At 63.5% G+C, this 225560-nt stretch carries 216 protein-coding genes, 4 tRNA genes, 2 pseudogenes and 1 riboswitch (2 of these 223 cut by a window edge); of the genes and pseudogenes, 90 read left to right on the forward strand and 132 right to left on the reverse strand.

The window, feature by feature from the left end; translation table 11 throughout:
* A protein-coding gene (tssK, locus tag AC6LJY_RS03850; RefSeq protein ID WP_120157311.1) for a type VI secretion system baseplate subunit TssK crosses the window boundary here: on the reverse strand, positions 1-483 show its 5' end (the start). It extends 852 nt beyond the left edge of the window; the window shows 483 of its 1335 coding nt (coding positions 1-483); the start codon lies at positions 481-483; its stop codon lies beyond the left edge, outside the window.
* Between the two features lie 35 nt (positions 484-518).
* On the reverse strand, positions 519-1088 hold the full coding sequence (tssJ, locus tag AC6LJY_RS03855; protein ID WP_046802897.1) for a type VI secretion system lipoprotein TssJ: 570 nt from the start codon (positions 1086-1088) through the stop codon (positions 519-521).
* Positions 1089-1207: 119 nt separating this feature from the next.
* On the opposite strand from tssJ, the gene AC6LJY_RS03860 reads away from it, so the two are divergent.
* Entirely contained in the window at positions 1208-1579 is a 372-nt protein-coding gene (locus tag AC6LJY_RS03860) for a TssQ family T6SS-associated lipoprotein (RefSeq protein ID WP_120157313.1), read from the forward strand.
* Between the two features lie 27 nt (positions 1580-1606).
* The gene (locus AC6LJY_RS03865) at positions 1607-2380 is read left to right on the forward strand and encodes an FHA domain-containing protein (RefSeq protein ID WP_498135354.1); all 774 of its coding nucleotides are present in this window, start codon (positions 1607-1609) and stop codon (positions 2378-2380) included.
* A 4-nt stretch (positions 2381-2384) separates the two neighbouring features.
* On the opposite strand, the gene tssH is transcribed toward AC6LJY_RS03865, so the two are convergent.
* From tssH to tssA, 10 genes are all read right to left on the reverse strand, one after another.
* Positions 2385-5009, reverse strand: a complete 2625-nt coding sequence (gene tssH, locus AC6LJY_RS03870; RefSeq protein WP_498135355.1) for a type VI secretion system ATPase TssH — start codon at positions 5007-5009, stop codon at positions 2385-2387.
* A gap of 15 nt (positions 5010-5024) precedes the next feature.
* The gene (tssG, locus tag AC6LJY_RS03875; protein ID WP_104142475.1) at positions 5025-6092 is read right to left on the reverse strand and encodes a type VI secretion system baseplate subunit TssG; all 1068 of its coding nucleotides are present in this window, start codon (positions 6090-6092) and stop codon (positions 5025-5027) included.
* A 4-nt stretch (positions 6093-6096) separates the two neighbouring features.
* On the reverse strand, positions 6097-6756 hold the full coding sequence (locus AC6LJY_RS03880) for a DUF3540 domain-containing protein (RefSeq protein ID WP_498135356.1): 660 nt from the start codon (positions 6754-6756) through the stop codon (positions 6097-6099).
* A gap of 26 nt (positions 6757-6782) precedes the next feature.
* A complete protein-coding gene (tssF, locus tag AC6LJY_RS03885) occupies positions 6783-8723 on the reverse strand; it encodes a type VI secretion system baseplate subunit TssF (protein WP_314359294.1) in 1941 nt (646 codons plus the stop codon).
* Complete coding sequence (tssE, locus tag AC6LJY_RS03890) at positions 8723-9217, reverse strand: type VI secretion system baseplate subunit TssE (RefSeq protein WP_120157674.1); 495 nt, start codon at positions 9215-9217, stop codon at positions 8723-8725. The genes tssF and tssE overlap by 1 nt, the downstream gene beginning before the upstream one ends.
* A gap of 92 nt (positions 9218-9309) precedes the next feature.
* Positions 9310-10164, reverse strand: coding sequence for a type VI secretion system accessory protein TagJ (locus AC6LJY_RS03895; protein ID WP_314359297.1), 855 nt, complete (start codon positions 10162-10164; stop codon positions 9310-9312).
* 12 nt (positions 10165-10176) lie between these two features.
* The gene (locus AC6LJY_RS03900; RefSeq protein WP_046807432.1) at positions 10177-10662 is read right to left on the reverse strand and encodes an Hcp family type VI secretion system effector; all 486 of its coding nucleotides are present in this window, start codon (positions 10660-10662) and stop codon (positions 10177-10179) included.
* Between the two features lie 50 nt (positions 10663-10712).
* Positions 10713-12215: a type VI secretion system contractile sheath large subunit gene (gene tssC / locus AC6LJY_RS03905; protein WP_046807433.1), complete on the reverse strand. Its 1503-nt coding sequence runs from the start codon at positions 12213-12215 to the stop codon at positions 10713-10715.
* A gap of 31 nt (positions 12216-12246) precedes the next feature.
* On the reverse strand, positions 12247-12795 hold the full coding sequence (gene tssB / locus AC6LJY_RS03910) for a type VI secretion system contractile sheath small subunit (RefSeq protein WP_046807434.1): 549 nt from the start codon (positions 12793-12795) through the stop codon (positions 12247-12249).
* Positions 12796-12836: 41 nt separating this feature from the next.
* On the reverse strand, positions 12837-13946 hold the full coding sequence (gene tssA / locus AC6LJY_RS03915) for a type VI secretion system protein TssA (protein ID WP_498135422.1): 1110 nt from the start codon (positions 13944-13946) through the stop codon (positions 12837-12839).
* Between the two features lie 547 nt (positions 13947-14493).
* On the opposite strand from tssA, the gene AC6LJY_RS03920 reads away from it, so the two are divergent.
* Genes AC6LJY_RS03920 through AC6LJY_RS03940 form a run of 5 tightly spaced genes read left to right on the forward strand, consistent with a single transcriptional unit; the run spans position 14494 to position 21436 of the window.
* Positions 14494-16881 carry a type VI secretion system Vgr family protein gene (locus AC6LJY_RS03920; protein ID WP_046807436.1) on the forward strand — a complete coding sequence of 796 codons (2388 nt, stop codon included), beginning with the start codon at positions 14494-14496 and terminating at the stop codon, positions 16879-16881.
* 7 nt (positions 16882-16888) lie between these two features.
* Positions 16889-17341 carry a hypothetical protein gene (locus tag AC6LJY_RS03925; protein ID WP_485131036.1) on the forward strand — a complete coding sequence of 151 codons (453 nt, stop codon included), beginning with the start codon at positions 16889-16891 and terminating at the stop codon, positions 17339-17341.
* Between the two features lie 3 nt (positions 17342-17344).
* Positions 17345-19972, forward strand: coding sequence for a DUF2169 family type VI secretion system accessory protein (locus AC6LJY_RS03930; protein WP_498135357.1), 2628 nt, complete (start codon positions 17345-17347; stop codon positions 19970-19972).
* The gene (locus AC6LJY_RS03935; RefSeq protein WP_104142465.1) at positions 19969-21027 is read left to right on the forward strand and encodes a pentapeptide repeat-containing protein; all 1059 of its coding nucleotides are present in this window, start codon (positions 19969-19971) and stop codon (positions 21025-21027) included. The genes AC6LJY_RS03930 and AC6LJY_RS03935 overlap by 4 nt, the downstream gene beginning before the upstream one ends.
* 25 nt (positions 21028-21052) lie before the next feature.
* Positions 21053-21436 (forward strand): DUF4150 domain-containing protein, encoded by a 384-nt coding sequence (locus tag AC6LJY_RS03940; protein ID WP_046807439.1) that lies wholly within the window; start codon positions 21053-21055, stop codon positions 21434-21436.
* A gap of 15 nt (positions 21437-21451) precedes the next feature.
* Here AC6LJY_RS03940 and ccsB read toward each other — a convergent pair whose 3' ends face one another.
* The 3 genes from ccsB to AC6LJY_RS03955 all read right to left on the reverse strand — a co-directional run bounded on the left by ccsB (position 21452) and on the right by AC6LJY_RS03955 (position 25727).
* Positions 21452-22819, reverse strand: a complete 1368-nt coding sequence (gene ccsB, locus AC6LJY_RS03945) for a c-type cytochrome biogenesis protein CcsB (protein WP_082134661.1) — start codon at positions 22817-22819, stop codon at positions 21452-21454.
* Between the two features lie 8 nt (positions 22820-22827).
* Positions 22828-24906 (reverse strand): cytochrome c biogenesis protein ResB, encoded by a 2079-nt coding sequence (locus AC6LJY_RS03950; RefSeq protein WP_046807441.1) that lies wholly within the window; start codon positions 24904-24906, stop codon positions 22828-22830.
* A gap of 119 nt (positions 24907-25025) precedes the next feature.
* On the reverse strand, positions 25026-25727 hold the full coding sequence (locus AC6LJY_RS03955; protein ID WP_104142798.1) for a c-type cytochrome: 702 nt from the start codon (positions 25725-25727) through the stop codon (positions 25026-25028).
* A 221-nt stretch (positions 25728-25948) separates the two neighbouring features.
* Here AC6LJY_RS03955 and yihA point away from each other — a divergent pair, with 221 nt between their 5' ends.
* Both yihA and hemB read left to right on the forward strand, forming a co-directional pair.
* On the forward strand, positions 25949-26572 hold the full coding sequence (gene yihA / locus AC6LJY_RS03960; protein WP_006216506.1) for a ribosome biogenesis GTP-binding protein YihA/YsxC: 624 nt from the start codon (positions 25949-25951) through the stop codon (positions 26570-26572).
* Positions 26569-27585, forward strand: a complete 1017-nt coding sequence (hemB, locus tag AC6LJY_RS03965) for a porphobilinogen synthase (RefSeq protein ID WP_332609422.1) — start codon at positions 26569-26571, stop codon at positions 27583-27585. The genes yihA and hemB overlap by 4 nt, the downstream gene beginning before the upstream one ends.
* On the opposite strand, the gene AC6LJY_RS03970 is transcribed toward hemB, so the two are convergent.
* The 3 genes from AC6LJY_RS03970 to cutA all read right to left on the reverse strand — a co-directional run bounded on the left by AC6LJY_RS03970 (position 27582) and on the right by cutA (position 30859).
* Positions 27582-28457: a DMT family transporter gene (locus AC6LJY_RS03970; RefSeq protein WP_104142797.1), complete on the reverse strand. Its 876-nt coding sequence runs from the start codon at positions 28455-28457 to the stop codon at positions 27582-27584. The two genes, hemB and AC6LJY_RS03970, sit on opposite strands and share 4 nt — an antisense overlap.
* A gap of 129 nt (positions 28458-28586) precedes the next feature.
* Positions 28587-30413, reverse strand: coding sequence for a protein-disulfide reductase DsbD (dsbD, locus tag AC6LJY_RS03975; RefSeq protein ID WP_314359704.1), 1827 nt, complete (start codon positions 30411-30413; stop codon positions 28587-28589).
* A 98-nt stretch (positions 30414-30511) separates the two neighbouring features.
* Complete coding sequence (gene cutA / locus AC6LJY_RS03980) at positions 30512-30859, reverse strand: divalent-cation tolerance protein CutA (RefSeq protein ID WP_046807443.1); 348 nt, start codon at positions 30857-30859, stop codon at positions 30512-30514.
* Between the two features lie 178 nt (positions 30860-31037).
* Here cutA and AC6LJY_RS03985 point away from each other — a divergent pair, with 178 nt between their 5' ends.
* Complete coding sequence (locus tag AC6LJY_RS03985) at positions 31038-31475, forward strand: HIT family protein (RefSeq protein ID WP_498135358.1); 438 nt, start codon at positions 31038-31040, stop codon at positions 31473-31475.
* An 81-nt stretch (positions 31476-31556) separates the two neighbouring features.
* Here AC6LJY_RS03985 and rplQ read toward each other — a convergent pair whose 3' ends face one another.
* The 19 genes from rplQ to AC6LJY_RS04080 form a co-directional block, all read right to left on the reverse strand.
* Positions 31557-31949: a 50S ribosomal protein L17 gene (gene rplQ, locus AC6LJY_RS03990; RefSeq protein ID WP_006216513.1), complete on the reverse strand. Its 393-nt coding sequence runs from the start codon at positions 31947-31949 to the stop codon at positions 31557-31559.
* A 183-nt stretch (positions 31950-32132) separates the two neighbouring features.
* Entirely contained in the window at positions 32133-33119 is a 987-nt protein-coding gene (locus tag AC6LJY_RS03995) for a DNA-directed RNA polymerase subunit alpha (protein ID WP_006216514.1), read from the reverse strand.
* A gap of 213 nt (positions 33120-33332) precedes the next feature.
* Positions 33333-33956 carry a 30S ribosomal protein S4 gene (rpsD, locus tag AC6LJY_RS04000; RefSeq protein WP_006216515.1) on the reverse strand — a complete coding sequence of 208 codons (624 nt, stop codon included), beginning with the start codon at positions 33954-33956 and terminating at the stop codon, positions 33333-33335.
* Between the two features lie 11 nt (positions 33957-33967).
* Positions 33968-34369, reverse strand: coding sequence for a 30S ribosomal protein S11 (gene rpsK / locus AC6LJY_RS04005; RefSeq protein WP_006216516.1), 402 nt, complete (start codon positions 34367-34369; stop codon positions 33968-33970).
* Positions 34370-34384: 15 nt separating this feature from the next.
* On the reverse strand, positions 34385-34750 hold the full coding sequence (gene rpsM, locus AC6LJY_RS04010; RefSeq protein WP_006216517.1) for a 30S ribosomal protein S13: 366 nt from the start codon (positions 34748-34750) through the stop codon (positions 34385-34387).
* Between the two features lie 43 nt (positions 34751-34793).
* Positions 34794-34907 (reverse strand): 50S ribosomal protein L36, encoded by a 114-nt coding sequence (gene rpmJ, locus AC6LJY_RS04015; RefSeq protein ID WP_003806928.1) that lies wholly within the window; start codon positions 34905-34907, stop codon positions 34794-34796.
* 34 nt (positions 34908-34941) lie between these two features.
* Positions 34942-35160, reverse strand: a complete 219-nt coding sequence (gene infA / locus AC6LJY_RS04020) for a translation initiation factor IF-1 (RefSeq protein WP_003806927.1) — start codon at positions 35158-35160, stop codon at positions 34942-34944.
* An 8-nt stretch (positions 35161-35168) separates the two neighbouring features.
* Positions 35169-36494 carry a preprotein translocase subunit SecY gene (gene secY, locus AC6LJY_RS04025; protein WP_039882533.1) on the reverse strand — a complete coding sequence of 442 codons (1326 nt, stop codon included), beginning with the start codon at positions 36492-36494 and terminating at the stop codon, positions 35169-35171.
* Between the two features lie 14 nt (positions 36495-36508).
* Positions 36509-36949, reverse strand: a complete 441-nt coding sequence (gene rplO, locus AC6LJY_RS04030) for a 50S ribosomal protein L15 (protein ID WP_013397002.1) — start codon at positions 36947-36949, stop codon at positions 36509-36511.
* Between the two features lie 9 nt (positions 36950-36958).
* Positions 36959-37144, reverse strand: a complete 186-nt coding sequence (gene rpmD, locus AC6LJY_RS04035; protein WP_006216520.1) for a 50S ribosomal protein L30 — start codon at positions 37142-37144, stop codon at positions 36959-36961.
* Between the two features lie 3 nt (positions 37145-37147).
* The gene (gene rpsE, locus AC6LJY_RS04040) at positions 37148-37669 is read right to left on the reverse strand and encodes a 30S ribosomal protein S5 (RefSeq protein WP_006216521.1); all 522 of its coding nucleotides are present in this window, start codon (positions 37667-37669) and stop codon (positions 37148-37150) included.
* A gap of 15 nt (positions 37670-37684) precedes the next feature.
* A complete protein-coding gene (gene rplR, locus AC6LJY_RS04045) occupies positions 37685-38050 on the reverse strand; it encodes a 50S ribosomal protein L18 (RefSeq protein WP_006227039.1) in 366 nt (121 codons plus the stop codon).
* A 21-nt stretch (positions 38051-38071) separates the two neighbouring features.
* On the reverse strand, positions 38072-38605 hold the full coding sequence (gene rplF / locus AC6LJY_RS04050; protein WP_046807445.1) for a 50S ribosomal protein L6: 534 nt from the start codon (positions 38603-38605) through the stop codon (positions 38072-38074).
* 12 nt (positions 38606-38617) lie between these two features.
* A complete protein-coding gene (gene rpsH / locus AC6LJY_RS04055; protein WP_006216525.1) occupies positions 38618-39013 on the reverse strand; it encodes a 30S ribosomal protein S8 in 396 nt (131 codons plus the stop codon).
* A gap of 10 nt (positions 39014-39023) precedes the next feature.
* Entirely contained in the window at positions 39024-39329 is a 306-nt protein-coding gene (rpsN, locus tag AC6LJY_RS04060) for a 30S ribosomal protein S14 (RefSeq protein WP_006216527.1), read from the reverse strand.
* Positions 39330-39341: 12 nt separating this feature from the next.
* Positions 39342-39881 (reverse strand): 50S ribosomal protein L5, encoded by a 540-nt coding sequence (rplE, locus tag AC6LJY_RS04065; RefSeq protein ID WP_006216529.1) that lies wholly within the window; start codon positions 39879-39881, stop codon positions 39342-39344.
* 12 nt (positions 39882-39893) lie between these two features.
* Entirely contained in the window at positions 39894-40214 is a 321-nt protein-coding gene (gene rplX, locus AC6LJY_RS04070; protein ID WP_006227036.1) for a 50S ribosomal protein L24, read from the reverse strand.
* A gap of 11 nt (positions 40215-40225) precedes the next feature.
* On the reverse strand, positions 40226-40594 hold the full coding sequence (gene rplN / locus AC6LJY_RS04075; protein WP_046807446.1) for a 50S ribosomal protein L14: 369 nt from the start codon (positions 40592-40594) through the stop codon (positions 40226-40228).
* Positions 40595-40948: 354 nt separating this feature from the next.
* Positions 40949-41737 (reverse strand): aspartyl/asparaginyl beta-hydroxylase domain-containing protein, encoded by a 789-nt coding sequence (locus AC6LJY_RS04080; RefSeq protein WP_485799984.1) that lies wholly within the window; start codon positions 41735-41737, stop codon positions 40949-40951.
* Between the two features lie 157 nt (positions 41738-41894).
* Between AC6LJY_RS04080 and AC6LJY_RS04085 the strand changes: the two genes are divergently transcribed.
* Positions 41895-43322, forward strand: coding sequence for an NAD-dependent succinate-semialdehyde dehydrogenase (locus tag AC6LJY_RS04085; RefSeq protein WP_046807447.1), 1428 nt, complete (start codon positions 41895-41897; stop codon positions 43320-43322).
* Positions 43323-43508: 186 nt separating this feature from the next.
* Positions 43509-45680: a metallophosphoesterase gene (locus AC6LJY_RS04090; protein ID WP_498135359.1), complete on the forward strand. Its 2172-nt coding sequence runs from the start codon at positions 43509-43511 to the stop codon at positions 45678-45680.
* Positions 45681-45743: 63 nt separating this feature from the next.
* Here AC6LJY_RS04090 and AC6LJY_RS04095 read toward each other — a convergent pair whose 3' ends face one another.
* Positions 45744-46703 (reverse strand): AraC-like ligand-binding domain-containing protein, encoded by a 960-nt coding sequence (locus AC6LJY_RS04095; RefSeq protein WP_498135360.1) that lies wholly within the window; start codon positions 46701-46703, stop codon positions 45744-45746.
* Between the two features lie 159 nt (positions 46704-46862).
* Between AC6LJY_RS04095 and AC6LJY_RS04100 the strand changes: the two genes are divergently transcribed.
* The 6 genes from AC6LJY_RS04100 to AC6LJY_RS04125 are packed head-to-tail and all read left to right on the forward strand — an operon-like array spanning position 46863 to position 52574.
* A complete protein-coding gene (locus AC6LJY_RS04100; RefSeq protein ID WP_498135361.1) occupies positions 46863-47759 on the forward strand; it encodes an alpha/beta fold hydrolase in 897 nt (298 codons plus the stop codon).
* A 22-nt stretch (positions 47760-47781) separates the two neighbouring features.
* Positions 47782-48954, forward strand: coding sequence for a substrate-binding domain-containing protein (locus AC6LJY_RS04105; protein ID WP_498135362.1), 1173 nt, complete (start codon positions 47782-47784; stop codon positions 48952-48954).
* A gap of 15 nt (positions 48955-48969) precedes the next feature.
* Positions 48970-49740, forward strand: coding sequence for an ATP-binding cassette domain-containing protein (locus tag AC6LJY_RS04110; protein WP_314359662.1), 771 nt, complete (start codon positions 48970-48972; stop codon positions 49738-49740).
* Positions 49737-50489 (forward strand): ABC transporter ATP-binding protein, encoded by a 753-nt coding sequence (locus tag AC6LJY_RS04115; RefSeq protein WP_046806035.1) that lies wholly within the window; start codon positions 49737-49739, stop codon positions 50487-50489. The genes AC6LJY_RS04110 and AC6LJY_RS04115 overlap by 4 nt, the downstream gene beginning before the upstream one ends.
* A complete protein-coding gene (locus AC6LJY_RS04120; RefSeq protein ID WP_219991441.1) occupies positions 50486-51496 on the forward strand; it encodes a branched-chain amino acid ABC transporter permease in 1011 nt (336 codons plus the stop codon). Before AC6LJY_RS04115 ends, AC6LJY_RS04120 begins: the two co-directional genes overlap by 4 nt.
* 10 nt (positions 51497-51506) lie before the next feature.
* Positions 51507-52574: a branched-chain amino acid ABC transporter permease gene (locus AC6LJY_RS04125; protein ID WP_498135363.1), complete on the forward strand. Its 1068-nt coding sequence runs from the start codon at positions 51507-51509 to the stop codon at positions 52572-52574.
* 52 nt (positions 52575-52626) lie between these two features.
* Here the strand turns inward: AC6LJY_RS04125 and AC6LJY_RS04130 are convergent, their stop codons facing one another.
* From AC6LJY_RS04130 to AC6LJY_RS04215, 18 genes are all read right to left on the reverse strand, one after another.
* The gene (locus AC6LJY_RS04130) at positions 52627-53073 is read right to left on the reverse strand and encodes a hypothetical protein (protein ID WP_046806038.1); all 447 of its coding nucleotides are present in this window, start codon (positions 53071-53073) and stop codon (positions 52627-52629) included.
* Positions 53074-53216: 143 nt separating this feature from the next.
* Complete coding sequence (locus tag AC6LJY_RS04135) at positions 53217-53726, reverse strand: hypothetical protein (RefSeq protein WP_498135364.1); 510 nt, start codon at positions 53724-53726, stop codon at positions 53217-53219.
* Positions 53727-53813: 87 nt separating this feature from the next.
* The gene (gene rpsQ / locus AC6LJY_RS04140; protein ID WP_006216549.1) at positions 53814-54095 is read right to left on the reverse strand and encodes a 30S ribosomal protein S17; all 282 of its coding nucleotides are present in this window, start codon (positions 54093-54095) and stop codon (positions 53814-53816) included.
* A gap of 2 nt (positions 54096-54097) precedes the next feature.
* Positions 54098-54289 (reverse strand): 50S ribosomal protein L29, encoded by a 192-nt coding sequence (rpmC, locus tag AC6LJY_RS04145; RefSeq protein WP_003806912.1) that lies wholly within the window; start codon positions 54287-54289, stop codon positions 54098-54100.
* 11 nt (positions 54290-54300) lie between these two features.
* Positions 54301-54717 (reverse strand): 50S ribosomal protein L16, encoded by a 417-nt coding sequence (gene rplP / locus AC6LJY_RS04150; protein ID WP_006216552.1) that lies wholly within the window; start codon positions 54715-54717, stop codon positions 54301-54303.
* 2 nt (positions 54718-54719) lie between these two features.
* Entirely contained in the window at positions 54720-55514 is a 795-nt protein-coding gene (gene rpsC, locus AC6LJY_RS04155; protein WP_006216553.1) for a 30S ribosomal protein S3, read from the reverse strand.
* 9 nt (positions 55515-55523) lie between these two features.
* Positions 55524-55853 (reverse strand): 50S ribosomal protein L22, encoded by a 330-nt coding sequence (gene rplV, locus AC6LJY_RS04160; protein WP_006227021.1) that lies wholly within the window; start codon positions 55851-55853, stop codon positions 55524-55526.
* Positions 55854-55856: 3 nt separating this feature from the next.
* Entirely contained in the window at positions 55857-56132 is a 276-nt protein-coding gene (rpsS, locus tag AC6LJY_RS04165; protein ID WP_006216555.1) for a 30S ribosomal protein S19, read from the reverse strand.
* 12 nt (positions 56133-56144) lie between these two features.
* Entirely contained in the window at positions 56145-56972 is an 828-nt protein-coding gene (gene rplB / locus AC6LJY_RS04170; RefSeq protein ID WP_006216556.1) for a 50S ribosomal protein L2, read from the reverse strand.
* A complete protein-coding gene (gene rplW, locus AC6LJY_RS04175) occupies positions 56973-57269 on the reverse strand; it encodes a 50S ribosomal protein L23 (protein ID WP_006216557.1) in 297 nt (98 codons plus the stop codon).
* Entirely contained in the window at positions 57266-57886 is a 621-nt protein-coding gene (gene rplD / locus AC6LJY_RS04180; RefSeq protein WP_006216558.1) for a 50S ribosomal protein L4, read from the reverse strand. Before rplD ends, rplW begins: the two co-directional genes overlap by 4 nt.
* A gap of 4 nt (positions 57887-57890) precedes the next feature.
* The gene (rplC, locus tag AC6LJY_RS04185; RefSeq protein WP_052946063.1) at positions 57891-58580 is read right to left on the reverse strand and encodes a 50S ribosomal protein L3; all 690 of its coding nucleotides are present in this window, start codon (positions 58578-58580) and stop codon (positions 57891-57893) included.
* A gap of 357 nt (positions 58581-58937) precedes the next feature.
* Complete coding sequence (gene rpsJ / locus AC6LJY_RS04190; protein ID WP_003806903.1) at positions 58938-59249, reverse strand: 30S ribosomal protein S10; 312 nt, start codon at positions 59247-59249, stop codon at positions 58938-58940.
* 74 nt (positions 59250-59323) lie between these two features.
* Positions 59324-60514 (reverse strand): elongation factor Tu, encoded by a 1191-nt coding sequence (gene tuf / locus AC6LJY_RS04195; RefSeq protein ID WP_006221899.1) that lies wholly within the window; start codon positions 60512-60514, stop codon positions 59324-59326.
* Positions 60515-60589: 75 nt separating this feature from the next.
* On the reverse strand, positions 60590-62692 hold the full coding sequence (gene fusA, locus AC6LJY_RS04200) for an elongation factor G (RefSeq protein WP_046806041.1): 2103 nt from the start codon (positions 62690-62692) through the stop codon (positions 60590-60592).
* 18 nt (positions 62693-62710) lie between these two features.
* The gene (gene rpsG / locus AC6LJY_RS04205; RefSeq protein ID WP_006216561.1) at positions 62711-63181 is read right to left on the reverse strand and encodes a 30S ribosomal protein S7; all 471 of its coding nucleotides are present in this window, start codon (positions 63179-63181) and stop codon (positions 62711-62713) included.
* Between the two features lie 166 nt (positions 63182-63347).
* Positions 63348-63725 (reverse strand): 30S ribosomal protein S12, encoded by a 378-nt coding sequence (gene rpsL, locus AC6LJY_RS04210; protein ID WP_005017264.1) that lies wholly within the window; start codon positions 63723-63725, stop codon positions 63348-63350.
* A gap of 543 nt (positions 63726-64268) precedes the next feature.
* Positions 64269-64970, reverse strand: coding sequence for a response regulator transcription factor (locus AC6LJY_RS04215; RefSeq protein WP_104142447.1), 702 nt, complete (start codon positions 64968-64970; stop codon positions 64269-64271).
* Between the two features lie 260 nt (positions 64971-65230).
* Here AC6LJY_RS04215 and AC6LJY_RS04220 point away from each other — a divergent pair, with 260 nt between their 5' ends.
* Genes AC6LJY_RS04220 through AC6LJY_RS04230 form a run of 3 tightly spaced genes read left to right on the forward strand, consistent with a single transcriptional unit; the run spans position 65231 to position 69449 of the window.
* A complete protein-coding gene (locus tag AC6LJY_RS04220) occupies positions 65231-65947 on the forward strand; it encodes a response regulator transcription factor (protein ID WP_046806043.1) in 717 nt (238 codons plus the stop codon).
* 33 nt (positions 65948-65980) lie between these two features.
* Positions 65981-67090, forward strand: a complete 1110-nt coding sequence (locus AC6LJY_RS04225; protein WP_314359699.1) for a FecR family protein — start codon at positions 65981-65983, stop codon at positions 67088-67090.
* Positions 67091-67100: 10 nt separating this feature from the next.
* Entirely contained in the window at positions 67101-69449 is a 2349-nt protein-coding gene (locus tag AC6LJY_RS04230; protein WP_498135365.1) for a CHASE2 domain-containing protein, read from the forward strand.
* Between the two features lie 30 nt (positions 69450-69479).
* Here the strand turns inward: AC6LJY_RS04230 and AC6LJY_RS04235 are convergent, their stop codons facing one another.
* Positions 69480-70778 (reverse strand): serine/threonine-protein kinase, encoded by a 1299-nt coding sequence (locus tag AC6LJY_RS04235; protein ID WP_498135423.1) that lies wholly within the window; start codon positions 70776-70778, stop codon positions 69480-69482.
* A gap of 154 nt (positions 70779-70932) precedes the next feature.
* On the opposite strand from AC6LJY_RS04235, the gene AC6LJY_RS04240 reads away from it, so the two are divergent.
* Positions 70933-71328 (forward strand): TssQ family T6SS-associated lipoprotein, encoded by a 396-nt coding sequence (locus tag AC6LJY_RS04240; RefSeq protein WP_046806047.1) that lies wholly within the window; start codon positions 70933-70935, stop codon positions 71326-71328.
* Positions 71329-71437: 109 nt separating this feature from the next.
* Here AC6LJY_RS04240 and rpoC read toward each other — a convergent pair whose 3' ends face one another.
* The 20 genes from rpoC to AC6LJY_RS04340 all read right to left on the reverse strand — a co-directional run bounded on the left by rpoC (position 71438) and on the right by AC6LJY_RS04340 (position 94197).
* The gene (rpoC, locus tag AC6LJY_RS04245) at positions 71438-75682 is read right to left on the reverse strand and encodes a DNA-directed RNA polymerase subunit beta' (protein ID WP_046806048.1); all 4245 of its coding nucleotides are present in this window, start codon (positions 75680-75682) and stop codon (positions 71438-71440) included.
* The gene (rpoB, locus tag AC6LJY_RS04250) at positions 75682-79794 is read right to left on the reverse strand and encodes a DNA-directed RNA polymerase subunit beta (RefSeq protein WP_046806049.1); all 4113 of its coding nucleotides are present in this window, start codon (positions 79792-79794) and stop codon (positions 75682-75684) included. Before rpoB ends, rpoC begins: the two co-directional genes overlap by 1 nt.
* A gap of 161 nt (positions 79795-79955) precedes the next feature.
* Positions 79956-80336 carry a 50S ribosomal protein L7/L12 gene (rplL, locus tag AC6LJY_RS04255; RefSeq protein ID WP_006216571.1) on the reverse strand — a complete coding sequence of 127 codons (381 nt, stop codon included), beginning with the start codon at positions 80334-80336 and terminating at the stop codon, positions 79956-79958.
* Between the two features lie 81 nt (positions 80337-80417).
* Positions 80418-80942 (reverse strand): 50S ribosomal protein L10, encoded by a 525-nt coding sequence (gene rplJ / locus AC6LJY_RS04260; protein ID WP_006216572.1) that lies wholly within the window; start codon positions 80940-80942, stop codon positions 80418-80420.
* A 255-nt stretch (positions 80943-81197) separates the two neighbouring features.
* Entirely contained in the window at positions 81198-81899 is a 702-nt protein-coding gene (gene rplA, locus AC6LJY_RS04265) for a 50S ribosomal protein L1 (protein WP_006392088.1), read from the reverse strand.
* A gap of 2 nt (positions 81900-81901) precedes the next feature.
* Positions 81902-82333: a 50S ribosomal protein L11 gene (gene rplK, locus AC6LJY_RS04270; RefSeq protein WP_046806050.1), complete on the reverse strand. Its 432-nt coding sequence runs from the start codon at positions 82331-82333 to the stop codon at positions 81902-81904.
* A 63-nt stretch (positions 82334-82396) separates the two neighbouring features.
* On the reverse strand, positions 82397-82930 hold the full coding sequence (nusG, locus tag AC6LJY_RS04275) for a transcription termination/antitermination protein NusG (protein WP_006216576.1): 534 nt from the start codon (positions 82928-82930) through the stop codon (positions 82397-82399).
* Between the two features lie 9 nt (positions 82931-82939).
* A complete protein-coding gene (gene secE / locus AC6LJY_RS04280; RefSeq protein WP_046806052.1) occupies positions 82940-83320 on the reverse strand; it encodes a preprotein translocase subunit SecE in 381 nt (126 codons plus the stop codon).
* 64 nt (positions 83321-83384) lie between these two features.
* Positions 83385-83460: transfer RNA gene (locus tag AC6LJY_RS04285), tRNA-Trp, on the reverse strand.
* Between the two features lie 142 nt (positions 83461-83602).
* Entirely contained in the window at positions 83603-84793 is a 1191-nt protein-coding gene (gene tuf, locus AC6LJY_RS04290) for an elongation factor Tu (RefSeq protein WP_006221899.1), read from the reverse strand.
* A 56-nt stretch (positions 84794-84849) separates the two neighbouring features.
* A tRNA-Thr gene (locus AC6LJY_RS04295) sits at positions 84850-84924 on the reverse strand.
* 12 nt (positions 84925-84936) lie between these two features.
* Positions 84937-85010: transfer RNA gene (locus AC6LJY_RS04300), tRNA-Gly, on the reverse strand.
* 149 nt (positions 85011-85159) lie between these two features.
* Positions 85160-85246 (reverse strand) — tRNA-Tyr (locus AC6LJY_RS04305).
* A 112-nt stretch (positions 85247-85358) separates the two neighbouring features.
* A complete protein-coding gene (locus tag AC6LJY_RS04310; RefSeq protein ID WP_498135366.1) occupies positions 85359-86522 on the reverse strand; it encodes an iron-containing alcohol dehydrogenase in 1164 nt (387 codons plus the stop codon).
* A 55-nt stretch (positions 86523-86577) separates the two neighbouring features.
* Positions 86578-87966: an aldehyde dehydrogenase family protein gene (locus AC6LJY_RS04315; RefSeq protein ID WP_498135367.1), complete on the reverse strand. Its 1389-nt coding sequence runs from the start codon at positions 87964-87966 to the stop codon at positions 86578-86580.
* A 37-nt stretch (positions 87967-88003) separates the two neighbouring features.
* Positions 88004-89389, reverse strand: coding sequence for a glutamine synthetase family protein (locus tag AC6LJY_RS04320; protein ID WP_046806055.1), 1386 nt, complete (start codon positions 89387-89389; stop codon positions 88004-88006).
* Positions 89390-89583: 194 nt separating this feature from the next.
* A complete protein-coding gene (locus AC6LJY_RS04325) occupies positions 89584-90558 on the reverse strand; it encodes a Bug family tripartite tricarboxylate transporter substrate binding protein (RefSeq protein WP_498135368.1) in 975 nt (324 codons plus the stop codon).
* A gap of 263 nt (positions 90559-90821) precedes the next feature.
* Positions 90822-92417, reverse strand: coding sequence for a rhodanese-like domain-containing protein (locus AC6LJY_RS04330; protein WP_370638792.1), 1596 nt, complete (start codon positions 92415-92417; stop codon positions 90822-90824).
* Positions 92418-92425: 8 nt separating this feature from the next.
* Positions 92426-93607, reverse strand: coding sequence for a cystathionine beta-lyase (gene metC / locus AC6LJY_RS04335; RefSeq protein WP_104142436.1), 1182 nt, complete (start codon positions 93605-93607; stop codon positions 92426-92428).
* A 2-nt stretch (positions 93608-93609) separates the two neighbouring features.
* On the reverse strand, positions 93610-94197 hold the full coding sequence (locus AC6LJY_RS04340) for a cysteine dioxygenase family protein (RefSeq protein ID WP_104142434.1): 588 nt from the start codon (positions 94195-94197) through the stop codon (positions 93610-93612).
* A 116-nt stretch (positions 94198-94313) separates the two neighbouring features.
* Here AC6LJY_RS04340 and AC6LJY_RS04345 point away from each other — a divergent pair, with 116 nt between their 5' ends.
* The gene (locus AC6LJY_RS04345) at positions 94314-95207 is read left to right on the forward strand and encodes a LysR substrate-binding domain-containing protein (protein ID WP_104142433.1); all 894 of its coding nucleotides are present in this window, start codon (positions 94314-94316) and stop codon (positions 95205-95207) included.
* An 11-nt stretch (positions 95208-95218) separates the two neighbouring features.
* Here the strand turns inward: AC6LJY_RS04345 and AC6LJY_RS04350 are convergent, their stop codons facing one another.
* From AC6LJY_RS04350 to AC6LJY_RS04385, 8 genes are all read right to left on the reverse strand, one after another.
* Positions 95219-96223, reverse strand: a complete 1005-nt coding sequence (locus AC6LJY_RS04350) for an asparaginase (protein WP_314355931.1) — start codon at positions 96221-96223, stop codon at positions 95219-95221.
* Positions 96216-97139, reverse strand: a complete 924-nt coding sequence (locus AC6LJY_RS04355) for a ParB/RepB/Spo0J family partition protein (protein WP_104142430.1) — start codon at positions 97137-97139, stop codon at positions 96216-96218. The genes AC6LJY_RS04350 and AC6LJY_RS04355 overlap by 8 nt, the downstream gene beginning before the upstream one ends.
* Before the next feature lie 44 nt (positions 97140-97183).
* The gene (locus AC6LJY_RS04360) at positions 97184-98008 is read right to left on the reverse strand and encodes a GNAT family N-acetyltransferase (RefSeq protein ID WP_485132706.1); all 825 of its coding nucleotides are present in this window, start codon (positions 98006-98008) and stop codon (positions 97184-97186) included.
* Positions 98009-98018: 10 nt separating this feature from the next.
* A complete protein-coding gene (locus AC6LJY_RS04365; protein WP_046806063.1) occupies positions 98019-98819 on the reverse strand; it encodes a ParA family protein in 801 nt (266 codons plus the stop codon).
* Complete coding sequence (gene rsmG, locus AC6LJY_RS04370; RefSeq protein WP_120157343.1) at positions 98816-99529, reverse strand: 16S rRNA (guanine(527)-N(7))-methyltransferase RsmG; 714 nt, start codon at positions 99527-99529, stop codon at positions 98816-98818. The genes AC6LJY_RS04365 and rsmG overlap by 4 nt, the downstream gene beginning before the upstream one ends.
* The gene (gene mnmG, locus AC6LJY_RS04375; protein WP_314355925.1) at positions 99526-101445 is read right to left on the reverse strand and encodes a tRNA uridine-5-carboxymethylaminomethyl(34) synthesis enzyme MnmG; all 1920 of its coding nucleotides are present in this window, start codon (positions 101443-101445) and stop codon (positions 99526-99528) included. The genes rsmG and mnmG overlap by 4 nt, the downstream gene beginning before the upstream one ends.
* A 2311-nt stretch (positions 101446-103756) precedes the next feature.
* Positions 103757-103963, reverse strand: a complete 207-nt coding sequence (locus tag AC6LJY_RS04380) for a cold-shock protein (protein ID WP_046806066.1) — start codon at positions 103961-103963, stop codon at positions 103757-103759.
* Positions 103964-104209: 246 nt separating this feature from the next.
* The gene (locus AC6LJY_RS04385) at positions 104210-105235 is read right to left on the reverse strand and encodes an AbrB family transcriptional regulator (RefSeq protein ID WP_498135369.1); all 1026 of its coding nucleotides are present in this window, start codon (positions 105233-105235) and stop codon (positions 104210-104212) included.
* Between the two features lie 122 nt (positions 105236-105357).
* Between AC6LJY_RS04385 and AC6LJY_RS04390 the strand changes: the two genes are divergently transcribed.
* Positions 105358-106524, forward strand: coding sequence for a pyridoxal phosphate-dependent aminotransferase (locus tag AC6LJY_RS04390; protein ID WP_046806068.1), 1167 nt, complete (start codon positions 105358-105360; stop codon positions 106522-106524).
* A 128-nt stretch (positions 106525-106652) separates the two neighbouring features.
* Here AC6LJY_RS04390 and AC6LJY_RS04395 read toward each other — a convergent pair whose 3' ends face one another.
* The 5 genes from AC6LJY_RS04395 to AC6LJY_RS04415 all read right to left on the reverse strand — a co-directional run bounded on the left by AC6LJY_RS04395 (position 106653) and on the right by AC6LJY_RS04415 (position 112012).
* Positions 106653-108179 carry a tripartite tricarboxylate transporter permease gene (locus tag AC6LJY_RS04395; protein WP_498135370.1) on the reverse strand — a complete coding sequence of 509 codons (1527 nt, stop codon included), beginning with the start codon at positions 108177-108179 and terminating at the stop codon, positions 106653-106655.
* On the reverse strand, positions 108176-108613 hold the full coding sequence (locus tag AC6LJY_RS04400) for a tripartite tricarboxylate transporter TctB family protein (protein WP_104142420.1): 438 nt from the start codon (positions 108611-108613) through the stop codon (positions 108176-108178). The genes AC6LJY_RS04395 and AC6LJY_RS04400 overlap by 4 nt, the downstream gene beginning before the upstream one ends.
* Positions 108614-108731: 118 nt before the next feature.
* Positions 108732-109679: a Bug family tripartite tricarboxylate transporter substrate binding protein gene (locus AC6LJY_RS04405; RefSeq protein ID WP_370512721.1), complete on the reverse strand. Its 948-nt coding sequence runs from the start codon at positions 109677-109679 to the stop codon at positions 108732-108734.
* Positions 109680-109848: 169 nt separating this feature from the next.
* Entirely contained in the window at positions 109849-111345 is a 1497-nt protein-coding gene (locus tag AC6LJY_RS04410) for a sensor histidine kinase (protein ID WP_498135371.1), read from the reverse strand.
* Positions 111335-112012 (reverse strand): response regulator, encoded by a 678-nt coding sequence (locus AC6LJY_RS04415; RefSeq protein ID WP_046806072.1) that lies wholly within the window; start codon positions 112010-112012, stop codon positions 111335-111337. Before AC6LJY_RS04415 ends, AC6LJY_RS04410 begins: the two co-directional genes overlap by 11 nt.
* Before the next feature lie 489 nt (positions 112013-112501).
* Here AC6LJY_RS04415 and AC6LJY_RS04420 point away from each other — a divergent pair, with 489 nt between their 5' ends.
* Complete coding sequence (locus AC6LJY_RS04420; RefSeq protein ID WP_120157349.1) at positions 112502-113896, forward strand: ClcB-like voltage-gated chloride channel protein; 1395 nt, start codon at positions 112502-112504, stop codon at positions 113894-113896.
* A 121-nt stretch (positions 113897-114017) separates the two neighbouring features.
* Here the strand turns inward: AC6LJY_RS04420 and AC6LJY_RS04425 are convergent, their stop codons facing one another.
* Complete coding sequence (locus tag AC6LJY_RS04425) at positions 114018-114443, reverse strand: hypothetical protein (protein ID WP_319307207.1); 426 nt, start codon at positions 114441-114443, stop codon at positions 114018-114020.
* 527 nt (positions 114444-114970) lie between these two features.
* Positions 114971-116323 (reverse strand): tRNA uridine-5-carboxymethylaminomethyl(34) synthesis GTPase MnmE, encoded by a 1353-nt coding sequence (mnmE, locus tag AC6LJY_RS04430; protein ID WP_498135372.1) that lies wholly within the window; start codon positions 116321-116323, stop codon positions 114971-114973.
* Positions 116324-116438: 115 nt separating this feature from the next.
* On the opposite strand from mnmE, the gene AC6LJY_RS04435 reads away from it, so the two are divergent.
* From AC6LJY_RS04435 to AC6LJY_RS04480, 10 genes are all read left to right on the forward strand, one after another.
* Positions 116439-118025 carry an ABC transporter substrate-binding protein gene (locus AC6LJY_RS04435; protein ID WP_485857693.1) on the forward strand — a complete coding sequence of 529 codons (1587 nt, stop codon included), beginning with the start codon at positions 116439-116441 and terminating at the stop codon, positions 118023-118025.
* Between the two features lie 22 nt (positions 118026-118047).
* On the forward strand, positions 118048-119022 hold the full coding sequence (locus tag AC6LJY_RS04440; protein WP_046806077.1) for an ABC transporter permease: 975 nt from the start codon (positions 118048-118050) through the stop codon (positions 119020-119022).
* Positions 119019-119948, forward strand: a complete 930-nt coding sequence (locus AC6LJY_RS04445; RefSeq protein ID WP_498135373.1) for an ABC transporter permease — start codon at positions 119019-119021, stop codon at positions 119946-119948. The genes AC6LJY_RS04440 and AC6LJY_RS04445 overlap by 4 nt, the downstream gene beginning before the upstream one ends.
* 11 nt (positions 119949-119959) lie before the next feature.
* Positions 119960-120970, forward strand: a complete 1011-nt coding sequence (locus tag AC6LJY_RS04450) for an ABC transporter ATP-binding protein (protein ID WP_046806079.1) — start codon at positions 119960-119962, stop codon at positions 120968-120970.
* Positions 120967-121986 (forward strand): ABC transporter ATP-binding protein, encoded by a 1020-nt coding sequence (locus tag AC6LJY_RS04455; protein WP_498135374.1) that lies wholly within the window; start codon positions 120967-120969, stop codon positions 121984-121986. The genes AC6LJY_RS04450 and AC6LJY_RS04455 overlap by 4 nt, the downstream gene beginning before the upstream one ends.
* A gap of 138 nt (positions 121987-122124) precedes the next feature.
* Positions 122125-123324 (forward strand): M20 aminoacylase family protein, encoded by a 1200-nt coding sequence (locus tag AC6LJY_RS04460; RefSeq protein ID WP_498135375.1) that lies wholly within the window; start codon positions 122125-122127, stop codon positions 123322-123324.
* 187 nt (positions 123325-123511) lie between these two features.
* Positions 123512-124420, forward strand: a complete 909-nt coding sequence (locus AC6LJY_RS04465; RefSeq protein WP_046806082.1) for a TauD/TfdA dioxygenase family protein — start codon at positions 123512-123514, stop codon at positions 124418-124420.
* 51 nt (positions 124421-124471) lie between these two features.
* Entirely contained in the window at positions 124472-125509 is a 1038-nt protein-coding gene (locus AC6LJY_RS04470) for an ABC transporter substrate-binding protein (RefSeq protein ID WP_498135424.1), read from the forward strand.
* 1 nt (position 125510) lies between these two features.
* Positions 125511-126347 (forward strand): ABC transporter ATP-binding protein, encoded by an 837-nt coding sequence (locus tag AC6LJY_RS04475; protein WP_498135376.1) that lies wholly within the window; start codon positions 125511-125513, stop codon positions 126345-126347.
* Positions 126348-126361: 14 nt separating this feature from the next.
* Positions 126362-127240 (forward strand): ABC transporter permease, encoded by an 879-nt coding sequence (locus AC6LJY_RS04480; protein ID WP_498135377.1) that lies wholly within the window; start codon positions 126362-126364, stop codon positions 127238-127240.
* 99 nt (positions 127241-127339) lie between these two features.
* Here the strand turns inward: AC6LJY_RS04480 and AC6LJY_RS04485 are convergent, their stop codons facing one another.
* The 5 genes from AC6LJY_RS04485 to rpmH form a co-directional block, all read right to left on the reverse strand.
* Positions 127340-128785: a catalase gene (locus AC6LJY_RS04485; protein WP_498135378.1), complete on the reverse strand. Its 1446-nt coding sequence runs from the start codon at positions 128783-128785 to the stop codon at positions 127340-127342.
* A gap of 282 nt (positions 128786-129067) precedes the next feature.
* The gene (gene yidC / locus AC6LJY_RS04490) at positions 129068-130747 is read right to left on the reverse strand and encodes a membrane protein insertase YidC (RefSeq protein WP_046806087.1); all 1680 of its coding nucleotides are present in this window, start codon (positions 130745-130747) and stop codon (positions 129068-129070) included.
* Between the two features lie 48 nt (positions 130748-130795).
* Entirely contained in the window at positions 130796-131068 is a 273-nt protein-coding gene (gene yidD, locus AC6LJY_RS04495) for a membrane protein insertion efficiency factor YidD (protein WP_082134561.1), read from the reverse strand.
* Entirely contained in the window at positions 131068-131439 is a 372-nt protein-coding gene (locus AC6LJY_RS04500; RefSeq protein ID WP_046806088.1) for a ribonuclease P protein component, read from the reverse strand. The genes yidD and AC6LJY_RS04500 overlap by 1 nt, the downstream gene beginning before the upstream one ends.
* A gap of 115 nt (positions 131440-131554) precedes the next feature.
* Positions 131555-131689 carry a 50S ribosomal protein L34 gene (rpmH, locus tag AC6LJY_RS04505; RefSeq protein WP_003816025.1) on the reverse strand — a complete coding sequence of 45 codons (135 nt, stop codon included), beginning with the start codon at positions 131687-131689 and terminating at the stop codon, positions 131555-131557.
* Positions 131690-132094: 405 nt separating this feature from the next.
* Between rpmH and dnaA the strand changes: the two genes are divergently transcribed.
* From dnaA to AC6LJY_RS04525, 4 genes are all read left to right on the forward strand, one after another.
* Positions 132095-133552, forward strand: a complete 1458-nt coding sequence (gene dnaA / locus AC6LJY_RS04510; protein WP_104142377.1) for a chromosomal replication initiator protein DnaA — start codon at positions 132095-132097, stop codon at positions 133550-133552.
* Between the two features lie 2 nt (positions 133553-133554).
* Positions 133555-134664 carry a DNA polymerase III subunit beta gene (dnaN, locus tag AC6LJY_RS04515; protein ID WP_006227714.1) on the forward strand — a complete coding sequence of 370 codons (1110 nt, stop codon included), beginning with the start codon at positions 133555-133557 and terminating at the stop codon, positions 134662-134664.
* A 97-nt stretch (positions 134665-134761) separates the two neighbouring features.
* The gene (gene gyrB / locus AC6LJY_RS04520) at positions 134762-137209 is read left to right on the forward strand and encodes a DNA topoisomerase (ATP-hydrolyzing) subunit B (RefSeq protein ID WP_046804040.1); all 2448 of its coding nucleotides are present in this window, start codon (positions 134762-134764) and stop codon (positions 137207-137209) included.
* A gap of 104 nt (positions 137210-137313) precedes the next feature.
* Positions 137314-139290, forward strand: a complete 1977-nt coding sequence (locus AC6LJY_RS04525; RefSeq protein ID WP_498135379.1) for a WG repeat-containing protein — start codon at positions 137314-137316, stop codon at positions 139288-139290.
* 132 nt (positions 139291-139422) lie between these two features.
* Here the strand turns inward: AC6LJY_RS04525 and AC6LJY_RS04530 are convergent, their stop codons facing one another.
* The gene (locus AC6LJY_RS04530) at positions 139423-140355 is read right to left on the reverse strand and encodes a LysR substrate-binding domain-containing protein (RefSeq protein WP_082134415.1); all 933 of its coding nucleotides are present in this window, start codon (positions 140353-140355) and stop codon (positions 139423-139425) included.
* A 171-nt stretch (positions 140356-140526) separates the two neighbouring features.
* On the opposite strand from AC6LJY_RS04530, the gene AC6LJY_RS04535 reads away from it, so the two are divergent.
* The 6 genes from AC6LJY_RS04535 to AC6LJY_RS04560 all read left to right on the forward strand — a co-directional run bounded on the left by AC6LJY_RS04535 (position 140527) and on the right by AC6LJY_RS04560 (position 145847).
* A complete protein-coding gene (locus tag AC6LJY_RS04535) occupies positions 140527-141438 on the forward strand; it encodes an amino acid ABC transporter substrate-binding protein (RefSeq protein ID WP_046804060.1) in 912 nt (303 codons plus the stop codon).
* Between the two features lie 88 nt (positions 141439-141526).
* Positions 141527-142309, forward strand: coding sequence for an amino acid ABC transporter permease (locus AC6LJY_RS04540; protein ID WP_046804037.1), 783 nt, complete (start codon positions 141527-141529; stop codon positions 142307-142309).
* A gap of 9 nt (positions 142310-142318) precedes the next feature.
* Positions 142319-143008: an amino acid ABC transporter permease gene (locus tag AC6LJY_RS04545; RefSeq protein ID WP_046804036.1), complete on the forward strand. Its 690-nt coding sequence runs from the start codon at positions 142319-142321 to the stop codon at positions 143006-143008.
* A 33-nt stretch (positions 143009-143041) separates the two neighbouring features.
* Positions 143042-143776, forward strand: coding sequence for an amino acid ABC transporter ATP-binding protein (locus tag AC6LJY_RS04550; RefSeq protein WP_046804059.1), 735 nt, complete (start codon positions 143042-143044; stop codon positions 143774-143776).
* Between the two features lie 5 nt (positions 143777-143781).
* Positions 143782-144840, forward strand: a complete 1059-nt coding sequence (locus tag AC6LJY_RS04555) for a threonine aldolase family protein (RefSeq protein ID WP_498135380.1) — start codon at positions 143782-143784, stop codon at positions 144838-144840.
* A gap of 101 nt (positions 144841-144941) precedes the next feature.
* Positions 144942-145847, forward strand: a complete 906-nt coding sequence (locus AC6LJY_RS04560) for an EamA family transporter (RefSeq protein WP_046804034.1) — start codon at positions 144942-144944, stop codon at positions 145845-145847.
* A gap of 120 nt (positions 145848-145967) precedes the next feature.
* Here AC6LJY_RS04560 and AC6LJY_RS04565 read toward each other — a convergent pair whose 3' ends face one another.
* Positions 145968-146264 (reverse strand): acylphosphatase, encoded by a 297-nt coding sequence (locus AC6LJY_RS04565; RefSeq protein WP_314355907.1) that lies wholly within the window; start codon positions 146262-146264, stop codon positions 145968-145970.
* Positions 146265-146422: 158 nt separating this feature from the next.
* On the opposite strand from AC6LJY_RS04565, the gene AC6LJY_RS04570 reads away from it, so the two are divergent.
* Positions 146423-147319, forward strand: a complete 897-nt coding sequence (locus AC6LJY_RS04570) for a phytanoyl-CoA dioxygenase family protein (RefSeq protein ID WP_046804032.1) — start codon at positions 146423-146425, stop codon at positions 147317-147319.
* Between the two features lie 208 nt (positions 147320-147527).
* A complete protein-coding gene (locus AC6LJY_RS04575; protein ID WP_498135381.1) occupies positions 147528-148691 on the forward strand; it encodes an alpha-hydroxy acid oxidase in 1164 nt (387 codons plus the stop codon).
* A 129-nt stretch (positions 148692-148820) separates the two neighbouring features.
* Here AC6LJY_RS04575 and AC6LJY_RS04580 read toward each other — a convergent pair whose 3' ends face one another.
* Positions 148821-149663 carry an IclR family transcriptional regulator gene (locus AC6LJY_RS04580; protein ID WP_104142370.1) on the reverse strand — a complete coding sequence of 281 codons (843 nt, stop codon included), beginning with the start codon at positions 149661-149663 and terminating at the stop codon, positions 148821-148823.
* On the reverse strand, positions 149663-149884 hold the full coding sequence (locus tag AC6LJY_RS04585) for a hypothetical protein (protein WP_498135382.1): 222 nt from the start codon (positions 149882-149884) through the stop codon (positions 149663-149665). The genes AC6LJY_RS04580 and AC6LJY_RS04585 overlap by 1 nt, the downstream gene beginning before the upstream one ends.
* Here AC6LJY_RS04585 and AC6LJY_RS04590 point away from each other — a divergent pair.
* From AC6LJY_RS04590 to AC6LJY_RS04625, 8 genes are all read left to right on the forward strand, one after another.
* The gene (locus tag AC6LJY_RS04590) at positions 149878-150948 is read left to right on the forward strand and encodes an ABC transporter ATP-binding protein (protein ID WP_219991473.1); all 1071 of its coding nucleotides are present in this window, start codon (positions 149878-149880) and stop codon (positions 150946-150948) included. The two genes, AC6LJY_RS04585 and AC6LJY_RS04590, sit on opposite strands and share 7 nt — an antisense overlap.
* Before the next feature lies 1 nt (position 150949).
* A complete protein-coding gene (locus AC6LJY_RS04595; protein WP_498135383.1) occupies positions 150950-151831 on the forward strand; it encodes an ABC transporter permease in 882 nt (293 codons plus the stop codon).
* 16 nt (positions 151832-151847) lie between these two features.
* On the forward strand, positions 151848-152642 hold the full coding sequence (locus tag AC6LJY_RS04600; protein ID WP_104142367.1) for an ABC transporter permease: 795 nt from the start codon (positions 151848-151850) through the stop codon (positions 152640-152642).
* Positions 152643-152679: 37 nt separating this feature from the next.
* Entirely contained in the window at positions 152680-153021 is a 342-nt protein-coding gene (locus AC6LJY_RS04605) for a 2Fe-2S iron-sulfur cluster-binding protein (protein ID WP_314355904.1), read from the forward strand.
* On the forward strand, positions 153018-154403 hold the full coding sequence (locus AC6LJY_RS04610; RefSeq protein WP_314355903.1) for an FAD-dependent oxidoreductase: 1386 nt from the start codon (positions 153018-153020) through the stop codon (positions 154401-154403). Before AC6LJY_RS04605 ends, AC6LJY_RS04610 begins: the two co-directional genes overlap by 4 nt.
* Positions 154400-155569, forward strand: a complete 1170-nt coding sequence (locus AC6LJY_RS04615) for an NAD(P)/FAD-dependent oxidoreductase (protein ID WP_498135384.1) — start codon at positions 154400-154402, stop codon at positions 155567-155569. The genes AC6LJY_RS04610 and AC6LJY_RS04615 overlap by 4 nt, the downstream gene beginning before the upstream one ends.
* Positions 155566-156636, forward strand: a complete 1071-nt coding sequence (locus tag AC6LJY_RS04620; RefSeq protein ID WP_485799853.1) for an ABC transporter substrate-binding protein — start codon at positions 155566-155568, stop codon at positions 156634-156636. Before AC6LJY_RS04615 ends, AC6LJY_RS04620 begins: the two co-directional genes overlap by 4 nt.
* A 174-nt stretch (positions 156637-156810) precedes the next feature.
* The gene (locus tag AC6LJY_RS04625) at positions 156811-157746 is read left to right on the forward strand and encodes a 2-hydroxyacid dehydrogenase (RefSeq protein ID WP_498135385.1); all 936 of its coding nucleotides are present in this window, start codon (positions 156811-156813) and stop codon (positions 157744-157746) included.
* A 19-nt stretch (positions 157747-157765) separates the two neighbouring features.
* On the opposite strand, the gene AC6LJY_RS04630 is transcribed toward AC6LJY_RS04625, so the two are convergent.
* A complete protein-coding gene (locus AC6LJY_RS04630; protein ID WP_498135386.1) occupies positions 157766-157909 on the reverse strand; it encodes a hypothetical protein in 144 nt (47 codons plus the stop codon).
* A gap of 505 nt (positions 157910-158414) precedes the next feature.
* Between AC6LJY_RS04630 and AC6LJY_RS04635 the strand changes: the two genes are divergently transcribed.
* Entirely contained in the window at positions 158415-159248 is an 834-nt protein-coding gene (locus AC6LJY_RS04635) for an AraC family transcriptional regulator (RefSeq protein ID WP_104144622.1), read from the forward strand.
* A 21-nt stretch (positions 159249-159269) separates the two neighbouring features.
* On the opposite strand, the gene AC6LJY_RS04640 is transcribed toward AC6LJY_RS04635, so the two are convergent.
* The gene (locus AC6LJY_RS04640) at positions 159270-160172 is read right to left on the reverse strand and encodes a LysR substrate-binding domain-containing protein (RefSeq protein WP_314355901.1); all 903 of its coding nucleotides are present in this window, start codon (positions 160170-160172) and stop codon (positions 159270-159272) included.
* Positions 160173-160325: 153 nt separating this feature from the next.
* On the opposite strand from AC6LJY_RS04640, the gene AC6LJY_RS04645 reads away from it, so the two are divergent.
* From AC6LJY_RS04645 to AC6LJY_RS04655, 3 genes are read left to right on the forward strand one after another with little or no spacing between them, the layout of a single operon-like run.
* On the forward strand, positions 160326-161306 hold the full coding sequence (locus AC6LJY_RS04645) for a Bug family tripartite tricarboxylate transporter substrate binding protein (RefSeq protein ID WP_498135387.1): 981 nt from the start codon (positions 160326-160328) through the stop codon (positions 161304-161306).
* Between the two features lie 36 nt (positions 161307-161342).
* On the forward strand, positions 161343-163400 hold the full coding sequence (locus tag AC6LJY_RS04650) for a hydantoinase/oxoprolinase family protein (protein ID WP_046804019.1): 2058 nt from the start codon (positions 161343-161345) through the stop codon (positions 163398-163400).
* The gene (locus AC6LJY_RS04655; protein ID WP_498135388.1) at positions 163393-165171 is read left to right on the forward strand and encodes a hydantoinase B/oxoprolinase family protein; all 1779 of its coding nucleotides are present in this window, start codon (positions 163393-163395) and stop codon (positions 165169-165171) included. Before AC6LJY_RS04650 ends, AC6LJY_RS04655 begins: the two co-directional genes overlap by 8 nt.
* On the opposite strand, the gene AC6LJY_RS04660 is transcribed toward AC6LJY_RS04655, so the two are convergent.
* On the reverse strand, positions 165158-165961 hold the full coding sequence (locus AC6LJY_RS04660; protein WP_046804018.1) for a GntR family transcriptional regulator: 804 nt from the start codon (positions 165959-165961) through the stop codon (positions 165158-165160). The genes AC6LJY_RS04655 and AC6LJY_RS04660 overlap by 14 nt on opposite strands.
* 131 nt (positions 165962-166092) lie before the next feature.
* Here AC6LJY_RS04660 and AC6LJY_RS04665 point away from each other — a divergent pair, with 131 nt between their 5' ends.
* The 9 genes from AC6LJY_RS04665 to AC6LJY_RS04705 are packed head-to-tail and all read left to right on the forward strand — an operon-like array spanning position 166093 to position 174351.
* Positions 166093-167124, forward strand: coding sequence for an ABC transporter substrate-binding protein (locus tag AC6LJY_RS04665; RefSeq protein ID WP_120153294.1), 1032 nt, complete (start codon positions 166093-166095; stop codon positions 167122-167124).
* 58 nt (positions 167125-167182) lie between these two features.
* A complete protein-coding gene (locus AC6LJY_RS04670) occupies positions 167183-168244 on the forward strand; it encodes an ABC transporter ATP-binding protein (RefSeq protein WP_498135389.1) in 1062 nt (353 codons plus the stop codon).
* Positions 168241-169107 carry an ABC transporter permease gene (locus AC6LJY_RS04675; RefSeq protein WP_046804015.1) on the forward strand — a complete coding sequence of 289 codons (867 nt, stop codon included), beginning with the start codon at positions 168241-168243 and terminating at the stop codon, positions 169105-169107. The genes AC6LJY_RS04670 and AC6LJY_RS04675 overlap by 4 nt, the downstream gene beginning before the upstream one ends.
* Position 169108: 1 nt before the next feature.
* Complete coding sequence (locus AC6LJY_RS04680) at positions 169109-169909, forward strand: ABC transporter permease (protein ID WP_046804014.1); 801 nt, start codon at positions 169109-169111, stop codon at positions 169907-169909.
* On the forward strand, positions 169909-171066 hold the full coding sequence (locus tag AC6LJY_RS04685; RefSeq protein ID WP_046804013.1) for an NAD(P)/FAD-dependent oxidoreductase: 1158 nt from the start codon (positions 169909-169911) through the stop codon (positions 171064-171066). The genes AC6LJY_RS04680 and AC6LJY_RS04685 overlap by 1 nt, the downstream gene beginning before the upstream one ends.
* Positions 171050-171358 (forward strand): (2Fe-2S)-binding protein, encoded by a 309-nt coding sequence (locus AC6LJY_RS04690; RefSeq protein ID WP_046804012.1) that lies wholly within the window; start codon positions 171050-171052, stop codon positions 171356-171358. Before AC6LJY_RS04685 ends, AC6LJY_RS04690 begins: the two co-directional genes overlap by 17 nt.
* Positions 171355-172797 (forward strand): FAD/NAD(P)-dependent oxidoreductase, encoded by a 1443-nt coding sequence (locus AC6LJY_RS04695; RefSeq protein ID WP_046804011.1) that lies wholly within the window; start codon positions 171355-171357, stop codon positions 172795-172797. The genes AC6LJY_RS04690 and AC6LJY_RS04695 overlap by 4 nt, the downstream gene beginning before the upstream one ends.
* Positions 172798-172801: 4 nt before the next feature.
* Entirely contained in the window at positions 172802-173965 is a 1164-nt protein-coding gene (locus AC6LJY_RS04700; protein ID WP_498135390.1) for an NAD(P)/FAD-dependent oxidoreductase, read from the forward strand.
* Positions 173962-174351: a RidA family protein gene (locus tag AC6LJY_RS04705; protein ID WP_046804009.1), complete on the forward strand. Its 390-nt coding sequence runs from the start codon at positions 173962-173964 to the stop codon at positions 174349-174351. Before AC6LJY_RS04700 ends, AC6LJY_RS04705 begins: the two co-directional genes overlap by 4 nt.
* Here AC6LJY_RS04705 and AC6LJY_RS04710 read toward each other — a convergent pair.
* The 5 genes from AC6LJY_RS04710 to AC6LJY_RS04730 form a co-directional block, all read right to left on the reverse strand.
* Positions 174326-175606 (reverse strand): amidohydrolase family protein, encoded by a 1281-nt coding sequence (locus AC6LJY_RS04710; protein WP_498135391.1) that lies wholly within the window; start codon positions 175604-175606, stop codon positions 174326-174328. The genes AC6LJY_RS04705 and AC6LJY_RS04710 overlap by 26 nt on opposite strands.
* 140 nt (positions 175607-175746) lie before the next feature.
* Entirely contained in the window at positions 175747-176697 is a 951-nt protein-coding gene (locus AC6LJY_RS04715; protein ID WP_046804007.1) for an ABC transporter permease, read from the reverse strand.
* Between the two features lie 10 nt (positions 176698-176707).
* Positions 176708-177781, reverse strand: coding sequence for an ABC transporter permease (locus AC6LJY_RS04720; protein ID WP_046804006.1), 1074 nt, complete (start codon positions 177779-177781; stop codon positions 176708-176710).
* Between the two features lie 58 nt (positions 177782-177839).
* Positions 177840-179369: an ABC transporter ATP-binding protein gene (locus tag AC6LJY_RS04725; protein WP_319306383.1), complete on the reverse strand. Its 1530-nt coding sequence runs from the start codon at positions 179367-179369 to the stop codon at positions 177840-177842.
* Positions 179366-180400: a BMP family protein gene (locus AC6LJY_RS04730; protein WP_082134413.1), complete on the reverse strand. Its 1035-nt coding sequence runs from the start codon at positions 180398-180400 to the stop codon at positions 179366-179368. The genes AC6LJY_RS04725 and AC6LJY_RS04730 overlap by 4 nt, the downstream gene beginning before the upstream one ends.
* A 503-nt stretch (positions 180401-180903) precedes the next feature.
* Here AC6LJY_RS04730 and AC6LJY_RS04735 point away from each other — a divergent pair.
* The 8 genes from AC6LJY_RS04735 (at position 180904) to AC6LJY_RS04770 (ending at position 188033) form a co-directional block, all read left to right on the forward strand.
* Positions 180904-181818, forward strand: coding sequence for a DedA family protein/thiosulfate sulfurtransferase GlpE (locus AC6LJY_RS04735; protein ID WP_046804004.1), 915 nt, complete (start codon positions 180904-180906; stop codon positions 181816-181818).
* Positions 181819-182051: 233 nt separating this feature from the next.
* The gene (locus tag AC6LJY_RS04740; protein WP_046804003.1) at positions 182052-182879 is read left to right on the forward strand and encodes a VRR-NUC domain-containing protein; all 828 of its coding nucleotides are present in this window, start codon (positions 182052-182054) and stop codon (positions 182877-182879) included.
* Positions 182876-184453: a type VI immunity family protein gene (locus AC6LJY_RS04745; protein WP_498135392.1), complete on the forward strand. Its 1578-nt coding sequence runs from the start codon at positions 182876-182878 to the stop codon at positions 184451-184453. Before AC6LJY_RS04740 ends, AC6LJY_RS04745 begins: the two co-directional genes overlap by 4 nt.
* 144 nt (positions 184454-184597) lie before the next feature.
* The gene (gene panE / locus AC6LJY_RS04750) at positions 184598-185530 is read left to right on the forward strand and encodes a 2-dehydropantoate 2-reductase (protein ID WP_498135393.1); all 933 of its coding nucleotides are present in this window, start codon (positions 184598-184600) and stop codon (positions 185528-185530) included.
* Between the two features lie 193 nt (positions 185531-185723).
* On the forward strand, positions 185724-186335 hold the full coding sequence (locus tag AC6LJY_RS04755; RefSeq protein WP_498135394.1) for an NAD(P)-dependent oxidoreductase: 612 nt from the start codon (positions 185724-185726) through the stop codon (positions 186333-186335).
* 138 nt (positions 186336-186473) lie between these two features.
* Complete coding sequence (locus AC6LJY_RS04760; RefSeq protein ID WP_498135395.1) at positions 186474-186932, forward strand: nuclear transport factor 2 family protein; 459 nt, start codon at positions 186474-186476, stop codon at positions 186930-186932.
* Positions 186933-186942: 10 nt separating this feature from the next.
* A complete protein-coding gene (locus AC6LJY_RS04765) occupies positions 186943-187512 on the forward strand; it encodes a flavin reductase family protein (protein WP_104144749.1) in 570 nt (189 codons plus the stop codon).
* A gap of 5 nt (positions 187513-187517) precedes the next feature.
* Positions 187518-188033 (forward strand): nucleoside 2-deoxyribosyltransferase, encoded by a 516-nt coding sequence (locus AC6LJY_RS04770; protein WP_046804000.1) that lies wholly within the window; start codon positions 187518-187520, stop codon positions 188031-188033.
* A 34-nt stretch (positions 188034-188067) separates the two neighbouring features.
* On the opposite strand, the gene AC6LJY_RS04775 is transcribed toward AC6LJY_RS04770, so the two are convergent.
* The 3 genes and pseudogenes from AC6LJY_RS04775 to AC6LJY_RS04785 all read right to left on the reverse strand — a co-directional run.
* Positions 188068-188718, reverse strand: a complete 651-nt coding sequence (locus AC6LJY_RS04775; protein ID WP_498135396.1) for a TetR/AcrR family transcriptional regulator — start codon at positions 188716-188718, stop codon at positions 188068-188070.
* Between the two features lie 165 nt (positions 188719-188883).
* Positions 188884-189597: a 3,4-dihydroxy-2-butanone-4-phosphate synthase gene (ribB, locus tag AC6LJY_RS04780; protein WP_498135397.1), complete on the reverse strand. Its 714-nt coding sequence runs from the start codon at positions 189595-189597 to the stop codon at positions 188884-188886.
* A 112-nt stretch (positions 189598-189709) separates the two neighbouring features.
* A riboswitch (FMN riboswitch) is annotated at positions 189710-189864 on the reverse strand.
* A 356-nt stretch (positions 189865-190220) separates the two neighbouring features.
* Positions 190221-190727 (reverse strand): annotated as a pseudogene (locus AC6LJY_RS04785) (SET domain-containing protein); the annotation flags it as partial.
* 116 nt (positions 190728-190843) lie between these two features.
* Here AC6LJY_RS04785 and AC6LJY_RS04790 point away from each other — a divergent pair.
* Positions 190844-191764 (forward strand): bestrophin family protein, encoded by a 921-nt coding sequence (locus AC6LJY_RS04790; RefSeq protein ID WP_104144636.1) that lies wholly within the window; start codon positions 190844-190846, stop codon positions 191762-191764.
* 8 nt (positions 191765-191772) lie between these two features.
* Here AC6LJY_RS04790 and AC6LJY_RS04795 read toward each other — a convergent pair whose 3' ends face one another.
* Positions 191773-192243 carry an Lrp/AsnC family transcriptional regulator gene (locus tag AC6LJY_RS04795; protein WP_046803995.1) on the reverse strand — a complete coding sequence of 157 codons (471 nt, stop codon included), beginning with the start codon at positions 192241-192243 and terminating at the stop codon, positions 191773-191775.
* A gap of 93 nt (positions 192244-192336) precedes the next feature.
* Between AC6LJY_RS04795 and ilvB the strand changes: the two genes are divergently transcribed.
* Complete coding sequence (gene ilvB, locus AC6LJY_RS04800; RefSeq protein WP_498135425.1) at positions 192337-194163, forward strand: biosynthetic-type acetolactate synthase large subunit; 1827 nt, start codon at positions 192337-192339, stop codon at positions 194161-194163.
* Between the two features lie 4 nt (positions 194164-194167).
* On the opposite strand, the gene AC6LJY_RS04805 is transcribed toward ilvB, so the two are convergent.
* The 5 genes from AC6LJY_RS04805 to AC6LJY_RS04825 all read right to left on the reverse strand — a co-directional run bounded on the left by AC6LJY_RS04805 (position 194168) and on the right by AC6LJY_RS04825 (position 200515).
* Positions 194168-194947, reverse strand: a complete 780-nt coding sequence (locus tag AC6LJY_RS04805; RefSeq protein ID WP_046803993.1) for an SDR family oxidoreductase — start codon at positions 194945-194947, stop codon at positions 194168-194170.
* Positions 194948-194972: 25 nt separating this feature from the next.
* Positions 194973-195827, reverse strand: coding sequence for an ABC transporter permease (locus AC6LJY_RS04810; protein WP_120153330.1), 855 nt, complete (start codon positions 195825-195827; stop codon positions 194973-194975).
* Between the two features lie 13 nt (positions 195828-195840).
* The gene (locus AC6LJY_RS04815) at positions 195841-196611 is read right to left on the reverse strand and encodes an ABC transporter ATP-binding protein (protein ID WP_189371558.1); all 771 of its coding nucleotides are present in this window, start codon (positions 196609-196611) and stop codon (positions 195841-195843) included.
* Positions 196611-197669, reverse strand: a complete 1059-nt coding sequence (locus tag AC6LJY_RS04820; RefSeq protein ID WP_046803990.1) for an ABC transporter substrate-binding protein — start codon at positions 197667-197669, stop codon at positions 196611-196613. Before AC6LJY_RS04820 ends, AC6LJY_RS04815 begins: the two co-directional genes overlap by 1 nt.
* A gap of 197 nt (positions 197670-197866) precedes the next feature.
* Positions 197867-200515 carry a DNA topoisomerase III gene (locus AC6LJY_RS04825; protein WP_046803989.1) on the reverse strand — a complete coding sequence of 883 codons (2649 nt, stop codon included), beginning with the start codon at positions 200513-200515 and terminating at the stop codon, positions 197867-197869.
* 62 nt (positions 200516-200577) lie between these two features.
* Between AC6LJY_RS04825 and AC6LJY_RS04830 the strand changes: the two genes are divergently transcribed.
* Positions 200578-203205, forward strand: coding sequence for a GDYXXLXY domain-containing protein (locus tag AC6LJY_RS04830; RefSeq protein WP_498135398.1), 2628 nt, complete (start codon positions 200578-200580; stop codon positions 203203-203205).
* A gap of 7 nt (positions 203206-203212) precedes the next feature.
* Here the strand turns inward: AC6LJY_RS04830 and gluQRS are convergent, their stop codons facing one another.
* The 4 genes from gluQRS to AC6LJY_RS04850 form a co-directional block, all read right to left on the reverse strand.
* A complete protein-coding gene (gene gluQRS, locus AC6LJY_RS04835) occupies positions 203213-204106 on the reverse strand; it encodes a tRNA glutamyl-Q(34) synthetase GluQRS (RefSeq protein ID WP_498135399.1) in 894 nt (297 codons plus the stop codon).
* Positions 204107-204147: 41 nt separating this feature from the next.
* On the reverse strand, positions 204148-204606 hold the full coding sequence (locus AC6LJY_RS04840; RefSeq protein WP_006216709.1) for a Smg family protein: 459 nt from the start codon (positions 204604-204606) through the stop codon (positions 204148-204150).
* Positions 204607-204868: 262 nt separating this feature from the next.
* Positions 204869-206893 carry a TRAP transporter permease gene (locus AC6LJY_RS04845; protein ID WP_314355886.1) on the reverse strand — a complete coding sequence of 675 codons (2025 nt, stop codon included), beginning with the start codon at positions 206891-206893 and terminating at the stop codon, positions 204869-204871.
* A 121-nt stretch (positions 206894-207014) separates the two neighbouring features.
* Positions 207015-207977 carry a TAXI family TRAP transporter solute-binding subunit gene (locus tag AC6LJY_RS04850; RefSeq protein WP_046803985.1) on the reverse strand — a complete coding sequence of 321 codons (963 nt, stop codon included), beginning with the start codon at positions 207975-207977 and terminating at the stop codon, positions 207015-207017.
* Between the two features lie 288 nt (positions 207978-208265).
* On the opposite strand from AC6LJY_RS04850, the gene AC6LJY_RS04855 reads away from it, so the two are divergent.
* Positions 208266-209405, forward strand: a complete 1140-nt coding sequence (locus AC6LJY_RS04855; RefSeq protein ID WP_498135400.1) for a DSD1 family PLP-dependent enzyme — start codon at positions 208266-208268, stop codon at positions 209403-209405.
* A gap of 12 nt (positions 209406-209417) precedes the next feature.
* Here the strand turns inward: AC6LJY_RS04855 and AC6LJY_RS04860 are convergent, their stop codons facing one another.
* The 7 genes from AC6LJY_RS04860 to AC6LJY_RS04890 form a co-directional block, all read right to left on the reverse strand.
* Positions 209418-210155, reverse strand: a complete 738-nt coding sequence (locus tag AC6LJY_RS04860) for an amino acid ABC transporter ATP-binding protein (RefSeq protein ID WP_498135401.1) — start codon at positions 210153-210155, stop codon at positions 209418-209420.
* On the reverse strand, positions 210136-210792 hold the full coding sequence (locus AC6LJY_RS04865) for an amino acid ABC transporter permease (protein WP_046803982.1): 657 nt from the start codon (positions 210790-210792) through the stop codon (positions 210136-210138). The genes AC6LJY_RS04860 and AC6LJY_RS04865 overlap by 20 nt, the downstream gene beginning before the upstream one ends.
* The gene (locus AC6LJY_RS04870; RefSeq protein ID WP_104144646.1) at positions 210789-211457 is read right to left on the reverse strand and encodes an amino acid ABC transporter permease; all 669 of its coding nucleotides are present in this window, start codon (positions 211455-211457) and stop codon (positions 210789-210791) included. The genes AC6LJY_RS04865 and AC6LJY_RS04870 overlap by 4 nt, the downstream gene beginning before the upstream one ends.
* Before the next feature lie 18 nt (positions 211458-211475).
* Positions 211476-212258, reverse strand: a complete 783-nt coding sequence (locus tag AC6LJY_RS04875) for a transporter substrate-binding domain-containing protein (RefSeq protein ID WP_219991496.1) — start codon at positions 212256-212258, stop codon at positions 211476-211478.
* Positions 212259-212507: 249 nt separating this feature from the next.
* Positions 212508-213410 carry a LysR family transcriptional regulator gene (locus AC6LJY_RS04880; RefSeq protein ID WP_104144648.1) on the reverse strand — a complete coding sequence of 301 codons (903 nt, stop codon included), beginning with the start codon at positions 213408-213410 and terminating at the stop codon, positions 212508-212510.
* Between the two features lie 21 nt (positions 213411-213431).
* A complete protein-coding gene (locus AC6LJY_RS04885; protein WP_046803978.1) occupies positions 213432-214205 on the reverse strand; it encodes an SDR family oxidoreductase in 774 nt (257 codons plus the stop codon).
* A gap of 183 nt (positions 214206-214388) precedes the next feature.
* Positions 214389-215354 carry a Bug family tripartite tricarboxylate transporter substrate binding protein gene (locus AC6LJY_RS04890; protein ID WP_314355883.1) on the reverse strand — a complete coding sequence of 322 codons (966 nt, stop codon included), beginning with the start codon at positions 215352-215354 and terminating at the stop codon, positions 214389-214391.
* A 215-nt stretch (positions 215355-215569) separates the two neighbouring features.
* On the opposite strand from AC6LJY_RS04890, the gene AC6LJY_RS04895 reads away from it, so the two are divergent.
* The 3 genes from AC6LJY_RS04895 to AC6LJY_RS04905 all read left to right on the forward strand — a co-directional run bounded on the left by AC6LJY_RS04895 (position 215570) and on the right by AC6LJY_RS04905 (position 218031).
* Positions 215570-216763, forward strand: a complete 1194-nt coding sequence (locus AC6LJY_RS04895) for an acetylornithine transaminase (protein WP_104144650.1) — start codon at positions 215570-215572, stop codon at positions 216761-216763.
* Between the two features lie 225 nt (positions 216764-216988).
* Positions 216989-217450, forward strand: a complete 462-nt coding sequence (locus tag AC6LJY_RS04900; protein WP_332609175.1) for a mobile mystery protein A — start codon at positions 216989-216991, stop codon at positions 217448-217450.
* A complete protein-coding gene (locus tag AC6LJY_RS04905; protein WP_219991500.1) occupies positions 217441-218031 on the forward strand; it encodes a mobile mystery protein B in 591 nt (196 codons plus the stop codon). Before AC6LJY_RS04900 ends, AC6LJY_RS04905 begins: the two co-directional genes overlap by 10 nt.
* 61 nt (positions 218032-218092) lie before the next feature.
* Here AC6LJY_RS04905 and AC6LJY_RS04910 read toward each other — a convergent pair whose 3' ends face one another.
* Positions 218093-219064: an AraC family transcriptional regulator gene (locus AC6LJY_RS04910; RefSeq protein WP_498135402.1), complete on the reverse strand. Its 972-nt coding sequence runs from the start codon at positions 219062-219064 to the stop codon at positions 218093-218095.
* 93 nt (positions 219065-219157) lie between these two features.
* Between AC6LJY_RS04910 and AC6LJY_RS04915 the strand changes: the two genes are divergently transcribed.
* The 3 genes and pseudogenes from AC6LJY_RS04915 to AC6LJY_RS04925 all read left to right on the forward strand — a co-directional run bounded on the left by AC6LJY_RS04915 (position 219158) and on the right by AC6LJY_RS04925 (position 220860).
* Positions 219158-219988: an oxidoreductase gene (locus tag AC6LJY_RS04915; RefSeq protein WP_498135403.1), complete on the forward strand. Its 831-nt coding sequence runs from the start codon at positions 219158-219160 to the stop codon at positions 219986-219988.
* A gap of 50 nt (positions 219989-220038) precedes the next feature.
* A pseudogene (locus AC6LJY_RS04920) lies at positions 220039-220141 on the forward strand (cupin domain-containing protein); the annotation flags it as partial.
* Between the two features lie 101 nt (positions 220142-220242).
* Positions 220243-220860: a class I SAM-dependent DNA methyltransferase gene (locus AC6LJY_RS04925; RefSeq protein ID WP_314355879.1), complete on the forward strand. Its 618-nt coding sequence runs from the start codon at positions 220243-220245 to the stop codon at positions 220858-220860.
* A 27-nt stretch (positions 220861-220887) separates the two neighbouring features.
* Here the strand turns inward: AC6LJY_RS04925 and AC6LJY_RS04930 are convergent, their stop codons facing one another.
* Positions 220888-221832: a LysR family transcriptional regulator gene (locus tag AC6LJY_RS04930; protein ID WP_498135404.1), complete on the reverse strand. Its 945-nt coding sequence runs from the start codon at positions 221830-221832 to the stop codon at positions 220888-220890.
* Positions 221833-221987: 155 nt separating this feature from the next.
* Between AC6LJY_RS04930 and AC6LJY_RS04935 the strand changes: the two genes are divergently transcribed.
* Genes AC6LJY_RS04935 through AC6LJY_RS04950 form a run of 4 tightly spaced genes read left to right on the forward strand, consistent with a single transcriptional unit; the run spans position 221988 to position 225460 of the window.
* Positions 221988-223424: an NAD-dependent succinate-semialdehyde dehydrogenase gene (locus AC6LJY_RS04935; protein ID WP_120153358.1), complete on the forward strand. Its 1437-nt coding sequence runs from the start codon at positions 221988-221990 to the stop codon at positions 223422-223424.
* A gap of 13 nt (positions 223425-223437) precedes the next feature.
* Positions 223438-223788: a carboxymuconolactone decarboxylase family protein gene (locus AC6LJY_RS04940; RefSeq protein ID WP_314355875.1), complete on the forward strand. Its 351-nt coding sequence runs from the start codon at positions 223438-223440 to the stop codon at positions 223786-223788.
* Positions 223785-224774, forward strand: a complete 990-nt coding sequence (locus AC6LJY_RS04945) for an NAD(P)H-quinone oxidoreductase (RefSeq protein WP_498135405.1) — start codon at positions 223785-223787, stop codon at positions 224772-224774. The genes AC6LJY_RS04940 and AC6LJY_RS04945 overlap by 4 nt, the downstream gene beginning before the upstream one ends.
* 53 nt (positions 224775-224827) lie before the next feature.
* The gene (locus tag AC6LJY_RS04950; RefSeq protein WP_498135406.1) at positions 224828-225460 is read left to right on the forward strand and encodes a hypothetical protein; all 633 of its coding nucleotides are present in this window, start codon (positions 224828-224830) and stop codon (positions 225458-225460) included.
* 9 nt (positions 225461-225469) lie between these two features.
* On the opposite strand, the gene AC6LJY_RS04955 is transcribed toward AC6LJY_RS04950, so the two are convergent.
* Positions 225470-225560, reverse strand: partial view of a hypothetical protein gene (locus tag AC6LJY_RS04955; protein WP_104144660.1) — the 3' portion only. Its footprint extends 566 nt past the window's final position; 91 of the gene's 657 nt are visible here — the last part of the coding sequence; its start codon lies beyond the right edge, outside the window; it ends in the stop codon at positions 225470-225472.

Consider the following 225560-nt stretch of genomic DNA (forward strand, 5'->3'; position numbering starts at 1 on the left):
GTCGGTGAGCTCGTCTTCCAGCATCAGCCGCAGTCGAAGGCGGCCCAGTTGCAGCAGGGCGGGCTCCAGCGCCACCGAGCCGGTGTCGTGCACATCGGCCTCGTGCACGAGATAGCGGGCCAGGGTGTCTTCTTCGCCTTCGTAGACAACATCGGTCGCGCCGGGACGCGTACGGGGAATCGCCAACATGACGCGCGCGTCGCGCGCCCGCGCCGGCACCTCCAGCGCGGCGGGTGCGGCGGCCGGACCGGCAAAGTCGAACGGGGTGCCGTCGGGCATGACGCCTGACGCGTCAGTCAACACCAGCTTGCCGATCGCGAGTGCTTCGCGGTCCACCGACAGATGCGAAAACCCCCAGAAGAACCCTTGCGCCGCCACCGCACGCTGCGTCGCCGCGTGCAGCACATGACGCTCCAGCTGCTGGAAATGCTGCGGCCGCAGGAACATGCCCTCCGACCAGATCACTTTGTCTCTGCTCACCATGCTCAGGTTCTCTTGTTATCGTTTGATTTGTGCTGCTAGAAAGGCCACCACGAACGGCTGCGGTCCACCTCTTCCAGGCCAGCGCGCGTCACGGCCACTTTCACCGTCTCCTCGTTCGGTGAAAACTGCCATACCTTGTAGATGTTCGTGTTCTGCGGTTCGGGCAGCGACACCAGCAAACGCCATTTGCTCTGCTCAAGATCCCGGTACGCGGCCACCACGCCCACCACGCGCGCGTCCGCGTTGCCGGGGTAATGCAGCACCTTCGTATCCCCCGGCCGCAAGATGACCTGTTCGGTGTTGAGCAGCTCAGTGCCCAGCGCCGCGCGCGCATCGGCCTGCAAAGTGAAAAAGTCGCTGGCCTGGAAGGTGCTGGCCGACTTCAATTCATAGATGGTCACCTGCACCGGCGAGGGCCTGCCACTGGCGCTGGCGTTTACCTTCGGGTCTGCGCGCAGTTCGATGGCGTAAGGCGCGGGCACGCGCTTGGCGGTCGATGAACATCCGACGATCAGCGCCCCCGCCGCCAGACATGCCGCGACGCGCGGCCAACGCCCCCGGGGACGCCCCGTGGGCAAGCTTGTCTCGTAAGAAAACCGGTTCATAAGTCCTCGGAAATAAAACACACACGTCTGTTACGCCACGACGCAACCGCCACGCGCCGGGCCGCTATCATCGGCGGAACAACCGAGCCACTTTCCTTGTGCATCGACACGCCCGCGCCATGAAACAGCCCGTTCGTCTTAGCCTGATTGCCATTCTTGCGGTGCTCGCGGCCTGTAGTTCCTCGCCGTCCCCGCAAGCCGCCGACGCCTTGCAGCAGGTACGCAACGAATACGCCGCCAGCCGTTTCGGTGACGTCGCGCGCACCGTGGCCACGTCCGACGCCCTGGCCACCGCGCCGGTGCCCGTACGCGTCGAGGCCTTGAAGCTGCAAGCCTTCAGCTACTGCGTCATCGGCTACCACCAGCTTTGCGAGGACAGCTTCACCCGCATCCTGCAATTGCAGCCCTCGTTCGACCTTGCGCCCAACGAAGCGGGGCATCCCCAATGGGGCCCGGTTTTCAAGTCGGCCAAGGCAGCCCAGGCCCGCTGACGCGCCGCCGACGCCAAGGAGAAAGGCATGAAGCTCACGGTGTTCCAACATGCCGGCGATCCGGCTTTCGCTCCCATCCAGACCGAATTCCGGGCGCCCGGCGGCACAATGGGCCGCAGCCCCGAGAATCAGCTGGCCCTGCCCGACCCCACGGGCGACATCTGCCGAGTGCAGGCAGTACTGCGCGTCCGCGACGGGGACACCACCGGCTTTCTGATGAACTTGAGCAGCATGAGCACCGTGCGCATCAATGGGCAGCGCGTTCAATGCGATCAGGAACTGCCCTTGGTGCCGGGCGACGAACTGGAAATAGGCACCTACCGCCTGCGAGCGGATTCGGCCGCGTCCGCCGCAACCGATGCCCAAGCCCAGCCGGCCGCCGCCCCGGTCATCGAAGACATCTTCAGCGACCTGATCGGCCCCGGCACCTTGCCCGTGGGCAGCGCCCCGGACGTATCCACCCACCCTTTCGATCTGGATTCCGCCGCCGCGCGCAACCCCGACGACCCGCTGCGCCACCTGCCACGCGGCGACGCGTCCGTCTCGCGCCCGGTCACCGACCCCCTGGCGTTGTTCGACGCAGCCCATGAGGGCTCGCCCAGCGTCTTCGCCGACGGCACGCCGTCCACGCTGCCCGCCCACGACCCGCTGGCCGACCATCGGCGCCATCCCGTCGACGACGCCCTGCGCGGTCCGCGCGATGCCACGGATAGCCGCGCCGCCGCCGACCACTTGCGGGAAATCGGCAGCTTCATGCGGCCCGCGTCCGTGAAGAAAGTGCCGGACGACACCGACCGCTAGCGATTCACGCGTAGTCATAGTCATAGCGAAATTCCCCGCCATTGGCTGACAGGCGCACGCGTTGCAGCTTGCGGCCCTGCATGGACGCGCCCAGCAGTTCGCGGCTGATTTGCGGCAGGACCGTGTTGGTAAGAATGGCGTCAACCATGCGCGCGCCTGACTCGACTTGCGTGCAGCGCGTCACGGCCAGCGCCGTTGCTTCCCGCGTGACCTCCAGCGCTACGTCGTGGTGTTCCTGCAAACGGCGGCGTACTCGGTCAAACTGCAACGCCACGATGCGCGCCAGCATGTCGTCCGACAGCGGCAGATAGGGTACCGCCACCAGCCGTCCCAACAGCGCCGCCGGAAATGCCTGCAACAGGGGTTCGCGCAGCGCGGCCGCCAGCCCTTCGGCATCCGGCATCAACACGGGATCGCGGCACAGCGTGGCAAGGCGCTCGGTGCCGACGTTGGACGTCAGGATGATGACCGCATTGCGAAAGTCGATGTAGCGGCCCTCGCCGTCTTCCATCCAGCCCTTGTCAAAGACCTGAAAGAAGATCTCGTGCACGTCGGGGTGCGCCTTCTCGACCTCGTCCAGCAGCACCACGCAATACGGCCGCCTGCGCACGGCTTCGGTCAACACGCCGCCTTCGCCATAGCCCACGTAACCCGGCGGCGCGCCCTTGAGGGTGGAGACGGTGTGCGACTCCTGGAATTCGCTCATGTTGATGGTGATCAGGTTCTGTTCGCCGCCATACAGCGCTTCGGCCAGGGCCAGCGCGGTTTCGGTCTTGCCGACCCCGCTGGGCCCACAAAGCAGGAACACGCCCACCGGCTTGGCCGGGTCGGTCAGACCGGCCCGTGATGTCTGGATACGGCGCGCCACGGCTTCCAGGGCGTCGCGCTGGCCGATCACGCGCTTTTCCAGCGTGTCCGCCAGCGCCAGTACGGCGTGTGCCTCGTCGCGCACCATGCGGCCCACGGGGATGCCGGTCCAGTCGGCCACCACGGCCGCCACCGCCGCCGCGTCTACGGCGGTGTGTATCATCGGCGCCTCGCCCTGGCCGCCCGCCAGTGCCTGTGCGGCGCCCGCAAGCGCCTGCCGTGTCGACGCGTGGTCAACGCCCGCCGTTGCCGGCGCGCTCAAGGTTTCGCGCAGCGAGAGCACCTTTGCGGCCAGCTCGCGTTCGGCCTCCCAGCTGGCGGCCAGCTGGGCTTGCGCCTGCGCGGCTTGCGCCCGTTCGGCCTCCAGGCGTTCAACGCGCTGCGCGTCGCCCGCGCCAAGATGTGTTTCATGCCGGGCAATGCGCAGCGCCGTTTCCAGCGCCTGGATGCGTCGGCGTGCATCCTCCAGCGCGGGCGGCACGGCGTGCTGGCTGATCGCCACGCGCGCGCACGCGGTGTCCAGCAACGCCACCGCCTTGTCGGGCAATTGGCGCGCGGGAATGTAGCGATGCGACAAGCTCACCGCCGCCGTGATGGCCTCGTCCAGCAGCAGTACGCCGTGATGCGCCTGCAAGGTTTCGGCCAGGCCGCGCAGCATGTCAAACGCGCGCGCCTCGTCCGGCTCGTGCACTTGAACCACCTGAAAACGGCGGGTCAGCGCGGGGTCCTTTTCAATGTGCTTCTTGTATTCCGACCACGTGGTCGCCCCGATGGTGCGCAACTGACCGCGCGCCAACGCGGGCTTGAGCAGGTTGGCCGCGTCCCCCGTGCCCGCCGCGCCGCCCGCGCCCACCAGCGTGTGGATCTCATCGATGAACAGCACGATGGGCCGGTCGCTTGCCTGGACCTGATCGATCACGCTGCGCAGGCGTTGCTCGAATTCGCCCTTTACGCCCGCGCCGGCTTGCAGCAGCCCGATGTCCAGCAGATACAAAGACACGTCGCGCAGGGGCGGCGGTACATCGCCCGTGGCCAGTCGCAGTGCCAGACCTTCCACGACGGCGGTCTTGCCCACGCCGGCCTCGCCCGTCAGCAGTGGATTGTTCTGCCGCCGACGCATCAACACATCGACGATCTGGCGGATTTCTTCGTCGCGCCCCGACACCGGGTCGATCTCGCCCGCGCGAGCCTTGGCGGTGAGGTCAACGGCAAACCGCTCCAACGCGGCCAGGTCCTTGCGCGGCGCCTGCGCGTCGTCGCCGGCGGCGGTCGTCGCACTGACGCCTTCCGGCGACCCCTGCACCATCTCGTCCATCTGCTCAAGCAGCTTGTCGGGCACGATGCGCGCAAACTGCGGCGACATGCCCAGCAGCACATGACGCAGCGCGTACGTCCGGACCAGGCCCGCCAACAGATGGCCACTGCGAATGCGCGCGGCGCCATAACGCAGCGAGCCCAGCACCCACGCGCGTTCCACGGCGTGATCAATGTGTTCCGACAGATCGGACACCGATCCGGCGCCGGCCGGCAGCCGATCAAGCTCTGCCGTCAGGTCGGCCTGCAACTGCCCCAGGTCCAGTTCGAACGCGCGCGCAATACGGTGCACATCGCTATCCTGCGCGTGCAGAATCTGATGCACCCAATGCACCAGTTCCACGTAAGGATTGCCGCGCAGCTTGCAGAACGCCGTTGCGCCTTCCAGCGCCTGGTAGAGCAGCGGATTAAGCTTTCCGAACAGTTCGATGCGACCGATATCCGACATGGCGTCATGGCGCGATCAAGCGCGCGGTGTCCTGGAAGGTTGGGCCTGCAAGCGGCCACGTGCCGGCGTCTGTTCGCGGCGTTCATAGTCCAGCAGCAAATCGTCGGCGTCGCCCTGCGCGGGCCGGCGCCTTCCCAGCCACGCCGACAGGCCCAGCGGCCGCTGCGCGCCCAGGCGCACGCCGCCGGCCTCATCGGCGCGCAACACCGGGCGCACGTCCCACGCCAGTTCCACGCCGATGTAATGCCTGACCCAATGCGTCAGCTGCCGCGCGCGCAAGCCGCCCGGCAGGAAGCTCTGGTAATCGTCGAACGTCAACGGACCGACCTCGATGCGGAACTTGTGCTGGGCATCGCGCACCGCCACGCCCAGCACCGAGTCGCGCCCCAAGCCCATCGGGCTGCCCAGCCCAAGCCGCTGCTCGGGCTCCAGGCGTATCCATTGCGGCACGAATTCGCGGATGCGCACCGGCAGGCCGAAGAACGCTTGCAGGATGTGCTTGAGCCCTTCGGGGTTGCGGGTCTGGCGCACCAGGTGCCCCGCCATGAAGTACTTGGCATGGTCCAGCACGGCATCGCGCCGCTGCATCGACGGTTCGCCCATATGCAACAGGCTGGCCACATAGCGCGTGAAGCGCGCGTCCTTGCGGTCCAGGCTGACCGTGCTTTGCGCATCTGCCCAGGCGCGGTAGAACAACAGGATCAGGCGGTGATGGAACACATCGGCAAAGGCGGCCAGCGTGCGGTCGCCGTAGTGCGCCATGCGTTCGTGCGCATGCTCCGTCAGGTGCAGCGGCAAGGGGCCGTTGGGGCCAAACAGGCCGAAGCCATAGATGGAAACTTCAGCCGGCCGGCCGTTCTGCGCCGGCCGCACGCGCGCCACCGTGGACGGTGCGAACGCCATCGACGGCTCTTGCCGCAAGCGCACGGGCTCGTAACGCGCCACGGTATCGCGCCCCAGCGGCTTGCGCGCGCCGCAATGCGCATCGATCCAGCGCAGGGCGTGGAACAGATCGTGCGCGTAGGGCTCGCGCTCCAGGGCACGCCACCACTGCGCGTCGGCGACGGGATGCGTGACGTCCATCCCGTCACCCCATGTGAATCTGCTTGGCGTCAACCTTGACCAGGTCGGCGCCGGTTACCAGCGTGTATGACGCATGCAGCCGCGCGCTTTGCTCGGCCTGGAAATCGATGGAGCCCGCACGCACCTGGTCCACGTCACTGACGCTGCGCATGGACACGCGCGCCATGAGCGTCATGCGGTCCAGCACCGCTTCGTAGTTGCGCCCGACCAGCCGCGTCTCGCCGATAGTGGCATGCAGGTGTTCGGCCACCATGCGAATGCGTTTTGCGGCATGACGTTCTTCGTCGGCGTCCACGGAATATTCGGGCGTGCGGATGTGGACGGCGTCCCGGCCTTGCAAGGTCACGTCGCCCGCGCTTTCCACGCGCACGTTGCCGCCCTGCGAGCGCAGCACCAGATCACCCTGGGTCTCCAACACCGTGCCGGCGGATACCGCCTGCACGGTGACCGCGATGAGATACACGCGCGACGGGTCCGGCCCGCTGATCAGCACCTCATCACCCGGCTGGGGTGCCAGCAGGCAGCTGGCGGCGCGACGCGCCTGCCAGGTGCGGCCATCGCACGCGACGGCGTAGCGGCCGTCGGCTTCGACATGCAGCACCTCACCCAGCAAATGCACCGGGTCATAGGCAATTCGGTTCAAGCTTGCGGCGGATTTCATCATGCGCTCCGGTTCGTGGGGGTGCCTGCCTAGACCGCGGGCCGGCGTCCCATGCGGGGCTTGAAGCGGGCGACTTCGCCGCGCTGCAGGGTCGACAGGACCAGCTCCGACATCATGTTGATCGACACATGGCGCGCGAAAAACTGTTCAAGCACGGCGCCAAACAAATACGGGCTGATGCCGGAGAAGGCCGCCTCGTCCACTTGCAGCGCGATGCGCACGCCGCGCCCATGGACGATGGGACCCGGCACCGGCAAGCGGTGATACACGGGCTTGGCGCTGACGTGCCGCAGCCCGGAGATGTGCTTGCGCACCACCGGATCGGCCAGGTTGCCGTACACGTGCAGCATCTCGCGCAGCGTTTGCGCACCCTGCTCTGTGTCCAGGTCCGTCAGGCTCAGGTAGTTCAGCCCCAAGTGGCTGATCAGGTGCCAGGTGGCGGCGTTCTCGGCCAGCGCCGCACAGGGGCGCGTGGGGCCGTGCAGCACCTTCACCGCGCGCACGGGCGCCGACACGCGCAGCGTCATGTCGGTGTCGGTGCCCAGCGGCAGCAGCATCGCCAGGTCCCGATTGGTGCATAGCGTTTCCAGCGACACATGGCGCAGCTGGCCGGAGAACGGCGCTTCCTGGCGGTCCACCAGCGACAGGAACACTTCACTGCCGGTGTAGCCGGTGCGCGTACCGTTGCGCTGCGCGGTGTCCGAGATCAGCCGGGGCTCGCGGCGCACGGAGTAGTACGCGCCGTAGTCGTCCGGATCGCTGCCCAAGGACCCGTAGAACGGACGGAACTCCTGCTCTTGTTGCTGCGCCGACGCGTGCCCGGTGACCCGCGTCACGCCGAACACTTCGTAGTCCAGCGGGCGGCTGCGATCCACCACCACGTGATATTCCGACGTGCGCGGCGTGATCGCCACTCGATCGGCGCGCTTGGGAAACAGGTTGATGACGGGCGCGCAATGCAGCGCAAGATTGGCGGCGGAGATCGCGCCTTCCAGTTCCGGGGCGGCCACCGAGAACAGGAAGGTCAGATCGAATGCGCGGGTCTCGCGTGGGGTGGATGACACCGGCAGCGCGCCGCCGGCGCCCGCATCCGATGCGGACCTCGGCCCCGTTTTCAATCCCGCTTTCAAGCCATTCACGCTGAAGAACAGATAGCGCTGCGCAAAGGCAAAGTACTCCTGTAGCAAGCGATAGCCCTGGAATACGCGCGCATCGCCCGGCAGCAGCGCCTGGTCGTCGGCAAAACCTTCATGCCGCACCGCGCCTGCCGGCAGCTTGTTGATCCACGCCACCGGCCGGGCCGTGTCGTGGCCCAGCACTGCCACCGTGTGCCCCATCAGCACTTCCAGCAGGCGCTGCATCTGCAAATCCTGCCCGTGCAGATGGAACACCAGTTGGTCCAGGTCCAGGTCTTCCAGCCGCTGCCCGCCGCCGATTTCGATCCGTATGCGCAATGCGCTCAACACGCGCGCGGCGCGGCCGGCAAGGCCCAGCCGCGCCAACGGCAAGTCTTGCGGAGCCGCGGTGAAGTCGGCGTGAGTGACTTGCAGCGGCCACAAGCGCACGGCGTGCCCGGTCGTGAATTCGCACGGCGTCTGCTCGCCACGCGGTACACGGCCGCGCAGCAGCGTGCCGCGTGGCAATTCGAAGCCACCGGCCAAGGTGCCCTCATTCATGCTGGGTGCAAACTGCACGATCGCCATCGACGGCGTGGGCGCCAGATAGTTCGGGTACACCACTTCCAGCAAGCGCTGCGAGAAGCGCGGAAACTCCGCGTCCATCTTCATCTGGATGCGCGCCGTCAGAAAGCTGAAGCCTTCCAGCAGGCGCTCGACGTAAGGGTCGGCCACTTCCGTCGCGTTCATGCCCAGCCGCCCCGCGACCTTGGGATGCGCCTGCGCGAATTCCGCCCCCAGCTCGCGCAGATACACGAGCTCGCGGTTGTAGTAGTCCAGCAAGCGCGCGTCCATCAGAGCCCACCCAGATCGCGCAGATCCATGTGGCCGCTTTCCAGATCGATGTCGGTACGGAACAGGAACTCAAGCGGGTGTGGCACGCACCACAGCATGCCCCGTATTTCCAGGCTGAGCACATTGTGATGTTCGAGCGTGCCCGTGTCCGTTACGCAGCGCACCTCGACCGAGGAATCCAGGATGCGCGGCTCAAACGCGGATATCGCATCGCGTATGGACTCTTCGACGTCGATCCAGTCGATCTCCGACATACGCTTGCCGGCCATCGCGCGCACGCCGAAATTCACGGTCGATGTGGCAACCTGACGATGCGCCGACAAGTCCTGTGAGGTCTGCAAGTTGACGGTATTGAGCAGCCAGCGCAGATCCCGCAACACCGCCGCGCGCAGCTGCTCATGCGTGAGCATGGCGCTGTCGCGAGGTTCTTCGCGACGCGTGGGGTCGTTGTCCATCAAGCGGTCCAGCAACGACGGCTGCAGGCGATCCCGCATGGCGCGCCGCGTACGCTCAGCAGGCGCACTTTGCGCGCTCTGCGAGCCTTGCACGGCCGGCTTCCAGCGGGCGGTGTCGTCGGCGTGGCCCATCACGCGAACTCCACGCTGCGCAGGTCCAGCAGTGCGAACTCGCCCGCGTCGGTCAGCCACATCTTCTGGCCCACGCCCGCGTAGGTGTCGGCATACAACGGCCGCCACTCGGTCACGCGCCCCAGCTTGACGGGATCGGGCTGGTCGATCATCCGTGCGCCCGGCGCCGGCGGGTAACGGGCCGGCACCAGGCCTTGCAGCGTACGGCCGCCCACCAGTTCGATCTCGGCGCGCGACCACACCAGATCGCACAGCCCCTCGGGGGCCAGCAGGCGCAAGCATTTAAGCGCCGTGAAGGGCAGCCACACGTATCGCCCCGCGCCCAGGAACTCGAACACCGGCCCCAGGCGGCTGTCGCCGTCGCACATCCACTGGAACGGCAGTGGGGTATCCTGCCCCACCCCCTGCACACCCCCTCGCCCAACCCCCTGCATAACGCCTTGCACGGTGCCCCCGCGCGCATCGGCGTCCTGCAGGGCGCGGGAACGCTGCTCGGCGACCTCGTCCTTCGGACCCTGCCCGTCCCGATGCAGCGCCGACAGCAGGGCCTGCATCCACGCATCAGGCTCGCTCAACATGACGGGCTCGCCGTCGCCCGCCAGCACCGCCTCGCGCTCGCGCTCCGCCGCGATGGCGCTGGCATACAGCGCGACCGTCGGCCGCGCCTGCGCACTCAGCGCGCCACATACGCTGAGCTGTTCAGCGGCACGAGCCCAGTCTCCCTGCACCACCAACAGTTGGAACAGTTGCGCGCGCAAGTCCGCATCAGCCGGTCGGCGGCGAATCTGCGCCTGCACTTCTTCCAGCTGGCCGGACAGGCTGATCGCGCCGAATGGAACGGCAACCATAGACATCGTGGCCCCGCCCTAGCCGACTTCCTTGTTCTGCTTGATGTCCCAAGCCACCAGGCTTTCAGCCCCCTTGCCGCCCTTCTCCGTCTGTTCCCAGTACTGCTGCTTGACCTTTGCCGCCTGGAAAGCGTAGTTCACCACCACGCCCTCGGCGCTGCGGTCACCAGAGATCTGCACCGAGGACACCAGCACGTCTTCCAGCGTGATCTTGGAATATTCGATCTGCTCGCCGCCCGCCTTGCAAAGCGACAGCTCGATCTTGCCCAGGTGCTTGCCGCTGGCGCAGTGCTTCATCACGGCGGGCGACGCCTTGTCGATGCGCGCCACCACGTGCAGGTCGTTGAAGCTTGCCTTGCCGGCGCCCAGGCCGCCGCCGCTGGCCAGGTTGCCCGGCTGCGTCGCGCCCCACGAGAAGGACACGATATCCGTCCAGTCCTTATGGTTGGCGTCTTTGGATTCACCGTTGGCGCCATCGATTTTCATGAACATATCCACAGCCACATCTGTCTCCTGAAGTTATCGGGCGCGGCTGCGCCCATCTTGTCTGACGCTCAGCCTTCGTTCTGCTTGAGCGAAGGCAGCTTGGACACCAACCGCAGCGACACCGTCAGCCCTTCCAACTGATAGTGCGGCCGCAGGAAAAACTTGGCGGAGTAATAGCCCGGGTTGTCTTCGATTTCCTGCACCTGCACCTCGGCCGCCGCCAAGGGCTTGCGCGCCTTGGTTTCCTGCGACGAGTTCACCGGGTCACCATCCACGTAATTCATGATCCAGTCGTTCAGCCAACGCTCCATGTCGTCGCGTTCGCGGAATGAGCCGATCTTGTCGCGCACGATGCACTTCAGGTAATGCGCAAACCGGCAGCACGCAAACAGGTACGGCAGGCGCGCGGCCAGCTTGGCATTGGCCGATGCGTCGGCCTCGTAGTACTCGTGTGGCTTTTGCAGCGACTGCGCGCCGATGAAGGCAGCGAAGTCGGAATTCTTGCGATGCACCAGCGGCATGAAGCCGTTCTTGGCCAGCTCGGCCTCGCGCCGATCGCTGATCGCGATTTCCGTCGGGCACTTCATGTCCACGCCGCCGTCATCGCTGGGAAAACTGTGGCACGGCAGGTTTTCCACCGCGCCGCCAGACTCCACGCCCCGGATCGACGTGCACCAGCCGTACAACTTGAACGAGCGGTTCACGTTTGCCGCCATCGCATACGCCGAGTTGGCCCAGGTGTAGCGGTCGTGGTTGGCGCCGTCGGTGTCTTCTTCAAAGTCGAATTCATCCACCGGATTCGTGCGCGCGCCATACGGCAGGCGTGCCAGAAAGCGCGGCATCGCCAGCCCGATATAGCGCGAATCCTCGGACTCGCGCAGGCTGCGCCACGCGGCGTATTCGGTGTTGGTGAAGATCTTGGTCAGGTCGCGCGGGTTGGCCAGCTCCTGCCACGAATCCATCTGCATCACATTGGGCGATGCACCCGCAATGAAGGGGCAATGCGCGGCGGATGAGATCTTGGCGATCTCACCCAGCAGCTCCACATCCGGCGGGCTGTGGTCGAAGTGGTAATCGCCCACCAGGCAACCGATCGGCTCGCCGCCGAATTGGCCATACTCTTCTTCATACACGCGCTTGAAGATGGGGCTTTGGTCCCAGCCCACGCCCTTGTGGCGCTTGAGCGTGCGCCCCAGTTCCGCCTTGGAAATACTCATCACGCGGATCTTCAACAGCTCGTCGGTTTCGGTGTTGGTGACCAGGTAATGCAGGCCCCGCCACGCGCCTTCCAGCTGTTGGAATTCGGGATGGTGCATCACGCGGTTGATCTGCTCGGACAGCTTGCGATCAATCTCGGCGATGATCGCCTGGATGGTGCGGTAGGCGTCGGACGACAGGCCGACGCCGCTGTTCTCAAGCGCCTGATGCGCCAGGGTGCGCACGGCGTGTTCCACCGCCTCGCGCGCCTGCTCGGTCTTGGGTTTGAATTCTTTCTTCAGGAGCGCGGACAGGTCGTCGGCTTCCAGGGTATCGACAGCGCGCGCGTCGGCGCGTTTGGCCACTGCGGTCATGGCATTCTCCGAAAAGCGATTCCAGCGGAAACTAGGCGGCCGGGTCCGTGCCGGCGGGGTCGGATGCGGGTGGGGCTTCCGGCTTGGGCGCCGCCGCTAGCGCGTTCATCAGCGCCGGGTTCTTGAGCACGTTGCCGATCAGTTCCTCGGCGCCCGTCTTGCCGTCCATGTAGGTCAGCAGGTTGGCCAGCTGGGTCCGTGCGCTTAACAGCTCGTTCAGCGCGCCAACCTTCTTGGCAACGGTGGCCGGCGAAAAGTCATCGATGCTCTCGAACGTGATGTCCACGTTCAAGTTGCCTTCGCCGGTCAGCGTGTTCTCGACCTGGAATGCCGCGCGCGGTTGGATCGAGCGCATGCGTTCATCGAAGTTGTCGATATCGATATCCAGGAACTTGCGCTCGCCCACTTCGGGCTGGGGCGTTTCGGACTTGCCGGCCAGGTCGGCCAGCACGCCCATCACAAAGGGCAGCTGGATTTTGCGCTCGGCGCCGTAGATCTCCACGTCGTACTCGATCTGCACACGCGGCGCGCGGTTTCTGGCGATGAACTTCTGGCCGCTTCCTTTCAGGCTGGTCGCCATGGTGTTGTCTCCTCTTGTTGGTCTCTGGGGGCTGCGCCGCGCTACGAATCCGGCCGGCTGTCGGTGTCACGGGGCAGCCAGGCCTCGAATTGCTCGAGGCCCTGGGGCGCCAGGTTTTTGATGATGTCGTGAAAGCTCAACGGAATAAGCTGCTGGGTGCGTCGAATGAGATACGGCGCCGGATGCCCGGGCTCGTTGGCTTCGAAGTACGCGCACACCTTGCTCAACATGGCTATGGCGTCATCGCGCGACTGGATGCGGGCGTCCTGCCAGCGCACGCCGGCATGCGTGGCGGCAAGGCCCCGCGCTGTGTCCGCCGACTGCCCGGCTTCGTCTTGATGATCGCCTTGCTGCGCGCCAGGCCCATGGCCGTTGCCGGCGCTGGTCGTGTGCGCCTCGGCAGCCATTCCAGACGCGTCCGCAGAGGTCTGCTGACCGTCGCGCGCGGCATCCAACACAACGTTCAACGTGCGCAAGACTGCGCTGTAATCCGGCGTCCACGTGGCGCCCAGTTTGTCCGTCACCAACTTCTGGATGCGTCGCAACGCATCGCATGCGGCGGCCAGCGCCAGCACATCGGCGTCGCGTTGCGCCCAGGCCTCACGCAGGCGCGCCACCACACGGGGACGGCCTCCCGGATAGCAGTCGGCGTCCTGGCGGCTGCCATCCAGCAGCGCCTCGGTATCACGCAGCGAGAGCTGCCCATGCACACCATTGACCAGGCTGGCCGAGCGCACGCTGCGCGCGCAGCCCTGCATATCGCCGAACGCGGCCAAGGCGTTCATGCGCGGCATGGGGTCGTCCTCGCCCACGCTATCCAGGCGCGGATGCACGGGTTCCCAATAGCGTTCAAGGGTGTCGACGGCCAGCGCCAGACCGTCCGCGTAGCCGGGTATCCCGCGGATCTCGGTCCAGGCACAGGTCAACAGGCTGATCACGCGCAGGTCTCGCGTGCGCTCAAGCAAGGCACGGGCCAGGCGTTCGACCTCGCGCCAGTCGGGCGGCTGCGCAGCGATGATGGTCGAGCCGAACTGCTGTTCGTCCCGGCCGGCCGCGGCTTGCTGCAACTGCAGAAAGTCAGCGTCGTATTCGAGGTCTTCCCCGCAGGGCAGACGTGAATCGAGTGTATTGAGGATATCGGCGAAGTCCATAGTCATTGCTTAGATGCCTGGGGATGCTGCCTGGAACCAACCACTACGCTCCGCGCTGCTTCACGGAAGGGAGAATTCTAGGCAGGTCTTTCCGTATGCAACCGACAACTCACAACCTCAGATTTTTCTTACAGAAACCTAACAAGCCACTAAACAAATGCACACTTCTTGCCCTGCTACGTTGATGTTTTGACATATTCCTTACGTGATACGGGCCGACCTGCAAGTGTTGTTACGGAAGTGTAAAAAACACAAAAGCATGTGATCGCGCTTCGTACCCGCTTTGCGCGGTGCCTACAATCGGCGCTCACGCTGGCAGCAGACCGGCGCGTAAACAGATTCACGAGACAGACGTCCCCGGCATCGGCGTTTTTCGCTTTGCGCTTTTTTGCACGGCGGCGCCCGCCCTTTGCAAGCGGCCCCAGTGTGGCCGGCCATCCCATTGCAGTCGTTACGACGCGCGCCGTTTGCGCGTCCGGTGCATCCCAACCCAGCAAGCGCAGCAGCAGCAGCAGCAGCAGTTGAATTCTCATAAGGAGACGATGAGATGGACCGCAACGTGCCAAGCGAACGCGTCGTCAAGGCGCATACGCCCCTGCCGCCCGAGCAATTGAAATTTCGCGGCATGCACGGCGCCGAAAGCCTGTCGCAGCTATTTGAGTTCGAGGTTGAGCTGGTCTCGGAGTCCTATTCGCTGGACATGAAGTCGCTGCTTGGCAAACCGCTGACGCTTGAAATCGAAACCACGCCGGGCGCGCCGCGCTATCTCAGCGGACACATCACCCGCTGCGTGCTGGTGGGCCGTGAGAACAACACGTCGCGCTACACCATCTACCGCGCCACCGTACGCCCGTGGCTGTGGTACCTGACGCAAACGTCGGACAACAAGATCTTCCAGAACAAGAACGTGCCCGACGTGATCCGCGAGGTGCTCAAGGATTACAGCTACCCCGTTGAGTTCAAGCTGACCGAGACCTATCGCAACTGGGAATACTGCGTGCAGTACCAGGAAACCGACTACGCCTTCATCTGTCGGCTGATGGAACACGAGGGCATCTATTTCTGGTTCAAGCACGACAACGGCAAGCACACGCTGGTGCTGACCGACGACATCACGCAGCACGAACCCGTTGCCGACTACGAACAAATTCCGTATTACGGCCCCGACCGCATCACGGTGCCGCGCGAAGACTACATCCACAAATGGGAAGTGGCCGAGCAGATCACGCCGGGCGCCTTCGCCACCACCGATTACCACCCGCTGACGCCCGCTGCCAGTCTGGAAGCGCGGCGCAACAACCCGGGCGCCTATGACCACGGCGACCTGGAAATGTACGAATGGCAAGGCGGCTACACCAACCCGGACGATGCCGAGCATTACACGCGCGTGCGACTGCAAGACCTGCAATGCCGGCAGGAACAAAGCACCGGCGCATCCAATGCGCGCGGGCTGTCGACCGGGCATCTGTTCACGCTGCGCAATCATCCACGGCAAGCGGAAAACCGCGAGTATCTTGTCGTCAGCACCTACTACCGCATTCGCGAAACGGGCTACGCAAGCGGTCAGATAGACCCCGGCGATTTCGATCTGGAATTCGTGGTGCTGCCCTCCAGCACGCAGTTTCGCGCCCCGCGCGTCACGCCGATCCCCCGCACCCACGGGCCGCAGACGGCAACGGTAGTCGGTAAGCAGGGCGAGGAAATCTGGACCGACAAGATGGGCCGCGTCAAAGTGCAGTTTCACTGGGACCGCTACGGCAAGAAGGACGAGAACAGTTCGTGCTGGGTGCGCGTGTCGAGCCCCTGGGCGGGCGGCGGCTTTGGCGGCATCCAATTGCCGCGTGTGCGCGACGAGGTCATCGTGGATTTCATTGGCGGCCAACCCGACCGCCCCATCGTGATCGGGCGCGTGTTCAATGCGAACAACCTGCCGCCGTGGGACCTGCCCGACAATGCCACGCAAAGCGGCTTTCTTAGCCGCTCGAAAAGCGGTACGCCAGCCACCGCGAACGCGTTGATGTTCGAAGATAAAAGCGGCTGCGAGCGAATCTGGCTGCACGCAGAGCGCGAGCTGTGCACCGAGGTCGAAGCCAACGAGACGCACTCGACCGACCTGAACCGCAACACCACCATCGGCCAGAACGACACCACCAAGATAGGCGGCTTTCGCGACATCAACATCACCGGCACCGACAACTTGAAAGTCGGCAAGCGCCGCGACGTGTACGTCACGGGGCACGAGGAATACACCGTCAAGGCCTCGCGCACCGTCAACGTGAAAGACGGCCTGATGGATGAGAAGTTCGACAACGGCTTGAAGACCACCGTGGCCGCCAAGGGCGAAGAACGCGAGATCACGGGGCTGTTCAAGGAGACCTTGAAGACGGGCCAGGAGGTCAACGTCACCGGCGGCAACTCGCTGCATCACGTCAAGGACGGCACGCTGACTGAAAAGGCCAAGGGCAAGGTCGAGGTGCTGTCCACCGATGCAAACATGGACGTGAAGGCCAAGACGGCGATGTTGGTGCAGTCCGAAACCGCCACGATGGACATCAAATCCAAAGGCAAGGCGCACATCGAATCGGAAGGCTCGACGGTGATGGTCAAGGCCCAGGGCAACATCACGCTGCAAACGCCGGCCGACGTGGTGATGGACGCTGCCAACGTAAAGGATTTGTCCAAGGAAAGCTGGTTGCAGGCCACACCGTTCTCGATCGGCCTGGCGGTGGCCAAAGCCGAATTCGGGATGCATCGAATGGCGTTGTTCCGCACCACCGTCATGCTGAACCTGTCGTTCACGAACTACGCGGCGGTCAGCAGTATTGGCCAGTTGGTGTCGTACCGCACGACCGGGTCCAGCTACGCGTTCGACCTTCAGAAGGCCGAGCAGGTCGGCCTGGGCGCATCCATGGTCGGCCTGTGGTCCATCATTTGAGACGCTCATGTCGGACTTCGTGACGGCCTGGCCGGACTGGGGAAAATGGGTGGTGCTGGGCTTGCTGTTGTCGGGCGTGCAGGCGGCCTTCATGCTTCGGCGCGAACGCCGACGCCGGGCGGCCGGGCGCGCGGAAACCGAACGCCTGGACGCGGTCCGCGCCACGGGCGTGGCCAGCACCGCACGCGTGATGGCAGCGCGCGACACGCGTACCCGCATCGGCGAGACGCTGTATTTCGTCATCGAGCTGGAGCTGGAGGTTGCCGCCACCGATGCCACGCCGGCGTTTACGCGCACGGTACGCGTGCCGCTGTCGCCGCTGCACCTGGCCGAGTTCGGTGCGGGCAAGACCGTGCAGGTGCGCGTGCAGGCGCGGGAGGGGTCCGCGCAACGGTCGCGCGAAGGGTCGCGGGACAATGCCGCCACCTATGACGTCGCCATTGATCAGCCCACCGGATAGCCCATGAAGACCATCAAGCCTTTCCGCCTGGGCGTCCTGACGCGGCCCTACCGATGGCAGCGCCGCGATCTGTTGGGCGTGTCGGTCTTCGCCCTGGTCGACATCGCGCAGTCCCCCACGTTGTTGACCGACCAGGACCTTTGGAAGCTTGCCGCCGAAGAAGGCATCGGCGCGCTGGACCTGGCCACGCCCAAGCAGTACCCGGAAGTGCTGGTTTCGGGCCATGCCTACCCCCATGATGCCAAGCAGCCCGGCGCGTGCGGCGTGCGCGTGCAGGTGGGCGCCATCGACAAGTCATTGCTGGTCTTTGGCGACCGCTACTGGATCGATGGCAAGGCGACCGCGCCGCAGCCGTTTGCGCGCATGCGCCTGGACTGGAGCCACGCCTATGGCGGCCCGGACGTCGCTGAAAACCCGCTGGGTATCGGCGCGCAGGACGAGGTCATCAATGGCGTGCGCACGCGTCGGCTGCCAAACATTGAACACCCCTTGCAGCGCATCAGCGCCCCCGGGCAACGCGTGGCGCCTGCGGGCTTTGGCGCACTGCCCGTGGAATGGCCGCAGCGCGCATCGCATATGGGCCGCGACTACGGACAGGAATGGCTGGAGCACGACTATCCCGGTTTCGCGCGCGACATGGACTGGCGCTTCTTCAACGCGGCGCCGCCCGACCAATGGGGGCCGGCCAACGCCGAGCTTGCCGGTGGCACGGACTATGCGCTGTGGAATCTGCATCCTGAACAAGCGGTGTTGCGCGGCCAACTGCCCCGCTGGCGCGCGCGCTGTTTTGTCAGCCGACAGGCGGATGGCAGCGCGCTTGAAGAGGTACCGCTGCGCCTGACCACGGCATGGTTTTTTCCCGATCACACGAAGATGGTGCTGATCTGGCACGGCGCGGTGCACGTGCGCGAGGATGACGCAGCCGATATCCGCCACATCATGCCTGCGCTGGAACACGCGGACCAGCCGCGCGAAGTCAGCCATTACCGGGACGTCGTGCGGCAACGCCTGAGCCCGGAGCTGGGCCCCGTCTATGCCCTGCTGGACGCGCAACTCGTGCCGGAAGAGCTTTGCGACGGCGGGTTGGAAGGGGACGCGCAAACCTTGGCCGTGCGTGCCACCAACAGGAACGTTCACGCCGGGCTGGCGCGCCGCCACGCGCGCGAACGCGAGTCGCTATTGGCGCAGGGCCTGGACCCCGATCTGTACATGGCGCCGTTGGACCCGCCGCCTACGCCGCCCAGGCTTGCCGATTTGCCACAAACGATATTGCGCATGCAGCAAGAGCTTGAAGAGGCCAAGCGCCTGTCCGGCGGGCCGGGCGCGCGCGCGCTGGCGGATCCCAACCTGCCGCAGATGGCCGAAGTGGCCGGCGTGGACATGGACGCGCTGCGCCGGCCGGGGCCGGACGGCACACTGCCGTCCGGCTTCGATCCCCGCAGGGTCAAACGACACATTGCCGAGTTCGATGCCAGCCCGCATGCGCAGGCCGGACGCGCATCGACGGATAGCCCGACGTCCCAGCCGCCACTGGCCGACACGCTGGGGCCGCAGGTGCATCAGGCGTATCAACAGTCGGCCCATCATTTTGCCCCGCCCCCGCCCATGCCCCCGTTGCGCGCGCAGCGCACGCGCCGCAAGCTGGACGCGCAGCTGAAAAACAACCGCGACTGTCGCGACATGAACCTGACCGGTGCGGATCTATCGGGCATGGACCTGTCGTGCGTCAATTTTCAGCGCGCGATTTTCGCCGGCGCAAAGCTCGCGGATACCCGGCTGGATGGCTGCGACCTGACCGACGCCGTGCTGACCGGCGCGGACTTGACCCGCGCAAGCCTGTCCGGCGCGAACCTGACGCGCGCCAACCTGGGCCGCACGCAATGTGTGAGGACAAACTTCGCGCAGGGCCAGTTCAAGGAATGCACGTGGGACCACGCGCAGTGCGAAGACTGCAATTTTGCCGACAGCGCATGGCAACTGGGGCGCTTGCACCAGGCGCGGTTGATACGTTGCGACTTCCGCCGCGCCAGCTTCAGCCAGTGGGCGGCGATGAGCGGCACATTCGAAGACTGCGACTTTCGCGACACGCGCTTCGAGCAGTGCGTGTTCATGCAAGGCGCGCTTGCCAATGCGGACTTTGCTGGCGCGACGTTGGTGCGGCTGAGCTTCATGGACGTGGCTTTCACAGGCCGCTTCAGCATGGAAAATGCCACGCTGGACGGCTGCGCCTTCGCCGGGCGCGTCGAGCTGGCGGGCGCCCGGCTGCGCGGCATGCAGTTCAAGCACGGCAGCGCGCGCGGCGCCACATTGACGGGCGCGGACTTGCGCGGCGCGACCCTGAACGCCTGTGACTTTTCCGAGTGCCAGTTGCAAGATGCCGACCTGAGCGGCCTGACCGCCCCCGACACGCACTTCGTGCGCGCGGATTTCACCGGCGCCTGCCTGCGTAATGCCAACCTGATCAACAGCTTGCTGGGCAAGGCCATCTTCTTGCGTGCCGACCTTACCGGTTCGAACTTCTTCCGCGCCGATGTCGCGCAAACGCAAATGGACGACAGCACCGGGCTGGACCATACCTACACGCAAGGCGCCAAGCGCTGGCCCGCCAGGCAGCCGGAGCAGCCCGCATGAACATCGACAAGCTGCTGGACAGCGTGCGCCATGGCGAGCCGATACAACACATCAGCCTGGCAGGCGCCGATCTGGCCGGGCTGGATCTGGCGGGTGCTTTTTTCGATCACGTTGATTTCACGGGTGCACGGATGGCCGGCTGCCAGTTGCAGGACAGCCAGTTCATCAGCTGCGCCATGGGCCACGTGGATGCCGTCGGCGCCAACCTGGACACTGCGCGGCTGCTACGCTGCCAGGCAAGGGAAGCAAGGTTCAGCGGCGGCCGCTTTCATGGCGCGAGCTTCACGGAATGCGACCTGACGGGCGCCCGGCTGGACCAGGCCGCCCTGTACGAATCGTCTTTCACCGCCACGTCGCTAGAGCTTGCATCGTTGCAGGCCGCTTGCGTGGAACGCTCGGTGTTCTCGCGCGGCACCTTCGCCAACGCCGATCTGACGCAAGCGCAGCTTGGCTACACCCTGTTCCATCAGCTGGACCTGCGCAGCGCCACGCTGACGGGCGCCAACGCCGCCAGCACGATGTTCACGGAATGCAATTTGACAGCGCAGCGCTTCGCCGGGCAGTCGTTTGCGTTGTGCCATTTCACGGATTGCCAGCTGGACGCCGCGGACTTTCGCCAATGCGATTTGCGTCAGTCGGGCTTCAAGGGATCATCGTTGCGGGGCGCGCGCTTTGCCGGCGCTTGCGCACCGCAGGCTCTGTTTCCCCAGGCGGATCTGACCGGGGCGGACCTGCAAGGCGGTCGCTTTGACGGCGCCATCTGGGCCGAGGCCACGCTGGACGGCGCGAACTTTCGCGGCGCGAGCCTTTGCCTATGCATTTTTCAGCGCGCGCGCTGCGCCGGTACGGACTTTCATGGCGCGCAACTGGCGGACGCGGATTTTTCGCTGGCGGACCTGGAGGGCGCTGATCTGCGCGACGCCACTTTCCTGCGCACGCGCATGCATCGCGCGCTGACCGGCGGCGTGCGCTGGTCGCAGCGCCACGGCATCATCGAAAACGACGCGCCCCTGCTTGAAGCCGAACTGTGGTCGGCAGCGCGCGCAAATCTTTGACCCCATCGCAACAGGAGTGCAAACCATGCAAGTGCTCTGCCAGTTACCCAGCGTCGGCTTGGGATTTCCCGACGTCTGCAAGACGCCCGTGCCGCCGGTGCCGCACATTGACGTGTCGACGTCGTCCATGGGGATTCCGGTGGTGTGGAACGTGTGGTTAAGCTGCATGCCCATGCACAACATGGTCACAACGATACCGGTGACGCTCGGCGACACCGCGGGCGTGGGCGGTGGCGTGATATCCCAGACGTTCATGGGGCAGGCGCGCTACATCACCGGGGCGTTCACCGTGCTGGTGCGCGCCGCGCCGCTGGTGCGCGTGACCAGCCTGACGTTGCAGAACACGATCAATACGCCGGGCTTCAAGGCGGCCACGCCGCAAAAATCGATGTTTGCGTTGGCGGCGTGACGCGCTTGGGGTGAATTACAGCTGGCCGTAGGAGTGCAGGCCGGACAGGAACATGTTCACGCCCAGGAAGGCAAAGCCGGTGATCAGCAGGCCCATCAGCGCCCAGTAGGCCGCCATGGTGCCGCGCAGACCCTTGATCAGGCGCATGTGCAGCCAGGCCGCGTAGTTCAGCCAGACGATCAGCGCCCAGGTTTCCTTGGGGTCCCACTGCCAGTAGGCGCCCCAGGCGTCCGCCGCCCACAGCGCGCCCAGGATCGTGGCCACCGTGAAGAAAGCGAAGCCGATGGCGATGGCGCGATACATGATGTCGTCCAGCACCTCCAGCGAGGGCAGCGCCGCGGCAATCCGGCGGCGGCCCAGCAGAATGGCGCCCACGATCACCGCGCCCACGCCGAAGTACAGCATCCACGTGGCCGACAAGCCGTCGGTACGGAACACCATCGGCTCGGCGCACAGCAACACACCCAGGATGAATAGCGGCGCCAGCTTGGCCCACGACGTGGTCTGGCCATGCTGCTTGATCAGATAGGCAAAGCCCACCATCGCGGCCAGCGAAAACGTGCCATAGCCGATGAAGTTGGCCGGCACATGCAGCTTCATCCACCAGCTTTTCAGCGCGGGCACCAGCGGTTGGATCTGGCCGGCATCGCGCGTGAAGGAATACCACAGCAAGAACACGACGGCCGAGGTCACCACCAGCAGTACAAAGCCGCCCAGGGCGCGCGTGGCGTACTTGCGTTCGTAATACAGGTAGAACAGCGCCGTGATCAGCGAGAACAGCACGAAGACTTCGTACAGGTTGCTGACGGGAATATGGCCCAGGTCAGGGCCCATCAGATGGCCTTCGCGCCAGCGCACCAGCAGGCCGGTGACACCGGCGAACACCGCGCCCCACGTCAGCGCCGTGCCCAGCCACGCGGCGGTCGGGCTGAATACGCCGATCCAGTAGCAGACCATGGCCAGCGCAAACAGCGCGCACATCCACAAGATGGCCGACTGGGAAGAAAACAGGTATTTCAGGAAGAACACCTGCTCGGCGCGGGCCAGGTCATTGCCGTACAGCATCAAGGCCAGCCCCGCCGCGATCGCACAGGCGACCATCAGGCGGCGCAGCGGACGCCACAGCCAGCCCATCCAGGCCAGCGCGGGCACGGTGCCACACAGGATGATCTTCTCGTAGTAGTCCATCGCGCTGCCGTGGCGGGTCAGCGCGAAGCCGGCGCCCACTGCCAACAGCAGGAAGAAAACAACGTCGGTCCAATCCGGCTTGCCGCGACGGGCGCGGTTATCGCCCGTTTCGGACAAGCTGTCTTGCCACAGCGTATCGGGCGACGCGTTCAACGTGTCCGGCGAGGAGGGGTGCGGGGTGGTCGTAGTCGACATAAATAACCTTAAGGCCTTTTCTGGCGCAGCAGCGCCTGCTTGAAGCGTTCAAACTCCTGATTGAAGTCGAGTGTACGCTTCTGGGACGTCATGGCCGCCAGGACGCTGCTGCCGCTGCCTTGCGGCTTGACCCAGATCCAGACGCGGCGGTCGCGGATGTAGAACATCGAAAACACGCCCAGGACCAGCAACAGGCTGCCCAGGTAGACCGTGTTCTTGCCCGGCGTGCGGCTGACCTGGAATACGCTGGCCTGCACGTGGTTGAAGTCCGCCAGCGACAGGAACACCGGCGCCGGATAGACCGTCAGGTCGGACAGCGCCGCCACGGCCAGGCGCGACCAGACGGCCGCGCGTTCGCCATCCGGGCCTTCCACGGCCACGGCCGGCAAGCCGGCGCGCTCGCGCTCGATGGCGCGCAATTCGTTCATGCTGGCCCCGATCAGCCGGATCACCACATCCGCGGCGCGTTCCAGGTCGGCAGCGGGCGTGTTGGCTTGCAGGAATGCGGCCACGGCTTGCAAGCCACCCGAGGCAAAGGTTTCCAGCGCGCGTTCGGCGGCAGTTTGCAAGGGTTGGCGGTCGGCGCCGGACGGACTGTTGCGCTCGGCGAAACGACGGGCGGCTTCCCGGCGCGCGGCCGGGTCGGCCAAGGTGGCGCGCAAGCGCATGAATTCACCGATGGAGCTGTCGTCGTCGGCCGGAATGCGCAGGTAACGGAAGGGCTCCGACGCATTGTTGCGTACCCCGGCCAGGAAGACGGTGGCGCCGTCCAATTCCATGGGCAGCATGTAGTTCTGGAACTCGTGCGCCTGGCCGGCATCGTCGATCAGCTTGTATTCGACGCTGGGGCCCACGTTGCGCAGGTTTTCGTTCTTCTTGCCCGCCGCGCTGCCGGACACCGAGGCCACGTGCTCGGCAAAGCTCTGGTTGGCGCCCTTGGGGTCACCGCGCGTCAGGTCCTCGACGTTGATCGGGCGCATGGCGGTGATTTCGACGCCCATGCTGCGCGGGCCACCCGACGTTTGTGCCGTCACTTCGCTGGTCTTGCCCACCGTGCCGTTCACCGAGAAGGTCGCGGCATTGGCGCCGACCAGCGGGTAGCCCTTCAAGACCACCGTGCTGCCGCCATCGTCAAAACTGGACTGGTACACGGTCATGCCCTTGAAGCGCAGCGGCTCGTTGACCTCGATGGTGGAATCGAAGGTCTTGCCCGTGTCCGGGTCGGTGACTTCAACTTCGCTGGCAAAGCGGCTGGGCATGCCGGTCGAGTAGTAATCGACCACGAATTTCTTCAGCTTCAGTGTGAAGGGCATCGGCTGCACCAAGGCGCCGTCGCCCACCATCACCACCGCCGTGCTGGCCTGCCCGCCTTCGGGCACCAGCACGCTGGCACGGAAACTGGGGTTGTTGACCGACAAACGGCCGCTTTCGGGCACTTCCGAAATCAGCATGTTGTCCACAATGGGCTGCTTGCCGCCGAACATGACCTGAAGCCGCACCGGCAATTCGCTATCGAGCAGCCCGCCGATGCAGATGATGACCATGGCCGCGTGCGCGAAGACGTAGCCCAGGCGGTTGGCGCTGCCCTTCTTGGCGGCCAGCAGCACGCCGTCGGCGTCCTGCCGCTGCCGCACGGCATAGCCCAGCCGCTCAAGCAGCGCTTTCAGGCCGGCCGATGTCTGTGCCACGTCGGTGGGTTCTTCGGTTTCCACACGATGCGGGAAGGCGCGCAGGCTGCTGGCGCGCACGTGCTCGCGGAAGGAGCGCGCGTCACGCAACATCTTGGGCGCGTTGCGGATCAGGCACACCGAGGTCGACACGACCAAAAAGCCCATGATCAGCAGAAACCACCAGCTGTTGTAGACGTGCCAGATGGAAAATTTGTCGAACACCTCGTACCAGAACGGCCCGAACTGGTCGATGTAGTTGCTGGACGAACGATTCTGCTGCAACACCGTGCCCACCAGGCTCGCCACGCAGATGAACATCAGCAGGCTGACGGCAAAACGCATCGAACCAAGCAGTTCGAAGAAGTCGCCGGGCAGGCTGCGCAAAGAGGGGCGGGTGTGGGTTCGTGTTGAATTCATGAAAAAAGGGGGGCCGCGCGATCGGCTACCCCCCTCATAGACAGCGCGCAACGGAATCAGGTTCCGTCACGCTCAGGTTGCATGAACGCGGACCAGCCGCGCGTGTTGCCGGCGTTGGCCTACCGCAAGCCCGCTGCGTAGTCGGACACGGCTTTGATATCGGCGTCCGACATGCGGTCTGCGATCGCGAACATGATTTCGTTCTTGCGGTCGCCGCTGCGGAACAGCTTGAGCTGCTCTTCGATGTACATGGGGAACTGCCCCGACAAGCGGGGGTACTGGCTGGGCATGCCCGCGCCGTTTGCAGAGTGGCACGCCGCGCAGGCCGGCACATTGCGCTCCGGCAAACCGCCGCGCCAGATCTTCTGGCCCAGGTCGACCAACTTTTCCTGGCCCGCCGTGGCGGGTTCTTTCAGGGGTTGTTGCGCCAGGTACAGCGCAATGTTCTGCATGTCGGCCGGCGTCAGGTTCTGCGCCATGGCCGTCATCGGGGTCGGATTGCCCCCCGCGCCATTGCGCACGGGCAGCTTGGCGCCCTGCTTGATCTGGAAGTCGGCCAGTTGCTTGGCCAGGTATTCGTGGGGTTGCGCGGCCAGGTTGGGGTTCACCGGGATGGTGCTATTGCCCGCCGCGCCATGACAGGACGCACAGGCAATGATGCCCCGCGAGGCGTCACCCTGGTCAAACAGCTGACCGCCTTTGGCGGCATCTGGCTTGGCCGGGCCCGCTGCGCCGTCGGCGGCGAAACTGGGTGTAGAGAAGGCGGAGGCGCCGAGCAACAGCCCGCTCGCAACCAACATCCGGGACAGCACACGCTTCATGAAGACCTCGACGATCACATCGATCAAGGCGCAAAAAGGCGCCCACGCCTACCCCGCACACCCTGGAAAACCGTATCGAACCTCTCTGCCCGTTCTGCCTGCCAAGTTGCCGCAGGCATCTAAACAGTAAGCAAAAAAGACGGCTCCGCGCACGGGGACCACTGTTGCAAACGCCGGATTATACAATAGGGCTCGAAACCAACCGTATCCAAAGCCCATCCGTGTCCCTCCTACATCGCGCCTCCTTCCTTACCTCCGCAGCTCGCCTCGACCAGTTGCCGGCCGCCGGCGCTCCCGAGGTCTGCTTTGTCGGCCGCTCCAACGCCGGCAAATCCACGGCCATCAACGTGCTGTGCAACCAGCGCCGTCTTGCGTTTTCCAGCAAGACGCCGGGCCGCACGCGCTTGATCAACATGTTCGGCTTGCCCGACCCGCTGGATCCGGAAGGCCACATCGGTTTTCTCGTTGACTTGCCCGGCTACGGCTATGCGTCCGTGGCACGCAACGAAAAAGAAAAATGGGCGGACATTCTTGGCGGCTACCTGCGCGACCGCGAGTCGCTTGCGGGCATCGTGCTGCTGATCGATATCCGCCGCGGCGTCACCGAGCTTGACCGCCGCCTGGCCAACTTCATCGCCCCCACCGGCCGCCCCGTGCTGGCGCTGCTGACCAAGGCCGACAAGCTGCCCTATGGCCAGCGCATGCGCACCGTGTTCTCGGTCCGCAAGGACCTGGCCGACATCGGCGCCCTGCACACCATCCCGTTTTCGGCGCCCGAGCGCATCGGGCTGGAAGAGGCGGGCGCCCACATTGAGAATTGGATTTCCCCCAAGGTCGAATCATGAACCCGCAGATCATCACCCCTGAATTTCCGGTTTCCCGCCCCCGCCGCCTGCGCCGCGACGACTTCACCCGCCGCCTGGTGCGCGAGAACGCGCTGACGGTCAATGACCTGATCTACCCGGTGTTCGTGGCGGACGGCACGGGCATCGAGCAAGCCGTGCCGTCCCTGCCCGGCGTGGTCCGCTATTCGCTGGATACGCTGCTGCCCGTGGCCGAGAAATGCGTCGAACTGGGCATCCCGGTGATGGCGCTGTTCCCGGTCATCGACCCGTCGCTGAAGACGCCTGACGGCATCGAAGCGACCAACCCGCGCGGTCTGATTCCGCGCGTGGTGGGCGAATTGAAAAAACGTTTCCCCGAGCTGGGCATCCTGTGTGATGTGGCGCTGGACCCGTACACCAGCCACGGCCAGGACGGCGTCATCGACGAGAACGGCTACGTCATCAACGAAATCACGGTCGAGATCCTGGTCAAGCAGGCGCTCACGCAGGCCGCCGCGGGCGTGGACATGGTGGCCCCCAGCGACATGATGGATGGGCGCATCGGCGCGGTCCGCAAGGCACTGGAAGCCAACGGCCACATCCACACGCAGATCATGGCCTATTCGGCCAAGTACGCCAGCGCGTTCTATGGCCCGTTCCGCGACGCCGTGGGCTCGGCCACCAACCTGGGCAAGTCCAACAAAATGGCTTACCAGATGGACCCGGGCAACCTGGACGAAGCATTGCGCGAAGTGGCCGCCGATCTGCAAGAAGGCGCGGACATGGTCATGGTCAAGCCGGGCATGCCGTACCTGGACGTGCTGCGCCGCGTGAAGGACACCTTCCGCGTGCCCACGTTCGCCTACCAGGTCAGCGGTGAATACGCGATGATCAAGGCCGCCGCCGCCAATGGCTGGCTGGACCACGACAAGGTCATGATGGAAGCGCTGCTGGCGTTCAAGCGCGCCGGCGCCGACGGCATCCTGACGTACTTCGCCATTGAAGCCGCCACGCTGCTCAAAGCGCAGCGCTAAGCACTTTTAGGGTCAGGCGCCGGCGTGGTCCGGCGCAGCCCCAGCCACGTTCCCCCGAGCACGCAGGCCAGCCCCAACACATGGGTCAAGGTGACGTGTTCATCCAGGAACAGCGAGGCGAACAACAGCCCGAATATCGGCAGCCAGTTCACGAACAAGGCGGCGCGGCTGATGCCCAGCCGCGCGATGCCGGCGTTCCAGATGATGTTGCTGACGCCCGAGGCAATCACCGCTGAAAACAGCAGCACCAGCCACGGCCACCAGGTCATCTGCCAGGTGTCGGTCTGGTACGACGACGGCGTCACCAACGCGTGCGCCACCAGCATCAGCCCGCCTGCCAGGTACATGTACCAAAGCATGCCCAGCGGGTCCATCGTGCGCGACATGCGCTGGATCACCAGGCCGCCGAACACGAACACCAGCACGGCCACGAATACCACCGCGTCGCCCCAGCCATTAAGCCCGAATTGGGCACCGCTGCCGGCCACCACCATGCCCACGCCCAGCAGCCCGAGCAGAGCGCCGCAGATGCGTACCAGGGTCAGTTTTTCGCGATAGAACAGCGCGGCCAGCAGTGCCGACAACAAGGGGCTGGTGGCCATGATCAGCGTGCCGTTGGCGGCGGAAGAAAAGCGCAGCCCGGAGACCAGCGCCACCTGGTGCGCGTAGACCACCAGAAAGCCCGCCAGCGCCACCCAGCCCAATTCCACGCGGCCCAGCTTGGGCACGCGGCCACGGCGGGCCTTGATGATGAGGGTGACGGTGATGAACGCAACCACGATCCGCACGGCGGCAAGCGCCTGGATATCCATGTGCTGCGTGAGGTACTTGATGGAGACGATGTTCAGGCCCCATGTGGCCATGACGAACATCAATTGAACATAGATCAGACCGTTGCGGTCCTGGCTTGCATCAACTGTCGGGGACGTCACGGGCGCCGGCCTGGAGGGAGTGGGATGCGCCGCCCACGCAGCGCAGCCGCCATGGTATATCGCCCGCCGTCAGCGCACCAGCACCTTGTCCAGCGATTCCGTGAAGCGCTTGGCATCCTGGAAACCCACTACGCGCGCATCGGGAAGTTCCTTGCCGCCCGGCTCGAAGAACATGATTCCCGGCGGCCCGAACAGCCGGAAGCGCTTGAGCAGCGCGCGGTCGTCGGCGTTGTTTGCCGTGACGTCGGCCTGCACCAGCAACATGCCCGACATGCGCTGTGCGACACCGGGATCGGTGAACGTGAAGCGCTCCATTTCGCGGCAGGATACGCACCAGTCGGCATAGAAATCCAGCATGACCGGCTGGCGGCTTTGCGCCAGCAGCGCGTCCAGCTCGGCGTTGTTGCGCACGCGCGTGAATTGCATGTCGCCCTTGGCGACGGCCGTGCCCACCGACGCGTCGCCACGTGCGGCCAGATGCGACAGCGGCTGCAAGACATCGCGCCCCCCGCTGGCCGCGCCGATCAGCCAGGCGGCGGCGGCAAGCGCCAACAGCAGCCCCAGCCCCTTGGCAAACATCCGACCGGCACCGGCGCCCGCGGGCAAGGCGTCAAACGCGCGCAGCATCACGGCGGACACGACGGCCAGGAAGGCCCAACCCGTCATCTGCACCCAGGTCGGCACCACCGGGATCAGCATCCACCACGCGGTCCCCAGCAGCAGCATGCCAAACAGGCGCTTGACGCCATCCATCCACGGGCCGGCCTTGGGCAGCAACGCGCCCGAGGACGCGCCCACGATCAGCAAGGGCACGCCCATGCCCCAGGCCATGGCAAACAACGCCGAGCCGCCCAGGATGACGTCGCCCGTTTGCGAGATATACAGCAGCGCGCCGGCCAACGGCGCGGCCACGCACGGCCCGACGATCAAGGCGGACAAGGCGCCCATCAGCAGCGCGCCGGTGTAGCGGCCGCCCGGCACGCGTGACGAGCGCTCGGACAGCTTGGCCTGGACGCCGGACGGCATCTGGAACGTGAACACGTCGAACATGGCCAGCGCCAGCACGGTCAGCAGGATGGCGAACAGCGTCAGGATCCAAGGGGTTTGCAACCAGGCGGCCAGACCGGCGCCGCTCAGGCCAGCGGCCACGCCCAGCGCGGTGTAGACCACCGACATACCCAGCACATAGGTCGCCGCCAGGGCCAAACCCCGACTGCGCGTGGGCCGGGGCTGCGCCACCCCACCCAGCACGATCGAAGACAGGATGGGAATCATCGGCAACACGCAGGGCGTGAAGGCCAGCAACAAACCCAGGATCAAAAACACGCCCGCCGTCTTGGCCCAACCCAGGCCGCCCAGCGCATCGGCCAGACCGGTATCGCCTGCGTTGACCAGGGCGCCAAGGCCGGTAGCCGCGGGGGCTGAGGTGGATTGCCCGGGTTGCGATGATTGCCCGGCTGTTGCAAGCAGACCGCCCGCCAAGGCGTATCCGCCCGCCACCGGCGTCAGCTTGACGCTGCTGTCCATCGGCGGATAGCACAGCCCGGCGTCCGCGCACCCCTGCCCGGTCAACGTCAGGGTGAAAGGCGCGGTGCCCGAGCCCACCGGCACGCGAATCAGGACGTCCTTGTGGAAGACTTCCATGTCCTTTTCGAAGGTCGGGTCGTACTTGACCTCGCCCTTCGGATAGACGGCCTCGCCCAGCGTTGTGGCATCGGCCGGGCTGATCGTGATGCCGAAACGCTCGCGGTACATGTAGTAGCCGGGCGCAACCTTGTAGTGCAGTTCCAGCGTGTCGGGCGCGGCCATCTTCGCGCTGAAGACGAACGCTTTTTCGGGCTCAAGAAAGTCGGCTTCAGCGTGCGCCGCCTGCCAACCCAGCAGCAACAGCATCATTGCCAGCAATGCCAGGCAGCGTCCGATCAGAGTGCGCGCCGCGCGAGGGGCGTGAATCGGGCGCCCGGGCGCGTCGACGATACCGGCAGGTTGAAACATCAGTCTCTCTTGTTTTTGGTGACGGCCGTTTGTTCTCGCACCCAATCCAGATAGGGCGCGGCGCCGCCGATGACCGGCAGCACGATAATTTCGGGCACATCGTAGGGATGCATCTGCGCCAGGGCCTGAACAACGGCTTGATGACGTGCGTAGGTGGTTTTGATATGGATGGGGACTTCTTCCGTCCCCTCGACCTCTCCGTTCCACAGATAGATGGACAGGCCCGGCGCGCCAAGGTTCACGCACGCGGCCAATCCATCTTCCACCAGCACATGCGCGATGCGCTTGGCCAGCAAGAGGTCGGGCGCATTGCTGATGACCAGCACGACGTCGTCATCGCGCAACATGGAGGCTCCTTGAGATAACCGTGTGGGATGTAACTCGGGGTATTTTATCGATATTGCGCCGAAGCCCGGACGCCGGACGCTGGCGGCCGGACCCGGATACCCGCGCTCGAACCTGCCGGCCAAGCGCCCGCAACCGTATCGACGCCGCCACCATGCCACCCGCTTTCACGAGGCCCGCATGCCCGACAATTGCCTGTTCTGCCGGATCGCCCGGCACGAGATTCCCGCGCACATCATCCATGAAGACGACCGCTTGATGGCCTTCCTGGACATCCAGCCGGTACGGCCGGGACACACGCTGATCATTCCGAAGCAGCATTACCCGTACTTCGAGGACATGCCGGCCGACCTGGCGGGGCACATCGTAAACCTGGGACAGAAGCTGGGACGCCACATGAAGCGCCTGTACGGCGTGCAGCGCGTGGGGTTCGCGTTCACGGGCATACACGTCGCGCATTCGCACGCGCACGTCATCCCCATGCATCACACGCAGGACGTCACATCCACCGCGTACATCGAACAGCAGGACCTGACGTTCAAGATGCCGCCGCAACCGCCTCAAGAGGTACTGACAGCCACCGCCGAGCAGCTGCGAGGGGAACTGCACGCCTCGTGACGCCAGTCGCGTGGCGGGGCGCGCAAATAAAACAAGGGCGGGTCCGAAGACCCGCCCTTGTCGCTTATCTAGCAACCGAATTTATTCGGCGCTGTCCGCAGCGGCTTCATCAACTTCCGGACGGTCAACCAGTTCCATGAAAGCCATGGGAGCGTTGTCGCCTTGACGGAAGCCCATCTTCAGCACGCGGGTGTAGCCACCGTTACGGGCCGCGTAGCGCGGGCCGATTTCGGCAAACAGCTTCACCACCGCATCGCGATCGCGCAGACGGGCAAATGCCAGACGCTTGTTCGCCAGCGTGGGCTCTTTGCCCAGCGTGATCAGGGGTTCGATGACGCGGCGCAATTCTTTCGCCTTCGGCAGCGTGGTCTTGATGGCTTCGTGAGTGATCAACGAAACGGCCATGTTGCGGAACATGGCAAGACGGTGACTGCTGGTGCGGTTGAGCTTACGCAAGCCATTACCGTGACGCATGATAAGTTTCCTTTGAATCTAAAGATGGCGTTCGCCATCGGGTTGCCGGCTCTTCTATCAACCTGCAATCAGGCCGCGGTCCGGTAGAAAACGGTGCATTTTACGACGAATTCGCAAACCGCCCGACGGGGTTGCCGGGCGTTGCAGGTGGCGCCCCGTTGCCGGGGTGCCACCCGTTAAAACTTAGGGACGCTCCAGGCCCAGGGGCGGCCAGTTCTCGAGCTTCATGCCCAAGGTCAAGCCACGTGCAGCCAGAACTTCCTTGATTTCGTTGAGCGACTTGCGACCCAGGTTCGGGGTCTTGAGCAGCTCGTTTTCGGTACGCTGGATCAGGTCGCCGATGTAGTAGATGTTTTCGGCCTTCAGGCAGTTGGCCGAACGCACGGTCAGTTCCAGGTCGTCGACCGGACGCAGCAGGACCGGGTCGATCTGCGGCGTGCCGCGAACCGGAGCTTCGTACGAATCACCAGCGCCTTCCAGCGCGGCGAAGACCGAGATCTGGTCCATCAGGATGCGAGCCGACTGGCGCACCGCTTCCTCGGGCGAAATGACGCCGTTGGTCTCGATGTCCAGAACCAGCTTGTCCAGGTCGGTGCGCTGTTCCACACGGGCGCTTTCCACCGCGTAGCTGACGCGGCGAACCGGGCTGAACGAAGCGTCCAGAACGATACGGCCGATGGTGTGGGTGCGGTCTTCCGACAGCGCGCGCACGTTGCCCGGCACGTAGCCGCGGCCCTTCTCAACCTTGATCTGCATTTCCAGCTTGCCTGCGTCCGTCAGGTTGCAGATGGCATGGCCGGGGTTGATGATCTCGACGTCGTGCGGCAGTTCAATGTCGCTGGCCAGCACGGTGCCCGCGCCGGTCTTGCGCAGAACCAGGGTCACTTCGTCGCGATTGTGCAGCTTGAAAACCACGCCCTTCAGGTTCAGCAGGATGTCGACGACATCTTCGCGAACGCCCGGGATGGTCGAATATTCGTGCACCACGCCCGTCATTTGCACTTCGGTCGGCGCGTAGCCGGTCATCGAAGACAGCAGGATGCGGCGCAGGGCGTTGCCCAGCGTATGACCGTAGCCACGCTCGAACGGCTCCATCACGATCTTGGCATGGTGCGTGCCGACCGGTTCGACTTCAATGGAGCGCGGCTTCAGAAAACCTTGAGTGGACATTTACTGTGTTCCTTTTCAATACCCTCGGCTCGTTACACCGATAAGGCTGATGGACAGGTGAAACATGAAACTCGGGCAGCGCGAAAGCGCCGGCCGATACTTACCGCAAAGCCCGCCCCACCAAAAGGCGGAAGGCGGGCTGCTGCGAGACGTGCAAACGGGTCGCGGGACCAGTAGCCGGCACACCTGCGAGGGAGGCGCCGGCCGACCTGATTAACGCGAGTACAGTTCGACGACCATCGATTCGTTGATGTCGCGAGCGACGTCAGCGCGATCGGGGACCGACTTGAACGTACCGGTCAGCTTGGTCGCGTCGACTTCCACCCATTGGGGGATGCCGATGCTGGTGGCCAGGTCGAGCGATTCCTTGATACGGCCTTGCTTCTTGGCCTTTTCACGGATCGAGACGACGTCACCAGCCTTGACCAGCATCGAAGCGATGTCAGCCGTGTGGCCGTTCAGTTCGATGGCGCGGTGGCTGACCAGCTGACGAGCTTCGGCGCGCGTCGAGCCGAAGCCCATGCGGTAGACGACGTTGTCCAGGCGCGATTCCAGCAGCTGGATCAGGGTTTCGCCGGTGTTGCCACGGCGACGCTCTGCTTCAGCGAAGTACTTGCGGAATTGCTTTTCCAGCACGCCGTACATGCGCTTGAGCTTTTGCTTTTCGCGCAGCTGCAGGCCGTAGTCGGAAGTGCGGGCACCCGAAGTGCGGCCGTGTTGGCCAGGCTTGGAATCCAGCTTGCACTTGGAATCCAGCGAGCGACGGGCGCTCTTCAGGAACAGGTCAGTACCCTCGCGGCGCGAGAGCTTGCATTTGGGTCCAATATAACGTGCCATGTGGATTCCCTTTAGATACGACGACGCTTCGGCGGACGGCAGCCGTTGTGCGGAACGGGCGTGATGTCGGCGATGGACGAAATCTTGATGCCCAGCGCGTTCAACGCGCGGACCGACGATTCGCGGCCAGGACCGGGGCCCTTGATGCGCACTTCCAGCGTCTTGATGCCGTATTCCAGCGCGACGCGGCCAGCCGTTTCAGCGGCGACTTGCGCGGCAAACGGGGTCGACTTACGCGAACCCTTGAAACCAGCACCACCCGAAGTGGCCCACGACAAAGCGTTGCCCTGACGGTCGGTGATGGTGATGATGGTGTTGTTGAACGAAGCGTGAACGTGCGCGATGCCGTCCGAGACGTTCTTCTTAACCTTTTTGCGCACGCGCGAAGCGCCGCTGGTGGAAGCTTTCGCCATAATCCAGTTCCTCGATTATTTCTTCAGGGACGCAGCAGCACGACGCGGGCCCTTACGGGTCCGGGCGTTGGTGCGAGTGCGCTGGCCGCGCACGGGCAAACCGCGCTTGTGACGCATACCGCGGTAGGTTCCCAGGTCGATCAAACGCTTGATCGAGAGCTGTACTTCACGACGCAGGTCGCCTTCAACCGTGAACAAACCAACATGTTCGCGGACGCGTTCCAATTCAGCGTCGTTCAGATCCTTGACCTTTTTGTCAAAGGGTACGTTTGCCGCTTCGCAGATTTTGCGAGCGCGCGTACGACCAATGCCAAAAATGGCGGTCAGTCCGATCTCGGCGTGCTGTTGCGGCGGGATGTTAATGCCAGCAATACGGGCCATGACTATTCCTTGAATAAATCTGTTGCGTAGTCGCTAACCCGAGTTAGCCTTGACGCTGCTTGTGACGCGGGTCGGTGCAGATAACACGCACCACGCCGTGACGTTTGATAACTTTGCAGTTGCGGCAGATCCGCTTAACCGATGCCATTACTTTCATGGTTGACTCCTAATTTTCCGTAATCCGGTTCCGCTCATTTGGAGCGGAAAACTATCCTGGCTCGCGTCAGATCATAGGGCGTGAGCTCCACTGTGACCTTGTCACCCGGCAGGATCCGGATGTAATGCATACGCATCTTGCCGGAAATATGGCCCAACACCACGTGGCCGTTTTCGAGCTTGACGCGAAATGTCGCGTTCGGGAGGTTCTCAAGAACCTCGCCTTGCATCTGAATGACGTCGTCCTTGGACATTCTTTTGCTTACCGCATCGGCAAACCCGCGCCCTTGAAGTTGGCCTTCTTGAGCAACGAGTCGTACTGGTGAGACATCATGTAGGCCTGAACCTGTGCCATGAAATCCATCGTCACCACCACAATAATCAACAGAGACGTACCACCGAAGTAGAAGGGAACGTTCCAGCGCATCACCAAGAATTCCGGCAACAGGCACACCAACGTAATGTAGATGGCACCTGCGAGCGTCAAACGCATCAGGATCTTGTCGATGTAGCGCGCTGTTTGTTCACCCGGACGAATGCCCGGAACAAACGCACCACTCTTCTTCAGGTTGTCCGCCGTTTCGCGGCTGTTGAACACCAGAGCCGTGTAGAAAAAGCAGAAGAAAATAATCGCGACGGAGTACAGCGTGATGTAGAGCGGTTGACGAGGCGACAGGGCCGCAGCCAGGTCGCTAAGCCAGCGCATGTTCTCACTGCTGGAGAACCAGCTCGTGATCGTGGCCGGGAACAGAATGATCGACGATGCGAAAATCGGCGGAATCACCCCTGCCATGTTCAGCTTCAGCGGCAAATGCGAGCTTTGACCACCGTAGACCTTGTTGCCGACCTGACGCTTGGCGTAGTTCACCGTGATCTTGCGCTGTCCGCGTTCCACGAACACCACAAAAGCGGTAACCAGCACCACCAGAGCCACAATGAACAGTGCCGAAAGCACGGACATCGCGTTGGTGCGGACCAGGTCCAACAGTGCAGCCAGCGCCGCGGGCAAACCCGCAACGATACCTGCGAAGATCAGGATGGAAATCCCGTTGCCCAGACCGCGTTCCGTGATCTGTTCACCCAGCCACATGACGAACATGGTGCCAGTGACCAGAGTCACAACGGTCGTGAAGCGAAACAGCATACCCGGATCGATCACCAGTCCCTGTTGGGACTCCAACGCCACCGAAATGCCCACTGCTTGCACCAGCGCCAGCACGACTGTGCCGTAGCGGGTGTATTGGGTAATCTTCCGACGACCGGATTCGCCCTCTTTCTTGAGCGCTTCCAGCGACGGCACCACCACCGACATCAACTGCATGATGATGGATGCCGAAATGTACGGCATGATCCCCAGGGCAAAAATCGAGAAACGCGAGAGCGCCCCACCCGAGAACATGTTGAACAGGCCCAGGATCCCGCCCTGGTTCTGGCGGAACAAGTCCGCCAGCGCATCCGGATTAATACCCGGTACGGGGATGTGTGTACCCAAACGGTAAACCACCAGGGCGAGCACCAGGAACACCAAACGGCGCTTCAAATCACCGTACCGTGCTCCGGTTTTGCCCAATGCCTGCGCGTTAGCCACTCGTCACCTCGTGATCAAGCAAGCGAGCCGCCCGCGCCTTCGATGGCGGCGCGAGCGCCGGCCGTCGCAGTAATGCCCTTGAGCACTACCTTGCGCGAGAGTTCACCCGACTTGATGACCTTGGCGTAACGAACCGCCTGACCAATCACGCCAGCCGCCTTGAGCACTTGCACGTCGACTTCGTCGATGGGCAAGGCTTGCAGGTCCGACAGACGGACTTCGGCGTACAGGTGCTGACCGAGCGGGGTGAAACCACGCTTGGGCAGACGACGCTGCAGCGGCATTTGACCGCCTTCGAAGCCAACCTTATGGAAACCGCCCGAGCGCGACTTCTGACCTTTGTGGCCACGGCCGGCGGTTTTACCCAGACCCGAACCGATACCACGGCCGACGCGGCGCTTGGCGTGCTTGCTGCCCTCAGCGGGCTTCAGCGAATTAAGTTGCATATCCGACATGGTGATTCCTTAGGCTTCCGAGACGGAAACGAGATAATCCACCTTACGGATCATCCCACGCACCTCGGGCGTATCGACCAACACGCGGCTGCTGTTGATGCGGCCCAAGCCCAAACCGCGAACCGTATCACGGTGCGATTGCTTGGTACCGATCACGGAGCGCACGAGGGTCACTTTGATCTGCTTCTGAGCCATGATTTACCCCAGGATTTCTTCGACCGACTTGCCGCGCTTGGCAGCAACATCGGCCGGGGTCAGGGAAGCGCGCAGACCGTTCAACGTGGCGCGAACCATGTTGTAGGGGTTGCTCGAGCCCAAGCTCTTGGCAACCACGTTACGCACACCCATCACTTCAAAAATAGCGCGCATCGGGCCGCCGGCGATAACGCCAGTACCTTCAGCAGCCGGCGAGATCAGCACGGTAGCGGCGCCATGCTTGCCAACCACGGTGTGGTGCAGCGTGCCGTTCTTCAGAGCAACCTTGAACATGCCGCGACGGGCCTGTTCCATTGCCTTCTGGACGGACACCGGCACTTCACGCGCCTTGCCCTTACCCATGCCGACGCGACCATCGCCATCGCCAACCACGGTCAGCGCGGCAAAGCTCATGGTGCGACCACCCTTGACCACTTTGCTCACGCGGTTGACCGCGATCATCTTTTCGCGGAGGCCGTCATCGTTCTCTTTTTCCGCGGCGTTCTTGCCTTGTACTTTAGCCATTTGACAGATCCTCGCTTAGAACTTCAGGCCGGCTTCACGCGCGGCATCGGCCAGCGCTTTCACGCGGCCATGGTAACGAAAGCCCGAGCGATCGAAAGCGACCAGTTCGATACCGGCAGCCTTGGCCTTTTCGGCCACGCGCTTGCCAACCAGGGTCGCAGCGGCAGTGTTGCCGCCTTGACCGGTTTGGCCGGCCAGTTGCGCACGCACTTCGGCTTCCACCGTCGAGGCGCTGACCAGAACGCGATCGCCTTCCGGCGAAATGATGTTGGCGTAGATGTGCTGGTTCGAGCGGAAGACCGAGAGGCGGTGAACGCGCAACTCGTTGATCTTCCGGCGGGTCGGAACCGCACGACGCAAACGGGAAACTTTTTTGTCCATGATTCGTCCTTGCGTGCGCCGTTATTTCTTCTTGGTTTCTTTGATGACGACGCGTTCGTCCGAGTAACGCACACCCTTGCCCTTGTAGGGTTCGGGCTCGCGGTACGAGCGGATTTCAGCGGCCATCTGACCGACGACTTGCTTGTTGGCGCCCTTGATGACGATTTCCGTCTGGGTGGGGCATTCGGCCTTGATACCGGCCGGCAACTGATGCAAAACGTCGTGCGAGAAACCGAGCTGCAGCTTAACGGCATCGCCTTGGATCGAGGCGCGGTAACCCACGCCAACCAGGGTCAGCTTGCGCTCGAAGCCCTTGCTCACGCCGGTAACCATATTGGCCACCAGAGCGCGCACGGTACCCGACATGGCATTGGCGTGACGAGATTCGTTGGCGGCGGCAAACGTGAGCTTGCCTTCGTCCATCGCAACCGTAACGTCGCCAGTCAGGGCTTGAGTCAGGGTGCCCAGCGGGCCCTTGACGATGATCTGATCCTGCTTGATGTCAGCTTCGACACCCTTCGGCAGTTCGACCGGATACTTAGCGATACGTGACATTCGAATTTCTCCTTAGGCCACGTAGCACAGCACTTCGCCGCCGACGCCGTTGGCGCGAGCCTTACGGTCGGTCATGACGCCGCGCGAGGTCGAAACGATAGCCACGCCCAGGCCGTTCATGACCTGAGGAATGCTGGTACGGCCCTTGTAGATACGCAGACCGGGGCGCGAAACGCGTTCGATGCGTTCGATAACCGGGCGACCAGCGTAGTACTTCAGGGTGATCTCGAGCTCAGGCTTGGCCTGGGTGCCCTTGATTTCAAAGCTGTCGATGTAGCCTTCGTCTTTCAGCACAGCGGCAATTGCCGCCTTCAGCTTCGAGGAGGGCATGCTCACCGTAACTTTGTCCACTTGCTGCGCATTGCGAATGCGGGTCAGCATATCGGCGATGGGATCGCTCATGCTCATAATGTATCTCCTACCAGCTGGCCTTGGTGATGCCGGGGATTTCGCCCTTCATCGCCATTTCACGCAGTTTGTGACGCGTCAGGCCGAACTTGCGGAACACGCCGCGCGGACGACCGGTGACCACGCAACGGTTACGTTGGCGCGTCGGATTGGCATTGCGCGGCAGCTGTTGCAGCTTGAGCCGAGCTTGGTAACGTTCTTCGTCGGTCTTCGACTGGTCGTCGATGATCGCCTTCAACTCAGCGCGCTTGGCAGCGAACTTGTCAGCCAGCTTGGCGCGCTTGATGTCGCGATTGATGAGGGAAAGTTTAGCCACGTCATCAGCCCCTTAGTTACGGAACGGGAAGCTGAAGGCCGTCAACAGCGCCTTGGCTTCTTCGTCGGTCTTCGCGGAGGTGGTGATGCTGATGTTCAGCCCACGCAGCGCGTCGATCTTGTCGTACTCGATTTCGGGGAAAATGATTTGCTCTTTCACCCCGATGTTGTAGTTGCCACGGCCGTCGAACGCACGACCCGAGATACCACGGAAGTCGCGCACGCGAGGCAGCGCGACCGCAACGAGGCGATCCAGGAATTCGTACATGCGTTGACCACGCAACGTGACCATGCAACCAATCGGGTAGTTTTCGCGGATCTTGAAACCGGCGATAGCCTTCTTGGTCTTCGTCACGACAGGCTTTTGGCCAGCGATCTTGGTCAGGTCCGACACCGCGTGTTCGATAACCTTCTTATCGGACACGGCTTCCGAGACACCCATGTTCAGGGTGATCTTGGTGATGCGCGGCACTTCCATGACGCTCTTGTAGCCAAACTTGGCCTGCAGGTCGCCAGCGACCTTGCTCTTGTAGAAATCTTGCAAACGAGACATGTCTATCGCCCCTTACGCCTTGGCGCCGACAACGGCACCATTGGAACGGAACACGCGGACCTTGCGACCTTCGACTTCTTGAACGCCCACGCGGTCGCCACGACCGGTTGCGGGGTTAAAGAGCGCCACATTCGAGATGTGGATCGGCATGGTCTTTTCGACAATCCCGCCCGGGTTGTTAGCCATCGGGTTGGCTTTCACGTGCTTCTTGACGATGTTGACGCCTTCGACCAGAACGTGGTCGGCATCAACACGAGCCAGCACGGTACCGCGACGCTTTTTGTCGCGGCCGGTCAGGACGATGACTTCGTCGCCTTTACGAATGTTATTCATCGTAGGGCTCCTTACAGCACTTCCGGGGCCAACGACACGATCTTCATGAACTTCTCGGTACGCAGTTCACGCGTAACGGGTCCGAAGATGCGGGTGCCGATGGGCTCCAGCTTGGCGTTGAGCAATACGGCGGCATTGCCACCGAACTTAATCAGCGAACCGTCTTTACGGCGCACGCCCTTGGCGGTACGAACCACCACGGCATTGTAAATTTCGCCTTTCTTGACGCGTCCGCGCGGAGCCGCATCTTTGACGCTCACCTTGATGATGTCGCCGATACCGGCATAACGGCGCTTGGAGCCACCGAGCACCTTAATGCACATGACATGACGCGCACCAGTGTTATCGGCCACGTCCAGCGTGGTCTGCATTTGGATCATGATTTTTCCTGTTCCAACTTAACTGGAAATACTGTTTTCCCGGGGTTTTCCCCCCGAGGAACTCTGCAATTCCTGCCAGTTTTGGTCCCGTCAGGTCTGCCGCCCTGCTTTTGTGTTGTAGACCTAGAGCTTTCGCTCTACCTCTGCAACGGGTTGGCAACGCAACGACCCTGGGTTGAAATCCTGCGGGTATTCCCCCAACTCGATGAGCTAAATTTTCCTTAACTCAATCGACAATCTGGGAAAGCTGATCATTCTAGCGTGGTTAAATTTTGAGCGCAAGTACTTTGTTGGTATGACGCACAAAAGACCACGCTCCCCAATAAGGGGAACGGTTTGCGGGCCCTCTGCCCCCTATTTCTGGCGGTAGTAGCCCTTCTCCCAGGCATCGTGATTGGCCTTGCCGCGACGGATTTCGTCCGTGAACGGGGCCGCTCTGAGCACCAGGCGATTCAGCCATTTTACCGGAACACGGCACGGCCTTTCGAAGTCGACGAACAGAACGGCGCGTAGCCCGTCCGTGTCGTTGTGAACCTGGTGGGGATACAGGTCATCGAACACCACGGCCCGGCCTTCCCGCCAGCTATACCGTTCCCCCCCGACTTCTATCCAGCAGCGTTCGGCCGGCTCGGGCACCACCAGCCCCAGGTGCAGGCGCAGCACGCCGTTGTAGGGGCCAGTATGAAGAGGAATTCGCTTGCCCGGTTCCAGGATCGAGAAGAACGCGCTGCGGATACCCGGTATCGCGGTCAATGCGCGGGCGGTTTCCGGGCAACGCGCCAGGTTGCGTTCAGATCGCAGTCCATACCCCATGAAGACAAACGTCTTCCACTGGTCGTCGGACGTAATCATCCCGACATCCGGGGATATCTCATGAAACGCGGGCAGATGCTGGCGTTCTGCCAGCAATTCGGCGAGTTCGGCGCGGATGACCGGGGTCCGCGCCTCTAGCTCGGGGATCCACGGGAACTGGTCATTCTGGAAGATCGGCTTGTCGCCCACCAGCGACGCCCGCGCGATCCGGTGACGTAGCCAATCGATGAAGCGAAAAAGCACGCGCGAATACAGACTGGGCTTGTTGCCGGAAAGCGCGTCAACGGGTTGCACGATGGGTATGGAATCAGGCTGCCTAAGATGGCCCATTGTGTCCAAGCCCGCCCGGGCTTGCAAGACTTGGCCCCTCCCATTGGCTCCAATCCTGCGCTGCGGATTGGCCCTCCCCGCATCGCGCAAGCTGGTTTAGACTGGCGTGGGCGACACGCGATCGCACTCCACTCCTATTTCGCAAGGAAAGACAGGCATGTATGAACAGTTGGCGCTGTATATCGACGGCGAATTCATCTCCGGCGAGGGTAGGCGCACCCAGGACGTCATCAACCCGGCCACGCTTGAAGTGCTGGGCCAGCTGCCTCACGCAACCGAAGCCGATCTGGACCGTGCGCTAGCCGCCGCCCAGCGCGCGTTCGAATCGTGGAAGAAGTCTTCTCCCATGGATCGTTCGGCCATCCTGCGCAAGGTTGCCACGCTGTCGCGCGAGCGCGCCAAGGAAATCGGCCGCAACATGACGCTGGACCAGGGCAAGCCGCTGGCCGAAGCCGTGGGCGAAGTCACCTCTTGCGCTGAACACGCCGACTGGCACGCCGAAGAATGCCGCCGTATCTACGGCCGCGTGGTCCCGCCCCGCAATCCCGATGTACGCCAGTTTGTCGTGCGCGAACCCATCGGCGTCTGCGCCGCGTTCACGCCGTGGAACTTCCCGTACAACCAGGCCATCCGCAAGATCGCCGCCGCGCTCGGCGCCGGATGCACGGTGGTCCTCAAGGGTCCCGAAGATTCGCCCAGCGCCGTCATGGCGATTGCGCGCATGTTCCACGATGCCGGCCTGCCCAAGGGCTGCCTGAACATCGTCTGGGGCGAGCCCGCTAAGATCTCCGACTACCTGATCCGTTCGCCGATCGTGCGCAAGGTGTCGTTCACCGGTTCCGTGCCGGTGGGCAAGCAACTGGCCGCGCTGGCCGGCGCGCACATGAAGCGCGTCACGATGGAATTGGGCGGCCATTCGCCCGTGCTGGTGTTCGACGACGCCGACATCGACCGCGCCGCTGAAATGCTGGCCAAGTTCAAGGTTCGCAACGCTGGTCAGGTCTGCGTGTCGCCCACTCGCTTCTACGTGCAGGAAGGCGCCTACGAGCAGTTCCTGGCCCGCTTCTCGGACGTGCTCAAGAACATCAAGGTCGGCGACGGCCTGGAAGCCGGCACCGACATGGGTCCGCTGGCGCACGAACGCCGCGTACCCGCCATGAGCGCCTTCATCGACGACGCCAAGAAGCACGGCGGCAAGGTCGTGGTGGGCGGTGGCCCGCTGGACCGCAAGGGCTTTTTCTTCGCCCCCACGGTCGTGACGGAACTGCCGGACGACTCGATGCTGATGACCGAAGAACCCTTCGGCCCCGTGGCGCCGGTGGTCCGCTTCAAGGACACGGACGAAGTCCTGCGCCGCGCCAACAGCCTGCCGTTCGGCCTGTCGTCCTACGTGTTCACCAATTCGTTGAAGACCGCCACCAAGGTCTCGAACGGACTGGAAGCCGGCATGGTCAACATCAACCACTTCGGCAGCGCGCTGGCCGAGACGCCGTTCGGTGGCATCAAGGACAGCGGCATCGGTAGCGAAGGCGGCCTGGAAACGTTTGACGGCTACCTCGTCACGAAATTCATCACGCACATCTGAGCGTTCCGCGCTTCAGCCCAAAAGCCCCGCAAGGGGCTTTTTTTCGTCCTGCGGCAGACGGCCATGGCGCGGCGCCGTTTCATGATGCTGTCATGCACGTCCGGGAACATTGCGCCTCGCTGACAGGCAGCTGACCACCCCAAGGGAGGTGCCTGCCCGCCCCACTCTTCAGGATCAGATCGCGCAATGAACGCCCTTTCCCGCTTCGCCCGCACGGCCAGCGCCGCCACCCTTGTGGCCCTGCTCGCCGCTTGTGGCGGCGACGATGACGACAACAACAATCCCCCGGTCGCACAGACGCCCCCACCCGTCACGGAAACGCCGGCCGCGCCGCCCGCCCCCGTGCAAGTGGCGTTCATGCCCGACATCCACTTCCACGATGTGTACGCCGACTTCAAGGACGGTTCGTTCCCGGGCATTCCGAATCCCAAGCACGGCGAGAACGCAACGATCCGCACGATGTATGCGCAGTTGACGTCGACGCGCCTGTTCAACGAGAACTACTTCGCCTTCCTGGCCGCGCTGGACGACGCCGTTGCGCGCGGCGTGAAGTACATCGCATTGCCGGGCGACTTCTCGGACGACGGCCAGCCCGTGCACATGCGCGGCCTGGTGAAGATCATGGATGACTACTCCAAGAAGCACGGCATCCAGTTCTTTGCCGCCCCCGGCAACCATGACCCCAACCGGCCCTTCAACCAGGCGGCCGGCAAGAGCGACTACCTGGGCCTGGACCCCACGACCGGCGCCATCGGCTTCTCGCAACCGATCTACAGCCGCGGCGGCAACGCCGCGTGCAGCACGCCTTACAGCGGCGACTGGGCGCGCATCGGCAACACGTACTGCACGGAAGAAGTCCTGCACATGGGCTACGCCGGCATCACGGACGCGCTCAAGCAGCATGGCTTCATGCCGCAGCCGCAAAACGTCTATTACGAAACGCCGTACAGCACCTACAAGTACGAAGACTACGACTACACCACGGCATTGGATCAGGCCAACTGGATCAACCGCCAGTACGAGATCTGCGCCGAAGGCACGGGCGGCCCGAACAAGCCGCAGAACTACACGCTGTGCAAGATGGTGCCAGACACGTCCTACGTGGTTGAGCCGGTCAAGGGCGTGTGGCTGGTCGGCATCGATGCCAACGTCTACGTGCCCACGGGCATCGGCGCCAATGATTTCACCGGCTCGGGTGACCAGGGCTACAACAAGATGCTGACGCACAAGGCCCACGTCATCAAATGGTTGGCTGACGTCGTCGCGCGCGGCAAGGCGCAGGGCAAGCAGGTCATCGCGTTCAGCCACTTCCCGATGTCCGAGTTTTTCAACGGCGCCTCCGACGACATCGAAGCGCTGCTGGGCGCGAACAAGATGCAGATGATCCGGCGTCCGGCGGAGAACACCACCCGCGCCCTGGCCGAAACCGGCCTGAAGGTGCACGTGGGCGGACATATGCACTTTAACGACATGGCCGCCCGCAACTACGGCGGCGACACGGCGCTGTTCAATATCCAGGCGCCGTCCATGGCGGCGTACGTGCCGGCCTACAAGCTGATGACGCTGCAAAGCGCCGACAAGATCGAAGTACAGACCATCCGCCTGGACAAGGTGCCGCGCTTTGACGAACTGTTCGACCTGTATCGCGCCGAGAACGCCTACACCACGCCGCCCCGCTGGGACGTGTCGATCCTTGACGCCAAGGACTACGGCGACTTCACGTATCGCTACATGAGCGAGCTGGTGCGCCTGCGCCTGCTTAACGACGACTGGCGTTGCGAGATGCGCGAACTGGTCAAAAGCCCGCTGACCGGCGCCGACCTGCTGACGCTGTCGCAACTGCAAACCAGCGTCACGCTCAAGGAACTGGCGAACACCGGCAATCAGAGCAATCTGACGCCGGCCTTCTTTGCCTGCCTGTCGGACGGCGGCGGTACCGGAGCCAGCAACGCGGCGTATGCCGGCAACCTGGCTGACGCGCAGGCGCGTGCACAAGCCCTGGCGCAAGCCAACGGCATGCAGCTGTCGGACTTCGCGCAGTGGAAGGCACTGGACATGGCGGGCGACTTCGTGCGCATTGCCAATGCCGGCGACCTGGCCTTTGCCGACATGCCGGCCCAACGCGCCAGCCAGTACAAGCTGCTGGCCCAGGCGCTGGCCAACACGAACGCTTCCGTGCAAATGAGCGGCAACAGCGTCAGCAACGCCAATACGCTTGCCGACCTGTTCAAGGCGCGCTTCAAGCCGCTGATGGCGATCATGCTGAAGCTGGCGGCAGGCGCGCCGTCCGAACACATCCGGCTGGACCTGACCAGCAACAGCATTGTGGATCTGTCGAATCGGCCGTCACCGTTCTAAGCCAGCGCTGAACGGCTGACCGGTAAAACAAGACGGCTCATTCGTGAGCCGTCTTTTTTTGACTCAGCAGCGTGCGCGCATATCGCGCGCGGTGATGCCGAAGCGGCTCTTGAACAGCCGACTGAAATGCGACGGGTGTGAAAAGCCGACCTGATAGGCCAGCTCGGCGATGCCGCGGTGCCGATGCCGCGGGTCCAGCAGCAGCTCGCGGCATTTATCCAGGCGCTGATCGAAGATGAACGACTCCACCGACAGGCCGCCCGCGCGCAAGATGCGGTGCAGATACGCCACCGACACGCCGCAGCCTTGCGCAACGTGCTGCGGCGACAAGCCAGGGTCGGCCAGGTGCCGGCGGATGTAGGCCAACACGCGCTGGCGATGCGCCAACGTAACGCTGCTGTCCGTTTCAGACGCATGCCCCTGCCCCGCCTGCACCAGGAACAGCACGATCAGGTCGATCAACCTTTCGCCAAGCTCGGTCACTTCAGTATCGGACCAGCTGCCCATGCCCTTGAACAGGTGGTCCATGAAGCCGGCCAGCATCGCCCCGCGCGGCGACCCGTCATCGATGCGCAACTTGTGGAACGCGCCGATGCGCGAATCGCGCTGCGTCAGCGCACTGCGAGGAAACGACACGCTAAGACTACGGTAGCCGGCCGCCCCCAACGCCGTCGCCTGATACGGCAGGCTTTGGTTCATCAGGTACACGCAGCCCGGCTCCACCTGAAAATCGCGCCCCTGCTGCCGCACGGCCAACGGCCCCGCCAGCGGCATGCCAAACGTATAGAACTCCTGGTCCAGCCGCGACACATTACCGGCCGTGCGTTCCAGCTTCTGTCCCTGATAGTGCAGGTCATTGAACTGCAAGCTGGCGCGACGCGCGTAGCGCACATGGCCGGCGAAATGGTCGGCTTTGCCGCGGTGCACCTCGAACGGACCGAACGCGTCGGCCAGCGCCGCCCGCCATTGCTCGCGCCCGTCGGCGCCTGCGGTGGCCGATATGGCGAATTCCGTGTCCGGCATGTCGCGGTCTCCTGTACGCGGCCCAGCGCAATTTGATCTTGCGTCTACAAGCTCTTGACTCACCCTGCCCTGGGGTGCGCGGCGCATTGTCGATGCGTCTGGCGCAAGTCTATATTCAGCCCGATAAGCACACAACCTGGACAACCCGGGAGGAGACTCATGGCAACCGAGCCCGCAACGGCCGCCCGCCACACGCCGGTTTCGCGCTATGTGCGTTGCGAAGGACGCGAGCTGCACTACATGGAATGGGGCGCGCGCGACGCGCCGCCCCTCATCATGTGGCACGGCCTGGCTCGAACCGGCCGCGACTTCGACGACCTGGCAGAAGCGCTGGCCGGTGACTACCGCGTCATCTGCCCCGACACGATCGGCCGCGGCCTGTCGCAATGGAGCCCCGACCCGGCGGCCGAATACTGCCTGGATTTCTATGCAAGGCTGGCGCGCGCGCTGGCCGATGCCTTGTCGCTTACCCGTATGCGATGGGTCGGCACATCGATGGGCGGCGCCACAGGCATGCACGCGGCCGCCACCACCTTACGCGACCGGATCTCACATCTGGCGGTCAATGACATCGGACCCGAGCTGCCCAAGCCGGCCATCGAACGCATCCTGGCGTACGCGGGCAACCCGCCCGCCTTTGATACCGTCACAGAACTCGAAGCCTGGCTGCGCGTCGCCTACCAGCCCTATGGGTGGCAAAGCGATGCGCAATGGCGGCGCATGGCAGAGACGTCGGTCCGCCGGCTTCCCGATGGCCGCGTCACGCCGCATTACGACCCCGCCATCGTCGGCCAATTTCGCCATCATCCCAATGACTACGACCGCTGGAGCGGCTACGACTCGCTGCGCATGCCGGTGCTGTTGCTGCGCGGCGCGCAATCCGACCTGTTGCTGCCGGAAGTCGCTGATGCCATGACGCAGCGCGGTCCGCGTGCAACGCGCATCGACTTCCCCGACTGCGGCCACGCCCCCGCATTGAACGTCGCGCCGCAGATCGACGCCATCCGCCAATTTCTTGCCACGCCGGATCACACGGCGAACGCTTGCGCCCGTTGATACTGATACCAGGAGACTTCCCATGAATCGCATACTGCTCGCCGCGCTCGCGGCGCTTTGCATGACCTCGACGGTCGCCGCCAAGGATTTCGTCGTCGCCCACGTGTACGACAAGACCGGGCCGCTGGAGGCCTATGCCAAACAGACGCAGAACGGCTTGATGCTGGGCCTGGAGTACGCCACGCAAGGCACGATGACCGTGGCTGGCCGCAAGATCCGCGTCATTGAAAAGGACAACCAGGGCAAGCCCGACGTTGCCCGCGCGCAGCTGGCGTCGGCCTATGCGGACGACAACGCCGACATCGCCGTGGGCCCCACGTCGTCAGGCGTCGCGTTGGCCATGCTGCCCATCGCCGAGGAATACGAAAAGATCCTGCTGGTCGAGCCCGCCGTCGCGGATTCGATCACCGGCGAAAAATGGAACAAGTACATTTTCCGCACCGGCCGCAACTCGTCGCAGGACGCCATCGCCAACGCGGTCGCGTTCGACCAGGCGGGCACATCCATCGCCATGTTGGCGCAAGACTACGCATTTGGCCGTGACGGCGTGAAGGCCTTCAAGGGTGCGCTGAAAAACGCCAAGATCGTGCACGAGGAATATCTGCCGGCCAACGCCACGGACTTCACCGCCGGCGCGCAGCGCCTGTTTGATGCGTTGAAAGACAAGCCCGGCCGCAAGATCATCTTCATCCTGTGGGCCGGCGCCGGCAACCCGTTCAAGATAGCCGACCTGGACCCCAAGCGCTTCGGCATTGAAATTGCCACGGGCGGCAACACGCTGGCCGCGATGACGCCGCTGAAGTCCCTGGCCGGCATGGAAGGTGCCACGTATTACTACTACGGCATTCCGAAGAATCCCATCAACGATTGGCTGGTTGCCGAACATCAGAAGCGCTTCGGGCAGCCGCCCGACTTCTTCACGGCCGGCGGCATGTCTTCGGGCATCGCGATCGTGGCGGCGCTGAACAAGACCGCGGGCAACGCCGACACCGACACGCTCATCAAGGCAATGGAAGGCATGAGTTTCGATACGCCCAAGGGCAAGATGACGTTGCGCCCCGAAGACCATCAGGCGATGCAGTCGATGTACCACTTCCGCATCAAGAACGATCCTTCCGTGCCGTGGGCCGTGCAGGATCTGGTCAAGGAAATCACGCCCGATCAGATGAATGTGCCCATTCAGAACAAGCGTTGAAGGCCGGTTGCCGCCATGCTGGAAACCCAATCGCTTACGATCCGCTTCGGCGGGCACGTGGCCGTCAACAACGTCAGTTGCCGCTACGAGCCGGGCACGCTGACGGCCATTGTCGGCCCCAACGGCGCGGGCAAGACAACCTACTTCAACTTGATCTCTGGCCAGTTGCGTGCCAGCGCAGGGTCGGTAAGTCTGAACGGGCGCGACCTGACGTCGCTATCGGCCCCTGCACGCATGCACGCCGGGCTGGGCCGTGCATTTCAGCTGACGCAGCTGTTCCCGCGCCTGTCCGTGCACGAGAACGTGCGGCTGGCGCTGCAATCGCGCCAACAAGGTCTGAGCTGGCGTCAGATTCGCTTCTGGCGAACCTGGGACGATGATCGCAAACTGCTGGCGCGCGCCGATGCGCTGCTTGAACGTACCCGCTTGTCGGCACGCCGCGACCAGGCTGCGGCCGACCTGCCGCATGGCGATCAGCGCAAGCTGGAAATCGCCATGTTGATCGCCCTGGAGCCGCAGGTTTTCATGTTTGACGAGCCCACGGCCGGCATGAGCGTGGACGATGTACCCGTGGTGCTGGAGTTGATTCGCGAACTGAAAACCGACCCCTCGAAAACAATCCTGCTGGTCGAGCACAAGATGGACGTGGTGCGTGAATTGGCCGACCGCATCGTCGTACTGCATAACGGCCAATTGATGGCCGATGGCGAGCCCGCCGCTGTCATCGCCTCGCCCATCGTGCAACAGGCATACCTGGGTATCGCGCCCGTGGAGAACCCCGCATGAGCGCGCCGCCGCTACTTGAATTGAAGGACGTGCACACGCACATCGGTGCGTATCACATCCTGCACGGCGTCGATCTTGCGGTGCCGGCGTCGGCGGTCACCATGCTGCTGGGCCGCAACGGCGCGGGCAAGACCACGACGCTGCGCACCATCATGGGCTTGTGGCGCGCCTCGCAAGGCCAGGTGCGGTTTGACGGCGCGCCCGTCGGCGGGCCGGGCACCCGCACATCGCCGCCCGACATGGCCCGCATGGGCATGGCCTACGTACCGGAGAACATGGGCATCTTTGCCGACCTTTCCGTCAAGGAAAACATCTTGCTGGCCGCGCGCCAGGCCCGAACCGAGGCGCAGTTGGACACGGCGCGGTTGGAATGGATCTTCGGATTCTTCCCGGCACTGAAGAAGTTCTGGCTACACCCCGCCGGCAAGCTGTCCGGAGGCCAGAAACAGATGCTTGCCGTGGCGCGCGCCATCATCGAACCGCGCCGGCTACTGCTGATCGATGAGCCCAGCAAGGGCCTGGCGCCCGCCATCATCCAGAACATGATCGACGCCTTCATCGAACTCAAGCAGGCGTCCACCACCATTTTGCTGGTCGAGCAGAACTTCAACTTTGCGCGCCGTGTCGGCGACCATGTCGCCGTCATGGACGACGGCCGTATCGTCCACGCGGGCGCCATGCAGACGTTGGCGCAAGACGAGGCGCTACAGACCCGCCTGCTGGGCCTATCGCTGGGAAGCCATCAATGAGCACCTTGGATATCGATACCCCACTGCCACGCGTGCGCGCGGACTTGCGCCCCGTGCTGCTGGTGGTCGCATTGGCCGCGCTTGCGCTGCCGCTGGTCGGGTCGTTTTCGACCTGGATCACCCTGACGTTGGCCGGCCTGGCCATGGGCATGATTATCTTCATCGTCGCCTCGGGCATGACGCTGGTGTTCGGGCTGATGGATGTATTGAACTTCGGCCACGGCCTGTTCATTGCCATCGGCGCGTACATGGCGGCCACGGTGCTGGGGTCGATGTCCGACTGGACGCAGACGGCAAGCCTGTGGACGAACATGGTTGCGGTACTGCCGGCCATGATCGTGGGCATGCTTGTGGCCGGCGCGGTGGGCCTGGCCTTTGAACGCGTCATTGTGCGGCCGGTGTACGGCCAGCATCTGAAGCAGATCCTGATCACCATGGGCGGCATGATCATCGGCGAAGAGATCATCAAGATGATCTGGGGTCCGCAGACGCTGTCGCTCCCGCTGCCCGAGGCGCTGCGCGGCGCGTTCCTGCTTGGCGATGCCGCGATCGAGAAATTTCGCATCGTCGCGCTCGCAGTCGGCGTGCTGGTGCTGGGCGGCATGCTGTGGCTGCTGAACCGGACCAAGTTGGGGCTGCTGATTCGCGCCGGGGTCGAAGACCGGGAAATGGTCGAAAGCCTGGGCTATCGAATCCGGCACCTGTTCGTGGGCGTGTTCGTGGCGGGGTCCATGCTGGCCGGCCTGGGCGGCGTGCTGTGGGGCATGTATCAGCAATCCATCGTGCCGCAGTTAGGTGCGCAGGTAAACGTGCTGATCTTCATCGTCATCATGATCGGCGGATTGGGCTCGACGGTGGGCTGCCTGATCGGCGCGCTGCTGGTTGGCTTGATGGCCAACTACACCGGCTTCCTGGTCCCCAAGGCGGCCTTGTTCTCGAACATCGCCCTGATGGTCGCCATTTTGTTGTGGCGGCCGCAAGGCGTGTATCCGGTCACCAACCGCTAGGAATCGCGACATGTCATTCCGCCTGCTCTCCGGCGATCCGCCGCGCAGCCCTTTGCTGGCGCTGGCGCTGATTGCGATTGTCGCCCTGCTGCTTGCCACGCCGTTTCTCTTTCCCGGCCCCAAGTCGCTGGCCGTGGCCGCCAAGATGCTGGTGTTCGTCATCCTTGTGGCCAGCTATGACCTGCTGCTGGGCTATACCGGCATCGTCAGCTTTGCGCACACCATGTTCTTCGGCATCGGCGCCTATGGCGTGGCGATCGCCAGCATCCGCATGGAGCCCGGCTGGACGGCGGTGTTCGCCGGCGTGGGCGCGGGCCTGCTTGTGTCGCTGGCCTTTGCATTGCTGATCGGCTTGGCAAGCCTGCGTGTGCGCGCAATCTTCTACGCCATGATCACCTTGGCGGTGGCCGCCGCCTTCCAGACGCTGGTCTCGCAACTGTCCACGCTGACGGGCGGCGAAGACGGCCTTAACTTCAAGGTGCCGCAACTGCTTCGCCCCGCGTTCCGACCGTTGTCAGAACCCGTATTAGGCGTCACGATCGACGGCCGCATCATTACGTATTATTTGATCGCCGCCGTCTGCGTCGTGCTGTTCCTGATGCTGCTGCGCATCGTCAATTCCCCGTTCGGCCGCGTGCTGCAAGCGATCCGCGAAAACCCCTTCCGCGCCGAAGCCATCGGCTATCGCACCGTGCTGTATCGCAGCCTGTCCAACCTGCTTGCCGCCGCCTTCGCCACGCTGGCCGGCGCGATGTACGCGCTATGGCTGCGCTACAACGGGCCGGACACTTCGCTGTCGTTCGAGATCATGCTGAACATTCTGCTGATGCTGGTGATCGGCGGCATGGGGACGATGTATGGCGCCGTGGTGGGCGCCAGCTTGTTCGTGTTCGCGCAAAGCTATCTTCAAGATGGCCTGCACGTCCTCCACGATGCGGTGACCGGCGTGGCGCCGTTGGCGTTGCTGTTCGAACCGGACCGCTGGCTGCTGTGGCTGGGCATCCTGTTCGTCGTGTCGGTGTATTACTTTCCAACGGGGATCGCGGGGCGCCTGCGGGAACTGGCGCGACGGCGCTGACGCGGGGACGCGCCCGCGCGCACGACCTCGCCGCGCGCGCAGGCACCTCGCGTTATTTCACCTTGCTACGTACACGATCCAGGTCGCGGCTAAGCTGATCGATCTGGCGCTGCATCGCGCTGAACTGCCGCTCGTTCGCGCTGTTGCTGCTGCTACTGCTACTGCTACTACGGTTGCTGTCGCTTTGTTTTCGCTCCAATGCGGCAATCTTTTTCTCCTGATCGTCCACTTTGCGTTGCAGCGCGCGGTTCTGGTTCTTCAGGTCATCCAAAGTACGCGTTTGATCACGAACCTGATCCATCGTCCTCTGCAACTCTCGGACTTCCATGCCAGTTCGCGCTCGGCTATCGCTACCAACGACCAAAACGCTGTCGTAGATGGGCCGAGAGACTTCCACATCCTTGAAAACAATGCTTTGCGCGCTTGCAGCTGCAGAAAATCCCACGCCCGCCCACACCATGAAAGCTGCAGCGCCAAGCTTGCCCGGAGACTTGATCATCTATGCCACTCCTGTGGTCAGAATTGTCAGCGCAATAGGTGCGCTGACAGCACTTATATCAAGAACCATGGGCCGTTGTAACAACGCTGGTGCCGATAACGGCTACGCTGCGTTTCAAAAGCGGCACCGGCCGGCTTCAGCGCTTACTTTCCGCCCTGGCGCATCGATTCCGCGTCGCGGCGCATACCGTCGACGCGCCGCTGCATCTCGTCGATCTTGCCTCTATCAAGCTGCGAGCCAGAGGGCGTGGGCTGCAAAGGCCGCATCGTCGAGCCGGAGTTCAACGGCATCATCGCCGGCGGCGCAGTCCCGGCGCCCGCAGGCTTCTGAGTGAACAGGCGTTCCAGCATCAGCAGCTGATTGCGCTGGTTTTCAAGCGTCTGCTCCTGCGACGCCAAGGCCTGTTCGTCCTCGTCTTCCGAGCCGAAGATGGCTGCGTGGTCGCGAGATCCGGTAGGCGGTTTGACCCGAGGCTCGGGTCCCGCATTCAAGACGTTCTTGCCGGTCCTGGCGTCATCGGGCGACGGCGCCGAAGGGGCAGCTTGGCCCGCGTTCACGGCTTGCGCGGCTGCCGCGCCGGCCAGGCACAAGGCGGCCCCAAGCGCATGGGCCGTGACGATACTGCGCACGATGTTGCTGACTCGATTCGGCATGGATTTCAAAGACGAAAAAAAACGGCAAGGGGTTTAGCCCTTGCCGTTTTATATCAGAACGGCGAACCGTTCCGATGACTGCATCACTTAGATGATACGTGCGGCTTCAACCAGACGCACCACACGCCACGACTTCGAGCGCGAGATGGGACGGCCTTCAGCGATTTCAACCGTATCGCCTTCGTTGTATTGGTTCGATTCATCGTGCGCCTTGTACTTCGCGGAGCGCATGATGATCTTGCCGAAGATGGGGTGCTTGACGCGGCGCTCGACGAGCACAACGACAGTCTTGTCCATCTTGTTGCTGACGACCTTGCCAACCAGCGTACGCTGGCGCTTGGCCACTTGGGTGTTTTGAGTTTCGCTCATGTTTATTTCCCTGCCTTCTCGGTCAGCAAGGTACGAACGCGCGCAATGTCGCGACGCACGTTGCGCAGCTGGCTGGTGTTGGCCAGTTGCTGCGTGGCCTTCTGCATACGCAGACCGAATTGTGCCTTCAGCAGGCTTTCGAGCTCTTTGCCGAGCTCGGCGGCGTCTTTCGAACGGAGTTCGCTAGCTTTCATGTTAGTACTCCTTAAGCACCGATATGACGCGCGACGAACGTGGTCGAAATCGGCAGCTTGGCAGCGGCCAGGCGGAAAGCTTCACGCGCGATCTCTTCGCTCACACCTTCCATTTCGTAGAGCACTTTGCCGGGCTGAATTTCAGCGACCCAGTACTCAGGATTGCCCTTACCGTTACCCATACGGACTTCGGCGGGCTTTTGCGAGATGGGCTTATCCGGGAAAATGCGAATCCAGATACGGCCGCCACGCTTGATGTGACGATTGATAGCACGACGAGCGGCTTCGATCTGGCGAGCGGTCAGACGGCCACGGCCGGTGGCCTTCAGACCGAATTCGCCGAACGACACGTGGGTACCACGAGTCGCCAGACCGGTGTTGCGGCCCTTCTGCTCTTTGCGATACTTTCTGCGAGAGGGTTGCAGCATGGTTATTCTCCTTCAGGCGCCGGAGCAGCGTCCGCCTTGCGGGGACCACCACGACCACGACCACCCGGACGACCGGTGCGAGCACCGTCCGGACGATCACCACGCGGAGCGCGGCGCGGACGACGTTCTTCTTCGCGCGGGGCAGCGGTTTCCGGCGGCAATTCGCCGTTAGCCAGCATGTCGCCCTTGTAGACCCAGACCTTGATGCCGATCACGCCATACGTGGTGTGGGCTTCGGAGGTGCCGTAGTCGATGTTGGCCTTGAGGGTGTGCAGCGGCACACGGCCTTCGCGATACCACTCGGTGCGAGCAATTTCGATACCGTTCAGACGGCCCGAGCTCATGATCTTGATGCCTTGGGCACCCAGACGCATCGCGTTTTGCATCGCGCGCTTCATTGCGCGACGGAACATGATGCGCTTCTCGAGCTGTTGCGAGATCGAGTCGGCGATCAGTTGAGCATCGGTTTCCGGCTTGCGGATTTCTTCGATGTTGACGTGCACAGGCACGCCCATCAGACGCTGCAGATCAGCCTTCAGGCTTTCGATGTCTTCGCCGCGCTTGCCGATCACCACGCCCGGACGAGCCGAGTAGACGGTGATGCGGGCATTCTTGGCCGGACGCTCGATGATCACGCGACCAACGGAGGCGCTCTTGAGCTTCTTTTTCAGGTACTCGCGAACGCGAATGTCTTCGGCAAGCATCGTGCCGAAGGCCTTGTCGTCGGCGAACCAACGCGAGGACCAATTACGGGTGACCGCGAGACGGAACCCAGTGGGGTGAATTTTCTGACCCATCGTGACTCCTTAAGCTCCGACCTTGACCGTGATATGGCAGGTCTGCTTCTCGATACGGTTGCCGCGGCCCTTGGCGCGAGCGGAGAAGCGCTTCATCGACTGAGCCTTGTCCACAAAAATCGTGGTGACTTTCAGTTCGTCGATATCGGCGCCGTCGTTGTGCTCGGCGTTGGCGATGGCGGACTCGACAGCCTTCTTCAGGATGACGGCAGCCTTCTTCGGCGAGAAGGTGAGGATTTCCAGGGCACGGCCGACCTTCTGGCCACGGATCAAGTCCGCAACCAAACGGGTCTTCTGTGCCGAGATGTGCACCCCACGGATAATGGCAGTAGTTTCCATCGCTTACCTCTTCGCCTTCTTGTCCGCAGCGTGGCCCTTGAACGTACGGGTCAGCGCGAACTCGCCCAGCTTGTGACCGACCATGTTCTCGTTGATGTACACGGGGACATGTTGCTTGCCGTTGTGGACCGCGATCGTCAGACCGATGAACTCGGGCAGGATCGTGGAACGACGCGACCAGGTCTTGATCGGCTTCTTGTCTTTGCCCGCGACGGCCGTGTCCACCTTTTTGATCAGGTGAGCATCGACAAACGGGCCTTTCTTGATCGAACGTGACATAGTGTTCGCCTCTTACTTGCGCTTGCGCCGTTGGACGATCATATTGTTCGTCCGCTTGTTGCGACGGGTCTTGAAACCCTTCGCCGGGGTGCCCCACGGGCTGACCGGCTCGCGTGCCTCACCGGTACGGCCTTCGCCGCCACCGTGCGGGTGATCCACCGGGTTCATGGCAACGCCACGAACCGTCGGGCGGATACCACGCCAACGCATTGCACCGGCCTTGCCGATTTGGCGCAGGCTGTGTTCTTCGTTACCGACTTCACCAATGGTGGCGCGGCATTCGATGTGCACACGGCGAACTTCACCCGAGCGCAGACGAACCTGAGCGTAGATGCCTTCGCGAGCCAGCAGGACGGCGGAAGCGCCGGCCGAACGGACCATTTGAGCACCCTTGCCAGGCAGCATTTCGACGCAGTGAATCGTCGTACCCACCGGGATGTTGCGGATCGGCAGCGTGTTACCAGCGCGGATCGGAGCATCGGTGCCCGACAGCAAGGTAGCACCCACTTCCAGACCACGCGGAGCGATGATGTAACGACGTTCGCCGTCGGCGTAGCACAGCAGAGCAATGTGCGCCGTACGGTTGGGGTCATATTCCAGACGCTCGACCTTTGCCGGGATACCGTCCTTGTCGCGACGGAAGTCGACGACACGGTAGTGTTGCTTGTGACCACCACCACGGTGGCGGATCGTGATGTGACCGTTGTTGTTACGGCCAGAACCACGGGTCTTCTTTTCCAGCAGCGGCGCGTAGGGCTCACCCTTGTGCAGGTTCGGGCTAACAACCTTCACCATGCCACGGCGGCCAGCCGATGTCGGCTTAACTTTTACGAGGGCCATTTACTTCACCTCCGCAAAGTCGATTTCCTGGCCGTCCTTGAGCGACACGTAAGCCTTGCGCTCATTACGGCGACGGCCAACGAATCGGCCAAAGCGCTTGACTTTGCCCTTACGGTTGAGGACCTGCACGGACTCGACCTGCACTTTGAAGAGCAGTTCGACGGCAGCCTTGATTTCCGGCTTGGTAGCGTCAGCCACGACACGGAAAGCGACTTGCTGATTCTTCTCAGCGACGAACGTGGCCTTTTCGGTCACGATCGGAGCCAGAATGACTTGCATCAAGCGTTCAGCGTTCATCCCAGCATCTCCTCGAGTTGAGCGATGGCCGGCTTGGTGATCAGCACTTTCTTGTAGTGGACCAGCGACAACGGATCGGCATAACGGGGCTCGACAACAGCAACGTGCGGCAGGTTGCGGGTGGCGAGGTAAACATTCTCATCAACGCTGTCGGTGATGATCAGGACCGAGTCCAGGCCCAGGCTCTTCAGCTTTGCAGCAGCAGCCTTGGTCTTGGGCGATTCCAGATCAAACGATTCGACAACGGCGATACGGTCTTCACGAGCCAGTTGCGACAAGATCGAACGGATCCCGGCGCGGTACATCTTCTTGTTGACCTTCTGGCTGAAGTTCTCTTCGGGCGAGTTCGGGAAAATCCGACCACCGCCACGCCACAGCGGCGACGAAGTCATACCAGCGCGTGCGCGGCCGGTACCCTTCTGGCGCCAGGGCTTCTTGGTCGAGTGCTTAACTTCGGCACGATCCTTCTGAGCGCGGTTGCCGGCACGGGCATTGGCTTGGAAAGCCACCACGATCTGATGAATCAGCGCTTCGTTGAAGTCACGGCCGAAGATCGTATCGGGCGCGCTGAACGTAGCAGCGGCCTGACCTTGGTCGTTCAGGAGCTTGAGATCCATTTACTTACGCTCCCTTCTTGGCCGGGGCCTTGATGGCCGGGCGCACGACGATGTCGGCGCCAGCGTGGCCGGGGACAGCGCCCTTGACCAACAGCAGGCCACGCTCAACGTCAACGCGAACGACGTCGAGGTTTTGAACGGTGCGGGTGACATCACCCAGGTGACCAGCCATCTTCTTACCCGGGAACACGCGGCCCGGATCTTGAGCTTGGCCAATCGAGCCCGGGACGCGGTGCGAACGGGAGTTACCGTGCGACGCGCGTTGCGAACCGAAGTGGTGACGCTTGATGGTACCGGCGAAGCCTTTACCAATGGTCGTGCCCGTCACGTCGACCTGTTGGCCGGCTTCGAACACGGATTCCACGGCGATCACGGAACCGGCTGCAAATTCAGCAGCGCGGGCGGGATCAAGGCGGAATTCTTTGAGGATGCTACCGGCTTCAGTGCCGGCTTTGGCGTAGTGGCCCGTTTGCGGCTGAGCCACACGCGAGGCACGACGAGTGCCATAAGCCACCTGGATCGCGGCGTAGCCGTCGGTTTCCAGCGACTTAACTTGGGTCACGCGGTTGTTAGACACGTCCAGCACGGTTACCGGGATGGATTCACCTTCCTCGGTAAAAATGCGGGTCATGCCGACCTTGCGACCCACCAGCCCCAGCCGGTGAGCGGCGGGCGTGGGTGTCGAATTCGACATCGTTTTCTCCATTCCTGACTGCGATTGGTCAGGGCTAATCAGGCAAAAGGTAACGGCCTTTGCCCTACGACTATGTTCAACCTGGTTGGTATTGCCTTATAGGCCGCCTTGCCTCGCAGCAAAGGGATTCAAGCCAATCCGCCCATAGTTAGACTTGCCACAAAATGGCAAGCTTGGCATATTAGCATGATTTTTTCAGGCAGCACAAGCACTTAGCGGCTTAAAGGCATGCGCAAGCGCGCATATTTGCCACACTTTGGACGGCGTTGCCCCGACCAAAACAAAATGGCCGCATTCCCTTGGGAACACGGCCATTCTTATCGAGCCTACCGGCGAAGGTAGCAGGCCCGAATCGCCTTACTGCAGCGCGATTTCGACGTCGACGCCGGCCGGCAGGTCCAGACGCATCAGAGCGTCAACGGTCTTGTCGGTGGGATCAACGATGTCCATCAGACGCTGGTGCGTACGGATTTCGAACTGGTCGCGCGACGTCTTGTTGACGTGCGGCGAACGCAGAACGTCGTAGCGACGGATACGCGTGGGCAGCGGCACCGGGCCGCGGACGACGGCGCCGGTACGCTTGGCGGTGTCGACGATTTCAGCGGCCGATTGATCGATCAGCTTGTAATCGAATGCTTTCAAGCGGATACGGATCTTTTGGTTTTTCATGGCGTTTCCTAAAGAACGAGAGGCGAAGGCGACGAGGCGCCCTCGCTGGTTGTGTGCTGCTTAAGTGATCCGAATTACTTCAGGATCTTGGCGACGACGCCGGCGCCGACGGTACGACCGCCTTCACGGATAGCGAAACGCAGACCTTCTTCCATGGCGATGGGAGCCAACAGCTTGACCGTCATGGCCACGTTGTCGCCCGGCAGAACCATTTCCTTGTCGGCCGGCAGCTCGATCGTGCCCGTCACGTCCGTCGTGCGGAAGTAGAACTGGGGACGATAGCCTTGGAAGAACGGAGTGTGACGGCCGCCTTCTTCCTTGGACAGGATGTACACCTCGGACGTGAAGTCCGTGTGCGGGGTGATCGAGCCCGGCTTGGCCAACACTTGGCCGCGCTGGACGTCTTCACGCTTGGTGCCGCGCAGCAGGATGCCCACGTTGTCGCCAGCTTGACCTTGGTCCAGCAGCTTGCGGAACATTTCAACGCCCGTGCAAGTCGTCTTGACCGTCGGCACCAGGCCCACGATTTCGATTTCTTCGCCGACCTTGACGATGCCGCGTTCGATACGGCCAGTCACCACCGTGCCACGACCCGAGATCGAGAACACGTCTTCAACCGGCATCAGGAACGTGCCGTCCACGGCGCGCTCGGGCGTCGGGATGTACGAATCCAGTGCAGCGGCCAAAGCCATGATGGCTTGCTCGCCCAGTTCGCCCTTGTCGCCTTCCAGCGCCAGCTTGGCCGAACCCTTGACGATCGGGGTGTCATCACCCGGGAAGTCGTACTTGGACAGAAGTTCGCGAACTTCCATTTCCACCAGCTCGAGCAGCTCGGCGTCGTCAACCATGTCGGCCTTGTTCAGGAAGACGATGATGTACGGCACGCCAACCTGGCGGCTCAGCAGAATGTGTTCACGCGTTTGCGGCATCGGGCCGTCAGCGGCCGACACAACCAGAATCGCGCCGTCCATTTGCGCCGCGCCCGTGATCATGTTCTTCACATAGTCAGCGTGGCCCGGGCAGTCAACGTGAGCGTAGTGACGCGCTTCGGTTTCGTACTCGACGTGGGCGGTGTTGATCGTGATGCCGCGAGCCTTTTCTTCAGGAGTCGCATCGATCTGGTCGTAGCCCTTGGCTTCGCCACCGAACTTGTTCGACAGAACGGTCGTGATAGCTGCCGTCAACGTCGTTTTGCCGTGGTCAACGTGACCAATCGTACCCACGTTCACGTGCGGCTTGGTACGTTCAAACTTGCCTTTTGCCATGATCTCTATCCTTTAACTTTCAAGGAAACTTGAATCTGCCAGGCCACCCGGATGGGCGGACCTGGCTAGGGTTATTTACTTGGCCCGAGCGGCGATGACTTCGTCAGCGACGTTCTTGGGAGCCTCGGAGTAATGCTTGAATTCCATCGTGTACGTGGCACGACCTTGCGTCAACGAACGCAGGTTCGTGGCGTAACCGAACATCTCGGCCAGGGGAACTTCAGCCTTGATGGTCTTGCCGCCACCGACCATGTCGTCCATGCCTTGGACCATGCCGCGACGCGAGGACAGATCGCCCATCACGGTACCAGCGTAGTCTTCCGGCGTTTCGACTTCAACGGCCATCATCGGTTCCAGCAGCACGGGGCTGGCCTTGCGCAGACCTTCCTTGAATGCCATGGAGCCGGCCATCTTGAACGCGTTTTCGTTCGAGTCCACATCGTGGTACGAACCGAAGAACAGCGTGCACTTGACGTCGACGATCGGGTAGCCAGCCAACACGCCCGAAGGCAGCGTTTCCTGAATGCCCTTGTCCACCGCGGGGATGTATTCGCGAGGAACCACACCGCCCTTGATGGCGTCCACGAATTCGTAGCCACCGCCAGGAGGCAACGGCTCGACCTTCAGCACCACGTGACCGTACTGGCCACGGCCGCCCGACTGCTTGACGAACTTGCCTTCAACTTCGTCGCAGGTCTTGCGGATGGTTTCACGGTAGGCCACTTGCGGCTTGCCGACGTTGGCTTCAACGCCGAACTCACGCTTCATGCGGTCGACCAGAATTTCCAGGTGAAGCTCGCCCATGCCGGAAATGATGGTTTGGCCGGATTCTTCGTCGCTGCGCACGCGGAACGACGGATCTTCCTGAGCCAGACGCGACAGCGCCAGACCCATCTTTTCCTGGTCAGCCTTCGACTTCGGTTCCACGGCCTGCGAAATCACGGGCTCGGGGAAAATCATGCGTTCGAGCAAGATGTGCGAGTCGGTGTCGCACAGCGTTTCGCCGGTGGTCACGTCTTTCAGACCCACCACGGCGGCGATGTCGCCTGCCAACACTTCCTTGATTTCTTCGCGGTTGTTCGCGTGCATCTGCAGAATGCGGCCGATACGTTCTTTCTTGCCCTTGATGGGGTTGTAGACCGTGTCGCCCGACTTCAGGACGCCCGAGTAAACGCGCACGAAGGTCAATTGACCCACGAACGGATCGCTCATCAGCTTGAATGCCAGTGCCGAGAACTTCTCGCCGTCGTCCGCTTCACGCGTGACGGGATTGCCATCGTCGTCCTGGCCGTCAACCGCGGGAATGTCCACGGGCGAAGGCAGGTAGTCGATGACCGCGTCCAGCATGCGCTGCACGCCCTTGTTCTTGAAGGCGGTGCCGCACAGCATCGGCTGGATTTCGCCAGCGATGGTGCGTTGGCGGATCGCCAGGTTGATTTCGGCTTCGTCCAAGGAACCCGTTTCCAGGTACTTGTTCATCAGCTCTTCCGACGACTCAGCGGCGGCTTCAACCAGCTTTTCACGCCATTCGTTGGCCAGGCCTTCCAGCTCAGCGGGAATATCGTGGTAGTCGAACTTGATGCCTTGGCTGGCTTCGTCCCAAATGATCGCCTTCATCTTGACCAGGTCGACCACGCCTTGGAACGTGTCTTCGGCACCGATCGGGATCACGATCGGCACGGGATTGGCGCGCAGGCGGTTCTTCAGCTGGTCATAGACCTTGAAGAAGTTGGCGCCGGTGCGGTCCATCTTGTTGACGAAGGCCAGACGCGGCACGCCGTACTTGTTGGCTTGGCGCCACACGGTTTCGGACTGCGGCTGAACGCCACCCACCGCGCAATAGACCATGCAAGCACCGTCCAGGACGCGCATGGAACGTTCCACCTCAATGGTGAAGTCCACGTGACCCGGGGTGTCGATGATGTTGATGCGGTGTTCGGGATAGTTCTTCGCCATGCCACGCCAAAACGCCGTCGTAGCTGCCGACGTAATGGTGATGCCACGCTCTTGCTCTTGTTCCATCCAGTCCATGGTGGCTGCGCCATCATGCACTTCGCCAATCTTGTGATTGACGCCGGTGTAGAACAGGATACGTTCGGTCGTGGTGGTTTTCCCTGCATCGATGTGCGCAGAGATACCAATGTTGCGATAGCGCTCGATCGGGGTTTTGCGGGCCATGGTGGATTAGTCCTTAAATTACCAGCGGAAATGGCTGAAGGCCTTGTTGGCCTCTGCCATCTTGTGCGTGTCTTCGCGCTTCTTCATCGCGGCGCCACGACCTTCGGAGGCGTCGATCAGTTCGCCAGCAAGACGCAGATCCATCGACTTCTCGCCACGCTTCTTAGCGGCTTCACGGAGCCAACGCATAGCCAGGGCCAGGCGGCGCACGGGGCGCACTTCAACCGGCACTTGGTAGTTGGCACCGCCAACGCGGCGGCTCTTCACTTCGACGATCGGCTTGATGTTGTTGATCGCCAGGCTGAAAACTTCGATCGGCTCTTTGCCGGTCTTGGTTTGCACTTGCTCGAGGGCACCGTAGACGATGCGCTCGGCGACGGCCTTCTTACCGTCCAGCATGACGACGTTCATGAACTTGGCGAGCTCGACGCTGCCGAACTTGGGATCGGGCAGAATCTCGCGCTTGGGTACTTCGCGACGACGGGGCATTGTTGCTTCCTTGTGTCTGTTCAGTTGAACCGTGTTTCATTACACGGCCATGGCCGCCCATTGGGACGACCCCTTACGTGCCGCGCTCCTTCCCAAAAGCCGGAGGGCGCGGTCGCACTTCCCTAGTGACGGGCTTCCGCCACGCGGGGTTACTGCTGACTCGTTATTAAGCCTTCTTCGGGCGCTTGGCGCCGTACTTCGAGCGGGCTTGCTTACGATCCTTGACGCCTTGCAGGTCGAGGGAACCGCGCACGATGTGATAACGCACACCGGGCAAGTCCTTCACACGACCGCCACGCACCAGAACCACCGAGTGCTCTTGCAGGTTGTGGCCTTCACCGCCGATGTACGAAATGACTTCGTAACCGTTGGTCAGACGCACTTTGGCAACCTTGCGCAGAGCGGAGTTCGGCTTCTTGGGGGTGGTGGTGTACACGCGAGTGCACACGCCGCGGCGTTGCGGGCAATTTTCGAGCGCGGGGCTCTTGCTTTTGATGATGCTGACTTCGCGCGGCTTGCGCACGAGTTGGCTAATGGTAGGCATGACCTTTGAAATCCCTTTTACGTACCACTGGTAAGTACTTACGTACTCGTCTCCTCAAGCAGTGAATTCTCTCGGAGAAGGCAGTTCGCGCAAAACCGCCTCAAACGTTCATATACGTAAAAGAGCGGGCTTGCCAACAAACCATGACAAACGCACAAAACTGATAGCGGCCGGCATTCAAGGACGAAGTCGCAACAGATGGACCCAAAACCGAAGGCTCGTGACGCACCTGGTTTTAGATCCTGGACTAAGTTCTTGAACTGTTTGCCTTTTGCGTACAGATTTTGCGCGCGAAATAAAGCAGTAAGCCCTTTAGCATAACTGAGATCAAGGCGTACTGTCAAAGTATTTTGTAAGCCCCCGGACGACGCGCGTTGGCGGCGAAAAGGCAGGGACTTAGGGCCTGCTGGCGCTAAATAGGGTCATGTAGCAGGACGGATCCAACCCTTTGAAACGCGCCTCGCCACACTCGTCGGACGTTGCCGTGCTGGGGTAAACCATGAGTATTTTTGGCCTACGGCGCAGTGTAGCTCCGGGCGGGCGTTAATGGTCGGCGAACAAGTAACCGCTGCCGTACACCGTGCGGATGGGCAACATCACGCCCGCCAATTCCGCTTTGCGCCGCAAGCGGCTGACGATCACGTCGATGCTGCGCGATCCGCTAGATCGCACGCCACCGCCTTCCACCCGAAGCTCGTCGCCCAGCTCCGACCGGCCCACTGCCCTGCCCGCCACTTCCAGCAATGAACGGACGATGAGGCGTTCGTTGGCCGACAGCGAGATCGTGGCGCCCGAGGGGGCAGCCAGCGTCCAGCCCTGGTCTCGCAACTCCCATTGGCCGGTGACCGGCTCCTCGTCCGCCTTGTTGTCGGGTGTCGCGGGCAGGCGGCGCGCCAGCGCCAGAAGGATGCAGGAGAGTTCGCGCGGATCCTGCGGTTCGGGCAGACAGGCGTCGGCGCCGCTTTGCAGGCAGCGCAGGCGGCTGTCCACCGACATGCCCCGTCCGGTAACCACGATTCCCATCGACGAAGATCCGTGCAGGCGCGCAACCAGGGCATAGCCGATTTCGCCCATCGCCCCCACATCGAGGATCACGGCATCGTAGGTGCCGCTATTGAGTAATCCGAACAGCTCAAGGGATGTCGAGCACCCGCGCGCGGAAATTCCGGCTTGCAGCAACGCGGACACGGCGGCGTTTCGGGCGACCTCGTCCGGCGACATCATAAGTATGCGCAATTGATTCATAGCTAATTCCACCTCTGACCCGAGCCCCGCCTGCCGACCGTTTGTGACGTCGGCGAAGGGGACGGTTGAGACAGTGTGGCGTGGTGTTACGCAACAACTCCAGTCAATATTCGTTAACTTTGCAATGTTTGACAGTTCTTGCCACAACGTAGCCAGACTCTCACTTGCCCGAGTTATCATTCGTTTACACAAATTCGCTCACCTTTGCATCAGGCCGCCAACGAGCGCGCAGAAGTGGCAAAACTCCGCGAGAAATTCCGATGAAAATCGCGTCGCTGGAAGACGATCTTGACCAAGCCCGGCGCATACACCAAGTGCTGACCGCTGCGGGATACACGTGCCTCAGTTATCACCAGAGCCGGGATCTGTTGGCCGCGTTGCGCACCGAAAATTTTGATCTGGTGCTGCTGGATTGGCACCTGCCAGACATTGACGGTGACGATGTGGTGCGCTGGTTGCGCGCCAATATCGGTCCGCGCGTACCGGTTATTTTCTTGACCAATCGCTCGTCGGAAGATGATTTGGTCGAAGGGCTGCGCGCGGGCGCCGACGACTACATCGTCAAGCCCCTGCGCCCGCTGGAGTTGCTGGCTCGTGTGGCCGCGCTGCTGCGGCGCAGTCAGATCGCCGAGCCGGCCAACGATGCGTTCGAGGTTGCGCATTACCGCATCGAGCCTGCGGCGCGCGTCATTTCGTTGCACGGCGCCCCCGTGTCACTGGCGCCCAAGGAATTCGAGCTGGCGCTGCTTTTCTTTCGCAATCTGGGCCGGCTGATGTCGCGCGACGTGCTCGCAGAATGCGTCTGGAACCGCGAAATTCCCGCCACGTCCCGCACGCTGGACACGCATTTGTCCAACATCCGTCAAAAGCTCCAGATTCGCCCCGAGCACGGCGTGCGCCTGAGCTCGTCGTACGCGCTTGGCTACCGGTTGGAATTGATAAGCGCCGCTGACGACAGCGCCACCAACCCGTCGTAGACGCTACGCGCGCTTTTCTGGAGAAAACGATCTATGAGCCGCTGCCGCGCGCTTTCTTCGCTTGCCCTGCTTTGCTGCCTGACCGTGTCCGGCGCGGCGCACAGCCAGCCTGCGGGTGCATTGGGCGACGACTTCATCTACCGCATCCGCCAGGGCGACACCCTGATCGAGCTGGCTACGCAATACACCCGCAACCAAGCCAACTGGACGCAGCTGCAAACCGTAAACAAGGTCGACAAGCCCGAGCAACTGCCGATCGGCCTTGAACTGCGGATCCCGCTGTCGATGATCCCGGTGCGGCCCGCGCCGGCGCGCGTCGTGCACGTTAGCGGCCAAGCGAATATGGACGGCAAGGCACTACAAGCCGGCGCGAGCGTCTCCGAAGGCAGCACGGTCGTGACCTCGGCGAACGGCTTTGTCACGTTGGAGCTGGCTGACGGATCCAAGCTGACGTTACCTGCCGGCGGGGCCGTTGAATTGTCCCGGCTGCGCCAGTTTGAAGGCACCGCGCTGACGGACTCGGTCATCAACGTTCAGCGCGGCGGTGTTGAATCCACTGTCGCCCCCACCGGAAAAGGCGTGGGCCGTTTCGAGATCCGGACGCCGGTCGCCGTAACCGGCGTGCGCGGCACGCGGTTTCGCGTGCAAAGCGGCGCGGGTGGCGTGCAAAGCGAAGTGTTGGAAGGCAGCGTGCGCTTGCAAGCGCATGCGCCCGGCGCCGAACTGACCAAGCCCGTCGCGGTGGCACGCGGCTATGGCGCCGCGGTGCGCAACGACGGCAGCATGTCGGGCGTGCGCCAGCTGCTGGCCGCGCCAGAACTGGGCCAGCCCACGCGCCGGGGCGGCGGTGCATGGACCAGCGCATTCGCACCGGTGCCGGGTGCCCAAAGCTACCTTGTGCGTGTTTCGCGCGATGCGGAAGGCGCCCTGCCCGTGTCATCCGAAAGTTTCGCCGCAAACGACATTCAGTTCCGGGCCCCTGGCCCCGGTACGTACTACGTATCCGTGCGCGCGGTCGACGAGCTGGGCTTGCGCGGCCAGGACGCGGTTGCAACGTTCGAAGGCGCGAATCAATTGATGACGTCGTCCGGCCTGGGCGTCAGCAGCGGCAGCGGCGGATTCATCACGCTGACCGAGTACTAGGGCCCAATCCATGGCCGACGCCACCGACGCCCTCGACCGGACCTCGCGCTCAGGGCTGTGGCTGACGGTGATTCTGGGGATCCTGGCGGCGCTGCTGGGCTTATTGAATGGCTTGGGCCGCGTCGACCAGATCCTTTACGACCGCGCCCTGACCCTGACGGGGCGCCCCGCCGACCCCGACATTCTGATCGTCGCCATTGACGATGCCAGCATAGAGACGCTGGGCCGATGGCCCTGGCGGCGCGCGATCCACGCCGCCTTGATGGACCGCCTGCAAGGCGCCCGCGCGGTCGGTCTGGACTTGATCTTCGCGGAAAGCGACACGGTCAATCCCAACGACGATGCCATCCTGGCCCAGAGCATGTTGCGTAACGGACGAACCGTCTTGCCGGTGGTGCTGGACCGTTTGAACAATCCTTTGGCCATGTCCTCACCCATTGCGGTGGTGGGCAATGCCGCGGCCGCCAGCGGCTTCATCAACGCGCGCGTGGATCCGGACGGGGTGGTGCGCGAAGCCTCGCTGACTGCCCAGTTCGCCGGCGCGCCCTACATGCACATGGCCCTGTCCATGCTCGACATCGGCGGGCAGGCAGATCAGGTGGAACGACTTCTGCAACGCGCCGCCCCCAGCAGCGACATCCTGATTCCCTACGCTGGCCCGGCGGGTCACATGCGCACCGTCTCGTACCTGGCGGTGTTGCGCGGCGATATCCCGCCCGAAGAAATACGAGGCAAGTACGTGCTGGTGGGTGCGTGGGCGACGGGCCTGGGTGACGCATATCCGACGCCGGTGTCGCACGACCTTAGCGGAATGTCGGGCGTGGAAATCATCGCCAACCTGATGCAGGCGGGGCGCGACGGGCTGTTCTACCAGCGGCCGGCAGCCGCCTGGAACGCACTGTTTTCCGTCCTTCCGGTGTTGCTCGCCTGCCTGGCGCTGTGGCGCCTGTCGCCCAAGCGCGCCCTGCTGGTGAGCATTGCACTGATCGCCTGCATACTGATCGCGTCGTGGTTGCTGCTGGCGTACGCGAGCCTATGGTTCGCGCCTACCGCCGCGCTCGTCGGCGTTGCGCTTTGCTATCCGCTGTGGAGCTGGCGCAGCCAGGAAGCCGCCTTGCGCTACATGGACTACGAACTGCGCCGGCTTCAACGTGAGTACCCGCCCGTTCTTAACGAAGCGCGGGCCCAGCTGACCGGCCCGAACGCGTCGTTGGAAAGCCGCGTGGGCGAGCTTCAACGCGCATTGGAACGCGTGCGCAACCTGCGGCGCTTCCTGGCCGACGGGCTGGATGGCATGCCCGATGCCACGCTGGTATTCGACCAGGACGGGCGCATGCAATTTCGCAACCAGGCGGCGGTCATGTATTTCCAGCGGCTTGGCATGCGGCCGCCGCGCGTGGGCCACCCGGCCACGCACTTGCTGGAAAAGACCATTTCCGACGCCTCGACGCGACAGCGCGTGGCGGACGCCTTGCGCGGCCAACTGCCGACGGATGATTCGACTCGCTGGACCGCCGATCTGGAAGTGCGCGACTACGCCGGTCGTGACCTTATCCTGAAGTGCGCCCCCATCCATACCGCCGAAGGCGATTTTGCGGGCACGGTGGCCACCCTGACCGATATTTCGCGCATTCGCCAGGCCGAGCGCCAGCGCGAAGAGACACTGCGATTCATTTCGCACGATATGCGCGCGCCGCAAAGTTCCATCCTGGCGCTGGTCGAGATGAAGCAGGAAAGCGGTGTCCAAGAGGGCCAGGGCGAGACGCTGGCGCGGATCGCCACACTAGCCAACCGCACGCTGCATCTGGTGGACGACTTCGTGCACCTGACGCGGGCGGAATCCATGACGATCAGCGCCGTCGAGCTTGATGTGGGCAGCCTGCTCCAAGACGCCGTGGACGAATTCTGGGCGTCGGCGCACAAGCGCGGCATTACGCTGCGACTGCGTACGCCGTTGCCCGTAGCCTACATACGCGGCGACCAGACGTTGTTAATGCGCGCGCTGTGCAATTTGATCGACAACGCCATCAAATACAGCGCCCCCCACACGTGCATCGAGTGCGCGATTGACGCATCGCCGGGGTTCTGGTGCGTGACCATTCGAGATCAAGGCCAGGGCATCGCCGAGTCGGATCTTGCACGCCTGTTCGAACCGTTTTCGCGCGTGGGAGTAGAGAACCGGAATGACGTGGGCGGCGCCGGCCTGGGCTTGGCGTTTGTGCGTACCGTGGCCGAGCGCCACGGGGGCTCCGTGCAGGTCAGCAGCAAGATCGGCGTCGGGTCGGTGTTTACCTTCTGCCTGCCCGTCGCGCCGGACGCGGCTTCAAACGCCGCCGCACCGACCGAGCCATCGGCCTGACCGGCCCGGCGCAGATGCGCCCACCCGCGCCTACTGGAAAACGTGCGAAATCACTGCGGGCTTGCCGGCCTTGATTTCGATCGTTGCGCGATACGGTGGCAGGTCTGCGTTGCGCAGGACCACTTGGTACTTGCCCGGAATCAGGCGGATTTCCTTGACGGGCGGGCTGATCCCGCGTGCCACTCCGTTCACCCAGACTTCGCCCCAAGGGCGTATATCCAGACGCACGGTGACCGGTACTGCCAGCGGCTTCGGCTTGGGCGTGTCTTCAGCAGGCGTCGCCGCGTTTGAAGTGGCGGCGCCTTGCGTAGAAGCCGGCGTGCCAGCGGCAGGCAAAACGGACGGTTCTGCCGGAGCGTTTGCCGTCGCGGCGCTGTTCTGGGTGGACGGCTGCGTGCCGGACTCTGCCCCCGCGCCCGACACAACGGGCGGCGGTGTCGACGCCGATTGCGGGACGGCAGCAGGTGGCACGGTGGAAGCGGCGGGGGGTGCCGCCGGCGGCGGCACGGGATGCACGGCAGGTGGGTTCGGCATGACAACTTCCGAACTTGTGATCAGCGCGTTCGGCGCGCCTGCCCCCCAATGAAACCAGCCATACACCGCCAGGCCGATCAAAGCCAGAAGGGCAAGCAAGGCAAGCAGCGGACGACGGTTGCGTGCCGGCTTGCGCATCGCCGACGCGGCGGCTGGTGGCGCGGAATGGCCGGCCTCGGCTGTGGGCTCGTCGTCGCTTGCCGCCGGTTCTATGTAAGCGGCCACGCCCAGCAGGGCTGCGAATTCGGCCAGCGTCTGCGGCCGGTCGGCCGGCGACATGGCCAGGCCGCGATCAATCACGGCCAGAAAATCCGGGTTGTATTTCGACAGGCCCAAGGACGCCAGGGGCTCGTATGCATCAGTCGCCCGGCGCTCGGGCGCAGGCGGCGGCCGGTGGCCTGTTACCAATGCATGCATCACGGCGCACAGCGCGTAGATGTCGCTCCACGAGCCACGCGGCCATTCCATCGAATCCGTATAGAGTTCAAACGGCGCAAACCCGGGGGTCGGGCTTCGGCTGGCTCGGCGCGAGCGCGCCACGACAAGCTCGGGCAACAGATGCGCCCGCGCGTTTTCGTCCATGCCTACCGTATCCAGCGTGATATCGCCGCAGATTTCACCCTGCGCATGCAAGGAGATCAGGGACGGCAGCAGGTCCGAGACCAGCCGCTTGATACGCGATTCCGGCACACCGCCCGCCATGCTGGCGGCAATAGCGCTAAGAGGACGCAAAGCCAGAGGCGCGGCGCCGGAGAAAGGGCCACGCGGCGTCAGCAGGCCGGTGGACGTGGACATGATGGGAATTGCGCTCATGCGCGGACTGGTGCGAAGATGGAATAGCGTGAATATTATCCAATTCGCAACACCAGGACATTGCCGAAAATGTCCGAGCGCATCAGGCTGTGGCACGATGGCGTTTCACTCATTCTTCCTACCCCCCTTATAAGCTATGAAAAATCGCCTTCTGAGCAGTCTGCTCGGCGCGACAGTGATGCTGGCGGGCTGCGCCGGGATCTCGTCCCAGAAACCGGAAAGCCCCCCCACCGCCGACGCCCTGGCGCAATTGCAACAAGTCCGGGACACCTACGGCGCGGGCCGCTACGGGGAAGTCATCCGAACGGTTGCCACCTCGGACACGTTGGCCTCGTCCACCAAGGCCGTCCGCATCGAAGCTTACAAGTTGCAGGCGTTCAGCTATTGCGTCAGCCGCTACACCCAACTGTGCGAAGACAGCTTCGCCCGGATCCTGGCGCTGGACCCCTCATTCGAACTGGCTCCCAACGAAGCCGGCCATCCGTCCTGGGGGCCCGTCTTCCAACGCGCCCGCAGCCAGGCAGCCAAGTGACCGCTACCTGGTCGGGATAATAAAAAAAGGCCGCTGATTCGCATCAGCGGCCTTTTTGCTTGCAGCCCCCGCGCCAACCCAGCGCGCGGGGAACTGTCCGGGATTCCGCTTATTCTGCGGAATCGTCCGTGCCGGCGTCGGAAGCCGGGGCCTGATCGTCCGCGCCCACCGTAACCGGCGAGTCTTCGAACGGGTTGGCCTGCTGGCGAGCGGCTTCGCGTTCCGCCGCCTCCAGCTCTTCCTTGTCGCGGCGTGCGTGGTGGTAAGCCAGGCCGGTACCCGCCGGGATGAGGCGGCCGACGATGACGTTTTCCTTCAGGCCACGCAGGTCGTCGCGCTTGCCCATGATGGCGGCTTCGGTCAGGACACGCGTGGTTTCCTGGAACGAAGCGGCCGAAATGAACGAGTCGGTCGACAGCGAGGCCTTCGTGATACCCAACAGCACGTTGTCGTAGGTTGCCGGGATACGGTCTTCGGCAGCCATGCGATCGTTGGCGTTCAGCAGTTCGGAGCGCTCGACTTGCTCGCCCGGGATGAACTCGGTATCACCAGCGTCAACGATGTTCACACGACGCAGCATCTGACGAACAATCACTTCGATGTGCTTGTCGTTGATCTTCACGCCTTGCAGACGGTACACGTCCTGCACTTCGTCGACGATGTACGTCGCCAGCTTCTCGATGCCTTGCAGGCGCAGGATGTCGTGGGGATCGGCCGGGCCGTCCACGATCATTTCGCCCTTGTTCACCACTTGGCCGTCGTGCACCAGAACCTGCTTTTCCTTCGGAATCAGGAACTCGTGGCTCACGCCTTCCAGGTCGGTGATGACCAGACGCTGCTTGCCCTTGGTGTCCTTACCGAACGACACCGTACCGGTAACGTCGGCGAGCATGCCGGCGTCCTTGGGCGAACGAGCTTCGAACAGTTCGGCCACACGCGGCAGACCGCCGGTAATGTCGCGGGTCTTTTGCGATTCTTGCGGAATACGCGCCAGAACTTCACCCACGGCAACCTGCTGGCCGTCACGCACGGTAATCAGCGCGCCCACCGGGAACGAGATGTTCACCGAGTGATCGGTGCCGGCGATCTTGACGTCTTCGCCAGCTTCGTTGACCAGCTTGATCTGCGGACGCATGACGATCTTGCCGCCACGGGTCTTCGGCGTGATGACGACGAGCGTCGACAGGCCGGTGACTTCGTCCACCTGCTTGGCAACGGTCACGCCTTCTTCGATGTTCTCGAAGCGGACGGCGCCGCCGTATTCCGACACGATCGGACGGGTCAGCGGGTCCCACGTCGCCAGACGTGCGCCAGCCTTCACAGCTTCGCCATCGCCAACCAGCACGGTCGCGCCGTACGGGATCTTGTGGCGTTCGCGTTCGCGGCCGTTGTCGTCGAAGATCGCCAGTTCGCCCGAGCGCGAAATCGCAACGCGTTCGCCCTTGGCGTTCGTGACATAGCGCATCGTGCTGGCAAAGCCGACCAGACCGCTAGACTTCGTTTCGACCGCGCTGGCCAGAGCCGAACGCGACGCCGCGCCACCGATGTGGAACGTACGCATCGTGAGCTGCGTGCCCGGTTCACCGATGGACTGGGCAGCGATAACGCCAACTGCCTCGCCTTGGTTGACCGGCGAACCGCGACCCAGATCGCGGCCGTAGCAGTGTGCGCACAGACCGTGACGCGTTTCGCACGTCAGCGGGGTGCGGACCTTGACTTCGTCCACGCCGATGCGGTCGATGGTGTCGACCAGGTCTTCGTCCAGCAGGGTACCGGCGACGATGGCCGTTTCCTGCGTGTCCGGGTTGATGATGTCCACGGCGGCAACACGACCCAGGATGCGGTCGCGCAGCGGTTCGATGACTTCACCACCTTCCACCAGGGCCTTCATGTTATAGCCGAGCGACGTACCGCAATCGTCCTCGGTGATCACCAAGTCTTGCGTCACGTCGACCAGACGACGAGTCAGGTAACCCGAGTTCGCGGTCTTCAGTGCCGTATCAGCCAGACCCTTACGCGCGCCGTGAGTCGAGATGAAGTACTGAAGCACGTTCAGACCTTCACGGAAGTTCGCGGTAATGGGCGTTTCGATAATCGAGCCGTCCGGCTTGGCCATCAGGCCGCGCATACCGGCCAGCTGGCGGATCTGGGCGGCCGAACCGCGGGCGCCCGAGTCAGCCATCATGTAGATCGAGTTGAACGATTCCTGGCGCACTTCTTCGCCGTGACGGTTCACAACCGGCTCGGTGGCCAGTTGTTCCATCATCGCCTTGCCGACCTTGTCGCCGGCCTTGCCCCAGATGTCCACCACGTTGTTGTAGCGTTCCTGGGACGTGACCAGACCCGACGAGTACTGCTTGTCGATTTCCTTCACTTCGCGGCTGGCTTCGGCCAGGATGCCTTCCTTGGCGGTCGGGATCAGCATGTCGCCCATGGCGATCGAGATACCACCGCGCGTGGCCAGCTTGAAGCCGGACTGCATCAGCTTGTCGGCGAAGATCACCGTGTCGCGCAAGCCGCAACGGCGGAACGACTGGTTGATCAGGCGCGAAATTTCCTTCTTCTTCAGGGCCTTGTTCAGGACCGTGAAGGGCAGACCCTTCGGCAGAATTTCGGACAGCAGCGCGCGGCCGACCGTCGTTTCATGACGGCGGATCACGGGTTGCCATTCGCCTGCCTCGTCGCGCTCGTGCTCTTTCAGACGCACGGTCACGCGGGATTGCAGTTCGACTTCGCCGTTGTCATAGGCGCGTTGCACTTCAGCGACGTCGGTGAAGAAAATGCCTTCGCCGCGGCCGTTGATGCGCTCACGCGTCGTGTAGTACAGACCCAACACGATGTCTTGGGACGGCACGATCGACGGTTCGCCGTTGGCCGGGAACAGCACGTTGTTGGACGCCAGCATCAGCGTGCGCGCTTCCAGCTGGGCTTCCAGCGACAGCGGCACGTGGACAGCCATCTGGTCACCGTCGAAGTCGGCGTTGAACGCCGCGCAAACCAGCGGGTGCAGCTGGATGGCCTTGCCTTCGATCAGGACCGGTTCGAACGCCTGGATGCCCAAACGGTGCAGCGTGGGCGCACGGTTCAGCATGACCGGGTGTTCGCGGATGACTTCTTCCAGGATGTCCCAGACCACCGGTTCCTGGCTTTCCACCAGCTTCTTGGCAGCCTTGATGGTCGTGGCCAGGCCCATCATCTCCAGACGATTGAAGATGAACGGCTTGAACAGTTCCAGGGCCATCAGCTTGGGCAGACCGCACTGATGCAGCTTGAGCTGCGGGCCCACCACAATGACCGAACGGCCCGAGTAGTCGACGCGCTTGCCCAGCAGGTTCTGACGGAAACGACCGCTCTTGCCCTTGATCATGTCGGCCAGGGACTTCAGCTGGCGCTTGTTGGCGCCCGTCATGGCCTTGCCACGGCGACCGTTGTCCAGCAGCGAGTCAACGGCTTCCTGCAGCATCCGCTTTTCGTTGCGCAGGATGATTTCCGGCGCCTTGAGCTCCAGCAGGCGCTTCAAGCGGTTGTTGCGGTTGATGACGCGGCGGTACAGGTCGTTCAGGTCGGAGGTCGCGAAGCGGCCGCCGTCCAGCGGCACCAGCGGACGCAGGTCCGGCGGCAGCACGGGCAGCACTTCCATGACCATCCACTCGGCCTTGATGCCCGACTTCTGGAAGCCTTCCAGCACCTTCAGGCGCTTGGAAATCTTCTTGATCTTGGCTTCAGAGCTGGTGGCCTTCAACTCGCCGCGCAGCGTTTCCACTTCGCGGTCGATGTCGATGGTGCGCAGCAGTTCGCGCACGGCTTCCGCGCCCATCAGGGCACGGAAATCGTCGCCGTACTCTTCGGTCTTGGCGAGGAAATCGTCGTCCGACATGATCTGGCCGCGCTTGAGCGGCGTCATGCCAGGTTCGATCACGCACCAGGCTTCGAAGTACAGAACGCGTTCGATGTCGCGCAGGGTCATGTCGAGCACCATGCCCAGACGCGACGGCAGGCTCTTCAGGAACCAGATGTGCGCGACGGGGCTGGCCAGCTCGATGTGGCCCATGCGTTCACGGCGAACCTTGGCAACGGTGACTTCAACGCCGCACTTTTCGCAGATCACGCCACGATGCTTCAAGCGCTTGTACTTGCCGCACAAGCACTCGTAGTCTTTGATCGGGCCAAAGATCTTGGAGCAGAACAGGCCGTCACGTTCAGGCTTGAACGTGCGGTAGTTGATGGTCTCGGGCTTGCGAACTTCGCCGTAAGACCACGAACGGATCTTCTCGGGCGAGGCGATGCCGATCTTGATGGCATCGAATTGCTCGTCTTGCGAGACTTGCTTAAATAGGTCGAGTAGCGCTTTCATTAGTTACGCTCCAAATCCATGTCCAGGGCCAACGAGCGGATTTCCTTCACCAGCACGTTGAACGATTCCGGCATGCCGGCGTCGATGACGTGGTCGCCCTTGACGATGTTTTCGTATACCTTCGTACGGCCGGTGATGTCGTCCGACTTCACCGTCAGCATTTCTTGCAGGGTGTACGCGGCGCCGTATGCTTCCAGCGCCCACACTTCCATTTCCCCGAAACGCTGACCACCGAACTGCGCCTTACCACCCAGCGGCTGCTGCGTGACCAGCGAGTACGGACCCGTCGAACGCGCGTGCATCTTGTCGTCGACCAAGTGGTGCAGCTTCAGGTAGTGCATGTAGCCAACCGTCACGGGGCGCTCGAATTTCTCGCCCGTGCGGCCGTCGAACAGCCATGCCTGCGTACGCGAAGGCGTCAGTGCCATGCGCTCGGCGACGTCGTCCGGATAGGCCAGCTCCAGCATCGTGGTGATTTCCTCTTCGGTCGCGCCGTCGAAGACGGGCGTCGCGAACGGCACGCCGTTCTTGAGGTTCTGGGCCATTTCCATGACTTCTTCGTCGGTCAGCTCGTCGATGCGGGCGCCGGAACCGGTCGTGTTGTAGACCTTGTCCAGGTAGGCACGGACGTTCTTGACCTGCGCAGTGCGCTCGTCGCGCAGCAGATCGGCAATGCGGTGGCCCACGCCCTTGGCAGCCCAGCCCAAGTGCACTTCCAGCACCTGACCGACGTTCATCCGCGAGGGCACGCCCAGCGGATTCAGAACGATGTCGGCCGGCGTGCCGTCAGCCATGTGCGGCATGTCTTCCACCGGCGTGATACGCGAGACCACGCCCTTGTTACCGTGACGGCCTGCCATCTTGTCGCCAGGTTGCAGACGACGTTTCACGGCCAGGTAGACCTTGATCATCTTCAACACGCCCGGGGGCAGCTCGTCGCCCTGCGTCAGCTTCTTGCGCTTCTCTTCGAAGGCCAGATCGAACTGGTGACGCTTCTGCTCCAGCGATTCCTTGGCTTGCTCCAGCACGACAGCGTGCGGCTCATCGGCCAGACGGATGTCAAACCACTGCCAGCGGTCCAGATCAGCCAGGTAAGCCTTGGTGATCGTGGCGCCCTTGGCCAGCTTGCGCGGGCCGCCGTTGACGGTCTTGTTGACCAGCATCTTTTCGATACGGTCGAACTGGTCGTTTTCAACGATGCGCAGCTGGTCGTTCAGGTCTTGACGATAGCGGCGCAGTTCATCGTCGATGATGGACTGGGCGCGCTTGTCGCGCACGATGCCTTCACGCGTGAACACTTGCACGTCGATCACGGTGCCGGTCATGCCCGAAGGCACGCGCAGCGAGGTGTCCTTAACGTCGGACGCCTTTTCACCAAAGATGGCGCGCAGCAGCTTTTCTTCCGGCGTCAGCTGGGTTTCGCCCTTGGGCGTGACCTTGCCGACCAGCACGTCGTCGGCGCTGACTTCGGCGCCAATGTACGTGATGCCCGAATCGTCCAGACGGTTCAGTTGCGTCTCAGCCAGGTTGCTGATGTCGCGCGTGATTTCTTCCGGACCCAGCTTCGTGTCGCGGGCAACAACCGTCAGTTCCTCGATGTGCACCGAGGTGTAGCGGTCATCGGCAACAACCTTCTCGGAGATCAAGATCGAGTCTTCGAAGTTGTAGCCGTTCCACGGCATGAACGCGATCAGCATGTTCTGACCCAGGGCGAGTTCGCCCAGGTCGGTCGATGCGCCGTCAGCCAGCACGTCGCCCTTGGCGACCTTGTCGCCACGCTTGACGATAGGACGCTGGTTGATGTTCGTGTTCTGGTTGGAACGGGTGTACTTGATCAGGTTGTAGATATCGACACCGACTTCGCCGGCGACGTTTTCTTCGTCGTTCACGCGAATCACGACGCGCTCGGCATCAACGTGGTCGACCAGGCCGCCACGCAGTGCTTGCACGGTCGTGCCCGAGTCAACGGCCACGGTGCGTTCGATACCCGTACCCACGACCGGCTTTTCCGGACGCAGGCAAGGCACGGCCTGACGTTGCATGTTGGCGCCCATCAGTGCGCGGTTTGCGTCGTCGTGCTCAAGGAACGGAATCAGCGAAGCGGCAACCGACACGATCTGCGACGGGGCAACGTCCATGTAGTGCACGTTGGCCGGCGAGGTCAGCATCGTTTCGCCTGCTTCACGGCAAGCGACCAGGTCGTCGACGAAGGCGCCTTGCTCGTCCAGCGCGGCGTTAGCCTGTGCAATGACGTAGTGGCTTTCTTCGATGGCCGACAGGTAATCGATCTGCTCGCTGACGCGGCCGTCGATAATCTTGCGGTAAGGCGTTTCCAGGAAGCCGTACTCGTTCAAGCGAGCGTACAGCGCCATGGAGTTGATCAGACCGATGTTCGGGCCTTCCGGCGTTTCGATCGGGCAGACGCGGCCGTAGTGGGTCGGGTGCACGTCGCGGACTTCAAAGCCGGCGCGCTCGCGGGTCAGACCACCGGGGCCCAATGCGGAAACGCGACGCTTGTGCGTGATTTCCGACAACGGGTTGGTTTGGTCCATGAACTGCGACAACTGGCTCGAACCGAAGAACTCCTTGATGGCAGCCGAGATCGGCTTGGAGTTGATCAGGTCGTGCGGCATCAGGTTTTCGGTCTCGGCCTGGCCCAGACGTTCCTTGACGGCACGCTCGACACGCACCAGGCCGGCGCGGAACTGGTTTTCGGCCAGTTCGCCAACGCAACGCACGCGACGGTTGCCCAAGTGATCGATGTCATCGATCTGGCCACGGCCGTTACGCAGCTCAACCAGCACCTTGATGGTTTCAAGGATGTCTTCGTTGGTCAGCGTCATCGGACCGGTGATGTCTTCACCACGGCCCAGACGGCTGTTGACCTTCATGCGGCCCACGCGCGACAGATCGTACGTCTCTTCGCTGTAGAACAGACGTTGGAACAGCGCTTCCACCGCTTCTTCGGTGGGGGGCTCGCCAGGACGCATCATGCGGTAGATGGCAACACGCGCGGCCATCTGGTCGGCGGTTTCATCAGTGCGCAGGGTTTGCGAAATGTACGGACCACGGTCCAGATCGTTCGTGTAGAGCGTCTGGATGTCGTAGACGTTCGAGGCGCGCAAGGCGCCCAGCACGCTTTCCGTGATTTCGTCGTTGGCGTTGGCGATGACTTCGCCGGTATCTTCGTCGACGATGTTCTTGGCCAGCACACGGCCGTACAGGAAGTCTTCCGGCACGGAGATGCGCTGGATGCCGCCGGCAGCCAGGTCGCGCAAATGCTTGGCATTGATGCGCTTGTCTTTTTCGACGATGACCTTGCCATCGCGGTCCGAGATGTCGAAGCGGGCCATTTCGCCCTTCCAACGCTCGGGCACGAATTCCATCATGGCGCCTTCGCTCTTGAGTTCGAAGTTATCGAAGTCAAAGAAGTTGGCCAGGATGGATTCCGGCGTCATGCCGATGGCCTTGCACAGGATCGTGACAGGCATCTTGCGACGACGGTCGACGCGGAAGAACAGGACGTCCTTCGGGTCGAATTCGAAGTCCAGCCACGAGCCGCGGTAAGGAATCACGCGGGCCGAGAACAGGAGCTTGCCGGAGCTGTGCGTTTTGCCGCGGTCGTGTTCGAAGAACACGCCAGGCGAACGGTGCAGCTGCGACACGATGACACGCTCGGTGCCATTGATGACGAAGGAACCCGTGCTGGTCATGAGCGGAATTTCGCCCATGTAGACTTCCTGTTCCTTCACTTCTTTCACGGTCGGCTTGCTGACTTCGCGGTCAAGCAGCACCAGGCGGACCTTGGCTCGCAGGGGCGAGGCATAGGTCAGACCACGTTGCTGACATTCCTTGACATCGAACACCGGTTCGCCGAGCACGTAGCTCACGAACTCCAAGCGCGCCATACCGTTGTGACTAACGATCGGGAAAATCGACGAGAACGCCGCCTGCAAACCGTCGGCTACGCGATCGGACGGGGCGGTATCCGCCTGCAGGAAAGTTAGGTAGGATTGAAGCTGTGTCGCCAAAAGGAAAGGAACGTTTTGAACGTCTTCACGCTTGGCGAAGCTTTTGCGGATGCGCTTTTTTTCGGTGTACGAGTAAGGCATGAGCACTCCGACTCGAGGTTGCATGGGCCGTCAACCACGGCCCTAGGTGATACGACTCCAGGAAACCCCCCTGAAAGGGCATACCCCCAGTAGGGGTTTCCTGGAAACGCAAAAGCCCGGGGACTGCAAACTGTGCTGTCCCCGGGCAGTTGACGCAGGTCTTACTTGACTTCGACCTTGGCGCCAGCTTCTTCCAGCTTCTTCTTGGCGGCTTCGGCGTCAGCCTTGGCCACAGCTTCCTTGACGGGCTTCGGAGCGCCGTCAACCAGGTCCTTGGCTTCCTTCAGACCCAGACCGGTCAGCTCGCGCACGGCCTTGATGACGCTGACCTTGTTCGCGCCGGCTTCCAGCAGGACGACGTTGAACTCGGTTTGCTCTTCAGCAGCGGCAGCAGCGCCACCAGCGGCGGGAGCAGCAACAGCGACAGCGGCGGCAGCAGCCGACACGCCGAACTTCTCTTCCATTTCCTTGATCAGCTCGGACAGCTCGAGCACGGTCATGCCAGCGATGGCGTCAAGGATTTCAGCTTTGTTAAGTGCCATTTTTAAGAACTCCAAATATTTTGGTAATGCCAGGGTTTGGGTGTCGCTTCGTCGTTCAGCGAATTCCGGACAGCAGGGCGATTAGGCCGCTGCCTTTTGGTCGCGCACAGCCGCGAGGCCACGGGCGAACTTGGTCGGAACTTCGTTGAGCGTACGCACGAATTGCGCGATCGGGGCTTGCATGGTGCCAAGCAGTTTCGACAGCAACTCTTCGCGGGACGGCATGGTGGCCAAGGCCTTCACACCATCTTGAGTCAGCAGGCTGTTGGGCAATGCGCCCGCCTTGATGACCAGCTTGTCGTTGCTTTTCGCGAAACCAGCGATAACCTTGGCCGCCGAAACCGGATCAGTGCTGATGCCATAGATCAGCGGACCGGTCAGTTGCTCAGCCAACGGCTCGAAAGCCGTGCCGGCAACAGCACGACGGGCCAGCGAGTTCTTCAGAACTCGCAGATACACGCCCGATTCACGCGCAGTTTTGCGCAGTACGGTGACAGAGGCGACGTCCAGACCACGGTACTCAGCGATAACAATCGATTGTGCCTTGGCGACTTCAGCCGAGACTTCCTCGATTACCACCGCTTTCTCTTGACGATTGAGACTCACGGTTTGAACACTCCATCAAAAGACGCCTGGGGCCGGAGCCTTGCGCGTCAACCGAATGCGGCGCCTGGTCGAGTTCTTCGTGTAAAGAAATCTTCCTGGGGACGCCGTCTACGCTGGATCCGAACTAGATGAGCTTCGGGATTAAGCGGGGCAGCGGGGGTGCGAGCACCGTTCCACTACCCTGCTCCAGCGGTCTTTGACAGCAACATCCGGAGGAATCCGGATGCAGCCCAAAGTACGTTTACTGCTGTTGGCTTAGTTGGAAGCCGACAGCGAGGCAATTTCAACGCGAGCACCGCCGCCCATCGTGGACGAAACGGCCAGCTTGCGCAGGTAAATGCCCTTGGCAGCTGCGGGACGGGCCTTTTGCAGGGCGTCGACCAGAGCAGCCAGGTTGGTTTGCAGCTGTTCCACGCCGAACGACGCACGGCCGATCGTTGCGTGGATGATGCCAGCCTTGTCGGTACGGTACTGAACCTGACCGGCCTTGGCGTTCTTGACAGCGGTGGCGACGTCAGGCGTCACGGTGCCGACCTTCGGGTTCGGCATCAGGCCACGGGGACCCAGGATCTGGCCCAGGGCACCCACGACACGCATCGTGTCGGGCGAAGCGATGACCACGTCAAAGTCCATTTGACCGGCCTTGATCTGGTCAGCCAGGTCGTCCAGGCCAACGATGTCGGCGCCGGCGGCCTTGGCGGCTTCAGCCTTGTCGCCTTGGGCGAACACGGCAACGCGAACCGACTTGCCGGTACCGGCGGGCAGCACGACCGAACCGCGAACCAGTTGGTCCGACTTCTTCGGGTCGATGCCGAGCTGCACGGCCACGTCAATGGATTCATTGAACTTGGCGACGGCGGTTTCCTTGACCAGGGTCAGGGCTTCAGCGACCGGGTACAGCTTGGTGCGGTCGATCTTTTGTGCAATAGCGGCGGCGCGCTTAGACAGTTTTGCCATGATTAGATCCCCTCAACCGTGATGCCCATGCTGCGGGCGCTGCCAGCGATCGTACGCACAGCGGCGTCCAGATCAGCGGCGGTCAGATCGGGGCCCTTGGCCTTGGCGATTTCTTCAGCTTGAGCGCGGGTCAGCGTGCCGACCTTGTCGGTATGCGGCTTGGGCGAACCCTTTTGCACACCGGCAGCCTTCTTGATGAGGACCGTCGCGGGCGGGGTCTTCATGATGAAGGTGAAGCTCTTGTCCGCGAAGGCGGTGATCACCACCGGAATCGGCAGACCAGGCTCCATGCCTTGGGTCTTGGCGTTGAACGCCTTGCAGAATTCCATGATGTTCAGGCCGCGTTGACCCAGTGCCGGGCCAATCGGGGGGGAGGGGTTAGCTTTACCAGCCGGTACTTGCAGCTTGATAAAGCCGACGATCTTTTTCGCCATGCTTTGCTCCTTGCGGGTTATATCGCCCCGGCGTTAACAGCCTGGGCTCCCCGGGGGTTGAAATCAGGTCTTTTCGACCTGGCTGAAATCGAGTTCGACGGGTGTGGCGCGACCAAAAATGGTGACCGACACGCGCACCTTGCTCTTTTCGTAATTGACTTCTTCGACGTTGCCGTTGAAGTCTGCAAACGGACCTTCCTTGACCCGAACCATCTCGCCCACTTCGAAAAGAATCTTGGGGCGGGGCTTCTCGACACCCTCTTCCATCTGGGAGAGGATCTTTTCGACTTCCTTTTCGGAAATCGGGGTCGGACGGTTGCCCGAGCCACCCAAAAAGCCGGTGACGCGGTTCGTGTTCTTGACCAGATGCCACGTTTCGTCGGTCAGGTCCATTTCTACCAGGACATAACCGGGGAAAATGCGGCGTTCGGTGATCGATTTTTGACCACCCTTGACCTCGACGACTTCCTCGGAGGGCACAAGGATGCGGCCAAAGGACGTTTGCAAGGCCGCGCGCTCGATGCGCTCTACCAGGGCCTTGTGAACGCTCTTTTCCATGCCGGAGTACACATGGACGACATACCAACGCTTACTCATTCGCCGTCCTTATTTCCAGCCCAACAACAGGCCGTAAAGAATCCATTCGATGCCCTTGTCGAGCACCCACATGAAAATGCCCATGACCGCCACGAACGCAAAAACGATACCCGTCATCTGGGTCGTTTCCTTGCGGGTGGGCCATGCGACACGCTTGACTTCGTTGTAGGACTCGCTGGCAAAGCTCAGGGTGCGGCGGCCGGGCTCGCTGAACCAGGCAATTGCGGCTGCAATCACAAGGCCGCCGACAAACACGCCGATACGTGCAGGCATCGGCTGTGCGCTAAGCACGGAAAACCCGACGATGCCAGCAATAACGACGAGAACCGCCAGGCCGAGCTTGACCCGGTCGGCGGTGCTAGTTACGGTTTCTACGCTGGTATTAGACATATTGCGACGCGAGCCGCCGTGAATGCGTAACTCGCGATGATCTCCCGCGGGTTTATCCTGGCGGTGGCAGGGGCAGTAGGAATCGAACCTACAACCTTCGGTTTTGGAGACCGACGCTCTGCCAATTGAGCTATGCCCCTAAAACACTACTGGCTTGCACTACATTCACTGACTTTCCGCTCAGCGCCTACGCGCAGGGTCACGGAACCGAACATCATACTACTTTTACAGCAAAGATGGATAGAGGGACTTGAGAGTCCACTCTACCCATCTGGGTATTGCTTACTTCAGGATCTTGGCGACGACGCCGGCGCCGACGGTACGACCGCCTTCACGGATAGCGAAACGCAGACCTTCTTCCATGGCGATGGGAGCCAACAGCTTGACCGTCATGGCCACGTTGTCGCCCGGCAGAACCATTTCCTTGTCGGCCGGCAGCTCGATCGTGCCCGTCACGTCCGTCGTGCGGAAGTAGAACTGGGGACGATAGCCTTGGAAGAACGGAGTGTGACGGCCGCCTTCTTCCTTGGACAGGATGTACACCTCGGACGTGAAGTCCGTGTGCGGGGTGATCGAGCCCGGCTTGGCCAACACTTGGCCGCGCTGGACGTCTTCACGCTTGGTGCCGCGCAGCAGGATGCCCACGTTGTCGCCAGCTTGACCTTGGTCCAGCAGCTTGCGGAACATTTCAACGCCCGTGCAAGTCGTCTTGACCGTCGGCACCAGGCCCACGATTTCGATTTCTTCGCCGACCTTGACGATGCCGCGTTCGATACGGCCAGTCACCACCGTGCCACGACCCGAGATCGAGAACACGTCTTCAACCGGCATCAGGAACGTGCCGTCCACGGCGCGCTCGGGCGTCGGGATGTACGAATCCAGTGCAGCGGCCAAAGCCATGATGGCTTGCTCGCCCAGTTCGCCCTTGTCGCCTTCCAGCGCCAGCTTGGCCGAACCCTTGACGATCGGGGTGTCATCACCCGGGAAGTCGTACTTGGACAGAAGTTCGCGAACTTCCATTTCCACCAGCTCGAGCAGCTCGGCGTCGTCAACCATGTCGGCCTTGTTCAGGAAGACGATGATGTACGGCACGCCAACCTGGCGGCTCAGCAGAATGTGTTCACGCGTTTGCGGCATCGGGCCGTCAGCGGCCGACACAACCAGAATCGCGCCGTCCATTTGCGCCGCGCCCGTGATCATGTTCTTCACATAGTCAGCGTGGCCCGGGCAGTCAACGTGAGCGTAGTGACGCGCTTCGGTTTCGTACTCGACGTGGGCGGTGTTGATCGTGATGCCGCGAGCCTTTTCTTCAGGAGTCGCATCGATCTGGTCGTAGCCCTTGGCTTCGCCACCGAACTTGTTCGACAGAACGGTCGTGATAGCTGCCGTCAACGTCGTTTTGCCGTGGTCAACGTGACCAATCGTACCCACGTTCACGTGCGGCTTGGTACGTTCAAACTTGCCTTTTGCCATGGCTGACTCCTGACCTGGATTGCGCTTCAGACTGAAGAAAAGAACTTGGAAATTTGTGGTGCCCATGGCGCGGATCGAACGCGCGACCTCTCCCTTACCAAGGGAGTGCTCTACCACTGAGCCACATGGGCATTTAAAAATCTTGGAGCGGGTGAAGGGAATCGAACCCTCGTCGTAAGCTTGGAAGGCTTCTGCTCTACCATTGAGCTACACCCGCGGCATACCCATTCACCATCTCTTTATCCCAAACCCTCAAAATCAAGGCCCGGGGAACCTTACAACCCTCTTTGCGAAGGCCGCCCAGTTCCCTAGGCCTAATTTTAAAAATCCAGGCAGACATCGCCTGGATTTATAGAGTTGGGTCTCTGGTGGAGGAGATTGGATTCGAACCAATGTAGGCGCAAGGCCAACAGATTTACAGTCTGCCCCCTTTAACCACTCGGGCACCCCTCCAGCGGAGAACTTGAGATTATGAACACTTTCGAATCCGGTGTCAAACGCTTCGGATGAAAATATTCAAAACTTTTGTTCAACCACTCGCGTTTCCGCGCAGAGGGGCCGAAGTTTACAGGTTTCCGCGAATTGCTGCTTGCAAAAGTTGCGAATAAGCGTCGGCGGTGAAATTTACGGGGTTGGTTCCCCCTGAGGGATCCTCGCTGGCCATGCGCCCTACCCGCTCGGCTTGCCCTTCGTCGATGCCGATCTCGGCCAGCGTGTGGGGGATGCCCACCGCCTCGCGCAGCCTCAGCACCCAGTCCAGCACCGCGCCCGGGCCATCCCCGGGCAAATCCAGATAGCGCGCCAGCGCCTCCAGCCTTGGCGCCACGGCATGCTGGTTTGCTTTGAGCACGTAAGGCATCAGGATCGCGTTGAGCATGCCGTGATGGGCGTCGTACAGCGCCCCCAACGGATGCGCCAGCGCGTGCATGGCGCCCAGGCCGCGTTGGAATGCCGTGGCGCCCATCGTCGAGGCCACCAACATCTGTTGGCGTGCCTGCAAGTCGGTGCCATCGGCCACCGCTTGCGGCAGGTATTCCTTGATGATGCGCATGCCTTCAACCGCGATGCCGGCCGCCATCGGATGAAAGACCGGCGAACAATACGCTTCCAGGTTGTGCGACAGCGCGTCCATACCGGTGGCGGCGGTGATTCTTGCGGGCAGGCCGACGGTGAGTTCGGCGTCCAGGATCACGACTGCCGGCAACATGCGCGCGTGAAAAATGATGCGCTTGACCTGCGCGGCCTCGTCGGTGATGACCGATGCACGGCCCACCTCCGAACCCGTGCCGGCCGTGGTGGGCACCGCTACCACCGGCGCCATGCCCGCCACGTTCACCCGCAGATAGTTATCGCCGATATCTTCGAAATCCCACAGCGGGCGGTCTTGTCCCACCATCAACGCAATCGCCTTGGCGGCATCCAATGCCGACCCGCCCCCAAATGCAATGACGCCGTCGTGCCCGCCCTGCCGATAGGCAAGAACGCCGTCCTCCACGTTACGCCCTGTTGGATTGCCCTTGATCTCGTGAAATACGTCGCAGTCCAGCCCCGCCTGGCGGCAGGCGCGCGCGGCGTCGGACACCATGGGCAACGGCGCCAAGCCCGGATCCGTGACAAGCAACGGCCGGCGCATGCCCAGTTCCCGGCACCACTCGGGCAGCTCCTTGATTCGGCCGGGTCCGACCTTCATCGCGGTCGGGTAATTCCAGTTAACGCTGGGCACAGTCATGGTTCGATTCCTGACATGGTTCGATTCCTGATTAACGTCGTGTCAAAGCGCTGTCTCAGACGCTGCGTAGATGAAAGGACTTGGCTTGGGTCAGCTGCTCGTAACCGACTACGGACAGGGATACTCCCCGCCCCGAGTGCTTCACGCCGGTCCAGGCCAGCGCCGGATCCAGGTAGTCGCAACGGTTCATGAAGAACGTGCCCGCCTGCACTTGCCGGCCTAGCGATAACGCGGCGTCTTCATCCTGCGTGTAGACGGCGGCCGTGAGCCCGTAGGGGCTGTCATTCATCAGAGCGACCGCATCGTCATCACCATCGACCGGCATGATGCCTACGGCGGGACCGAAACACTCGTCGCTCATCACGCGCATGCGATGGTTTACTCGCGTAAGGATGGCAGGCGCGACATAACACGAGCCTTCACTCGCATTAGGAAAATATGAGGGATCAATCGCGTTCTGCGCACCCGCCGATATCGCTTCTGCAATGACGTCGCGAATTTCTGCCGCCGCGCGCGTGCGAACCACCGGCCCCAACGTCGTGTCGGCATGCAGCGGATTGCCCAGTACATAGTCTTGCGTCAGCACAACGGCGCGCTCGACAAATTCGTCGTACCGCGACCGCGCCACGTAGATCCGCTGAATACCGCAGCAGGATTGCCCCGAGTTGAAGAACGCACCGTCCACCAGGGATTCCACCGCGTGATCCAGCTTGGCGTCCTCGCGCACGTAGGCGGGGTCGTTGCCGCCCAATTCGAGCCCCACGCCGATAAACCGGCCGGCCGCGCTCTCCTCGATGCTGCGCCCCCCGCGCACCGACCCCGTGAACGACACATAGCCGATCTCGGGTGCGCGAACCAGCCGCTGCACGGTGTCATGGTTGGCATGGAGATACTGGAACACGCCCGTGGGCGCGCCGGCGTCCCGAAACGCGCGATCGATCAGTTCCGCGCACAGCGGCGTCTGGTCGGAGTGTTTAAGGATGACGGTGTTACCCGCCATCAACGCCGGAACGATGCTGTTCACGGCGGTCAACAGCGGATAGTTCCACGGGGCTATCGTCAGCGCAACGCCGAGGGGCTCGCGGCTGATAAAGCGGGTAAAGCCCGATTGCTCGGGCACGCGGATCGGCGCCAGCGCTTGCTCGGCGATCGCGATCATGTGGCGCGCGCGTGATTCGAATCCGCCCACCTCGCCGGGCGTGTATCTCAAGGGCCGGCCCATCTGAATGGTGATCGCCCGTGCGATCTCCTCGCGTGCCGCGACAAAGCTGTCGACCGCCGCCGACACAATGCGCCCCCGCTCGGCGATGCTCAACGCTTGCCACGCGCGCTGAGCCTGCCGGGCCTGTTCCAACGCTCGCGCGACCTGCGCATCGTCGGCGTAGGCGCGGCGCACAACCTCGCGCCCGTCGATGGGACTGATGGTGATGAGTTCCTGAGTCATGGTCGCCCTATGCAAGCGTTGGCTTTGCGTTCAGATATCAGATGATCTCGAAATAACGCGCCAGCTCCCAGTCGGTGACGTGGCGCCGGAACTGCCGTTCTTCCCATTCGCGCGTTGCCGCGTAATGCTCGACGAACGCATCACCGAACAGATGGCGCGCCGCGTCTGACCCGCGCAGGCGCTGCGCGGCGTCCCACAACGTCGTGGGCAGGTGCAGATGCGCGGGAAATTGTTGTGTGTAGGCGTTGCCCTGCACCATGGGTTCCGGGGTCAACCCCTGTTCGATGCCGTACAGGCCGGACGCCAGCGCGGCCGACAGCGCCAGATAAGGATTGGCGTCCGCCGAGCCGATGCGCACTTCCACCCGCTGCGATTTATCACTGCCCGGGATAAGCCGCAGGGCCGTGGTGCGATTTTCCATGCCCCACGTGGCGTCCAGCGGCGCCCAATAGCCGGGCACCAGCCGCGAATAGCTGTTGATGTTCTGCGCGTACAACACCATGAATTCGGGCAGGTAACGCTGCACACCCGCCATGAACGCAACCTGCGTCGCGCTCATTCCATGCGGCTGCGACTTATCGTAGAACGCCGACTGCCCGCTTTTCTTGTCGCGCAAAGACAAGTGGATGTGGCCGCTTTGGCCCGGATGCTCGTGCGACCACTTGGCCATGAACGTGGCCATCAAGCCGTTCTGTTGCGCCAGCGCCTTGGCGAAGGTCTTGAACAGAAATGCCTTGTCGCCGGCCAGGGCCGCCTGGTCCACCGCCAACGCCGCCTCCAGCACGCCCGGCCCCGTCTCGGTGTGCAGGCCTTCGATGGGCATGTCCATGCGCTCGCATAAATCAAGCAGCTTGCGGTAGAAGTCCCCTTCGACCGTACTGCGCAGCACCGAATAGCCGAAGTTGCCCGGCGTCCAGTTTTCCATGTTGCGATAGTGCTTGGCGCGCACCGAGTGCGGCGTTTCACGGAACATGAAGAATTCATATTCCAGCGCGGCGTAGACGTCGAACCCCATGTCCGCCGCACGGTCCAGCGTGCGATGCAGCAGGCGACGCGGGCAGATGGCGGCGGCGTCGCCCTCGAACTCCGCCAGAAACAACAACATGTCTTCGCCGTTCGGGCCTTGCTCAAGCGGCAGGCGGCGCGCGGTTTGCGGCACGATACGCAGTTGCGCGTCGGGGTATGCGGTGTGCCAGCCCGTGTATTGCGTGTTGTCGTAGAGCTGATCGTCCAGATCCCAGCCCAGCACCACGTCGCAAAATGCCAGGCCGGAGCGCAGCGCGCCAAGGAACTTGTCACGCCGCAGGTACTTGCCCAACATGACGCCGTCGACGTCGGACAAGCCCACTTTGATGTGCGAAAGCGCGCTGGCCTGCACCAGCCGCTCCGCGTCTTCCACCGATGCTACCCCTAGCGAATGCATGCTTGTTCACCTTGTGGCTGAAGCCTTGCGTGGGACTGCGGACAAACGCCGCGGCCCCCGCTTGCGGGACAAGGGAAACCTAGCGGCGTGCTCTCAGGGTTTTTCCGAGTCTAGACACCTTGCCGCGAATTTGCAGCCCTGTGCGTGCAGTATTTTCCCTAGGTTGCAGGGTCGGGGGCAGCCGGGCCATGGCCTCAGTCCAGTGACACGCCAGCCGTTTTCACCATGTCGGCCCAGTACACGGTGTCTTCCTGCAGGCGCGTCTTGAAGGCGTCGGGCTGGCTGCCCACCGGCCAGCTGCCGCCGCTGTTGATCTTGGCAATCACGTTGGGCGACTTCATTGCCTGCGCCACGGCCTGCGCCAGGTACGCCACGCGCTCGGGCGGCGTGCCCGCCGGTGCGAACAGGCCATACCAGTCGTCCGCCGTAATGCCGTCCAGACCGCTTTGCTTGAGGGTCGGCGCCCCCTTGAAAATGCCGATGCTGTTCTCGTGGCTCAGGGCCAGGATGCGCAGCTTGCCGGCGGCCACCATCGGTTCAGCGGACGCCGGCGACGTAATCAGCATGTCGACCGTGCCGCCCATGAGATCCGTGATGGCCGGGGCGGCGCCACGATATGGCACGTGCACCAGATTCACGCCCGCCATCTTGGACACCAGCGCTCCCATCAGATGGCTCATGGTGCCGTTGCCGGGTGTCGCGTACGTGATGATGCCCGGTTGCTTGCGCGCGGCGTCCAGGTAGTCGGAAAGTGTCTTGTAGGGGCTTTCGGTGCGAGCCACCAAAACCAGCGGCGCGGACGTGATCTGCGAAATCGGCGTGAAATCCTTGACCGGGTCAAAGCCGACGTTCTTGTACAGGCGCGGGTTGACCGCCATGACGCTGGTTTGCGACATCACCAGCGTGTAGCCGTCGGGCTTTGCGCGGGACACCTGCGCAGTGCCCACGTTGCCGCCGGCGCCCGAACGATTTTCGACCACCACGCTCTGACCCGTGATGGCGCCCAGCTCCTGCGCAATCAGGCGGGCGACGTTGTCGTTGCCGCCCCCGGGGGGAAATGGCGACACGACGGTGATGGCCTGCTTGGGATAGTCGGCCGGCGCCTTCAGCGTCTGCGCCTGGACCTGGACTTGCAATGCGCCGGCCAGCAGCAAACCGGCGGCAGTCAATGCGGCCCAGCCGCGTGCGTGTTGTACGTGTCGTACGTGTTGTGCTTGTCCTGCTTGTTGTGCATGTCCTGCATGTTGTGCTTGATGCTTCATCTGGATTTCCCCTTGTGTCGGCGGCCGGATACTCGGCCGTCCCCTGCATGTCGGTTCGCCATGAACCGTCCGCACCCCGGCGGCAAACGCCGGGGCGTAATGATCGATCTGATGCGTTGTAAGCACCGCGCGGTCTCTGCGGACCGTCACGGCAGCGTCAGCGAGGCGGCTCAGCCCGCCGCGAAGCGATAGCCCGCCAATTCGCGGTCATCAATCTGCTTGACCAGGTTGGTCTCCCACGACAGGTATTGCCGCGCCGCCGCCTTGTTGCCATCGTGGCGGTCATGCACGAAGAACAGATAGTCGATGCACTCGCTATCGGCGGGCCGGTCGGGCGTGGATTCCTGCGGGATGCCAGCCGCCGACCAGCTTGCCGGCGTACCGATGTTCACCTTGATGTCGGCGATGCCCAGCGCCCGCAGATCCTTGGCGGCCCATGCGGCCAACGCGGCATCCTCCGCCAGCAGAATGACGGGTTGGCCGGCATGCAAGTCCAGGCGATCAAGACGCGGCCGAATGGACCAACGCGCCCCCGCGATGTGCCCGGCGCGATAGCGCATGCCCGGGCGGATATCGATGGCTTGTGCACCGGTGCGCAAGGCCGCCGCCAGAGCCTCGTCGGACAGCATCGAGACGGCCGGCGTGTCCGCCCGTGGCTCGACGGGATCAAGGACCGCGCCGGTGCCCTCTTTCAGCACGCAGGCGTCCCAACCCATCTGCCGCAACCAGCTTGCCGTCACGGGCGCGCGCACGCCTTCGGCGTCGAACACGACGATGCGCGCGCCGCGCACGGCCAGGTACTGGTCGGTGGCCTGCACCAGCTGGCCACCGGGCGCATGCTGCGCGCCAGGCAGCGACCCCTGCGCGAATTCCTCCGCGCTGCGCACGTCGCACAGGAAACTGGTGCGCGACGTGTCGCGCAGCCATTGCCGCACGGTGGCGGCATCCACGATCGGCACGCCGTGGCGCGCAGCCAACCGCGATGAACGCTCGGCAAGCGCAGGCAAGGCTTCCGTTTCGATTCCGTCTTCATAACGGCGGCGTGCGCCGTGTTCCAGTTGCAGGTCTTCCAGATACCAACCCTGCGTGCCGTTTTCCAGCGCATAGACGGGGTTAGGCACGCCTAGGTTGATCAGCGTCTGCGCGCCGATGATGCTGCGGGTGCGGCCCGCGCAATTGATCACGATCGTGGTCTTCGCATCCTTGGCCAGCGTGTGTACGCGCAACGCCAGTTCACCGTTGGGGCAGCAGATGCCGCCGGGAATGCTCATCTTCTGGTATTCCGCATACGGCCGACCGTCAAGCACGATCAGATCATCGCCTCGCTCTTGGCGCGCAGCCAATTCCCGCGCGCTGATACGGGGGGTGTGGAAAACTTCTTCAGCCAGTTCGCCGAACGTTTTGCTGGGCACGTTCACGCCCGCGAAGGCGGCGTAACCGTCGCGCTGCCACTGGGCGATGCCCCCGGCCAGCCGATGCACCTGCTGATAGCCCAGGTCGCTCAGCGCCCGGGCGGCGCGCGCGGCCGTCTGGTCATCGCCGCCCTCGTCGTACACCACCACCCGCGCATTGCGTCGGGGGGCCAGACGCACGATGTCCACTTCAAGCCGGCTGTACGGCACGGGCGCGGCGTAAAACAGGTGCGACTCACCATATTGGCCGTGTTCGCGCACGTCCAGCAAGGCGATTTCCTGGCCATCGTGCAGCCATTGCTTGAGCGTATGCGCGTCGATGTCGGCGGCGGGGGAAGCGGAGGTTGCGTGCATCATGGAATTCAAAGGGAACGAGAAATTTTGGTCATGGCGGACAGCCCTTGTTCAAGGTCGCCGATCAGGTCTATGGGGTCTTCAAGGCCGATATGCAGACGCAACATGGCGCCGCGCGGCGTTGCGTCGGGCAGCGCACGCGTGTCCAGCCGCACAGGAATCACCAGGCTTTCAAAACCGCCCCACGACGCACCGATACCAAACAGGTCCAGGCTGTCGATCAGGCGGTCGGCGTCCGCCGCGGTATACGCGCCATCCAGTTCAAGGGTCAGCAGCCCGTTGGCGCCGGTGCAGTCCCGCCGCCAGATTGCATGCGAAGGGTCGCCGGGCAGCGCCGGACACAGCACGCGCGTTATTTCGGGGCGGCCTTGAAGCCACGTAGCCACTCGCGCCGCATTGGCGGCGTGCTGCGCCATGCGCAACGGCAAAGAGCGCATGCCGCGCAAGACCAGGAAGGCGTCATCCGCGCCCACGGTCTGGCCGAAGTCGATATTGGCGCGTTCCAGCGCGCGCCAGGCGCGAGCATTCGTGACCACGGCGCCCATCATCACGTCGGCATGGCCGCCCAGGTATTTGGTCGCCGCCATCACGGAAATATCCGCGCCCAAGGTCAGCGGTTTGTATATCAACCCCGACGCCCACGTGTTATCCACAGCCAGCCAGCAATCGTGTTTTTTCGCGGCTGTGGATAAGTCGCAAAGGTCGGGCATGTCGTACGTCAACGAACCCGGGGCTTCGGCGTAAATCATGCGTGTGTTCGGCCGGATCAGTGCTTCGACACCAACGCCATCGGGCCGATAAAACGTGTACTCGATGCCCAACCGGCTCAGGTGTTCGATGCAGAAGCGGCGCACGGGTTCATACACGGCGTCGGTGACCAACACGTGATCGCCCGAGCGTAAAAATGCCAGCAGCACCATCGCAATGGCAGCCTGCCCGGTGGGATACAGCGCCGCGCGGTGGCCCTGCTCCAGTTCAACCAGTGCATCTTCCAGCGCGTGCGTGCTGTCGGTGCCGCGCGCGCCGTACGAGGGCAAGCGCTCTTGTTCGCGGCGCGTGCGCGTGTCGCGCCACGCGGCAACGCTGTCGAACACGTAAGTGCTGGCGCGCGTCACGGGGGTGTTCACCCACCCCTGATGCGGGCGCCCGGCACGCAGCAGCCGCGTCGCCGACTGGTAGGGCTTTTTCATGATCAGCGGCGCGTCTTCACGCCAATCGGCATGACCTTGCAGGTGCCGGCCTCCAGGTCGAAGCCCAGGCGCTGGTCCAGGGTTTCCAGCGCGCGGCCGTACATGTGCAGGTGGCGGATGACGCTGTCGCCCTGGATTTCCACGGCGTGGATATCGTCGGGCATCAACGCAATGCCGGCGCCCGGGCCCACCACCACGGTGCCCGTCTTTTCCAGGCGGCCCACGCCCGGCACGGATCCATCATCCAGGCGCTCATAGACGTAGTTGTATTCCACCCCTTCCACGGCGGCGATACAGGCCCAGGTGGTGTGGTTGTGCGGCACGATCTTGTTGCCCGGGCGCATGACGTTCAGGTACAGCGCGTAGCTTTTGTCGTCGTCTTCGGCGATCAGGTAGCGGGCCTGCCGTTCGCCGTCCTCGGGCGGCGCGTACCGTTCACCCGTCCACCAGTCGGTGTGCGCGGCCAGGCCGATCAACTCTTGCAGGACCGCGTCCAGGCTGTCTCGATTCAGCCCCTTATTTCCTACAGTTTTTTTAATATTTTCAATAGCGGCCTCAATGCCCGCCTGATTTGGATGTGCGTTGTTCACCTTGCCTTTCCCTCTTGGTGCATGAGCTATTGGGATTACTGTATCGCCGGGAACGGGCACCAACAATTTAAATTGCCTTAACATCTCATTAGCATCGCTAATACGTTGAGGGCCCCATGCGCAATCTGGATCTGGATCTGCTTCGCACACTGACTGCTATCGCCCAGCACAGCACTTTTTCTGAGGCGGCCAACCGGCTGCACAAGACGCAGTCGGCCATCACACAGCAGATGCAGCGGCTGGAATCCACCATCGGGCTGCCGTTGTTTGAAAAGCAGGGGCGCAACAAGGTGCTGTCATCGCATGGGCGGCGGCTGGTGGAATACGCGCGCCACATGCTGGCCATCAACGATGAGGCCCTGCGCGCGTTGCAGGACGGCCCACTGGAAGGAGACCTGCGCCTGGGGGCGCCGCTGGATGTGGCGGACACCATCCTGCCGACGCTGTTGACGCACATCGCCCGGTCGGCGCCGCGCGTGAAGCTGGAGATTCGGGTGGATCGCAGCCCTTTCCTGATGGACGCACTGCGCGCCGGCGAGATCGACCTGACGATTTCGACGCGGTTTGACCAGGACTTCGAAGGCGTCGCACTGCGTACATCTCCCACGGTATGGTTGGCGTCCGCCGACTATGTGCATGACCCGCACGCGCCCGTCCCGCTGGTGCTGGCCGACGAGCCCAGCATTTTTCGCCGCTTGGCCTTGAACGCGTTGGAACAGGCGCGCGTACGCTGGCATACCAATTACGTGGCGCCGAATCTGGTGGGGATCAAGGCGGCGTTGCGTGCCGGGCTGGGCGTGACGGCACGCAGCGTAGAGCTGTTGGGGCCTGAAATGCGCGTGCTGGGCGAAAAGGAAGGCTTGCCGCCCTTGCCGGACGTGACCTATTTCCTGTGGATAAGACGCGATCTGATCAATCCGCTAACGCGGCAGGTCTACGACATGTTGCGCAGCAACCTGGGGTTGGCGCAGCAGCCCGACGCGGCGGCGCAAGCGCCGCGCGCGTCGTAGCTATCGCGCTTTTAGTAGCGGTCGAATATGGTCTGGATCTGCGTCGCGTCGCGCGTGACGGACAAGGCCAGCATCAGCAGGATGCGCGCCTTCTGCGGGTTCAAGTCGCGTGCGGCGATGAAGCCCAGCAGCCCGTCGTCCAATTCGACATCGCGGGCCACGAAACCGCTGCCGGTGCGGCTGGACCGCACCACCGCCACGCCGTCGGCCACGGCACGACCCAGCGCATCGATGGCCAGATCAGTCGCATTGCCATCGCCCACGCCGGCCAGCACGATGCCGTCGGCGGCTCGCGCAACAAAGTCGATCACGTCGCCTTGCATATCGGCATGGGCGTAAACCACGTCCACGCGCGGCCAGCCGGACTTTTCCAGTAATGCGAGTGAAAACTCGCTTTGTGCGGAATGAACGGTGGTGTTGCGAGAATAAAAACACGGCTCGCCGCCATGCATCACGCCGGCACGACCACGATTGGGCGACGCAAAGGCGCACAGTCCCGCACTGGCGGTCTTCTGGATTTCGCGTGCGTAATGCACGTCTTCATTCATGACGACCAGCGGCCCACGGCCGCGCGCATCGGGGTGGCGCGCCAGCGCCACTGCGTTGTAGAGATTGGCCGGGCCTTCGGCGCCCAGGGCCGTGGCCGGGCGCATGGCGCCGACCAGCACCACGGGCTTGTCGTGTTGAATGACCAGGCTGAGAAAGTACGCGGTTTCTTCAAGCGTATCGGTGCCGTGCGTAATCACGATGCCGGCCACCGAGGCATCCTGGCAAAGCGCGTCAACGCGCGCAGCGAGCGCATGCCAGACCGCGTGCGTCATGTTCTGGCTGCCTACGTTGGCGATTTGTTCCGCGCGGATATCCGCAATGCGGGCCAGTTGCGGCACCGCGCCCAGCAGATCATTGACCGAAAACGAACCGGCCTTGTAGCCGGCCGACGTCGCGTCGGATTGAGCGCCCGCGATGGTGCCGCCCGTGGCCAATACGGCAATGACCGGCAACGCGTGCTCAGGCATCCACGACCCCGGACAAGCCCTGGCGTTCCAGCAGCGAATTCAGGTGTTCCCAACCATGGAAGTCGATGACGATCTGGCCTTTTTCCTTGGCGCCCACCTTCAAGGCAACGCGCGTGCCCAGATGGTCGGACAGCGCTTCTTCAAGACGCGTCAGGTCGCGCGAGGCGCCGTTGGCCTTCTTGCGCGGCGACGAGGCAGACTCGGCGTCCTTGGCGGTCTTGGCGACCAACTTTTCGGCTTCGCGCACCGACAGGCGGCGCGCGATGATCTGGTTGGCCAACTGGATCTGCGTGGCCGCATCCACCGCCAGTAGCGCACGCGCGTGGCCCATGTCTACGTCGCCGGCCAGCAGCATCGTTTGCACCGGCGCCGCCAAGTTCAACAGGCGCAGCAGGTTGCTGGTGGCCGAACGCGAACGCCCGATTGCCTGCGCGGCCTGCTCGTGCGTCAGACCAAATTCGTCCAGCAGACGGCGCACGCCATGCGCCTCTTCAAGCGGATTCAGGTCTTCGCGCTGGATGTTTTCGATCAGCGCCATGACGGCCGCGTTTTCGTCGGCCACCTCGCGCACCAGCACAGGCACTTCCTTCAAGCCGGCCAGCTGCGCGGCGCGAAAACGGCGTTCGCCCGCGATGATCTCGTAATGGCCAGGCGCGGAATCGCCCAGCCCGCGTACCAGAATGGGCTGCATGATGCCTTGCGTGCGGATCGATTCGGCCAGCTCACCCAGTGCGCCTTCGTCCATGCGCGTACGCGGCTGATACTTGCCGGCGCGCATCTTCGAGATGGGCAAGGTGGATGGCGGACCCTCGGGCTTGGCCGCGACGGCCTTGCCGATGTTGTCGATCGCAGGCGCGTCCGCGCCAAGCAAGGCGTCCAGTCCGCGACCCAATCCCTTGGGTTTCTTGGTGGCCATAGTTAAATCCTCTTTCCTTCTGTTTTTGTATCCTGGGCCGAAGCTCAGGCGTGCCGCTGCTCGGCGGGCAAGCGGTACCAATACGCGTAACAGTCTTTGAAACCGTAGCGGCCATACAGGGCGCGCGCGGCGGTATTGTCCGGCTCGACTTGCAAATATGCCGTCGTGGCGCCGCCGCAGGCGCCCTGGCTCAGTAGGTGATCCATCAAGGCATCGGCATAGCCTTTACGCCGTTGCGCGGGATCGGTGACGATGTCGAACAGGCCCACCAAGTCGTCGTCGCGGACTGCCAGGCCTGCGGCGACGCATTGCCCGGCGGCATCGAATGCCAGCACGGGCAGCTTATCCACAGCCAGTCCTTGCAGCCGCGCCTGGTGTTCGACGATGTGCTCAGGCGTAGACCCACGCATGGCGCCGACCGCTTGCGCGAAGCGATCGGTGTCGACGTTCCTGAAAGACAGGCCGCCCCGGGCGCTGAGTCTGGGGGCGAGCGACATGCTCATGACTCGGGTCTCACCGGTGTAGGTATAGCCTCGGGCCTCCAGCTCGGCATCCAGCGAAAAATCGGGGCCGATGGAGGTTATGCGCAGCACCATGGGCAAGCCCTGGCGCGCATACAACGAAGAACAATACGCCAGCCGCTCGTCCAGCGGACGTGTGGATAACCCCAGCACGTTGACGCTGCGCACGCGCTTGGCGGGCGACGCTGCAAAACGCACGAGCCAGCCATCATAGAGCAGCTGCGCGCGCACCGCCGTGGCATTCAACGCGGCCTCTTCCAGGCGCACGCGCAGGCGGTCGCGCTCGTCGGCAGGCGGCGGGCGATACGTGGGCGATACGGGGCGGGAAAAGAGCGCGGTGACGGACATGGCGAAAGGCTTAATCCAGATCCTTTCTGACGCGCTCGATCATTTCGGCGCCGAACGAGATATAGGCTTGTGCGCCGCGTGACGCGCGGTCATACACGACACCCGGCATGCCGTAACTGGGTGCTTCGGCCAAGCGCACGTTGCGGGGCACGACCGTCTTGAACACCTTGTCTCCAAAGTGCGCTTCAAGTTGCGCGGACACTTGCTGTTGCAACGTCATGCGCGGATCGAACATGACGCGCAACAACCCGATCACGCGCAAATCATCGTTAATGTTGCGGTGAACGCGCTTGATGGTGTTGACCAGATCGGACAAGCCTTCAAGGGCGAAGTATTCGCACTGCATCGGGATGATGACGCCGTGCGCCGCGGCCAGGCCGTTAAGCGTCAGCAGCGACAACGTGGGCGGGCAATCGATCAATACAAAATCGTACTGGCCGGAAACGGTATCGATCGCCCTTTTCAGCTGGCGCTCGCGCTCTTCCATCTGAACCAGGTCGATCTCGGCGCCGGAAAGTTCGCGATTGGCCGGCAGCACGTCATAGCCGCCGGATTCGGACTTCACGCGGGCCTGTTCAATGGTGGCCTCGCCAATCAGCACTTGGTACAGATTCGATTCCAGCGCATTCTTATCGATGCCGCTGCCCATCGTGGCATTGCCCTGCGGGTCCAGGTCCACCAGCAGCACGCGTTGATTGTGCGTGGCAAGGCCCGCCGCCAGATTGATGGCGGTCGTCGTCTTGCCCACACCGCCCTTTTGATTGGCGATGCAGAAGACGCGAGCGGCTGTGCTGGGGGGTAAGTTCTTCATAGGGTTCCTTGACTGCGTCCTTCGCCGCGCCCTTGATTGCGGCGCATCCAGATCAGGCAGCGTTCTGCTTGCAGCTCCGGCACGCGAAGCGGCTGAATGTGATCGACCTGCCAGTCCCCGCGCGCGTGCAGCGCAAGAATTTCTTCTTCGGGGACCTTGCCCTTCATCGCGACGAGGGTACCATCGTTGCGCACGTGGCGACCCGCAAGCTGCGCAAAATCGTCCAGCGAAGCAAAGGCCCGCGAGGTCACGATGTGACATTCGGCGGGCTCCAGCGTTTCGATGCGTGCATGCAGTGCGTGCAGATTCGGCAGGCTGAGCGCGCCGCTCATCTGACGCACGAATGCGGTTTTCTTTTCAACGGCGTCGATGCAGGTCACCGACCATGCGGGCTGCATGATGGCCAGAACGACGCCTGGCAAGCCGCCGCCCGATCCCACGTCATAGACCTTTGCCGATACGCCCGCGTCGCCCAGCGCCTTGTAAAACGGCGCCACGGCCGACAAGCTATCGAACAGATGCTGAATCAACATCTGTTGCGGATCGCGGATGGCGGTGAGGTTGTACGTGCGGTTCCAGCGCTGCATCTGCGCCATGTAGTTCAGCAGCTTGGCTTGCTGATCTGCATCGGCAGGCAGCCCCAGCTGCTCGCACGCACGAGACAGGCGGCCGGCCATGTCAGCGCCGGCCTGATCGGTGTGGGCGGTCATGCGGCTTGCTTGCGCGAGCCGTAGTGCAGGCGCTTCAGGTGTATGAGCAGCAGCGAGATCGCGGCCGGGGTCACGCCCGAGATACGCGCGGCCTGGCCGACGGTTTCGGGGCGATGCGTCTTGAGCTTCTGGCGCACTTCGAACGACAGGCTGGTCACGGCGTCGTAATCGACGTCCGCCGGAATGGGCTGCAGCTCGTGCGAGATTTGCTTCTGGACTTCATCTTGCTGCCGCGCGATGTAGCCGGCGTACTTCACCTGGATTTCGACCTGTTCGGCCAGGATGTCGTCAGCGACCACGCCGGGGCCGGCCAACAATGAGCCGTCGGCGTTTTGCACGGCCATCAATGCTTCATAGGAAACATTCGGGCGTTTCAACAGGTCAGCTAGTGAGTACTCACGTTCAATCGCCTTGCCCAACAACGGCTCGGCAATCTCTACCGGCATGACTCGCGGATTCACCCACGAGGACTTCAGCCGTTCCACTTCCGCCGCCACCGCGTCCCGCTTGCGGTTGAAGGCGTCCCAACGGGCGTCGTCAACAATACCCAGCTGTCGACCGATTTCGGTGAGGCGCAGGTCGGCGTTGTCTTCGCGCAGGCTTAGCCGGTATTCCGCACGCGAGGTGAACATGCGATAAGGCTCGGTCACGCCGCGCGTGACCAGGTCATCCACCAGCACACCCAGATAGGCTTCGTCGCGGCGCGGCGTCCACTGGTCCCGGCCAAGGGAAAGCAGCGCGGCGTTGACGCCTGCCAGCAACCCTTGCGCGGCTGCTTCTTCGTACCCGGTTGTACCGTTGATCTGACCCGCGAAAAACAGACCGCCAATCGCTTTGGTCTCAAGGGTGCTCTTCAATCCACGTGGATCAAAGTAGTCGTATTCGATCGCGTAGCCCGGGCGCATGATGTGCGCGTTTTCCAGCCCTCGCAGAGAGTGGATCAGCTCTAGCTGCACATCGAACGGCAGGCTGGTGGAGACGCCGTTGGGATAGACCTCGTGCGTGTCCAACCCTTCGGGTTCCAGGAAGACCTGGTGCGATTCCTTGTCGGCGAAACGATGGATCTTGTCTTCGATGGACGGACAGTATCGCGGGCCCACCCCTTCGATGACGCCGCTGTACATCGGGGAACGGTCCAGCCCACCACGAATGATGTCGTGGGTACGCGCGTTGGTATGCGTGATCCAGCAGGGAAGCTGGCGGGGGTGCATGGACACATTGCCCATGTAAGAGAACACGGGGATCGGGTCCAGGTCACCGGGTTGCTCTTCCAGGATGCTGGTGTTGATGGTCCGCCCGTCGATGCGCGGGGGCGTTCCGGTCTTCAGGCGGCCTTGCGGCAGCTTCAGTTCTTTCAGTCGCTGGCCCAGGGAAATGGCAGGAGGGTCCCCTGCCCGGCCGCCCGAATAGTTTTGCAGTCCCACGTGAATCAGGCCGTTCAGAAAGGTACCGGCCGTCAGGACAACGGTCTTTGCACGAAACTTCAGGCCGACCTGCGTCACAGCGCCAACCACACGATCCCCTTCCACCATCAGGTCTTCCACCGCTTGCTGGAACAGCCAGAGATTCGGCTGATTTTCCAGGCGGCCCCGGATCGCTTGACGGTACAGGACTCGGTCCGCCTGGGCGCGCGTGGCGCGCACAGCCGGCCCCTTCGAGCCGTTGAGAATGCGGAATTGAATCCCCGCTTCGTCCGTGGCCAAAGCCATCGCGCCACCCAGGGCGTCGACTTCTTTAACCAGGTGGCCCTTGCCAATCCCGCCAATGGAGGGATTGCAAGACATTTGGCCTAGGGTTTCGATGTTGTGCGTCAACAGCAACGTGCGCGCGCCAGCGCGGGCAGCAGCCAGTGCCGCTTCAGTGCCGGCGTGGCCGCCACCAACGACGATGACATCGAATTCGCGGGGATAGTCCATGATGGGAAGGAAAGATAAGAAGGCGTTCGGTGCTCATTATAGAGGCAGGGATTGCATGTTTCACGTGAAACATTCCGGCACTCAGATTGAGCGTGCTGTTGCAGCTGCGGCGTCTGTTATTGACAACGCGCGGTGAGGCGCGATCGACGAATATGTCGGCAAGTGCCGGCGTCCCGTTCGATGTTTCACGTGGAACATATCGCCGGATGTGAAGAACGAAAAGCACGCTGGCAAGCTGACGGGGGTCGGGCGTGGAGGTTCCTCGCCCTTGATCCTGAACCCACCCCGATGTTTCACGTGGAACAACCGGGCGTCCGCGATGTTTCACGTGAAACATCGAAACCATCCCGAAAGTAGTGGGCAGAAAAACGGCGACTCCTTTTCCGTGGAATGGTTGCCCTGTATCCACGGTCCGATAGAGTAGTAGCGGGCGACGTTTCACGTGAAACATCGGTCAAGCGCCCGAGGGGGAAAGGACCACAATCTCTTCAATAACGCCTGCGGTATTTGTTCCACGTGAAACACGCCCGCGCTCTTTGACGCGTAATCGCCATAACGCGGGTGTTTCACGTGGAACATCCTCGCGTGTATGCCGAGGTCTATCCAGACTTGCGACGGCGCATCGACCTGATTGGCCTCGCGCGCGCGATGACTCAGCCAATTAACTGCAAAGAAAACGCAACGCCCATACCTAAAAAAATGCGTTTTTTACCCCCTACCCTACCCCTTACCCAGAACAAGCCGATATTTTTTTATTTAGGTAAACCGTCCACCGACGAAACCACGGAGAGTGCGAAGGCAAACTTTTCTGTACAGCAAAAATCGAGCCCAGGAAATATCACCGCTTGCATCACCACGCAAGAAGCCCGACAGAGCATTTATGTACTGCTCCCGAATTTGAACTCTCACAGTCGCGCCAGCGTCGAACTTCCGAGAACGAGCCAATCAGACGGAGGCCACCTAATGGCTCCAGGTTATGCACACCGTCATGTGAGTAAGTCGACTCCATTCCCGAAACCCAGACGAACGACTTATCAACAACCGGCGAGCTGAAGACCTAATAACCGCACGCGAATTCACGTGGAACAACTTTGGGGATAACTTGTTGGGCCGACGACAACCAAGCGGCCTTACCGTGATTCAAACCAGCCAGTCCGCGACGGCAACATCAGCATTGGCATTTAAATTACTAGAGCGGGCTTCATAGGAGAACCCGCTTCAAATCAGAGGAATTCCCCGTCAGACTCGCGAGTAATCTGGCATTAAGCCAAACCCGAGCGAACGCTATTTTTCACGTGGACAACTTTGTGGATAAGATGCCAATCCGCACGCAATACCGCCCACAAGTCCTGCCAACTTTTAATTTGAAGCGATCGCCATTGCCGGGAACTAGATCCGCAGCGGCAAGTCAAATTGCGACGAAAACTCGCGCACGGTTTATCCACAAACTTGTGCAGACTTACTGTTTTTGTCACGCGTATTTTCCGCAAGCACGGGCGCAGCAATTATTGATTGCACAAGTATCTTGCCCGGCGGAAACGCCGTGCGCCATCATCCATTTGGAGGAGAGGCGGCGGTTTCATGTGAACCCTGTGGAAAACTCGCTCGGCCGGCTTCGCAGAGTTCTTCCGCACTTGGAGAGAACCTGTTTCGCGATTGACGCGGCCTGGGCAGAAAACTCCCACAGCGAACAACGAAAGCACAATCTGGCGGGCTGGACGCGATGCCAAAACGGGCCGGCCCGCGTTCCTATCCCCAATTCTATCCACAGGCTGAGCAGGCTATTTCGGCGGCTTTCGGGCAAGAATCTGTGCATAACCGGGATGGGGATATCTTTGTGAACAACCGCGCCGAAATGAAAAAAAGGCCGGTCTAAACGGCCGCTAAACCCCTCACCGACGGCGGCCCCATCCGAAAGACGGCCCCATTGAAAAGTGCCGCCAAGCGCCCGTTTTCCCTGGGGAAATGCTGGTTTTCTTCTGATACGAGGGCATGGCAGGCCGCCATTTGAGCCTTGCTTGGCCGGCGCCATCGAGTAAATGGTAAAAACCAAAAATCTGTGCAAAACCCCGTATATGCCGAGCACGGTGCTTCATTAATGAGCACCCAAACCTCGATGCTCAAAAATAATTATCCACAGAGTTATCCAAGGTTTGAGAACATGTTAGTGGACACTAACATTAAGCTGTCGCTGACCCACAGGCGTTGCTGACCATAAGGCCGCACAAATGAAACAACGCCCCAGATCCGGAGATCTTGGGGCGTTGTAGCCAGGTTTGGACCTGGCAGACGGGAAAAGGGATTTCCCGATTTAGAGCGGGCGAATTTCGGCCGCTTGAGGTCCTTTCGGACCATCCTTAACTTCGAATTCGACTTCCTGCCCTTCGTTCAGGCTGCGATAGCCGCGGCCCTGGATGGCGGAAAAGTGTGCGAAAACTTCGGTTCCGCCAACATCCGGGGTGATGAAGCCATAACCCTTGTCAGCGTTGAACCACTTAACTTTGCCCTTTTGAGCCATTTTCTCTAGCGTCCTGTAATTAACTTGAAATGCAATGAATCAAGGGGGACGCCGTGAGAACTGAACGACCGGTATAAAACCCTGCGTTGCCGCTGTGTTCTCGCTCGTCGCCAAGCAACAGAACGAGTCCGCGCGCTGCTTGAATCAACTGCGGAATCAGCATACTCATCCGGCATTGGCGACTCATATTGTTGTTTACCCCAATGTCGCATTTTTCAGACTCGGCCCAAGGCCCGCACTGCGGAATTAGGCTTGCCGCCGCGCAAGAACGGCGTAAATCGGCCCCGTCACAGTCACGACAAAAACCATGCGCGTAACGTGAAACGCGGTGACCACCGGCACGCCAAGTTGCAGCACCTTGGCCGTGATGGCCATTTCAGCAATGCCCCCCGGCGTCGTCCCCAATATCAGCGTCGGGGCCGGGGCTGCCGACCAATACGACAGCAGTGCGCCCAAACCAAAAGCCAGCACCAGGGCGCCCAGCGTGAAGGCGGCCACCACCGCAATAAAACGCGGCGCCGCGCGAAAGAAATCCGGGCGGTAACGGTCTCCCAGCGACCAGCCGATCAGCAGCTGTCCCGCCTTGGGCACGTAGTCGGGCAGCGCGGACAGTTCAATGCCGAAAACAGTTAACAGCATTGCCACCACCATGGGCCCCAGCACCCACGGATTTGGCAAGCGCAGCTTCATGAATGCCAGCCCGCCCAGGCACGTCAGCAGCACCAATGCGGCCAGGCCCAAGCCGTGCACCCTCTGGGGTCCAGGCAACGTCGGATCCAGGCCGGCCACGCCCCACCACTGGAAGATAAACGGCACCGTTATCACCACCAGCAGGACGCGCACGCTATGAGCTGTGGCAACGCGGTCAATGCGCGCGCCGTGGCGTTCCGCCAGGCTGGCCATTTCGCTGGCCCCGCCGATGGCCGATGCAAACCAGGCAGTCTTAAAGTCGGCATCCGTATAGCGGCGAAGCATCGCGGTACCCATGAACGCCAGCCCCAGGGCGAACACCATGCCGACGATGATCGGGCCGGCGTTGCTGCCGATGTGTTCCACCACCTGCGGCGTGAAATACAAACCCAGCGACGTGCCGATCACCCACTGGCCCCCATTGCGCGCCGGGCGCGGGCAGGCGGTTCCCACGCCAGCAATGCGCGTTGCAGCCGTCGCCAGCAAGGCGCCCAGCATCCAAGGCAAGGGCATATGCGCCCACACCGCCAACAGCGCGCCCACCGACGCAATCGACAATCCCCCCGCCACCCTCAACAACATGTTCCGCCGCACGATCCCATCCACGTTTATCGCTTTCGCTCATTGCGAAAAAAACGAATTATGAGTTAGTGGGATACTTACGAAAACTCTCTTCGCCCATCGCGCATTCCCTCGCATCCACCATGATCCGATCCAAACTTCCCGACGTTGGCACCACCATCTTCACCGTCATGAGCCGCCTGGCCATCGAGCACAAGGCCATCAACCTGGGTCAGGGCTTTCCCGACTTTGATCCCGACCCAGCGCTGTGCGCGCTGGTCACGCAGGCCATGGCGAACGGGCATAACCAGTATCCGTACATGCCCGGCGTGGCGCCTTTGCGCGAAGCCATCGCGGCAAAGACCCAGGCCCTGTATGGCCACGCCTACGACCCGGAAACCGAGATCACGGTGACCAGCGGCGCCACCGAAGCCCTGATGGCCACCGTGCTGGCCGCCGTCGGCAGCGGCGACGAAGTGGTGGTCATCGAGCCCTGCTATGACTCGTACCTGCCCGCGATCCGTCTGGCCGGCGGCACCGCGGTACCAGTGCCGCTGCGCGCGCCCACCGAAGCCGACCCCTACTACCGCATCGATTGGCAGCGCGTGCGTGACGCCATCACGTCCAAGACGCGCCTGTTGATGCTGAACTTTCCGCACAACCCCACGGGCGCCGTGCTCGATGACAGCGACCTGGATGCGCTGGAAGCCATCGTTCGGGACACCGGCGTTTTGCTGGTGTCAGACGAGGTCTACGAACACATCGTGTTTGACGGCAAGCCGCACGCCAGCGTCGCGCGTCGTCCGTTGCTGGCCGAACACGCATTCGTGATTTCTTCTTTCGGCAAGACTTATCACACCACCGGCTGGAAAATCGGCTACTGCTGCGCGCCGCGCCAACTTAGCGCCGAACTGCGCAAGGTGCATCAATTCATGGTGTTCACGGTGCCCTCGCCGATGCAGTTCGCGCTGGCCGAGTTCATGCGTGATCCCAAGCCTTATCTGGATCTGCCGGCGTTCTACCAAGCCAAGCGCGATCGTTTGTCGGAAGGCCTGGCCAAGACGCGTTTCCGGCCGTTGCCCAGCCCGGGCACGTTCTTTTTGCTGGCGGACTACAGCCAGATTTCCAAGCAGAACGAAGCCGACTTCGCCCGCGACCTGACCGTCAACCACGGCGTGACCGTGATTCCCGTTTCGGCTTTCTATCGCCAACCCGACGCGGCGGAATCCAACCACCATATCGTCCGTTTCTGCTTTGCAAAGAAAGACGCGACCTTGGACGCCGCCTTGGAACGATTGGCGCAAGTCTAGCCAGAGGCCAAACCAAAACCAAAACCAAAACCAAAGCCAAACCAAAACCAAAGCACCTGAATATGAGCGATTACTCATATTCATAAATCAAACAACAGGGGCGCTTAAAAGCGCCCCTGTTGCCTACGTCAAGCCGCATCCTCCGCCGCTTTTCGCGCACGCCGCACGCGGCGAAGAATCTGCGGAACTACGACGACCGCAACCGCCGCCGCCCACATCGACATCGACACTGGACTGGCGAACAACACTCGCAAATCGCCATCGGTCATCGACAAGGCACGGCGCAGGTTCTGTTCCATCATGTTGCCCAGCACGACGCCCAGCACCAGCGGCGCCATCGGCACGCCAAACTTGCGCAGGAAGTATCCCAGCGCGCCGATGCCAGCCACGAGCAGCAAGTCGAACGTGCCGGCGTTGATGGCATAGACGCCGATATAGCTGATGCACAGAATGCCCGGCACCATCAGCCACCCCGGCACCGACAGTACCTTCGAGAACAGGCGCACCAGCGGCACATTCATGACGAAGAGCAGCACGTTTGCCACGAACAACGACGCGATCAGGCCCCACACGAGTTCGGGCTTGGTATCGAACAGCACCGGCCCCGGCGTGATGTTGTAGAGCGTCAGCGCCCCCATCATGACCGCCGTCGTGCCCGACCCGGGCACGCCCAGCGTCAGCATCGGCACAAAAGAACCGATCGCTGATGCGGTGGCGGCCGCCTCCGGCGCGACCAAGCCGCGCATGTCGCCCTTGCCGAACTTGGCATCGGGATCCTTGGCTTCGATGATGCGTTTTTCTTGCGAATACGCGACCGCCGCGGCCACGCTTGCGCCCGCCCCCGGCAACACCCCCACGCCGAAGCCCACCAGCGCACTGCGCACCACGCTCCACCACGTGAACGCCAGCTCTTTCAGATTGAAAAGCTTGCGCCCGCTGGGCGTGACCTCGACGCTATGCCCGGCCATCACCTTTTCCAACATTTCCAGCATCTCGCTGACCGCGAACAACGCAATAACCACCACCACGAAATCAATACCGTCAGCCAAGTGCACCGATTCAAACGTGTAGCGATATACGCCCGAGTTCGCATCCACGCCGACCACCGAAATCGACAGGCCGATCATCGCCGCCAGCACGCCTTTGACCGGCTGTTTTCCCAGCAAGCTGGTCAGGCAACAGAAGGCGAAGATCATCAGCACGAAGTACTCGGCCGGCCCGAACGCCAACGCCCATTTGGCCAACAACGGCGCCAGCAGGATGATGCCCACCACCGACACGATGGCGCCGAAAAACGCCGACCATGCCGACAGCGACAACGCCACGTTGGCCATGCCTTGTCGCGCCAGCGGGTAACCATCAAGCGTCGTCATGATGGCGCTTGCCTCGCCCGGTACGTTCAGCAAAATTGCCGTGATACGGCCGCCATACTCCGCACCCACGTACACCGCGGCCAAGAGGATCAACGCGGTTTCCGGCGGCAGGTTCATCGCGAACGCGATGGGAATCAGCATCGCCACGCCGTTGACGGGCCCCAGGCCGGGCAGCACGCCCACCAGGGTGCCGATGAACGAACCGATCATGGCAACCAAAATATTGGTCAGCGAAAACGCAACGCCGAATCCGATCGAAAGATGATCAAGAATGCTGCTCATAGCAGGGTCTCCAGCAAGCCGCCCGGCAGGACGACGTCCAGCACTTTGTCGAACAACACAAAAAAGAGAAGACTCATGACGATGCCGCCGATGGCGCATTTGATCCAGCTGCCGGCAAACAGGCGGCCGACGAAGATCGTCATCAGGGTGGTCGCGACGATGAATCCCAGCCACTGGAACAGGAACGCGTAGGCGACCGTAAACGCCATCATCAGCGCGATGCGCCCGTTGGCGCCCGGCGGGTTTGATTCAACGGGGTGGCCGCCCTTGTAGACCAGCCAGAGGCCACACAGGCCGATCATGGCCGCCACCAACAGGGGAAAGGCGCGCGGGCCGACCGGTTCGTAGGCGAATGGGGCTTCGATGCCCCATCCGGCTGATGTCATGAAGGCGGCCAGCGCCAGTGCGCCGATGCCCAGGATTCGATCGTTCATGATCCACTTTCCGTTGTGAATGAATGCGCGGACGCAGCCGCCCCCGCGCGCCACCGACAAACTCGGCGGCGCGGGGGCGCCGGCAAGGCGCGATCGGTGGGAAGGCCTTGCGGCCGGCTTACTTCTTGATCAGGCCGAACGAATCCGCCAGTTCGCCATAGACCTTGACCTGGCTCTTGACGTAGGCATCCAGGTCGGGCCCGGTCTTGTTGAAGGGGAACAGCCCCTGTTGCTGGCGCAGCTTGTCGAACTCAGGCGAGGCAGTCGCCTTGTTGAACGCGTCGACCCAGAACTGATAGTCGCTGTCGGACACCTTCGGACCCACGTAGAAGCCCCGGATGATGGGCCAGACGATGTCGTAGCCCTGTTCCTTGGCCGTGGGCACCGTGCCCAACTTGCCGGGCAGGCGCTGGTCGTTGAACACGGCCAGCACGCGGATCGGTGCGCCGCCTTCCAGCATGGTGAACGCTTCGGCCGCGTCGCCCATGTACGCCTGGATATGCCCGCCACGCAGCGCGGTGACCGCTTCGCCGCCGCCTTCGAATGCGACGAATCGCATCTTCTTGAAGTCCACGCCCGCCGCCTTGGCGGTCAACGCCGCCTTCATCCAGTCCTGGCTGCCCACCGTGCCGCCGGCGCCCAGCACGATCTTGGTGGGATCCTGCTTGAACGCGTCCATCAGGCTTTTCAGGTCCGTGTACGGAGAATCGTTGCGCACCACAGCCACGCCGTAGTCGGTGCCGATGGCCGCCAGCCAGCGCACGTCGTCGACGTTGTACTTGCCAAACTTGCCCTGCGCCAGGTTCAGCAGCGAACCACCCGAGAACGCGACGATGGTGCCGGGTTCATTGGGGTGCTGCGCCACGATGTTGTTGTAGGCCACCGCGCCGATGCCGCCCGGCATGTAGACGATACGCATCGTGTTCTTGATCGCGCCGCTTTGCTTCAAGCCCTCGGTCGCCAGGCGGCAGGTCAGGTCAAAGCCGCCGCCCGGCTGGGCCGGTGCGATGCATTCGGGGCGGCGCGGCTCGTCGGCGGCGTGGGCGGCGCCCAGGGACAGGGTCATCGCGCCAAGTGCGGCCACGGCGGCCAGGCGCAGCTTCAGGCTGGTCTGCATTTGTCTCTTCTCCAGGTTTTATAGGTCTAGGTATGGCTGATGCCGCCAGGCCGGCGATGCCTTGCCTGCATGGGCCCAGCGAACCCTACCGTACAAAATCGAAGCTTTCCAAACCCTTTCAATTTCGCGCGATTTCGTGACGCGGCGCAGCATCGGGATCGCGGTTGCGGGCGGGCGCCAGGGAAAACACCAGGGCCGCACGCAAGCCCGGCAAGGGCGTGCGGTTTTCCAGCACGAGGGTGGCGCCCAGTATTCCGGCAATGGTGCCCACAATGGCAAGGCCCAGGCCGGCCCCGGACGTGTTCTTGCCTGCCGCACCCCGGCGAAAGCGCACGCAGGCCCGCGCGATGTCGTCCGCGGACATCCCCGGGCCGTCGTCCTCGACGGCCAGACGCGCTTGGCTCCCTTCCACGTGCACCGTCACGGTGACCTCGCCGGCCGCCCGCGCATAGCGGATGGCGTTATCGACCAGGTTCGTGACGGCCTCGCGCAGTAGCCAATCCGCGCCGCTGACGCATACCGGCCGACTTTCCGCTTCCAGCCCGATGTCCAGCTGACGCGCTCGCGCGGCGGGCAGCAGGCTTCTGATGACGGCGTCGGCCAGCTCGACCAGATCCACCGGTTCTGCGGTAAACCCCCCTTCGGCCATGGAAGCGTCCTTAGCGCGCGCCAGGGCGAGCATTTGGTTGGTGGTGCGCACGGCCCTGTCCAGGCCCTCCTGCATCGCCAGAAGGGCTGTACGGACCTCCTGGGGGTCTGTTTCGCGCAGGGCATAGGCCGTTTGGGTACGCAAAACCGACAAGGGCGTGCGCAATTGGTGCGAGGCGTCGTCAAGGAACTGGCTCTGCACCCTCGCCTGGGCCGCAAAACGGGCCATGTGGAGGTTTACAGCCGAAACCAGGGGCAAGACCTCACCCGGCATCTCGGATGCGCTGACGGGGCTTAAATCGTCTCCAGAACGCCCTTCTACCTCCTGCCTTAGCCGAACCAAGGGGCGCAGCGCCATGAAAACCCCAAGGATGATGACCAGAACGCTGATCAGAATCACGGCCAGGTCCCGTTCCACCGAGCGCAATAGCACCTGGTGCATGAACGCCTGGCGGCTTTCCAGCCCCTCGGCCACCTGCACGATTACCCGTCCCCCTTTGTTTGCATACAGGGGCGGATCCATCTGCCGGGCCAGCGCGGCGACTCGCACGGGGGCACCCTGGTAGGTCGCGTAAAAAAAACGCGGTTCGCCCGATTCCAGCGGCTGCTCGGGCAACGGCAAGCCGGGATGCCCGATTTCGGCCAGCCCGTCTTCGGTTGCCACGCGATAGAAAACGCTGCCATTGGCCGTCAGCTCAAAAAATTCAAGCATCAGGTAAGGCTGTTCCATGGCTAATCCACCGCTGGCTGTGGATATGTTGTGGTCGATCGCGCGAAGCGCGCCAGCCAGCGATCGGTCATAGGCAATGTCGACCTGGTTGCGCAGTTGATGGTTCGACAGCCACAGCGCGCCCATCATCACCAGGACCAACGTGGGGATAAGCCACCAGAGCAACTGCGTTTTCAGGGTGCGATTACGTTTTTTTCCCGCGAAAAAACCCGTTTTTTTCGGATTTCTAGTTGTCAACAAGGTTCTCCAGGCAGTAGCCCATGCCGCGCATGGTCACGATCTGCACACCGGTATCCGCCAATTTCTTGCGCAGGCGGTGTACCAGCACTTCGATGGCTTCCAGGTTGATGTCCGCATCGTCCGTGACGATGCGGTCAAGAATTTGCTGCTTGTTGATGGGTTCGCCACTTTTCTGAATCAACACCCGAAGTACGGCATGTTCACGTGGGGATAACTGCAAAGTCTGTCCGGAGACCATGAATTTTTGAGCCGCAGTCTCAAAAACCAGGTTTCCCAGAGACAGACGCGGGTGTTCGCGTCCCCGGCTGCGCCGAATCAGTGCGATCAAACGCGCTTCCAACTCTTCCACAACAAACGGTTTCGGCAGGAAATCGTCTGCACCCAGGTGCAGCGTTCCAATTTTTTCGGCCAAGGAATCGCGCGCGGTCAAGACCAACACCGGCGTTCGATCGTCTCGCGCGCGAATTTTTGCCAGCAAGGCATGGCCGTCCATACCGGGAAGTCCCAGATCCAGGACGACTGCATCGAATTCTTCGATTGCCAACCGTCTTTCGGCGACCAATCCGTCGTCAGCCCATTCGACGACAAAGCCTGCGTGTCGGGCCAGGCTTCTTGAAAGCCAGCGAGCAAGTTCGGCTTCGTCTTCTATCAGAAGGATGCGCATGGACGGAGTCCGGGGGGGAGTGGCTGGCCGGAATGGGAAAGCATGTTTGGCTTTTCCTTTATTTCTCTTTATATAAAGACTAATGATTAATAAGGCCTGTGGATAACTACCTTAACCTTGAAAACCTCATTCTTTTCATCGACTTGCAGCGGTTTTTGCCTGTGCAAGAACTCTGTGTGGGAAAAAAGTTGAAGTTGGACAACATTTCGGCCACCCCCAAAAACACCACCTTGTTCAACTTGCCTCCACACAATGTGCACAACCTGGCTACTTAGGAGTTATCCACAGGGTCGGCCATGGGAATTGGGGTGGAAAGCGGCACTTTTACCCCGAAAAACCGGCGACTGCCTACCGGGTTTTTCGCCCTTGCAGGGGGTCAAAATCGCCTTCTGAGGCACTTGGGTGGCTGGGCATTCGAGGGGGCGCGCCGGCGGTTTCTTGACTAGGGACTGAACAAAAAGTGAGCAGCTTCCGCCGTAGAATCCGCCCATGGCTATAGAAAAAAGCATCATGAAATCCAGGGCGAAACACGGCTTGGTTTACCGGTTAAGGGCCCGCTTGGTGGCCGACAATCTGCCCGCCACCTTGTGTGCGGCGGCGCTGATGGGGCTGTTCGGCGCCCTGGCAACCGTGGTGTTTCGCGAACTGCTGGGCTGGACGCAAATGTTGCTGGGCGGCGAAGAGGTTCCGCGCGGCATGGTGTCGCTGGCGCGGGGGCTGGACCCCTGGCAACGGTTTCTGTTGCCCGCTGCGGGGGGCGCCGTCGCCGGTCTCGTCCTGCAAATGGCTGCCCGGTGGCTGCCAAAGCGGGGCGCAGCCGACTATATGGAAGCCATTTCCATTGGCCGCGGCGTCATTGGCCTGCGCCAGACACTCGCGCGCAGCCTGTCGTCCATTTTTTCAATCGGCTCCGGGGCGTCGATCGGGCGCGAAGGCCCGATGGTCCAGCTGGCCGCCATGTTTTCATCGCTGACCGGCCGATTCCTGCTGCTGCCGCCCCGCCATCTGCGGCTATTGGTCGCCTGTGGGGCCACGGCAGGCATCACGTCCGCCTATAACGCGCCCATTGCGGGCGCCTTATTCATATCCGAGATCGTTTTCGGCGTAATTTCGTCCGCCACGCTGGTGCCGCTTGTGGTGTCGTCAGTGGTGGCCAACATCGTCACGCGCCAGATCCTGCACTACGACGCTGTCTTCCATATGCCGCATTTTGAATTTGTGTCGGGGTGGGAAGTGATCAATTACCTGGGTCTGGGCGTGGCCGCTGGTCTGGTCGCGCCTCAATTCCTGCGATTTCTGGATCTGTCGCGCGCCACGTTTTCGCGGCTGCCCTTCCCGCTCTGGCTCCGGATGGCGTTGGGCGGACTGGTGGTCGGTGCCTTATCGGTCGTCAACCCCCAGGTCTGGGGCAATGGTTACAGCGTGGTCAACAGCATGCTGCATACGCAATGGGCCTGGCAGGCCGTGGCGGCCATCTTGCTGATGAAGATAGTGGCCACGGGCGCCAGCGTGGGGTCGGGCGCGGTCGGCGGCGTGTTCACGCCGACGCTGTTTGTGGGAGCGGCCTTGGGTGCGCTGTATGCGAGCGGCTTGCAAGCGCTGTTGCCGGCGGGTGATGTGTCGGCAATTTCCAGCTATGCCGTGGTCGGCATGGGGGCGTTGCTGGCCGCCACCACGTACGCGCCGCTGATGTCGACGCTGATGATTTTTGAGATGACGCTGAGCTATGAAGTGATGCTGCCGCTGATGTTGGCCTGCATTACGGGGTACGTCATTGCACATCGGATACGGCCGGAATCGGTGTATGCGAAATCACTGGCGAACAACGAGCGCGCGCAGCGTGCTGTGTGGAAAGTGGCGGCGAAAACTGACGTCGAGAGGTGACGCCTAAAGGTGAAATTTAGCAAGGGGTATTGAAAGGAAAGCTGAGTGAATAACATGAGCAAAAGCTCATATTGTTCAGTCAGACCTTCGATTGCCTTGTCTGTCATGCGTCGGCAGCACTTCATGGATCAATGCGTTCTCCGTTTACGCGGATCACCGGCTTGCGCTTCTCACCGAAGCCGCACAACTTATCGATTTCCTTGGGGAACAGCGTGTACGGCACGTTGTACTGGATGAAGGCCTCGACGCTGTCCGGAAATGCGTTGATGAGCAGCCAGCCCAGCCAGAGCGGGATGGTGAGGGGAGCCTTGAACATCCCATAGGGCTTCGCCAGCCGGCGTCGTAACCCTGCATACCAGTCCCGGTATGGTTGCAGGGTCTCTTGCCAGCGGCTTTGTCGCGGCGGCAGCGGCGCGGGCTTGGGCAGGCCTTCAGGACCTCGTTCCATGAAGATTTGCAAATAGGACCAAAGGGCCTTGGCCGAACGGTCGCCGTCAAACATGCCAAGATTGCCGCATGCCGCACAGATTTCTGTCGGCGGGTCCATGCTGTAGTCCACGCCAAAAAGGTACAGCTGTGTCGCGCCACAGCCGGCGATAGTTAAAAGCCCTGGTTATTGCCAGCACGTCTTTTTCAAGAGTTTCGCTGTGTGCTCCGTTTAGCCAAAGCCAAGGGCGTGCCCCCTGTTGTAGCTTGGCCCAGCACATGTCAGGCAGCGGATTCACCACTTGACGCGACCAATGGGGTTGGTCGGGCAACGTGTTCATCACGTCGCTCTCAGTGAGCTTGTAGCCTTGAACGTAGCCTTGAGTAACCGCCGGATGGTGGGGTTGTGGGCAAGTCAGATGGTGAGGGCATGGCGTGCTCTTGGGGACGACCCACTTTGGTAGTCGTCGATGGCGTCAATTAGCGATGACCACTTTTAGAAGCAACTGCCAGACCCGGTAAATAAGAACAGTCCGATAAGCGCGTGAGATAGATCCTGTTTTCTTGACGAAGCTTAGGGACGCGCATCGGGGAGCAGATCGGGAAAGCGATCTGCTATATGGCCTTTCAAATCAGGCCCTTGTCCGGTTACTTACCGATGCAAAAGCTGGAGAAAATCTCGCCCAGCAAATCATCGCTGGTGAATTTTCCGGTGATGCTCGTCAGGCTTTCATGCGCCAGCCGCAGCTCTTCCGCAAACAGGTCCAGCACCCGGTCGTCCTGACCCGCGTGTTCGCCGGCCAATTCCAAATGTTCAGCCGCTTGTTGCAAGGCGTGCAGGTGACGTTCGCGCGCCAGCCAGGGTGATTCGGCGCCGGGGTTCCAGCCTGCGATGTTCAAGAGTTCGGCGCGCAGCGCGTCCAGGCCGGCCCCGCGCTTGGCGGAGATACCCAGTTCACCCGCGCCGGGGGTAAACGTTGTGGATAACAGGTCGACCTTGTTGAACACCTTCAACACCGGCGTACGGGGCGGCAGGCGCGCGGTGATCTGCGCGTCCAGTTCATCGCCCGGCTGGGTTGCATCCTGCAGATGCAAAATAACGTCAGCCCGTTCGATTTCCTGCCAGGTGCGCGCGATGCCGATGCTCTCAACCGTGTCCTCGGTTTCGCGCAATCCGGCCGTGTCCACAATGTGCAATGGCACGCCGTCGATATGGATTTCCTGCACCACTTTGTCGCGTGTCGTGCCCGCAATGGGCGTGACGATGGCGATGTCGTCGCCTGCCAGCGCGTTGAGCAGGCTGGATTTACCGACGTTGGGTTGGCCGGCCAGCACCACATGCAGGCCCTCGCGCAGGATGACGCCCTGGCGGGCTTGCGCGATCAATTTGGACAGGTCCGCCGTCAGCGCGTCCAAGGTGGGACGCGCCTGATACTTTTCAAGGAAGTCGATTTCTTCTTCAGGGAAGTCCAGCGTCGCCTCGACCAGCATGCGCAGGTGAATGATGCGGTCGGACAGGTCGTTCACGCGCGATGAAAATTCGCCCGACAATGACGCCATGGCGCCTCGCGCGGCCGCCACGGAGGACGCATCGATCAAGTCCGCCACGGCTTCGGCCTGCGCCAGGTCCATGCGGTCGTTCAGAAAGGCGCGACGCGTGAATTCACCGGGTTCGGCCAGGCGCACGCCCAGGTCGCGCCCGGCCGCCAGGCAGCTTTCCAGCACGCGCCGCAACACGGCGGGGCCACCGTGGCCTTGCAGCTCAAGCACGTCTTCACCGGTATAGGAATGCGGTGCGCGAAAGTAGAGGGCGATGCCTTCGTCCAGCAGTTCGCCGTCGATGGATTTGAACGGCAGATAGTGCGCGTGGCGCGGCGTGAGTTCGCGTTGGAAAATGCGCCGCACCAATTCGGACAGGTCCGCACCAGAAACGCGCACGACGCCGATGCCACCTCTTCCGGGGGCGGTGGCAATGGCGGCAATAGGGGCGTAAGCGGACATATCTGAGAGGCGGGGAAGCGAGAACAATAGGGGAATATAACTGTTGCGCGGCTCCTTGTTTGCTGGTTAATGTGGCCCCGAGGTTCAAAACCCGAAACAACTCTGGGAGATCACGATGGCATCTCGGTTTTCGCGTGTCTTGGCCTGCGGCTCGGCCGCGGTGATGTTGGCCTTTGGCACATTCAGTTCCGCTATGGCTCGCGATCTGGTGATCGCTTTGAAGACCGAGCCCTCATCGATGGATCCGCAGTACCACGCGTTGACGCCAAACACGCAAATCTCCCAAACCATTTTCGACACCCTGGTTGCTACCGACGCCCAGTTAAAACCGAAGGCCGCGTTGGCCGAATCGTGGACGGTTGACGGCAAGGTATGGACGTTCAAGCTGCGTCCCAACGTCAAGTTTTCGGACGGCACGCCGTTCACCGCGGAAGACGTCGCGTTCACCTACGACCGCGTGCCCAAGGTGCCCAACAGTCCCTCGCCGTTCACGCTGTACCTGGGGTCGGTTGCGAAAACGGAAGTGGTGGACCCCATGACCGTGCGCATCACCACGAAGGAAGTCGCGCCCAACCTGCTGGTGAACCTTGCGCAGTTGCCCATCATGTCGAAAAAGGCCGCGTCGGGCCCGGCGGCTGAAGGCAAGACCACCACCGAATTGAATAGCGGCGATGGCCTGGTGGGCACGGGTCCGTACAAGTTCGTGTCATGGAAACGCGGCGCTGAATTCGTGCTGGCGCGCAATGAGAATTACTGGGGCAAGAAGCCCGAGTGGGACCGTGTGGTGTATCGCCCGATCAGCAATGCCGCCGCGCGCGTCGCCGCATTGCTTGCCGGCGACGTCGACATGATCGAGGACCCCCCCACCGACGATCTGCCCAAGCTCAAGGCTGACAAAAAGCTCTTTGTGGAAGAGACGCCGTCGGTGCGCGTCGTGTACGTGGCGCTGGACCAGTACGCCGAGCCGTCACCCGGTATCCAGGGCACCGATAAGAACCCCATGAAGGACAAGCGCGTGCGTGAAGCGCTGTCGCTGGCCATCAATCGCGATGCCCTGGTGGAACGCGTGATGGGGGGCGTGGCGCTGCCCGCCGGCAACCTGCTGCCCTACCCCATGTTCGGCTCCAGCAAAGAGCATTCGAAGGCACCCAAGGCCGATGTGGAAAAGGCCAAGGCCCTGCTTAAGGAAGCCGGTTATCCCAACGGCTTTTCGATCACGCTGGGGTCGCCGTCGGGCCGCTACGTCAACGATTCGAAGGTCGCGCAAGCCATCGCATCGATGTGGACGCGCATCGGCGTGAAGACCAGCGTGGACGCGATGGCGCCGCCGGTGTTCTTCAAGAATCGCGACAGCTATCAGTTCTCGGCGTATCTGGCAGGGTGGTCCGTGACCAGCGGTGAAATGTCCAACGCGCTGACGTCCTTGCTGGTCACGCGCAACCCGGAAGCGGGTCTGGGCACGACCAACCGCAGCCGCTATTCCAATCCCAAGATGGACGAGCTGGTCAAGGAAGCGTCTTCCACCATGGATGATGCCAAGCGCGCCGAGTTGCTGTCCAAGGCCAGCAACATGGCCATGGACGATTACGCCATGCTGCCGGTGCACTTTGAACTGTCGGTATGGGCGATGAAGGGCGACATCCGCTACCAGGGCCGCCCCGACCAGGTCACGCTTGCGCAGTTCGCAACCCTGAAGAAGTAACGCGCAACGCGGGCGGTCTCCAGTGCTGGCAACAATCGTAAGAAGACTGCTGCAAACCATCGTCGTCATGCTGGTCATGTCGGCGTTGGTCTTTGCGGGCATCTACATGGTGGGCGACCCGGTCTCGATGCTGGCCAGCCCGGAAGCCACCGAGGCACAGCGCGCCGCCATCAGCGCATCGCTGGGTTTGGATCTGCCGCTGTGGCGGCAATATCTGATCTTCATGGGCCAGGCGGTGCGCGGTGATTTCGGCAACAGCTTTCTGACGGGCGAGCCCGCCATGCACCTCATCCTTGAGCGCATGCCGGCCACCGTGGAACTGGCCTGTGTGGCCATGCTGCTGTCCGTGCTGATTGGTGTGCCGCTGGGCATCCTGGCGGGCTTGAAGCCGCAAGCGCCCGGCTCGCGCGCCATCATGACGGGGTCGGTGCTGGGCTTTTCCTTGCCCAACTTCTGGGTCGGCCTGATGCTCATCATGGTGTTCGCCGTGATGCTGGGGTGGGTGCCTGCGGGTGGGCGCGGCAAGACCGTCAGCATCGGCTCGTTGCAGCTTAGCGTGTTGACCTTAAGCGGGTGGATGAGCCTGGCGCTGCCCGCCGCAACGATCGCCATCGCCAAGTGCGCCATGATCATCCGCGTGACGCGGGCCGCCACGCGTGAAGCGCTGCCGATGGACTACATCAAGTTCGCGCGCGCCAAGGGCCTGTCGGAAAAACGCGTGCTGGGCGTGCATCTGCTAAAGAACATCCTTATCCCCGTCGTGACCGTCGCAGGCTTGGAATTTGGCCAGGTGATGGCGTTTGCCGTGGTCACCGAAACGGTTTTTTCGTGGCCAGGCATGGGCAAGCTGCTGATCGATTCCATCATCAACCTGGACCGCCCCGTGGTCGTGGCCTACCTGCTCTTGATCGTGTTCTTTCTGGTCATGTTGAACCTGGTGGTGGACATCATTTACACGGTGCTGGACCCCCGCGTACGCTTGGATAGCCGCCGATGAATAGTCCCGTCAGCCCCGCCAGCCCCGCCGTCCCCATCGCTGCCAAAAAAGAACAAACGCCCTGGCGCCGCTTCGTCTCTGATTTTTTCGCCAGCAAGCTTGCCACGCTGGGCCTGGTGATGCTGCTGGTCATCGTCGGCGCGGCGGTGTTGGCGCCGTGGATCGCGCCGCAGAACCCGTACGACCTGGCATCGCTGGACATCATGGATTCCAAGCTCAAGCCCGGCAGCGAAAGCAGTGACGGGTCCATGCATCACTGGCTGGGCACGGATGGCCAAGCGCGAGACTTGCTGTCGGCCATCCTGTACGGCATGCGCACCAGCTTGATGGTGGCCACGATCTCGGTGCTGGCAGCGTTTGGCGTCGGTGCCACGGTGGGCCTGATCGCCGCCTATTTTGGCGGCCGCATCGATGCGTTGCTCATGCGGATTGTGGATATCCAGTTGTCCTTCCCCGCCATCCTCGTTGCGCTGATGCTGTTGGCGATTCTGGGCAAGGGTGTGGATAAGGTGATCATCGCGCTGATTGTTGTGCAGTGGGCGTACTTCGCGCGCGCCGCGCGCGGCGCGGCGCTGGTGGAACGCGGCAAGGAATATGTGGAAGCGGCGCGCTGCATGTCCTTGTCGTGGGGCCGCGTGCTGTTTCGCCATGTGCTGCCCAACTGCATGCCGCCCCTGATTGTCATCGCCACCATCGACCTGGCGCACGCCATCGCGCTGGAAGCCACGTTGTCGTTCCTGGGCGTGGGCGTGCCGGTAACCGAGCCGTCGTTGGGCATGCTGATCTACAACGGCTTTGAATACCTGTTGTCCGGCCAGTACTGGATATCGTTTTTTCCCGGCATCGCGCTGGCGCTGGCCATCATCGCCATCAACCTGGTGGGCGACCACCTGCGCGACGTGCTTAACCCGCGTCACGCAAATTAAGGGCGAACGCGATGCAGACAAACGCCGTGCAATCGCCCCTGGCCGTGGCCCGGCCTGTACTTGAGGTCCAGGGACTTAAAACGCATTTCTTCACGCGCAATGGCGTGGTGAAAGCCGTTGACGGCGTGGACCTGACCTTGGCTGAAGGTGAAATCCTGGGGCTGGTCGGCGAATCGGGATCGGGCAAGAGCATCACGGGCTTCTCGTTGATGGGCCTGCTGGATGAGCCCGGCCGCATCGTTGAAGGCCACCTGCGCCTGAATGGTGAAGACCTGCGCGGCGCGACGCCCGCGCGCTGGCGTCAACTGCGCGGCGAAGAGATCGCGATGATCTTCCAAGACCCGATGATGACGCTGAACCCCGTTCTGCGCGTGGATACGCAAATGATCGAGGCCGTGCGCGCACATCACAACGTGTCGCGCGAGCAGGCGCGCGCGCGAGCCTTGCAGACGCTGACGATGGTGGGCATTCCGTCGCCCCAAGAGCGCCTGCGCGCCTATCCGCATCAGTTGTCGGGCGGCATGCGCCAGCGTGTCGCGATTGCCATCGCGCTGCTTAATTCCCCGCGCCTGATCATCGCCGACGAGCCCACCACCGCGCTGGACGTCACCATTCAAGGGCAGATTCTTTTTGAAGTGCAGAAGCTGTGCCGCGAGACCGGCACCGGCCTGATCTGGATTACGCACGACCTGGCGGTGGTGGCCGGCCTGGCGGACCGCGTGTCCGTCATGTACGCAGGGCGCGTCGTGGAAACTGGCAGCACGCACGACGTCATCACGCATCCCATGCATCCGTACACGCATGGCTTGATCGCATCCATCCCCACGCCGGAATCACGGGGCAAGCCGTTGGTGCCGATTCCTGGCATGACCCCCTCGCTGTTGAACCTGCCGCAAGGCTGTGCGTTCCGGGGGCGCTGTCCGCGCGCCACCGACGCCTGTCTGATCGAACCGCAGCCCGTTGAAGTTCGCCCGGCGCAATGGGTGCGCTGCTGGCATGCCGGAGACCCAGACCCCAAATGAGCGAAGCACAACGCGACGCCGCCACCCCCATCCTGTCCCTGCGCGACGTAGCGCTGCGCTTTGTGCAGCCCGTGGACCTGGCCGGCCGCATCGCCAACCTGCTGGGCGCGGGCTTGAAGACGCAAGTGGTGCATGCCGTGGCCGGCGTGGACCTGGACGTGCAGCCGGGTGAAGTCATCGGCATTGTGGGGGAGTCGGGCTGCGGGAAATCCACGCTGGGCCGTGTCGTGTCCGGCATTTTGCCGCCCACTTCCGGCGACGTGCACTATCACGGCAAAGCCGTAAAGTCCATGACGGGCACACAGCGGCGCGCCTACGAGCTTGGCGTGCAGATGATTTTCCAAGACCCCTACGCATCGCTTAACCCACGCATGCGCGTGCGCGAGATCATCGGCGAGGCGCCCGTTGCGCACGGCTTGATTCGATCCCGCGACAAAGCCGACTACGTGGCGGGGTTGATGCGGCAGGTGGGCTTGGACCCGTCCTTCGCGCAACGCTATCCGCATCAGTTTTCGGGCGGGCAGCGCCAGCGTATCGGGATTGCGCGGGCGCTGGCCTTAAAGCCATCCGTGATCGTGTGCGACGAAGCCGTCGCGGCGCTGGACGTGTCCATCCAGGCACAGGTGCTGAACCTGTTTGAACAGCTGCGCGATGACCTGGATTTGACGTATCTGTTCATCAGCCACAACCTGAGCGTCGTGAGTCATATCTCGGACCGCGTGGCCATCATGTATCTGGGGCGCGTGGTCGAGCTTGCCCCGACCGACACTGTTTTTCAGCGCGCCAATCATCCGTACACGCAGGCCTTGTTGAAGGAACTGCCGACGTTGACGCCCGGGCGGCGCACATATCAGCCGATCAAGGGCGAGCTGCCGTCGCCGCTGGATCCGCCCAGCGGCTGCGCGTTTCATCCGCGTTGCCCGCATGCGATGCCGCGCTGCAAAGAAGAGCGCCCCCTGTTGCGCGAGATATCGCCGGGCCAGTACAGCGCCTGTCACTTGAACGATATGGCCTAGCCCACATGCATGGCCGTACTGGACGTGAACGAGGCGAAGCGCGAGAATCCTTCAATGAAAACGCGTGTTTGCATCGCACGCCCGCGATTGAGCGATTGAAAGCCGTATCTGAATCCCCTAATTCTTCATTCAAACGCCATGAAAACCATAGACGAAATCGAACGCGCGCACGGCGAGTTGACCGCCTTGCGACGGGACATCCACGCCCATCCCGAACTGGCCTTCCAAGAGACGCGCACGTCCAATCTGGTAGCGGAACGCTTGCGTGAATGGGGTCTGGAAGTGCATACGGGCTTGGGCAAGACCGGTGTGGTCGGCGTGTTGCGCGGCGGCAGCGGCAAGAAGACGATCGGCTTGCGCGCCGACATGGACGCGCTGCCCATGCCCGAACACAACCGCTTTGCGCACAAGTCCACCATCAGCGGCCGCATGCACGGCTGTGGCCATGATGGGCATACCGCCATGCTGCTGGGTGCGGCGCAATACCTGTCCACCCATCGCAATTTCGACGGCACCGTCGTGTTCATTTTTCAGCCGGCCGAAGAAGGCGGCAACGCCGGCGCGCGCGCCATGATGCAGGACGGGCTGTTCGACAAGTTTCCGTGCGACGCGGTATTCGGCATCCACAACATGCCGGGCATGCCGGTCAACCAGTTTGGCTTTCGGGCCGGCCCCACGATGGCCTCCAGCAACCGGTGGGACATCGTCATCAAGGGCGTGGGCGGCCACGCCGCCCAACCGCATGCGTCGGTCGACCCCATCATCGTGGCGGCCGACATGGTGCACGCCTTGCAGACGGTGATCTCGCGCAGCAAGAACCCCTTGGAACAGGCCGTGCTGTCGATCACGCAGATTCACGCGGGCGATGCCTACAACGTGATTCCCGGAGAGGCCGTGCTGCGCGGCACCGTGCGCACGTATTCGGTGGAAACGCTGGACAAGATCGAGGCCGACATGCGCCGCATCGCCACGACCTTGCCGCAGGTTTATGGCGGAACAGGCGAGCTGGATTTCGTGCGCGCCTATCCGCCGCTGGTGAACTGGGAAAACGAAACGGCCTTTGCGGCCAAGGTCGCTGAAGACGCGTTCGGCGCGGAAAACGTGTTGCGCGACATGCCGCCTTTCATGGGCGCGGAAGATTTTTCTTTCTTCCTGGAAGCGATCCCCGGCGCGTACCTGTTCCTGGGCAATGGCGATGGCGATCACCGCATGGAAAGCTATCACGGCATGGGTCCGTGCCAGCTGCACAACCCGAACTATGACTTCAACGACGCCTTGTTGCCGGTAGGCGCCACGTATTGGGTGAAGCTGGTCGAGGCCTATTTGCCGGCTGCGTAACGCCCGCCAATAACCGATCGGCTATTTGCTAATACGCGATAGGCATGAAGCCGCGAGCCTTTGTCTCGCGGCTTTTTCTATATGACGTGCAGCTTTGATCAAACGCCGATAACTTCGTTTGAGATACAAGGCGGGGTTTCCATAATCGATCGTTCCAGATAGACCGCAAGGCAACACGGAGCGATCGATGTCCCAGAGCAACGCGCTGCGGCGCGAAGTAGACGCCGCCCCCGCCCTTCGGGCGCAGTCATTTGATATCAAGCCCCTGCCCGGCCCCGTCGGCGCGGAGCTCATTGGCCTGGATCTGTCTCAGGCGCTGACCACGGCGGACTTCTCTCGCGTGCATCAGGCGCATCTGGACCACCACCTGTTGGTGTTCCGCGACCAACGCATCACGCCGCAACAGCATATCGATTTCAGCCGCCGCTTTGGCCCGCTGATGATCCATGTGTTGCATCAGTTTCATCTGCCTGGCCATCCCGAAATCCTTACCGTGTCCAACATCGTGGAAGACGGCAAGCCCATCGGCCTGGGCGACGCGGGCAAGTACTGGCATTCGGATATTTCGTACAAGGAATTGCCCAGCCTGGGCTCGTTGCTGCACGCGCAGGAACTGCCCTCCGAAGGCGGCGATACCTTGTTCGCCAACATGCACCTGGCGTATGACACGCTGCCCGCGGCGTTGCGCAATGCCATCGTCGGCAAGCGGGCCGTGCACTCGTACCTGGCGCAGTACGGGCAGCTGCAAAAAGAAGGCAACTGGCGGCCTAACCTTAGCGCGCAACAGATTGCGCAGGTGCAAGAGGTGGTGCATCCGGTCGTGCGCACGCATCCCGAAAACGGCCGTCGCGCGTTGTTCGTCAGCGAAGGATTCACGACGCGCATCGTCGGTCTGCCCGAAGACGAAAGCCGTGCGTTGCTGGCGGAACTGTTCGCGCATAGCGTGCGCCCCGAACACATCTATCGCCACCGTTGGCAGCCGCACGATCTGGTGTTCTGGGACAACCGCTCGCTGATCCATCTGGCGGGCGGCACGCCGGACCACCTGCGCCGAAAGCTGTACCGCACGACCATCGAAGGCGATGTGCCGTTCTGAAAACGCGCCGGCGCCGACACAAAGCACTTATCCACAGGGAACACCATGCGCATGTCATCTGCACTTCGGGATCGTCTGATCCAAACCGCTACCGGCGCGGGTCTGGCGTTGGTCTTGGCGGTGTTGGCGCTGGCCTCGCCCACGCCGGCCTTGGCCGAAGGGCGCATCCGCATCGCGGAACAGTACGGCATCGTGTACCTGCTGCTGAATGTGGCGCGCGACCAGCAACTGATCGAAAAGCACGGCAAGGCCGAAGGTGTGGATATCTCGGTTGAATGGGCAAAGCTGTCGGGCGGCTCGGCTGTGAACGACGCGTTGTTGTCCGGGGCTGTGGATATCGCGGGCGCAGGCGTGGGACCGCTGCTGACGATTTGGGACCGCACGCGCGGCAAGCAGAACGTGAAGGGCGTGGCGTCGCTGGGCAATTTTCCCTATTACCTGGTCACCAACAACCCCAATGTGAAAACCATTGCCGACTTCACCGACAAGGACCGCATCGCGGTGCCCGCGGTGGGCGTATCGGTGCAGTCGCGGGTATTGCAGCTGGCGTCGGCCAAGCTCTGGGGCGACGCGCAATTCAACAAGCTGGACAAGATTTCCGTGGCGTTGCCGCACCCGGATGCCGCCGCCGCCATCATTGCGGGCGGCACCGAAATCACCGGGCATTTCGGCAACCCGCCCTTCCAGGAGCAAGAGCTGGCCGAAAACCCCAAAACGCGCATCGTGCTCAATTCCTATGACGTGCTGGGCGGGCCCAGTTCGTCCACCGTGTTGTTCGCCACCGAGAAATTCCGCCGCGACAACCCCAAGACGTACAAGGCGTTCCAGGCGGCACTGAAAGAAGCGGCCGCGTTCGCCGCCGCCAATCCCGAGAAGGCCGCCGACACGTATTTGCGCGTGACCGGCGCCAAACAGGACCGCGAGTTTTTGATCAAGGTCATCAAGAACCCGGACGTGCAATTCAAGCTGGAACCGCAGAATACGTACGCGCTGGCGCAATTCATGCATCAGGTGGGCGCCATCAAGAACGCGCCGGCCAGCTGGCGTGACTACTTCTTCGACGACGCGGTGACCGCGCAAGGAAGCTGACATGTCATCGATCGCGCCCAGCCCTGTGGATAACGTTCAAAAAGCGTCGCCCTTGCTGGCTGTGGATAAGGTGACGATCGAATATAAGACGCGTGAAAGGCGCGTGCGCGCCACGCACGAGGTCAGTTTTGACGTGCATGCAGCGGATCGATTCATTCTGTTGGGGCCGTCGGGTTGCGGCAAATCGACGCTGCTCAAGGCCGTGGCCGGCTTCATCCCACCCACGGATGGCCGCATCGCGATTGATGGGCAGGCCGTGACGGGGCCCGGGCCCGACCGCATTGTCGTCTTCCAGGAATTCGATCAGTTGCCACCTTGGAAAACCTTGCGTCAGAACGTGGCGTTTCCGCTGGTGGCGTCGCGCAGGCTGGGGCGGCGCGAAGCGGATGAACGCGCCATGCACTATCTGGACAAGGTGGGTCTGGCCGCGTTTGCCGACGCCTATCCGCACACGCTGTCGGGCGGCATGAAGCAACGAGTGGCGATTGCACGGGCGTTGGCCATGCAACCGCGAGTACTGCTGATGGACGAGCCCTTTGCCGCGCTGGACGCCCTGACGCGTCGACGCATGCAGGAAGAACTGATGGCGCTATGGGATGACGTGCGCTTTACCTTGCTGTTCGTCACGCATTCGATCGAAGAGGCGCTGGCATTGGGCAGCCGGGTGCTGTTGCTGTCACCCCATCCGGGTCGGGTGCGGGCGGAACTGAATGCGCACGCCTATGGCTTGCAGACGCAGGGCTCCGCCGGCTTTCAGGCTGCCGCGCGCCGCATCCACGACCTGTTGTTCGAATTGCCGGTGTCGTCGCCGGCGGTGGCCGAGCGCGCGGCGGCTTAAGGCAGGGGCGACCGATGAATACGCTACACGCCGCCACGCCCCCGATCCGCGCCGAGGTGGAATACGACCTGCCGCCCTTGCCCGCGCAGACCGCCCAGACGCCCCTGCCCTGGCAAGAGCGGCTGTGGCAGCACGCCGCCTTGCGCAAAACGTTCATCCTGGTGTTGCTGGCCTGCGTGTGGGAGCTGGCGGCGCGCTATACCGATAACGACCTGCTGCTGCCCGGCGCGTGGCAGACCGCGCAGGCGTTCGCCCAGGGCATTGCCAACGGCGAGCTATTGGCGCGCGCCGGCCAGTCGTTGCGCGTCTTGGTGCAGGGTTATCTGGCGGGGGTGGTGCTGGCCTTCGTGCTGACCACGCTGGCCGTGTCGACGCGCTTTGGCCGCGATCTGCTTTCCACCTTGACGGCCATGTTCAACCCGCTGCCGGCTATTGCCCTGCTGCCCCTGGCGCTGCTGTGGTTCGGCCTGGGCGAAGGCAGCCTGGTGTTCGTGCTGATCCATTCCGTGCTGTGGGCGCTGGCGCTGAACATGTATGCCGGCTTTCTGGGCGTATCCGAAACGCTGCGCATGGCAGGCCGCAATTACGGGCTGACGGGGCTGCGGTATGTGTTGCAGATTCTGGTGCCAGCCGCGCTGCCGGCGATCCTGGCCGGGCTGAAGATTGGCTGGGCATTTGCATGGCGCACGTTGATTGCCGCGGAACTGGTCTTTGGCGCGTCCAGCGGCAAGGGCGGCCTGGGCTGGTACATCTTTCAGAACCGCAACGAGTTATACACAGATCGCGTGTTCGCCGGGCTGGCCGCGGTGGTGGTTATCGGCCTGCTTGTGGAAAACCTGGCGTTCGACACGTTGGAGCATTTGACGGTGCGGCGCTGGGGCATGCAGCGTTAAATAAAAAGGGCGATTCCGTGTGGAACCGCCCTTTTTTCTCGTGCCACGGGATGGCAGCTTGCCGGGCTTACAGGCTTATCGCCCTATCGCCTTATAGGGTTACAGCGTCACCCCCAGCGCCTTGGCCACGCCCGCCGCGTAGGCCGGATCGGCCTTCTTGAAGTGTTCCAGCTGACGGCGCTGGATTTCTTCCGGCACGCCCGCCATGTGGCGGCCGATGTTGCCAAACAGCAGCTCCTGCTTTTCCGGCGTCATCAGGCGGAACAGATTGCCTGGCTGCGAGTAGTAGTCGTCATCCACGCGATGGTTCCAACGTGCCGCGGCCTGGCCGTCCAGTGCCAGCGGCGGTTCGCCGGCGGACGGCGTTTCCTTCCACTCGCCGGCGCTGTTGGGCTCGTAGTTCAGCGTGCCGCCCACGTTGCCGTCGACACGGCCCGCGCCGTCGCGGTGAAAGCTGTGGAACGGGCAGCGCGGCGCGTTCACCGGAATCTGGTGGTGATTGATCCCCAGGCGGTAGCGGTGCGTGTCGCCGTAGGAAAACAGGCGTCCCTGCAACATCTTGTCCGGCGAAAAATCGATGCCCGGCACGATGTTGGCCGGCGTGAAGGCGGCCTGCTCCACTTCCGCGAAGTAGTTTTCGGGGTTCCTGTTCAGTTCCAGCACGCCCACTTCAATCAGGGGGTAGTCGCCATGCGGCCAGACCTTGGTCAGGTCGAACGGGTTGATGTGATACGTCGCGGCTTCCGCCTCGGGCATGATCTGCACCTTCAGCGTCCACTTCGGGAAGTTCTTGTTTTCGATGTTCTCGAACAGATCGCGCTGCGAGCTTTCGCGGTCATGCGCAACGACCTGGGCGGCTTCTTCGTCGCTCATACAGACGACGCCCTGCTGCGACTTGAAGTGGAACTTCACGTAGAAGCGTTCGCCGTCCTTGTTGACGAAGCTGAATGTGTGCGAGCCAAAGCCGTGCTGCTGGCGCAGGTTGGCGGGAATGCCGCGGTCGCTCATCAGGATGGTGACCTGGTGCAGCGATTCGGGGCTGAGCGACCAGAAATCCCAGGCGGCGGTGGCGCTTCGCAAGTTGGTCTTGGGATCGCGCTTTTGCGTGTGGATAAAGTCGGGAAACTTCAGCGGGTCGCGGATGAAGAACACCGGAGTGTTGTTGCCGACCAGATCCCAGTTGCCTTCGTCGGTGTAGAACTTGATGGCAAAGCCGCGCACGTCGCGTTCGGCGTCCGCCGCTCCGCGTTCGCCGGCCACGGTCGAAAAGCGCAGGAACAACGGAGTTTGCTTGCCGACCTGCGAAAAGATGCTGGCGCGCGTGTAGCGCGAAATGTCGTGCGTGACGGTGAAGGTGCCGTAGGCGCCGGAGCCCTTGGCGTGAACCACGCGTTCGGGGATGCGTTCGCGGTCGAAGTGGGCCAGTTTCTCAATCAGCCAGAAGTCCTGCAACAGCGCGGGGCCGCGCGGGCCGGCGGTGAGCGTGTTGTTATTGTCTGCCACCGGGGCGCCTGAGGCGGTGGTCAGATTCTTCTTGTCGGTCATAGCACACTCCGTACGTAATTCTGGGAGGCGCGAGCCGGTGCGGGCCCGTGCCGTGTTGTGGATACTGCCCGACGCGGGGCGCAGGGCAGTATGTGGGACACATCATAGGGGCCAAGGTTGCGTTTGTGAAGTTGATTGAAACAGCATTGTCGATTATTAAAACCTATCGACTATGGACTCATCTCCGGGCACAGTCTGTGGCGTCGGGACGCCCCGCGCGCATAAAAAAACCGGCCACAAGGGCCGGTTTTTTTGAGACTTCAAAGGTCAGGCAGATCGGATTTACCGGTTTGCCGCCGCTTCGGTCTTGCGCTGCATGGAGCGGGTGATGGACCACTGCTGCGCGATCGACAAGGTGTTGTTCACGCACCAGTACAGCACCAGGCCGGCCGGGAAGAAGAACATCATCCCGCCAAACACCAGCGGCATGATCATCATGACCTTGGCCTGGATGGGGTCCGGCGGCGTGGGGTTCAGTTTGATCTGCAGGAACATGGTGGCCATCATGATGGCGGGCAGAATGAAGTACGGGTCACGGATCGACAGGTCATGGACCCACAGAATCCAAGGCGCGCCGCGCATTTCTACGCTGGCCAGCAGCACCCAGTACAGCGAGATGAACACCGGGATCTGCACCACCATCGGCAAGCAGCCACCCAGCGGGTTGATCTTTTCGGTGCGGTACATCTCCATCATGGCGGCGTTCAGCTTTTGCTTGTCGTCGCCGTACTTTTCCTTCAGGGCTTGCAGGCGCGGAGCCACTTGCTTCATGCGAGCCATCGAGCGGTAGCTTGCGGCGGCCAGCGGGAAGAAGATGGCCTTGATCAGCACGGTCAGCGCCACGATCGTCCAGCCCCAGTTGCCCAGCAACGAGTGCAGCCAGGTCATCAGCGTGAACAGCGGCTTGGCGATGATGGTCAGCCAACCGTAGTCGACCACCAGTTCCAGGCCGGGGGCGAGCGCCGCCATGGCTTTCTGGTCTTGCGGGCCGACCCACAGGTGCGAGTCCACGCGCGAGGCCGAACCGGGGGCGATTTCGCCAACGGCTTCAATGCTGCGGGCGGCGTACAGGTTTTTCTGGACTTCCAGCAGTTCGTTCGTACGCGGCTTGCCTTGCGGCGGCACCCAGGCAGTGGCGAAGTAGTGCTGCACCACGGCGATCCAGCCGTTGTCCGCCTGCTTGATGTAGTTGGCCTTTTTCTTCTCGATGTCGCTGAACGTGCTCTTCTGGAACTTGTCCTGCTCGGAGTAGACGGCGAAACCGGTGAACGTGTGATAGAAGCTGGACGTGTCGGCCGGGTCGTTGCCGTCGCGTTCCAGCTGCAGGTACAGCGCGGGCGTGACGGGGGCGGACCCGACGTTGGCCAGGTCGTGGCGTACGTCGATGTCGTAGCGGCCCTTGTGCAGGGTGAACGTCTTGGTGACCTTCACGCCACCCGATTCACCTTCGAACGACACGACCAGGTTGTCGCCGGTCATCTGGCGTTCGGTGGACGTGACGCGGAAAGGCGTCTGGTGCGTGGGGAAGCTCTGGCCATTGGGCGCGCCGACCACGCCGGACTGCACGACGTAGTTCAAGCCAGCCGAACGGTCCAGCAGCACGGTGGGCTTGTCGGCCTGGCCGGTTGCCGGGTACTTCAGCAGCTCGGCGCGCACCAACTGGGCGCCCATGGTGTCGAACGTCAGGCGCAGCACGTCCGTAGTGATGACGACTTCTTCCGAACGCGCGGCAGCGGGTGCGGTGGCGCCGGGCACGGCCGACGGCGCGGTGGCCGTGGATGTGGGGGCGCTGGGCACCGAAGGCGTGGCGTTATTGGCGCCGGCCTGCGGTTCAGCCGTGCTGGCCGCGGGCGTCGGGCCCCCGAACAGGGACGGCTTGCCGTTATGGATTTGCCAGTTGTTCCAGAGGAGCAACAGCGAAAAGGAAAAAATCATCCAGAGGACGGTTCGTCGGATATCCATGGTGCCTACTGAAGTGAATACGGGCCAGCAAAGCCCGCCAGTTTAGCGTCAATCGTGCTCGGTGCGGTGGCTGTGGGAGCAGCACGGGGGGCCATTGGTTCCCTTGGATTGCGGAACCGGATCCCAGCCGCCGGGCGACCACGGATGGCAACGGCCTATGCGCCGGACCGCCAACCAAAAGCCGCGCCAGGCGCCATGGCGTTCGATTGCTTCAATCGCGTACGCCGAGCAAGTGGGGGTAAAGCGGCACTGCCTGCCGATCCAGGGACTCAGGAAGAACCTGTAGAACCGGATCGGAAGAATGAGCAGTGCTTTGAAAATCATCGCAGGATCCGCTCAAAGTGAGCGTCCACTTCGGCCCTGACCAAGCGTTTTAGCGAGGTAAGCGAAGTGGGCGCGACTTTGCTATGCAAACGCACGACGTAGTCCTTGGCCGGCAACGCCAGACGCCGGTGGCGGAACGCTTCGCGGATGACCCGCTTGATGGCGTTGCGCGTACTGGCGTGGGCGGCGAAGCGCTTGGCGATGATCAGCCCCAGTCGTGCACAGGCATCCTGGCCGGGGGGCAGATCATTGGGAGCCGAAGTCACAATGAATAACGCCCCTCGAGCAAGACGCCGGCCTTTCAGGGCAGCGGCGAACTCGGAGGGGCGATGCAGCCGCGCCTCCGGGGGAAGCGTGGAGCGCGGCATGGACTGCGGGTCAGGCGTTTGCGCGGAACCAGAACGAGATTGCGAGAGGTCTTGCAATATGGCCGGTCCGTGCAAATAGTCAGGTTTTTCCGGAAAGGAACCGGAAAACCAGAACTTAGACAGCCAGACGCTTGCGGCCCTTGGCGCGGCGGGCGTTCAGGATGGCGCGGCCAGCGCGGGTTTTCATGCGCACGCGAAAGCCATGGGTGCGCTTGCGGCGGGTGACGGAAGGTTGGTAGGTACGTTTCATGGACGATCCACAAAAAGAACAAAAGTCAGAAGGGACCTGCCCGGAGGGTTCCAGGTCGCGGATTCAGAAGCGGGTATCTAGTGAGCATTTTTGCAACATGTGCAAAAAACAACGCATAGACGGGGCTCTGGACAAGGGATTTCTCCCCAGGCGACCTATTCAGCAAAGCTAAAAACCGGACAGTGCAGTAAGCGCCCAAACCTATGAAAGGAGGGTACTTGCCACAACTCCGGCTAAGCTCTCTGTGAAACCTTCTGACAGACAGAATTCGGAAAAGCCCACCATTTCAGCAAGTTTTCCCTGTCTTGTCAAACAGTTAAGCCAGGGCAGTGTAGACGCTTATGTCCTACCCTGTGGATAACCCCAGCCCAGGCAAGGTAGAATCGAGGTTTGAATAAGAGCGACATGAAAGAATTCTGGCAGACCTGCGTCAGTCGTCTTGAGCAGGAACTCCCCCCCCAACAAATCAGCGCGTGGATACGACCGCTGGTCCCGCTTGCGTACGACGAAACGCAGGCGGTGCTGCGCGTTGCCGCGCCCAACCGCTTCAAGCTGGATTGGGTGCGCAAGAATTTTTCCCACCAGATCGAAGCGTTGGCCGCGGAGTGGTTCAAGCGACCGGTACAGGTCTTGTTCGAGTTGCCTTCTCATGGAGCCGCCCCGCGCATGCCGGTCGCGCCCGTGCGTGCACCGCAGCCCGATCAATCGCACCTGTCCGCTGCACAGCCCGCGGGCGGCGCGCCGCCCATGCAGGCCCCGGCTACGGCCGCCCCTCCCCCCCCCGCCACCACGGTGGCTGCGCAAGCGGTCAACGCCGACGCAGCCAACATCGTGTACGAGCGTTCGCGCCTGAATACGGATCTCACGTTCGAGAACTTCGTGACGGGTAAGGCGAACCAGCTCGCGCGCGCCGCGGCGTTGCAGGTGGCCGAGAACCCCGGCACGTCCTATAACCCGCTGTTCCTGTATGGCGGCGTGGGCCTGGGCAAGACGCACTTGATCCACGCCATCGGCAACGCGATGGTCGCTGCCGGTACCGGCGTGCGGGTGCGTTATGTGCATGCCGACCAATACGTGTCCGACGTGGTGAAGGCGTACCAGCGCAAGGCGTTCGATGACTTCAAGCGCTACTACCATTCGCTGGACTTGCTGCTGATCGATGACATCCAGTTCTTCTCCGGCAAGAACCGCACGCAGGAAGAATTCTTCTACGCGTTCGAAGCAATGGTCGCGCAGCGCAAGCAGATCATCATCACCAGCGATACGTACCCCAAGGAACTGTCGGGCATCGACAGCCGCCTGATCTCGCGCTTTGACTCCGGCCTGACGGTGGCGATCGAGCCGCCGGAGCTGGAAATGCGCGTGGCGATTCTGCTGCGCAAGGCCGAGTCCGAAGGCGTGCCCATGCCCGAGGAAGTGGCGTTCTTCATTGCCAAGCATCTGCGCAGCAACGTGCGCGAGCTGGAAGGCGCGCTGCGCAAGGTCCTGGCCTACGCCCGCTTCCACGGTCGCGACGTGCTGACGGTGGATGTCTGCAAGGAAGCCCTGAAGGACCTGCTGTCCGTGTCCAACGGCCAGATCACGGTGGAAAACATCCAGAAGACGGTGGCGGATTTCTACAAGATCAAGGTCGCGGACATGTACTCGAAACGCCGGCCCGCCAATATCGCCTTGCCGCGTCAGGTTGCGATGTACCTGGCCAAGGAGCTGACGCAGAAAAGCCTGCCGGAAATCGGTGATCTGTTCGGGGGGCGCGATCACACCACCGTACTGCATGCCGTACGCAAGATTTCCGACGCCCGCGCAAAACAAGCGGAGCTCAACCATACCCTGCACGTGTTGGAACAAACTCTAAAAGGATGAACATGCAACTCGTACAAACCACACGCGATGCATTGCTGAAACCGCTGTCGACTGTGGCGGGCATCGTCGAAAGACGCCATACCCTGCCCATTCTTGCGAACATCCTGATGCGCAAGGAAGGCAACAAGGTTGCCTTCATTGCGACCGACCTGGAAGTACAGATCACCACGCACGCCGACTTCGGCGTGGGCCAGGACAACGAGTCCACCACGGTTGCCGCGCGCAAGTTGCTCGACATCCTGAAAGCGCTGCCGGATACCGGCGACGTGCGCCTGGCGCTGGCCAGCAATAAGCTGTCGGTGCAGTCGGCCAAGAGCCGCTTCGCGCTGCAGACGCTGGCCGCCAGCGAGTTCCCCACCGTGGCTCAGCCCGAGCAATGGGACGTCTCGCTGACGATGCCGCAACGCACGCTGCGCCATCTGTTCAACATGGTGCACTTTGCCATGGCGCAACAAGACATCCGTTACTACCTGAACGGCATGCTGCTGGTGTTTGAACCGGGTCGTGTGCGCGCCGTCGCCACCGATGGTCACCGTCTGGCGCATTGCTCAACGGAAGCCGATGGCATCGCCGAACGCCACGAAGTGATCGTGCCGCGCAAGACCGTGCTGGAAATGCAGCGCCTGCTGGAAGACTCCGACGAAGTGGTCTCCATTGATGTGGCGCCGGGCCAGATCCGCTTTCGCTTCGGCGACGTGGAACTGGTGTCCAAGCTGGTCGAAGGCAAGTTCCCCGATTTCACGCGTGTGATTCCCACGAACTACACGCGCCACTTCATGGTGGGCCGCGAAGCGCTTCAGGGCAGCCTGCAGCGTGCCGCCATCCTGACCACCGACAAGTTCAAGGGCGTGCGCCTGCAACTTGCGCAGAACCAGATGAAGATCTCGTCTTCCAACGCCGAGCAGGAAGAAGCGCAGGAAGAAATCGACATCGACTACGGCCATGAAGCATTGGACGTGGGCTTTAACGTGGGCTATTTGCTTGATGTGCTGGCCAACGTGAAAGTCGACAACATCCAGTGGTCGGTCATGCCCGATGCCAATGCATCGGCGCTCATCACCCTGCCCGAAGACGACCAGTTCAAGTACGTCGTCATGCCCATGCGGATTTGATCCGCACCCCTCTTGTGGGTTTGTGCCGCTTGCGGGCCTGAGGGCTCGCGGGCGGTCCGGCCGCCAGGCCGTTCTTTAAAGCGTTATCGAACCAGACATGTCAGATCAGCAGAACACCACTCCCGAGACCAGCGGCTACGGCGCTGACTCGATCAAGATGCTCAAGGGGCTGGAGGCCGTGCGCAAGCGCCCCGGCATGTATATCGGCGACACGTCCGACGGCACCGGCCTGCACCATATGGTGTTCGAGGTGGTGGACAACGCCATCGACGAAGCCCTGGCCGGCCATTGCGACGACATCGTCGTCACGATCCACACCGACAACTCGATCTCGGTCACGGACAACGGCCGCGGCATCCCGACGGACATCCACAAGGACGACGAATTCCACCGCAGCGCGGCCGAAATCGTCATGACCGAGCTGCACGCCGGCGGCAAGTTCGACCAGAACTCGTACAAGGTGTCCGGCGGCCTGCACGGCGTGGGCGTGTCTTGCGTGAACGCTCTGTCCGAGTGGCTGCGCCTGACCATCCGCCGCAACGGCCAGGTCCACCAGATGGAATTCCGCCAAGGCGCGCGGGTCGCGCCCCTGGCCGTGACGGGCACGACGGACATGCGCGGCACGGAAGTGCGCTTCCTGGCCGACCCGGTCATCTTCAACAACATCGAATACCACTACGAGATCCTTTCCAAGCGGCTGCGCGAGCTCTCGTTCCTGAACAACGGCGTGAAGATCCGCCTGGTGGATCAGCGTCAGGGCAAGGAAGAGAACTTTGCGTTCTCGGGCGGCGTGAAGGGCTTTGTTGAATACATCAACCGCGCCAAGACCGTGCTGCACCCGAACGTGTTTTCGGTCAGCACCGAGTCGGCCGCCGGCGGCGTGTCGGTGGGCGTGGAAGTGGCGATGCAGTGGAACGACAGCTACAGCGAAAGCGTGCTGTGCTTCACCAACAACATCCCGCAGCGCGACGGCGGCTCGCACCTGACCGGCCTGCGCGCGGCAATGACCCGCATCATCAACAAGTACATTGCCGACAACGAACTGGCTAAGAAAGCCAAGGTTGAAACGTCCGGCGACGACATGCGCGAAGGCCTGGCCTGCGTGCTGTCGGTGAAGGTGCCCGAGCCCAAGTTCAGCAGCCAGACCAAGGACAAGCTGGTCTCCAGCGAAGTGCGTCCGGCCGTTGAAGAAGCCGTGGCCCGCACGCTGGAATCCTGGCTGCTTGAAAACCCGAACGACGCCAAGGCGCTGTGCAACAAGATCGTCGAAGCCGCCCGCGCGCGTGAAGCCGCGCGCAAGGCGCGCGAAATGACGCGTCGCAAGAGCGTGCTGGAAGGCGCGGGCCTGCCCGGCAAGCTGGCGGACTGCCAGGAAAAAGATCCGGCGCTGTGCGAGCTGTACATCGTCGAGGGTGACTCCGCAGGCGGTTCGGCCAAGCAAGGCCGCGACCGCAAGTTCCAGGCCATCCTGCCGCTGCGCGGCAAGGTGCTGAACGTGGAAAAGGCGCGCTTTGACCGCCTGATCGCCAGCGAACAGATCGCCACGCTGATCACGGCGCTGGGCACCAGCATCGGCCCAGATTTCAACGTGGAAAAGCTGCGCTACCACCGCCTCATCATCATGACTGACGCGGACGTTGACGGCGCGCACATCCGCACCCTGCTGCTGACGCTGCTGTATCGCCAGATGCCCGAGCTGGTGCAGCGCGGCTATGTGTATATCGCCCAGCCGCCGCTGTACAAGGTGAAGGTTGGCCGCGAAGAACGCTATCTGAAGGACGACCAGGAAGAAGCGCAGTTCATGCTGCAACTGGCGTTGAAGGATGCCGAGATCATCTCGGGCGGCAACATCATCCGTGGCGACGAGCTCACCGACCTGGCCAGCCAGTACGTGGCGGCCGACGGCGTCATCGCGCGTTTGTCGAAGGTGTTCGACGTGGGCGCGCTGTCGGCCATGGCCGAAGGCGTGGAGATCAACCTGGAAACGGCCGAATCCACCGCCGATTCCGCCAAGCGCCTGGCCGACGCCATGCGCGACCCGGTCAGCGGCAACGGCGTGGAAGTGGTGCCGCAATTTGACGAAGCCACCGAACGCCATCGCCTGTCGGTGCAGCGCATGCACCACGGCAACGTGCGCGTCAGCATCATCGACGCTGACTTTATCAACGGCTCGGACTACGCCATCCTGTCCAAGGCCGCCAAGAGCTTCCTGGGCAAGGTCGGTTCGCGTTCGCTGGCCGCGCGCGGTGAAGGCGACAAGCGCAAGGAACAGACCGTGTCTGACTTCCGCGAAGCCATGCAATGGCTGCGCAGCGAAGCCGACCGCAGCATCTCGAAGCAGCGCTACAAGGGTCTGGGCGAAATGAATCCGGAACAGCTGTGGGAAACCACGATGGATCCGAAGGTGCGCCGCCTGTTGCGCGTGCAGATCGAAGACGCCATCGCGGCGGACGAAGTCTTCACGACCCTGATGGGCGACGACGTGGAACCGCGCCGCGCGTTCATCGAACGCAATGCGCTGTCGGCGGGCAATATCGACGCGTAAGCGTTTGCCAGCGGCAGTCCAAGGCCAGCCTGAAAGGGCTGGCCTTTCTTTTTGACGGGTCGCGCGCGGACGGTGCGCGGCCGATGTGCTTGAAGGATGCAGGTATGGGTAATCGCGCGTGGTTGTCGTTGCAGGCGGACCGGGATGGTCGCACGGTGTCATCAGAAGCGCTTGCCGGTGCTAACGGCAGTCTGCCCACCTTGTGGCAGGTGTTGCTGGCCGAGGGCACCTTGCGGGCCGCCGATGCGTCCCAGCGCGTGTTTGGCGATGCGGGCACGGCGGCGTTGGCCGCCCCGGCGCAGGCCGGGCTTGATCGCTTGCGCCTGGTCGCGGACTTCGTGCGGGGCCATGCGGCAAGCGGCGATGCGCCCCATTGTGTGCAGCTGGATGCGGCGGTGGCGTACCTGGACGAACGGATCGATGCGCGGCTTGCCAAGGCGGTCCGGTCTGCCGGGGCCGCGCCGGGCGACGTGGCCGGCTTATGGATAAGCGCCAATCTTGATGAGCTGGCATGGCTGCATGCGCATGGCGCGGATGCGTACCTGGCGCACGCGCGGACGGTGTGCGCGGATCATTGGCAGGCTTTGCAGGACGGCATGCGGGCCGACGATATCGCGGCAGTGTTGCGCTTGCTGGGCGTAACGGGCGCCGACGATGAATCCGGATGGGCCTGGCGTGTCGGCTTGGGCGGCTTGGCGCATCCCTACTTCGACCAGCGGGAGCCCGCCCGGCGGGTGCGCTATGAAGATTTCGATGAGGATGAGGACGAGGACGGCGACGGCGACGATGAAGCCAGCGCTAGTGACGAACACGATCCCGACGACAACGACAACGACAACGACAACGACGACGACAACGACAACGACAAAGAGGCCGTCAATGGCTCCCCGGCCAAGCGGCATGACACCCACCTTGGCGATGGCCTGCATCGCTTTGCTGTGGACAACTTGTGGGGCGTGCGTGAAGGACGCGGCGAGGACGGGCGCGTGGTGGTGCCACCGCAATTCGATTCCATCTGGCGTTTTGAAGAGGGCGTTGCCGCCGTTCTCAAGGACGACAAGCTGGGTCTGATCGACACTAGCGGCCGCGTGTTGATGCCGTGCCAGCTGGACGAGGTATGGAGTTATTCACAGGGCTTGGCGATGGCGCGGATAGGCGAGCAGATCGGCTTTGTGGATAGGTCGGGGGCGTGGGCGATACCCGCCGCTTTCGAATCAGCCGGCGACTTTTCCCCAGGGGGGCTGGCGCCCGCGCTTCAAGCCGAATGCTGGGGCCTGATCGACCGGCGCGGGGCCTGGGCCAGCCCGCCCGTGTGGGACGACATCAACTGGGACGACGCGCTGCACGCCTACGTGATGCAACGCGGCGACCTGTGCGGTCTGATCGACGCCCAAGGCCGCCTGGTGCTGGACGCCCGGTACGCCGCGTTGGCGCCCGTGGATACGGAGTCCGATCCTGCCGGTTTGTGGATAAGCGGCAAGATGCGCATACGCGTCCTGACCGATGACGATCGTCGCGGCGTCGTGGACGGCCAGGGCGATGTCGTCGTTCCCGTGGCGTATACCGATCTGGCCGACATCATCTGGCTGCCCGCGCCCGACCCCGCCGACATCACGCCACCCCCCGCAGGCCAGGTCGGCCGCTATGTACGCGTGCTGCGGTGCGTGGATCACGGCGAATGGAACGAGTGGTTCCAAGGGGTTTACGACACGGCCGAGCGGCGCGAGACACTACCCTGCACGCAGCAGATGCTGTTCGGCCTGATGTGGAACGACACCTACGGCTGGCTGTGCGCCGTAGCGCCGGAACACGCCTGCGAACACGCCAACGAACAAGCCAGCGAGCACAGCCCGGATGGCCTGCACATCGGCATCGCCGACGCGAACGGTGCGTGGCTGCATGAACCGGTGTATGCGTGGATCGGCGTGCCGGCGGCCCTGCATACGGGTGACGGCGTGCATGGCGTGCCCTCCGCAATCGCGAAATGCTGGAGCCAGGGTCAGGCCGTGCCTGCCATGCATGCCGCCGGTACGATGCGTTATCTGCACGCGGACGGGCGAGTCCAAGCAGCGCCGCAGTAGCACTCGGCCGCCCACCGCGCGTCCCCGCGCGTCCCCCATGCGGCCGCACGCCGCGCGCCGCTAGCCGCACGCCACTAGCCGCGCGCTGCTAGCCGCACGCTGCTAGCCGCACGCGTCGCTCCACAGCCCCTACTACCGCGCCGGCCGCGCCTTCAGATCCGCCATCTCTTCCTGCATCAGCTGATGCGCGTAGCGCGAAAACACGCTGACCAGCCGCGTTCGCGTGTGATACGGCGGGTACAGCAGCGCCACCGTCACCGGCACCGACGGGCTGAACGGGCGCACTTCCACGCCGTTGGCCTCGTACTCTTCGCGCGCGGCCAAAGGGTTGATCAGCGCCACGCCCAGCCCCGCGCCCACCAGCGCGCATACCGACGAGCCCAGCCCCGCTTCGGCCACGGTCTGCCGTTCCACCTTCGCTGCCTTGAAGACGGCGTCGATCTTCTCGCGCAGCGGCGTGGCGCTGGGAAAGGCGATGAAGGGCTCGCCCGCGAAGTCGGCGGGTTTCAGCTTTTTCAGCTTGGTCAGCCGGTGCCCCTTGGGCAGCACCGCCACGCAGCTCATGGTCAGCACGGGTTCGACCTGGATGCCCGGGCTGTCGCCCGACAGCATCGCCAGCCCCGTGTCGCAAAAGCCCGAGCTGATCCAGTTGTGCACCGCGCTGGCGCTGCCCGAATGGATGGACACCATCACGTCCGGGTACTCGGTCTTGAAGGCGGCGACGATGCGCGCCAGCATGCCGCCGGCCAGCCGGGGCATGGCCGCCACGCTCAGGCGGCTGGCGCTGAACGAGCGGATACTGGCTGCCGCCGACTCCAGCCCGGCCAGGCCGATAAAGGTTTTTTCGACCTCCTGGAAGAAGCGCGAGCCGTCTTGCGTAGGGCTCAGGCGGCTGCCATTGCGGTCGAACAGGGGAAACTGGGTGATCGCTTCCAATTGCGCTATTAAGCGGCTAACGTGCGGCTGCGAGGTGTGCACGCGCCGTGCCGCGGCCGTCATCGAGCCGGTCATCATGACGGCTCGGAAGGCCTCGATGTGTCTTAAGCCCATCCGTGGAATGGCCATATCAAATCCGTATAGAGGAATACCTGATTGGAACTGGATAAAACCATACTGCTAGTTGATACTTTTTGCCAGCCGCGGGGCTCATCGCGGGACGTGGCGGACGCCGGCCAAACCGGTGCCGCCGATCGTGAATACAAATACGCGCCGATTGCACGGCGCCAAGGGAATCAGATGAAAGCATTTGCCGCGATCTCCGTCGCTGCCGCCCTGTTGGGCAGCGCGGCCACCGCCCACGCCGAAGGCCCCAGCCGCCTGGACAAGATCCGCGAAACCGGCGTGATCACCCTGGGGCACCCCGAGACCTCGGTGCCGTTTGCGTATCTGGACGGCAACCAGAAGCCGATCGGCTACACGGTGGAGATCTGCCAGGAAGTGGCCAAGCATATCCAGGCCGCGTTGAAGCTGCCCAAGCTGGACGTGCGCTACAACCCGACGACCTCGGCCACGCGCATCCCGCTGCTGGCCAACGGCACCATCGACCTGGAATGCGGCAACACCACCAACAACCTGGACCGCCACAAGCTGGTGTCGTTCGCGCCCACGACCTTCGTGGCGCAGGTGGTGCTGGTGGCGCGCAAGGATGGCGGCGTCGATCCCAACAACCTGGAATCGTTTCGCGGCAAGACCATCGCCGCCCAGGCCGGCGGCCAGACCTTCCGCCTGATCTCCGGGCTGAACGCCAAGGGCAATCTGGGCATCACGATGGCGCCCACCAAGGACACCGCCGAAACCATCCTGATGGTGGAATCGGGCCGTGCCGCGGGTTCTGCCAACGATGACGGCATCGCGTACGGCGCCGTGGCTTCGTCCAAGAACCCCGACGCGTTCGTGATCGGCAAGAAGGGCCTGGAAATGGCGCCCTACGGCATCATGGAACCCAAGGATGACCCCGCCTTCAAGAAGGTGGTGGACGATGCCGTGCTCGACCTGATCAAGACCGGCAAGGTCGCCGCCATCTACGACAAGTACTTCAATTCGCCGATTCCCCCGAAGCAGATCAACCTGAAGTACCCGATGAGCGACGCGCTCAAGCGCGCGCTGGCCAACCCGACCGATTCGGGTGACCCCAAGGCGTACGAGTAAACAGCAGGTAGTCCGCGGGACGCCCAGGCGTCCCGCGGCGGTTTTGGGGCAAAGCGCCGTGACCGGCGCCGCCATCTAGGGCACGGGCATGAACTACAACTGGAGTTGGAGCGTCTTCCTGGAGATGTCGCCGGACGGCGTGCACACCTTCCTGGAAACCATCCTGATCGGCGTGGGCTGGACGCTGGCGCTGGCGCTGACGGCGTGGGTCTTTTCGCTGTTGCTGGGGTCCTGGCTGGGCGTGATGCGCACGGCGCAATCGCGCGTGATGAATGTGTTGGGCGCGACCTACGTCGAGCTGTTTCGCAACGTGCCGCTGCTGGTGCAGATGTTCCTGTGGTATTTCGTGCTGCCTGAATTGCTGCCGCATGCCTGGGGCTTGGCGATCAAGCAGATGCCGCAACCCTGGGGGCAATTTGTGCCCGCCGTGCTGTGCCTGGGTTTCTATGGGTCGGCTCGTGTGGCCGAGCAGCTGCGCGCCGGCATCCAGTCGTTGCCGCGCGGCCAGTTCCAGGCGGGTACCGCGCTGGGGCTGACCGAGGTGCAGGTGTACCGCTACATCATCCTGCCCGAGGCGTTTCGTATCGTGCTGCCGCCGTTGACCTCGGAATTCATGGGTACCATCAAGTATTCGTCGGTGGCCTTGACCATCGGCCTGCTGGAGCTGACCGGCCAGGCGCGGTCCATGCAGGAATTCACCTTCCACATCTTCGAGGCGTTTTCCGCCGCGACGGTGATCTACCTGATCCTCAACGGCATGGTCGTGCTGGGCATGCGCCAGCTTGAGCGGCATATCGCGGTGCCCGGATTGATCGGCGCGGCCAGCAAGAGCGGCCCGGTCGCCGTCAATACCGCCGGCCTGGGCCGGTAGGGGATCGCGATGGGTAAATTTGATTTCGACGTCATTGGGACCGCACTGCCCTACCTGTTCCAGACGGGCATGACGTTCACTTTGACGCTGACGGCGCTGGCCGCCGTGATGGGCCTGGCGCTGGGCACGGTGTTGGCGATGATGCGGCTGTCGCGCTTCAAGCTGCTGTCGGTACCGGCGGGCATCTACGTCAATGTGATGCGTTCGATTCCGCTCTTGCTGGTGATCTTCTGGTTCTATTTCCTGGTGCCGTACATGGCGGCGTGGGTGGTCGGGTCGCCGACGCCGCTGCGCGTGGGGGCGTTCAATTCCGCGGTCATCACGTTCACGATGTTCGAGGCCGCGTACTTCTGCGAAATCATGCGCGCGGGCATCCAGTCCATTGCGCGTGGCCAGGTGTCGGCCAGCATGGCCATCGGACTTACGCCGTGGCAAGGCATGCGTTATGTGGTGCTGCCGCAGGCGTTTCGCAACATGGTGCCGGCGCTGTTGACCCGCGTGATCATCCTGTTCCAGGACACCTCGCTGGTCTACGTGCTGTCGCTGACCGACTTCCTGGGCGCGGCCTCCAAGATCGGCCAGCGCGATGGCCGCCTGGTCGAGCTCTACCTGTTCGTGGCGGTGGTGTATTTCGTGATCTGCTTCACGGCGTCCCGCCTGGTCAAACTGCTGGAAAAGCGCACCCGCGTGCTGCGATAGGGTTTAACGATGCAACTGTTTCCGAATACCCCGATGATCGAGATCAACCAGGTCAGCAAGTGGTACGGCTCCTTTCAGGTGCTGGATGAATGCACGACGAAAGTCGGCAAGGGCGAGGTCGTGGTGGTGTGCGGGCCGTCCGGTTCGGGCAAGTCCACGCTGATCAAGACCGTGAACGCGCTTGAACCCTTTCAAAAGGGCGACATCGTGGTCAACGGCATTTCGGTGGGCGACCCGCGCACCAACCTGCCCAAGCTGCGTTCGGTGGCCGGCATGGTGTTCCAGCACTTTGAGTTGTTCCCGCATCTGTCGGTGACCGAAAACCTGTGCCTGGGCCAGACCAAGGTGCTGGGGCGCGGCAAGCAAGAGGCCCGCGCGCGGGCGCTGACGCTGCTGGAACGTGTGGGCCTGTCGGCGCACAAGGACAAGCATCCCGGCGAACTGTCGGGCGGCCAGCAACAACGTGTGGCGATTGCGCGTGCGTTGTCGATGGACCCGGTCGTCATGTTGTTCGACGAACCCACCTCGGCGCTGGACCCCGAGATGGTCAACGAAGTGTTGGACGTCATGACGGACCTGGCCAGCGAAGGCATGACCATGATGGTGGTGACCCACGAAATGGGGTTTGCCCGCCGCGTTGCCGACCGTGTGATTTTCATGGACGGCGGCAAGATTGTCGAAGACTGCGTCAAGGACGAATTCTTCGGCAATGTCGAGGAGCGTGCTCCGCGCACGCGCCAATTTCTTTCCAAAATTTTGCAGCATTGATTCCCATGACCCAGCGGACTCCCGCCGACAATCAGACCGTGCCAGTCGACCTGCGCAGCGACACCGTCACCCACCCCACCGCGGCTATGTACGAGCGCATGCGTACCGCGCCGATTGGCGATGACGGCCTGGATGGCGACCCGTCGGTGCGCGCGCTGGAAGCGCACGTAGCGGCACTCCTGGGCAAGGAGGCCGGGCTGTTCGTGCCCAGCTGCACCATGGCCAACCTGCTGGCGGTGCTGGCGCAGACCCAGCGCAACGAACAGGTGGTGCTGGAATCGTCGGCCCACATGTACACGTCGGAGCGCGGCGCCGCCACCTTCACCGGCTTGTTCTATCAAGGCGTGTCCGGCACGGACGGCGCGATGGACCTGAACCGGCTGGAAGAGGCGTTGCTGTCGGGCGGCCACCGCTTGAAAACGTCGTTGGTGGCGATGGAAACGTCGCACAACAACGCCGGCGGGACGGTGCTGCCGCTGGACCATATGCGCACGGTGCACGGCATGGCGCAGGCGGGCGGTATCCCCGTGCACCTGGACGGCGCGCGCCTGTTCAATGCGTCCGTGGCGCTGGGCGTTCCCGCCGACGAGATCACGCAGTACGCCGACACGGTGTCGCTGTGCCTGTCCAAGGGTCTGAGCGCCCCGGTGGGTGCGGTGCTGGCGGGCAGCAAGGCCGTAATCGCCAAATCGCGCACGCTGCGCCGCATGCTGGGCGGCACGCAGCGCCAGTCGGGCATCATGGCGGCGGCCGGCCTGGAAGGGGTGCAGACGATGACGGGGCGGCTGGTTGAAGACCACGTGCGCGCGCGCCGCTTGAGCGACGGCATCAACCGCCTGGCGCCGGCCCTGTCGGCTACGGTGCCGCAAACCAACATCGTGCAGGTCGAGACGGCAGATTCCGGCATGACCAATACGCAGTGGGTCGCCGCCTTGCAGGCCGAAGGGCTGTTGACGCGCCCGTGGGGCCGCACGCGGCTGCGTTGCGTGACGCATCGCCACATCGAGGACAAGGACATCGACACCGCGGTGCAAGCCTTTGCGGCAGTGCTGAAAAAACGCTGAAAAGGCGCTGAAAAAACCCTACGGTCCGACGCTGAAAATTGCGCTGGAAAACTCGTGTTTATCGACGCCGCCGGCACCTTCCGGCGGTGCGATAATGCCGCATGTCCACGACTCATCTCACCCGAAAAGACTATTTCTGCGCACTGGCGGTCGTGGTCATCTGGGGTCTTAATTTTGTTGTCATGAAGGTCGGCATGCGGGGCTTGTCCCCCATGATGCTGGGCGCGCTTCGGTTCGCGCTGGCCGCCTTCCCCCTGATCCTTTTCGTGCGCCGGCCACAGCTGCCGTGGCACTGGATCGCCGCCTACGGGCTGGTGCAGGGGCTGGGCCAATTCGGCCTGTTGTTCACCGCGCTGAAATTCGGCATGCCGGCCGGCATGGCTTCGCTGGTCATCCAGACGCAGGCGTTTTTCACCTTGCTGCTGGCTGCGCCCGTGCTGGGCGAGCGGGCGCGGCGGCATCACTGGATCGGGTTGGGCGTGGCCGCGCTGGGGCTGGCCGTGATCGCCGGCGGGCGCGGCGAGGGGCCGGGCCAGATGACGATGCTGGGCTTTGCGCTGACGCTGGGGGGCGCGTTCATGTGGGCGGCGTCCAACATGATCGTGCGGCTGGCCAGCCGCAAGGCGCCCGGCTACGACCCCTTTGCGTTCATCGCCTGGAGCAGCGCCGCGCCGGTGCTGCCGTTCCTGTTGCTGGCCGTGCTGATCGACGGCTGGGAGCCGGTGGTGGGCATGATTACCGGCATGGGGTGGGGCGAGGCGCTGTCAGTGCTGTACCTGGCCGTGCTGGCCACGCTGGTGGCCTACACGCTGTGGACCCGCCTTCTGACCCGCCACCCCGCCGCCAAGATCGCGCCATTTTCGCTGCTGGTGCCGGTAGTGGGCTTGTGGGCGGCGTCGATGGCCTTTGGCGAGCAGTTGCAGCCGTTGCAATGGCTGGGGGCGGCCGGCGTGCTGACCGGGCTGATCATTAACCAGGTGGGCGGGCGCTGGCTGCGGAACCGGTGATCGAAACCCGTGACCGTAACGGGTCACAACCCCGCCCCCTCCGGCCTGCCAAACCCGGTAATGCAACACTCATCCCTCGGCCGGCTGGACTAGCCCTTCACGGCGACCCGGATTTGTTGCCTACACCTGCTCAAAACGGATGTAACGCTTGTCGGTGTACTCCCGGCGCGTCGTGATTTCTTCTACCGAGGCGCCCGGCGGGCCGCGCCGCAGCCATTCAAGCATGTGGTCCACCTGGTCGGGCGTGCCCTGCACCAGGGCTTCGACCGTGCCGTCCAGCAGGTTCTGCACCCAGCCCGTCACACCCAGCATATGAGCGCGCCGCACGGTCGCGTGGCGATACCCCACGCCTTGCACCGTGCCGCTGACTGACACAAGAACGGTTTCGATATGGGAGTCGGTTTTGGGGTCTTGCATGGATTTTCCTTCGGATGATGCGCCGCCAATGGGATGAATAGGCGGATATGGCTACAGCGGATGGTCTATAGGCCCCATGGGCATCGAAGCGATACGTTAGTGCTCATGTCAAAACGTGCCAACGGGAACACCCGCTACCAGAGCTTGGAGAAGCCATTATGGAAGAGACCAGTTTGTTGTCGGAAGCTGAGACAGCGCGCTACAGGGACCAGGGTTACCTGGCCCTGAAGGACATGTGTCCGCAGGACGAGGTGGGCTATATCCGCCGCACCCTGCTGGACCTGTTCGCCAACAAGACGGGATACAACGAGGGTGCGCAGTACGACTTCGTGAGCCGGGACGACCCGTCCAAGCCCGCCAAGTTTCCCAGCCTGCACGATCCGCGTCATTATGCCCCCGGTCTGCTCAAGACGACTTACCACGAGCGCACGCTGGACCTGGCGCGGCAACTGCTGGGCGAAGAGGCGGCGCTGTATGGCGAGCACGCCCTGCTCAAGCCCGGCCCGTTCGGCCCCGAGACGCCGTGGCACCAGGACGAGGCGTTCCGTTCGCCCGACTTTGTCTACAACGAACTGAGCATCTGGCTGGCGCTGCAACCGGCAACCGTGGAAAACGGCTGCATGCAGTTCATTCCCGGATCGAACAAATGGGACGTGCTGGAACACCGCTCGCCCGGGGGCGACAAGAGCCTGCATCCGCTGGAATGCTGCGGCGACTTCCGCCGCGACCAGGCCGTGGCCGAACCGCTGGACCCGGGCGGCATCACCGTGCATGACGCGCGCACCTTGCATTTCACGGGGCCGAATACGTCGCCGTCGCCGCGCCTGGCGTACATCCTGATCTACAACACGCCGCCGGTCTACAAGCCGGGGCGCCGTGAATTTCCGTGGCTGGAAGGCCGCTGGACCGACAGCCAGACGCGTAAAAAACAATGGCACAAGCGCGGCGGTCTGGCCGTGGATGTGATGCGCCGGCTGCCGGGCGCGCGGCTGACCAGCCCGCGTTGGGTGGCGTGGGCAACGATCCGCGCGGTCAGCAAGGTCTGGCCGCGATAGCTTGGGTGGACAGGGGGCCGAAAGAGCCCCGGTCAGAGGGGGGCGAACGGGGCCGGCAAGCAGCGCTTGCCGGCCTCGGCGCGTATACTGGGCGGCGCCGCAGGTCCTGTTACCCAGGCGTTGCGGCGAGGCCGCCCGCAGCCGGCGGCTCCAGATTCTAAAAATACGAAACGCAGCTGGCGCACCTCTATCACTCCTCAGACCTCTCATGACCGCTAACCTTTCTACGATCACCTGCATCGAAGATTTGCGCGCCGTTGCGCAACAGCGCGTGCCGCGCATGTTCTACGACTACGCCGATTCCGGCGCCTGGACCGAAGGCACCTACCGCGCCAATGAAAGCGATTTTCACAAGATCAAGCTGCGCCAGCGCGTAGCGGTGAACATGGAAGGCCGGTCGTTGCGCACCACGATGGTGGGCCATGACGTGGTGATGCCGCTGGCAATTTCGCCCACCGGCCTGACCGGCATGCAGCATGCCGACGGCGAGATCCTGGCGGCCAAGGCGGCGGCGGATTTCGGCGTGCCGTTCACCTTGTCCACGATGAGCATCTGCTCGTTGGAGGACGTGGCAGAGGCCACCAAAAAGCCGTTCTGGTTCCAGCTGTACGTGATGCGCGACCGCGAATTCGTGGCCAACCTGATCGACCGCGCCAAGGCCGCCGGCTGCACCGCGCTGGTGCTGACGCTGGACTTGCAGATCCTGGGCCAGCGCCACAAGGACATCAAGAATGGCCTGTCGACGCCGCCCAAGCCCACGCTGCGCAACCTGATCAACCTGGCGACCAAACCGCGCTGGTGCATGGGCATGCTGGGCACCAAGCGCCGCACGTTCGGCAACATCGTCGGCCACGCCAAGGGCGTCAGCGACCTGTCGTCGCTGTCCTCCTGGACGGCCGAGCAATTCGACCCGCGCCTGAGCTGGGACGATGTGGAATGGATCAAGCAGCGCTGGGGCGGCAAGCTCATCATCAAGGGCATCCTGGATGTGGAAGACGCGCACTTGGCCGCCAATAGCGGGGCCGATGCGCTGATCGTCAGCAACCACGGCGGGCGCCAGCTGGACGGCGCCATGTCGTCGATCGCGGCGTTGCCGGCGATTGCCGATGCGGTGGGCTCGAAGATCGAAGTCTGGATGGACGGCGGCATCCGTTCCGGCCAGGACATCCTGAAGGCGGTGGCGCTGGGCGCGCGCGGCACGATGATCGGCCGCGCCTTCCTGTACGGCCTGGGCGCGTACGGCCAGGCGGGCGTGACCCGCGTGCTGGAGCTGCTTTACAAGGAAATGGATACGACGATGGCGCTGTGCGGCCGCCGTAATCTTGAAGTGGGCGACCGCAGCATCCTGCTGCCCGGCACGTACCCGACCTGAGGCGCGGCGCCTGTGCGCGCCATGCGATGTGATTGAACCGCCGTTCGCGGCGGCCCCCTTCGTACATACCGCGCACCTCGCGCACCATGCGCAGCGCGCGGACGACGCGGACGACGCGCACGACGCGGACTACGCGCCGTTGCCGGCGCCCAGGTACTGGCTGGGCCGCCGCAACGCCGGGTCGAAAGGATTGATCTGCGCGCCCACTGCGTCGGCCTCCCGGCGCAGCATTTCAACGATCAGCGGCAGGCGCTCGTCGTTGATGCGTTCGATGGGGGCGGCCACGCTCAGCGCCGCCACCGTGACGCCGTTGCGGTCTTGGACCGGCACCGCCAGCCCCGCGATATTCGGAAACACGCCCTGCCCCTGGCTGCGCGCGTACTGCAATTGCTGGCATTCCTGGATGCGTACCCGCATCGAGATTTCATCGACGAAACCCAGATGGTGCAGCCGGGGAATGTTGAAGCGGATGACCTCTTCGCGTTCCGCCTCCGGCAAGCTGGCCAGCAGCACCAGGCCGCCCTGGCCCATGCCCAGCGGCACGCGCCCGCCGATGTCGCCGGTATGCGAACGCACCGGAAAAGCCCCGTCCACCCGGTCCACGCAGACCGCGTCAAAGCCGCTGCGCACCAGCAGAAAAATGGTGTCGTTCAGCATGCCCGACAGCCGCAGCATCGCCGGGCGATACAGCGTGCGCAAGCTGGATTGATGCGTCCCAGCTGCCGCTGCCAGCGCAAAGAAAGCCACGCTCAGCTGATAGCCCTTGCTTTGCGCGGGTTGCTCCACCACCCCTTCCTGCATCAAGCCTTGCAGCACGCGATGCACCGTGGCCTGCGCCTGGCCGGTACGCGCGGCGATGTCGGTCAGCCGCAGCTTTTCACCCTTGGCATCGGCCAACACGCGCAGGACCGCAAACGCACGTTGCAAGACCCCCTGGCCGCTGGAATCGTCCGCTGTCTCAGTCTTCTTCATTATTGAATTCCGATAAACAAAATATTCAGCATCGTTTGTAGCAGCAAATTCTTCTGAACGGAAATAACAACCAAAAAATTCGATTCTTCGGAAAACCCTAATTGACCATGTATTTTGGCAACTCCTAGACTGCCCCATCGATAAGCCACTAACGCGCCGGGCAACCGGGCCAACGCGCGGCACAACGCCCGCATCGGGCGACGGGGTTTGGAAAATGTCATTTCTGCGGCTGGACAACGTCTCGAAGAACTACGGCGACCTGCGCGTCGTTTCCGACCTGAACCTGACCGTTGAAAAGGGCGAGTTCGTCTCACTGCTCGGCCCCTCGGGTTGCGGCAAGACCACCACCTTGCAGATGATCGCCGGCTTTGCCGACGTGACCCAGGGCGTCATCACGCTGGATGGGCGCGACATCACCCATGCCAAACCCAACACGCGCGGCCTGGGCATCGTGTTCCAAAGCTACGCCCTGTTTCCGCACCTGACCGTGGCTGACAACGTGGCCTTCGGCTTGAAGATGCGCAAAGTGGAACGCGCCGAGCGCGCGGAACGCGTGCGCGAGGCGCTGGCGCTGGTCAAGCTGGACAAGCACGCAGACCGCTATCCGCGCGAGCTTTCGGGCGGCCAACGCCAGCGCGTGGCGCTGTCCCGCGCGCTGGTCATCCGCCCGCCCGTGCTGCTGCTGGACGAGCCGCTGTCCAACCTGGATGCCAAGCTGCGCGAAGACATGCAGTTTGAATTGCGCGGCATCCAGAAGAAGATCGGCACCACCACCGTGATGGTCACGCACGACCAGGCCGAAGCCCTGTCGATCAGCGATCGCGTCGTGGTCATGCAGGACGGCCGCGCCACACAGGTGGACGCGCCGTTTCGCATGTACGAACATCCGCAAACCGAATTCATTTCGCGCTTTGTCGGCAAGACCAACCTGTTGCCTGGCCGCGTCACGCGTTGCGGCGCGCAAGCCGAAATCGAAACCGGCGCGCTGCGGGTGCTGGTCGACGGCGAAGGCCTGCGCCACGGCGACAACGTGCAGCTGTCGCTGCGCCCCGAAAAACTGGTGCCGGTGCCCGCCGGCCAGGGCAAGCTGGCCTGTGTGGTCAGTACGCGCTACTTCCTGGGCAGCCAGTGGATGTACGACCTGGATTCGCCGGTGGGGGCGCTGACCGTGCTGACGCCCAACGACGGCCGCCGCCCGCATGACGATGGCGAGACCATCGGGCTGGACTGGGCCGAAGGCGTGCTGCGCGTGTTGCGCGCGCCTGCCGTGGAAAAGGCCGCCTGACATGGCGACGCTGACTCAAGCCGCCACCGGCCCCAAGCCGCGCAATGATGGCCTGCTGGCCATTCTGGGCTCCATCCCGCTGGCCATTGTTTTTCTGACACTGGTGCTGACGCCGCTGGCGCTGACCTTCGTGCTGTCGTTTCGGCCGTTCGACTACGGCGCGGGCATCTTGCCCGGCCATACGTTCGAACACTATCTGGCCGTGGTCGCCGACAGTTATTTCCTGGAGATCTTCTGGCGCACTTTCTGGATCGCCGGCGTCACCACGCTGATCTGCGTGCTGATCGGCGCGCCCGAAGCCTACATCCTGTCCCGCATGGGCAAGCCGTGGCGGTCCATCTTTTTGCTGGTCGTGCTGTCGCCCCTGTTGATATCGCTGGTGGTGCGGGCGTTCGGCTGGAGCATGCTGTTGGGACCAGGCGGCGCCATCGGTCGCGCGGCCGCCGCCTTGGGCATGGGGCCGCTGCTGTACACGCCCACCGCCGTCATCATCGGCCTGGTGCACGTGATGCTGCCCTTCATGGTCATCCCCGTGTGGACGTCGCTGCAAAAGCTGGACCCCACCGTCGAGCACGCCGCGCTGTCGCTGAACGCATCGCGTTTTCAGACGCTGACGCGCATCGTGCTGCCGCAAGCCATGCCCGGCATCCTGTCGGGCAGCCTGATCGTGTTTGGCCTGTCGGCCAGCTCGTTCGCCATCCCCGCGCTGCTGGGCGGACGACGGCTGAAGATGGTCGCCACCGTCGTGTACGACGAATTCCTGACCGAGCTGAACTGGCCGCTGGGGGCGGCCATCGCCATCGTGCTGCTGGTGCTCAACGTCATCATCATGATGGCGTACAACCGCGTTGTCGAACGCTCTTACCGACGCAGCCTGGGCTAGCCGACAAGGAACCAACATGCAGAAAAACGGCCCTTTCGCGCTGGCGTTCAACTTCCTGGTGGTGGCCTTCGTGCTGGCGCCGCTGGTCATCGTGTGCCTGGTGGCGTTCACGCCCGACTCCACGCTGACGGTGCCCACCACGCAATTTTCGCTGCGCTGGTTCCGGGCGGTGTTCGAACATCCCAACTTCATGCAGGCGTTTCAGAACAGCCTGTGGCTGGCCTTTCTGTCGGCCACCATCGCCGTGTGCCTGGCCGTGCCGGCCGCCATCGCCATTACGCGTTACCGCTTCCCGGGCCGCGATGTGCTGAATGGCCTGTTCCTGTCGCCGCTGATGATTCCGCACCTGGTGCTGGGCGTGGCGCTGCTGCGCTTTTTCGCGCTGATGGGCATGGCCGGCAGTTTTTCGTGGCTGGTCGCCGCGCACGTCGTCGTCATCACGCCGTACGTGATGCGGCTGGTGATCGGCGCGCTGGTCGGCTTTGACCGCTCCATCGAACACGCCGCGCTGTCGCTGGGCGCCAGCCGCGCCACCGTGTTCTTCCAGATGACCCTGCCGCTGATCATTCCCGGCGTGTCCGGCGGCTGGCTGCTGGCCTTCATCAACAGCTTTGACGAACTGACCATGTCCGTCTTCATCACCGCGCCGTCCACCATCACGCTGCCCGTGCGCATGTACATGTACGCCACGGAATCCATCGACCCGATGATGGCCGCCGTGTCGGCGCTGGTCATCCTGTTGACCGCCGTCACCATGCTGTTGCTGGACCGCGTGTACGGCCTGGACCGCGTGCTGGTGGGGCAGAAATGAAACGCTTGCCGTTGGCGAAAAGAGAGGCGCCGGCATCATGGCAATACTGAAACGCCTGGCGGAATCGGGCCGGCCCGCCGTCCCGTTCACCTTGAACGGGCAAGCCTGTACCGCGCTGGCCGGCGACACCGTCTTGACCGCCGTGCTGACCCAGGCCGACTGCGTGCGCCATTCCGAATTCAGCGGCGCCCCACGCGCCGGCTTCTGCATGATGGGCGCCTGCCAGGACTGCTGGATGCAGCTTGAAGACGGCTCGCGCCTGCGCGCCTGCTCAACGTTTGTCGAACCCGGCATGCGTCTTTTAAGTCTGCCCATGGCGCCCGCTGCCGTGTCCGGCACGCTGGCCGCGGCACCCTGGCCCGAGGACGACATCGCATGAGCATCGTGATGCCCGTCATCGTAGGCGCCGGCCCGGCCGGCGTGCGCGCCGCCCAGGCGCTGGTCGCACACGGCCTGCGGCCCGTTATCCTGGACGAAGCGCCGCGCGCCGGTGGGCAGATCTACCGCCAGCCGCCACCCGGATTCCAACGCCCGAAGTCCGCGCTGTACGGCTTTGAACATCGCAAGGCCGATGCCGTGCATCGCGCCATGGCCGCCTTGCAGCCGCACGCCGACTATCGACCCGGCAGCCTGGTGTGGAACGTGGAAGGCAAGACGCTGGACGTGATGCAAGACGGCGTCAGCACCGCCGTGCCCTACACCCACCTGATCCTTGCCACCGGCGCCACCGACCGCGTGCTGCCCTTTCCCGGCTGGCTGACGCCCGGCGTCTACACCTTGGGCGGATCGCAGGTCGCGCTGAAATTCCAGGGCTGCGCCATCGGATCGCGCGTGGTCTTCATGGGCACCGGGCCGCTGCTTTACCTGGTGGCCTATCAATACGCCAAGGCCGGCGCGCAAGTGGCCGCCGTGCTGGACACCGCCCGCTTTACCGACCGCCTGGTCGCGCTGCCCGGTATGCTGCGCGCGCCCGGGCTGCTGGCCAAGGGGATGTACACCATGGCTTGGCTGCGCGCGCATGGCGTGCCACTGCATAGCGGCGTGCGGCCCGTCGCCGTGCATGGCAAGGACCGCGTATCGGGCCTGACCTATCGCCAGGGCAACCGCGACCACACCGTGTCCTGCGACGCCGTGGCCTACGGCCTGGCACTGCGATCCGAAACCCAACTGGCCAGCCTGGTCGGCTGCGAATTCGAATTCAATGCGCGCGATAGAAGCTGGACGCCACGCCGCGATACCGCCGGACGCGGCAGCGTGCCCGGCGTCTATGTCGCCGGTGACGGCGCCGCCATCGCCGGCGCCGACGCCGCCGAACTTGCGGGTGAACGCGCCGCGTTGGCGCTGCTGCAAGACATCGGCCAACCCATCGACACCGCGCGTGCCCGCCTGCTGGAAACGCGCCTGGCCGCCAACAGCCGAGTGCGCTCCGCGCTGGAACGCGCCTTTCCCTTTCCCGAGGACTGGGCCGCAACCATCGCCGACGACACCGTCATCTGCCGCTGCGAAGATGTGACGGCTGGCACGGTGCGACGCGCCGTCACCGACACGGGGGCGCAAGAACTGAACCGCCTCAAAGCGCTGACACGCGTCGGCATGGGCCGCTGCCAGGGCCGCATGTGCGGCGCGGCGGCAGCCGAGGTCCTGGCGCAAGCCTGCGGCCGCACGCCCGCCGACGTGGGCCGCTTGCGTAACCAGCCGCCCGTCAAACCGGTACCCGTGCGCGTGGTGTGCCTGGAACGCCAGGACAAGGTGTCGGCATGACGCAGCGCATTGACACCGAAGTGGCCATCATCGGCGGCGGCATCGTCGGCGGCAGCGCCGCGCTGTTCCTGCGGCGCGCCGGCGTACCCGTCGTCTTGCTGGAAGCCGCCTTGTGCGGCGCGCGCGCCAGCGGCGTCAACTATGGCGGTGTGCGGCGGCAAGGGCGCGGGCTGGAACAGATGCCCCTGGCCCGACGCGCACATGAACTGTGGGGCCAGCTGCCGTCACTGATCGGCATCGATGGCGAATACGTGCGCTCTGGTCATTTGAAGCTGGCCGCGTCCAACGCCGACATGGTGCAGCTGGAAGCGTATCGCCAGCGCACGCGCGGCTTCGGCATGCACCTGCAAATGCTGGACCGCCGCGAGCTGGCGCGCCGCTTCGGCTGGCTGGGCCAGGACGTCGCGGGCGGATCCTTCTGCCCCGAAGACGGCCACGCCAACCCCCGGCTGGTGTCACCGGCTTTCGCGCGCGCGGCGGCGGCGCTGGGCGCCGACGTGCGCGAAGGCGTGAAGGTTACCCAGGCCGATCACGACGGCACGCACTTCCTCGTGCGCGCCGACGGCCTGGAAGTGCGCTCCCGCGTCCTGCTCAATTGCGCGGGCGCCTGGGCGGGCCGCTTTGCAGAGCACTTTGGCGAAGCCGTACCCGAAACGTCCATCCACCCTTTGATGATGGTCACCGAGCCGCTGCCCGTCTTCATGGACGTCAGCCTGGGCATACAAGGCGGTGGCATCTACGCACGACAGGTCGCGCGCGGCAATTGCGTCATCGGCGGTGGCCGTGGCGTGTCCACCGACCCCGACTACGCACGGCCCGGCCGCGCCGGCCTGGGCGCGCTGATGGCCAACGCTACCCGGCTGCTGCCCGTGCTGCGCGGCGCGCAGGTCATACGCTTCTGGACTGGCGTGGAAGGCAACATGCCCGACCACAATCCCGTGCTGGGCCCCAGTGCCCGAGTCCCCGGCCTGTTCCACGCCTTCGGCCTGTCGGGCGCGGGCTTTCAGATTGGCCCCGCCGTGGGGGAAGTGCTTTCCGAACTGGTCCTGCGCGGCCAGTCCTCGATTCCTATCGATGCCTTTTGCATTGAACGATACGCGGCCGCCGCTCACGGCGCCGTGGCTCGGCCTGAACGTGTTCGTGAGCAAACGCAGGAGTCACCATGATGGATAAGAAACAGGGCGCATCGCGCCTGAGCAAGGGGAAGCGGCTGCTGGGCGCGGCAACGTTGGCGTTGCTGTCCGCAGGGGCCTTGGCGCAGCAAAAGACCTTGTACGTCGGTATGAACGGCGGCGACATGGAACGCGCCTTCACGCAATACGTGTTCCCCGATTTCGAGAAAGCCAACAACGTGAAAATCGTCGTCGTGCCCGGCACGTCGACCGACGTACTGGCCAAGGCGCAGGCCTACAAAGACAACCCGCAGATGCACGTCATGTTCCTGGACGACGGCATCATGGCGCGCGCCATTTCCATGGGCCTGTGCCAACAGCTCAATGACGACCCCGTCCTGAAAGAGCTGTACCCCACTGCCGTGATGAAAGACCGCATGGCCGCCGGCATCGACATCGGCATGACCGGCCTGGGCTACAACACCAAGATGTTCGCCGACAAAGGCTGGGCACCGCCCACTTCCTGGATGGACCTGGCCGACCCCAAGTACAAAGGCAAGGTCGTATTCCAGTCCGCCGCCGGCAGCACCTTTGGCCTGCACGGCTTCCTGATGTTCAACCGCATCCAGGGCGGCGACGACAAGAACTATGAACCCGGCTTCAAGAAGTGGCCCGACACCATCGGCCCCAACGTGCTGGAATACATCCCCAACTCGGCCAAGCTGGCCGAAATGATCCAGTCCAACGAAGCCGCCATCTTCCCGCTGACCCCCACCGCCATCGCCCGCCTGAAAAAGCGCGACATCCCGGTGGAATACGCCCAGCCCAAGGAAGGCTCCGTCATCCTGATGGTGGGTGAATGCGTCATCGCCAAGAACAGCGAACCCGAACTCTCGCAAAAATTGGCGCTGTACCTCTTGTCCGCCAGCGCGCAGGCCAAGGCACTGGAAATGGGTGGCCACTTCCCGTCCAACAAAAACGTCAAGGCGCCCGCCGACAGCGCCGACGCGCTCAAGCGCTTCCAGGGCTACATGGAAAACGCCAAGATCCTGGATTGGGACCAGATCAACACTGCGCGCCCCGCCTTCAACGCCCGCTGGAATCGCACCGTCGAACGTTGATAAGATCTTGCAGCGCGCGCCTGTGGATAAACCGCAAGCGCGCTCGCAAGCAAGCGCCTGCCAGCGTGCGGCCGGTACGCGTGTTAGCAGACGCGCGTCCGCTAACGCGCGTCTGCTAACGCGCGTCTGCTAACACGCATCCGCTACGCGCGTCCGCCAACAAGGAATCTCTGCATGCGGCTCATCATCAATTCCGGCGGTCCCGCCGCCATCGACGCGTGGCGCGCACAGTTCCACGCCTTCGCGCCGCAGTTGGACGTGGTCGGCTGGCATGAAGACGTCGCACCCGACAGCGTCGATTACGCGTTGGTCTGGGCGCCCGACGCCGGCCGCCTGGCCACGTTCCCCAACCTGAAACTGATCATCAGCGCGGGCGCCGGCGTCGACCACATCCTGGCCGACCCCCAGCTACCCCGGCACTTGCGCATCGCCCGCATGGTCACCGCCCGCACCCAAACCGAAATGGCCGAATTCGTGCTGACGTCCGCGCTGATGCTCACGCGCAACATCAAGCGCGTGGTGAATAACCAGGCACGCCAACATTGGGAACTGTTCGACTCCCTGCGCGTTGCCGCGGACGTCCGCGTCGGCATCATGGGCCTGGGCCACCTGGGCATCGCCGCCGCGCAACTGCTGTCACGCGTCGGCTTCCCCGTCAGCGGCTGGTCACGCGGCGCCAGCCAACTCGACGGCCTGCCCTGCTACGCGGGCCAAGCGGAATTCGGCCAATTCCTGGCCAACACCGACCTGCTGGTCTGCCTGCTGCCCGCCACCGAGGCTACCAAAGGCATCCTCAATGCCACCACGCTATCGCAGCTGCCGCGCGGCGCCAGCCTGATCAATGCCGGCCGTGGCACGCATATGGTCACGCAAGACGTCATCGCCGCGCTGGACAGCGGCCAGTTGCACCAAGCGGTCCTGGACGTTTTCGAACAAGAGCCGCTACCGGCGGATTCCCCCTTGTGGACGCACCCGCAGATCATGATCACGCCCCATTGCGCGGCGATCCCCGACCGCAAGGAACGCGCCCGTCACACCGCATGGCTGATCGAGGCCAACGAGCGCGGCGATGCGCTACCCAACATCTACGATCCGCTGCGCGGATATTGAGCGCACTACCAAGAGGCGTCTATCCCCGCCGGCAGGAATGAACATCAAGCTCTAGCATTGGCACTGGCGCCAGCAGCGGCAGCACCAGCATCAACACCAGCATCAACACCAGCATCAACACCAGCATCAGCAACAGCAACAGCATCAGCAACAGCATCAGCATCAAGCAGCAACAGCATCAGCATCAAGCAGCGACAGCACCAGCATCAAGCAGCACCAGCAGGCAGTAAGCACGGAGCAGCACCAAGCACCCAGCACGCCACCCCAATCAAGACGACCCCGCACCAACGCGCGTAAGCCCCAAAAGGCCGCCCGCGCGGCCGGCCTGGGGCGGGCCCCGCAAGATCTTCCAGCCCACCACCACCCTCGCAAAAAACGCCAAGCACTCCACCCTCCCCCCCTGACGTCAGCGCAAACTGACCGAGCATGGTGTGGCGGTGGCTGGTGGGAGGCGGGGAGTCGATAAGCCCGAGGGAATCCGAAGGCAGTCGCCGCAGGCGACAACGAGGATGACGACGGGGCAGTCCGGAGCGAAGGCTCCAGACCGCAATCGTTGACCCGCCTCCCACCAGCCGCCGCCACGCCGTGCGTCAAAAGAACCCTCCCCAACAAAAAAACCGCAAAATCCGCAAATCCCCCAAAGCTACATTGCCCTCCAAGGAGCAAGCATGAAGCCCGAAACCCGATCCCTCTACACCGACCGCCTGGACCCCGTCCTGCGCTGGCTCGCCGCCCACCCTGACGCCGACCCCGATCTGCACCAGCTGGCCGACCTGGCTTGCCTGTCGCCGTATCACTTTCACCGGGTCTACCGCGCCATGATGGGCGAAACGGTCAACGCCACCGTCCAACGCATCCGCATGCATCGCGCCGCCGCTGCATTGGCCGATTCCCAGGCGCCGTTAAGAGCCATTGCACAACGCGCCGGTTACGACTCCGACGCCGCCTTCAATCGGGCATTCGGCAACTTCTTCGGCACCCCGCCCGGCCGCTACCGCGCCGCGCGTTCCCAACCCTTAGCCCTTCAGGAGCATGCCGTGTACCCCATCGCCATCGAACACTTCCCCGGCGCCACCCTCGCCGTCCTGCCCCACCAAGGCAGCTACCAAGACATTGGCCCCGTCTTCACCCGCGCCTTCATGCTTGCCTACGGCCGTGGCATCGCCGACCCCGCAACGCCAGGCTTCGGCGTCTACTTCGACGACCCCGAACAAGTCCCCGAAAACAAGCTGCGATCCCTGGCCGGCATGGCCGTCAACGTTGACGCCGACTTGGGCGAAGAACTGCAACGCCACATCATCCCCGCCTGCCGCTGCGCCATCCTGACCTACACCGGCCCCTACAACGAAATGGCCAAACCCTACCAATGGATGTTCTCTGAATGGCTACCCGCCAGCGGCCACCTGCCCGCCGACATCCCCATGTTCGAGCAATACCTGAACGACCCCCGCAACACCCCGCCCGCCCAACTGCAAACCCGCATCTGCCTGCCTTTGAAATAAGGCCCGGCACGGCGCCACCCGTTACCCCAGCACGCCGGCCAGGTACTGCCTGAGCCACGCGTGCGCCGGGTCGTCCTGATAGCGCTCGTGCCAGTACAACGACACCGTAATCTGCGGCAACGTCAACGGCACCTTCTGCGTCACAATCCGCGCCGCGCCCGACATCGCGCGTGCAACGCTTACCGGCATCGTCGCAATCAAATCCGACCCTTCCACAATGAACGGGCACACCAGATAACTGGACAACGTCGCCACGATCTTGCGACTGCGGTTCTGCCCCATCAAGATGCGATCAATCGCCGTACTGAAATAACGCGTGTGCGCCGCCAGATCCAGATGCCCATAGCTCAGGTACGCGTCCAGGTTCCAACGCTTGCGCAAACACGGATGCCCCTCGCGCACGATGCACACCGCCGGCTCCTGGTACAGAAAACGTGTGCGCAGATCCGGTGCCGGGTCAGGAAAATACCCCGCGATCAACTCCACATGGTTCGTATCCAGCATGCTCAAGCCATGTTGTGGCCGGGCCGGCACAATCTGCAATTGGAAGTGCGGCGCATCCACCGCCAACCGCGGAATCAACTTCGGCAGCAACGTGTATTGCACATAGTCCGTTGCGTACAACGACAACGTGCGCGATGAATGCGCCGGGTCGAACGCATCGCGCGTACGCGTCGCGCGATGCCAGCTTTCCAGCAAGGGCTTGAAGTTCTGATGCAACTCCATCGCGCGCAACGTCGGCTGCCACGCACCTCCCTCGCGCACCAGCAACGGGTCGCCGAACAGCTGACGCAGCCGATTCATCGCCGCGCTCATCGCCGGCTGGCTGATGTTCATCGCCTCGGCCGCGCGCGACACGTTGCGGCACGCCATCAGCGCGTCAAAATGCAAAAGCAGATTCAGGTCCGGATTCTTCACGGCCATGCACCTATAAATAGCGTTTATACAAATATAAGCCCGCAGGGCTGCTGCCCTTGAAGCCAGAAGCCTAGGATGACCCTGTTGTTGCAGCGAACCAGGACCGGACACGCATGATCCGGCCACAAGGAAGTTCTATCAACAAGGGGAAACCAAGCCATGAACCAAGGGCTGATACGTCGTTGCTGTCGCATTGCCGCCGGACTCGTAATCTTCGCCACCGCCAGCGCCGCGCAAGCGGCCTGGCCAGACAAAGTCATCCGCATCGTCGTGCCGTTCGCGGCGGGCGGGTCCACCGATTTGATCGCGCGCAAAATCGCCGAAGGACTCGGCCAGCGCCTTTCCGCCAACGTCATTGTTGAAAACCGGCCCGGCGCGGGCGGCACCGTCGGCACCGAATACGTCGCCCGCCAGCCGGCCGACGGCTACACCATCCTGATGGGATCGGTCAGCACGCACGGCAGCGCGCCCTGCGTGTATTCCAAGCTGCCGTACGACGCCGTCAAGGACTTCACGCCACTGACCGTCATCGCCACGATTCCGAATGTGATGTCGGTCAACCAGTCAGTGCCCGCCAACAATCTGCAAGAGTTCGTCGCGCTATTGAAGAAGGAACCCGAGAAGTATTCCTTCGCGTCCAACGGCCAGGGCACCTCCAACCACCTGGCTGCGGAACTCTTCAAGTCCACCGCCGGCGTCTCCATGGTGCACGTGCCGTATCGCGGCTCGGGTCCCGCGCTGATCGACCTGGTGGGCGGCCAGATCAACATGATGATGGACGTGGTGATGACGTCCTACCCCTACATCAAGGACGGCAAGATCAAGGCGCTGGCCGTCACCTCGCCACAGCGCTCCACGCTGCTGTCCGATGTGCCCACCGTCGCGGAATCCGGGTACCCCGGCTACGAAGCCATGGTGTGGTTCGGCATGTTGGCGCCAGCCAACCTGCCCGAGCCGCTGCGCCAGAAACTTACCGACGGCCTGGTGCAGACGCTGCACGCGCCCGCCATGAAAACGTACCTGGAACAACAGGGCGCACAGGTGTCCGACGTGGCCGGCCCCGCCTTCGCCACGATGATCAAAAGCGAGATCAACAAATGGTGCGGCGTCGTCAAGCAAGCCGGCATTCGCCTGGACTGATCTTGCGCGCCTAGTCCTTTCTTTGGAATCAACGATATGTATCGCATAGGGATAGACGTCGGGGGCACGTTCACCGACTTCACGATGATCGACGAGGACGCGGGCGTCGTGCACTTTCACAAAGTGCCGTCCACCCCGCACGACCCGTCCGAGGCCATTGCCACGGGCATCGGCCAGATGTTGGCGGACCATGGCGTGCCGCCCTCGCAGGTGTCGCACGTGGGGCACGGCACCACGGTTGCCACCAACCTCATCATCGAACGCAAGGGCGCGCGCGTCGGCCTCATCACCACGCGCGGCTTTCGTGACGTGCTGGAGATCGGCCGCCAGACCCGCCCGCACCTGTACGACTACAGCGTCGGCAAACCGCCCGTGGCGGTGCCGCGCGAGTTTCGCATTGAAGTCAGCGAACGCGTCAGCGCATCGGGCGACGTGTTGACCCCGCTGGACGAGGACCAGGTGCTGGCGGCCGCGCGGCAGTTCGCCGCCGCCGGCATTGAGGCCGTCACCGTGTGCTTTCTGCATGCGTACCGCAATCCCGAGCATGAACGCCGCGCTGCAAAAATCGTGGCCGAGGCCATGCCGGGCGCCTACATCAGCCTGTCGTCCGACGTGCTGCCTGAATTCCGTGAATACGAACGCCTGTCCACCACCGTGCTGAATGCCGCCGTCGGCCCCAAGATGGCGCGCTACCTGGAACGCTTCATGCAGCGCGTGCGCGATCTGGACATCGGCCACGAGCCGCACACCATCCATTCCAACGGCGGCCTGATGTCGATCGGCACCGTGCGCCAGTACCCCGTGCGCACCTGCCTGTCCGGCCCGGCGGCGGGTGTGGTGGGCGCAGCGGCCGTGGGCCGCGCCATCGGCAGCCTGAACCTGGTTACGTTCGACGTCGGCGGCACCAGCACCGACGTGTCGCTGGTGTGCGAAGGCCGGCCGCTGTTCACCTCGCATCGGCATGTGGCCGGCTACCCCGTCAAGACCCCCATGGTCGATATTCACGTCATCGGCGCGGGCGGCGGCAGTATCGCGTGGCTGGACGATGCCGGCGCCCTGAAGGTGGGACCGCACAGCGCGGGCGCGGTGCCTGGCCCGGTGGGCTACGGCCGTGGCGGCCAGGAGCCCACCATCACCGACGCCGAGATCGCGCTACAGCGCCTGAACCCCGTCGCCCTGCTGCGTGGCCGCATGCCCGTACACGCCGACGCCGCGCGCGATGTGATCGCGCAGCGCGTGGCGCAGCCGCTGGGCATGGACCTGGAAGCGGCGGCCGAAGGCATCCTGCGCATCGCGGCGGCCAACATGAGCCGCGCCATCCGCGCCGTGTCCACCGAGCGCGGCTACGACCTGTCCAATTTTGCGCTGTACGCCTACGGCGGCGCCGGGCCGCTGCACGCGGTCGAGGTCGCCGAGGAATGCGGCATCCCCGTCGTGATCGTGCCGCAGGAACCCGGCACCATGTGCGCGCGCGGCATCCTGCTCAGCGACATCTCGTTTGACTTCGTGCAAAGCGAAATCTCGTTGGCCAGCGAAGCCGGCTGGCCCGCCATTACCGCCATCTTCAATGGCTTGCGCGAGCAGGCCGAACGCTGGCTGGAACAAGAACGCGTGGACCCCGCGCTGCGCGTCTGCCACAGCGCCATCGACGCCCGCTACGAAGGGCAGAACTTTGAAGTGCAGGTCAGCGTCGACGGCATGGGCGCGGGCGGCTACGCCGAATTCGCGCGCCGCTTTGCCGACGCGCACGAACGCGAATACGGCTACACGGTCGATGACCGCAAGGTGCAGATCATCAACTGCCGCATGCAGGCCGTGGGCCAGGTGGTGAAAGCGCCATTGGCGCCGCGTCACATCGGCGGCGCGCTGCAAGACGCCAGCCTGGGACGGCGCAAAGCCTACTTCGGCCCCGTGCACGGCTGGCTGGAAACACCCGTCTACGACCGCGACCTGGTGCCGACCGGCGCGCGCTTCACCGGCCCCGCCCTGCTTGAGGAAATGAGCTCGACCACGGTGGTGGGCGTGGGCCATGAGGCCAGCGTGGACGACTACGGCAACCTGATCATTCGTTTGCAAGGAGGCTTGCATGGCTAAGCCCGATAGTTCCAAGCCCAACAATTCCAAGCCCGACAATTCCGACGCCGGCATTGCGCTGGCCGACCCGATCGGCATGGAGGTATTTTGCAACCGCCTGCTGTCCATCACCGAGGACATGAACAATACGCTGGTGCGCGCGTCGTTCTCCACCAACATCAAGGAACGCAAGGACTGCTCGGTGGCGCTGTTCGACGCCGCCGGGCGGCTGGTGGCGCAGGGCACGCAGATTCCGCTGCACCTGGGCTCGCTGGACGGCGCCATGGGTGCCATCCTGCGCGCGTATCCGGTCAACGAGATTCGTGAAGGCGACGTGTTCATCTGCAACGATCCTTACCTGGCCGACGGCAGCCACCTGCCCGACATCAACATCGTGACGCCCGTGTTCTGGGACGGCGTGCTGCGATTTTTCGCCGCCAACATCGCGCACCATTCCGACGTGGGCGGCGCGGTGCCGGGGTCCATCGCGGGCGGCTTGAAGTCCATCTTCGAAGAAGGCATACGCATCCCCGCCTGCCGCATCGCCCGGCACGGGCAGACGGACGAAGACCTGCTGCGCCTGATCTGCGCCAACACCCGCGACCCCGAAGAACGCGTGCTGGACCTGCGCGTACAGATGGCCACCAACCGCCGTGGCGCCGCCGCGGTGCAAGGCCTGATCCGCCAGATGGGGCTGGAGGCCGTGCTGCGTTCCGTGGATGACGTCATCACATACACGCGCCGTCGCCTGCTCAACCGCATCGCCGAATTGCAGGAAGGCAGCTACACCTTCCGCAGCGACCTGGACGACGATGGCATGGGCGGCGATTCGGTGCCGATCCAGGTGACGCTGACCGTGCGGCGCGACAAGCTGCATTTCGATTTCGAAGGGTCCGGAAAACAGGCGCGAGGCGCGATGAACCTGCCGTTCAACGCGTTGCGCGCCTGCGTCTACTACGCCGTAAAGGCGTTGCTGGACCCTGACCTTGCGCCCAACGCGGGCCTGTTCGATCCCATCACCTTGTCGGCGCCCGTGGGCACCATCACCAACCCCGAGCATCCCGCCGCGGTCGGTGCGCGATCGATTACCGCGCAGAAAGTCGCGGGCGCGATATTCGGCGCGTTCCGAGGCCTGCTGCCGCCGCAAAAAACCATGGCGTCCAGCAACGATTGCTGCCCGGCCATTGTGTTTTCCGGCCGATGGCGCGAGCGCGCCGGCCACTTCGTCTATCTGGAAACGCTGGGCGGCGGCGCGGGCGCGCGCTTTGATACCGATGGCATGGATGCCGTGCACGTGCACATGACCAACACGTCGAACCTGCCCGTGGAGGCGCTGGAAAACGAGTACCCGCTGTTGATGGACGAGTACGCGATGATTCCGGATTCGGGTGGCGCGGGCCGCACGCGCGGCGGCATGGCGATTGCCAAACAGATACGCGCCGTGGGGCCGGGCATCGTGTTCTCGGCGCGGTCCGACAGCCACACGGTGGGCGTGGCGGCGGGCGTGGATGGCGGCGGCGACGGACGCCGCGCGCGGCTGGTGCGCAACTTCGGCACGCCGCAAGAGGAAGAACTGTTTTCCAAGACCGCCAATATCGCGCTGGCGTCCGGCGAAAGCGTGCGCATCGAAACGCCGGGCGGGGGTGGCTACGGGCCGCCCGCCGAACGGCCGCAGGCGCGCATCGAGCAGGACCTGGCCGACGGCAAGATCACGGCCGACGCAGCGCGCACGGCCTATGGCGCGCGTGGCGCCAAGGCCGTCATCGCCACTAGCCAGCCTACGCCACGTTGAGCGTCATCGAGTACTTCATCTTGTCGTGCGGGAAGGTGGTGATGGTGGCCAGCAGCAACAGGCCGCCCTCACCGTAATAGCGGCGGGTAATGACAAAGCCCGCCGTCTTGGGCTCGACCTTGAGTTGCCTGGCCACCGTTGCATTGATGGGCGTGGCCGAGAACTCCTGGTTGACCTCGGTAATGCGGTCGCCGAAGTGATCTTCGATCAGCCGCAGCAGCGAGATGCGGGACTTGACCTCGACCTGCACGTTCGAATGTTCGGGATCGGCGTAGATCAGCGTGGTGGCGGCTGCCGTGTCGGCGTCGTCCAGCGTCTTGATGGAGTTGATATGCAGCCAGGTTTTATCGGCCGCGCAGCCCAGCGCTTCGGCCAGCCGCTTGGGCAGCTTGATGGTGCGCACGTCCTGCACCAGCAGCGCAGCGTTGCGGGCGTATTGCAGCAGGTCTGGAAACTGCGAGATGCGCTGCGTAAAGCGGGTGCTGGCGCGGGCGGTCTCAACGCGGGTGCCCACCCCCGGGCGGCGCGACACCATGCCGGCCACCGTCAACATGCGGATGGCTTCGCGAATGGTGTGGCGGCTGGCGTTGAACTGGTCGCACAGCTCGTGCTCGGTGGGCAGCAGCGTCATGACGGGGTAGCGGCCGGTGCTGATGTCGTGCGACAGCGCCTGAAAAATGCTCTTGTAGCGGGGGCCGCCGGCATCGCCCCCGGAGGCGGGCGATTCGGGTTTGCCACGCGCCTGCCGGGCTCCGGCGGGGCCGGCCGCGCGCTCGGAGGATCGGGTCATGGGGGGTGCTCCTTGAATTTTTATATGGGGTTTGTACGGACAATAACCGATTGACAACGATGTCTAGTCGGATTCATTATTTGTCCGGACATTCATGTACGGACAAAGTGTACCAACAATCGGGGGTTCTCATGGGCAAGGTACTTGCAGTGATCGCGGCGACGACGGTAGCCGTCGGACTCAGCGCAAACGCAGCAGCGCAGCAGAAGTTGGTGGTGGCCGGCTACGGCGGCTCGTTCGAAGACATCATGCGCAAGGACATCTTCCCGCCCTTCGCCAAGCAGCACGGTATTGAGCTGGACTACGTGGCCGGCAACTCCACCAACACGGTGGCGCGCTTGCAGGCGCAAAAGAGCAACCAGCAGATCGACGTGGCCATCATCGATGACGGCCCCATGTACCAGGCCATCGCGCTGGGCTTTTGCGAACCCATCAAGGGCCTGCCCACCGACGACATCTACAGCACCGCGCGCTACAAGGACGACAAGGCCGTGGCTATCGGCATCGTGGCCACCGGCATCATGTACAACAAGAAGGTCTTCGACGAAAAGAAGTGGGCCGCGCCCACGTCGTGGAAAGACCTGAAGGACCCCAAGTACAAGAAGCAGCTGGTGGTGCCACCGCTGAACAATACCTACGGCCTGCACGCGCTGGTGGAATATGCGCGTGAAGGCGGCGGCGGCGAAAAGAAGATCGACGCGGGCTTTACCACCTTCAAGAATGAGGTCGGCCCGAACGTGCTGGTGTACGAGCCCTCGCCGGGCAAGATGACGGAACTGTTCTCGTCGGGCCAAGCCGTGATTTCCGTGTGGGGCAGCGGCCGCGCCAAATCGTTTGCCGACACCGGCTTCCCGGTGGGCTTCGTGTATCCGCAGGAAGGCGCCTATGCGCTGCTGTCCTCGGTATGCCCGGTCGCCAAGCCGAAGACCAATCCCATGGCGCAGGCGTTTGTGCAGTATCTGGTGACGCCCGAAGTGCAGGAAAAGCTGGCCAACGCTTACGGCTACGGGCCGGTCAACAAGAAGGCCAAGGTCACCGATGACCCGCGCGTGCCGCTGCCTATCGGCAAGCGCGCCGCCGACCTGATCGTGATCGACTGGGACACGGTGAACCAGAACCGAGACGATTGGAACAAGCGCTGGACGCGGGAAATCGAGCGCTGACACGCATCGCCGATCGTGCAATACGGGGCGGCGCGGCGCGTCGCCCACGGGAGCCTTCATGAGTTATCTAGTGCTGAACCGCCTGTGCAAGCGCTATGGCGAAACGACCGCCGTGGAAGAACTGAGCCTGTCCGTCAATCGCGGCGAGTTCATTTCCCTGCTGGGGCCTTCGGGTTGCGGCAAGACCACCACGCTGCAAATGATCGCGGGCTTTGTCGAACCCACCAGCGGCAGCATTGTGCTGGACGGGCGCGACGTCAGCCGCGTCCCGGCCAACAAGCGCGGGCTGGGGCTGGTGTTTCAGAACTATGCCCTCTTCCCGCACATGACCGCGTTTGAAAACGTGTCGTTCGGCCTGGAGATGCAGCGGGTCAAGAAGGAAGAACGCGAAGCGCGCGTGGCCGATGCCTTGAAGCTGGTCGGGCTGGCGCATCTGGCGGACCGGCATCCGGCTCGCATGTCGGGCGGGCAGCAGCAGCGCGTCGCCTTGGCGCGCGCGCTGGTGATCCGGCCCAGCGTGCTGCTGCTGGACGAGCCACTGTCGAACCTGGACGCCAAGCTGCGCGAGGAAATGCAGCTGGAACTGCGCAGCATCCAGCGCACGATCGGCACCACCACCATTCTCGTCACCCACGATCAGTCGGAGGCGCTGGCGCTGTCGGATCGCATCGTGGTGATGAACCAGGGCCGGGTCGAACAAGTGGCCGAACCCTTTCAAGCCTACGAAGGGCCGGCCAGCCACTTCGTCGGCGGCTTCCTGGGCAAGGCGAATGTGTTCACGCCCACGGCGGAACAATACGAAAACGAGACGCGCGCGCGCATCGGCGAAGCGCATATCCCCATGGCCGGCGCACCCGTGCCGCAAGGCGCGGTGATCGTGCGCCCCGAAAAAATCCTGTTCTCGGAGCCTGCCGCCTGTGCGTTGCCCGGACGCATGAAAACGCGCGTATTCCAGGGCAACCATTGGCTGTGCCAGGTCGACACGTCGGTGGGCGAAGTGATGGTGATCCGGCAGAACGACGGCGTGGCCGTGCCCGCCGAGGGCGAGCCCGTGCACTTGCGCTGGCGCGCGCAGGACATGTGCGAAGTCGCGGGCGCGCCCAAGGGCCTGGTGTCATGAGCGCGCGCGCCAACCCGTGGGTGTTGAGCGCGCCGGCGCTGGTGGTCTACGCCACGTTCCTGGTGGTGCCGATGGCGCTGGTGTTCCTGATCAGCTTCTTCGATTTCCAGTTTTATGGCGGCATGCAGGTGACCTTCACCTGGAAGAACTACGTCGAGATTTTCAGCGACGGCTACTACTACGAAATCTACGCGCGCACCTTCGGCGTGGCGGCGGCCGTGACCGTTGCCTGCCTGGTGCTGGGCACCGCCGAGGCCTACGTGCTGTCGCGCATGGCCAACCCATGGAAAGGCTTGTTCCTGATGGTGGTGTTGGGGCCCTTGTTGATTTCAGTGGTGGTGCGCACGCTGGGCTGGGCGCTGCTGTTCGGGTCCACCGGACTTATCAACAAGGCGCTGATGGGCATCGGGCTGATCAGCACGCCCGTGGACCTGATGTACAGCAATCTGGGCGTGGGCATCGCGCTGACGCACGTGCTGGTGCCCTTCATGGTGATCTCGGTGTGGGCGTCGTTGCAACGGATCAATCCCGCCACCGAAGCGGCCGCCCTGTCGTTGGGCGCGTCCCAGTTCACGGTGATCCGACGCGTGATCGTGCCGCAGGTGATGCCCGGCATTTTGTCGGGCGCGATCATGGTGTTCGCGATGGCGGCCAGCTCGTTCGCCACGCCGGCCATCATTGGCGGCCGGCGCTTGAAGAACGTGGCCACGGCGGCTTACGACGAATTCCTGAACACACTGAACTGGCCGCTGGGCGCGGCGCTGGCCGTGGTGCTGTTGCTGGCCACCGTCGTCGTGCTGCTGTCCGCCAACCGGATCATTGAACGCAAGTACGGTGCCGTCTTCAACCAGGCAGGAGGCTGACATGCAATTCCGTAACGGCCCCATCGGCCTGGTCTTTCACACGATCTTCATCCTGTTCATCCTGGCGCCCATCGTCATGGTGTGCGCGGTGGCGTTCACGTCCGAAGGCTTTATTTCTTTGCCCACGGGCGGGCTGTCGTTGCGCTGGTTCCGCGCCATCCTGGACAACCCGCGTTTTATCGAGGCGTTCTGGTTCAGCCTTGGCCTGGGCACCCTGTCCGCCACGCTGGCCATCGGGCTGGCCGTGCCCAGCGCGCTGGCCCTGGCCCGCAACCGCTTTCGTGGCCGCGAGGCGTTGGTGGCGTTCTTTCTGTCGCCGCTGATGATTCCGCATGTGGTGCTTGGCCTGGCATTCCTGAAGTTCTTCACCACCGTGGATCTGGCCGGCACCTATGTGGGCCTGGTGGTGGCGCACGTCATCCTGGTGATGCCCTACGCGCTGCGCCTGGTGCTGGCATCGGCCACCGGTATCGACCCCGCGCTGGAGCGCGCCGCGCAATCGCTGGGTGCGTCCAACTGGACGGCATTCCGGCGCGTGGTGCTGCCGCTGCTGCTGCCGGGCGTGGTCAGCGGCTGGGTCATCGCCTTCATTACCAGCTTTGACGAACTGACCATGTCGATCTTCATCGCCTCGCCGTCCACGACGACGCTGCCGGTGCGCATCTTCCTGCACATCGAAGACACCATCGACCCGCTCGTGACCGCCGTGTCGGCCGTGCTGATCTACGTGACGATCATCGCCATTTTCATTCTGGACCGCGTGGTTGGTCTGGAAAAGCTGTTTGTAGGAAAGGGACGCTAATGACGGACGAGAAAGAACTGGCGCCCCGCGCGCCCGTGCATCGCGGCATTTATGACGCCGCGGTGATCGGCGGCGGGCTGGTGGGATCAGCCATTGCCTATGGCTTGCGGCGCGAGCTGGACCATGTGGCCGTGCTGGACGAAGGCGACGTGGCCTACCGCGCGTCGCGCGGCAACTTCGGGCTGGTGTGGGTGCAAAGCAAGGGCATGGGCCTGCCGCGCTACGGCGTGTGGACGATGACGTCCGCGTCCGGCTGGCCGCGTCTGGCCGCGCAACTGCTGGATGAAACCGGCGTGGACGTGCACCTGGAACAGCGCGGTGGGCTGCATGCGCTGCTAAGCGACGAAGAGGTGGAAGCGCGCGGCACGTTCATGAAGACCTTGCTGGCGCAGCCGGGCATGGCGCAATACGACTGGAAGCTGCTGGACCGCGCCGAAGTGGCCGACCTGGTGCCGGGCATCGGCCCCGATGTGCGCGGCGCGACGTGGACACCGGTCGATGGCATTGCCAACCCGCTCAAGCTGCTGCGCGCCTTGCATGCGAGTTTTGCACAGCGGGTTGTGGATTACCTGCCGCGCCGTCCGGCGCAAAGCATCAAGCAGCGCGACGGCGTGTTTGAGATCGCGACGCCCTCGGGCACGGTGCGCGCGCGCAAGGTGGTGCTGGCATCGGGCTTGTCCAACAAGGACCTGGGTGCGCAGGTGGGTCTGGATGTGCCGGTGCGCCCGCAACGCGGCCAGATCGTGGTGCTGGAACGCACGCGCCGCCTGTTGGAAACACCGTTGTCTACCTTGCGCCAAACCGATGAAGGCACGTGGCTGATCGGCGATTCGCAGGAAGAAGCCGGCTATGTAGATAACCTGGTGGGGCTGCCGATCCTGGGCACGCTGGCCGACCGCGCCGTACGGACGTTGCCTGCATTGCGCGACGTGCGCGTGGTGCGTAGCTGGGCGGCGCTGCGCGTGATGTCCAAGGACGGCTTTCCGATCTATCAGCAATCCGAAACGTGCCCGGGCGCCTTTGTCGCCACCTGTCATAGCGGTGTGACGCTGGCCGCCGCGCACGCCCTCAATCTGGCGCCCATGATCGTGGCCGGCAAGCTTGCCGACGACATGGCGCCCTTCTCGACCCGGAGGTTTCATGTTCAAGAGGCTTGATGAGGCGCAGCGCCAGGCGCAAGGCGCGCCCGTGCGCGTGACGGTCAACGGGGCCGAGCTGCAATGCCGCCAGGGCGACAGCGTGGCGGCCGCGTTGTTCGCGGGCGGCGTGTCGGCCTGTCGCGATACCGCCGTGAACGAAGTGCCGCGCGGGCCCTATTGCATGATGGGCGTGTGCTACGACTGCCTGGTCACCATTGACGGCCAGGCGAACCAGCAGGGCTGCATGACGGCCGTGCGCGAAGGCATGAAGATCGAGCGCCAGTTGGGCGCGCGCAAGGTGCAGGCATGATCGAAACAACGCAATGCGATTTGCTGGTGGTGGGCGCGGGTCCGGCCGGGTTGGCGGCGGCGACGGTGGCGGCCGGGCTGGGCGTGGATACCGTGCTGCTGGACGAACAGCCGGCGCCGGGCGGACAGATCTATCGCGCCATCACGACCACGCCGGTGACCGACCGCGGCATCCTGGGCGAGGACTACTGGCATGGTGCATCGCTGATTGCGCCCTTCAAACAATCGGGCGCGCGCTACGTGCCGGGCGCCACGGTGTGGGCGGTGGCCGAGCGCACCGCGCCGCATCCCGAAAAGGGCTTTGAAGTGGCGTATTCCGTGGCGGGCGAAGCGCGCATCATCCATGCGCGCCGCTTGCTGCTGGCAACGGGCGCGCAAGAGCGCCCCTTCCCCATTCCGGGCTGGACGCTGCCGGGCGTGATCACGGCGGGTGCCGCGCAGATTCTGTTGAAGTCGGCCGGTGTGGTGCCGGCGGATCGCACGGTGCTGGCGGGCAGCGGCCCGCTGCTGTATCTGGTGGCGTGGCAATACCTGAACGCGGGCGTGAAGATCGACGCGCTCTTGGAAACCACGCCGCCCGGACGCATGGGCCAGGCGCTGCCCAAGGTCTGGGGCTTTCTGCGGTCGCCGTATCTGGGCAAGGGCTTGAAGCTGCTGCGCGCGGTCAAGGCCGCGGTGCCGATCACACGCGGCGTGACCGCGTTGGAGGCCGTTGGCGACGGCAAGCTGCAAAGCGTGCGCTACACGGCGGGCGGCGTCACCAAGACCTTGCCGGCCGAACAACTGATGCTGCATCAGGGCGTGGTGCCCAACGTGAACCTGTCGCGCGCCGTGGGTGCCGAGCATCGTTGGAACGACGCCCTGGACTGTTGGGAGCCGCAAGTCGATGAGTGGGGCCTGACGACGGTGGACGGCATCGGCATGGCCGGTGACGGCGCCGGTATCGCGGGCGCGTTGGCGGCGGAACACCGGGGCCGGCTGGCCGCGCTGCAAGCCGCGCATCTGTTGGGCCGTATCGACGCTGCCAAGCGCGATAGCCAGGCCGTGGCGCCACGCGAGGCGCTTGCCCGTGCCGTGAGAGGCCGCGAGTTCTTCGATACGCTCTACAAGGCGCCTGATGCGTTCCGGCGGCCCACCGGCGACACCATCGTGTGCCGCTGCGAGGAAGTCACCGCCGCGCAGGTGCGCGAAACGGTCAAGCTCGGGTGCAGCGGACCCAACCAGATGAAGGCGTTTCTGCGCTGCGGCATGGGGCCGTGCCAGGGGCGCTTCTGCGGGTTGACGGTGGCCGAGATCATCGCCGAAGAGCGCGGCGTCCCGACGCAGGAAGTGGGCTATTACCGGCTGCGCTTTCCGACCAAGCCGCTGACGCTGGGCGAGCTGGCGTCGCTGCCGCAGACGGACGATTCCCGCCAAGCCGTTGTCCGCCTCAAAAAGTAATGCCATGACCGGTTCAACGCGGTCGGCGGCGGTCATCATCATTGGCGGGGGCCTGCACGGCAGCTCGGCCGCGCTGCATCTGGCGCGTGCTGGCGTGCCCGCCCTGGTGATCGAAAAGAACTACGTGGGTCGGCACGCGTCGGGCGTGAACGCGGGCGGCGTGCGGACCTTGTCGCGGCATCTGGCCGAAGTCCCGCTGGCGCTGGCCTCGCGCGAACTTTGGTTTCGCATCGGCGACCTGGTGGATGACGATTGTGGTTTCGAGCAGCACGGGCAGGTACGCGTGGCCGAGAACGCAGCAGACGCCGACACGTTGCGGCAGCGCCTGCGCACGATGACGGACCATGGCTACACGCACGAAGCATGGATCAGCGCCGAGGACCTGCGCGACATGATCCCCGCCATCGCGCCAACCATCCAGGGCGGGCTGATGGCGCGCGAGGACGGCGCGGCCGACCCGTATCGCACAACGCTGGCGTTTCGTACCAAGGCCGCGAGCCTGGGTGCGCGCTTTCTGGAAGGCGTGCGCGTGCATGGCGTGACGCACGACGGCACGCAGTGGCGCGTGGACACTGATGCCGGCACCTACACCGCGCCGCAAGTATTGAACTGCGCGGGTGCCTGGGCCGACCGTATCGCGGCGCAGTGGGGTGAGCCGGTGCCGCTCCTGGCCATCAGCCCGATGATGTTGGTGACGTTGCGCATTGATCACTTTCTGGACCCCGTCGTGCTGGGCACCGGGCGCGCGCTATCGTTCAAGCAGCGCGGCAACGGCACGGTGCTGATCGGCGGCGGGCGGCGTGCCTGGGTGGATCGCGACGCCGAATGGACCGAGCTGGATTTCCGCTCGTTGGCGGAAGGCGCGCGTACGGTCTGCGACTTATTCCCCCACATGCGCCACGCCATCGTGAACCGGGGCTGGGCGGGCATCGAAGCGGCCATGCCGGACGAGATCCCCGTGATCGGTCGCAGCAGCCGCCACGAGACCGCGTTCCATGCGTTCGGCTTTTCGGCGCATGGCTTTGAACTGGGCCCCATCGTGGGCCGCATCATGGCCGATTTGATTACCACCGGCGCGACGGACATGCCGATTGCGCCCTTCCGGATTGACCGTTTTTCGGACGCGGCGAAGGCGTCCACCCCATCAGAAAAGGAGCAAGACGAATGAACGACGACATCGTGCGCAAGCAAACCAACCAGCGCCTGAGCCGCATCGTGATCCATGGCGATACGGTCTATGTGGCGGGCGTGACGTCAGCGGCCGAAGGCGGCATCGTGGCGCAGACGCGCGACGCGCTGGCCAAGATCGACGGCTATCTGGCCGAGGCCGGCACCGACAAGTCGCGACTGCTGTCGGTGCAGATCTGGCTGAAGGATATCGACCGCGATTTCGCGGGCATGAACAGCGTGTGGGCCGAGTGGGCGCTGCCCGATGCGATGCCCACCCGCGCCACCTGCGAGGCCAAGCTGGCCGCGCCGGAGCTGCTGGTGGAGATTATCGTGACGGCCGCCAAGCGGCCGCCGTATGTCAGCGGGCCGGTGTCTGAAAGCTGACCTGACCCGGGCGGCCCGGCAGATTCAAGGTGGCGGTAGCGGGCGGCGTGGTGGCAATCACCTGCCCCGCGCGCAGCACCATCAGGCGGGTCGCGCGCAGGCGTAGCGCTTCGACGGGATCGCGCGCTTGCAACAACACCAGGTCGGCGCGCTTACCGACCGCGATGCCCGTGTCGTCCAGCCCCAGGATCTTGGCGGGCGTGGTCGTCACGGCCTCGAAACAGGCGCGCATGGCGTCCTGGCCCGTCATCTGGGCCACGTGCAGACCCATGTGCGCCACTTCCAGCATGTCGCCCGAGCCCAGGCTGTACCAGGGGTCCATCACGCAGTCATGGCCGAAGGCCACCGGCACGCCGGCCGCCAGCAGTTCGGGCACGCGGGTCATGCCACGGCGCTTGGGATAGGTGTCGTGGCGGCCTTGCAGCGTGATGTTGATCAGCGGGTTGGCAATTGCCGCGACACCGGCTTCGCGCATCAGCGGGATCAGCTTGGACACGTAGTAGTTGTCCATGGAATGCATGGACGTCAGGTGCGAACCGGTGACGCGGCCGTGCAGGCCCAGGCGTTGCGTGTGGTAGGCCAGCGTTTCGATGTGGCGCGACAAGGGGTCGTCGCTTTCGTCGCAATGCATGTCCACGCGCAGGCCGCGTTCGGCGGCCAGTTCGCACAGGATGCGCACGGATTCGGCGCCGTCCTGCATGGTGCGTTCAAAGTGCGGAATGCCGCCGACCACGTCCACGCCCATGTCGAGCGCGCGCTTCAGGTTGTCCAGCGCACCGGGCGCGCGCAGCACGCCGTCTTGCGGGAAGGCGACCAGTTGCAGGTCCAGATAGGGTTTGACCTTTTCGCGCACGTGCAGCAGCGCTTCGGTGGCGAGCAGGCGCGGGTCACAGACGTCTACGTGCGAGCGGATGGCCAGCAGGCCCCGGGCAACAGCCCAGTCGCAATACGCCAACGCGCGTTCCACCAGCGCTTCCTGCGTCAACAGCGGCTTGAGTTCACCCCACAGCGCGATGCCTTCCAGCAAGGTGCCGGACTGGTTCACGCGCGGCAGCCCGAAGGACAGCGTGGAATCCATGTGAAAGTGCGCGTCCACAAAGGGCGACGACACGAGCTGGCCGGCGGCGTCGATCATCTGCCCGGCTTCGGCTTTCAGCGCGGGCTCCACCGCCGTAATGCGACCCTGCGCCACGCCGATGTCGACGTTCGTGCGCCCATCGGGCAGCGTGCAATTCTTGATAATCAGATCGAGCATGGGGTGATCCTAATGGAAGTTCAGTATTTCACAATGCCGCAAAAGTACCCACCCTCGGGGTCGCGCGGAGCCGGCTCCGCCGGTCCGTCGCGATGCTCCCTTGAGGGGGAAGCGCGCAGCGCTTCGGGGCTGGGTCCCCGCTAGCGTTCGCCTTTGCGGTACGGCTTCATCAGCGCTTGGGGGTAGGCGGCGCGGCGCGCCATGACTACCAGGGCGAGGATGGACAGGATGTAGGGCAGCATCAGGTACACCTGATACGGTAGCTCGGGCAGGCCGGGCAAGGCCGCGCCGCCTTGTTGCAGGCGCAGTTGCAGCGCATCGAAAAAGGCGAAGATCAACGCGCCCAGTAGCGCCTTGCCGGGCCGCCACGATGCAAACACCACCAGCGCCACGCACACCCAGCCCCGGCCGTTGACCATGTTGAAAAAGAACGCGTTGAACGCCGCCAGCGTCAGGAAGCTGCCGGCCACGCCCATCAGTGCCGACCCGGCCACAATCGCGCCGATGCGCAGTCGCGTGACGGACAGGCCCTGCCCTTCGGCGGCGGCGGGGTTTTCGCCCACCATGCGGATCGCCAACCCGACCGGGGTGCGGTTCAGCACCCAGGCAAGAATGGGCACGGCGGCCAGCGCGATCAGTGTCATGGGCGTCTGCCCCGCCAGCACCGGGCCGATCAGCGGAATGCCGTCCAGGAATTTCATCTCGGCAAACGGCGTGATCGTGGGCGGCGTGTTCACGCTGGGAAACGTCACCCGGTAAGCAAAGTACGACAGGCTGGTGGCAAGCAGCGTCACGCCCAATCCCGACACGTGTTGCGACAGGCCCAGCGGCACCGTCAGCACGGCATGCAGCAAACCGAACACGGCACCGGCAAAGGCCGCCGCCAACACGCCCACATACAGCGGCGCGCCCAGGTACACGACCAGCCAGCCGGTAAATGCCCCGGCGGCCATGATGCCTTCGATGCCCAGATTCAACACCCCCGCGCGCTCGCACAGCAGCACGCCCAAGGTGCCCAGAATCAACGGCGTCGCCAGACGCAGCACGGCGACCCAGAAGGCCGAGGAACTCAACAGATCCATCCATTCCATGGCGTGCTCCTCAAGCCCGGTTGCGGCGCAGGCGGTACTGCGCAAATAGCGTCGCGACCAGCATGGCAAGCAACGAGGTGGCGACGATGACGTCGGCGATGTAGTTCGGCACCGCGATGGCGCGGCTCATGCTGTCCGCGCCGACCAGCATGCCGGCGACAAAGATGCTGGCCAGGATCACGCCCAGCGGATGCAGCCCGGCCAGCATGGCGACGACCACGCCGGTGTAGCCATAGCCCGGCGACATATCCAGCGTGACGTAGCCGGTGCGGCCCGCCACTTCGATGGCGCCCGCCAGGCCGGCCAGCGCGCCGGACAACATCGCGGTGCCCAACATCACGCGGTTGACCGGCAGGCCCAGGAAACGCGAGGCGTGCGCGTTGGCGCCCACGGCGCGCATCTGGAAGCCGAACACCGTGTAGCGATTCAACAGCCACAAGCCCAGCGCCAGGCCTGCGGCCCACAGCAGCCCGGTGTGGGCGCGCGTGCGCTCGATCAGCTTGCCCAACTCCAGGTCGCCGTTAAGCGCCACGGACTGCGGCCAGCCCATCGCCATCGGGTCCTTCATGGGGCCGTCCAGCATCATGGACACGAACAGCAGCACGATGAAGTTGCCCAGCAAGGTGGTCACCACTTCGTCCACGCCCAGGCGGGTCTTGAGCAGCGCGGGAATCAGCAGCAGCAAGGCGCCGGCCAGCGCGGCCGCCAGCATCATGCCGCCGAACAGCACGGGCACGGGCAGGTCGAATCCCGTGCCGTCGTGCAGCCCGCCGATGGCCACCGCCGCCAGCGCGCCCAGATACAGCTGGCCTTCGGCGCCGATGTTGTAGAAGCGCGCGCGAAACGCCACGGCACAGGCCAGGCCCGTCAGCATCAAGGGCGTGGCGCGGGTCAGCGTTTCGGACAGCGCGAAGCGCGAGCCGAACGCGCCTTCGAACAGCAGCGCGTAGGTGCGGCCCACGGGCGCGCCGGCCCAGGCGACCAGCAAAGTGCAGACCGCCAGGGTGAAGAGGATGGCCGCGATGGGGGCCAAGGCCAGCGCCAGGCGGCTGGGCTCGGGGCGGCGTTCCAGGATCAGTTTCATGCGAGTAAGGCTCGGTAAAGGGGGGCGCGGCAGGCGCGGCGCGCGACGGTACGAGTCGTCACGCGCGCGTTCCCGTCATGGCCAGGCCGACGGTGGCGGGCGTCCATTCGGCCACCGGTTTGACGGCCACCAGCTTGCCGCCGCACAGCACGGCGATGCGGTCGGCCAGCGCAAAGATTTCTTCCAGGTCTTCGGACACCAGCAGCACGCCGGCGCCGCGCGCGCGGGCGGCCAGCAGCTGCTCGCGCACATAGGCCACGGCGCCGATGTCCAGGCCCCAGGTGGGCTGGTCGGCCACGATGAAGCGCGGTTCGCGCGCCAGCGTGCGGCCCAGGATCAGCTTTTGCATATTGCCGCCCGACAGGCTGCGCGTGCGCACATCCAACGAGGCCGCGCGCACATCGAACTGCTTGGCCAGTGACGCGGCGTAGGCGCGGCCGGCGCGTGCGCGGATCAAACCGTAGCGCGCGAAGCGCTTGTCTTTGAGGTCTTCAACGATGGCGTTTTCCCAAAGCGGGCTGTCGCCGATCATGCCTTCGCCGTGGCGGTCTTCGGGGATGCGGCCGACGCGGGCAGCGGTCCAGCCGGCGGGCGTGGTGGGCGCGGGCGCGTGTTCCGCGCCCAGCCGGATGGTGCCGTCGCTGGGGTGGCGCAGGCCGGTCAGTACCGATACCAACGCCTGCTGGCCGTTGCCGGCCACGCCCGCGATCGCCACGATTTCATGTTTGTGCACGGTCAGGTCCAGGCTGTCCAGGCGCGGCGCGCCATCGCGGCCGTCGCGCACGGTCACTTGCGACAAGGTCACGACCGGCGCGGCCTGTTCGGCGGCGGCCACCGCCTCGGCGCGCGGCATGACGACCTTGCGGCCCACCATCAGTTCCGCAAGCTCGGCGGGGCTGGTGCCGGCGGTGTCGCGTTCGGCCACCAGCTTGCCCTGGCGCAGCACGGCCACGCGGCGCGATACGGCCATCACTTCGTCCAGCTTGTGCGAAATGAAGATGACGGCCAGGCCGTCGTCGACAAAGCCGCGCAAGGTGGCGAACAGATCCTGTACTTCTTGCGGCGTGAGCACCGCGGTGGGCTCATCCAGGATCAGCACGCGCGCGCCGCGATACAGCGCCTTCAGGATTTCAACGCGCTGTTTTTCGCCGACGGACAAGCCGCCCACGCGCGCGTCCGGGTCCACGCCCAGGCCGAAGCGCTGGCCCAGTTCAACCAGGCGGCGGCGTGCCTTGGCGCGGCCCGAGGCCAGCTTCCACAGCGATTCCGTGCCGACCATGATGTTGTCCAGCACGCTCAGGTTGTCGGCCAGGGTGAAGTGCTGATGCACCATGCCCACGCCCGCCGCCAACGCGGCGTCGGGCCGGCCGGGCGGCAGGGGCTTGCCGAACACGTCAATGCTGCCGGCATCGGCCACATAGTGGCCGAACAGAATCGACACCAGCGTCGATTTGCCGGCGCCGTTCTCGCCCAGCAAGGCCAAGACCTCGCCCTGCCGTAGCGTCAGCGAGATATCGTCGTTGGCCGTCAGGCTGCCGAACCGTTTGGTGATCCCTGTCAGTTGCAGGGCGAGAGGCGCTTGGTTCATCGTGCCGAGGACTTGGGTTCTTTGTCGTTGACCTTGACGGCGAAGCTGCCATCCAGGATGGCCTTCTGCTTGGCGTCGACCTTGGCGACGAGATCGGCGGGGATCTTCTTTTCGAAGGTGCCCAGCGGCGCGAGAGACGAGCCCTTGTGCTTCATCAACGAGTACTGGCCGTAGTCTTCAGCCTTGAACGTGCCGGCCTTGACCTGCTTGAGGGCTTCGTCGATGGTCGGTTCCATGCTCCACAACGCGGATGCCACGACGGTTTCGGGGTACTGCGGCTGCGTGTCGATCACGTTGCCGATAGCCAGCTTGCCGCGTTCCTTGGCGGCGTCCGACACGCCGAAACGCTCGGCGTACAGCACGTCCGCGCCCTTGTCGATCATGGCGAAGGCGGCCTCCTTGGCCTTCGGGGGATCGAACCACGAACCGATGAAGGTCACGGTGAATTCGGCCTTCGGGTTCACTTCCTTGGCGCCTTCAATGAAGGCTTGCATCAGGCGGTTCACTTCGGGGATGGGGTAGCCGCCCACCAGGCCGATCTTGCCCGTCTGGCTCATGCCGCCGGCGATCATGCCGGTCAGGTACGCGGGTTCCTGGATGTAGTTGTCGAACACCGAGAAGTTGGGCTGCTGCGGCTTGCCCGACGAGCCCATCAGGAAGGCGGTCTGCGGATAGTCCTTGGCCACCTTGCGCGCGGCGGCTTCCACGGCAAAGGCTTCACCCACGACCAGCTTGTTGCCCTGCTCGGCGTACTGGCGCATCACGCGCTCGTAGTCGGCGTTGGTGACGTTTTCCGAGAAGGTGTAGTCGATCTCGCCACGGTCGCGCGCGGCGGTCAGCGCCTTGTGGATGCGCGACACCCATTGCTGCTCGACCGGTACCGTGTAGATGGCGGCAACCTTGGTCTTGGCGGGGGCTTGGGCTTGCGCCGCGCCCGAGAACAGCAGCACGCCGGTGGCGGCGGCCGCGGCCAGCTTGAGCAGGCCACGGCGGGCAATGCCGCCTGCGGACGAGGGGGACAGGGATTTCATGCGGGTGACTCCTTCGCGGGGGATGGAAACGTGATGGGATGGCAGCGATGCGGCGGCGGCACGGTGTGTGCCGGACAGCGGCGGGCACGGCCGGCAATGCGGGTGTCGCGCGGATTCGCGGTCCAACGTGCCACGGTCCCGGCCACCGGCGGACAAGCCGGGGCAATCGGACGAAAACGTGGGCGTGGGATCGGTCATCGGATGGGGACGCCGGAAGGCGCGTCCCATCCACATGGTCGGGTTCGCTGCCAGTCCTGGCGAAGCAAGTTGTATGCCATGCGCTTGCCCTGCACTAGTCGGGGAAACCTGATGGCCGGGCGGAATTATAGGCACCCTGGCAGGGAAACGTGGCACCAATTTGGTGCCTGCCGTCCCAAGGGATGGACACGGCGCGTGGAAAACCGCGTTTTGGTGCGCGGGCGCGTTCGCCAAGCGCCGCGCGGGCGGCAGGCCCATTAAAATCGCTGCTTCGGCCGTGCGTGGCGCGGCAAGCTGGAAGATCCATGCAAGACATTCAATTGCTGCTCGAGCAATACGGCGGGTGGCTGGTGTTCGCCAACGTCCTGGTCGAACAGGCGGGCCTGCCCGTGCCCGCCTATCCCATGTTGATCGCTGCCGGTGCGTTGGGCGGCGCGGCGGGTTGGCTCGCGCCGTGGCTGGCCGCGACCGTTGCCTGCCTGTTGGCCGATACGCTTTGGTATGTGGCCGGCCGCCGATATGGCGCGCGGCTGTTGGGCGTGGTTTGCAAGATGTCCTTGTCGCAGGATTCCTGCATACGCCAGACGCAGCGCCTGTACCTGCGCATTGGCGTGCGCGCCTTGCTGGTGTGCAAGTTCCTGCCCGGCGCGGGCGCGCTGTCCACCGTCATGGCCGGGCTGACCGGCACGGCGTATCGGCGCTTCCTGGTCTACGACCTGGTCGGCGCGATGATCTGGGCGGGTTCCGCGTTGCTGCTGGGCGGGCTGTTCCACAGCGTCATCAACGACGTGCTGGATGTGCTGGGCACCTACGGCCCGATGGGCTTGGGTGTGCTGGCGGCGGTGCTGGCGCTGTACATACTGGCGCGCTTTTTGCGCCGCAAGATCCTGCTGCGCAGCCTGCGCGTCATCCCGCGCGTGTCGGTCGACGAGCTGATGCAATGGCGCCAGGACGGCCGCAACACGCTGGTCTTTGACGTGCGGCCCGACGCGCAAGGCGACGGCGCGCGCATTCCCGGCGCCATCGCCGTGGACCTGAAGGCGCCCCTGCCCAAGCTGGACGCGCAGGCGCTGGATTCCGACATCGTGGTCTATTGCGCCTGCCCGAACGAGGTCTCGGCCGCACTGCTCGCCTCGCGCCTGCGCGCCGCGGGATACCCCAAGACGTGGGCGCTGCGCGGCGGCTACGAAGCGTGGATGGAGCGCAATCAAGAGGCTTGATCGAAAGCGGGCGACACGTGAGACCGGTGACCCGTGGCACCCGGTTGCCCGGTCTGGTCCCTGGCCAACCGTCTTGCGCCATGTCGGAATTCGGCTCCCCCTGATATGCGCTATCAGACTCCTCCTATAGACCTGCCCCGCGTCTATTGCGCAAGATCTTGGCTTCGGGTTGAGGTCCAGGACGCCGTGCCTCTTGCATGCCGGCCTGGTTCCCGTCGACAAGGAGGTCTTGCATGGCAGCCCCTGTTGTCGGTGCGCTTATCTGGGGATATCGCGCCTATCGTGCTTACGCCGCCTACGAAACGGCGCAAACCGCCATCGAAACGGCCGAGACGCTGGCGCAGATCGGCCAGCGCAAGAAAGAGGTCCAGACCATCCTGAAAGATGCCATCAGCGGCATGAAGAAAGAGATCGACATCAAGAGCTCGACGTTCGTGCGCACTGGCGGCAACGTCACGGTGTCGCGCGGCCGCCGTGAAAACGTGACGTACCGGCAGTACATCGAACGCAAGATCCCATTCCGGCCGGTGATCAGCATGGTGTGCCAGTGGGCGCTGAAGTCGCCGCTGATCGTGCCCAGACGGATACGCAAGAAGATCCCGGGCGAGGTCATCGAAACCACGATCGATATCGCGCTCAAGCAGACCACGGCGTCGCTGGTGTTTGAAGCGGTGGATGACCTGCTGGCGTGGCAAAGCCCTTTGAAAGCGGAACCTAACTACAACGCCGCGTCGCGCGCGGCGATGCTGGGCGACCCGGCGACGCGACCCCTGCGCATCAGTGAATATTTCCCCTTCTGGCCAAGGCCGAAAGGCAGCCTGGCGCCGGATTTGGTCATCGTGGAATACCGCCAGCAGCCGTTTGAGGTCGACAACGTGTTCGCGGCGGTGGAGATCAAGTTTCCGAACGACTGGGTCAGGGATGTGCAGATAAGCGACTACCTTGAACTGATGGGCCGGGATCCCCAAAAAGTTGCACTCTTGCGGGTGCCGGAGGATTGCACCGGCTATCGGCCAGAGAAGGCTGGCGATAGCGATCGAAAGCCAAGGAGAGGACGATGAGCACCAGTCACCCTTTGATCGACGACGACGATCTGTTCGGCATGGTCACCGACCTGAAAAAATGGCCTCACACCGCCGTCGACCACGGCGCGTTCGAATTATCGACAACCCTGTTTTCGACGTTCTACTTCACCTACGAGCCCACGCATTACCTTCAGACGACGCTCGCGATGATCGATGTGAAGGAGGCATTCGAGAATCTGGTTGGGCATCCGTTCACCGTCGCCACGCATCCCGACTCCGAGCGCCCGCATCCCTACGGCTCGAAGCGGCTTGGCGATATACGCGAGTGGGCGAGGCGAAAGCCCCTGGAAAACGTTTTCGTCGTAAAGTTCTCAGACGAAAAGAACTACCAAAGTTCGCCAACCCATTCCGCGTATCTGTGGCGGCACAATCTGCGGGGCGATCGTGAACAAAACTATTCATCGATCCAGTTTTATTACCGCTGGCAATGGTGGCTGGAGAACAAAGACGCGTGGCGGCGGTTCGTGCTGGATGCAATCGGCCGCCTGAAGCCGGCCCAGGTCTACAGCGGCTTTTCAATGGGAAACCCGCTGGAATTCGGCATGCGTGCCGAAACAGCGGTATGGGATCGCGCGTTGGCGCCACATTTTTATGGCCTGGATACCGATTACCCATTCGGCATGTCGCTCACGCCGCAGCTGCCTTCCGGCATCCGTCCACCCACCTGGGGCTTCTTCCTGTCCGACATCTGGCGCAATAAGGTGTCTCTTTCCAGCGAAGACGTGATCGCGCAACTTGCCGATCCGCGTATCCGTATCGACGCCCTGAGTGGCGGTCATTGGATCGAGTTGGGGCCGCAACCCGAGCTCTATCCGGTTGAAGACGGCGTGCCCGCGCTTCCCGTTTTGCTCAACCGGCGGCTGCGCAGAATTCGCCACCCGCAGCTGGATCTGGTCGGCTTTGGCGAATGGGACGGCGACCCGAACGAACGCTTCAACCGTCGCGACACTCAGCGTTGGCTGGCGCGGTTCGACGATGACAGCGATTGGCCCACGCCGGACATTCGTGGTCATGAACCAGGGGCGCCGGCGGTCGATCCCGTACCCACCCACGTCGTCGCGGGCAGCACGATTCCATCTGAGGGCTGGTGGTACACGCTGGCGCAAGACCAGTCACGCCGCTACTTCAAGGCCGACGACGTCGCGCCACCCATCTCCCAGGACACCTCGCGCGGGCGCGTCATCTGGCAACGCGATATCGACCAGCGGGTGCCTGAACCTGAACCGGCGCGCGGCGCCGAAACGGGCCAGCTTGCCCCTCGCGCCGGTCAGTGGCGCGCGCACGAAGTGGCCGACGTCTGGTGCGTCGTGGCCAAACATGAGCCCTTGCCGGCGTACCAAGGGCGGCCAATAACGTGGCGGTGGATGCACGAAGCCGTGGCCGCGCCCGCGGGCGCCGCGCACGGTCGGTCGGGCCAGGCCTGCCCCTACCCCGGCACATGGACGTGCCAGGAATTTGCCACGGGCCCCCAGACCTTCATGCATCAGACGATCTTCCCGCAGATCAATGGGCAGGACGTCACCTGGGTACTGGTGACATTCATGAAATAACCGGCCCAGGCTGATGATCGGCCCTGCGACGCGTTGTGGCCGCGCGGGCTCGTTTGGATGCACGCCGGGGTGGGCGAGGCTTGTTGCCAAGCGCATAATTCCAGTTCAGCCCGCAATACAGGTGGGCGGCTACAGGAGAGACGAATGCGGTTGTTGTTTTTGGGTGCCGGCGGCACGGGCGGATATTTCGGCGGGCGCGCCGCGCAGGCGGGCGCGGATGTGACCTTTCTGGTGCGCGAACCGCGCGCCGCGCGCTTGCGCGAACAAGGCTTGCGCATCAAGAGCCCGCTCGGTGATGCCACCTTGCATCCGAAGCTGGTCACGCAGCAGACGCTGCAAGGCACCTATGACGTGGTCGTGCTCAGCTGCAAGGCGTACGACCTGGCCAGCGCCATCGACGCCATCCGCCCCGCTGTCGGTCCGGACACCGCCGTGCTGCCCATCATGAACGGCGTGCTGCAATACGACGTGCTGGACCGCGAATTTGAACCGCATCGCGTGTTGGGCGGGCTGTGCCAGATCAACGCCACGCTGGGCCCGGACGGCGAAGTGGTGCACCTGGGCAAGCACGCGAATATCGTCTTCGGCGAACGCGCGGGCCCGGCGCGCAGCGAGCGTTGCGGGGCGCTGGAACAGGCTCTGGCCGGCGGTGAATATGTCAGCCGCCTTAGCGAAGACATCCACCAGGACATGTGGGAAAAGTACGTGATGCTGACCACGCTGGCCGCCGCCACGTGCCTGATGCGCGGCTCGATCGGCCAGATTGCGTCCACCGACGACGGCATCGATATCCTGAAAAGCCTGCTGCAAGAATCGCAGGCCGTGGCCGCCGCTTCCGGCCATGCGGTGCGTCCGGAGGCCGATGCGTTTGTGCAGAACTTGATCAGCGACCGCACGCAACCCATGACGGCGTCCATGTTCCGCGACCTGCGCCAGGGCCTGCCGGTGGAAGCGGACCACATTGTGGGCGACATGGTGCATCGCGCCCACACGCTGGGCGTGGACGCGACCTATCTGCGCGTGGCCTATTCGCATTTGCAGGTGTATCAGGCGCAGCGCGCGGCCGCTGCCGGTTGATTGGTCCGGGTGGGTCTATGGGTTCATGATCCATTGATTCATGATCCATTGATGCATGGATTGCAAAAAACTCGTCCCTTTTGATGGGTTTGTTGTTCGGAATTGACCGAATAGTATGGATTGCCAGATTCGGGGCGACAGGCGGCGCATCGTGCACCGCGCGTCGCCCCGCCCCTTTCCCAGGAGCAAGACCATGAAAATCGCATTGATCGGAATCACGGGCCGCGTGGGCTCGCGCGTGGCGGACGAACTGCTCAAGCGCGGCCACCAGGTAACGGGCATCGCCCGCAACCCAGCCGACGTCAACGCCCAGCCCGGCCTGACCATCCAGCAGGGCGACGCCACCGACCCCGCCACCTTGACCCCCCTGCTGGCCGGCCACGACGCCGTGGTCAGCGCCACGCGCTTCGTGTCGACCGACGCCAAGCCCCTGATCGCCGCTGTGAAGAACGCGGGCGTGCCGCGCCTGCTGGTGGTCGGCGGCGCGGGCAGCCTGCTGGTGGCGCCCGGCACGCTGCTGATCGACACCCCCGAATTTCCGGATGCCTACAAACCCGAGGCGCGCGCCGGCGTCGTGTTCCTGGACACGCTGCGCCAGGAAAAGGTGCTGAACTGGGCGTTCCTGTCGCCCTCGGCAATGTTTGAGCCGGGCGAACGCACCGGCCAGTTCCGCCTGGGCGAAGACCACCTGTTGGCCGATGACGAAGGCAAGAGCTGGATTTCGATGGAGGACTACGCGATTGCGCTGGCCGACGAAATCGAAACCCCGCAGCATGCGCGCCGCCGCTACACGGTGGGCTACTGAAGCCGCCGCCGGCCCCTGCCGCCAAGGTACCTGGGAGCCCGTCAAGGGCTCCTTTTTCTATTGTGCAAGCCTGCCGGAACCCGCCTTTTTGTTTGTAAACTGGCAGGCCGCCAGCCGGCGTATCCAGAAGTTGTCCGTATGCGTATGAAGTGCAAATCCTTGGCCGCCTGTGTGCTGCTTGCGTCCCAAAGCCTCGCCTGCGCGCCCGCGCTGGCGGCCGGGCCGCAGTCGAACAAGGAGATCGTCGTTGCGTTTTTTCGCATGATGTTCCAGGACCGCGACGTCGATGAGGCCGTGCGCCTGTACGTCAGCCCCAACTATGTGCAGCACAACCCGTACATGCGCGATGGCGTCAGCCCCATGGTTGATTTCTTCCCGCCTTATTTCGGCCAGCATCCGCAAGCCATCGTCGACATCAAGCGTGTGATCGCCGAGGGCGATCTGGTGGTGATCCACAATCAATGGCGTGATTCGCCTGAAGATCGAGGTCAGGCCATCGTCGACATCTTTCGGGTCGACAAAGGAAAGATCGTCGAACACTGGGACGTCAGCCAGGAAATTCCCGAGAACCCCGCCAATCAGAATGGCATGTTCTAACAAGGCCGCCATGTCACGCATCGAAGCCGTAGAGTTGCCCCGGTCCTACCTGCTGTTGAACCACGGCCCCACCGTGCTGGTCACCAGCGCCCATGGCGCATCGCGCAACGTGATGGCGGCCGCGTGGGCGATGCCGCTGGATTTCAATCCGGCCAAGATGCTGGTGGTGGTGGACAAGAACACCTACACGCGCGAACTCATCGAAGCATCGGGCGAATTCGCGCTGTGCATACCGTCGCGCGCGCAGGCTGCGGCCACCTTGAAGGTGGGCTCGGAAACGGGCCGGGGCGTGGACAAGTTCGAACACTGCGGGCTGACCACGTTTGCCGCCAGCAAGATCGGCGCGCCGCTGGTCAGCGACTGCCTGGGCTGGCTGGAATGCAAGGTCGTGCCCGAACCGCACAACCAGCAGGCTTATGATCTGTTCATCGGCGAAGTCGTGGCCGCGTGGGCCGCGCCCGATGTGTTCTCGCAAAACCGCTGGCACTTCCCCCAAGACGAGCGCCGTTCGATTCACTATGTGGCGGGCGGTTCGTTCTTTGCCACCGGCCAGCCCTTCAACGTTTCAGAACCGGAGTAGCCCCTATGCGCAGCGTGTATCTTGCGGGGTTCGACGTCTTCCTGCCCGATGCCGTGGCGCATGGCCAGCGGCTCAAGGCCTTGTGCGCGACGTACGGATTCGAGGGGCTTTTTCCCTTGGACAATACGGCGCCGCAAGACCTGTCGGGCGCGGCACTGGCGCAGTGGATCTATCGCGAGAACGTCGCGCTGATCCGGCGTGCCGACATGGTGATGGCCAACTTGAATGCGTTCCGGGGTACCGAGCCGGATTCGGGCACGGCCTTCGAGGTGGGCTACGCCATCGCCTGCGGCAAGCCGGTATGGGGCTATACCAGCCAGGCGGGATCGCTGATCGATCAGGTGGCGGTGGGGGCGGCGGCCGACGACGGCGCCGCGCGCATGGTCGACGCCGATGGCTACACGGTGGAAGACTTCGGCTTGAATCTGAACCTGATGCTGGCGTGCAGTGCGCGCATTGTGGTGGGCAAGGCTTCCGATTGCCTGGCCCGCATGGCGCAGGACGCCGGCGGGAGCCGGTAATAGCGCCAGTCGCCGCCGCTTACTTCGCCACCACTTACTTCGCCGCCTTCTTGCGCGTTGCCTTCTTCGCCACCGGCGTACCCAGATACCCCATCACCGCATCCACCACGGCCTCTTCCAGCTGCTCGGTGGAAAAGCCCGCGGGCGGCTCCAACGCCGCCGCGTGCACCAGCGATTCCATGATGCGCAGCACCACATAAGTCGCCAGATCGCGATCCTGCTGCGCGATCTCGGCCCGGTGCAGTTCCAGCAGATGCCGCATGCGGCGGTGGATGTCCTGGTCGGCCATGCTGTGTTCGCGCGGCGTGTCGAACAAGGGGAATTCCCGTTCCAGCACGCGGTGCAGCGCAGGTTCCAGCAGGTGCGCGTGCAGCATGGCCTGCACGATGGCGGCCACGCGCTCTTTCAGCGTCGCGGCGGGATTGCTGTTCAGCACATCGTCGATGACATCCAGCATCTGGTTGTCATGGCGCTGGTGCAGCGCCACGATCAGCGCGTTCTTGTTGGGAAAGTACTGGTACAGCGACCCGACGCTGACACCCGCCGTTTCAGCGATCAGATTGGTGTTGGTGCCCGCGTAGCCGTGCGTGGCCAGAACGTGAGCCGTCGCTTGCAGGATCGTGTCGACGGTGTGCTGGGAACGGAGCTGGCGCGGCGATTTTCGGGGCTGGGGAATGGCGGTCATGGATGCGTTGAAAGGCGAGTATCAAACCTGAGCAATGGCTCATGGAATTTACGGCAGGCAATCTGATTTTTTACCCGCAAGCGCGGATTATGCCATCGACGAATTCAGTCGCGATGGTGTCAGATCGCCACGCCCTTTTCACGCACGCTTTCTCAATGGCCGACGTCAGACCGTGGCGGCCATTTCCAGCACTTCGTCGTCCACGGGCTGCGTCTGGCCGTCTTTCAGCTGTTGCAGGTGATCGGCCAGTTCGGCGATGGTCAGGGCGACCAGGCCGTGCTGGGCGGCGTAGCGTTCAAGCGAGGAGCCGCGCATCATGGTGCCGTCGGGGTTCATCAGTTCGCACAGCACGCCGGCCGGGCGCAGGCCGGCCAGCACGGCCAGGTCGACCGAGCCTTCGGTGTGACCGCGTCGCGTCAGCACGCCACCGGGCTGTGCGCGCAGCGGGAATACGTGGCCGGGGCTCACGATATCTTCGCTTTGCGCGGTCGGCGAAATCGCCGCGCGGATGGTGGTGACGCGGTCCACGGCGGACACGCCGGTGCTGACGCCGTCGCGCGCCTCGATCGACACGGTGAATGCGGTGGCGAAGCGGCTTTGGTTGCGCGTGACCATGGGCGGAAGTTCCAGGCGGTCGAGCGTTTCGCCGGGCAGGCACAGGCAGACGATGCCGCTGCCGTCGCGGATCAGTTGCGCCATGACGGGCACGGTCAGCTTGTCGGCGGCGACGATAAGGTCAGCTTCGTTCTCGCGATCGAAGTCGTCCATGAGGATGACGGGACGGCCCAGGCGCAGATGATGCAGCGCGCGCTGCAAACGGGCGGCGAACGGTTGCGAAGCCAGGCTGGGGAGGGACTGCGGGGTATTGAGGGTGGACATTGAAACGCTCTCGCAAAATGAAGGGGGCGAAAAACGTTTCAGGGCTAATCGACAGCCAAGCACAATACGACGTTCCAGGCGCAAGTGCGCCTGGATGACGGGTGTTGTGCCGGCACATCTTCTCTCATCCGGACTATGACCGTCGGCTCTGGCATCTCACCAGATCTGCTGACCCCGATGTCCGTGAAGGACGCCGGGCGCTCGCGGGCTCGCCACATTGCATGGCATACCGCCGGTGGGGAATTGCACCCCGCCCTGAAGACGTACTGCATGTCGTGTTAACGACATCGGCGATTGTACGCCTGTCCGCGCGGATGGTGGGACAGGCGGGGCGGAGGTGCGTACGCCGAGTTTCAGGGGACGGATTTGTCGGCCGGGGCCGCCTGGGTCGGGGCCTTTTTCGTTGCTGCCCGCTTCGTTGCTGCCCGCTTCGTTGCTGCATTCTTCGGTGCTGCATTCTTCGGTGCTGCCTTACTCGGTGCAGCCTTCTTCGTCGCTGCGTTCTTCGTTGCAGCCTCCTTCGGTGCAGCCTTCTTCGGTGCAGCCTTCTTCGGTGCAGCCTTCTTCGGTGCGGCCTTCGTCCGCGGCTCCGCCACCTTCTCCGCCTTCTCCGTCACCGCCTCCGCCGCTTCCTTCGATGCCTTCTTATCCGTCTTCTTCTTCGGCAGCGCCAGCATCGTGCCTCGGCACGGCGGGGTGCCGCACAGGCAGCGGTAGCCTTCTTTCAGCGCCTTGGTGATGCGGCCGTCCAGCACCAGCCCGTAGTCGTACGACAGCTCGGTGCCGCGCGGGATGTCCTGCAAGGCCACGATGTAGACGCGCTTGCCGTGCTTGCCTTCCTGCGCTTCGCAATTGGGCTGACAGGAATGGTTGATCCAGCGCGCGTCATTGCCTTGGTCGCCACCGTCGATCACGCGGCCGGAGCTGAGCGCGAAGAAGAACGTGTGGAACGGATCGTCCGGGTTGGTGGGATGGCGCCGGTCGGCTTCCTTGGCGCTGATGCGCGCGCCGCCGTACTCGATGATGCGTGTGCCCGCGGGGATCTTGCGGGCGGCGAAGACGCCATTGCCATGCAACTTCGAGCGGCGAACGACGTGCCAGGGCTTGATCGGGGTGGCTTCGGTGGTCATGGAGGCGTGAGGCGAGACGGTGGGGGAATGAGACGAAACAGAATTATATCGACGCGCTTGTGACACGGATGACAGGCGTATAGTGAGCGCCGCCTTGTCTTTACTTGATATTCATCATGATCGTCCGTCCGCGGCCTTCCGCGTTGGGTTTGTTCTTTGTGTTGCGCGGTTCCATCATCCCGCGCATTCTCAGCAGGATCCTCGTCATCACGCTGTTGTCCTGCGTGGTGGTGTGGATGTACCACCGCCAGTGGTTCTCGCCCGCGCACCTGACGGCGGTGCCGTTTTCGCTGTTCGGGCTGGCGCTTTCGGTGTTCATGGGGTTTCGCAACAACGTCTGCTATGACCGTTGGTGGGAAGCCCGCAAGCAATGGGGTGACCTGATCGTGCAGGCGCGCAGCCTGGCGCGCGAAAGCGCTGTGCTGCTGGCCGCCAGCACGGCCAACCCGATCCAGGAACGGCTGGTGCGGCGCTGCATCGGGTTCGGTTATGGCCTGGCGGCGCGGCTGCGCGGGCAGGACATGGTCGATGCGGTGCGCCCCTGGGTGCAGCAAGACGAACTGGACACGCTGGCCGGTTGCCGCAACGTGCCCGACGCCCTGCTCATGGCCATCAACCGCGATCTGGCCGGCTGCCTGCGGCGCGGCGAACTCAGCGACATTCTTTACCAGGGCCTGACCCAACGCGTGGCCCAGTGCGCCGCCATCCAGGCCGCCTGCGAACGCATCAAGTTCACGCCCTGTCCGTTCGCGTATTCCTTGCTGCTGCATCGCACGGCATGGCTGTTCTGCCTGCTGCTGCCATTCGGCCTGGTGGGCACGCTGGAATATCTGACGCCCGTGGCGGTCATCATCATTGCCTACACCTTCTTTGGGCTGGACGCGTTGGGCGACGAGCTTGAGGACCCCTTCGGCCTGGAAGAAAACGACCTGCCCCTGTCGGCGCTGGCCCGCGTCATCGAGATCGATTTGCTGGAAGGCCTGGGCGTGCGCCCGCTACCGGAACCGGCCGTGCCGCAGGACTACATCCTGCGCTGAGCGCCGCTTCAGGCCACCGGGCCGGTCAGCGGCAGCATGGTTTCCTTCAGCCGACGCAGCACAAAGCAAGACTTGCTGTGGCGGATGCCGGGGATGCGGTACAGCTGCTCGCGCAGCAGCCGTTCGTAGTCGCGCGTGTCGCGCACGGCGATGCGGATGTAGTAGTCGTAATCGCCCGACACCAGAAACGCTTCCAGCACTTCGGGGATGGCCGCCAGCGCGCGGCCGAACTCGTACAAGGTTTCTTCGCTGTGGCTTTCCAGTGTCACGTGGACGATGACCGTGTCCATGAAGCCCAGGCTGGCCGGGTCGATGTCCACGGTGTAGCCCCGGATGACGCCGGCGCCCTCCATCCGCTTGATGCGATTCCAGCAAGGGGTAGACGACAGCCCCACCGCCGCGCCGATCTCATTCAAGCTGGCGCGCGCGTTCTCTTGCAGCACCTTCAAAATGGCGAGGTCAAACTTGTCCAGGTTCATTTTCTTTGATTCCTCCAAATCAAAGATGAATTTACTCCGGCTCACGCGTATTCGTGGAAAAGAAGATAAAAATTCTGCGCGCCTACGAATAAGATAGATAGCATGAACGATCGCCTGCACCCCACCGCCGCCGCCGCGCTAGCCGCCACCGAAGCCCCTCCTGCCAACGGGGCCAAGATTCTGCTCGATACGCTGATTGCGAACGGCGTCGATACCGTGTTCGGCTACCCGGGGGGCGCGGTCCTGCCGCTGTACGACGCCTTGTACGCCGAGCCGCGCCTGCGCCACGTGCTGGTGCGCCATGAGCAGGCCGCCGTGCATGCCGCCGAGGGCTATGCCCGCAGCACCGGCCGCACGGGCGTGGTGTTCGTGACCTCCGGCCCCGGCATGGCCAACACCACCTCCGGCCTGCTGGACGCCATGTGCGATTCGATTCCGGTGCTGTGCATCAGCGGCCAGGTCGCTACCGCCGCGATCGGCACCGACGCCTTTCAGGAATGCGATGCCATTGGCATTTCGCGTTCCGTCACCAAATGGAATACCCAGATCCGCGCCGTGGACGACGTGGCCAACGTGGTGGGGCGCGCATTTGAACTGACCCGGCAGGGCCGACCCGGCCCGGTGCTGGTGGACTTTCCGAAAGACGTCCAGCTGGCGGTGCCGCGCGACGCGGATGACGATGTGCCGGGCCTGCCGTCGCAGCAAAAGCTGGCCGCGCTGCGAGCGCGCCGGCAGTCGGGCAAGCTGGCGGCCAAGTTGCCGCAGTCGGCCGTGCGCCGCGCCGCCGCGTTGATCGCACAGGCCAAGCGCCCCATCTTCTACGGCGGTGGCGGCCTGGTGAATGCCGGCCCCGAGGCCTGCCAGGCCTTCACGGATCTGGTGCGCCACACCGGCGCGCCGTGCACGTTGACGCTGATGGGCCTGGGCGCCTTCCCCGCATCCGACCCGCGGTTTGTCGGCATGCTGGGCATGCACGGCACCGTTGAAGCCAACCTGGCCATGCACAACGCCGATCTGGTCGTGTGCATCGGCGCCCGGTTCGACGACCGCATCACCGGCAAGCTGTCCGAGTTTTGCCCGCACGCCCGCAAGATCCATATCGACATCGACCCGGCCTCCATCAACAAGGTGGTGCGCGTGGACGTGGCGCTGGTGGGCGACTGCCTGCCGCTGGTGCGCGCGCTGCGCGCCGAACTGGGCGACGCACCGCTGGAGCCCGCGCGCCTGGCGCCGTGGTTCAAGCGCATCGACGCATGGCGCGCGCAGGACTGCCTGGGCTTCACGCCCGCCGCCGACGCCATCTTGCCGCAGCACCTGATGTCCAGCCTGAATGCCGCGCTGGCCGATCGCGACGCCATCGTGTCCACCGACGTGGGCCAGCACCAGATGTGGGCCGCGCAATACCTGCGTTTCGACAAGCCGAACCGCTGGTTGACCTCGGGCGGCGCCGGCACGATGGGCTATGGCGTGCCCGCCGCCATCGGTGCGCAGGTGGCGCATCCCGACAAGACCGTCGTGTGCGTCAGCGGCGATGCATCGGTGCTGATGAACATCCAGGAACTGTCCACCGCCATGCAGCACCAGACGCCCGTGAAGGTCGTGCTGTGCAACAACGGCTACATGGGCATGGTGCGCCAATGGCAGGAACTGATCCACGGCGGCCGCTACAGCCACAGCTATAACGCGTCGCTGCCTGACTTCGTGGCGCTGGCGCGCGCGTTCGGCTGGGGCGCGGCGCGCGTGGATGATCCGGCCACGCTGGACGCCGCGCTGGCCGAATGCCTGGCGCATGACGGGCCGTACTTTCTTGACGTGGCGGTGACCGCGCAAGAGAACTGCTTTCCGATGATGCCGGCGGGCCACGGCCACCAGAAGATGATGCTGGCCGAAGGCGTCTGGTACCAGGACGAGACGACCTGATCGCCTAGAACTGGATCGACAGGCCGCCGTCCACCACCAGCACGTGCCCGTTCACGTAGGACGCGGCCGGTGACGCCAGGAACACCGCCGCGCCGGCGATTTCTTCCGGCTCGCCCCACCGGCCCGTCGGATTGCGCGCGGCGATGCGCGGGCCGAAGTTCGGGTCCGCCACCATGGCCGCATTGGTTTCCGTGGCGAACGTGCCCGGCGCGATGGCGTTGCTGGTGATGTGCTGGCCGCCAAATTCTGCCGCCAGCGCGCGCACCATGCCCGTCAAACCCTGCTTGGCGGCGGGATAGACCGCGTCGCCCGCGCGCGCCAATTCCCCCACCACCGACGTGATCGCGATCAGGCGCCCGCCGCCCTGGCGCACCATGCGTTCGGCCGCGAACTTGGCCAGCAGCATGCCGGCCACCAGATCGGTGTCGATCAATTCGCGGATTTCGGCCGGCGTCGTGTCGCGCAACGTCTTGCGGTTGCGTGCGCCCACGTTGTTGACCAGCACGTCCAGCCGGCCGTGCTCATCGTCGATGCGTTGAAAGGCGCGCGCCATGTCGGCGTCGTTGCTGACGTCGAACGGCAAGGCATGCGCGTCCAGGCCCGCATCGGCCAGCTCGGCCACGGCGGCGTCCACCGACGCGCTGTTGCGGCCGTTGATCAACACGCGCGCGCCGCAGCCGGCCAACGCGCGCGCAATGCAAAAGCCCAGCCCGCGCGCGGACCCGGTTATCAGCGCCACCTGGCCCGTCAGGTCGAAGTTACGCAAATAGGGAAGAGTGCTCATCAATGCTGTCCCGAATGTTTCATGGTCATTCCCTGAATTCCGGCGCCCAATGCAGCAGCCGCCGTTCCAGCCAGGTCACACAATAAACCAGCGCGATACCGACGATGGACAGCAGCGTTACGGCCGCGAACATGTCGGTGGCGTTCAAGGTGGCCAGCGCGGTGATCATCAGGTAGCCCATGCCCGTGGTCGACCCGACGAATTCGGCCAGCACCACGCCGATCAACGCGAAGCTGATGGCGTTAGGCAAGGCGGCGAACGTCCAGGCCGCGGCGGTGGGTATGCGCACCCGCCACAGGATCTGGCGCGGCGAGCCGCCCAGCGTGCGGCAGAAGTCCACCAGTTCACGCTCGACGCTGCGTCCGCCCTTGTAGGTGTTGAAGAACACCAGGAAGAACACCACGAACCACGATGTCACCACCTTGGAAGCCAGCCCCAGGCCGAAGAACATGGTGATGAGCGGCACGAAGGCGATGCGCGGCATCGAGTTGAACGCCACGATGAACGGGTTGAAGACATCGGCCAGGAAGCGGCTGCGGCTAAGCGTCATGCCGACGATAAAGCCGCTGCCCACCCCCACCACCAGCCCCACCATCGTGGCTTGCAAGGTCAGCCAAAGATGCGGCCACACCGAGCGCGGGCCGGGTTGCAGCCATTCCCACAAACGCACCGCCACGCGGGACGGCTGGCTGATGAAGAACGGGTCGAACAAGGTGTTCTGCGTAAACCACGGAATGCGCGTCAGCGTTTCCCATGACCCAAGAATGACGGCAAGAATCAGCACCTGCCACAACGTGATGCGGACTCGGCGCTTGATGCCGGCGCGGCGGTCCAGCCGTAGCTGGTCTTGCAAGGAATTTGAGGTTTCAGTCGGAATCATGGGGCAGGAAGAATCAGGCGGCGGCGCGGAACTGCTGGCCCAGCACACTCCAGAGGCTTTGCACATGGGCGACGAACTGCGGCGTTTCGCGCAGCGTGAACACGTCGCGCGGATGCGGGATGCGGATGCGTTCATCGAGCAGCACGCGGCTGGGCGGGCCGGACAGCACCACCACGCGGTCCGACAGCAGGATGGCTTCGTCCAGGTCGTGCGTGACCATCACGATGGTCTGGCCCAGCTTGCGCCAGATCTCCATCAACTCGCGATGCAGGTGCGTCTTGGTGTGTGTGTCCAGCGCGCCGAAGGGCTCGTCCAGCAGCAGGATGCGCGGCTCGACTGCCAGGCTCATCAACAGCGCCACGCGCCGCCGCATGCCGCCCGACAGCTGGTGCGGAAAGGCGTCGGCGAAGTCGGTCAGGTGGCCAAGCTCAAGCAGTTCGGCCACGCGCTGCGCGATCTTGTCGGCGGCCACGCCGTGAAACTTCAGCCCCAGCGCCACGTTCTTCTTGACGCTGAACCACGGCAGCAAGGTGTCTTTCTGAAAGATGTAGCCCAGCGCAGGAGGCACCTGCCCGTCCACTTGCCGGCCGTCCACGTGGATGCTGCCGGTGGTAGGCCGCAAAAAGCCGGCGATCATGTTCAGCAGCGTGCTCTTGCCGCAGCCCGAGGGGCCGACGATGGAGACAAATTCACCCGCTTCGATGGTCAGGCTGACGTCGCCCACCGCATGCGTCGTGCCCTGGCGTGACTGGTACGCCTTGCCGACCTTGTCCAGCGTAATCATCAAAGGCCCCGCGCTTTGCGCACGAAGCTCATGTTCACGCATTTGGCATAGGGCACGGTCTTGATTTCGTCATTGGAAAACTGGCGGCCGTCGCCCATGATGGCCGTCATGCGGTTGTATGCGTCTTCGGTGATGATGTTGTCTTTCAAGAACACCGTGTCTTTGTAGACGCCCAGCGTTTTCTCGATGGCGGCGCGCGGGAACGCGCTGAGGTAGTCGTCGTAGATGACGTCGGCGATGCCCGAGGCCGGAGTGGCGGTGATGAAGTCCTGCGCCTTGACCATTGCGCTGACGAAGGCCTGCACCACTTCCGGGCGCTTCTGGATGGTGTCTTGCAGCGTCAACGCGGCAATGCCGGGCACGTCGCCGCCCATGAATTCGTTCCACGAGGCTTCGGTGGTGGCGTCGAAAATCGGCACGCCCCAGCCTTCCTGGCGAGCCTGTTCCATCATCGACATGGTGGCCATGCTGGCGGATACCGAGCCGGTCTTGAGCGCGCCCAGCATCGTGGCCAGATCGCCCAGGGGCCGGATGTCGACCTTGTCGGCCACGCCGGCTTTCTGCATCAGGTACAGCGCCATCAGCCAGGTGCTGGACTGCGGTTGCGTGGCGCCGACGCGCTTGCCGGCCAGGTCTTTCAACGACTTGATCTTGCCGCTTTCGAAGTCTTCGCGGCGCACGATGATGTTGGCGTACGTCAGCTTGCGGTCAAAGCCGAACACCAGCGTGGCGGCCTTGCCGGCAATGGTCAGCGCGGGGGCGGCCGTGGCGGCGGTGGCGCCGAACACGATCTGGCCGGCCGCCAACAGCTGGTTGGTGCGCGGGCCGCTTTGCGAATTCAGGTATTCAACGTCCAGGCCGCCTTCGTTGAAGTAGCCCTTCTTGAGCGCCACGTAGCCGGCCGCGAAAAAGGGATCGATGCTGCCTTGTCCGTAGACGACGCGGCCCAGCTTGGGCTGGGCAAACGCAACGCGCCCGTCAAGCAAGGCGACACCGGCCAGGGCGCCGGCGGCGGTCAGGATGCGGCGGCGCGTGGTGAAGCGGGGGCTGTGGGTCATGTCGTCCTCGAATTGATTTTGGTTGGCGCTTTTGGGTGGCGCTATTTGGCGTAAACAATACCCCAGCGTGTGCGGCCCAACAATGGAAAACGCCCGGGTTGTCCGGGCGTGGGTCGGCAAATGGCAGCAGCCGGGTAAGGGATCAGGCGTGATCAGGGGCGAGTGGCTCCGCCCTTTTCGTTGCGCCTGGATTCCCGTTACGAAGCGGTTTTCTTCGGCGCGGCCTTTTTGACTGCCTTCTTGGCGGCGGTCTTGGTGGCCGTCTTGGTGGCTGTCTTAGTTGCGGTTTTCTTCACCGCCGCTTTCTTGGCCGGCGCTTTTTTCGCTGCCGTCTTCGCTGCGGTCTTCGTCGCCGTCTTCGAGGCGGTCTTGGACGGGGCGCGACCCGGTTTTTCAGGACGCGGCTCGAACTCGAAGCCGATCTTGCCGTCGGGCTGACGCACCAGGAATGCCTTGAACTTGCGGTTCGTGCGGCTGGACACAAAGCCGTCCAAGAGGTCGGTGCGGCCGGTGGTCAGCAGCTTGCCCATCTGTTCGGCCGAGATCTCCTGTTGCAGGATGACCTTGCCCGAGCGGAAGTCGCAGGTCTTCTCAGGCCCGACCGACTTTTCGCAAACGTAGCTCATGCCGTGCTCGAACACGCGCGACTGGCACTTGGGGCAGGGGCCGACCGGCGTGTGGCCGGAGAAGTCCACCGCTTCGGTGTCGTCTTCGTCGTTCTGGCCGAAGTCGAATTCTAGCTTGTACTCGTCGCTGATACGCAGAATGGCGGCAAACGGACGGCCCATCTTGCTGATGAAGCCTTGCAGCGGACCGATCTCGCGCTTGGCCAGCAGCTCTTCGACTTCCGGCAGTTCGAACGTGCGGCCGCCCGGATGCTTGCCGATCGAGAAATCGCAGGCGGTGCAGGCGAAGCGGCGATAGTTTTCCTTGACCACCGCGCCGCACTTGGGGCACGGCGTTTGCAAGGTGGCGTAGTCGCCGGGCACCGTGTCGCGCTCGTATTCCTTGGCGCGCTTGACGATCACCTGGGTCATCTGCGCGATTTCGCGCATGAAGGCCTCGCGGCCCAGGCCGCCCTGCTCGATCTGCTTGAGCTTGTGTTCCCATTCGCCCGTCAGTTCGGGCGAGGTCAGTTCGGTCACGTCCAGGCCGGACAGCAGCGTCATCAGCTGGCGCGCCTTGGCGGTGGGCACCAGGTCGCGGCCTTCGCGGCGCAGGTACACCTCGTTGAGCAGGCCTTCGATGATGGCGGCGCGCGTGGCCGGCGTACCCAGCCCGCGTTCGGACATGGCTTCGCGCAGTTCTTCGTCGTCCACCAGCTTGCCGGCGCCTTCCATGGCGGACAACAAGGTGCCTTCGTTAAAGCGGGCGGGCGGCTTGGTCGACAAGCCCACCGCTTCGACGTCTTCCGTGCGCACCGTTTCGCCATCGGCAACCGGCACCAGGTTGGCGTCTTCGCCTTGGGCTTCCTTGCCGTACACGGCCAGCCAGCCCGGGGTGACCAGCACCTTGCCGTCGGTGCGGAAGCGATGCCCCTGCACTTCGGTCAGGCGCGTGGTGACGCGGTATTCGGCCGCCGGGAAGAACACGGCCAGGAAGCGCTTGAGCACCAGGTCGTACAGCTTGGCCTCGGCTTCGCTCAGGTCGTGCGGGATTTGCAGCGTGGGGATGATGGCAAAGTGATCCGACACCTTCTTGTTGTCGAAGATGCGGCGGTTGGGCTTCACCCACTGCTGGCTGACGACGGTGCCCGCGTGGCGCGACAGGCCGCCCACGGCGTTCGAGCCGCCCGTGGCCAGCGCGCGCATCGTTTCCTGCACCGTGGTGATGTAGTCCTCGGGCAGATAGCGGGAGTCGGTACGCGGATAGGTCAGCGCCTTGTGGCGTTCGTACAGGGTCTGGGCCAGCGACAGCGTGGTCTTGGCCGAAAAGCCGAAACGGCCGTTGGCCTCGCGCTGCAACGACGTCAGGTCGTACAGGGCCGGCGACATCTGGGTCGACGGCTTGGATTCTTCGGTGACGTTGCCCGGCTGGTCGCGGCAGGCTGCCACCACGCTTTGCGCGGCGGCGGCGGACCACAGGCGCGATTCACGCTTTTCCGGGTCGCGGTCGTCTTTCTTGAATTGGGGGTCGATCCAGCGGCCTTCGTACAAGCCGGCGGCGGCGATGAACGTGGCGCGCACTTCCCAGTAGTCGCGGGGCACGAAGCGGCGGATGCGCTCTTCGCGCTCGGCCACGATGGCCAGCGTGGGCGTTTGCACGCGGCCCACCGGCGTCTTGAAGAAGCCACCGTCCTTGCTGTTGAAGGCGGTCATGGCGCGCGTGCCGTTGATGCCGACCAGCCAGTCGGCTTCAGCGCGCGAGCGGGCGGCCGCTTCCAGCGGCTTGAGCTGCACGTCGTCGCGCAGGTTGGCGAAGGCTTCGCGGATGGCGGCCTGCGTCATCGATTGCAGCCAGAGGCGCTGAATCGGCTTTTTCACACCCGCATACTGAATGATGTAGCGGAAGATCAGTTCGCCCTCGCGTCCCGCGTCACAGGCGTTGATGATCGAATCCACGTCCTTGCGCTTGGCCAGGCGGACCAGCAGCTTCAGGCGTTCCGCCGACTTCTTGTCGGTGGGGCCGAGTTCGAATTCCGGCGGAATCACGGGCAGGTGCGCGAAGCTCCACTTTCCCTTGACCGGATCATTGGGCGCGACCAAGCTCAGCAAATGGCCGATGCTGGATGCGAGTACGTAACGTTCGCTTTCAAAATAGTCGCCCTCGCGCGCAAAGCCTCCCAAGGCGCGTGATATATCAAGGGCCACCGAGGGCTTCTCGGCAATAATCAGCGTTTTATTCATGTGTATCCAGTGGCGGTAGTCCCGCCTTAGTAGCGCGGATAATAAGATCGGAGATTCGCCAGATGCAAGTCGGCACTGAAAGGCAAGCGGGATCCGAACTGCACGCTTGGCGTCAATTCTTGGCGCGAAGCACCTTGTGGCTAGGCGTTTTGCTGCTGGGCAGCGCTGCGATTTGCTGGGTTGCCGCCAACTGGCAAGACATGACAAAAGTGCAACGCTTTGCCGGCACGCAGGGTTTGCTGGCGATCTCGGCGTTGGCGGCGGCCTGGGCCGGTTTGCGCCTTCGGGCCTCGCCTGGCGTGCGGCGCAGCGTCCCCGGCGCGCTTCTGGCATTGGCCGGCATCTTGCTGGGCGCCTTGCTCGCGTTATTGGGTCAAACTTACCAGACTGGCGCCGATACCTGGGAATTGTTCGCCTGGTGGGCGGTTCTGCTGCTGCCCTGGGCGCTGGCTTCGGCCAGCCAGGCGGTGTGGCTGTTGTGGGCGCTGGTGCTGAATGTGGCGGCCGCATTGTGGCTGGGCGAACGTGTCTTCACCTGGTATGCCCTCTATGACGGCTCGGGCCTGCCCAACCTCATCATGGCCGCGCTAAACCTGACGCTGCTGTTGGGCTGGGAACTGGCGGCGCGCCGCTGGCGGGCCAGCACGCTGATCGGGCCGCGCGTTTTGGCCTTCATCGCCATCAGCGCCCTGGTGCTGTCCCTGATGTTCGGGGACTTCATCCTGCGCGGGGTGGGCTCGCTTAACGGCATCGCCTGGCTGGCCGCGACGCTGGGGCTGGGCTTTTACTATCAGCGCGGCCGGCGCGACCTGGTCATTCTGGCCATGCTGGCGGCGGGTGTCATCTGCGTGTCCCTGCGGGTGGTGGGCGAATGGCTGTTGCGGCTGGAGCCCGGCGTATGGGCTGCGCTGCCTCTGGCCGCCCTGCTCATGGCCGAGGCCGTGCTGGCCGCGCGCTGGTTGCGCAAGCTGGCCGCCGAACCCGACGCCGCCTTGGTCACCGCCGATGCCGAACCGGCCGCCGCGTCGGCGGGCAACGCGGTCGAATCCGGCGATGCCGGCACCCCCGTCGTGCAACTGGCCCCTGCCGCCATGCCGCATGCCGAACCGCCCTGGTACGTGCAATGCCTGCTGGGCCTGAGCGCCTGGCTGGCCACTTTGCTGCTGCTGGTGTTCGTGGCGTTCTCGGGCATCGTGACGTCGGAAGAAGGCGCGCTGGTGGCCGGGCTGGTTTTGTGCGGCGCGGGCGTGGCGGTGCTGCGCAGCGACGCCGGACCATTCTGGCGCCAATGCGGCACCGCGATGGCCTTCACGGGCCAGATCCTCATCATCTACGGGCTGTCCAGTTCCACGTCGTTCACCAGCGCCTGCTTATTTGTATTGCTGCTGGCGGCGGTGGTCTACGCGCTGGGGCCGGATGTGATCCTGCGGTTTCTGTCGGGCCTGTTGATCGCGGCGGCGGGCGCCGCCCTGATCTGGCGCGGCCTGTCCCCGGAGTTGATGCGCGACGACCTGCTGGACGCCTGGCTGTACTTCGACGCGGGCCGCGCCGGCTTCGTCTGGCTGCCGATTGCCGTGATCGGCGCCTGGGCCACGGCCGTCATCCTGACCTGGAGCCATCGTGTGGGCGGCAAGCGCGGCCACGCGATGGAGCCGCTGGCCTGGGCCTTCCTGCTGTCCGTGCAAGGCATGGTCTGGCTGGCGGGCGGCATCTCGGCCCTGCACCTGCCGGCCATGTGGAAGCTGAATCCCCAGGGCGCGTTGCTGGTCGTGGCCGGGGCGCTGCTGCCGGCCGCCGGCGCGCTGGCGGTGCTATGGCCGCGCCGCCACGTGCTGACGGGTGGCGTGACCTGGGGCGTGCCCATCGCCTTGCTGGCCCTGGCGCTTTTCTGGCTGCCCAGCCCGGGCGTGGGCTTCGCGCTGGCCTGGCTGTTGCTGGGCTTTGGGCTGAACCAGCTGCGGCTGGTGATCTTCGGCGTGCTCGGCCTGCTGGCCTACCTGGGCGTCTATTACTACCAGCTGGATGTGCCCTTGCTGCAAAAGGCGCTGTGGCTGGGCGGAGGCGCCTTGCTGCTGTTCGTGCTGCGAGGCCTGGTCTGGCTGGTGCCCCGACTGATGCGTACGCAGGCGCCCGACCGGCGCGCGCCGCTGCCGCCGGTGTCCGGCCCGCTGCGCTGGCGCACGCTGGCCATTCTGGGCGGTCTGGCGCTGGTGCTGGTGGTGGCCAATGGCGGCATCTGGCAGCGCGAAAAGCTGCTGGCTACCGGCAAGGTGGTGATTCTGGAACTGGCGCCGGTCGATCCCCGTTCGTTGATGCAGGGCGACTACATGGCGCTGAATTTCGCCGCTAGCCGCGACATCACCCGCTTGCGGCTGGGGGGCGATCGCGTGGCGGACGAGGATTCGCTGATGGGGTTCGAACCCGACGGCTATGTGATGCTGCAAGCCGATTCGCGCGGCGTGGCCACGCCGTTGCGCATCCAGCCGGACGCGCAGCCGCATGCACCGACCGAGGTGCCGTTGCGATACCGCGTCCGCGATCGCGGTGTGCGTATCGTCACCAACGCCTGGTTCTTCCAGGAGGGCGAGGCCAAGCGCTTTGAAGTGGCACGGTATGGCGAACTGCGCGTGGCGGAAAACGGCGAAGCCTTGCTGGTGCGGATGCTGGGCGAAGACCTGCAACCGCTGTAGCGGCACACTAATTTGAAGTGGATGACAGCGGAAAGCGCCGCGCCCAGTGCGCGGTGGCCGCCGACAGGAAGCCGTCCCGGTCGGTTGCCGCGATGGGCGCAAAACCCAAACCGCGCCACGCTTCTTGCAGCGCGGCCAGCGGTGCGCCGGTGTCGATGGGGGGCGCGCCGTTCTGCTTGGACAGCTTCAAGCCGCTGCCCGCATCCAGAATCAGCGGCACGTGCAGATAGCGCAGCGGCGGCAAGCCCAGCAGGCGGCCCAGAACGCGCTGGCGCGCCGTGGAGCTGAGCAGATCCGCGCCGCGCACCACGTCGGTCACGCCCTGCTCCGCGTCGTCCACCACCACCGCCAATTGATACGCCCACAAGCCGTCGGCGCGCCGCAAGGCAAAGTCGCCCACGGCGGCAGCCACGTCCTGCTCTTGCGGACCCAGCCAGCGGTCTTCGAAATGTTCAACGCCGTCGGGCACCCGCAAGCGCCAAGCACGCGCCTGGCGCCCAGGCGGCAGGCCGTGGCGGCAGGTGCCCGGGTAGGGGCGTTCGCCGTCGGCGCCAGGCACGGTCGGGCCCCGCAATGCGGAATCGGCGATTTCACGGCGCGTGCAGCCGCAGCCGTAGATCAGGCCACGGGCGGCAAGCGAGTCAAACGCGGATTGATAGGCGGCGTTGCGCTGGGACTGCCACAGGACGTCGCCGTCCCAGTGCAAGCCCAATGCGCGCAGTTGCGCCATGATTGTGTCGGCGGCCCCCGCCACGGTACGCGGCGTGTCCACGTCTTCGATGCGCAGCAGCCAGCGCCCGCCGTGGGCGCGCGCATCGAGCCAACTGGCCAGCGCGGCCACCAGCGAACCCGCGTGCAGCGGGCCGCTAGGGCTGGGGGCGAATCGGCCTACGTACGGCATCGCAACCGGTCACAGCAACCGCAAAAAGCCTGCGCGCCGCGTCAATGCAACAACCGCACGCCCTCTTCGTCCAGCAGCTCTTCCAGGACCAGGTTGTCGATCTCGGCTTCCTGGCTCCAGAGAACCATGAGGGCGATGATCTTGATCTTGGATAGCGGCACGGGCGTTTCGGGCGAAGCCAGGCCTCGGTCGATGACGATCTCACGCAGGGGCGCCGGCAGCACGCCGGCCGATTCCAGGAAGGCGATGAAGCCGATGGATTCGGAGCCGAGCTGGCTGTATTCGTTGTCGGTGTAGATCCGGGTTCCGGTGTTGGGCGCCTGAGCGAGGTCGACACATCGTTCGGTGGTCTCGGCAAGGCCATACAGCCAACCGAGCGCGTCGTCGATGTCTTCGTGCTCGAAACCGGCGGCGGCTAGCCGCTTTGCGAGCACATCGGCCGCAGGACAGGCTTGCGGCGTGTAGTAATTCTCGAACAGATAAACCAGGATATCGAACATATGGCGCAGTGTTGTGCCTGTTTGCACAGTCGGCCCGCATATCGGCAGACCAGCAAACATGAATTTTACTTTACGCTGATTTATTTAGCCGGGCAACCGGCGAAAAGGCGGAATGTTGTATGGCGTCACCCTGTCGTGGACGGCCCCCATTCTGCCCGTATTTGCTGCCAAAATGCGCGATTGTGCAAAAGAAAACAGGGGCGGACACTCAGGTCCGCCCCTGTTTTTTCTGCCTGGCCGGGTCGCCCCGGCAAGGCGGCTCTCAGGCTGCCTTGGCCGCGTTCTCCAGCTTCAGTCCGGCAAGCTGGCGGATGAAGACCGGAATGCAGATGGCCAGCCCGATCACGCCGCTGGTCACGCCCGGCACGATGGTCAGCAACGCGCCCAGCGTGCACAGCCACCGTTCCCAACTTTTCATGCCGACCAGCATGTAGCGCGAGAATGCGGCCGACAGCAGCACCAGGCCCACCATGCAGCCGATCAGCGTCACGAAGAAGTCGTACCAGGTAAAGCCCTGCACCGATATCAGCAGCGATGGCGAAAACACGAACACGAACGGCACGATCAGCTTGGTGATGCCCAGCCTGAACGCCGTGTTGCCGGTCTTGAACGGGTCACTGCCCGCCATGCCCGCCGCCGCGTAGGCCGCCAGCGCCACCGGTGGCGTGATGTCCGCCAGGATGCCGAAATAGAACACGAAGAAGTGCGCCGCAATCGGCTGCACGCCCAGTTGCACCAGGGTGGGAGCGGCCACCGCCACCATGATCAGGTAGTTGGCCGTGGTGGGAATGCCGCAGCCCATCAGGATGCAGACGATGCCCGTCATGATCAACGCCGCCACCAAGGTCAGCGACTGCGTGTTCGCGATGGCTTCCGGAATCACCACCGAGGCCACGCCGGCGATGGACTGCGCCGCCGAGATCACGATGTACGACACCTTGAAGCCCACGCCGGTCAGCGTCACCACACCGATCACGATACCTACCGTGCCGGCGGCGGCGCCCACGGCCAGCGCGTACTTGGCGCCGGTCTCGAAGGCTTCGTACAGGTCACGCCAACGCAAGCGCTGATACGGATTCAGCAGCCCCACCAGGATGCAGCCGGTGATGCCCGCGAACGCCGCCAGGTACGGTGTGCGGCCGCTGGCCAGCACGCCGATCAGCAAAAACAGCGGAATCAAGGTCGGCCAGCGCATCTTGACCGATTGCTTCAGCTTGGGCATTTCCTCGGCCGTCAGGCCGCGCAGCCCTTCGCGCTTGGCCTCGAAGTGCACCTGCATGAACAGGCCGAAGAAGTACAGGAAGGCCGGGAAAATGCCGGCGATGGCGATCTGCTGGTACGGGATGCCCAAAAATTCGATCATCAGGAACGCGGCCGCGCCCATGATGGGCGGCGTGATCTGCCCGCCCGTGCTGCTGGCGGCTTCGACCCCGGCCGCGAAGTGGCGCGGATAGCCCACGCGGATCATCGCGGGGATGGTCAGCGACCCCACCGTGACCGCGTTGGCCACCGATGATCCGGACAACATGCCGAACATGGCCGAGCCAAACACCGACACCTTGGCCGGGCCGCCCGCATAGCGGCCGGCAATGGTCGAGGCCACGTCCAGGAACAACTGGCCCAGCCCGATGCGGGTGGCCAGCACGCCGAACAGCACGAAGTGGAACACGTAGGTCGCCACCACCCCGACCGCCACGCCGTACACGCCCTGGCTCGTCAGGTACATGTGGTTGACGATCTGGGACCAGGTGTTGCCCGCGTGTTGCAGCAGCCCGGGGAAATACGGTCCGAACATGGCGTAGGCCATGAACACCAGGGCGATGATCGGCAGCGGCCAGCCCATGGCGCGGCGCGTGGCTTCCAGCAGGCCGATCAGCAGGATGGACCCCATGAACACGTCGATGGGCAGCGGATTGCCCACGCGGAACGCCAGGTCTTCGAAGATGTACGGGATGTACATGACCGACAGCGCCAGCGCCACGGCGATGATCCAGTCATACAGCGGGATGCCGCCGGGGGCGTACCAGGTGGACTTCGGCTCGCGCTGATAGTGCGACTTCGAAAAGCCGAACACCAGGAAAATCAGGCTGAGCACAAACGCCAGGTGCACGCCGCGATGCGTGGCCTCGCGCAGCAGGCCAAAGCCCGCGGTGTAGTAATGAAAGATCGAGAGCGTGACCAGCAGGCCCGAGACGATCCAGGTGGCGGTCTTGTCCAGTGGCCGGAAGCGGATTTCGGAATCGTACTTTTCCGCCAGTTGCTGGGTCTTTTCGTGGTCTATTTCCATCGACGTATTTCTCAGGTGAATCCGCAAACAGGGCCGCACGAGGCGGCCCTGCGCAATGCCGGCGCAACACCGGGGGGTACCCGGCGCGCCGGCGTATCGCCGTCGCGAGTACGGCTTGGGCTTACTTCAACAAGCCGATTTCCTTGTAGAACTTCTCGGCGCCCGGGTGGAACGGGATGCCGGCGCCCTTGATGGCGTTTTCGCGCGTGATCAGCTTGCCCTTGGCGTGGCCGTTGTCCAGCGTCTTGCGCGTGGCGTCGCTGTACAGCGCCTTGGTGACGTCATACACGACCTGTTCCGGCAGCTTGGCCGACGTGACCATTTGCGCATTGACCGAAATGGTCTTGACCTCGCCCACGTTCTGATACGTGTTGGCGGCGATGGTGTCGGGCGTGAAGAACTCCTGCTTGGCGCGCAGCGCGTCGATTTCCGGGCCGACCAGCGGCACGATTTCGATGCCCGCGCCGCTGGAGGCCAGTTCGGCGATGGCGCCGGCCGGCGCACCGCCCACGAAGAAGAACGCGTCCAGCCCGCCGTCCTTGAGCTTGTCGCCCGCCTGGTTCGGCTTCAGGTATTCGGCCTTGATGTCCTTGTCGGTCATGCCGTAGGCGCCCAGGATCAGGCGCACGTCAACCAGCGTGCCCGAGCCCGGTTCGTCCATCGACACGCGCTTGCCCTTCAGGTCAGCCACGCTCTTGATGCCCGCGCCCTTGCGCGTCACCAGGTGGATGCTTTCGGGATACAGCGTGGCGATCAGGCGCAGGTCTTGCGCCTTGGGCTTGCCTTCGAACGTGCCCGTGCCGCTATAGGCCCAGTACGCCACGTCCGACTGCGTGAAGCCGGCTTCGAACGAGCCGCCCAGAATGCCGTTGATGTTGGCCACCGACCCGTTGGACGCCACGGCCGTGGCAACCAGCTTGCCCGGCTGCGACACGGCGTTGGCGATGATGCCGCCGATGGGGTAGTACGTGCCGGCCGTGCCGCCCGTGCCGATGCGGAAGAACTGCTGGGCCTGTGCGGAACCCACGGTGCCGACGGCGGCAACCGCGACGGTCAGGGCGGTGATCCAGTGTTTGAGTTTCATGCGAGCTTCTCCGGTGTTGTCAGGTAGGGTTCTTGTGACGGAAATCGTCTTGTCATTCCTGTGGCGGACGGTTCAATAAAAGCGCCGTCCGGGCACAAAAATGGGCCTCCCCTTGGGGGCCGTTTTCATGTTGAAATTCTGGCATGCGGGGCATCCGTAGCCAATGGTTACGGAGCTATCGTTTACCTGGGGGTGAATAAGCCTTGGGGTTATGGAAGGTCGTGCTTTAGTTATGGTGTCGCCGCTGGCGGTTACATCCCACGCGCTGTAGATCACGGAGTTACCTCGATGTCCCAGGAAGTCATACGCGGCATAGCGCTGCCCCCGCCCGCGCAACCGGGCGACCCGTTGGCCCGCGTCGACACGCCCAGCCTGGTGCTGGATCTGGGCCCCTTCGAGGCCAACCTGCGCGCCATGCAGGCCTGGGCGGACCGCCACGAAGTCGCCCTGCGCCCGCACGCCAAGGCGCACAAATGTCCCGAGATCGCGCGGCGCCAGCTGGCACTGGGCGCGCGCGGCATCTGCTGCCAGAAGGTCAGCGAAGCGCTGCCTTTCGTGGCGGCCGGCATCCACGACATCCACATCAGTAACGAAGTCGTCGGGCCGGCCAAGCTGGCCCTGCTGGGCCAGCTGGCGCGCGTGGCCAAGCTGAGCGTCTGCGTGGATAACGCGAAAAACCTGGCGGACATTTCCCAAGCCATGGTGCAAGCCGGCGCCCAGATCGATGTGCTGGTCGAAGTGGACGTCGGACAAGGGCGTTGCGGCGTCTCGGACGACGCCCTGGTGCTGGCGCTGGCGCAACAGGCGCGCGATCTTCCCGGCGTGGACTTCGTGGGCCTTCAGGCCTATCACGGCTCGGTGCAGCACGCCCGTACGCGCGAAGAACGCGCGCGGATCTGCCGCAAGGCCGCGCGCATCGCCGCCTCTTACGCCCAGCTGCTGCGCGAAAGCGGCATCGCGTGCGACATCATCACCGGCGGCGGCACGGGCAGCGCGGAATTCGATGCGGCAAGCGGCGTCTACACCGAACTGCAAGCGGGCTCGTACGCGTTCATGGATGGCGATTACGGCGCCAACGATTGGGACGGCGCGCTTGCGTTCCAGAACAGCCTGTTCGTGCTGTCCACCGTCATGAGCGCGCCCGCGCCCGAGCGCGTCATCCTGGACGCGGGTCTGAAATCGACCACCGCCGAATGCGGCCCGCCAGCCGTCTTCGACGCGCCGGGCCTGACCTACGTCGCCATCAATGATGAACATGGCGTGGTGCGTGTCGCGCCCGGCGCCACCGCGCCGGCGCTGGGCGACGTGCTGCGCCTGGTGCCCTCGCACGTGGACCCTACATTCAATCTGCATGACGGCCTGGTCGTGGTGCGCGATGGCGTGGTGCAAGACATTTGGGAAATCGCCGCGCGCGGCTTTTCGCGCTGATCGCGCTTCCCGTCACATCGCCAGGTTCGTCATCCCCAGGAATTGCCGCAGTTCGGGGGTGGCGGGCGATGCGAACAACTCCTCGGGCGGCCCGATCTCATGCACGCGGCCCTGGTGCATGAAGACGACGCGGTCGCAGACCTCGCGCGCAAAGCGCATCTCGTGCGTGACCATCAGCAGCGTCATGCCGTCGGCCGCCAGTTCGCGCACCACCGCCAGCACTTCATTGACCAGCTCCGGGTCCAGCGCCGATGTGATTTCGTCGCACAGCAGCGCCAGCGGCTGCATCGCCAACGCGCGCGCAATCGCCACGCGCTGTTGCTGACCGCCGGACAGTTCCTCGGGCCACGCATCGAACTTGTGCGCCAGCCCCACGCGCGTCAGCATGGCGCGCGCCATGTCGGCCGCGTCCGGTTCCGGCATGCGCTTGGCCACCATGGGCGACAACATCACGTTGCGCCCCACCGTCAGGTGCGGAAACAGGTTGAACTGCTGGAAGATCATGCCCACCTTGAGCCGCAGCGCGCGCAGCCGCAGCTCGTCGTCGCCCAACTGCGCGTCGGCCACCATGATGGCGCCGCCGTCAATCTGCTCCAACCCGTTCACGCAGCGCAGCAGCGTGCTCTTGCCCGAGCCGCTCTTGCCGATGATGGCGATGACCTCGCCGGGTTCAACGCGCAGCGTCACCCCCTTCAGGACTTCGTTGTCGCCGAATTTCTTGCGGACGTCTTCAAGGGCGATGAGGGGCATGCAACTTCCTTTCCAGCCGGAGGCTAAGGCGCGACAGGGGCCAGCACAGCGCGAAGTAGATCAGCGCGGCGCAGGCATAGACGGTGAAGGGACTGAACGTGGCGTTGGTGATCACCGTGCTGGCCTTGGACAGCTCGGTGAACCCGATGATGGAGGTCAGCGCCGTGCTCTTGACGATCTGCACGGCGAAGCCGACGGTGGGCGCAATGGCGATGCGCAGCGCCTGCGGCAGCACCACGTAGCGCATCTGCTGCACGTAGCCCAGCGCCAGGCTGGCGGACGCTTCCCACTGGCCTTTTGGAATGGCTTCCACGCAGCCACGCCAGATCTCGGCCAGGAACGCGCCGGACCACAGCGTCAGCGCCGCGCCGGCCGCCAGCCAGGGCGGCACTTCCAGCCCCAGCAGCGACAGCCCGAAGAACGCCAGGAACAGCTGCATCAACAGCGGCGTGCCCTGGAACAGTTCGATATACGCCCAGCTGGCGCGGCGCATCAGCGCCACGCGCGACGTGCGCATCATCAGCGCCAGCATGCCCATCAGCGCGCCGCCCACGAACGCCACCAGCGACAGCACCACCGTCCAGCGCGCGGCCAGCAGCAGGTTGCGGACGATGTCCCACATTGAAAATTCAATCATCGCGCCGCCTTGCGAAACAGTCGCCAGCCCGCCAGGCGCAGCAACTGGCGCAGGACAATGGCCAGCATCAGGTAGATGCCGGTGGTGACCAGGTACACCTCGAACGCGCGGAAATTGCGCGACTGGATGAAGTTCGCGGCAAAGGTCAGGTCTTCGGCCGCAATCTGCGAGCACACCGCCGAGCCCAGCATCACAATCACGATCTGCGACGACAGGGCCGGCCAGATGCGTTTCAAGGCGGGCTTCAGCACCACGTGCCGGAACACCTGAAAGCGCGTCATCGCCAGGCTGGCGCCCGCCTCGTACTGCCCTTTGGGCGTGGCGTCGATGCCGGCGCGGATGATCTCGGCGCTGTAGGCGCCCAGGTTCAGCGCCATCGCCAGGCACGCCGCCTGCATCTCGCCCAGCTGCACGCCCAGCGATGGCAGGCCGAAGAACACGAAGAACAGCTGGATCAGGAACGGCGTGTTGCGTATCACCTCGACATAGGCGGCCACGGGCGCGCGCAGCCCGCGCGGCCCCTGCGTGCGGACCCAGGCGCAGGCGATGCCCAGCGCCACGCCCGCCACCGCGCCGAAGGCGATCAGTTCCACCGTCACGCCGATGCCTTTCAACAGCACCGGCGTGTAGTCGAATACCGACGCGAAGTCGTATTGGTAAGCCATGATGGCCGCCGTCGGAACTTACAGGTCCTTGGGCAGCTCGGCCCCCAGCCACTTCTGCGAAATCGCCGACAACGAGCCGTCACGCTTGGCGGCGGCCAGAATGTCGTTGACCTTGGCGCGCAGCTTGGGCTCGTCCTTGTTCATGCCGATGTAGCACGGCGAATTCTTGATCAGGAATTTCGTCTCGGGCTTTTTGGCCGGGTTGCGCGCCAGGATGGCGGCGGCCACCACGTTGCCCGTGGCAATCATCGGCACCTGGCCCGACAGGAAGGCGGTGATGGTGCCGTTGTTGTCTTCATAGCGCTTCAGGGTGGCCGAGGCCGGGGCGATCTTCGACAGCTCGATGTCTTCGACCGCGCCACGCGTGACGCCGATGGTCTTGCCGGCCAGGTCCGCCGCCGACGACACCTTCAAATCCGCCGGGCCGAACACGCCATTGAAGAACGGCGCGTAGGCGTCGGAAAAATCGATGGCTTTTTCGCGTTCCGCATTCTTGCCCAGGCTGGAGATCACCAGGTCCACCTTGCGGGTCTGCAAGTAAGGCACGCGATTGGCGCTGGTGACCGGCACCAGTTCTAGCTTCACGCCCAATTGCTTGGCGATCAGCGCGGCCGTATCGATGTCATAGCCCAGCGGCTTCATGTCGGCGCCCACCGAGCCGAACGGCGGGAAGTCCTGCGGCACGGCGATCTTGATGGTGCCGGCTTTGACGATGTCATCCAACGTGTCGGCGTGCGTCAGCGGCGCGGCCAGCAGGCTGGCGGCGGTGCAAAGGGACAACAACAGGGTTCTACGGTTCATGAGGAACTCTCCAGGGCGCGCATCGCCCGGGACGGGTCGACGCGTTGCACACCGATTCGGTATACAAAGCTGGAAAAGCAAGTTCCGTGCCATTACGCATGGCTCGCGGTGGCGCTGCGGATGCGTTGCTCGGCCGCCGCGCGCCGCCCCGTTTTGGTGCGGCGGGTGCGCCGGCGGCGAGCGCGTTTCGCACCGCTTTGGCTCGCCCGGCAAGCGCGGCATGGGCGGCATGGGCGGCATGCGCGGGTTTCAGGCCTCCAGATGGGGCCGCATCAGCGATTCAAACCAATCCTGGAACACGGTCAGGCGCCGCGTGCGCTGGCGTCGATGCGGGTAGATCAGCGACACCGGCATCGGCGCTGCGCGAAACGCCGGCATCACTTCCACCAGCTCGCCGGCATCCAGCAGATGCTGCACGTCAAAGCGCGGTATCTGGATCAGGCCCATCCCCGCCAGGCAGCAGGCGATGTAGTTTTCGGCGTTGTCCACGATCACGCGGCTGCGCGGTTGCGCGATGTGCCCGTCGTCGGCATGAAATTCCCAAGGCAGCTCGCGGCGCGTCTTCGGGGAGGCATAGCCCACCGTCCAGTGCCCTTCTGACAGGTCGGCGGGTTTGCGCGGCTCGCCGTGTTCGCGCAGGTAGCCGGGGCTGGCGCAGTTGATCAGGGCGATTCGACCCAGCGGCCGCACCACCAGGCTGCTATCGGCCAGCGCGCCGATTCGTACGGCGCAATCCACGCCTTCCTGCACCAGGTCGATGGCGCGGTCGGTCGAAGTCAACGCCAACACCAGGCGGGGATGGCGGCGCAGCAGGCTGGGCAGCGCGGGCGCGATCAGGCGGCGCGCCACCCGGCTGGGCACGTCGATGCTTAATCTGCCCGAGGCCTGCAACTGGCTGGCATGGAACAACTGGTCGATGTCTTCCACGTCCGCCAGCAGCGGCTGCACGCGCGCCAGCAATTGCTCGCCGTCGGCCGTCAGCCGCACCTGCCGCGTCGTGCGGTGCAGCAGGCGGACGCCAAGTTGCGCCTCCAGTTGCTGGATGGCCGCGGACACCGACGCGCGAGGTGCGTTCAGCGCGTTGGCGGCCTTGATGAAGCTGCCCATCTCGGCGACTTGGGCGAATACGCGGTACTGGTCGAATCGGTCCATGCCCGACAGATTAGCGGCTACTTACTTGGTGGTGTAGCCGCCGTTGATCAAAATGGTCTGGCCCGTGATCCACCAGCCGTCGCTGACCAGGTGGCGAATGAAGGGCACGACGTCTTCAATGTCGGTCAAGCCCGTCTTGCTGAACGGCGACAGCGCGGCCGCCGTCTTGTGATATGCCACCGCGTCCTCGCCTTCGGCCGGGTAGAAGAACGGCGTGTCCATGGGGCCGGGGCCCACCGCCGTGACCGAGATCCCGCGCGCGCCGAACTCCTTGGACGCGGCGCGGGTGTAATGCTCGACCGGCGCCTTGGTGCCGGCGTACGCGGCATAGAACGGCGTGAACGCGCCCAGCAGCGACGTCACCAGCGTGCAGACCTTGCCGTTGTCGTTGACGTGCCGGCCCGCTTCGCGCAGGAAGAAAAAGGCCGTCTTGGAATTGACCGCCGTCATCTCGTCGTACTCGGCCTCGCTGATTTCGGTGAACGGTTTTTTCAGCACCTTGCCAACGGTGTTGATCGCAATATCCGGTTTGCCCACGGCGGCCACCGCATCGGCAAACAGCTTCTCGACAGCGCCCGCGGTTGTCAGGTCGGCTTGCAAGGCCACGGCTTTGGCGCCGGCCGCTTCGACGGCGGCTACCGTCGCGTCCGCCGCTGCCTTGGACGCCGCGCTGTTGTAGTGGATCGCGATGGCGCGGGCGCCGTGCGCGGCCAGATCGCGCGCAATCAAGCCGCCCAGGTTCTTTGCGCCGCCGGCGATCAGCACGACTTTGCCCTTGATGGAATGGTCTGCCATGGAAAACCCCTTCATGAATCGATGGAGTTTCGAGCTTAGGCAAGCGCAACCCACCGATAAACCGGCTGCGGCAAGATGCACTATCCAGAAAAACCACCCAAAGCGGCGGCATTGGGCAAGGTGGCGTCCATAAAAAAGCCGTCCCGTGCAAAACAGGGACGGCTTTCGCGGAAGGAGGAACGCTTAGTCCACCTGCGCGCCGGACTGCTTGACCGCGCGGCCCCACTTGTCCACTTCGCTGGCAATGAACTTGCCCGTGGCCTCGGGGCTGAGCGGCATCGGTTCGGCGCCCCGGTCACGCAGGAACTTCTGCATCTCCGGCGTATTCAGCGCCACGCCGATCTGACGGCTCAGGTAGTTGGTGACGTCGGCCGGCGTATCGCGCGGGGCCAGCACGGCGGCCCAGCCGATGGCCTCGAAACCCGGATAACCCGATTCGGCCACCGTCGGCACGTCCGGCAACTGCGGCAGGCGCTTGGCGGTGGTCACGGCCAGCGCCACGGCTTTTTTGTTCTGCACGTGCGGCAGGCCCGCGGTCACGGAATCCACCATCAGCGGCACCTGGTGCCCCAGGAAATCCGCCTGCGCCGGGCCACTGCCCTTGTACGGAATGTGGCGGATATCGATGTTGGCCGCCGCCTTGAACATCTCGGCCGACAGATGCTGCGTGCCGCCGATGCCGGCGCTGGCGTAAGCCAGTTCGCCCGGATTGGCGCGCGCCTGCGTCACCAGCTGCGTCAGGGACGTGATGCCCGAGGCCGGCGTGGCCAGGAACATCAGCGGCACCGAGAACACGCCCGACACCGGCGCGAAATCCTTGGTCAGGCTGTAGTTGATGGTCTTGTACAGCGTCTGGTTGACGGCGGCGGCGCTACCCGCGATGACCAGCGTGTAGCCATCGGCCGGGGCGCGCATGGCTTGTTCCATGCCGATATTGCTGCCCGCGCCGGCGCGGTTTTCCACCACGATGGGCTGCTTGACGGCGGCGCCCAGCTTTTCAGCCAGCGCGCGGGCAAAGATGTCGGTGGCCTGCCCGGGCGGGAACGGCACGATCAGGCGGATGGCGCGTTCGGGATATTCGGCGTGCACCGGCGCGCCGGCCGCCGCCAGCGCCAAGCCGGCGGCAAGACTGGAAAGAATACGTTTCATGATTGGTCAGTAAAAAGCGACAAGGGCTGCGCGCGAGGGGCGCGCCACTTCTCATAAAATAGAGCGCCCGAACGGCGGCCCTTGTGAGGCGGCCCGGGGCGATTCGGCGGGGGGTGCGTCACGATAGCATCCCTCTGTCGGTGCTACATTTGCCTTTTCGCGCTTTGCCCGCGAAGTTTTTCCTTCACCGCTGTCCTTACCCCGCAGGAACCGCCATGGAATTCAGCCAGTTCAACGTCAACACCCTCATGGACATCACTTCCCGCCCGGACCTCGTGTTCGTCAGCGGCAAGGGCTCCTGGCTGGAGGATCATGCGGGCAAGCGATACCTGGACTTCGTGCAGGGCTGGGCGGTGAACACGCTGGGCCATTCGGCGCCGGAAATGCAGCGCGCGCTGGTCGAACAGTCGCAAAAGCTGATGAACCCGTCGCCGGCGTTCTACAACATTCCCTCGATCGAGCTGGCCCAACGCCTGACCGGCGCGTCCTGCTTTGACCGCGTCTTCTTCGCCAACAGCGGCGGCGAAGCCAACGAAGGCGCCATCAAGCTGGCGCGCAAGTGGGGCCAGGTCAAGAAGAACGGCGCCTACAAGATCATCACGATGAACCACGGCTTCCACGGCCGCACGCTGGCCACGATGTCCGCATCGGGCAAGCCGGGCTGGGACAAGATGTTCGCCCCGCAAGTCGAAGGCTTCCCCAAGGCGGAATTGAACGACCTGGAATCCGTGAAGAAGCTGATCGACGACAAGACCGTCGCCATCATGCTGGAGCCGGTGCAAGGCGAAGGCGGCGTCATCCCCGCCACCAAGGAGTTCATGCAGGGCCTGCGCAAGCTGGCCGACGAGAACCAGCTGCTGCTGATCGTGGACGAAGTCCAGACCGGCATGGGCCGCACCGGCAAAATGTTCGCCTACCAGCATTCCGACGTCACGCCGGACATCATGACGCTGGCCAAGGGCATCGGCGGCGGCGTGCCGCTGGCCGCGCTGCTGGCCCGCCAGGACGCCTGCGTGTTCTCGCACGGCGACCAGGGCGGTACGTATAACGGCAACCCGCTGACCACCGCCGTGGGCGTGGCCGTGTTCGACGCCCTGGCCGCCCCGGGCTTCATGGACGCCGTCAACGCGCGCGCCAAGCAACTGTCCGAAGGCCTGCTGGCCCTGTCGGCCAAGTACGGCATGAAGGGCGAACGCGGCCAAGGCCTGCTGCGCGCCCTGATCATGGACCGCGACGACGGCCCCGCCATCGTCGAAGCCGCCCGCAACCAGAACCCGCAAGGCCTGCTGCTGAACGCCCCGCGCCCCAACCTGCTGCGCTTCATGCCCGCGCTGAACGTCACGGCCGAAGAAATCGACCTGATGCTGACGCAACTGGACGCGCTGATCGCGCAGGTGCGCAAGGCCTGATTGATTCAGGCTGGAAAGAGTGAGCAAGGGCCGCGGATTTGCGGCCCTTTTTTCTTGCGCGGACAGGCGTGGGGGGGGCGCGGGGACGGGGATCGTACCCTCCATCATTAGCCTATAGTGCAGCAAGCCCGCAAAGTCTGTTGCACTATAGGCTAATAAAATCTGCCGTTTTGCTGCACCATAGGCTAATATTTTACTAACTTATGACCGCGTATAAGGTAGAAAATGTCCCCCGAACTCAACCAACTTCGCTTGGAACAATTGCAGGCGGCGCTCTCTGCTTACGCAAACCTGCTGGGGCGAAAACCGCCTGCTAGCGGCTGGTTGAAGCTGATCCGGGAGTCACTTGGCTTGACTCAGCGGCAGCAAGCCGAACGTTTGGGAATTTCGGCACCCACGCTTCATAAATCAGAACAAGCGGAAGCGGACGAACGCATCACGCTCAGGCAACTGCGCAAGCTGGCGGACGGACTTGATTGCGAACTCGTTTATGCCTTGGTGCCTCGCAAGCCGCTCACGGATAGGGTTCAAGAGCGCGCCCGCGCTGTCGCGCTGGAAGAGGTCGGAGGCGTTGCGCACACCATGGGCCTCGAAGACCAGCGCCCAACAGAGGACCGACTTCGTAAACAAGTAGAGCGCAGAATCGATGAACTGCTACGGGGCCGATGGTCCGAGCTATGGCGCTAGATCTTGACTATCAAGACGGCCAGACACCACTGGACCCCGATGAACGGGCGGGCCTCATCCCCGAACACCTGAGCACCAAGGGCGACTTGAATGATTGGGAGCAGGAAAACCTGTTGCGTGCGGTGCGCTGGTTGAAAAGGGTTCGCTCGCCAGATGTTCTAAGCGAAGGATTCTGCCGAACGCTCCATTCCAAAATGTTTGACCAGACGTGGAGCTGGGCAGGGACCTTCCGGCGGTCAGACAAGAATATCGGTTGTGACTGGACGCAGGTCAGCACACGTCTATCGCAACTGCTTGCCAACACCCGTTGGGGAATCGAGCGTGGCGCCTATCCACCTGACGAAATCGCTGCCCGCTTTCACCGCGACCTGGTCTGGATTCACCCATTCCCAAACGGCAACGGGCGGCATTCCCGAATGATGGCTGACGCTCTTCTACGTAGCCTGGGGCAAGCGCAGTTTTCCTGGGGGGGCGCGGGAAATCTTGTGAACGCCTCCAACGCTCGGACTCGCTATCTCAACGCGCTACGCGCCGCGGACCAGGGCGAATATCACTTGCTGCTTGCGTTTGTTCGCAGCTAAAAGCGCCTTGCCCAGCCGGCCTGTCTATCGCGGCACTCCGGACAACCGGTAGCCCCCAACGTCAGTGCGACGACACATAGGTGGCGTCGGCAAACGACGCAGGAATCGCGAAGCTTTCGCGCATGCGTCTCGCCTCGGCCGCCGGCGTCAAGCCGAAAAGCCGCTTGAACTCTCGGCTGAATTGCGATGTGCTTGTGTAGCCTACGGCGTGGCCCGCCGCTTCAGCGGTCAAGTCCTGGCGCACCATTAACAGCCTTGCCTGATGGAGCCGCGTCGATTTCACGTACTGCATCGGGGACACTTGCGTGACCGCCTTGAAATGGCTGTGGAAGCTGGGAACGCTCATGCCCGCCTTCTGCGCAAGCTGCGTCACATCAAGCGGTTCGGCGTACGCGGCATGAATATGCCGTAGCGACATCCCTATCCTGCCAAACTGCCCTCGCATCGCCAGTGCCTCGCGCATCGCCCCGCCTTGTGGCCCGGTCAACACGCGGAAATACAGTTCGCGCAGCAGGCCCGGTCCCAGCACGGCGGCTTCGATTGGCTGGTGCATGGCTTCAAGAAAGCGCAGAACGCAGGTGTGCATCCTGTCGTCCATCCGAGTCGACATCATGCTCTTGGGCACCTCCGCCCCATCGCCCGCGCTTGCGTTGCCGATCTGCGCGGCCAGCTCGGCAGCCACCGTGAAATCAAGGTGCAGATAAAGCGCCAGCAATGGGCGTTCCGGTGTTGCATCGGTTTCCATGCTGAAAGGAACCGGCACCGAGACGGCAAGATAGTGATCCTCGTCGTACTGATACATCTGCCCGCCAAAGTACCCCCGCTTGCGCCCTTGGCACACGATCACAATGCCGGGGTCATACAAAACGGGGGTGCGTGAAAGCGCTCGGTCGGAACGCAGGATGCGCACGCTGGGCAGCGCGGCCAGGTTATAGCCTTCGGCGGGCGCCAAGGCGCGCAGTAGCGCGACCGTGCGCTTGGGCGTATCGGAATGCGTGGCCGAACATTGAGTCGAGGCGGCGTTTAGGCTCATAGCTTTATGCAAGAAATTCAGCGAATTCGGGCTGATAAGTCGTCTATGGCAAGAATAGTATGCAGTCTCCTCTTTGCATTTTGGAGACGCAACATGGCGTTGAACAAGATATTCCTGATCACCGGAGTCAGCAGCGGATTCGGCCGCGCGCTGGCGCAAGAAGCGCTGGCCGCCGGTCACACGGTGGTGGGCACGGTAAGAAGCGCAGACGCGAAGCGCGATTTCGAATCGCTGTCCGATGCGGCCCATGGACGCGTGCTGGACGTCACCCAGTTCGACCGCATTGACGACGTCGTATCGGAAATCGAAACCAGCGTGGGACCTATCGACGTCCTGGTCAACAACGCCGGGTATGGGCACGAGGGCGTGCTGGAAGAATCGCCGCTATCGGAGATGCGCAGGCAGTTCGACGTGAACGTGTTCGGCGCCGTCGCCATGATGAAGGCAGTGCTGCCCTACCTGCGCGCGCGACGACGCGGTCATATCCTGAACATCACGTCGATGGGCGGACACGTCACCATGCCGGGAATCGCCTACTACTGCGGCAGCAAATTCGCGCTGGAAGGCATTTCGGAAAGCCTGGGCAAAGAGGTCAAGCCCTTGGGCATTGCCGTCACCGCCGTCGCGCCCGGCTCTTTCCGAACCGACTGGGCCGGCCGCTCAATGACAAGAACCCCACGTTCCATCCCGGACTACGATGTCATCTTCGACCCGATCCGGCAGGCGCGTGAAGAGAAAAGCGGCAAGCAGCTTGGCGACCCGGTCAAGGCTGCCCGCGCGATGCTTGCCGCGATCGAGGCCGACAATCCTCCGGCGCATCTATTGCTGGGCAGCGATGCGCTGATGCTGGTGCGAGCCAAGCTTGCTGCGTTGGATGACGAGTTTCGAGCGTGGGAGGCGACTACGGTGTCGACGGATGCCTGATACGCTGTAATCAAGACATGCCTTCATAGCAACAACCAGGAGAACCGCCGATGAGCCGACCGGAATTCATCAAGCACTGGACCGAACTTGAAGCGCCCGACGCGCATTCCTACCAGGGCGACACCGAACCCATGGGGCTGGACGCGCCGCCATGGAATAAAAGGGGCGTAACGAAGCGTGCCTTGCGATTGCAGCGGTCTTCTCCGAATAGTGCATCCGATTGCGCCTCCTGAATGCTATTTCGACCAAAGAAGATGCCCTCACCCGCCGATAACGTTATCGCCATCTATCAAGACCACGCAGCAGCGTTTGAAGCGCTGCGCGGGACGGGGCTTGTCGAACTCGGCTGGTTGACGAAGTTTTTGTCTTTGATGCCCGTCCAGAATGCGCAAGTGCTCGACATCGGTTGCGGCAACGGTGTCCCAATCGCGCGTCATTTGATCGAAAACGGGTGCTTGGTGACGGGCATCGATACGTCGTTGCCCTTGTTATCGCGGGCGCAATCCACTTTCCCTGACCATCGATGGATCGCCGCTGATATGCGGCGGTTGCCGTTCACCCAGAGCTTTCACGGCTTGATCGCCTGGCATAGCTTCTTTCATCTGAGCCCCGAGGACCAGCGTCCCATGTTCAGCACTTTTCGTCGTCTGGCGGCGCCCGGGGCGGTGTTGATGTTCACCAGCGGGACGTCGCTGGGAGAAGCCATTGGCCAGTTCGAAACCAAGCCGCTTTATCACGGCAGTTTGGACCCCAATGAGTACCGGCAACTGCTCAACGCCAATGGGTTTTCCGTGAAGCAGCATATGGAAAAGGATCCGGCTTGCGGTGGCGCGACGGTATGGCTGGCGCAACGGGACGCTGCCGAGTCCTGAGCCATAACCATCCCGCGGCGCCATTCGCTACCCCGCCTCTTGCGCCACAATCCCCATTTCCGCCGCATACCCCGCCAGCTGCGCGCCCACGTGCAGCTTCAACGCGTCCACGAACAACTTGATCTTTGCATCCACGAATTGTCGTGATGGGTACAGCGCATACACGTTGCGCTGGTTCGTGTAATAGCCGGGCAGCACCCGCACCAGCGTGCCCCGGCGCAGATCCTCGATTGCCGAGAAGCCGGCAAGCAGGCCGATGCCCGCGCCATCGCGCAGGGCCGTCGCCATGGCGTCCATATCGTTCACGCCGAAATGCGCGCCGGGCGGGCAGTGGGTGAACGTGCCATCCGCGCTTTCCAGATGCCATTCGTCCGGGGCGTAGTCCACGGTGCTGAGCAGCACGCAGTCATGCCGGGCAAGGTCTTCGGGGGTTTGCACGGGCGGATGCTGCTTCAGGTAGGCGGGCGATGCGGCCAGGATGCAGTGGCTGACGCCGATTTTCTGGCTGACGTAGGTGGAGTCGGGCAAGGCGCGCGCGATCACGATCCCGACGTCAAGCTGCTCTTCCAACAGGTTGGGCATGCGCTGCGAAAGCAGCAGGTCAACGGAAACATCGGGGTATTCCTGTCTGTAAGCCATCGCCGCGCGGGTGACCAGAGTGCGACCCAGGCCAGGCACCGCGTGAACGCGCAAGACGCCACGTGGCGAGATCGTTGCATGGCCTGCTTCGGCTTCCGCCCGTTCGACATCGCCCAGGATCGCCACACAGCGGTCATAGAACCGATGCCCCACGTCGGTCACAACCAGGCGGCGGGTGGATCGCTGGATCAGCCGGGCGTTCAGCCCTTCTTCCAGCGTCGTGACCGCGCGTGAAATGTTGCCGACCGTGGTGGAAAGGTGGTTGGCGACGGCAGTGAAGCTGCCCATTTCGACCACCTTCGCAAACACCGACATGTTGTAAAGCTTGTCCATCGTGGGTCCATTGTGGGGGGGGCGACTTTTCCTCTGGCAGAGAAAGTCATTCCTTCGCCGGGGGCTAAATCCGCGCCCGTCTCGCGCCTAGACTTCGTTCCATGGTCAGGTCCTGGCCCGGCAGGAAACGAACAATCTTATCGGAGTTTGCAGCCATGAACGGCAACTATGATCCGCTTTACCTCTTCATCAACGGCGAATGGATAGGCGCTGGCGACCGCGACACCGCCGCCGTCATCAACCCGGCCACGCACCAGGAACTGGGCCGCGTGCCGCTTGCGACGCCCGCCGACCTGGAGCGCGCGCTTGACGTGACGCAGCAGGCGTTCAATGCATGGCGCACCGCGTTTCCCAACGAGCGTGCCCGGGTGCTCAAGCGCGGTGCGGAATTGATGCGCGAGCGGGCCGAGCACATTGCCACGCTGATGACGCTTGAAGAAGGCAAGCCGCTGGTTGAAAGCCGCGATGAAGTGTTGCGCGCGGCCGATTACTTCGACTGGTTTGCCGAAGAAGCCAAACGCATAGACGGCCGCGTCGTGCCCGCCAACCGCCCAGGCGTGCAGCAGCTGGTCAAGCGGCAAGCAATCGGGCCGGTGGCCGCTTTCACGCCCTGGAACTTTCCGGCCATCACGCCGGCACGCAAGCTGGCCGCCGCGCTTGCCGCCGGGTGCAGCGTCATCATCAAGCCGGGCGAAGAAAGCCCCGCCACCGCGCTGGCACTGGCACGTGCCCTGGACGATGCCGGCCTGCCCAAAGGCGTGCTGCAAGTGGTCTTTGGCGTGCCCGACGACGTCTCGCGGCAGTTGATTGCGTCTCCGGTGATCCGCAAGGTGACGTTCACCGGGTCGGTGCCGATTGGCAGGTTGTTGTCGGCACGCGCCGCCGAAGGGGTGAAGCCCATCACGCTGGAGCTGGGCGGGCACGGGCCGGTTCTGGTGTTCAACGATGCCGACGTCGCACGCGCCGCGGTCGAAGGCGCCGCCAACCGGTTTCGTGGCACGGGCCAAGTCTGCATTTCGTCGACACGCTTTCTGGTGCAGCGCGGTGTCTATGACGAATTCCGCGAACATTTCGTCAAGGCCACGCGCGCCCTGAAAGTGGGCAACGGGCTTGATCCTGCCACCCAGGTCGGCCCGCTGGCGAACCCGCGCCAACTTGAGAAGATGCAGGCCTTGATCGCGGATGCGGTGGCGTGCGGGGCCACGGTGCTGACTGGCGGCAAAGCCATCGAAGGGGAAGGCTATTTCTTCGAACCGACAGTGCTGGCCGATGTACCGATGCAAGCCAGGATCATGCACGAAGAGCCCTTTGGCCCCATCGCGGTGCTGATGGCCTTTGATGAGCTTGCGGACGGTTTGCAGGAAGCTAACCGTTTGCCCTACGGCTTGTCCGCCTATGCATTCACCCGCGATGCGCGCACGGCGATCGACGTGGCCGATGGGCTGGAAGCCGGCATGATCGGCATCAACCAATATCGCATCGTCGCGACCGAGCTGCCGTTCGGGGGCATGAAGGAAAGCGGACACGGTTCGGAAGGCGGCGTTGAAGGTATCGAGTACTACCTCACGCACAAGTTCATCAGTCAGGCTTGAACAGGGAAAGCACATGTCCAACATCGATTTCAGCCAGCCGCGTGAGGCCGCGCGCGCCTTCACGCCCACGCTGTCGGCCTTCGTCGACAACACGCTTTACCCCGACGTGTGGGGCGACCCCGCGCTGGCGCTCCGAGACCGCAGCCTGGTCACCGTGGCCGCGCTGATTGCCGCTGGCCACACGGACGAACTGCCTGCCCATTTGCGTCGCGCCGTCGGCAACGGTGTGACGCGTGAAGAACTGGCGGCGGCGATCACACACTTGGCGTTCTACGTCGGCTTTCCCGCAGCAATTACCGCATCGGCGATTGCACAACACACACTTGCCGCAACACCCGAAAGCGGCGCGAAGGACAAGCAATGAAAGCGATTATTTTTGAACAGTTTGGCGAGGCCGACGTGCTTGAAGTGGCCGATGTTCCCCCGCCCGAAATGCGCCCGGACGACCTTATCGTCCGCGTGCATGCCGCTGGCGTGAATCGCGCCGACCTGACGCACCGCCGGGGTGGCTACGGCCGCCCGAATTTTGGCGATTCCACCATCATGGGCCTGGAGATCGCCGGCGTAGTGCTGCAAGCGGGAAGCGCCGTGCGTGGATTCAAGGTGGGCGACCGCGTGATGGGTGTGGTGGGCGGCGGCGCCTACGCGGAAGTTGCGCGCTTGGACTGGCGCATGGCCTTGCCCGTTCCCGACGCGCTGGATTACGTCCATGCCGCCGCGATCCCCGAAGTGTTCGTCACCGCGCACGAAGCCATGCTGCACCTTGGGCGCTTGAGTGCCGGAGATTCCGTGCTGATCCACGCGGCGGCCGGCGGCGTGGGTTCCGCGGCGGTGCAGCTTGCCAGAGCGACGGGCGCCACCGTGTACGCCACGGCCGAGGCCAGCAAGCTGGCACAGGTGCAGCAACTGGGCGCCGATTGCGTCATCGACTATCGCACGCAGGACTACGCGCGGGTCGTGGCCGAACACACGTCCAAGCGGGGCGTGGACGTAGTCATCGACTTCATCGGCGCGCCCAACTTCGCACGCAACATCGCGTCGCTGGCCAACGGCGGGCGGCTGGTTCAGGTGGGTATCCTGGGCGGCGGCGGCCAGGTCAACATCGCGCTTGAAGACATCCTCTATCGCCATCTGCAAATTTTTGGCACCGTCATGAAATCGCGTCCACAAGCCGAAAAACACGCAATGGTGCAGCGCTTTCGCGAGCATTGGCTGGACCGCTTTTCCAGCGGCGCCGGGCTGGTTCCCGTCGTCGACAGCACCTATACGCTTGAACGCGCATCGGACGCGCACCGCCGAATGGAATCGTCCCAGAACGTGGGGAAGATCATTTTGACGATGGGGGTGTAGGGGAAGCAGGGTGGCGCGCGCGGGTGCCTGGGGCGCCAATCGGTTGTATCCTTTTGCCCGTCGTCATCATTCACGAGAGAGCGCGCGTGCATTGTCAAACTTGTGGGGCGGCGCATCGCGGTCGTGGCCGGCTTTGCGACGAGTGCAGCAAAACCTTGTCCGGCTTGTCCGACGCCAAACAGGCGCCGCCGCCGCTGGGTGGCTTCGATGTGGAAAAGGAGCCGGCCGCTCCGGCGTATAAAGAACCGCTCTGCAAGGAGGGCGGCTGGGATCGGCCGCAGCTCGTGCGCATGGACGTCATACCCATCGCGCTGGCGGGCCGTTCGCTACAGCGGGGATGGCTTACCGCGTTCGGCGCGGCGGGGCTGGCCGTCACCATTGGCGAAGTGGCTTTCAAGTGGGGCGTGTGGTGGTTCTGGTTTGTTGTGCCCAGCGCGATTGCGTTTCTGATCGGCCATGGTTTGATGAAGAAGCGGTTTGTACGGCTTGCCGGCTTGCTTAACTTCGAAGCCGATAAGTCGGGGCGGGTCTACCTCACCACGATGGGTGGAAGCTGCCCCGTCTGCAATGCGGAAATCAAGCTGAAAGATATCGGGCCGCAGAAGCGCAGCAAGACGGTCATTCAGTGTGCGGACAACAGGACGCATCAATGGGCGTTCGACCCCAAGCAGCTGGAGTCGCTGTAGCCGGGTGGTTCATTCATCCACCGAACGCATATCGCAGGTCGTCTCGGCGGACGCGCAGAGGCCCCGAAACCACGCGCGCCCTCGCGCACGATCCTTCGGG

This window comes from Achromobacter sp. RT286_PF (assembly GCF_059760425.1).

What these genes read in the sequence shown, in the direction of transcription:
- tssJ (WP_046802897.1), bottom strand. Translation starts at nt 1,088, where the DNA reads ATGAACCGGTTTTCTTACGAGACAAGCTTGCCCACGGGGCGTCCCCGG.
- AC6LJY_RS03860 (WP_120157313.1), top strand. Translation starts at nt 1,208, where the DNA reads ATGAAACAGCCCGTTCGTCTTAGCCTGATTGCCATTCTTGCGGTGCTC.
- AC6LJY_RS03865 (WP_498135354.1), top strand. Translation starts at nt 1,607, where the DNA reads ATGAAGCTCACGGTGTTCCAACATGCCGGCGATCCGGCTTTCGCTCCC.
- tssH (WP_498135355.1), bottom strand. Translation starts at nt 5,009, where the DNA reads ATGTCGGATATCGGTCGCATCGAACTGTTCGGAAAGCTTAATCCGCTG.
- tssG (WP_104142475.1), bottom strand. Translation starts at nt 6,092, where the DNA reads ATGGACGTCACGCATCCCGTCGCCGACGCGCAGTGGTGGCGTGCCCTG.
- AC6LJY_RS03880 (WP_498135356.1), bottom strand. Translation starts at nt 6,756, where the DNA reads ATGATGAAATCCGCCGCAAGCTTGAACCGAATTGCCTATGACCCGGTG.
- tssF (WP_314359294.1), bottom strand. Translation starts at nt 8,723, where the DNA reads ATGGACGCGCGCTTGCTGGACTACTACAACCGCGAGCTCGTGTATCTG.
- tssE (WP_120157674.1), bottom strand. Translation starts at nt 9,217, where the DNA reads ATGCGGGATCGCCTGCAGCCGTCGTTGCTGGACCGCTTGATGGACAAC.
- AC6LJY_RS03895 (WP_314359297.1), bottom strand. Translation starts at nt 10,164, where the DNA reads ATGTCTATGGTTGCCGTTCCATTCGGCGCGATCAGCCTGTCCGGCCAG.
- tssC (WP_046807433.1), bottom strand. Translation starts at nt 12,215, where the DNA reads ATGACCGCAGTGGCCAAACGCGCCGACGCGCGCGCTGTCGATACCCTG.
- tssB (WP_046807434.1), bottom strand. Translation starts at nt 12,795, where the DNA reads ATGGCGACCAGCCTGAAAGGAAGCGGCCAGAAGTTCATCGCCAGAAAC.
- tssA (WP_498135422.1), bottom strand. Translation starts at nt 13,946, where the DNA reads ATGGACTTCGCCGATATCCTCAATACACTCGATTCACGTCTGCCCTGC.
- AC6LJY_RS03920 (WP_046807436.1), top strand. Translation starts at nt 14,494, where the DNA reads ATGGACCGCAACGTGCCAAGCGAACGCGTCGTCAAGGCGCATACGCCC.
- AC6LJY_RS03925 (WP_485131036.1), top strand. Translation starts at nt 16,889, where the DNA reads ATGTCGGACTTCGTGACGGCCTGGCCGGACTGGGGAAAATGGGTGGTG.
- AC6LJY_RS03930 (WP_498135357.1), top strand. Translation starts at nt 17,345, where the DNA reads ATGAAGACCATCAAGCCTTTCCGCCTGGGCGTCCTGACGCGGCCCTAC.
- AC6LJY_RS03935 (WP_104142465.1), top strand. Translation starts at nt 19,969, where the DNA reads ATGAACATCGACAAGCTGCTGGACAGCGTGCGCCATGGCGAGCCGATA.
- AC6LJY_RS03940 (WP_046807439.1), top strand. Translation starts at nt 21,053, where the DNA reads ATGCAAGTGCTCTGCCAGTTACCCAGCGTCGGCTTGGGATTTCCCGAC.
- ccsB (WP_082134661.1), bottom strand. Translation starts at nt 22,819, where the DNA reads ATGTCGACTACGACCACCCCGCACCCCTCCTCGCCGGACACGTTGAAC.
- AC6LJY_RS03950 (WP_046807441.1), bottom strand. Translation starts at nt 24,906, where the DNA reads ATGAATTCAACACGAACCCACACCCGCCCCTCTTTGCGCAGCCTGCCC.
- AC6LJY_RS03955 (WP_104142798.1), bottom strand. Translation starts at nt 25,727, where the DNA reads ATGAAGCGTGTGCTGTCCCGGATGTTGGTTGCGAGCGGGCTGTTGCTC.
- hemB (WP_332609422.1), top strand. Translation starts at nt 26,569, where the DNA reads ATGAACCCGCAGATCATCACCCCTGAATTTCCGGTTTCCCGCCCCCGC.
- AC6LJY_RS03970 (WP_104142797.1), bottom strand. Translation starts at nt 28,457, where the DNA reads ATGTTCGTCATGGCCACATGGGGCCTGAACATCGTCTCCATCAAGTAC.
- dsbD (WP_314359704.1), bottom strand. Translation starts at nt 30,413, where the DNA reads ATGATGCTGTTGCTGCTGGGTTGGCAGGCGGCGCACGCTGAAGCCGAC.
- cutA (WP_046807443.1), bottom strand. Translation starts at nt 30,859, where the DNA reads ATGTTGCGCGATGACGACGTCGTGCTGGTCATCAGCAATGCGCCCGAC.
- AC6LJY_RS03985 (WP_498135358.1), top strand. Translation starts at nt 31,038, where the DNA reads ATGCCCGACAATTGCCTGTTCTGCCGGATCGCCCGGCACGAGATTCCC.
- rplQ (WP_006216513.1), bottom strand. Translation starts at nt 31,949, where the DNA reads ATGCGTCACGGTAATGGCTTGCGTAAGCTCAACCGCACCAGCAGTCAC.
- AC6LJY_RS03995 (WP_006216514.1), bottom strand. Translation starts at nt 33,119, where the DNA reads ATGTCCACTCAAGGTTTTCTGAAGCCGCGCTCCATTGAAGTCGAACCG.
- rpsD (WP_006216515.1), bottom strand. Translation starts at nt 33,956, where the DNA reads ATGGCACGTTATATTGGACCCAAATGCAAGCTCTCGCGCCGCGAGGGT.
- rpsK (WP_006216516.1), bottom strand. Translation starts at nt 34,369, where the DNA reads ATGGCGAAAGCTTCCACCAGCGGCGCTTCGCGCGTGCGCAAAAAGGTT.
- rpsM (WP_006216517.1), bottom strand. Translation starts at nt 34,750, where the DNA reads ATGGCCCGTATTGCTGGCATTAACATCCCGCCGCAACAGCACGCCGAG.
- rpmJ (WP_003806928.1), bottom strand. Translation starts at nt 34,907, where the DNA reads ATGAAAGTAATGGCATCGGTTAAGCGGATCTGCCGCAACTGCAAAGTT.
- infA (WP_003806927.1), bottom strand. Translation starts at nt 35,160, where the DNA reads ATGTCCAAGGACGACGTCATTCAGATGCAAGGCGAGGTTCTTGAGAAC.
- rplO (WP_013397002.1), bottom strand. Translation starts at nt 36,949, where the DNA reads ATGTCGGATATGCAACTTAATTCGCTGAAGCCCGCTGAGGGCAGCAAG.
- rpmD (WP_006216520.1), bottom strand. Translation starts at nt 37,144, where the DNA reads ATGGCTCAGAAGCAGATCAAAGTGACCCTCGTGCGCTCCGTGATCGGT.
- rpsE (WP_006216521.1), bottom strand. Translation starts at nt 37,669, where the DNA reads ATGGCTAAAGTACAAGGCAAGAACGCCGCGGAAAAAGAGAACGATGAC.
- rplR (WP_006227039.1), bottom strand. Translation starts at nt 38,050, where the DNA reads ATGGACAAAAAAGTTTCCCGTTTGCGTCGTGCGGTTCCGACCCGCCGG.
- rplF (WP_046807445.1), bottom strand. Translation starts at nt 38,605, where the DNA reads ATGTCACGTATCGCTAAGTATCCGGTCGAACTGCCGAAGGGTGTCGAA.
- rpsH (WP_006216525.1), bottom strand. Translation starts at nt 39,013, where the DNA reads ATGAGCATGAGCGATCCCATCGCCGATATGCTGACCCGCATTCGCAAT.
- rplE (WP_006216529.1), bottom strand. Translation starts at nt 39,881, where the DNA reads ATGTCTCGTTTGCAAGATTTCTACAAGAGCAAGGTCGCTGGCGACCTG.
- rplX (WP_006227036.1), bottom strand. Translation starts at nt 40,214, where the DNA reads ATGAATAACATTCGTAAAGGCGACGAAGTCATCGTCCTGACCGGCCGC.
- rplN (WP_046807446.1), bottom strand. Translation starts at nt 40,594, where the DNA reads ATGATCCAAATGCAGACCACGCTGGACGTGGCCGATAACACTGGTGCG.
- AC6LJY_RS04080 (WP_485799984.1), bottom strand. Translation starts at nt 41,737, where the DNA reads ATGGGCCATCTTAGGCAGCCTGATTCCATACCCATCGTGCAACCCGTT.
- AC6LJY_RS04085 (WP_046807447.1), top strand. Translation starts at nt 41,895, where the DNA reads ATGTATGAACAGTTGGCGCTGTATATCGACGGCGAATTCATCTCCGGC.
- AC6LJY_RS04090 (WP_498135359.1), top strand. Translation starts at nt 43,509, where the DNA reads ATGAACGCCCTTTCCCGCTTCGCCCGCACGGCCAGCGCCGCCACCCTT.
- AC6LJY_RS04095 (WP_498135360.1), bottom strand. Translation starts at nt 46,703, where the DNA reads ATGCCGGACACGGAATTCGCCATATCGGCCACCGCAGGCGCCGACGGG.
- AC6LJY_RS04100 (WP_498135361.1), top strand. Translation starts at nt 46,863, where the DNA reads ATGGCAACCGAGCCCGCAACGGCCGCCCGCCACACGCCGGTTTCGCGC.
- AC6LJY_RS04105 (WP_498135362.1), top strand. Translation starts at nt 47,782, where the DNA reads ATGAATCGCATACTGCTCGCCGCGCTCGCGGCGCTTTGCATGACCTCG.
- AC6LJY_RS04110 (WP_314359662.1), top strand. Translation starts at nt 48,970, where the DNA reads ATGCTGGAAACCCAATCGCTTACGATCCGCTTCGGCGGGCACGTGGCC.
- AC6LJY_RS04115 (WP_046806035.1), top strand. Translation starts at nt 49,737, where the DNA reads ATGAGCGCGCCGCCGCTACTTGAATTGAAGGACGTGCACACGCACATC.
- AC6LJY_RS04120 (WP_219991441.1), top strand. Translation starts at nt 50,486, where the DNA reads ATGAGCACCTTGGATATCGATACCCCACTGCCACGCGTGCGCGCGGAC.
- AC6LJY_RS04125 (WP_498135363.1), top strand. Translation starts at nt 51,507, where the DNA reads ATGTCATTCCGCCTGCTCTCCGGCGATCCGCCGCGCAGCCCTTTGCTG.
- AC6LJY_RS04130 (WP_046806038.1), bottom strand. Translation starts at nt 53,073, where the DNA reads ATGATCAAGTCTCCGGGCAAGCTTGGCGCTGCAGCTTTCATGGTGTGG.
- AC6LJY_RS04135 (WP_498135364.1), bottom strand. Translation starts at nt 53,726, where the DNA reads ATGCCGAATCGAGTCAGCAACATCGTGCGCAGTATCGTCACGGCCCAT.
- rpsQ (WP_006216549.1), bottom strand. Translation starts at nt 54,095, where the DNA reads ATGAGCGAAACTCAAAACACCCAAGTGGCCAAGCGCCAGCGTACGCTG.
- rpmC (WP_003806912.1), bottom strand. Translation starts at nt 54,289, where the DNA reads ATGAAAGCTAGCGAACTCCGTTCGAAAGACGCCGCCGAGCTCGGCAAA.
- rplP (WP_006216552.1), bottom strand. Translation starts at nt 54,717, where the DNA reads ATGCTGCAACCCTCTCGCAGAAAGTATCGCAAAGAGCAGAAGGGCCGC.
- rpsC (WP_006216553.1), bottom strand. Translation starts at nt 55,514, where the DNA reads ATGGGTCAGAAAATTCACCCCACTGGGTTCCGTCTCGCGGTCACCCGT.
- rplV (WP_006227021.1), bottom strand. Translation starts at nt 55,853, where the DNA reads ATGGAAACTACTGCCATTATCCGTGGGGTGCACATCTCGGCACAGAAG.
- rpsS (WP_006216555.1), bottom strand. Translation starts at nt 56,132, where the DNA reads ATGTCACGTTCGATCAAGAAAGGCCCGTTTGTCGATGCTCACCTGATC.
- rplB (WP_006216556.1), bottom strand. Translation starts at nt 56,972, where the DNA reads ATGGCCCTCGTAAAAGTTAAGCCGACATCGGCTGGCCGCCGTGGCATG.
- rplW (WP_006216557.1), bottom strand. Translation starts at nt 57,269, where the DNA reads ATGAACGCTGAACGCTTGATGCAAGTCATTCTGGCTCCGATCGTGACC.
- rplD (WP_006216558.1), bottom strand. Translation starts at nt 57,886, where the DNA reads ATGGATCTCAAGCTCCTGAACGACCAAGGTCAGGCCGCTGCTACGTTC.
- rplC (WP_052946063.1), bottom strand. Translation starts at nt 58,580, where the DNA reads ATGTCGAATTCGACACCCACGCCCGCCGCTCACCGGCTGGGGCTGGTG.
- rpsJ (WP_003806903.1), bottom strand. Translation starts at nt 59,249, where the DNA reads ATGAAAAACCAAAAGATCCGTATCCGCTTGAAAGCATTCGATTACAAG.
- tuf (WP_006221899.1), bottom strand. Translation starts at nt 60,514, where the DNA reads ATGGCAAAAGGCAAGTTTGAACGTACCAAGCCGCACGTGAACGTGGGT.
- fusA (WP_046806041.1), bottom strand. Translation starts at nt 62,692, where the DNA reads ATGGCCCGCAAAACCCCGATCGAGCGCTATCGCAACATTGGTATCTCT.
- rpsG (WP_006216561.1), bottom strand. Translation starts at nt 63,181, where the DNA reads ATGCCCCGTCGTCGCGAAGTACCCAAGCGCGAGATTCTGCCCGATCCC.
- rpsL (WP_005017264.1), bottom strand. Translation starts at nt 63,725, where the DNA reads ATGCCTACCATTAGCCAACTCGTGCGCAAGCCGCGCGAAGTCAGCATC.
- AC6LJY_RS04215 (WP_104142447.1), bottom strand. Translation starts at nt 64,970, where the DNA reads ATGAATCAATTGCGCATACTTATGATGTCGCCGGACGAGGTCGCCCGA.
- AC6LJY_RS04220 (WP_046806043.1), top strand. Translation starts at nt 65,231, where the DNA reads ATGAAAATCGCGTCGCTGGAAGACGATCTTGACCAAGCCCGGCGCATA.
- AC6LJY_RS04225 (WP_314359699.1), top strand. Translation starts at nt 65,981, where the DNA reads ATGAGCCGCTGCCGCGCGCTTTCTTCGCTTGCCCTGCTTTGCTGCCTG.
- AC6LJY_RS04230 (WP_498135365.1), top strand. Translation starts at nt 67,101, where the DNA reads ATGGCCGACGCCACCGACGCCCTCGACCGGACCTCGCGCTCAGGGCTG.
- AC6LJY_RS04235 (WP_498135423.1), bottom strand. Translation starts at nt 70,778, where the DNA reads ATGTCCACGTCCACCGGCCTGCTGACGCCGCGTGGCCCTTTCTCCGGC.
- AC6LJY_RS04240 (WP_046806047.1), top strand. Translation starts at nt 70,933, where the DNA reads ATGAAAAATCGCCTTCTGAGCAGTCTGCTCGGCGCGACAGTGATGCTG.
- rpoC (WP_046806048.1), bottom strand. Translation starts at nt 75,682, where the DNA reads ATGAAAGCGCTACTCGACCTATTTAAGCAAGTCTCGCAAGACGAGCAA.
- rpoB (WP_046806049.1), bottom strand. Translation starts at nt 79,794, where the DNA reads ATGCCTTACTCGTACACCGAAAAAAAGCGCATCCGCAAAAGCTTCGCC.
- rplL (WP_006216571.1), bottom strand. Translation starts at nt 80,336, where the DNA reads ATGGCACTTAACAAAGCTGAAATCCTTGACGCCATCGCTGGCATGACC.
- rplA (WP_006392088.1), bottom strand. Translation starts at nt 81,899, where the DNA reads ATGGCAAAACTGTCTAAGCGCGCCGCCGCTATTGCACAAAAGATCGAC.
- rplK (WP_046806050.1), bottom strand. Translation starts at nt 82,333, where the DNA reads ATGGCGAAAAAGATCGTCGGCTTTATCAAGCTGCAAGTACCGGCTGGT.
- nusG (WP_006216576.1), bottom strand. Translation starts at nt 82,930, where the DNA reads ATGAGTAAGCGTTGGTATGTCGTCCATGTGTACTCCGGCATGGAAAAG.
- secE (WP_046806052.1), bottom strand. Translation starts at nt 83,320, where the DNA reads ATGTCTAATACCAGCGTAGAAACCGTAACTAGCACCGCCGACCGGGTC.
- tuf (WP_006221899.1), bottom strand. Translation starts at nt 84,793, where the DNA reads ATGGCAAAAGGCAAGTTTGAACGTACCAAGCCGCACGTGAACGTGGGT.
- AC6LJY_RS04310 (WP_498135366.1), bottom strand. Translation starts at nt 86,522, where the DNA reads ATGACTGTGCCCAGCGTTAACTGGAATTACCCGACCGCGATGAAGGTC.
- AC6LJY_RS04315 (WP_498135367.1), bottom strand. Translation starts at nt 87,966, where the DNA reads ATGACTCAGGAACTCATCACCATCAGTCCCATCGACGGGCGCGAGGTT.
- AC6LJY_RS04320 (WP_046806055.1), bottom strand. Translation starts at nt 89,389, where the DNA reads ATGCATTCGCTAGGGGTAGCATCGGTGGAAGACGCGGAGCGGCTGGTG.
- AC6LJY_RS04330 (WP_370638792.1), bottom strand. Translation starts at nt 92,417, where the DNA reads ATGCACGCAACCTCCGCTTCCCCCGCCGCCGACATCGACGCGCATACG.
- metC (WP_104142436.1), bottom strand. Translation starts at nt 93,607, where the DNA reads ATGAAAAAGCCCTACCAGTCGGCGACGCGGCTGCTGCGTGCCGGGCGC.
- AC6LJY_RS04345 (WP_104142433.1), top strand. Translation starts at nt 94,314, where the DNA reads ATGCGCAATCTGGATCTGGATCTGCTTCGCACACTGACTGCTATCGCC.
- AC6LJY_RS04350 (WP_314355931.1), bottom strand. Translation starts at nt 96,223, where the DNA reads ATGCCTGAGCACGCGTTGCCGGTCATTGCCGTATTGGCCACGGGCGGC.
- AC6LJY_RS04355 (WP_104142430.1), bottom strand. Translation starts at nt 97,139, where the DNA reads ATGGCCACCAAGAAACCCAAGGGATTGGGTCGCGGACTGGACGCCTTG.
- AC6LJY_RS04360 (WP_485132706.1), bottom strand. Translation starts at nt 98,008, where the DNA reads ATGTCCGTCACCGCGCTCTTTTCCCGCCCCGTATCGCCCACGTATCGC.
- AC6LJY_RS04365 (WP_046806063.1), bottom strand. Translation starts at nt 98,819, where the DNA reads ATGAAGAACTTACCCCCCAGCACAGCCGCTCGCGTCTTCTGCATCGCC.
- rsmG (WP_120157343.1), bottom strand. Translation starts at nt 99,529, where the DNA reads ATGACCGCCCACACCGATCAGGCCGGCGCTGACATGGCCGGCCGCCTG.
- mnmG (WP_314355925.1), bottom strand. Translation starts at nt 101,445, where the DNA reads ATGGACTATCCCCGCGAATTCGATGTCATCGTCGTTGGTGGCGGCCAC.
- AC6LJY_RS04380 (WP_046806066.1), bottom strand. Translation starts at nt 103,963, where the DNA reads ATGGCTCAAAAGGGCAAAGTTAAGTGGTTCAACGCTGACAAGGGTTAT.
- AC6LJY_RS04385 (WP_498135369.1), bottom strand. Translation starts at nt 105,235, where the DNA reads ATGTTGTTGAGGGTGGCGGGGGGATTGTCGATTGCGTCGGTGGGCGCG.
- AC6LJY_RS04390 (WP_046806068.1), top strand. Translation starts at nt 105,358, where the DNA reads ATGATCCGATCCAAACTTCCCGACGTTGGCACCACCATCTTCACCGTC.
- AC6LJY_RS04395 (WP_498135370.1), bottom strand. Translation starts at nt 108,179, where the DNA reads ATGAGCAGCATTCTTGATCATCTTTCGATCGGATTCGGCGTTGCGTTT.
- AC6LJY_RS04400 (WP_104142420.1), bottom strand. Translation starts at nt 108,613, where the DNA reads ATGAACGATCGAATCCTGGGCATCGGCGCACTGGCGCTGGCCGCCTTC.
- AC6LJY_RS04405 (WP_370512721.1), bottom strand. Translation starts at nt 109,679, where the DNA reads ATGACCCTGTCCCTGGGCGCCGCCCACGCCGCCGACGAGCCGCGCCGC.
- AC6LJY_RS04415 (WP_046806072.1), bottom strand. Translation starts at nt 112,012, where the DNA reads ATGCGCATCCTTCTGATAGAAGACGAAGCCGAACTTGCTCGCTGGCTT.
- AC6LJY_RS04420 (WP_120157349.1), top strand. Translation starts at nt 112,502, where the DNA reads ATGGCTATAGAAAAAAGCATCATGAAATCCAGGGCGAAACACGGCTTG.
- AC6LJY_RS04425 (WP_319307207.1), bottom strand. Translation starts at nt 114,443, where the DNA reads ATGGACCCGCCGACAGAAATCTGTGCGGCATGCGGCAATCTTGGCATG.
- mnmE (WP_498135372.1), bottom strand. Translation starts at nt 116,323, where the DNA reads ATGTCCGCTTACGCCCCTATTGCCGCCATTGCCACCGCCCCCGGAAGA.
- AC6LJY_RS04435 (WP_485857693.1), top strand. Translation starts at nt 116,439, where the DNA reads ATGGCATCTCGGTTTTCGCGTGTCTTGGCCTGCGGCTCGGCCGCGGTG.
- AC6LJY_RS04445 (WP_498135373.1), top strand. Translation starts at nt 119,019, where the DNA reads ATGAATAGTCCCGTCAGCCCCGCCAGCCCCGCCGTCCCCATCGCTGCC.
- AC6LJY_RS04450 (WP_046806079.1), top strand. Translation starts at nt 119,960, where the DNA reads ATGCAGACAAACGCCGTGCAATCGCCCCTGGCCGTGGCCCGGCCTGTA.
- AC6LJY_RS04455 (WP_498135374.1), top strand. Translation starts at nt 120,967, where the DNA reads ATGAGCGAAGCACAACGCGACGCCGCCACCCCCATCCTGTCCCTGCGC.
- AC6LJY_RS04460 (WP_498135375.1), top strand. Translation starts at nt 122,125, where the DNA reads ATGAAAACCATAGACGAAATCGAACGCGCGCACGGCGAGTTGACCGCC.
- AC6LJY_RS04465 (WP_046806082.1), top strand. Translation starts at nt 123,512, where the DNA reads ATGTCCCAGAGCAACGCGCTGCGGCGCGAAGTAGACGCCGCCCCCGCC.
- AC6LJY_RS04470 (WP_498135424.1), top strand. Translation starts at nt 124,472, where the DNA reads ATGTCATCTGCACTTCGGGATCGTCTGATCCAAACCGCTACCGGCGCG.
- AC6LJY_RS04475 (WP_498135376.1), top strand. Translation starts at nt 125,511, where the DNA reads ATGTCATCGATCGCGCCCAGCCCTGTGGATAACGTTCAAAAAGCGTCG.
- AC6LJY_RS04480 (WP_498135377.1), top strand. Translation starts at nt 126,362, where the DNA reads ATGAATACGCTACACGCCGCCACGCCCCCGATCCGCGCCGAGGTGGAA.
- AC6LJY_RS04485 (WP_498135378.1), bottom strand. Translation starts at nt 128,785, where the DNA reads ATGACCGACAAGAAGAATCTGACCACCGCCTCAGGCGCCCCGGTGGCA.
- yidC (WP_046806087.1), bottom strand. Translation starts at nt 130,747, where the DNA reads ATGGATATCCGACGAACCGTCCTCTGGATGATTTTTTCCTTTTCGCTG.
- AC6LJY_RS04500 (WP_046806088.1), bottom strand. Translation starts at nt 131,439, where the DNA reads ATGCCGCGCTCCACGCTTCCCCCGGAGGCGCGGCTGCATCGCCCCTCC.
- rpmH (WP_003816025.1), bottom strand. Translation starts at nt 131,689, where the DNA reads ATGAAACGTACCTACCAACCTTCCGTCACCCGCCGCAAGCGCACCCAT.
- dnaA (WP_104142377.1), top strand. Translation starts at nt 132,095, where the DNA reads ATGAAAGAATTCTGGCAGACCTGCGTCAGTCGTCTTGAGCAGGAACTC.
- dnaN (WP_006227714.1), top strand. Translation starts at nt 133,555, where the DNA reads ATGCAACTCGTACAAACCACACGCGATGCATTGCTGAAACCGCTGTCG.
- gyrB (WP_046804040.1), top strand. Translation starts at nt 134,762, where the DNA reads ATGTCAGATCAGCAGAACACCACTCCCGAGACCAGCGGCTACGGCGCT.
- AC6LJY_RS04525 (WP_498135379.1), top strand. Translation starts at nt 137,314, where the DNA reads ATGGGTAATCGCGCGTGGTTGTCGTTGCAGGCGGACCGGGATGGTCGC.
- AC6LJY_RS04530 (WP_082134415.1), bottom strand. Translation starts at nt 140,355, where the DNA reads ATGGCCATTCCACGGATGGGCTTAAGACACATCGAGGCCTTCCGAGCC.
- AC6LJY_RS04535 (WP_046804060.1), top strand. Translation starts at nt 140,527, where the DNA reads ATGAAAGCATTTGCCGCGATCTCCGTCGCTGCCGCCCTGTTGGGCAGC.
- AC6LJY_RS04540 (WP_046804037.1), top strand. Translation starts at nt 141,527, where the DNA reads ATGAACTACAACTGGAGTTGGAGCGTCTTCCTGGAGATGTCGCCGGAC.
- AC6LJY_RS04545 (WP_046804036.1), top strand. Translation starts at nt 142,319, where the DNA reads ATGGGTAAATTTGATTTCGACGTCATTGGGACCGCACTGCCCTACCTG.
- AC6LJY_RS04550 (WP_046804059.1), top strand. Translation starts at nt 143,042, where the DNA reads ATGATCGAGATCAACCAGGTCAGCAAGTGGTACGGCTCCTTTCAGGTG.
- AC6LJY_RS04555 (WP_498135380.1), top strand. Translation starts at nt 143,782, where the DNA reads ATGACCCAGCGGACTCCCGCCGACAATCAGACCGTGCCAGTCGACCTG.
- AC6LJY_RS04560 (WP_046804034.1), top strand. Translation starts at nt 144,942, where the DNA reads ATGTCCACGACTCATCTCACCCGAAAAGACTATTTCTGCGCACTGGCG.
- AC6LJY_RS04565 (WP_314355907.1), bottom strand. Translation starts at nt 146,264, where the DNA reads ATGCAAGACCCCAAAACCGACTCCCATATCGAAACCGTTCTTGTGTCA.
- AC6LJY_RS04570 (WP_046804032.1), top strand. Translation starts at nt 146,423, where the DNA reads ATGGAAGAGACCAGTTTGTTGTCGGAAGCTGAGACAGCGCGCTACAGG.
- AC6LJY_RS04575 (WP_498135381.1), top strand. Translation starts at nt 147,528, where the DNA reads ATGACCGCTAACCTTTCTACGATCACCTGCATCGAAGATTTGCGCGCC.
- AC6LJY_RS04580 (WP_104142370.1), bottom strand. Translation starts at nt 149,663, where the DNA reads ATGAAGAAGACTGAGACAGCGGACGATTCCAGCGGCCAGGGGGTCTTG.
- AC6LJY_RS04590 (WP_219991473.1), top strand. Translation starts at nt 149,878, where the DNA reads ATGTCATTTCTGCGGCTGGACAACGTCTCGAAGAACTACGGCGACCTG.
- AC6LJY_RS04585 (WP_498135382.1), bottom strand. Translation starts at nt 149,884, where the DNA reads ATGACATTTTCCAAACCCCGTCGCCCGATGCGGGCGTTGTGCCGCGCG.
- AC6LJY_RS04595 (WP_498135383.1), top strand. Translation starts at nt 150,950, where the DNA reads ATGGCGACGCTGACTCAAGCCGCCACCGGCCCCAAGCCGCGCAATGAT.
- AC6LJY_RS04600 (WP_104142367.1), top strand. Translation starts at nt 151,848, where the DNA reads ATGCAGAAAAACGGCCCTTTCGCGCTGGCGTTCAACTTCCTGGTGGTG.
- AC6LJY_RS04605 (WP_314355904.1), top strand. Translation starts at nt 152,680, where the DNA reads ATGGCAATACTGAAACGCCTGGCGGAATCGGGCCGGCCCGCCGTCCCG.
- AC6LJY_RS04610 (WP_314355903.1), top strand. Translation starts at nt 153,018, where the DNA reads ATGAGCATCGTGATGCCCGTCATCGTAGGCGCCGGCCCGGCCGGCGTG.
- AC6LJY_RS04615 (WP_498135384.1), top strand. Translation starts at nt 154,400, where the DNA reads ATGACGCAGCGCATTGACACCGAAGTGGCCATCATCGGCGGCGGCATC.
- AC6LJY_RS04620 (WP_485799853.1), top strand. Translation starts at nt 155,566, where the DNA reads ATGATGGATAAGAAACAGGGCGCATCGCGCCTGAGCAAGGGGAAGCGG.
- AC6LJY_RS04625 (WP_498135385.1), top strand. Translation starts at nt 156,811, where the DNA reads ATGCGGCTCATCATCAATTCCGGCGGTCCCGCCGCCATCGACGCGTGG.
- AC6LJY_RS04630 (WP_498135386.1), bottom strand. Translation starts at nt 157,909, where the DNA reads ATGCTGATGCTGTTGCTGATGCTGTTGCTGTTGCTGATGCTGGTGTTG.
- AC6LJY_RS04635 (WP_104144622.1), top strand. Translation starts at nt 158,415, where the DNA reads ATGAAGCCCGAAACCCGATCCCTCTACACCGACCGCCTGGACCCCGTC.
- AC6LJY_RS04640 (WP_314355901.1), bottom strand. Translation starts at nt 160,172, where the DNA reads ATGGCCGTGAAGAATCCGGACCTGAATCTGCTTTTGCATTTTGACGCG.
- AC6LJY_RS04645 (WP_498135387.1), top strand. Translation starts at nt 160,326, where the DNA reads ATGAACCAAGGGCTGATACGTCGTTGCTGTCGCATTGCCGCCGGACTC.
- AC6LJY_RS04650 (WP_046804019.1), top strand. Translation starts at nt 161,343, where the DNA reads ATGTATCGCATAGGGATAGACGTCGGGGGCACGTTCACCGACTTCACG.
- AC6LJY_RS04655 (WP_498135388.1), top strand. Translation starts at nt 163,393, where the DNA reads ATGGCTAAGCCCGATAGTTCCAAGCCCAACAATTCCAAGCCCGACAAT.
- AC6LJY_RS04660 (WP_046804018.1), bottom strand. Translation starts at nt 165,961, where the DNA reads ATGACCCGATCCTCCGAGCGCGCGGCCGGCCCCGCCGGAGCCCGGCAG.
- AC6LJY_RS04665 (WP_120153294.1), top strand. Translation starts at nt 166,093, where the DNA reads ATGGGCAAGGTACTTGCAGTGATCGCGGCGACGACGGTAGCCGTCGGA.
- AC6LJY_RS04670 (WP_498135389.1), top strand. Translation starts at nt 167,183, where the DNA reads ATGAGTTATCTAGTGCTGAACCGCCTGTGCAAGCGCTATGGCGAAACG.
- AC6LJY_RS04675 (WP_046804015.1), top strand. Translation starts at nt 168,241, where the DNA reads ATGAGCGCGCGCGCCAACCCGTGGGTGTTGAGCGCGCCGGCGCTGGTG.
- AC6LJY_RS04680 (WP_046804014.1), top strand. Translation starts at nt 169,109, where the DNA reads ATGCAATTCCGTAACGGCCCCATCGGCCTGGTCTTTCACACGATCTTC.
- AC6LJY_RS04685 (WP_046804013.1), top strand. Translation starts at nt 169,909, where the DNA reads ATGACGGACGAGAAAGAACTGGCGCCCCGCGCGCCCGTGCATCGCGGC.
- AC6LJY_RS04690 (WP_046804012.1), top strand. Translation starts at nt 171,050, where the DNA reads ATGTTCAAGAGGCTTGATGAGGCGCAGCGCCAGGCGCAAGGCGCGCCC.
- AC6LJY_RS04695 (WP_046804011.1), top strand. Translation starts at nt 171,355, where the DNA reads ATGATCGAAACAACGCAATGCGATTTGCTGGTGGTGGGCGCGGGTCCG.
- AC6LJY_RS04700 (WP_498135390.1), top strand. Translation starts at nt 172,802, where the DNA reads ATGACCGGTTCAACGCGGTCGGCGGCGGTCATCATCATTGGCGGGGGC.
- AC6LJY_RS04705 (WP_046804009.1), top strand. Translation starts at nt 173,962, where the DNA reads ATGAACGACGACATCGTGCGCAAGCAAACCAACCAGCGCCTGAGCCGC.
- AC6LJY_RS04710 (WP_498135391.1), bottom strand. Translation starts at nt 175,606, where the DNA reads ATGCTCGATCTGATTATCAAGAATTGCACGCTGCCCGATGGGCGCACG.
- AC6LJY_RS04715 (WP_046804007.1), bottom strand. Translation starts at nt 176,697, where the DNA reads ATGGAATGGATGGATCTGTTGAGTTCCTCGGCCTTCTGGGTCGCCGTG.
- AC6LJY_RS04720 (WP_046804006.1), bottom strand. Translation starts at nt 177,781, where the DNA reads ATGAAACTGATCCTGGAACGCCGCCCCGAGCCCAGCCGCCTGGCGCTG.
- AC6LJY_RS04725 (WP_319306383.1), bottom strand. Translation starts at nt 179,369, where the DNA reads ATGAACCAAGCGCCTCTCGCCCTGCAACTGACAGGGATCACCAAACGG.
- AC6LJY_RS04730 (WP_082134413.1), bottom strand. Translation starts at nt 180,400, where the DNA reads ATGAAATCCCTGTCCCCCTCGTCCGCAGGCGGCATTGCCCGCCGTGGC.
- AC6LJY_RS04735 (WP_046804004.1), top strand. Translation starts at nt 180,904, where the DNA reads ATGCAAGACATTCAATTGCTGCTCGAGCAATACGGCGGGTGGCTGGTG.
- AC6LJY_RS04740 (WP_046804003.1), top strand. Translation starts at nt 182,052, where the DNA reads ATGGCAGCCCCTGTTGTCGGTGCGCTTATCTGGGGATATCGCGCCTAT.
- AC6LJY_RS04745 (WP_498135392.1), top strand. Translation starts at nt 182,876, where the DNA reads ATGAGCACCAGTCACCCTTTGATCGACGACGACGATCTGTTCGGCATG.
- panE (WP_498135393.1), top strand. Translation starts at nt 184,598, where the DNA reads ATGCGGTTGTTGTTTTTGGGTGCCGGCGGCACGGGCGGATATTTCGGC.
- AC6LJY_RS04755 (WP_498135394.1), top strand. Translation starts at nt 185,724, where the DNA reads ATGAAAATCGCATTGATCGGAATCACGGGCCGCGTGGGCTCGCGCGTG.
- AC6LJY_RS04760 (WP_498135395.1), top strand. Translation starts at nt 186,474, where the DNA reads ATGCGTATGAAGTGCAAATCCTTGGCCGCCTGTGTGCTGCTTGCGTCC.
- AC6LJY_RS04765 (WP_104144749.1), top strand. Translation starts at nt 186,943, where the DNA reads ATGTCACGCATCGAAGCCGTAGAGTTGCCCCGGTCCTACCTGCTGTTG.
- AC6LJY_RS04770 (WP_046804000.1), top strand. Translation starts at nt 187,518, where the DNA reads ATGCGCAGCGTGTATCTTGCGGGGTTCGACGTCTTCCTGCCCGATGCC.
- AC6LJY_RS04775 (WP_498135396.1), bottom strand. Translation starts at nt 188,718, where the DNA reads ATGACCGCCATTCCCCAGCCCCGAAAATCGCCGCGCCAGCTCCGTTCC.
- ribB (WP_498135397.1), bottom strand. Translation starts at nt 189,597, where the DNA reads ATGTCCACCCTCAATACCCCGCAGTCCCTCCCCAGCCTGGCTTCGCAA.
- AC6LJY_RS04790 (WP_104144636.1), top strand. Translation starts at nt 190,844, where the DNA reads ATGATCGTCCGTCCGCGGCCTTCCGCGTTGGGTTTGTTCTTTGTGTTG.
- AC6LJY_RS04795 (WP_046803995.1), bottom strand. Translation starts at nt 192,243, where the DNA reads ATGAACCTGGACAAGTTTGACCTCGCCATTTTGAAGGTGCTGCAAGAG.
- AC6LJY_RS04805 (WP_046803993.1), bottom strand. Translation starts at nt 194,947, where the DNA reads ATGAGCACTCTTCCCTATTTGCGTAACTTCGACCTGACGGGCCAGGTG.
- AC6LJY_RS04810 (WP_120153330.1), bottom strand. Translation starts at nt 195,827, where the DNA reads ATGATTCCGACTGAAACCTCAAATTCCTTGCAAGACCAGCTACGGCTG.
- AC6LJY_RS04815 (WP_189371558.1), bottom strand. Translation starts at nt 196,611, where the DNA reads ATGATTACGCTGGACAAGGTCGGCAAGGCGTACCAGTCACGCCAGGGC.
- AC6LJY_RS04820 (WP_046803990.1), bottom strand. Translation starts at nt 197,669, where the DNA reads ATGACCCACAGCCCCCGCTTCACCACGCGCCGCCGCATCCTGACCGCC.
- AC6LJY_RS04825 (WP_046803989.1), bottom strand. Translation starts at nt 200,515, where the DNA reads ATGAATAAAACGCTGATTATTGCCGAGAAGCCCTCGGTGGCCCTTGAT.
- AC6LJY_RS04830 (WP_498135398.1), top strand. Translation starts at nt 200,578, where the DNA reads ATGCAAGTCGGCACTGAAAGGCAAGCGGGATCCGAACTGCACGCTTGG.
- gluQRS (WP_498135399.1), bottom strand. Translation starts at nt 204,106, where the DNA reads ATGCCGTACGTAGGCCGATTCGCCCCCAGCCCTAGCGGCCCGCTGCAC.
- AC6LJY_RS04840 (WP_006216709.1), bottom strand. Translation starts at nt 204,606, where the DNA reads ATGTTCGATATCCTGGTTTATCTGTTCGAGAATTACTACACGCCGCAA.
- AC6LJY_RS04845 (WP_314355886.1), bottom strand. Translation starts at nt 206,893, where the DNA reads ATGGAAATAGACCACGAAAAGACCCAGCAACTGGCGGAAAAGTACGAT.
- AC6LJY_RS04850 (WP_046803985.1), bottom strand. Translation starts at nt 207,977, where the DNA reads ATGAAACTCAAACACTGGATCACCGCCCTGACCGTCGCGGTTGCCGCC.
- AC6LJY_RS04855 (WP_498135400.1), top strand. Translation starts at nt 208,266, where the DNA reads ATGTCCCAGGAAGTCATACGCGGCATAGCGCTGCCCCCGCCCGCGCAA.
- AC6LJY_RS04860 (WP_498135401.1), bottom strand. Translation starts at nt 210,155, where the DNA reads ATGCCCCTCATCGCCCTTGAAGACGTCCGCAAGAAATTCGGCGACAAC.
- AC6LJY_RS04865 (WP_046803982.1), bottom strand. Translation starts at nt 210,792, where the DNA reads ATGATTGAATTTTCAATGTGGGACATCGTCCGCAACCTGCTGCTGGCC.
- AC6LJY_RS04870 (WP_104144646.1), bottom strand. Translation starts at nt 211,457, where the DNA reads ATGGCTTACCAATACGACTTCGCGTCGGTATTCGACTACACGCCGGTG.
- AC6LJY_RS04875 (WP_219991496.1), bottom strand. Translation starts at nt 212,258, where the DNA reads ATGAACCGTAGAACCCTGTTGTTGTCCCTTTGCACCGCCGCCAGCCTG.
- AC6LJY_RS04880 (WP_104144648.1), bottom strand. Translation starts at nt 213,410, where the DNA reads ATGGACCGATTCGACCAGTACCGCGTATTCGCCCAAGTCGCCGAGATG.
- AC6LJY_RS04885 (WP_046803978.1), bottom strand. Translation starts at nt 214,205, where the DNA reads ATGGCAGACCATTCCATCAAGGGCAAAGTCGTGCTGATCGCCGGCGGC.
- AC6LJY_RS04890 (WP_314355883.1), bottom strand. Translation starts at nt 215,354, where the DNA reads ATGAAACGTATTCTTTCCAGTCTTGCCGCCGGCTTGGCGCTGGCGGCG.
- AC6LJY_RS04895 (WP_104144650.1), top strand. Translation starts at nt 215,570, where the DNA reads ATGGAATTCAGCCAGTTCAACGTCAACACCCTCATGGACATCACTTCC.
- AC6LJY_RS04900 (WP_332609175.1), top strand. Translation starts at nt 216,989, where the DNA reads ATGTCCCCCGAACTCAACCAACTTCGCTTGGAACAATTGCAGGCGGCG.
- AC6LJY_RS04905 (WP_219991500.1), top strand. Translation starts at nt 217,441, where the DNA reads ATGGCGCTAGATCTTGACTATCAAGACGGCCAGACACCACTGGACCCC.
- AC6LJY_RS04910 (WP_498135402.1), bottom strand. Translation starts at nt 219,064, where the DNA reads ATGAGCCTAAACGCCGCCTCGACTCAATGTTCGGCCACGCATTCCGAT.
- AC6LJY_RS04915 (WP_498135403.1), top strand. Translation starts at nt 219,158, where the DNA reads ATGGCGTTGAACAAGATATTCCTGATCACCGGAGTCAGCAGCGGATTC.
- AC6LJY_RS04925 (WP_314355879.1), top strand. Translation starts at nt 220,243, where the DNA reads ATGCCCTCACCCGCCGATAACGTTATCGCCATCTATCAAGACCACGCA.
- AC6LJY_RS04930 (WP_498135404.1), bottom strand. Translation starts at nt 221,832, where the DNA reads ATGGACAAGCTTTACAACATGTCGGTGTTTGCGAAGGTGGTCGAAATG.
- AC6LJY_RS04935 (WP_120153358.1), top strand. Translation starts at nt 221,988, where the DNA reads ATGAACGGCAACTATGATCCGCTTTACCTCTTCATCAACGGCGAATGG.
- AC6LJY_RS04940 (WP_314355875.1), top strand. Translation starts at nt 223,438, where the DNA reads ATGTCCAACATCGATTTCAGCCAGCCGCGTGAGGCCGCGCGCGCCTTC.
- AC6LJY_RS04945 (WP_498135405.1), top strand. Translation starts at nt 223,785, where the DNA reads ATGAAAGCGATTATTTTTGAACAGTTTGGCGAGGCCGACGTGCTTGAA.